Source organism: Providencia sp. PROV076, from assembly GCF_028483405.1.
Lineage (GTDB): Bacteria > Pseudomonadota > Gammaproteobacteria > Enterobacterales > Enterobacteriaceae > Providencia > Providencia huaxiensis.
This window is the reverse complement of sequence record NZ_JAMPRR010000017.1, coordinates 57,672-255,287: the sequence shown is the minus strand read 5'-3', so window position 1 is coordinate 255,287 and position 197,616 is coordinate 57,672. Positions and strand designations below refer to the sequence as shown.

The following is a 197,616-nucleotide window of genomic DNA, read 5'->3' as shown; positions in this document are numbered from 1 at the left end:
ACTGTTAAGCATAAAGACTGGCAGCAACTAGTGCATAAATACCAAGGAATTAAGGCGGCAAGACAGTCTTTAGAGGGTGGGGTGCTATACGCTTGGCTTTACCGACATGACAGGGATTGGCTAGTTCACTGGAATCAACAGCATCAACAAGAGCGTCTGGCACCCGCCCCTAGAGTTGATTGGAACCAAAGAGATCGAATTGCTGTACGACAACTATTAAGAATCATAAAGCGTCTAGATAGTAGCCTTGATCACCCAAGAGCGACATCGAGCTGGCTGTTAAAGCAAACTCCTAACGGAACCTCTCTTGCAAAAAATCTACAGAAACTGCCTTTGGTAGCGCTTTGCTTAAAGCGTTACTCAGAGAGTGTGGAAGATTATCAAATTAGACGGATTAGCCAAGCTTTTATTAAGCTTAAACAGGAAGATGTTGAGCTTAGGCGCTGGCGATTATTAAGAAGTGCAACGTTATCTAAAGAGCGGATAACTGAGGAAGCACAAAGATTCTTGGAAATGGTTTATGGGGAAGAGTGAGTGGTTAGGCTAGCTACATTTAATGACAATGTGCAGGTTGTACATATTGGTCATTTATTCCGTAACTCGGGTCATAAGGAGTGGCGTATTTTTGTTTGGTTTAATCCAATGCAAGAACGGAAATGGACTCGATTTACTCATTTGCCTTTATTAAGTCGAGCTAAGGTGGTTAACAGTACAACAAAGCAAATAAATAAGGCGGATCGTGTGATTGAGTTTGAAGCATCGGATCTTCAACGAGCCAAAATAATCGATTTTCCTAATCTCTCGTCCTTTGCTTCCGTACGCAACAAGGATGGAGCGCAGAGTTCATTTATTTACGAAGCTGAAACACCATATAGCAAGACTCGTTATCACATCCCACAGTTAGAGCTAGCTCGGTCATTATTTTTAATTAACTCCTATTTCTGTCGAAGCTGTTTGAGCAGTACCGCTTTACAGCAAGAGTTCGACGTTCAGTATGAGGTTGAGCGAGATCATTTAGAGATAAGGATCTTACCCAGTTCATCGTTTCCTAAAGGGGCGTTAGAGCAGTCGGCCGTAGTGCAGCTTTTGGTTTGGTTGTTTTCGGATCAAGATGTTATGGATTCGTATGAAAGTATTTTTAGGCACTATCAACAAAATAGAGAAATTAAGAACGGCGTTGAAAGCTGGTGCTTTAGCTTTGACCCTCCGCCCATGCAGGGTTGGAAATTACATGTAAAAGGACGTTCTTCTAACGAGGATAAGGATTATTTAGTTGAGGAAATAGTAGGTTTAGAAATCAACGCTATGCTTCCTAGCACAACAGCTATTAGCCATGCCTCTTTTCAGGAAAAGGAGGCAGGTGATGGTAGTACGCAGCACATAGCGGTTTCAACAGAGTCAGTTGTTGATGATGAGCATCTACAGTTGGACGATGAGGAAACAGCCAATATAGACACAGACACACGAGTCATAGAGGCTGAGCCGACATGGATAAGTTTTAGTAGACCTAGTCGAATTGAAAAATCTCGCAGGGCAAGAAAAAGTAGCCAAACTATTTTAGAAAAAGAAGAAGCAACAACAAGTGAAAATAGTAATTTGGTTAGTACTGATGAGCCACACTTAGGTGGTGTCCTAGCAGCGGCAGATGTGGGTGGGAAGCAGGATGCAACCAATTACAACTCTATTTTTGCTAATCGATTTGCTGCTTTTGATGAGCTACTTTCAATTCTAAAAACTAAATTTGCATGTCGGGTGCTTTTTGAAGAAACCTTGGTTTTGCCAAAAGTTGGGCGTAGCCGATTACATCTGTGTAAAGATGGCTCACCAAGAGTGATTAAAGCCGTTGGGGTGCAACGTAATGGCAGTGAATTTGTATTGCTAGAGGTGGATGCATCGGATGGGGTGAAAATGCTTTCTACCAAAGTGTTGAGTGGCGTTGATAGCGAAACATGGCGGAATGATTTTGAAAAGATACGGCGTGGAGTGGTGAAGAGCTCATTGAATTGGCCAAATAGTTTGTTTGATCAATTATATGGACAAGACGGGCATAGAGGGGTGAATCATCCAAAGGGGTTGGGGGAGCTGCAAGTATCGAGAGAGGATATGGAAGGGTGGGCTGAGAGAGTGGTTAGAGAGCAATTTACGCATTAAAGGAATGACTGAAAGAGCCTGTAAACCCTTTTGTGTAAGTGCTTTTGCCGGTCAGTTAAAGGTGGCCATTTAAACGGTCACCAAATTCGATCATAAAACGGTTCATGGCCGGCTTCCAGTTGCGGATCGGCATCGTCCATTTCTTGGTCGCCGCCTGGATAGCCAGGTACACCACCTTCATCGCTGATTCGTCCGTAGGGAACACCTTGAGTTCATATTAATGGAATTTTCTACAAATAGCCTCCGTGGTTTTGAGGGGGGATTACAGACGATCCATAGTAGTAATCCAATGAGTTCTTGAGCGCGGCGACATGTTTGGACGCCTTGGCAAAAATTAGAGCCTGCTTGAAGTGCAGGCGAGCACGTGCTTGGACGATTGATCCATTCGCGGTCAAAAACTCAATCTTGGATGACAGCGTGTCAGGAAATCCAATATCGAAGTCCCGCCCCGTGTCAAAGTAGGGCATTTCATGATCAAAGGACGAAGCTTCCCAGGCCACTTCCCTAATATTCCAGCCGCTAGAAACAAGATTTCGTACGACTTCATCAACTTTTTTGCTTTCCAACTTGTCACAAAGTGCATAGGCAAGAGCTTTGGCGGCAGACACGTGCGTTTCCTCTTAAACATAGGTCGAACGGATACCCGAGGCAAAGCGGAGCATTAGTCCCAAAGCATCTCCGGTAGATCCGGAGGCTCCATACTGAAGGCATGGCATCTTGGGCATTGATATTTGAAACTTCTCTCTAGATAGCAGGGATTTCTTGGCCTTGCCTCATGCTGATAGCTTGTAAATATCACACGATCCTTAGCCCCACAAAGTGAGCATACTCCGTAGCTTTCATTTATAGAAATCGTCGTTAGATTGTCGCAGCATGTGCACGTTCCGACTATTTGCTCAGGAAGCATCGCCATACCTTGGCCTAGGTAAAGAAGATCAGACTCGTAGCCACATCGGTGGCAACTGAGCTTGTACGCAATGCCCATCTGGTTGTCTCACCTGAATCGTAACGTCAGAGCTATTCATCCATCCATTCGGCATCAATGTATGCCACTAAGCCGACCAGCTGACCGTTTGGACTGAAGTATGTTGCCTGCACCCCACTTGACATCTCATCAATACCACCGCACTGCGCTAGGCGCCGGTCCCACTTGCCCACAGAAGCGTCAGGATCGGCTGAGTTCCCCAAGACCCTTGTGAGCCATGCCTCCTTTAACTCAACCTCTCGAATGATTGCGTCGGCCAGCTCCTCCGCGTTATCTAGTTCGACATAGTCTGGAATTCGGACGTACGTTCTGAACACAGCTGGATACTTACTTGGGCGATTGTCATACATGACATCAACAATGTACCCGTTTGTGTAACCGTCTCTTGGAGGTTCGTATGACACTAGTGGTTCCCCTCAGCTTGCGACTAGATGTTGAGGCCTAACATTTTATTAGAGAGCAGGCTAGTTGCTTAGATACATGATCTTCAGGCCGTTATCTGTCAGGGCAAGCGAAAATTGGCCATTTATGACGACCAATGCCCCGCAGAAGCTCCCATCTTTGCCGCCATAGACGCCGCGCCCCCCTTTTGGGGTGTAGAACATCCTTTTGCCAGATGTGGAAAAGAAGTTCGTTGTCCCATTGTTGGCAATGACGTAGTAGCCGGCGAAAGTGCGAGACCCATTTGCGCTATATATAAGCCTACGATTTCCGTTGCGACTATTGTCGTAATTGGATGAACTATTATCGTAGTTGCTCTCAGAGTTGTCGTAATTTGATGGACTATTGTCGTAATTGCTTATGGAGTTGTCGTAGTTGCTTGGAGAAATGTCGTAGTTGGATGGGGAGTAGTCATAGGGAAGACGAGCTTCATCCACTAAAACAATTGGCAGGTCAGCAAGTGCCTGCCCCGATGCCATCGCAAGTACGAGGCTTAGAACCACCTTCAACAGATCGCGCATAGTCTTCCCCAGCTCTCTAACTCCTGAATTAAGCCGCGCCGCGAAGCGGTGTCGGCTTGAATGAATTGTTAGGCGTCATCCTGTGCTCCCGAGAACCAGTACCAGTACATCGCTGTTTCGTTCGAGACTTGAGGTCTAGTTTTATACGTGAACAGGTCAATGCCGCCGAGAGTAAAGCCACATTTTGCGTACAAATTGCAGGCAGGTACATTGTTCGTTTGTGTCTCTAATCGTATGCCAAGGAGCTGTCTGCTTAGTGCCCACTTTTTCGCAAATTCGATGAGACTGTGCGCGACTCCTTTGCCTCGGTGCGTGTGCGACACAACAATGTGTTCGATAGAGGCTAGATCGTTCCATGTTGAGTTGAGTTCAATCTTCCCGACAAGCTCTTGGTCGATGAATGCGCCATAGCAAGCAGAGTCTTCATCAGAGTCATCATCCGAGATGTAATCCTTCCGGTAGGGGCTCACACTTCTGGTAGATAGTTCAAAGCCTTGGTCGGATAGGTGCACATCGAACACTTCACGAACAATGAAATGGTTCTCAGCATCCAATGTTTCCGCCACCTGCTCAGGGATCACCGAAATCTTCATATGACGCCTAACGCAGAGCTTTGCGGCAATTTTGTAGCCGCGAAGCGGTGGAGAAATTGTCCGACAATAGCGAATTGTTAGGTCCTAATGCATCAGCCATAGCGACCATTTTGGGTGATAATTAAAGAGCTTTTTCGCGGCCTGTTCGATGAGATCAGTATTGCCGGTCTCGATGTATTGGCGCATTAAAAGGCCAATTTCATGCTCTTTCAAATGTTCAGGTAAAGCCTGATAGTGCCGCTCACCCCCGGGGAAGCCCAAGCCCGCGAGGCCAGCTTTCAGCTCGGCAAAATCCATTCTCGATAACCCTAGGTCAGCCGCCGCATATTCAAATATATCTTGCATTCCGCCGCCTTTATCCAGACCTCTATCAGACATTTTGAAAACTAACGCTGAAAATCAGCGGCGGTACGCCGTCCGCGGCATTGACTTGTTGTGCTCATGGTAATTGTGCGTCATAGCCCGCTCATTTTCATTGCGACAGCAACCGGACGCGATAGATCGAAGTAGAACTTGTGCTCGGAACCATCCGGAGCAGTGACGCAGATCATTTTGATTAGCTTTTCAGAGTTGTCTGGGGATTTAAGCGTAAACTCGATTCCCCGTTCGGAACCTTCCCCGCACCTTTCCGAAATAAACCCGTCGATGAGCGCTTGAGCCATCCCCATGCTCGCGCAGTTGACTATTGCCGGAGAACGATCTGTCAGCCCGTCGCCGCCGTAAATTGGTGGCTTATTGTCATACTGCGGTTTGCTTTTGCCGCCAAACAATCGCGAAATGATGCCCATGCCTTTGTTCTCCTGAGAGCCTAACGCCTGGCACAGCGGATCGCAAACCTGGCGCGGCTTTTGGCACAAAAGGCGTGACAGGTTTGCGAATCCGTTGCTGCCACTTGTTAACCCTTTTGCCAGATTTGGTAACTATAATTTATGTTAGAGGCGAAGTCTTGGGTAAAAACTGGCCTAAAATTGCTGGGGATTTCAGGAAAGTAAACATCACCTTCCGGCTCGATGTCTATTGTAGATATATGTAGTGTATCTACTTGATCGATCAGGCTTTTGTATATCTCCCCACCACCTGAAACAATGACATGATCCGTTATTTTCTTTAGGTTGGTTAAAGCATCTTTAATTGATGGAAAGATCAATACGTTCTCATTGTCAGATGTAAAACTTGAACGTGTTACGACCGCATACTTTCGGTTGGGTAATGCTCCCATTGATTCAAAAGTCTTGCGTCCAACCAACAGCCATTGGTTATAGGTAATAGCTTTAAACAGGAGCTGTTCACCTTTGGCACTCCATGGAATATCAGGGCCATTCCCGATAACTCCATTCTTCGATATAGCTACCATTAGTGATAGTTTCACAATTCTTCCTCAGAGGTTAACATTTTATTAGTAAGCATGCTCGTTTTGTCACCCGCTGATGCTTACCGTTAATTAATATAATCACTTGTATTAAATAGACTTTCTTTAAAAATACAAGACACTCTGTTATTACAAATCGTGCATGCCGTCTATCCTGCTTGCACGATGCACATTATCTCACCCAAAGAACTCATAACATTTTAATTTATTTAGCATTAAATTAAAACTCTACCGGTAAACAAGCATCTCTAGGCGTAAAAAACAGGCACTTTTTTAAATCCCAGCTAGAATAGGCTGTATAGGCAGACAGTTGCAAGACAAGGAGCGTTTTATGTCTAACAGTCCATTTTTAAATTCTATACGCACGGATATGCGACAAAAAGGTTATGCGCTGAAAACTGAAAAAACTTACCTGCACTGGATTAAGCGTTTTATTCTGTTTCACAAAAAACGTCATCCTCAGACCATGGGCAGTGAAGAGGTCAGGCTGTTTTTATCCAGCTTAGCAAACAGCAGACATGTAGCCATAAACACGCAGAAAATCGCTTTAAATGCCCTAGCTTTTTTGTACAACAGGTTTTTACAACAGCCGTTGGGCGATATTGATTATATCCCTGCAAGCAAGCCTAGACGGCTACCCTCTGTTATCTCTGCAAATGAAGTGCAACGCATTTTGCAGGTTATGGATACTCGCAACCAAGTTATTTTTACGCTGCTGTATGGTGCAGGTTTGCGCATTAATGAATGCTTGCGTTTGCGGGTTAAAGATTTTGATTTTGATAATGGCTGCATCACTGTGCATGACGGTAAGGGTGGGAAAAGCAGAAACAGCCTACTGCCCACGCGCCTAATCCCAGCAATAAAATAACTCATTGAGCAAGCGCGGCTTATTCAGCAAGACGACAACTTACAAGGCGTAGGGCCATCGCTGCCTTTTGCTTTAGATCACAAATACCCTTCTGCTTATCGACAAGCGGCGTGGATGTTTGTCTTTCCCTCCAGCACGCTCTGCAACCACCCGTATAACGGCAAATTATGCCGCCATCATCTGCATGACTCCGTTGCGCGAAAGGCATTGAAGGCAGCCGTACAAAAAGCAGGCATCGTTAGCAAGCGTGTCACTTGTCATACATTTCGTCACTCGTTTGCTACGCATCTATTACAAGCGGGGCGTGATATTCGCACTGTGCAAGAACTCTTAGGGCATAACGATGTTAAGACCACGCAAATCTATACGCATGTGTTGGGTCAGCATTTTGCCGGCACCACCAGTCCTGCGGATGGACTGATGCTACTTATCAATCAGTAAAAGTAGATAAATATCTTTATGTAGCCCTGAGTAGCCCCTGATACTTTTTATGGTGAAAAAGATAAACAATCATAGAGGGGATAAATATGAGCCAGTTCTACCATTGTTCAGATAAGTTTAAGCAAGATACTGTCAATCACAGTGACCATTCATGGTCATTACACTTCCTCCAGTTGCCAGACAATGCCTAACATAAAAACGCAAAAGCCCAAAAGTCAGAGCTTAGGTGTTCTAGGCGTTTTCTAAGCGCTGAAGAAATACGTCTTACCGTAGATTGCGTGCGTTTCTGAAGCACATTTTCCTTATACATGGCTTTATCCCAGGCAGCTTCATCAAGCTCTTGGAGTAACAAGCCAGTAATAATGCGACACTCTCGGGTTTGTAGCGAGCCGCTGGTGAGATCGGAGTTATAGCGGAAAGGGGTCATTTGTAATTATTTGTGGGTGGAGGATAGTTAACTTATTATTGTAGTTGGAAGAGGCTGCTTTCCAAACATTAGCACCTCGTAATGCTTGTTACTGTATATTAATTTATGCTCTTAGCGCATGTTAATGGGCTATTACAATGCATAATGTCCACATCAAGATAACTGTGGCTTAACACCTGTACAAGCGAAAAAAATCAATCACCTGTCCGGAAATACGGGATCACTGTAAAGTGTTGGTGAGGCAGTCTAGGAGGGGGATTTAATTTGGGATACTGATGAAAGGATTATGATCAGTTGGATATAGGATCGTACTAAGCTGAGCGGCAGGTTAGCTAGATTAGTTAACCAGATAAGTGAAATCTAGTTCCAAACTATTTTGTCATTTTTAATTTTCGTATTAGCTTACGACGCTACACCCAGTTCCCATCTATTTTGTCACTCTTCCCTAAATAATCCTTAAAAACTCCATTTCCACCCCTCCCAGTTCCCAACTATTTTGTCCGCCCACATGATGACCGGTACAACAGACGCTGCTGTACCGGTTTTTTATTGAGTCATGGGGTCGTTATTTATTGAGGACTGCGAGTGCTTCTTGCTTTAGCTGATTCGCGATATTCTGCACAAATTTAAGCTGGTTCATAGCGTCGTTGAATTCTTTTTCTAAACGCTCATCGAGCCCTTCTGTTGGCATTGGCGTTTCACTTGCGCCACGATATGGGATCCATGGGTTATCCCCTTCATCATCAAAGCGAAAAGCAGGTGCGTAATAGTCAACTTCTTCTTCTAAGCCAAAGGATATGACTTGTGGTTTTTCATCACCCAAGCAAATTAGTTTTTTAACTAATTCTTTGAAAGGTACTTCGCCTTCACCTGAAAGGCTCGCTTTGTGACCAAATCCTTTTCCTTCAGGAAGGCGAACGGCATCTTTCATATGGACCTGAGTGATATTGCCTTTCATTTTATCAAAAGCTTCTAACGGTAGTTCATTAGCATTGAACATATTGCCGAAATCAAACAGCAATGAAAAATTAGGGAAATCAGCGTCTTCGACTAATTGATTAAGTTCATGGCTTTTTAGATCTTCATGTTGCTCGATAACAAACTTCAGGCCCGTGTGCTCATGAGTTTCTTTGATATACTGGATATCAGCTTTGACTTTCTTAAGTACATCTTGAAGATTCCCTTCGTAGCGAGGGTAAAAGCGAATAGAGCTAGCACGTGTTTTTAGTGCAATGTGTACGGCTTCATCAATTGCATTGGCGGCAGAAGAACTCGTTTCAATTTTTAAGTCGAGGTTATATTCCTTTGCTTTTTGTCCAAAAGCCTCTAGTTGTGCATCACTCATGGTTTTTAGGGCTTTAGTTTCACCATCTTCAACATGAATCTTAGCGCCTGTTAAATGATGCTTTTTCGCTATTTCTAATAAGTCATCGGGTAAAATACGCTCTTTTCTCATATTTAAATGGAAGGCATAAGCGTGGAGGTACAGTGGCATTGAATCAATACGATCAATAATTTTTTGTGCTTCGATGTTATTCATTTTTTCACCTGTAATGTCAATTCTATTCATTTTCTGTTGCTGCATTGATTTCGCGTTGTTTTATACGTTTAGTTAAAATTTTAGCGGTCACGAAACCTAACAAGCTAAACATGATCATCATGCCAAAAACAAAGTTATAGCCAGTTATACCAGGGTAGTTATCTAGGAAAGAGCCATAAATCGCGTAAGCAAACATCGCAGGCATATAACCAAGAATACAAGCAAATGCCATTGCAGAACCTGCATACTCACGTTTAGTCCCAATTTCTTCCATCGGGGCGAAGAAAATAGCTCTCTGGCTAAAAATAATAGCTCCGAAGCCTAATGTTGCCGCCATACCGAGATAAACATTCATATTTTCATGAGGTAACATCATGAATAAACCCATTGCGACGGCAGATAATAAGCAGGTGAACTGTAAGAACTTAGTAGGTGATTTAAATACTTTGTCCGATAAGAAACCACCAATAGGGCCTCCTACCATTTTTAGAGCATATTGGTTGATGATCCCGTAGGCACCCACTAATGCAATGGGTAACGCATAGATATCTTTCAAGAATGGGATGAAGTAAGTTAATCCACAATATGATGCATAGATAAAGAAAATAGTCATCGATGCAAGCCATAAGTTAGGACATTTAATGACACTTTTTATCCCTTCAATAACTTGCTTATTTGCCTCTGATGAATTGTCTGCAACTTTTTTGTCATCATCGCTAACGATGAAATAAGTGATAACCCCAATAACCACGGTCACAATGGTGTAGAACATTAACCCAGCTTGCATACCTTCTTTGCCTTCACCGAACAGGACAAAGACATACAATGCACCGGAAGCAATAATTACGTCTACAATACCGCGTCCAGCCTCAAGGAAACCAAATAGGCGGCCTTGTTCTTTTTTATCACCGAGTAAGCGCACGGCTTTAAGTAGTACTGGCCAATAAATAACATCTGCAAACAATGCCATGACGGCAAAGGATATGAGATAACCGGTAAATGGCGGAAGAGTGGATAAGTACGCACCACAAAGCCCAACCCCAATTAACCCTACGGGTAGAAGGATTTTTTTCGAGAATCTATCTGCAATATATAGTGATGAGAATAGACCAATGGTTTGAACAATAGTGTAAACCGTAAAACCAAAGCCAATTTGGGCATTTGTTAGTCCCCAATCTTGCTGCATAGGAACGTAAAAAACATCTTTCATACTGGATAATTTAAAAATAGTACCAGCACCAAGAATGAGAAAACTGAGTCTTATCCACTTATTCATAAATCCGCCTTAATTATTATATTTAGCGTTTATTGCTTCAAAACGATCGCTTCAACTTCTATTAATACGTCTTTTGGAAGGCGAGAAACTTCTACACAGGAACGAGCGGGGTAGATACCTTCAGAGAAATAGGATTGATAGACACCATTAAAGGTAACGAAATTATTCATATCACTGATGAAGCAGGTGGTTTTGACCACGTCATCCATAGAATATCCCGCGGCTTCAACAACGGCTTTTAGGTTTTTCATGACTTGATTTGTTTGTGTGGTGATGTCGGCACCAACGACAGAGCCATCTTCATGATGGAAAGGGCAGCAGCCCGAGATATAAACGCTATTGCCAACTTTTCGGGCTTGGGAATAAGGGCCGATGGCTTTAGGGGCATTTTCAGTTGAAATAATCATTATTGGTTCCTTTGGTTGTTATCTTGACGCTGATGATTAAATCACAATCATATTTTCCCTTCCGTGATTATTGTCAATTTTTTGACTAAGTATAAAAAAATTATACTAAGGTGTGTTTTTATGGATTAAGTATTGAAAAATTTACTCTAATTTATTAAAGTTATGGGAATTTACTAAGTGGATTGTTGAGTATGGATATGAATATTAATTATGTTTTTACTGAGCAAGATCGAAAATTATTGCAGTCATACACCCCTATGATTGAGTGTCTCGGTGAGTTTTTGGGGCCATATTGCGAAGTTGTTTTGCATAGTTTTGAAGATTTACACAGTTCTGTGATCCACATTGCTAATGGGCATCTAACAGGGAGAACACTTGGAGCTCCTGCAACGAATATTGCGCTTGAGAAATTGGCTGGTTTTAAAAAGAATCATTCATCTTGGGAAGTGTATTTTAATACTAAAAGTATTCGTCCATTTCGCTCTTCTTCAACCTTAATTGTGAATTTAGATAACCAGCCGATTGGTATGGTATGTATGAATTGGGCATTAGATATGCCAATGAATGCGATGGTTGATTTGATGGGCGGGGGGAACAATTCTAAAAATGAAAACTTTTCGCAAGATGTTAATAAATTAATTATGGATCATCTTGAACCCATTAAAAATACGATCTATTTAAATAAAAACATTCCAAGTAAAAATAAAAACTTTGAAATCATTAAAGAACTCCATGACTGTGGTATGTTTGAATTTTCTGCTGCGCATAAAATTGTGTCTGTCGAATTAGGGATTAGCTCAGCGACCATATATAAGCACCTTAGAAAAATAAATTCGTAATATAGATAATAAAAATAGCCCGGAAATCTACATTTTCCGGGTTTATCTTTTATTTTTAATAACATGAATATTTACTTTGTTTTTTATATTTTTCTATTAATACATCCCTCCCATTTTCTAAGGTTATGATATGAGTAAATTGGCTATGATTTGTTGATAATTCTTTATTTTTATTTGCAATTTTAATGATGAAGTCATATATTTTATATATGGAACCATCAGTTTCATTTTTTAATAAACTAAACATATTGATAAAAATTGCATTGTTACTATTTATTTTGTTCTCATTATGATTGTGTATTAGCTCTATTTTTTTTGAGTCTGGTGAACTATAAATAAAGTAAAGGTTTTTTTTCGTTAAATCATTTCCAAAAGCGTAATTGTCGTATTCTAATAATTCTTTTTTTATATGGTTTTGTGGTTTATTCGGTTGTGTTTTTTTAAAACTGTTTGTTTTTCTATCTAACTCTTCAAACTTCTTCTTTAATGAAGCTACACAGTCAGTGTTAATGGGTTTTTCTTTTATATTATAGATAAATGGTTTCTTATTATTAATAAAATTATTGTTTTTATTTGTCTCTATAAGTAATTTTAATTCATTTACTTTCATTTTAAATCATCTCCATTTTATTTCTTATTTTTAGTTTATTGGAGTGGAGTTATTATCGATATCAAAAAAAGAGACTAAATCTACCCTTTTAATAAATTTTCTAAATCACTAAATATAGATTGCCATTCATTATCATCAATTTCCATGAATCCCATATAGCGCAGCATAAAAGCGCCTTCAGTGGCTAGAAAAACAATTCTGGCCTGTTTACCTTTTTCTGTTGAGGTGTCTAACTTAGCAAGCCGTTCACGGTACCAAATACGCGTACTTTCCAGATATTCAGGGGTTTGTAATAAGGATGCCATTAAAGAAGCGCCTTTTGCCATCGAGACTTTGTCGTGCTGGTGGGTCGCTTGCATATGCGCAAAAATTTGCCCTTCAGGGGAGTTATCTTGTTCAATTTTTTGATTGAAAATTTCATCATAGGACTGGCCCCAACGCTCAAACATTGCATCGATTAAGGCATCTTTATTGCCAAAACAGTACTGAACACCGCCTTTGGAAATCCCCATTGCTTTGGCGACTGCGTCGATAGTGAGCGCTGTAGCGCCTTGCTGTAGAACAATGTCTTCAGCAGCATCAAGTAATTTTTCTCTATCGATTGTTCGTTGACGTCCCATTTAGAAAAACCTCTTTTCAATACGTACGTATGGATTTATATTGTAGCACGATCAGCACAGAAATCATGATCAAATAAACTCATTGAGAGAATTTTATGTTAACCGATTATAAGCGCTGGATAGTGCTTCTATTAGTTTCAAGTGTACTATTTCTTATCGTTATTGATGTCACTGTACTGTATACCGCTTTACCTAAATTAACCCATGATTTAGGCGCTACGTCATCTGAAAAACTGTGGATAATGAATGCTTACCCACTGGTGGTCGCTGGTTTATTACCTGCGGCAGGGATGCTAAGTGATAAAGTCGGTCACAAGCAAATGTTTTTGTTGGGGTTACCATTATTTGGTTTAGCTTCGTTGTGTGCAGCTTTTTCACCAACAGCAACCAGTTTAATTTTGTCTCGTGGCTTTTTGGCTGTAGGTGCTGCAGTAAGTATGCCTGCCACCCTTGCGATTGTAAGACATGTTTTTTTAGACCCGAAAGAAAGAGCTCTCGCTATTGGAATATGGTCGGCAGTTGCTTCAGGTGGCGCGGCTATTGGCCCTTTGATCGGCGGTATCTTACTTAACCACTTTTGGTGGGGCTCTGTTTTTCTCATTAATGTGCCGGTCGTTTTATTGGTTATTCCGTTTGCGTGTTATTTGATCCCTAAATGTGGTGGTAACAGCGATAAAAAAATCGACATTCTAGGTTCTATTTTAGTATTAATTGGTCTAATTGGTGTTATTTATGCGTTGAAGGAGCTCGGTAAACCTTATACCGATTGGCCAGCAGTATTGGTCTCGGGTGTTATTGGGGTTTTCTTTTTGGTGGTATTTAGAAATCGACAAGTTAAATCCACATCACCAATGATTGATTTTACGTTATTAAAGCACCCTAAATTCAATGCAGGGCTGATGATGGCGGTTTTATCCATTGTAGTTATTGTTGGTGTCGAGTTATTACTAAGTCAACGTCTACAGCTGGTTTTGGGTTATACCCCGTTTGAGGCCGCGTTATATATCATTCCAATTCCATTGGCTTCGGTGATAGCTGCGCCATTGGCAGGTATGTACCTTCATAAATTTGGTGAGGTAAAACTCACTGTTTTTGGGTTTACTTGTACGTTAATTGGTGTTGTTGGTTTAACGATGGTGTACCAAACCTCGACAGGTATTCTGTTACTTTCATTCCTCTTTTTGATAGGTTTTGGTTTGGGTGCTATTTTTACAACGGCTTCGACCACGGTGATGTTAAATGCCCCCGATGAAAAAGCAGGTATGGCGGCATCAATTGAAGAAATCGCTTATGAAATTGGCAGCGTTTTAGGCGTAACGTTTATGGGGGGACTAATGAGTGCTATCTATACGTTAAAACTTTCACTGCCTGAAGGTATAACTGTCAGTGATAAAGTTTATGACAGTATTGATGAGGCCTTATTAGTTTCTGAATCACTGCCAGCCAATAATGCATTTGCGTTGATAAATCAGGCCAATATTGCCTTTGACCATGCTTTCTTAGGGGTGATGGTAGCAACTATTTTTGTTCTGCTGATCAGTATTATTGTTCTGCCTTATTTTTTACGCTCCCAAAAGACATTAACGAGCTCATTAGATTGATTTGTCATTAAAGAGGGAGCTTTGACTCCCTTTTACTCTTTTTTATCTGATTTTGCGGATTAATACCGTTGCGAGTAATGGGCTAATAGCAAATAGGGCGAATAACCAGATTGAAGCTTGCTGTGCTCCCGCAATCCCCCCAGGGTTAATTAGCCCGCTATTATTGACGACGACTCCCACTAAGGCGGCAGATAGCGCGGTTGCATACAATTGAATGGTAATAATGGAAGAGGATGCGAGGTTTTCCTCTCCCTCTGGCGCATTTTTAAAAACACGCAATACCAGGTGAGGCCAACACACACCAATTCCTAGACCCACCCCTGCCATGGCGATGAGATAAATAACGAACAGTGGCCATGATTCAATAAGCTGTTGATTATGCGTTAAAACAGCAAGAACAATTAAAGACATCAATATGATGACCGGCCCTATTCGAATAATTCGGATAACAATCGCCCCCGTTTTATTGGCACTAAAGAGCGCTCCGATGGTCCAACCTGCGGCCATTATTGCGGTTAAATAACCCGCAGTGAGTGGAGAAAACTGATGGATGGTTTGTAAGAAATAAGGGACATAAATTTCTGTTGTCATACCTCCAACTAACAAACACATGGTTAAAAATATGACGCCAAGTGGGCTTTTGAGTGAATAGGATCCAGTTGGTAATAAGTGTCTGTCATTTTTGCCATCGAGTAAGGCAATAGTCAGCAGTATGGCTAGACCAATTAACAAACCAATAAGGTTTATGAATAAACTTTCAGACAAACTTCCAATTGAAATAGCAAGAACGGATATCACTAACAAAGAAATCGCTAGGAATGGAACTTTGCTGTTTTTTGGTGCTTGAGTTTGCTTTTTAGGAAGTTGATTGATGACAATGAGTGCGAGAAAAACAGCGACAGGCAGTAAAGCCCAAAATGCCCAACGCCAGTGGCCACTTTCTGCAAAAATCCCCCCAATTGCAGGGCCACAGAGTGTTGCTATTCCCCACATACCCGAAACAACTCCCATTGCTCGGGACCATAAGTTTTCGGTAAAGACAATGCGGATCAATGCATAGCTAAGAGCAAATAGAATACCACCCCCCAGCCCTTGCAATGCTCTACCACCAAGTAATACCAGCATTGATGGGGACGCTGCACACCAAATAGACCCCAAAGAAAAGAGAATGAGTGCGAATAAATAAGAATATTTAGGCCCAAAACGGTCTAATACTTTACTGGAAAGGGCTGAACCGACAATGGATGTTGCTACAAATAAAGTGGTATTCCATGCGTAATATTCGAGACCACCAATATCGTTAACGACACTAGGCAATATGGTTGTTACGATATAAATATTGATAGCATGTAGTGCAACACCTCCAGTTAGGGCAATAGTGAGTAATGCATTAGTGCCACTGAGTAAATCAGCCCATTTGGCTTGAGGTATGGTTGATGTTTCATTGCTCATAGAGAGACCCGCTAGACGGAATAGTAGAAAAAGAGGTATTATCCAAGTAATAGCTTGGATAATAGAGTCGCATAATGATTAATGCAAGTAATTACTTTGATAATTTAAATTTGACACAGGCCGTGGATAAGGTTCTTTTTTGTATCAAAACTAAAGGGCCAATTTCTACCGCTGTGATCGCAAATGATTTAAATATGACCGGAGAAGCTGCAAGGCAGCACATCCAAAAACTGACGTCATTAGGGTTAGTAGAGGGGGCGCAGTGCTTATCGCAAACAGGGGCAGGACGTCCTCGACAAAATTGGGTGTTAACGGAGTTGGGGCATCAACGCTTTCCTGATACTCACGCGCAACTTGCTCTGCAATTGATTGATTCCGTTCGTACTATTTTTGGAGATGAAGGACTAGAAAAGCTGATTAACCAAAGGGAAACGGAAAGTAGAGAAAAATATTTTGCCCGTTGTAAAAATTTACCATTAGCTGAGCGGCTTGAAGCATTGGCTGAAGTGCGTAGCGAAGAAGGGTATATGGCGAAGGTTGAGCAAGATGGTGACAGTTGGTTGTTTATCGAAAACCATTGTCCAATTTGTGCAGCAGCCACTGCTTGCCAAAACTTTTGTCGGTCGGAATTGGCGTTGTTCAGTGAGATTGTGGGTGATAATGGTAGCATTGAACGCGAACAGTACTTACTAAATGGTGCTGGGCGCTGTGTGTATCGTGTGAAGGTTAAAAGCTAAATACCGAGACACCTTGGTATTTAGCTTAATAATAGTATTATCTCTCAATTATTAGTGTTTCAGTTGACTCAATATATGGCGCCAGCTCTTCGCTGTTAAGCCATAACGGTTTCTTACCAAATTGCTGATATAAAGAGAGTTGGTCTTGATAGTGAGGCGAAGGTTTTCCTTGCGGGGAAATAAAGCCACTTTGCCCTGGAGCTACAACGTCCCATGCGCTCACCCCTTCTTCGGTAAACACGATTAAGTCGTTTTCAGTTCCCCGATTATGGTATTCATTTTGATGGAAATTTTCTTGAGGTAAGGCTTGTGGTATACCAAAAAAATTATTTTCACGGAAGGTTAATGCCGTGGCTGGTGTTTGCCAATTAGCCGGGTTATCACCGTATTTTTCTATCATTTTTTGGTAAGTCGTATTCAAAGCCTTTCTAATAACATCATTCTGCGGTTGTCCTGAAAATAAATCGATAGACTGAGGTATGGGGGATTTATCTTCTAAGAGAGATTCATACAGTAATTTTGCACCTGTACTAATATTTAATGACCCTGTTGGGCCTTCTTGCGTCGTCTCATAACCACTCGCTAGGTACCATTTATCAAATGGTGCAGGGACGGTTTGGCCTAGGGTGGCTTTAAGCATTTCTTTTAACCAGATATCGAGGATAGCAGACCCTGGGTGAATATAATGTTTTCCATCACTTGATAACTGGTTTATGCCATCCCATTGCTGGAGCATGGACACTAATTTGACGCTATTGTCATTTGATGGCAAACCTTGTGTCGCTTGAGTTAGAAATGGTGTAAATAAGCGATGATTAAGGTCGACACGGCTAGTTTGCTGTAAAATCGCCCACATATCATCAGCCGTTAACTTATCATAGGCTTCAATGCGGTTATCGATTTCTTTCACCCTATCTGCACTGCCCCATAAGAAGGCAAATAAGTCGCTAGCGGGGTAATTTTTAGCTGGAGAGTTATTCCAGTTGGCGATATAACCTGATTTGGGGTTATACACTTTTGGATTATTAGCAAAAGGTTGTATACCTTTCCAGTCCCATTCTCCCGTGCCTGATACTGGTAAACGAGGATCATGGTTTATTTGGCGATCGGGGTAGTGTCCGGTATGGACATAGCCAATGTTTCCGTCTTTATCTGCATAATACCAATTGATCGTCAGTGCTTGGTTTTGTGCTTGGTCTAGCCATTGCTGCCAGTTTTGCGCTTGTCCTTGCTTTACCCAAGCCATTAAGGATGTAAGCTCCTTGCCATCCCATGCGCGAGCTTTGCTGTAGGCGGTGTGAGTTGTCTTATCCCGTTTAACCACATTACCGTGCACAGTACGGTATATTTCAAAAGTAATGGGTTGTTCACCTTTTACATTCAATGTCTCTTGGCGAGAAAGCATTTTCTTCCACTGCCCTTGGTGGAGGTAGCTATTTGGGTCTTCAGGTGAAACTTGTTCTGCAAATATATCAACACCGTCACCAAACCCAGCGGTAGAACCCCAAGATATATGTCCATTATGGCCGAATAAAATAGCGGGATAAGCAAACGGTGTATTTCCGACAATATTAAACCCTGCCCCATGTAAGCCGATACCGTATGTATAGGCTGGGTTAAACCAACCAAACTGTGGGCCATTAAGTAAAATGGCTTTTGCGCCAGAAGCTTTTGTTTTTCCAACAAGCCAAACATTGCTGGTGGTTGGATAGCCAGCTAGCCCATTCGCACCACTTTGTTCATATTGCTTAGCGATTAACGCATTATTTTCTTGAGAAGAAAGTGCAATGACTTTTCCAGTTGTATCTTTGGCTGTGCGTTCAAACATGGGAGCAGTAAGTCGGTAATCACTAATTTGATTCAACTGAGATGTATTTTTTGTTTTTTGTGAATCTGAATAGGTGAACTCTTCTGATGATATTGTTGTTGGCGCATTGGGATTATTAAGCCAATTAATTTGGTTAAAGAACTCTACTCCCAATTGTTCACCATACTTATCTTTAAGCGCAGTGAGTAATGCTAGGTTATCAATTTCACTATTCATATCGGAAAAGCGGTTTGCCATTGTACCGACCATAATCATAGCAACATCAAAACTCGTCCATTGGGATGGCAAAAAATCATAGTCAATGAACTGTTTTGGCATTAAGTCATCTGGCTTAGTATTGATTTGTTTAATCCATGCATTCATACCATCTGCATACCCTCTTAAAATATCTTGTTCTTGGGAGGGTAACTGATTGATTTGTTTATGGATAGAATCAGGCCAATAGTTGTTTCTGATTTCTTTATCAAAAGAAATATAATCCTTACCTAATACTTCAGAAACAGTACCTTGGGTACTGCGTTTGGCCATTTCCATTTGGAATAATCGGTCCTGTGCCACAGCATAGCCGTACCCATAGAACAGGCTATAAGTATCATTGGCATAAATATGAGGGACGCCATAATTATCTCGTTCAATTTTAATTTGAGTTGATTGAGAAAATGATGACAGTGATAAGGAGCTTAAACTTAGAACAATAGCGATTGAGATGAGGTGTTTTTTCATTTATTGAGTCCCATGTTGTTATTATTTTTCGAGACTATCATTATTGTAATGTTAATAAATGGTTAGTTTATGGTTAATTGTTAATATGTGAACCACGATCACATAAAAAGATACATAAATTTAAATAAAGCATAAAAAGTGAGTCATAATTGTGATGGTGCTAATTTAAAGTGAGCGATTATTGGTTTTTTGATGGTAACGATGACTCAGCCATGCATAGATAGCCCCTGCAATAGCCCCCGCTATATGTGATTCAGTTGAGATGTATAAGTGAGTAGGTAATAAGCCGCTAGCCATTGTGCCAAAATAGAACAGCACTAATAATGCGATAGCGATATCACCCCATTTTCGCCGGAAGAAGCCTTGAGCAATTAGCAACCCCCATAAACCAAAAACCCACCCGCTTGCGCCGATGTGAACTGCATTCCTACCAATGAGCCAAACTGCTAACCCACCAGCAATAATGATAAACAGTGATGCCAATATGTAAGCTTTGATGGTGCGATGAAGCAATAATGCGCTTAAGATGATAAATGGAGGCAAATTGCTGAGTAGATGCTCCCAGCTTCCATGAATAAATGGAGCGAAGAAGATACCGAGCAAGCCCCATTCTGTACGTGGAACTAGCCCAAATTGGGTTAAACCGCCAGCAGTTAAGCTATTAACCGATTGAACAATAATAAAAATTGCAACAATTGAGGTTAATAACTTAACGCGAGGATACCCTGATAAATAGCTCATTAGTGGTTGCCAAGTGCTTGAACACTTTCAACGAGTGACGCTAGCTGGCCAACAACCCGATCACCAATATCTGCATTATCTCCACCTAATGATTTGTTACGCATAAAGTCTTTCTTGATTTGTTGCCAACGTGCAGAATCTTTTTCTGTTAATGTACCACGCAGTTCAGCGAGTTTGAGTAGGTTTTCTTCTGCACCCGTTGTGAGCAGCTGTGCTTCACCCAAGTAGTGGTCATCGAGTAATCTTTCAAGTTCATTATTATTCATCACTGAAGAGACTTTTTCGCTGAGTTTATTCATATTACGGTAACTACCTTGCAAGCGAAATGCAGGCTCTGTCCGGTACTTATCGGATTGCGCTGCGCTAGCGATATAGTGTTGATTCACTTTCAATACAACATCCCGTAACTTAATTAACTTGCTGATTACCGAGGTGATTTCATTAATTTCTGCATCAGAGTATGGGTAACTTAAGGTATTGGTAGAGACAGATTTGCCCATCGCTTTATCGACAAATAAGTACAGGTCGTTCAGATCTCGTAATGCAAGAGGGGCTAATACAGGGTTTGATGTCAGGCTGTTTTCGATATAGCTCAAAGCAAATGCTTCATCCATACCCCCTAGCACCTCACCAAGGTTATAAATATCAGCGCGGTTTGCAAGCATGTCAGGGATCCGGAAAACTTCTCCAGACTCGGTATAAGGGTTACCTGCCATAACGACACAGAATTTTTTACCCCGCATGTCATACGTTTTGGTTTTGCCTTTCCAAACCCCTTCAATGCGTCGTGTTCCATCACATAAAGAGATAAATTTTTGCAAAAACTCAGGGTGTGTGTGCTGAATATCATCAACGTATAGCATCACATTATTACCCATTTCTAAAGCTAGATTGAGCTTTTCTAGCTCTTGTCTTGCCGTTGCGTTAGGCGCTTGTTCAGGATCAAGAGAAAGTACATCATGGCCAAGAGCAGGTCCGTTGACCTTCATAAAAATTAGCCCTAAACGGTCAGCTGCGTATTCCATTAAGGTGGTTTTACCGTATCCGGGCGGTGAAATCATTAATAGCAGCCCCATGAGGTCAGTGCGTTTACCTTCCCCTAAAGCCCCAATTTGTTTTGCCATGTTATCGCCAATGATAGGCAAATAGACGTCGTTTATCAGTTTGTTACGTACAAAAGAGCTTAGTGGCTTTGCTTTGTATTCATGCAGTTTTAAACGGCTACGTTCTTCAGTCACAATTTGTTGGCGCAGAGTTTGATACTGGCGGAATTCGGGAATGAATCGCTTCCTTTGACCACGCATACGACTGAAGTAGTTATCTAAACTCAGTGCTAGAGTTTGGTTTTCAATGGTCGGGTGTTCACCGAGCAACCCGCTAACCTTAAAGTAAAGGTCTGCTTCACTAAAGCGAGCGGAAGCTACTTTATCTAAGATAATAATGGCAATAGCACCCGGTATGTATGGAACAAGGTGAGCAAATTCAGGGATTGAGCACAGCCCTTGTAGCCAGTTTTGAACTAATGACCAGCGCTGGGCGTAGCGAGCCCCTAAATTTTGTTGTGAGCGATTAAAATCACCCCACATATGGGCTTCTTCTAAGCGGCTCTGGAGCGCTAAAACTAACTCCCTTGCGTACTTGCTATAGACGAGCTCTATCGGAGTTCTTGCTAATACAAAACTAAGGTATTCAGCGGCTTGGGTTTGCTCATAAGCTTGGCATTGAATGGGGTTATTTTGTAAAAATAAGCTAATCCCAGCTTCGATTTCGGCTTGTAGGTCAAGAAGTGCATTGTCATTATGGAATAATTGGTGAATATTCATGGCTGTTCTTGCACGTTCAGGCCATAAAGCGGGGAAATCGTCGTTTTGTACTTGCTCCCAATAAATAGCTGCGATAGCACGGGCTGTCGGGCTATACCGTAATAAATCTGCACTTTCACCGATTGGCAGTAGTTTTTTCAGTAAAGCAACAGCATCGTGGTCATGAATGCCTTTTTCATAGCCTTCTTTATAGCGTGGGCTCGCAAAATCACGGACAATTTTTTCAAGTTTTTCCGTTGATGTTAATGCATTTTTTAGGAGATCAAAATCTAGCCCTTCTTGGCGTTTTGTTGCGGCATAGATAATTGAATAAGCAAGGTATTCTGCGCGGTAAACCGTATTAGATTCGGACTCTAATGAGGCACTCCAATAAGGTTTGAGTTGTGATAGTTGTTCATTTTCTATGGGTTCTTGGAAATCTGTTCCAGTGAGATAAACCCATAGTTGTTCATTTTTTGGTAAAATAGTGAGATCAAGCTCTTGAGTGTTTACGCTGAACCGGTGACGACCGAGCTTAATGACATTCCCACCATCTTCAAAAATATCTGTTTTATCACGCAAAACTCGAATGGCTTGGTCCCGAGAGGATTTCAAACGTGCATCAATATCATCAGCTTTAACGTTATCGTTAATTTCCCTTAATTTTTCAATTATTTCACGTGTTTTAAGCGCTAGAGGGTCTGAGGCGAAGAAGGCATTGAGCTCATCTTGAGACTGTAAACGAGTTGTTCGTCGTTGCAGGCTGTCTAGTAGGCGATCTGCTGCAGTAACTAAATTTTGGGCGCGGCGTTGGCGGTCATCAATAAGAACTTGTTTATGTGATTCAAAGGTTTCGAGTAATTCTTCCCGCTTAGCCAAGATATCATCAAGAAATTCATCATGATTGCTAAATTGGCTTTCGAGTTCTTCTAACTGGACAAGCAATCTTGATAACTGATCATCGCAACGTTCAGGATCAGTGGCAAGAGACAGGGCATTGGTAATGCCTTGGCTGAACAGCCGGAATTGTGCGCCAAATTGAGCGACGGTTTCCACACTGCTTTGTGATTTTCGTTTTTGTTGTAAACGAGCTCTGGATTGGTTTAGCTGAGCATAGATTTGCGAAATAGCATCAATAATGTGGGTTTGTTGTGTGACATCGTTGAAACTCAGTGAAGCCATTAAGTTTGATAGCATATCTAAATCAGTAGACATTTTTTCCATATCCTTCATGGGAATGTCTAACTGAGCACTGTTTTGGGCTTTTTCTATTTGTTCTTCGAAAACAGTTAATTGTGTTTTAAAGGGCTGTAATGCTTTATCGCTAGCCAGGAAAACAGCGGTTTCTTGCGATACATATTGTTGATTTTTCTCTATTTCACTTTCCATTTCGCTAAGCTTTTCTAAATCCATATAGCGAAATTCGCGCAGTGAAATCAAGTGCCCGCGTTGAGCACTCAGGGCATTTAAGCCATCAACAAATTGTTGAATATCAGCCCAACTTTCAGGCAACGTTAGTGAAAGTAGTGATTTTTGGCGGCTGATGGCTTCATTCATTGATTTAGCTGATTGCTGCCGTATGCTTTCGACCTTCTCATATTCATCAAGGACAAGTTCACTTGTTTGGGTGATTTCTTTGAGCAATTTGCCAATACCAAGGCATTGTTCATCACCAAACCAGTAATAAATATCCAGTAAATTTTTTGCTTGTTGGCTGAGCTGTTCGTAGCGAGCGATAGAAATTTGGCTGCCTTCTATTTCTTTGGAAACATGTAATATTTCAGAAATACCTCGAACTAAATCTGCATTGCCGATACGCCCTAAAAAACCGCTACGAGTCGGCTGTTGGTCGGCAAATTCTTCTGAGTAAAATGGGGTCTGCCAAACTTGCATAGGATGAACGCGAGTCGCTTCTTCGCCTTCACCTTCAAATAACACCATTTTTCCGTCTTCAAGCATGGCATAGCCATGGCCAATAAGCGGAACTGAAAGTGTTCGTTCAATTAAATTGTAATTGAATAGAGCAATACGACCTTGATTTGGTGAATAGAAAACATATAGGACATCTTCTCCATTTGGAGAACGACGCAAACGGCGAAAACGCATTCCATCCATAGACTGCTCAAACGTTTTATAGTCACCATTTTGTAAGTAGTAGCCGCCAGGGAAAATAATACCGTGGTCTTCTGGTAGCTGGACACATGCTTGCCCAATGGCATCAATGCGTTGTACAGATTGAGACAGCGTGTTGTAAACCAAGTAACGCCAAGTTTCTTCTCGATAGGGTAAAACTTTTAAGATAATTAAACTGCCAGTTTGTGCATATTCAATTTGTGCGTCATCTAAAGATTGGTTTTTATCAAGAACAGCTTCTTGGTAAATCCCCAAACCATCTTCAGTGTTATTTTCACACTTGATGGTTAAATCACCGCCAATAGTTTCTATGAATACAGTGTCAAGAATATTGATGTGAGGGTATCGGCCGTTAACCGTGTCTTCCCGTGTGGTTTTTTGCCATTCAAAATCATAGGCTGGTGGGAGGGCGATATCGCGTTCACCCCGGTTATCAATATACTCAATTTTGCGTTTGTCGCTGGAGATTGACCAGCGAAAAACTCGCACGTCCGTGATGCGATCGCCAATTTGAAAACTAGCAAGAAGTTTGCCGTCCCGTTCAACAAGTTGCAGTAACTGTGTGTTCTTATAATAGGTATAGAGTTCAGTAAAATCTTGAACAAAGCGATTATCACTCAAGAAGGTATCTTCATAAGGGACTGCTTCAACATCAAACTCATTGTCGTTTTCAATTAACCGATATAGTGAAAATACATCTTCGAGGTGCGTTTCTTTTTTCAGGCCGAGGAATACGTTATAACCGAATAAGAGCCATTCACCGACGCGGACAATGTCCCTTGCTTGGCAATTATTTTCAGTACGAATGCGAATACGACCAATAATATCCATTTGACTTTGACCAAATTCATCCAACCGCATTTCATTGAGTTGTGCGGCTTTTTGATGCAGCTGTTGCCCTTGGTCGGTCAGGCGTTTGCGTAATATTTCATAAGCACCGCCTTCTGCAACAGCGCTATCGAGTATTTCTTGTTCGCGATCCGTATCCTGAATATCTGACATTGCGCAGCGAATTCCCTTAACTAAGACAATAAAAATGGAAAACAAATAATGAAGAACAATAGGGGGTAGGTTCACTACCCCAATGTGCTAAAGGTTTACAGCTGGTCATCCGTCGGTGGAATCGGTTTTGACATGACTGTTTTTGCTGGCTGGTTAGCCCCTTTAGCTGCCATAAAACCGTTGATAAGGTCTTGAACTTCTGGGTTTTTCAATAATGCGGCAATATCAATTTTCTTGTCTTCTTTGCTACGATTTATGAGCTTCTCGACATTTTCTTTTGCGAAACTGCTTTTATCCATAAAGCCATCAACCGCTTTACCGAGGCTTAGTGCTTTAGAGAAGGTGTTGAAGAAGCTGCCGTCGCCGCCCACAATTTCAATATTGGTTTTGCTAAGAGCTGCAGCCAATACATCAGCTTGCTCGCGGGCAATTTCTTTATTTGCGTCGATAGAGGCCATGGATTGTTCGAACTCTTTCTCAAGGCGCATACGAAACTCTTCATGTGAACGTGCAGTATCGCTGAGGTGATCCATTGATTTAAATTTGTCGGTTAAACCATCGGCTTCAGCTTTCAAGCGTTGGCGGATAACTTCTGCTTGCGCTGAACCTAATTGTCCTTCACCTCGAGCTTGTGCTGCCAGTTTTTCTTCCAGTACTTTCGCGTCAGCTAAGCCTAGTTTTTCTTTAGCATTTGCTTGTTGTTCTTCACCACGAGCTTGGGCTGCTAATTTCTCTTCAAGGATTTTTGCTTCAGCAAACCCTTGTTGTTGCTCTGCTTTAGCTTTAGCTTCCATAACCTGAGCTTCCGTTAAGCCTTTTTCTTTTAGCCCACGTGCTTCTGCTAACAGTTTCTCAGCCGTAATATTGGCAAGAACAAGACCTTCTTTTTCTTCTGCCTCTGCAGTTGCTTGGCGAACTCGAGCTTCTGCTAAACCTAATGCCGCGTGTTCGGCTTCAACCCCTTCAGCTAAGCGTTTTTTGGCTTCAGCTTGCTTTGCCGATGCTTCGAGTTCTGCTTGTGCCATGGTGCTTATTTCTTCTGCACGGTGTTTAGCACTGGCTTCATCAGCTTCGGCTTTTTTCACTTGGCGAACTAGCGACTCTTCTGCTTCTGCCTGTGCGTTAATCACGGTGACTTGGCGCATGCGTTCAGCTTCAGAGACTTCACGAACTTCTTTGATGCGTTCTTCTTCTTGTGCCACGGTTTTTTCAACGGCTACACGCTCACGTATAACATTGGAGATATTTTTGCGTTCTTCTTCGAGTGCTTTTTCTTTTTCTATACGTTGTAATTCAACTTCTCTTTCACGGGCAACAATTTCGAGCTCACGTGCGCGGCTCACGCGTTCTTCTTCGATGGCGACTGCACGAGTACGGTTTTGTTGAGCAACTTCAACTTCGCGCATGCGGTTTTCTTCACGGATTTCAATTTCTTGCTGGGTTTGAATACGCGCTTGCTCTGCTTTAAGGCGCTCTTCTTCTTGAACACGTAAGGTTTCAGCTTGTTCACGTGCACGAATATTATCAATTTCACGTTTTTGGCGAGCTTCGGCATCGGCTTGTTGGCGCTCTAAGGCTAAACTTGCTTCGCGGGTTTCAACGTTTTTCTTTTGAATTGCGAGCTCTTGATCACGCTCTTTTTGGTTGGTCTCAATATTGTGGATCGCGGTGATTTCAGTAATTTTACGAATACCTTCGGAGTCAAAGATATTGTTTGGGTCTAAGGCTGATTTTGGTGTTTGTTCTAGGTAATCAATCGCCACATCTTCAAGTGCATAGCCGTTAAGGTCCTTTCCTATCACATCAACAATGCGATCACGGAAGTCTTGTCGGTTTTCAAATAAAGTGGCTAAATCCAGTTGCTTACCGACTGTTTTTAAGGCTTCAGAGAATTTTGCACTGAATAATGTACTGACCGCTTGATGGTCTGATGCACGGTCAACACCGATAGCTTTTGCAACTTTCAGCACATCTTCTGTCGTTTCATTCACTCGCAAATAGAAAGCAACAGTGATATCAGCACGTAAGTTATCATGACAAATCAAGCCATCTTTACCGCGGCGATCAACTTCAAGTGTTAGCAAAGAGATACGCATGAATTCTTTTTTGTAGATGACAGGGTAAACTAATGCCCCTGTAAAATGCACTTTAGGCTGTGATGACATGTCATTGACAATCAAAGCAGTACCTTGTGGAACTTTGATATAGAAGGCTTTGAATAACCCAAAGAACCCTAAAATAACTAGGATGATCCCCCCGATAATTGTTAAAAAGGGCATTAGTGCAGCCAAGTCCATATTAATTCTCCATTGGTTCTGACGATGACGTCATTTCGATTATGCAAGCAAAATATTTATTTTAAAAAGCGAAGTTATCCGTGGCGAAACTCATTTTCACTGACAACTTGGTAACTGTGCGATGCTGCGTCATAGCTAATAATAACAACACGATCACCGCGTTTTAACTGTTCGGAGGATGGGGCGCGTATTTGTAAAATTAACCCGGCTCCGCCATCTTCTAATAGCGCTTCGCCATTTTGTTCACTCACCGTTCCTGAACGTACTGTGGCGTATTTACCGATAAGTTGTTGTACTGTTTTGGGTTTATTAAGGCTCACCAATTTTTTGCGCACAGGTTTTAAGCACAAAGCGGTTAAATGAAGAGAGATAAATAGGGTGATCGCAAAAACGGCGAAGCTGACGAGATAACGTAATAAATCAGTATCAATGAAGCGAATAAAGATATGTACGCTGAAATAACTGATTATCCAACCAAAAAGAGTAAATAACGTGACAATAATGGTGACAGGGATCCCTGCTAAGCCAAGCTTGGTTAGCCAACCCGCGAAACCTGTTGCATCAATGCCAGCATCAAATTCGGTATCAAGATTAAATACGTCGATATCCAATAAGCCAAAAGCGGCACATAACCAATAAAATAGAACAATGATTAGCAAACCACTAAAGATAATTGTCGGGAACATCAAACTGTTATGGAAAAACAAACTCATAGGGTTTTCTCTTTATTATTAATGCATTATTGAGCTTACGTGAAAAGGAACGTTTGTTTAATTTATCACCATAAAATTATTTAGCTTAATAATATATTTTTTAATTAATAGCAGTATCAGACTAGTCTATAAGCACTTTTAATTTTTTGAAGTCTCTTATAGTACTGGTTGTTTATCCAGCTTTATTTGGTGAAGTTATTCCTAAAGTCTTATCGATAATAGTAAGACATTAATGAGATAGGATTTTACCATTAATAATCAAGTTGATGATAATCATTCTCAACTATAATAAGCGTGTTTAAAGTACAAAATGGGGGGGATTAATAAGATTAAAGTGATAAATTCGCGCTTCATGGATGAAAACTATTATGAAGCGCAAAAAAGTAAGATTAGTCTATCAAGTTCAGGAATGCCGCACCTCGTGCGCCTCCAGAGTCACCATAACGTGCTTTTTCGATTGCAGGTAATGTTGCTATACCATATAGGTATTGTGGAAGTACTTCTGGTAGTTGTTTATAGATCTCTTCAAACTGTGATAACCCTCCACCAATAACCACTAAGTCGGGGTCAAAAACAGTGACAATTTGCCCCATAAACATCGCAAGTAATGACATATAGCGGTTAACATGCTCTTTTGCTTGAATATCACCTTGTTTATATAGCTCAATAATTTCGATAGCCGAACGTTTTTCATTGTTGAATGAAGAATAAATACGCTCAAAGCCCGGGCCGGATAGATAGGTTTCAAAGCAAGCTGTTTGGCCACAGCCACAAGTTATTTCAGGAACTTTTTCCCCTAATAGCTTGGCTCCACGAACGCTGAGGTTCATGTGGCCTATTTCCCCTGCAATTCCATTTTTACCGGATAAAACTTTACCATTTATAATGAACCCACCGCCCACACCAGTCCCTAAAATTAAGCCAAGAACGGTAGGGTAGCGTTTGAAATCAGGGTCCCAAGCTTCTGATAATGCAAAGCAATTTGCATCATTTTCTACTTTTACTGGGCGCTGTAATATATTAGCAAGATCATTAATTAAAGGTTTGTATTGTGCAGTAGGGACATTGGTTGTAAATACGGTTCCTTCAACGTGGTTTACGATACCCGGAACGCCAACACCCACTTTTCCTTGGCAGTTAAATTTTTCATCTGCTTCTCGTGTGAGCTCAAGAAATGTATTTAAGAGCGTTTGGTAGTCATCTTTGGGTGTAGGAACACGCTTTTGCCAGACCTGATTTAATTCGTTATCAAAGACGGCAAGTTCAATTTTTGTCCCGCCCATGTCAAAGCCGTAATACATTTTCATCGTCCTTTAGTTATTTATGTATCATGTATCTATATGATAAATAATAAATGAAAGTGCTAATTAACCTGATTATACAAAAGTTATTTGATGAAAGAATTATTGATTTAATATTTATTTTTATATTCACATGAGGTTAGCTTCAGGGGGCTGACAAACAGACAATGTTTGGGAAAAAGCCAAATAGGTTATTGATTTTCGCCTGATAAAACAAAGTGAGAAAATTACGTGTTTATCTCGCTTTATCAATCAAAGTTAGCAGATACCAGCTAACCTTGATTGATAAATAAAGCGTTATTTTTGGTTGTTTAGTGGGTTGTACTTTTTTAAGATAAAATTATGCAATTCCATCGCAATAATTTGATGGACTTCCTGAGTAGGATGAACATCATCGATAAAAACATAATGAGGGTCGATTTCTAATGGTGCGGTATTGTCTTGGCGAATATAACCATCAGTAAAAGCGTCTTCTATATTATATGCTCCCGGTGAGTTTTTATTTATGTCGCCAACTACATTCGTTATATTTTTCATTACGTTATTAACATTAAAGTAATTAATGTTGATATTTTTGTTTAATTTCAATAGGTTAATTATAGTCTGAAGCTTGTTGTTATGTTCGATGCTGAGATTTTGTATTTTTTGTTGTTTTTTCGGTGAACTGGTTTTTATTGCAGGGGTTTGGGATAGATCAGGAAGCCCCATCACTAGAATATTTTTCGCACCATTTTTGATCATTTTTTTGATTGTTTTTTCTTGACTAGAGATAACAACATCGACATTTTCTTTCGAATAGGTCATATAGTCATTGGCACCAATAAAAATAATACCTAAACTTTTGTCATCAAACTTAAGGTGTCTTGCTTGTTTTTCGATATTTGAAAGTATGGCAAATTGAGGGTGAAGTGTGGATTTAAAATAAGGTGCACAAGTTGAGCCACCTTCCGACTTATTCGTGAGTGTAACTTTACCTTTACTGGAATGGCTTTGCATCGTATTAGGCATGGTGAGAAACTCAGGCCATGTGAAACCATTAGTGAACCGTCCATTATAGTATTGGTTAGCATTAGTGAGTAATCCACACGACTTTTTATGCATCCTTCCTTCAGAGTCAGATAAGCTGTCACCAATAACTGTGACACTATCAAAATAGGTTATCGGTTCTTTTTTCCCTATATTAAATTTATTTGAATACGCAGTAGCTAATTGGAATTGATTTCCAGGAATTCTTTTTTCTGTATGTTTGCCCCAAAGTGACCCATCTACATCATCATCGACGGGGGTGTCCGTCGAAGGCATACTTTTAGCTCTGTCGCTATAAAGTTGTACAGATATGCTGCCACCGATACTATTCTGTAGCGGAACATTTCTAGTCGATACTATTTTTTCCGAGGCTAGATTGGTATTGGGTACTGTTGAATTAGGTCTGTGTGTAGTTGCATACAGAGTTGTATTGGATATTAATGTCATAGGAGTCCTTATTGATTGGGATACTTCTCGATAAAACTACCAATCAACAGACAAACACAGTATCAAATAAAGATTATTTATCTATAATGATATGACTAATAATTAATAAATTAATGCATATAAAACAATCGCTTGTTTGCTAATTATTATTATTATCGACAAAGTTATTGCATCGTTTTTTAAAAAAATGTATTGTTATATTATAACATTACATTTAGGTGGTTATTATGAAACAGGGGATCCATCCACAATACCGTACCGTGGTTTTTCATGACACAAGTGCAGATGCCTATTTCAAAGTAGGCTCAACAATAAAAACTGAAAAAACAATCGAGTATGAGGGTGAAATATTTCCGTATGTCACGCTTGATGTCTCTTCTCAGTCACATCCGTTTTATACCGGTAAACAGAAAATGATTTCTCAGGAAGGCAAAACGGCACAGTTCCAGAAGCGTTTTGGTCGTTTTTTACAGTCAGAGGGTAAATGAAGATGAAAGTACTGAGTTCATTAAAAACGGCAAAAAACCGTCATCCAGATTGCCAAATTGTTCGCCGTCGTGGCCGGGTGTATGTGATATGCAAAACAAACCCGCGTTTTAAAGCAGTGCAAGGCTGTAAGAAAAAACGCTAATTATTGAATTTAAACATAATTATAAAATTTCCTGTATCGCTTTATATTTTATTTGCTTAGCCATTGCAGATTATTGCTCTCTGCCGTGGCTTTTTTTATTTGTTTTTTTGTCCACTGATCCCCTCGATCATTAGCATGATTACTAATCTTCTTATTATTAGTGATGAAATTCACTTGCACATGGATGCATATTTTGTCAGGTTTAATACATCCGAAAAATTTCTAGTTTCAATTTTTGTGAATACTGAATGAATGATAACAATGACGGTATTTACTTTGTGGGGTCGAAACTAGAAATTTCTTGGTAAAAATTTAAACGAACAGGGTGAGTGAAAATGAAAAATGTAGGGTTTGTTGGCTGGCGTGGAATGGTCGGCTCAGTATTGATGCAGAGAATGGTCGAAGAACGTGATTTTGATGCGATCCGTCCTGTATTTTTTACCACGTCACAACAGGGTGCGGAAGCGCCGGTTTATGGTGGCCATCGTAGCGTTTTACAAGATGCTTTTGATATCGATGCACTAAAAGCATTGGATATTATTATTAGCTGCCAAGGCGGCGACTACACGAATGAAGTTTATCCTAAACTTCGTGAGTCTGGCTGGAATGGTTACTGGATTGATGCTGCGTCTTCATTACGTATGAAAGATGATGCGATTATTATTCTTGATCCCGTGAACAACCAACATATCCAAGACGGCTTAAATAAAGGCATTAAGACCTTTGTCGGTGGAAATTGTACGGTAAGTTTAATGTTGATGTCTCTAGGTGGGTTGTTCACTAATAATTTAGTGGAATGGGCATCTGTGGCAACTTATCAAGCGGCATCAGGGGCTGGGGCTCGAAATATGCGTGAGCTTCTGGCCCAAATGGGGTCTTTGCACACGCAAGTGGCTAAAGAACTCCAAGACCCGGCCTCCGCTATTTTAGATATCGAGAAAAAAGTCACAGATTTCACTCGCAGTGGCACAATGCCAACGGATGCGTTTGGCGTACCATTAGCGGGTAGCCTGATCCCATGGATTGATAAAGCGTTAGAAAATGGCCAAAGCCGCGAAGAGTGGAAGGGCCAAGCAGAAACCAATAAAATTTTAGAAACGGGCAATAATATTATTCCAGTTGATGGGTTATGTGTTCGTGTGGGTGCGCTGCGCTGCCATAGCCAAGCTTTCACATTGAAGCTGAAAAAAGATGTTCCGTTGAGTGAAATTGAGCAATTGCTTGCCTCACATAATGATTGGGTGAAAGTGGTTCCTAATGACCGCGAAATCACTATGCGTGAGTTAACTCCAGCGGCAGTCACTGGCACGCTTAGCACCCCTGTTGGCCGCTTGCGTAAACTGAATATGGGCCCTGAATACTTATCTGCCTTTACGGTTGGTGACCAATTACTGTGGGGAGCTGCTGAGCCTCTTCGTCGTATGTTACGGATTTTATTATAAGCGCGGCGCAGCGATAAGTCGTATTCGATAAACCTGCGTAATTTAATATGCAGGTTTTTTTTGTACCTAAATTAGTGACGAGCCGGTTCATTCTGCGGCGGCTGGTGCTCTAACTCTTTTGCTAAGAAGTAGTTCAAGAATGTTCGGATCACGGCAATAATACCGAGTTTAATGAGGCTATCTAAATCTGGGTCAACGGTTGTTGCTAAGATATCAGCGGCTAATTGGAACTCTAACGCAGTGGCTAGCCAATCACCAAAACAATAGCGAGCGGTACGTGCTTTTTGGGTTTTCATCCACACGATCAGGGTCTTAATTAACCCAATTACTACGCAGATAACTGAAATTGCTTCTAAAAGTAATTGAAGTACGTGAACACTCGAGACCAGTAATTCACGTAAAAAAACTAAATCGAACATTAAAACCTCGACTCGATAAGTAAATTGGATTCATATTTGTTAACTATGAGCAAATATTGCCAAAATATCGAGTTTTATTGTGGATCTATCGTCTCAGAAGGTAATTGGCTAATGGATAAAATATTTCTATTGCCATCAATGACCTGAATATTCTTATTGGGTTGATAACATTCACGTAAAGGTGATAAGCAAGCTTGTTGCGAACCTTGTTGTATATTAAGCCAATCACTGATTAGCCAATAATTATTCGCTGTAGAATAAGGTGACTGCAAGTTTACTGGTTTGATGTTTGGTTTACTGGCACTTTCGCTGTACCAAATCAGCAAAGGAATTTCATAGGCTTCTTTTCTTGGGTTGTTAACGCCATGGTGGTAGTGAATATTGTTATCGCTGTCTAGGCGTTGCAACGCATGGTCTGAATAGTACATCAAAGTCGCAGGTTTCCCTTCGAGTTGTTGTATCAGGTTTTCGATAAATTTATCGGTATATGCTACTGAACTGTCGTAGCAATCGTCATCTTCTTGGCCACTGAATGTTTTTAGTTCAGTTTCAGGGAAGCGGTTACAGGCAGGTTCATGGCTACCATAAGTATGTAACACAATGAGCTTTTTCTTATCAGTGGGGTCATTGATAGCATTATTGAAGTCATCTTGCAGCTCTTCATCGTAGCCGACAAATTCGTTCCAAGCTTTCTTTTGTGACATAGAAGCAATAGCAGAAATAATACTGGTACGTTTATTAGTTTTTCCCTGGTTGCTGACCCAATAGGTTTTAAAGCCTGCATGATTGGCTAATGAAATGATATTGTCCGAATAGTGTGATTTATCCTGCATTTGCTCAAAGCGAATATTAGACAGTGAAATAGGGACTGACAAGATAGTCACCGGTGCAGGGGAATAGGCTTGTTGAAACGCTAATATTTGTGATTTTCGCTGATTTAAATTGGGTGTTGTTTCATATTGATAGCCGTAAAAACCCATATGGTCACGGCGCAATGATTCACCAATGACAAGAACATAGATTTCAGTTTCAGACGCATTTTTCTGGTAGTTAAAAGCCACTTCTTGTGATGATATTTTTTTTATCCCTCGGTTTTCATATAAATTTTTGACTAAAGCTGCAGCATTATAGAAAGGGGTGCTTAAGAAGTATTTTTCCGTGATCAATAAAGCGCTATCGGGTTTGCTAAGTAATGATGCGTAATAGGCTGGAATGGCTAATAGGTAACCACAAATTAGTGCCATACTTATCGCTGTAATACGACGCTTCATATATTTTGCGCATTGATGGATACAGGCTAAATAAGCTGAAAAAACAAGTAAATAAAAAATAACATAACCAATGTTATAGGAAAGCATTCCAACTGTTTCGCTGCTATTGGTATTGATAAAAGTTTCTGCAATCGAAGAAGAAAAGCGGATATCGTGTTTTTGATAAAAGAAGAATGAAACAGATAAATTGAGAGCCCACAGAAGTGACACAAAAACAGTAAAAATTTTGCCAAGTAAAAACCGATAAATACCGGCACATAACAGTATGATAAGCACCCCTGAAATTATGATGGCAATGTCTGCAATAATGCTGATATCTCCACTAAAAAATACAGGGATGATAGATACCAATAATGCATAAATTGAAATAATAAGTTGGCGAATCATAGTGTTATTTTACGTATTTTTGACCTTAATCAGAGGTTATAGAAGTCATTAAAAAATAATAAGTTAACATCTGGTTAACTTAGGGTGTTATTCGTTTATAACATAAAAAAAGGTAATATAATCAAAATAGTGGCGTAAAAAACTGTAAAATATCGTGATGTTTAGTCATGACTAGCCCCTCACAACTCGTGAGGGGGAGGTAAAATATTGAGTTAGAAACTTACCGCAATTTTGGCATCAATATTGTTATCGCTATAATTTTTTGATAAAAATTTATTATAATTAATTGATAGCTTAGTATTTTCTTTTATATTGATATCAGTACCGATTTTTAATGCGACACCATGGCGTGATGCAGGAACACTATGTGTTGTAAATGAGCTCGCGGTATCAGTAAAATTCAATTTTATCCCTCTATTTAAATTCCCATATTGGTATTGATAATTAAGCTCACCGTGTAAACCGATATTTGATGTTTTACTCAATTTCCATTGGTTATCAAGGCGTAGCCCAAGGGTAGATAACGTTGTACTGATGCGCTGTTTACGTGCCTGTAGTGATGTGTTGTTGATGTTTTCATTAATAGCATGATTCATTGCGCTGATATAAGTGAGATTGGTGAATGGCTCAATATTTATCCCATTTGAGTTAATTGGATAGGCCAGCTCCATAAAAGCTTGATGTGTGTTGGTATAATAGCTCGCTGAGTGACTTGTGCCATCACTGATTGAGCGTTCGGTATGAATAAGATGTGAAGTGTGACCGAGCCCAGCACGAACCGCGATAGGTTGCCATAAAGCGCTACCATAAATGGCGGCATGGTAGTTGTTACTGTTACCGTGGTCTAGGTCGCTAGATAAGGTGCTTTGACTAAACCCTGCCGCGATACCCAATGTCATTTTTTCATTGATAAAACGTCGATTTGCCCCAAGCAATAGACCATAATTTGATGACTTATACCCAGTGGCATTGTTATCACCAGTCGTTTTATCCCAATCATAGAGCATTTTGACCCATACATTGCCTTTGCTTTCGCTACTCCATGATCCAGACAAGCGAGCTTGTTCAAGTACTGTTTCTTTAATCTGACGGCTATTATTTATTTGATTGGATAATAGGTCAGCGTATATTTGCCCGGTGACATTGCGAAATATCGCTTGAGCTTGTTGTTTTGTTTGGCTTTTTAACGTTTGGTTATAGAGAGCATGGTGCGTAGGAAGCGTTTCAATGGCGTTAGCCACAGCGGTTTGGTTTTGCGTTGCTGCGGCACTGGAAAATGCAGTGTTATTGCGCCCTACCTTAAGTGTAACCTCTTTGGGGGTGTAATTTAGTGTCGTTCCAATAAACTGGTAATTAGGCACAACAGCATCAAATTGGCCATCAATCCCCTTTTGAGCGCTTAATATCGTATATTGTGTATCAAATAACTGGTTGATATCTTGCTTAGAAAGCGGGTTATTTTGATTTTCAAGCGTGACACTGACGGTACCACCCTTTAATAAAGCTGAGCCTTGGCTGATGACTTTATCATTTTTACCTGCTGAATTGATTTCAACCAAATAATGGCTGTTGGGTGCAAAAGTTACGGAATCAATGATGTTAATTGTGCCAATTGAGTGACCGGGTGCAACAACTGCACCTTGGTTAGCGGTTAATTGTCGAATGCTCCCATTGCCCGTCAGTAAACCGTGGTGGTTAATATTCACCGAAGCACCGATTTTTCCGTCATCTAAGACTAACGTTCCTTTCTGGACATCAACTGCGGAATCTAAGTGTTTTTTAAGGGTAACCGTTCCGCCATTTATATGGGATTTTTGCGAGTATTTATTCTCACCCGTTAAGACTAAATGGCCTTTGTTTACTGTAAAGCCTGCGAAGGTATTGTTGCCAGATAATACTAATGTCCCTTGGCCTTGTTTCGTTAACTTTCCCGTACCTTGAATATTATTTTTCCATTCATCTAGTTTACCGAAATTAGCAATATCAAAGTCATTAACGTCTTGATTGACGATAAAGTTTTCATATAAATAGGAGGGGCCATGATGAGCCGCAGGTAAGTTAATTAACCCCCAATAGCTATTTGGATCATTTTCTTTAATATTCCAACCCGCAATTGATTGGCTTGGATACGCAGTGCTGGCTAAAATATTGTTCCACTGTGTTTTATTCAAGTATGGGAAGCGTAATCGAAGTAAATAACCCGCCGTTTTAGGTATATTTTTAGGCTCGATCATAGATATCTTTTGCGTTTCTTTTTTTCCATAGTAACCAATATGGTCATTGGTTATAGGGTTAGATACGGTTAGACAATTTTGACTGTTATTTGAACATGACGATGAAATATCTGTACGAATATTTTTAGCCGACTCAACAATGAATTTGCTGTTTTTTTCATCGGATAGCAGCTGTGATAATAAATAATAATTACCTACACGAGAAGCGATGGTATCGGTAGCGAAGTGTGCGCCAACAATCACGCGGCTTTCACCGTATTCAATCGCTCGGTTGAACGTTTCACTGCCTTTTTCGGGGAAAATCATCGCCAATACTGCTGCTTGCTTAAAACCATTCCACGTATGGCCGCTAGGGTAAGATGAGCCCTGTATATGTGAATAACCTGCAATATAATGACCTTCGTCATCCAATACTTGGTAAGGACGACCACGCTTAAAATGGTCTTTTAGAATAAAATCAATCGACCTAGTACGTTGTTTTTTTTCATCATAAGCACGAGTGCTTGTATCATGTAACGAACGGATTTCTTTATATTGTTTATGGTCTTTTATATTAATATCCTGTTCGCCAAACAGTATCGTTTGATAACTGTTAAATAAATAATCTGAGCTTTGGGATTTATCTGCGTGTGCTAAATTTTTTCTTTCACCTGTGATATTGATGTATTCATTGCTAATAAGCCTATCTTGCTCAGCAACTTCGCTGCCTTCTTTAGGGGTATTATTAATAACATTGTGTTTTATATCCTCAAGCCATGTATTTCTTGTATCGATAATGTTTTTCTCTAATTCTAAAATATGATTTTTTGCTATTAGAGTATTTGTGAATATGAATGGTAATAAAGTTATTGATACTGATATAAAGGTTTTTCTCATTGTAATCCCGCCGATGCTATTGGTGAAAATTTCATTTGGCGGAGTTTATTTATAATATATTTATCTTTTATGACAGTTTTAAAAATAAAAAATCGTTATTAATTAAAGTGATAAGCTTTATTTTAAATTGTTTTATTTTTTATAATGTGGTTTTCTATTGACGGGTTTTATTTTTTTATTTTTTTACTACTGGTTTGATTAAATGGTGAAAGTAAAATAATAACTATAAAAAAATAATTATAAAAAAATAACCCCAAACTTTCGTATGGGGTTATTAAATATTATTCAGTTAGCTGAATAATTAAATATCAATATTCGCTGCTTTTAGGGCATTTTCTTCGATAAATGCACGACGTGGCTCAACAGCATCACCCATTAATGTGGTGAATAGTAAGTCGGTTGCGATCGCATCTTTCACTGTTACACGCATCATACGGCGCGTCTCAGGGTTCATGGTGGTTTCCCAAAGTTGTTCTGGGTTCATTTCACCAAGACCTTTATAACGCTGTACGTATAGGCCGCGACGTGACTCACGCGTTAACCAAGTCAAAGCTTCTTCAAAGTTATCGATATCTTGACGACGCTCACCACGCTTGATGTAAGCACCTTCTTCAATTAAGCCACTGATTAAATCACCTAAATGAGTAATGCGGCGGTACTCACTGCCATGAACGAAGTCAAAATCGAGATTGTAGTCGGTATCAACACCATGGGTGCGAATACGGATAGTTGGCTCGAATAATTGACGCTCACGGTTTTCGTTAACGGTATAGCTGTAAGTGCTACCGAATTGCTCGTTATCTTCTAAGCGTTTAACCAGTGTTTTTGCCCACTCTTCTACTTTCTCGCTGGCTTTTAAGTCATCTTCAGTTAAGGTTGACTGATAAACCAAGCTGTTAAGTAGAGCTTGAGGGTACAGGCGCTCGAGGCGACGAATAATACGGTGTGCAGCATTATATTCGACAACCAGTTTTTCGAGTTCTTCGCCTTTCATGGCTGGGGCTTCGGCACTTAAATGCAGTTCCGCGCCATCAAGAGCGATAGAAATCAGGTAATCGTCCATTGCATCGTCATCTTTAATATATTGCTCTTGTTTACCACGTTTCACTTTATACAGTGGTGGTTGAGCGATAAAGATATGACCACGTTCAACGATTTCAGGCATTTGGCGGTAGAAGAAGGTCAATAGTAGTGTACGAATGTGCGAACCATCGACGTCCGCATCCGTCATGATAATGATGCTATGATAACGCAGTTTGTCTGGGTTATATTCATCACGACCAATACCACAGCCTAATGCGGTGATCAGGGTTGCCACTTCTTGTGAAGATAGCATTTTATCAAAACGCGCTTTTTCTACGTTTAGAATTTTACCTTTCAGTGGCAAAATTGCTTGGTTCTTACGGTTACGGCCCTGTTTTGCAGAGCCGCCCGCGGAGTCCCCTTCCACAAGGTACAGTTCAGATAGCGCAGGGTCGCGTTCTTGGCAGTCAGCCAATTTACCCGGTAAGCCAGCTAAGTCTAACGCGCCTTTACGACGTGTCATTTCACGGGCTTTACGTGCTGCTTCGCGTGCGCGTGCTGCATCAATGATTTTACCGACAACGATTTTTGCATCGTTCGGGTTTTCCAGTAAATATTCAACTAATTTCTCATTCATGATTGTTTCAACCGCTGTTTTCACTTCGGAAGAGACCAATTTTTCTTTGGTTTGTGATGAGAATTTAGGATCTGGAACTTTTACTGAAATAACCGCAATCAGGCCTTCACGTGCATCGTCACCGGTTGCGTTGACTTTGCTTTTCTTCTGATAGCCTTCTTTTTCCATGTAGTTATTCAATGTACGCGTCATTGCTGCACGGAAACCAGCGAGGTGAGTCCCCCCATCGCGCTGAGGAATGTTATTGGTGAAGCAGTATACGTTTTCTTGGAAACCATCATTCCACTGCATTGAAACTTCAACGCCAATACTGTCTTTTTCAGTTGAAAAATAAAAGACAGAAGGGTGGATAGGGGTTTTGTTACGGCTTAAATACTCAACAAAGGCTTTAATGCCGCCTTCATAATGGAAATGGTCTTCTTTGCCATCACGTTTATCAATGAGCTTGATAGAAACACCGGAGTTTAAGAATGATAACTCACGTAAGCGTTTTGCTAAGACGTCATATTCAAATTCAGTGACACCTTTAAAAGTGTCCATACTTGGCCAAAAACGAACGCGGGTTCCTGTTTGGTCGGTTTCGCCGACAACAGTCAGAGGCCCTTGAGGCTCACCATGTTTGTAGATTTGCTCATGAACTTTGCCATCGCGACGGATAACTAATTCTAATTTTTCAGATAAGGCGTTAACAACGGAAACCCCAACACCGTGCAAACCACCGGAGACTTTATAGGAGTTGTCATCAAATTTACCCCCTGCGTGCAGAACGGTCATGATAACCTCTGCGGCAGAGACGCCTTCTTCTTCGTGGATACCAGTAGGGATACCACGTCCATCATCCTGTACGGAGATAGAGTTATCGGCATGGATAGTGATCACGATATCATCACAAAAGCCTGCGAGGGCTTCGTCGATAGCGTTGTCGACAACCTCGAAAACCATGTGATGAAGACCTGTTCCATCGTCTGTATCACCGATATACATGCCTGGGCGCTTACGCACCGCATCTAGTCCTTTTAATACCTTGATACTTGAGGAGTCATATGTATTCGACATCAACGTTTCCTGCTCTTTCTATTCCTGAGGTTGAACTTCTATTTTGCCATGTTCTACACTAAACATCTTGCTATTTGCATCTATCATATCATTAACTTGCTCAGGTGTAATGGCACTGACAAACACTTGTGCTTGTGTAGCTTTGAGACGGGTTGCCAGTAATTGGCGACGGCCGGCATCAAGTTCAGAAGCAAAATCATCCAGTAGATACAGGCATTGTTGCCCGCTCTGACGGGTGAAAAACTCACCCTGCGCTAACCGTAATGCACACATAAGCAGCTTCAATTGACCCCGCGAAAGCATATCTTCAACAGGGGTTCCATTTGCTCGAATACGCAAATCCGCTTTATGTGGCCCTGAAGCAGTATAGGTTAGTGCTCTATCACGCTCAAATTGGCGCTCTAATTGTTCTGAATAATCAATTTCTTTATCCCAACCACGTTGGAAGGATACCGAGAGTGAAAATTCGGGTAAAAATTGTTGGCAAGTTTGCTCAATATTTTCAGCAATACCTGCAATATAGTCATGGCGCCATTGGCTTATTTGCTCGGAAAGCGGTGCCAGTTGTGTGTCCCAATGACGAATTTGCTCATAACGAGTGACTTGCCGTAAAGCGGCATTGCGTTGCTTTAATAACCGTTTTAAATCTGACCACACTGAAAAAAACAGCGGGTCATTGTGAAAACAACCCCAATCAATAAAAGCACGTCGATATTTCGGGCCGCCATTTAGCAAGGTAAACCCTTCAGGGGTAATCAGTTGCATTGGCAATAATTTTGCTAGTTCTGCAATTTTATGGCCATCAGTGCCGTCTATTCGGACTTTACTGTCACCATCGCGGTTTTTGCTTAAACCTAATGAAAGGTCGTTTCGCTGTTCATCTAAATGGCTCAGTTTACCATGAAGAATAAATTGTTCTTGCTCATGGCGAATAACTCGGTTCGCTTGAATGCTGCGAAAGGCACGGCCATGACCGAGTGTATATATGGCTTCCAGTATACTGGTTTTACCGCTCCCATTGGGGCCAATTAAAAAATTGAACCCATTAGCAAGGGAGAGATCCGCGTTTTCAATATTTCGAAAATCACGGATCAATAAACGCGAAAGGATCATAAATACCGATTACAAACGCATTGGCATGACAACATACACCGCTGCTTTACTATCAGCGTCTTCAATCTGCACACTGGAAACAGCGTCGGTTAACAGAAGTTGCACGTTTTCACTTTTTAGCGCATTTAAGACATCTAAGATGTAGCTGACGTTAAAGCCAATTTCCATCTCAGTACCTTGGTAGCTTACATCAACAATTTCTTCGGCTTCTTCTTGTTCTGGGTTATTGGCCGTAATGCGCAATTGGTTTTCACTGAAATACAAGCGCACACCGCGGAATTTCTCATTCGATAAAATAGCCGCGCGAGAAAAAGCTTGTTTGAGTAAATCACAGCGAGCTTCTAAGGTTTTGTCTGGGTTTTTGGGTAATACGCGACGGTAATCAGGGAAACGGCCATCAACCAATTTAGAGGTAAAGATAAAATCCCCAACGTGAGCACGAATATTATTACTACCAATTTGCAGTTGTAGAGGGGTATCACCGCCATCTAACAAACGCATTAGCTCAATAACCCCTTTACGAGGCACTATCACTGAGTGAGAGGGTAGCGATTGACCAATATCCATCGAACAGACTGCTAGCCTGTGTCCATCGGTTGAAACGGTTCTGAGCATTTGGTCTTCGGTTTCAAATAGCATGCCGTTGAGGTAATAACGGACATCTTGGTGCGCCATTGAAAACTGAGTAGCTTCAATTAAACGTTTCAGTATTGATTGCGGAAGAGAAAATTCCACTTCGCTTTGCCAATCATCCAGGTTTGGAAAATCAGCAGCGGGTAAAGTGGATAATGAGAAGCGGCTACGCCCAGAGCGGACGAGCAGTCTGTCATCATTCAGCTCTACATGAATTTCAGAACCTTCAGGTAACCCACGCCAGATATCAAAAAACTTGCGTGCGGGCACGGTGGTTGCGCCAATTTCATGCTCCCCTGTTAGGGCAACATTGGCCATCATCTCCATTTCAAGGTCGGTTCCAGTGAGTTGGAGGGTGCCTTCTTTTACCTGTAATAAAAGGTTACCTAAAATAGGCAGAGTTGGACGCCCACCTAAAGGACCACTAACCTGTTGCAACGGTTTTAATAACTGCTCGCGTTCTATTGTAAATTTCATAGCAATTAAGATGATAATGTTCTGATTAAATTAGAAAAATCTTCTTTGATGTCATGGCTTTCTTCCCGTAATTGTTCAATTTTACGACAAGCATGTAACACCGTGGTATGGTCACGGCCGCCAAAGGCATCCCCGATTTCAGGTAAACTATGGTTAGTCAGCTCTTTTGCTAGTGCCATTGCCATTTGACGCGGACGTGCGACAGAACGAGAACGGCGCTTAGACAGTAAATCTGCTACCTTAATTTTATAATATTCAGCAACTGTTTTTTGAATATTATCAATAGTTACCAGCTTTTCTTGTAGTGCTAATAAGTCACGCAGTGCTTCTCTGACAAAATCGATAGTAATCGCCCGGCCAGTAAAGTTAGCGTTGGCAATCACGCGGTTTAACGCCCCTTCTAGCTCACGAACGTTCGAGCGAAGGCGTTTGGCGATGAAAAAGGCCACTTCACCCGGAAGTTGAATCTCATTTTCATCTGCTTTTTTCATTAAAATCGCGACTCGAGTTTCTAGCTCTGGTGGTTCGATTGCGACGGTTAGGCCCCAGCCAAAACGCGATTTTAAGCGATCTTCCACACCGTTAATTTCTTTTGGATAACGGTCGGAGGTCAAAATAATTTGTTGATTACCTTCAAGTAGCGCATTAAAAGTATGGAAAAACTCTTCTTGTGAGCGCTCTTTGTTAGCAAAAAACTGGATATCGTCAATAAGCAGTGCATCAACAGAACGATAATAACGTTTAAATTCTTCAATGGCATTATTCTGTAAAGCTTTGACCATATCTTGAACAAAACGTTCTGAGTGCATATAAACCACGCGAGCGTTGGCTTTATGCTGCATAATACTATTGCCGACAGCATGTAATAAGTGGGTTTTACCTAAACCTGTCCCACCATAAAGAAATAATGGGTTGTAGGCACCACCCGGGTTTTCTGCCACCTGCCTCGCTGCAGCGCGAGCCAATTGGTTCGATTTACCTTCAACAAAGTTATCAAAAGTGTGCTTAGGGTTTACATTAGAACGATAAGCAACATCAGGCTGTACTTTGGCTGAATTGTCCCAACTCGGTTTCATTGGGGCTGACGGAACGGCAAATGCAGGTACTTGTTGAGCTGTACGTGCTTGTGCTGCTGCCGGTGCGACTGTAATCGGTTTATTGCCTACCTCAAAGTGTAGTGCAGGCGCGTCAGTTCCACAAAAGTCATTCAATAATTCATTGATATTATTGATGTACTTGTCTCTAACCCAGTCGAGAACGAAACGATTTGGGGCATAAAGTGCCAGTGTATTGTCGTTTAATTCAGCTTGAAGAGGGCGTATCCACATACTGAATTCTGTGGCAGGTAGTTCATCCTGCAATCGGGCAAGACATTGCTGCCAAAGCGAAAGTGACACGTTGGACTCCCCTAAACAAGGTCAATGGAACAAGAAGTACGGATGTAAACAAAGAATTTTCTCGGGCTTACGTTTAATCGCAATGACCCAAAAATGTTTTAGGTTAACTCTTACTTACTGCATATCGCTGATCGATGGATCAGAAATAGACCTGCGATCATACCGCAAAATTAGTCAGAGATCTCCATTCTTTTACACAGTTTTTATGCTTTTTATCCACAGGTAAATGTGATAAGGAACCTCTTATAAAGAAGAAATAGACTGGGCTACCTTAATTTACTGCCATTTTTCCACATGCTGGGGATAACTTTAGACGATTTACTGGAAATATTCTGTATGATCAAAAAATATTTTTAGATCTCTTGAAGATCCTTGCGCTTTGGGGCGGAGTCCGTATAATCTTCCTCCCTGTGTACAGTACAGATGTGATTTTTACACGAAACTGAGGTAAACTTGTTCGGTCATATCGCTCTATTTTAACGTTAATGTTAGGCGGGGCGGGGCAAAAAGCAGGTTTTCAGTCAGTATACGAATGTAATCATTCGTCGGCTGTCACAACATATGTCGGCAAACCGGTCAGCCAGGCTATAAATAAAAGTGGTTTGATTGCGTCATTTCATTGACGTGACCCCCTATGTTTTATTACAATCCTGCCTCTTTCTATATTGTTGCGATAGAGGCACAGGTGTAAAATCAGTTTTCACTGGTTGCCAACGCGTTTACTGAATCAGTAATAAATTTTAAAGTTAGGTAGAAATCGTTATGAAACGCACTTTTCAACCGTCCGTACTGAAACGCAACCGTTCACACGGTTTCCGCGCTCGTATGGCTACTAAAAATGGTCGTCAAGTTCTGGCTCGCCGTCGTGCGAAAGGCCGCTCTAGTCTGACCGTTTCATCTAAGTAATAAAGCTAGCCCTCTATTCAAGTGGTTACGCTCGCTTTTACCCGGGAGTTACGTTTGTTAACTCCCAGGCATTTCGATAATGTCTTTAAGCAGCCGCAGAGGGCGAGTTCCCCAGAGATAACAATCCTTGGTCGCCTAAACGAGCTGGGGCATCCCCGCATCGGTCTTACCATCGCTAAAAAAAATGTTAAACGAGCTCATGAGCGAAATCGTATTAAACGATTAGCGCGTGAATACTTTCGTTTACATCAACACGACTTGCCTCCAATGGATTTTGTGTTATTGGTAAGGAGAGGGGTCGCCAATCTTGACAATCAACAGATCACGGAAGCATTGGATAAGTTATGGCGTCGTCATCGTCGCTTGGCTCAAAAATCCTGATCATGCTGATCAGAGGCTACCAACTGGCAATTAGCCCGTTGTTAGGGCCTCGTTGTCGCTTCAATCCTACTTGTTCAAATTACGGAATTGAGGCATTGCGCAGGTTTGGTATGCTAAAAGGGAGTTGGTTAACGGCGAAACGCGTATTAAAATGCCACCCTTTACACGCTGGTGGAGATGATCCTGTCCCACCTAGAAAAACTGATGATAATAGAGAATTATAACGATGGATTCGCAACGCAATCTTCTACTCATCGCTTTGTTGTTCGTGTCGTTCTTAGTTTGGCAGGCCTGGGAGAGCGATAAAGTTGCTCAGGACGTTAAAACTGTTCAAACTTCGCAACAAGCGGATATGCCAAGCAGTGATGCTCAAGCCGTAACTGGCAGTGGGCAAGGTAAGCTCATCACAGTCAAGACTGATGTACTGGATATACGCATCAATACTCGTGGTGGTGATATCGATGAGGCTGACCTGTTAGCCTATCCTGCGACCCTTCATTCGGAAAGCCCTTTCCGTTTACTGGAAACTAATCCAGGCTTTGTCTACCAGGCACAGAGTGGTTTAATTGGTCTTCATGGTCCAGACAACCCAGCAAATAATAATGGCGAACGTCCGCTGTATAGCGCAGATTCTACAACTTTCACATTAGAGAAAGGCCAAGATGTCTTGCGCGTACCAATGACATTTACTGATAACAACGGTGTTGTGTATCAGAAAACGTACATTGTTAAGCGTGGCCAATATACTGTTGAAGTTGAATACAGTATTCAAAACCCAACCGCTCAACCACTGAGTCTCGCTTTCTTCGGTCAGTTAAAACAAACTATCGAGTTACCGAAAGAGCGTGATACAGGCAGCAGCAATTTTGCTCTGCATACCTATCGTGGTGCGGCGTATTCTTCTGATGAAAACAACTATAAAAAATATAGCTTTGGCGACATCGAAGATAAAAACCTCGACTTAACCACCAAAGGTGGCTGGGTGGCAATGTTGCAACAATATTTTGCAACGGCGTGGATCCCGGCAAGTGCAGAAAAGAGCACTTTCTATACCATCGACCTTGATAAAAAATCTGCCATCATTGGTTATAAGAGTGAACCAATGACTATCGCAGCTAACGGTGCAGGTACTTATTCATCAACATTATGGGTTGGTCCTGAAATTCAGTCTGAAATGGCCGCAGTTGCACCACATTTAGACTTAACCGTTGATTATGGTTGGTTATGGTTTATCTCTCAGCCACTGTTCAAACTGTTGAAATTCATTCACGGTTTCGTGGGTAACTGGGGTATTGCCATCATCGTTATCACCTTTATCGTTCGTGGTATTATGTACCCGCTGACTAAAGCACAGTACACCTCGATGGCGAAAATGCGTTTACTGCAACCTAAACTGGCTGCAATGCGTGAGCGTATTGGTGATGACAAACAACGCATGAGCCAAGAAATGATGGCGATGTATAAAGCAGAGAAAGTAAACCCACTGGGTGGTTGTTTACCGCTGCTTATCCAAATGCCTATCTTCCTTGCACTTTACTATATGTTGATGGGTTCTGTTGAACTGCGTCACGCACCATTCTTCGGTTGGATCCAAGACTTGTCTGCACAAGACCCGTACTATATCCTACCGGTATTGATGGGTGTAACGATGTTTGTGATCCAGAAAATGTCACCAACTGCAGTCACTGACCCAATGCAGCAGAAGATTATGACTTACATGCCAGTCGTGTTCACTATCTTCTTCCTGTGGTTCCCATCAGGTCTGGTGCTGTATTATATCGTGAGTAACTTAGTAACCATTATCCAGCAGCAGGTGATTTACCGTGGTCTGGAAAAACGTGGTCTACACAGTCGCGATAAGAAAGAAAAGAAATAAATTGAATTTTAGGTGAGCCTTCTGCTCAGCTATCGATATAATATTAAGGCGGCCATTTAATGACCGCCTTAATTTTTTTATAGGAATGACAGAGAAACATCATGCAAATCAACGATACTATCGTCGCACAGGCAACACCTCCCGGTCGTGGTGGTGTCGGTATTTTACGTGTATCTGGCCCGAAAGCGGCACAAGTTGCTGAAATCGTGCTGGGAAAACTCCCTAAACCGCGCTATGCGGACTACTTGCCATTTCGTGATGTGGACGGTGCTGTTCTTGACCAAGGTATTGCACTTTACTTCCCTGGACCAAATTCATTTACGGGTGAGGATGTGCTTGAATTACAAGGACATGGCGGCCCAGTTATTCTTGATTTATTGCTAAGAAGAATATTAACGATTACTGGTATTCGCATTGCGAATCCGGGAGAGTTCTCTGAGCGTGCATTTTTAAACGATAAGCTGGATTTAGCCCAAGCAGAGGCGATTGCTGACTTGATTGATGCAAGTTCAGAGCAAGCGGCTCGTTCTGCAATGAACTCCCTACAGGGCGCATTTTCTTCCCATATTCACCAATTGGTGGAAGCACTCACTCACTTGCGAATCTATGTAGAAGCAGCGATTGATTTCCCTGATGAAGAAATTGACTTCCTGTCTGACGGTAAAATTGAAGCAAAACTCAATGAAGTCGTGGCAGATTTAGAACAAGTTCGTTCCCAAGCTCGCCAAGGCAGTTTATTACGTGAAGGAATGAAAGTGGTGATTGCCGGGCGCCCAAATGCAGGTAAATCGAGCTTGTTAAATGCATTGGCGGGTCGCGAAGCTGCGATTGTCACGGATATTGCGGGTACGACGCGTGATGTGTTGCGTGAACATATTCACATTGATGGTATGCCTTTGCATATCATTGATACCGCAGGCCTGCGTGAAGCCAGTGATGAAGTTGAGCGAATTGGTATTGAACGTGCGTGGAAAGAGATTGAACAAGCGGACCACGTGCTGTTTATGGTAGATAGCACCACAACCGATGCAACTGAACCACAAGAGATTTGGCCTGAATTTATGGCGCGTTTACCCGATGACCTTCCGGTCACCGTAATTCGTAACAAAGCGGATATGACGGGTGAACCCGTTGAGTTTATTGATAATACGCGTTATCCGTTAATTCGTTTGTCTGCACGCGAAGAAAAAGGCATCGATTTGCTGCGCGATCACCTAAAAGAAGCCATTGGCTTTAACAGCAATACAGAAGGTGGTTTCTTAGCACGTAGCCGCCATTTACAAGCACTAAATGCAGCCGCCGTTCACCTAGAACAGGGTTATGACCAGTTAGTGAATGCTCGCTCCGGTGAGTTATTAGCAGAAGAATTGCGTTTAGCTCAGCAGGAACTTAGTGAAATTACCGGTGAATTTACCTCTGATGATTTATTAGGCCGTATCTTCTCAAGTTTTTGTATTGGGAAGTGATACGGTATCACCTATAACCTACACGGTATTACGTGTAGGTTTGCTTTTATCCGTAGTCCCCTTCATTTTTCCTGCCTTAATTCGCTATTAAGTTCTAGCAAACAAGTATTTATAAGCTTTACCTTGCTAAAGTATGGCACTGACTGTTTTATGGGCCATACGTTATTAACGTATTTTCACGCGCTATAGCGTGCAAATATTATAAAAGAGGAGTGGTGATGGCGATTTTGCATGTATACATGAATGGTTATTTGGTTGGGACTAATTGCGTCCCTTTAATCTTTTACCCGGCTCCCATGCGTAAACACCGTGGCTTTCCCCTGACGACAGAATCCAACTAACGTTAAGTTGGCTTTCTCTGCTACCTCAATAGCGAGGGCGGTAGCCGCAGAGACGGCAAATAGGATTTCAGCACCGCAACTGGCGGCTTTTTGCACCATCTCATAACTCGCGCGGCTGGAAACTAGTACTGCGCCTTGTTGCCATTGGTTGCGATGTTTCATACCCAAAAGTTTATCAAGTGCTACATGACGGCCGACATCTTCACATCCACCGACTAATTGCCCTTCTGGAGATATCCATGCGGCAGCGTGGGTACAACCCGTCAGTGCGCCAATTTCTTGCACTTTTTTCAATTCATGTAATGCATTATCGAGGTGCGATAAAGAAAAAGTTTGAGTAAAAGGCAGAGGGGCGATCGGTTTGAAAATTTCGTCAAGTTGCTCTGTACCACAAATGCCACAGCCCGTACGCCCTGCTAGATTACGGCGACGTTCTTTGAGTTCCATAAATCGGCGGATAGATAATTCAACCTGTACTTCAATTCCGCGGTTGCAGCCTTCAACGATATCAATTCCACGAATTTCATCACCTGACTGTATTATTCCTTCCGAAAGGGCAAACCCGACAGCAAAATCCGCCAAATCTTTTGGCGTTGCCATCATCACCACGTGAGATATGCCATTAAAGACTAAGGCGACAGGATATTCTTCCGCAACGTAATCATTAACGGGCAAATCAAGGTTGCCTTTTTGTTGCACAGTTGTGTGGTTTAAGCCAATCATTTTGGTTAATTTGGAGTCATTTGTAGTATTTGTTTCATGCATTAGATGAATTCCTAGCATTAATGATACATAATATTAATTATGGGTAAAAAGAATTTACACCATTTGCCAGGCAATGAACCTGGATACGTAAGGATAACGTTGAATAAGAAGAGTTTACCTGATTATCGCGATTGACGTTAGGTAAACATGAGCAATGTAAATGAGGAGATCCCCATGCAAGTCAGCAGAAGGCAGTTCTTTAAGATCTGCGCTGGCGGTATGGCAGGTACGACGGCAGCGGCCTTGGGTTTTGCACCCGCCACCGCGTTAGCGTCAACGCGCCAGTATAAATTACTGCGTGCGAAGGAAACCAGAAATACCTGTACCTACTGTTCTGTCGGCTGTGGGCTGTTGATGTACAGCCTCGGTGATGGCGCGAAAAATGCTAAAGAGAGCATTTTCCATATTGAAGGGGACCCGGATCATCCGGTAAACCGTGGTGCACTTTGTCCGAAAGGTGCTGGACTTATCGATTTTATCCACAGTGAAAGCCGCTTGAAATACCCTGAAGTGCGTGAGCCTGGTACTAATGAGTGGAAACGTATCACTTGGAACGACGCATTTGATCGTATCGCTAAGCTAATGAAAGAAGACCGCGATGCGAACTTTATTGAGAAAAATAAAGATGGTGTGACGGTTAACCGTTGGCTAACCACCGGTATGCTGTGCGCATCGGCTGGTAGTAACGAAAGCGGATTTGTAACGCAAAAATTCACCCGCGCTCTCGGCATGCTTGCCGTTGATAACCAAGCGCGTGTCTGACACGGACCAACGGTAGCAAGTCTTGCTCCAACATTTGGTCGCGGTGCGATGACCAACCACTGGGTTGACATTAAAAATGCAAACCTAGTTGTCGTTATGGGTGGTAATGCGGCAGAAGCGCATCCAGTCGGTTTCCGCTGGGCGATGGAAGCTAAAATCCATAATAAAGCCAAATTAATTGTTATTGACCCACGCTTTACCCGTACAGCGGCTGTGGCGGATTTTTACACGCCTATCCGTTCAGGGACTGATATCGCGTTTTTATCAGGTGTTATCAAATATTTACTGGATAATGAAAAAATTCAGCGTGAATACGTGGAAGCGTATACCAACGCCAGTTTAGTTATTCGTGAAGATTATGGGTTTGATGATGGCCTGTTTACAGGTTATGACGAAGAAAAACGTCAATACGATAAAACCACGTGGAACTATGAGATGGATGAAAACGGCCTTGCGCTGCGTGATCCAACTCTGAAACACCCACGCTGTGTGTTAAACCTATTAAAAGAGCACGTCAGCCGTTATACACCTGAAGTGGTGAATAATATCTGTGGTACGCCAATCAAAGACTTCTTGCAAGTCTGTGAGTACCTTGCAGAAACCAGCGCTAAAGATAAAACCGCCTCGTTCTTATACGCATTAGGTTGGACTCAACATACCGTGGGTGCGCAAAATATCCGTACCATGGCGATGATCCAATTACTGCTGGGTAATATGGGGATGTTAGGTGGTGGTGTAAATGCCCTGCGTGGACACTCCAATATCCAAGGTTTAACTGACTTAGGATTGTTATCTCAAAGCTTGCCGGGTTATTTAACCTTACCATCAGACAAACAAACGACATTAGAAAGTTACTTAGCTGCAAACACGCCAAAAGCGACGGTTGAAGGTCAGGTAAACTATTGGGGTAACTACCCGAAATTCTTTGTTAGTTTGATGAAGACGTTCTATGGCGATAAAGCGCAGAAAGAAAATAATTGGGGCTTTGATTTATTACCGAAATGGGATCAAGGCTACGATGTGCTGCGTTATTTCGAGATGATGGATAAGGGTGAAGTGAATGGCTATATTTGCCAAGGCTTTAACCCATTAGCCTCATTCCCGAATAAAAATAAAGTTGTTAAGTCGCTGTCAAAACTGAAATTCTTGATTACCGTTGACCCATTGAATACGGAAACGTCGAATTTCTGGCAAAACCACGGTGAAATGAATGATGTGAACCCGGCAGAAATCCAAACTACCGTATTCCGTCTGCCATCTTGCTGTTTTGCTGAAGAAAATGGTTCGATTGTTAACTCAGCGCGTTGGCTACAGTGGCACTGGAAAGGCGCAGATGCCCCTGGTGAAGCGATTAGTGATGGTGAAATCCTGTCCGGTATTTTCCATCGTTTACGCCAACTGTATGCCTCTGAAGGTGGTGCGGTGCCTGAACAAGTTCTGAGTATGACTTGGAATTACTTCGACCGTGATAACCCAACGCCAGAAGAAGTTGCTCAAGAAAACAATGGCTATGCCTTAGTTGACTTGAAAGATGCTGATGGCAACGTTATTGCGAAAAAAGGCGAATTGCTGAGCTCGTTTGCTCAATTGCGTGATGATGGTACGACCGCAAGTGGTTGCTGGATTTTCGCAGGTAGCTGGACACCAAAAGGTAACCAAATGGCCAACCGTGATAACTCTGACCCAACGGGTCTGGGTAACACATTAGGTTGGGCATGGGCATGGCCTCTGAACCGTCGTGTTATTTATAACCGCGCATCGGCAGACCCAATGGGTAAACCGTGGGATCCAAAACGCCAAATCCTCGAGTGGAATGGCAGCAAATGGATAGGCATGGATATTCCTGACTATAGCAATGCTGCACCGGGTAGTGGTGTTGGTCCGTTTATCATGCAGCCAGAAGGGATGGGGCGTCTATTTGCATTGGATAAAATGGCCGAAGGCCCATTCCCAGAGCACTACGAGCCGATTGAAACGCCATTGGATACGAATCCATTGCATCCAAATGTGGTCTCAAACCCTGCTGCACGCGTATTTAAAGACGACTGGGCGCAAATGGGTAAAGCGACAGAATTTCCTTACGTGGGAACGACTTATCGCTTAACCGAGCATTTCCACTATTGGACAAAACACGCCTTATTAAATGCCATCATTCAGCCACAGCAGTTCATTGAAATTGGTGAACGTTTAGCGAATGAGAAAGGTATCAAGCAAGGCGATACGGTGAAAGTTAGCTCCAAACGTGGTTACATCAAAGCGAAAGCGGTGGTGACCAAACGTATTCATACGCTGAAAGTGGCTGGAAAAGATATCGATACTATCGGTATTCCAATTCACTGGGGCTTTGAAGGCTTGGCTGTGAAAGGCTTTATTGCCAACACATTAACCCCGTATGTGGGTGATGCGAATACTCAGACACCGGAATTTAAATCATTCCTTGTCAATGTGGAAAAGGTGTAAGGAGATAAATTATGTCAATGCAATCTCAGGACATTATTCGTCGCTCTGCCACCAATTCCCTGACTCCCGCGCCTCAGGTGCGGGACTATAAGGAAGAAGTTGCAAAGCTTATCGATGTGACGACCTGTATCGGCTGTAAAGCTTGTCAGGTCGCGTGTTCCGAATGGAACGACATCCGTGACAAAATCGGCACGAACGTTGGGGTATATGATAACCCAACAGATTTAACCGCTAAGTCATGGACGGTAATGCGCTTCTCTGAAGTGGAAGAGAACGATAAATTTGAATGGCTGATCCGTAAAGATGGCTGTATGCACTGTGCTGACCCGGGCTGTCTGAAGGCGTGTCCTTCAGAAGGTGCAATAGTTCAGTACAAAAACGGTATCGTTGATTTCCAATCAGAGCACTGTATTGGTTGTGGTTATTGTATCGCGGGTTGCCCGTTTGATGTACCGCGTATCAACCCAGAAGATAACCGCGCATACAAATGTACGCTGTGTGTTGACCGCGTTGAAGTTGGTCAAGAACCTGCATGTGTGAAAACCTGTCCAACAGGCGCTATCCATTTTGGTAGCAAAGAGGACATGATTAACATGGCTGGCGAGCGTGTTGATGAGCTGAAAACACGTGGTTATGCAAACGCAGGTTTATATGACCCTGAAGGTGTTGGTGGTACGCACGTGATGTACGTTCTGCACCATGCAGATAAACCTCAGCTGTATCACGGATTGCCGGAGAACCCGACAATCAGCCCAACAGTGACTTTCTGGAAAGGTATCTGGAAGCCGTTAGCAGCGGTTGGTTTTGCTGCAACATTTGCGGCGGCCATCTTCCACTATGTGGGTATTGGTCCGAACCGCGTCTCCAAAAAAGATGAAGAAGAGGCTTTAGAAGATTTGCATAATGCAATGTCATCTGACACTTCGAAATCAAAAGAAGGGGAGGATCAGAAATGATGCCAGATGATAACGACAAAATTATCCGCCATAAACCGATTGAAAGGATCAATCACTGGGCGGTTGTGATTTGCTTTTTGTTCACCGCAATCAGTGGGCTAGGGTTCTTTTTCCCTTCACTAAACTGGTTTATGAACATTTTAGGCACGCCACAGCTGTCGCGAATTTTGCATCCATTCGTGGGGACGGCGATGTTCTTGCTGTTCGTATTTATGTTTTTCCGTTATTTCCACCATAACTTCATTAATAAAGAAGATATCAAGTGGGCAAAAAATATCGGTAAAGTACTGAAAAACGAAGAAGCGGGCGATGTTGGCCAATATAACCTCGGTCAAAAAGGGGTGTATTGGGTGGTGACTATCTGCTTATTGGCGCTGGTGGTCACAGGAGTGATCATGTGGCGTCCTTATTTCGCAGATTACTTCCCAATCCCTGTTTATCGTGCGGCGATCCTTATTCACTCGCTCTCTGCAATTGCGCTGATTATCATGATTGTGGTTCACGCTTACGCAGCAATCTGGGTGAAAGGCTCAGTTCGTGCGATGGTTGAAGGTTGGGTTACCCGTGGCTGGGCAAGAAAGCACCACCCGCTGTGGTACCGCCAACTTCTTGAAAAAGAAAAGCAACAAAAGCAAGAGCAAGAAAAGAATACATAAAGGTATTTAGCAAACGGAATATGTTTGTTAAAAATCTAAAACCCACAAAGTCGACTTTGTGGGTTTTTTTTTACTATAATAGTGCTTATTTTAAGCTGCTACTATTTTTATATTTAATTTCAATATAAAAAACATTTTTTAGAACTAATCGTTTTCAACATTGAACTGATTTTTGCATTTTAATTATTAGAAATAACTCAATAAAATCGCGGTTATTATTGAATTATTTCTAATAATGGTTTTTTTTACATTTTATTTTTCTATCTGTTTGTTATTTATTTGTTTTTTGTGTTTTATTGTTTGTCTTTATTCGATGGGTTAAATAAAGTCTAATTAAGAGCATCTAAATAATACATAGATTATTTGGTTTTATCATTATTCATTTATTGAACAGTAATAAAATTAATTGCTGTATTTTATTTTATTTTAGGGCTATTGAGTTAAAAGTAAATTTAATTAGTTAATTACTGGACATCGATAGTGATATTTAATACAAATAGTTGATAATTATTGAATATAATTTAATGGAGTGAATTGTTATTGTATTTAAAATAATTCAAATTTTCTATTAAATATAATTCATTCCATTCCATATACGATGGCTAAATAAAGAGGTAATACATGGATCTTCCTTTACAAGGTATAAAAGTGCTCGATTTTACTGGAGTACAATCAGGACCATCTTGTACTCAAATGTTAGCATGGTTCGGTGCGGATGTTATTAAGATTGAGCGTCCGGGAGTTGGAGATGTCACGCGTAATCAATTAAGGGATATCCCTGATGTGGATGCGCTGTATTTCACGATGCTTAATAGTAATAAGCGTTCAGTGGAATTAAATACAAAGACACCTGAAGGCAAAGAGGTTATGGAGCGGCTGATTAAGCAGGCCGACGTCCTCGTTGAGAACTTCCACCCAGGTGCGATTGACCATATGGGTTTTACTTGGGAGCACATTCAAGAACTAAACCCTCGCCTGATTTTTGGCTCTATCAAAGGCTTTGATGAAGACTCGCCTTACGCAGATGTTAAAGCTTATGAAAACGTTGCTCAGGCAGCAGGTGGCGCCGCCTCTACTACAGGTTTTTGGGATGGCCCTCCATTAGTGAGTGCCGCTGCGTTAGGTGATAGTAATACGGGTATGCATTTGTTGATTGGCTTACTTGCCGCGCTATTACATCGCGAGAAAACAGGAAAAGGCCAGCGAGTGACTATGTCGATGCAAGATGCTGTTCTTAACTTGTGCCGTGTCAAACTTCGCGACCAGCAACGTTTAGAGAAAATTGGTTACCTTGAAGAATACCCGCAATATCCAAATGGTACGTTTGGTGATGCTGTTCCTCGTGGTGGTAATGCAGGCGGTGGTGGGCAGCCAGGTTGGATCTTAAAATGTAAAGGCTGGGAAACTGACCCAAATGCTTATATTTATTTTACTATCCAAGAACAGGACTGGGAGCAAACCTGTGTCGCTATTGGTAAGCCTGAATGGGCAACTGACCCTGCTTACAATACACCAAAGGCTCGTCAGCCTCATATCTTTGATATTTTTGCTGAAATTGAAAAATTCTTAGCGGATAAAGATAAACATGAAGCGGTCGAATATTTGAGTAAATACGGTGTACCTTGCGCCCCTGTACTCAGTATGCGTGAAATTGCACGAGACCAATCTCTGCGTAAGAGTGGAAGTATTGTTGAAGTTGAGCAGCCAAAACGCGGAACTTACTTGACGGTGGGTTGCCCGATGAAATTCTCTTCCTTTACACCGGATATCAAAAGTGCGCCATTACTGGGTGAGCACACCGAGCAAGTTCTAACTGAACTAGGTTATAGCGCAGATGAAATTGCAGCTATGCGTACAAACAAAGCGATCTAACTTTAAAAATTTGGGAGTGATAAATCGCTCCCTTTAATCTTTCAATCAGTTAATTATGAGGTAGACATGTCTGCTGATCAAACCCAAAACCTGACTGATGGTATGCATATCATTGTCGATGCACTTAAAAAAAATGGCATTGATACAATCTACGGTGTTGTTGGAATTCCAGTAACGGACATGGCAAGGCATGCGCAAGCTGAAGGCATTCGCTATATTGGATTTCGCCATGAACAATCCGCGGGTAATGCTGCTGCAATTAGTGGTTTTATTACCCAGAAACCGGGTATCTGTTTAACAGTTTCAGCGCCGGGTTTTTTAAATGGCATGGTGGCACTCGCGAATGCAACCACCAACGGTTTTCCAATGATCCAAATCAGTGGTTCGAGCGACAGAGCGATAATTGATTTGCAGCAGGGTGATTACGAAGAATTAGACCAAATGAACACGGCAAAACCTTTTGTAAAAGCGTCTTACCGTGTGAATAAACCTGAAGATCTTGGTATCGCGCTAGCTCGGGCTATCCGCGCTTCGGTATCAGGTCGCCCGGGTGGGGTTTATCTGGATTTAACAACGGAAGTTTTATCCGCCGTGATGGATAAGGACGCTGCGGATAAAACCATTTTTACCGTTGAAGACCCTGCACCAAGACAAATTCCATCACCTGATTCAGTAAATAAAGCCCTTAAGTTGCTGGCATCGGCTAAGCGGCCATTAATTATTTTGGGTAAAGGCGCAGCTTATGCCCAAGCGGATGACAATATTCGCCAATTTATTGAAACAACCGGTATCCCTTATTTACCGATGTCAATGGCAAAAGGGCTGTTACCAGATACACACCCACAGTCAGCGGCATCTGCTCGCTCATATGCCTTATCCAGTGCGGATGTTGTGGTGTTAATGGGCGCACGCCTTAATTGGTTGCTTGACCATGGTAAAGGCAAGCACTGGTCGCCAGAAACGCAATTCATTCAGTTAGATATTGAACCTTCCGAAATTGATAGTAACCGGCCAATAACCGCCCCCGTTGTTGGTGATATTTATTCAAGTATTGAGTCTTTATTGGCAGGGCTTAAATCAACCCCTGTTAAATCCCCAACGGAATGGCTCGCTAGCATTGATGAGCACAAGAAAATTAATGTCGAGAAAATGGCAGTGAAGTTAAACACTGACACTTCTCCGATGAATTACTTCAATGCGTTACGTGCAATCCGAGATGTACTGGTCGATCACCAAGACGTTTATGTCGTCAATGAAGGCGCTAACACGCTTGATAATGGACGAAATATTATTGATATGTACCAACCGCGCAAACGCTTAGATTGTGGAACATGGGGCGTGATGGGCGTTGGAATGGGTTACGCAGTCGGTGCCGCTGTAACCAGTGGTAAGCCGGTTGTGGCGATTGAAGGCGATAGCGCATTCGGTTTTAGTGGTATGGAAATTGAAACGATTTGTCGCTACAAATTGCCTGTCACTATTTTGATTTTCAATAATGGCGGAATTTACCGTGGTGATGGCGTAAATCTCCATGGTGACCAAGACCCTTCTCCTACCGTTTTAATGGGCGGCGCTCGTTATGACAAAATGATTGAGGCTTTTGGTGGCATTGGCTATCAAGCAACAACGCCTGCAGAAGTACAGGAGGCTTTGAAGGCCGGTTTAACATCGGGTCATCCAACCTTGATAAATGTTGTTATTGACCCTGCAGTTGGAACGGAAAGTGGCCATATTGGTAATTTAAATCCGAAGTCTGTCGTAAAAAATTAACGCAGTATAACGTTAACTAACAAAGATAACCCTACGCGCTCATTTTTAATGAGTGGCGTACGGGGTCTTATTGCCAAAAATAGGTGGGTCTTATGGCTGATTTTATGTATAAGATTTTTATGAGCGACCTATTACCTATCATTATTATTATGGTATTAGGTTATGTGAGTGGTAAACGAAATGTGTTTACCAGTGACCAAGCAAAAGCATTTAATAAGTTGGTATTAAATTACGCATTACCTGCTGCATTATTTGTTTCTATCGCACGCGCTAATCGAGAAATGATATTTGCAGACGCTAAATTGACTATTATTTCATTTGTAGTCTTACTTGTTTGTTTCTTTTTCTCATTTTTTAGCTGTAAATATATTTTTAAACATAGTCGTGGCGAAGCCGCAGTATGTGCATTAATTGCAGGTTCTCCGACAATTGGTTTCTTAGGGTTCGCGGTTTTAGACCCTATTTATGGTGAAACCGTTTCAACGGGGTTAGTTGTTGCCATTATATCCATCATCGTTAATGCCATTACAATTCCGATTGGCTTATTCTTACTGAACCCGTCTGATGCGGAAGGTAAAAAGGGCGGTGGCGGTATGGATGCATTAATATCAGCCTTTAAAGAACCTGTCGTATGGGCCCCAGTACTTGCGACTGCACTGGTACTGGTTGGTGTGAAAATTCCAACGGTTTGGGACCCGACATTTGATTTAATCGCGAAAGCAAACTCAGGTGTTGCGGTATTTGCTGCCGGTCTGACATTGGCCGCGAATAAGTTCGAATTCGATGGTGAGATTGTCTATAACACGTTATTAAAGCTAGTGTTAATGCCAGGATTAATGTTGCTGGCAGGTATGATGTTTAATATGGGAACAGAGCAACTGCAAATGATGGTATTAGCCGGAGCGTTACCACCTGCTTTCTCTGGGATCATTATTGCAAGTCGCTTTAATCTGTATACCCGCACAGGAACAGCGTCGCTGGCGGTGAGTGTACTTGGTTTTATCATTGCTGCTCCAGCGTGGATCTACATCTCTCGACTCGTTTCATAGAAAGAGTCAATGGGGCAAAATGAGTTGCCATGGCGTGAGAGATTACGTCATGGCAGTTTTGTAAAAAGGTGAATTATGACTTCTTCAAAACCGCTTGATGGGATACGCGTTCTTGATTTTACAGGGGTTCAGTCAGGCCCATCTTGTACACAAATGCTTGCCTGGTTCGGTGCCGATGTGATCAAAATTGAACGGCCAGGGGTTGGGGATGTGACGCGTAATCAATTGCGAGATATCCCTGATGTGGATGCACTGTATTTTACGATGTTAAATAGTAACAAACGCTCTTTAGAGCTTAATACCAAAACGCCAGAGGGAAAAGCCGTAATGGAGAAGCTAATACGTCAATCTGATGTATTAGTTGAAAATTTTCATCCGGGGGCTATCGACCATATGGGGTTTACGTGGGAGTACATCCAAGAGCTCAACCCACGGTTAATTTTTGGTTCGATTAAAGGGTTTAATGAGAACTCGCCGTATGCGAATGTGAAAGCCTATGAAAATGTTGCTCAATCTGCTGGTGGTTCAGCATCGACAACGGGTTTTCCTGATGGCCCTCCAACGGTAAGTGCTGCAGCATTGGGCGATAGTAATACGGGCATGCATTTATTGATTGGCATACTGACGGCACTGTTGCACCGAGAAAAAACAGGTAAAGGCCAACGTGTGACGATGTCGATGCAAGATGCGGTACTTAACCTATGCCGTGTGAAACTGCGTGACCAACAACGGCTAGAAAAGCTGGGTTTTCTTGAAGAGTATCCACAGTATCCGAATGGTACATTTGGTGATGCGGTTCCCCGCGGCGGTAATGCGAGTGGGGGAGGACAACCAGGAACGATGCTTAAGTGTAAAGGCAGTGATACCGACCCAAATGCTTATATTTATTTTATTAATCAAGACCATAATTGGGAAAATACCTGTGATGCCATTGGGCGTCCCGAGTGGAAAACTGATCCTGCTTTTGCCACTACACAGGCACGCGCAAGCCATATCCAAGATGTATGGGATGCAATCGAAGAGATCGCCAAAGACAAAGATAAACATGCGCTAACCGATTATTTTGATCAGTTTGATGTGCCATGTTCTGCCGTATTAAGTATGAAAGAAATTATGGATGACCCTTCTTTGCGTCGTAGTGGCTCGATTGTTGAGGTTCAACAGCCAAAACGAGGCTCATATTTAACGGTGGGTTGCCCAATGAAGTTTTCAGCCTTTATTCCTGAAATTAAAAGTGCTCCATTGCTAGGGGAACATAATAACGAAGTATTAAAAGAGCTTGGTTATAGCGATGAACAAATTATAGAAATGACAAAAAGTAATGTTATTTAATTAATAACATTAAATCCGCTCTTAATATGATTTTCTAAAAAAAGAAAATAAATATTGGCGGCTATATTTAGATGTTCGATACATTCAAATATAGCCGCTACACTCAGGCTATTATGACCTAAATGACATGGAATTATAGATATATATTTCCTATTTAATATTTATTTTTATCAATAGCAAAAAATTATTTATTTACTAATAAATTCTTTGAATAAGGATTATTGTATGAGTATTGCTGAAATAAAAAAAAGCAGTAAAGTAGCAGCCGTTGATTTTATTCCTGCATGGGGAGATTTAAATGGAAATATTCAACGTTTAGTCGAAGCGACAGAAAAAGTGGCCGCTCAAGGGGTTAATTACGCTGTATTTCCAGAAACGGCGGTGAGTGGTTATTTATTTTCTGACTCTACGGAATTAGCGCCTTATTTAGATACCATCCCTGGTAAAACGACAGCGGCAATACTGCCTATATTGGCTCGTACAGGGATGTATATGAGTGTCGGTATCGCGGAGCGGGATAGCGAAACAGGGCTAGCCTATAATTCCGCTGTTTTGATGGGGCCAGAAGGCATTATTGGTAAATATCGTAAAATAGGCCTGAATTCTCAAGATCAAAAAGTGTTTGCACCAGGTAATACCGGTGTTAAAACCTTTGAAACACCGATTGGCCGTATCGCATTATTGATTTGTTATGATGATACTTACTGGCAATATGTTCGGTTAGCTGCATTAGAAGGGGCGCAAATCATTGGTTGGCATTCCGTATCCGACCGTATGATGCCGAATGCGACTCCTGCCGAAATGCTTGGCGATCACTCAACCGTTGCACATGTGCAGCATATGAGTGCTTTTAACGGTGTCTGGGTAATTTGTGCAACACGTAGTGGAATTGAAACCAATCCAATTACTAAAGGGCAGCTTTATTATAATGGTGGTTCGAGCATATGGGCGCCATCAGGACATAAAGTGGCTCAATCTCCAGTGCTTAGCCCGCTAGAGCTAGAACCCGGGCTAAATGGTATATACAGTGCGACAATTGATTTAGATGAAGCAGATACACAACGCGATGCATTACTGGCGAAGCGTCGCCCTGAATTATATTTCCCAACACTCGCTTTTCATCGCAGCCCAACAGATATCAATGCCACGTCAACAATAACACAAACGACGCTTATTGCAGCGCAGTGGGAAAAATCGGTTTCTAAACTAGACTCAATTCAAGTGGGGGAAAACGAGCTTCTGGTGCTTCCTGAGCTTTCCGCACTACCTTATACCAACGATCCCAACATTGTTTTGTCTTATGCTGAAAAACAAGGTGGCATTTTCGAGCAAACATTGTGTAAAGCCGCTCAAAAAGGGAAAGGGTATATTGTTGGAAGCTACCCTGAAATTGAAACGGATAGATTGTTCCATACGGTAGTACTTGCAGGGCCGTTAGGAGATATATTAGCGCGCTATCGTGTGACACATCTTAATGAGCGGGATAGTGGCTGGGCAACAGCGGGTAGTTCTGTGAGTGTGACAGCAACGCCAATTGGCCGTATTGCGCTGGCAGCCGCACATGAATTAGACGTACCTGAGTTAGGGGGGTTATATAGTACGTTACGCGCTGATATTCTTGCTGCGCCAGCGGGTATGCCGAGTGATTTAAAAGTGGAGATTGATAGCCATCTTTTTTCGGTTGAAGAGCCACCGACAGGGCGTGCCGATTTTATTCCTTATGCCATCGCTACATTAAACCAGTTATGGGTGGTTTGTGGCGGGCGAAACGAACGTGATTCTACGTCAGCCGCGATTTATGGGCCAGAGCCTGTCGTGCTTACTCCAACATTGATAGCACAACGAGGGGCTGAAGATGTACGTTTGCAAGCTCAGGTACCCGCTCCTTTTACTTGGATTAACCAAGAACGGTTGGTGAGTGGTCAGCAAGCTATTTGGTTTCCTCCACTAACGCAGTAATGTTTATATCATCCCGTTGTTATTAAAAAGATAGCAACGGGATCTTATCACGAATAAGAGCCCTATTAATGGCTTCAATATTTAGATTATTAATATGCTGACTTTTCGACAGTTTGGTAGTCAAGAAACATGGATTAAAACACTCCACTTTTTAGGGGTTGTTGCCTCGTTGATTTTAATTGCGAGTATTTCTATTGAAACCTTTAATCATGACCCCTTCCTCAAGCGATCAATCTATTTTGATATTCAATTTTGGATCTGCATCTATTTTACCTGTGATTTTTTTATCTTTTTATTTATTTCAAAAAATAAAAAAAAGTTTGTTAAAAAATACGCGATTATTGTTCTGTTATCTATTCCATATTTGACTATATTGGATAACACCGCGATAAAATTTACTGAGGAGCAAATTTATCTTATTCGGTTTATTCCTTTATTTCGTGGTGGTGCAGCGTTTGTCATGCTTATGATGATGGTTGTTAAGCGAAATACGACAGCACTATTTTTATCTTATATGATTTTACTCTTTTCAACGGTTTATTTTATTAGCTTAATTTTTTATATTTTCGAACGGGGGCTTAATGTTGATGTTAAGACGTATGGGGACGCCATTTGGTGGGCCGCAATGACGGTTACCACGCTGGGTTCAAATATTATTCCAGTGACGAGTGCAGGGAAAGTGATTACAACTATTTTGGCAGCCACGGGTATGACCGTTTTTCCTATTTTTACGGTATATATCACTTCGATTATTAGTCGACTAAGTCAGTCAGAAAAAGAATCATCAAGACAGGTAAGTAAACTATGATTTCCTCTCCAAAAGTTCCTTTTATGCAGTTACCTACGATCGCATTTTTATTAGCTATTGCGTCAGGAATGCTCGATGGATATGCCTTCTTTACGACTAAATCATTCGCTACTTTTCAGTCAGGCAATATTATTATGTTAGGTTATGAGTTTGCTAAGCATGGCCTAACCGCAGTGATGCCTTATATTGTTTCCATTATTTCCTTTGGTGCGGGGGCAATGCTGTTGGCATGGATCCGCTACCGCTATAATACCGATGAAAAAACATGGACATTTACATTATTATCACTGGAAATTGTCCTTTTATTATTACTCATTGTTTATATTTTTTTCTTTAATGTTCACTCTAATGGGTTTCATGCTGTTTGGGCTCTTTCTTTTATTGCCGGAATGCAAGGTAATGCGTTTCATAAGATTAATGGCATGCTATATGGCAATATTGCGGTTACTTTGAATGTACAACTAGGCTTTAGTTCATTGGCAGAGTCCATTGCATTTAAAGGCCAAGAAAGAAAAAGCGCGTTATATAAAAGTTATTGTTACTTTCTGACGCTATTGGGTTTTGCTGGCGGGGCTTTCATGATGGTGTTATTGGCTGATTATGTAAAGGAATATGCTTTATTTGCCACATTAATCCCACTATGTTTGATATTTTTCTTTGGCCACCAGTTTTCGAAAGAAAATAAAGGAATGCCAATAGATTCTAACTAGTTTGGGTGAAAGAGGCGGGGAGAGCCCCGCCTGCTAAGATGTTGTTACAAGGCGTGTTGGTGGTTGAGTGCTTCAACCGTTTTCTTGGCACCGTTATCACGTAGTGAAAGGTAGAATGCTGTCACCTTTTCAGTAAACAACGAATTATTAACCAGTTCTTCGGTGAACAAACTGTTGAGAGAAAGCAGTGCGCGAACACGGCTTTCATCATCAGTGCTATTTGCAACGAGCTCAGCTAATTTTACTGCCTGTGGGTCGCTGATTTGAATTTCTGCACCGAGATCATCTTTTCCGCTGACATAACGCATCCATCCTGCAACAGCCAAGGCTAAATAATCAAATGATTGGCCTTTTTTCAGATGTATTTGGATAGAATCGAGTAAACGTTGGGATAATTTCAACGTTCCATCCATCGCGATTTGCCAAGTACGATGTTTCAACCCCGTATTTTTAAAACGCTCAATCAGGGCATTGGCATAGGCGGGTAAATCCACATTTTTGATGGATAACGTTGGTGCCTGCTCATTGACCATCAGGTGATAAGCGGCTTTTTCATACGCGCTATCCTGCATGCATTCATTTATGTATTGGTAACCAGCTAAATAACCTAAATAAGCAAGGAAAGAGTGGCTACCATTTAACATGCGCAGCTTCATTTCTTCAAATGGAATGACATCTGTAACTAACTGAGCGCCTGCTTTCTCCCACTCAGGACGACCCGCGACAAAATTGTCTTCAATCACCCATTGGCGAAATGGTTCACAGGCAATGGCGACTTTGTCGACGATAGGGCCCAGTTGAGATTGAATTTTCTCTGCAGTGTCTGGTGTCATGGCAGGCACAATTCTATCCACCATGGTAGAGGGAAAAGTGACATTGGTTTCAATCCAATTTGCCAGTGCGATATCCTGTTTTGCAGCCATCGCTAAAATGACATTTTTCGTGATATGGCCATTTTCAGGCATATTATCACAGGACATGACTGTAAATGGTGCAATACCCAGTGCTTTACGGCGTTTTAAGGCTTCAACAATCAGGCCCGGTAATGATTTCGGGGCATTTGGTGAGGCTAAATCATGTGCGATTGCGGGGTTAGCAAAATCAATCGAGCCTGTCGCAGGTACATAGCAATAGCCTTTTTCAGTAACCGTCATGGAAACGATGGCAATGTTAGGGTCTAACATACGATTGATAACGGCATCAATTCCATGAATAGTCGGGTGTAATGCTTCTTTTACCACCCCCACCGTACGGGTTTGCCAGTTATCACCTTGCATTTCAACTACGTTATAAAGGCAATCTTGAGCGAGTAAATCCTCAATTTGTTGCTCACCACCGACTAAATTGACCTCACAAAAACCCCAGTCACTCTGCTGTTCTGTGGCTAAGATATCTGCAAAGATGGCTTGGTGGGCGCGATGGAACGCGCCGAAACCTAAGTGAAGCATTTTTACCTTTACCTGTTCCCTATCATAGCTTGGTACTTTGATAGTGGCGGGTAATTGGTTTAGGTTATTGGTTGACAGTTGCATATTTCACTTTACCTTTTTGTTGTTCAGCCTCTTCAACTGCATCCAACGTGCTGGTTAAATCACGATCTTTCACTTCAGGCATGATGATGGCACTGATTAATGAAATGGCGGAGTAAATGATGATCATGATAGCAATCGGCCACCAGCTTCCGGTGATGCTACAGAAAATACCTGCGAGAACTGGGCCTAAACCAGAGGCAATTAAGCCGCCAATTTCTTTGGCCACAGCCATACCGGTGAAGCGGTTACGTGAGTTGAACATTTCAGCCATCGTAATATTTTCTAAGGCAAATAATCCGAGTACTGAACAGTTATGAACGATAATAATACAGATGGTAATCAAGCTAACGCTGTTTGCGCCGTCCACAATGACAGATAACATCGGATAGGCGAGCAACATGGCAGATAAGCTAAGAATAATATAAGGAATACGACGACCAAATTTATCGGATATCAGACCAATAACAGGAATAGTCAGGAAACCGACAACCGAGCTGATCATGATTGCATCAGTTGGAATGCTTTTATCAAACAATAGGCTTTGAACTAAATACCCCGCTAAGAAAGTTTGAATTAACCCAGAGTTACCTGCTTGACCGAAACGAATACCAGTCGCTAACCAAAATGCTTTAGACTTGAACATGGCAAAGAAACTTTCTTTCGGTGGTGCTTGTACTGCAGTTTTGGCTTCTTGTTCTTCCGTATTTTGCACTTTCTCAAATACAGGGCTTTCTTTCAGGTTCAGTCGTAACCATACTGCAAACAGCATTACCACGAAGCTTGCCAAGAATGGTACACGCCAGCCCCACGCCAGTAAGTCTGATTTGTCTAACCAGAAGAACATAACCGCCCAAATCGCAGTGGCGCTTAATGTGCCGCAGTTTGTTCCCAGACCTACTAATGAAGCCACAATACCCCGGCGGCCTTTTGGCGCATATTCTGCCAGCATGGTTCCTGCGCCTGAAATTTCAGCGCCTGCTCCTAAGCCTTGAATTATTCGCAAAAGAACTAATAATAGCGGGGCGAGGATACCTACCTGTGCGTAGGTCGGTAATACCCCGATTAGTGTAGTACACACCCCCATCATGGTGATGGTGATAAAGAGTACTTTTTTACGACCAATCCGGTCGCCCATTTGACCAAAGAAAACCGCACCAACAATACGTGCGACATATCCGGCACCGTAAGTTCCCATTGCAAGAATTAATGCCATTGAAGCGGATTGTTCAGGGAAAAATATTTCATGGAAAACAAGTGCTGCGCCTAACGAGTAAAGCTGGAAATCCATAAACTCTAGAGCGGTTCCTAGCCAGCCTGAAACGGCAGCTTTGGTCAGATCGCCAGAGTTGCGTTCCACTTTCCCTGATGGGTCAATTGACTGAGTATTCATATTATTATCCTATTAATCACGTAGGGTAGTATCCAAAATCGGATTTAGTTTTTTTAATTAAATTAAAAGGTTAAAAGAATTTTACAGCAGGTCTTCTGGTCTTTTTCAAAGGTTAAGATTGCCTCTTGCGCTTCAGTGAATGGGAACTGATGTGTCAAGATTTTCGTTGGGTCAATTTTTTTAGATTCTATCCAGCTAATCACCTCTGGGAATTTTTTGGCATTCAAGCGTGAAGAAAACAATGAAATCTCTTTGCTGGTGATACTTTGCTGTGTAACGGCACTTGCTTCACTTGAAAAGCCCATAATCGAAACTCTTGCTGCGGGGGACGCAATCAAGATGGCTTCTTGTAAGATAGCGGGGTGGCAAGCTGCATCAAGTACTAACGTTGGGCGAAGCCCCAGTGCTTTGAGTTGCTCTGGTAATGGGGTTTGTGAGTTATCAATGACAATATCAGCACCACAATCTTTTGCTCTTGCTAATCGCTCAGCCACGCGGTCAACCATAATTAAGGTTTTGACTTGGTAAACCCCTTTGAGAACCTGCGCACAGGTTAAGCCAATTGTACCTGCACCATAGACTAATGCGACATCATCTTGAGTTGGATGAACATGCGAAGTCACGTTGGCGGCAATAGAGTATGGCTCAACGGTAACAGCACACTCATCACTGATTGAATCAGGAATGATATAAGCATTGGCTGCAGGGACATTGACATATTCAGTGAACCCACCATCAGTATGAACACCTAATACTTCTAGTGTTTCACACACATTTGGTTTACCAATTGAGCATGGGTAACAATGACCACAGCTAAGGACCGGGTCGATAGAGACACGTTCACCAACGCGTTTGCTATCTACGTCTGAACCCACTTTTTCAATGACACCAAAAAATTCATGGCCAATCACACGTGGATACTTTGCAAATGGGTTATGGCCACGGTAGATATGGCTGTCAGAACCACAAATACCGGCTAAGCGAACTTTTACTCGTACTTGGTTTTCAGCCGGTTCAGGAACTGAACGTTCTTCAATCAATAACGTATTGGGTTCTTTAATTACTACCGATTTTACAGCTTTCATATTTGACTCCGAATAAAATAAAAATTACCAGTTCCACAACGTGCCGTCTTCGAGACGAGCGACTGGAAGATAAGCTGGGTTGTATGGGTATTTCGCTGCCAGTTTTTCATCAAAATCGATACCTAAACCGGGCTTATCACTTGGGTGCATATAACCATCGTTGAACGTCCAGTTAGTCGTAAATACGGACAACATTTCTTCGGAGTAGCCCATAAACTCTTGAACACCGAAATTGGGTACCCATAGATCAAAGTGTAAGGCGGCAGCATGGCAAATTGGGGATAGGTCAGATGGACCATGAGAACCGGTTCTGACTTGGTAAAGTGAAGCGAAATCAGCAATCCGGCGCATACCTGTGATCCCGCCAGCATGCGTGATTGTGGTGCGGATATAATCGATGAGTTGCTCTTCAATCAATTGTTTACAATCCCAAATGCTATTAAAAACTTCACCTACAGCGATTGGGGTGACGGTATGTTGACGAATTAATCTAAAACAAGCTTGGTTTTCCGCTGGTGTTGGGTCTTCCATCCAAAATAATCGATAATCTTCAATACTTTTACCGAAGCGAGCCGCTTCAATAGGGGTCAAGCGATGGTGCATATCATGTAAAAGGTGCTCATTGAAGCCATATTTGTCCCGTACGGCTTCAAACAGTTTTGGCATAAAATCGAGGTATTTTTCGGTTGACCAAAATTGCTCTTCAGGGTGATGGCCTTTTGTCGCTGGTTCGTAAGCAAGATTTTTCCCTTTGCTTTGCCCATATGTGGTTGCCATTCCTGGGATGCCGCACTGCACACGGATCGCTTTAAAACCTTTTTCTTTATATTTTGCGTAGTTATCTAGTGTTTCGGCAATATCGGTACCCGTGGTGTGGCAATAAACCATCACGCCTTCACGAGAAGCGCCACCGAGTAATTGATAAACCGGAAGGTTGGCAACTTTGCCTTTAATATCCCACAGTGCCATATCAATCGCAGAAATAGCGGACATCGTAACTGGGCCTCTGCGCCAATAGGCTCCCTTATAGAAGAACTGATAAATATCTTCGATTTTATGTGGATCACGGCCTATCAACTGAGGACAGAGGTGATCTTGAAGATAGGATGCCACTGAGAGTTCTCTCCCGTTAAGGGTGGCATCACCTAGCCCATATACGCCTTCATCGGTGGTAATTCTTAATGTGACAAAATTACGACCGGGGCTACATACAAAGACTTCTGCTTTTATGATTTTCATTTTGGCCTAAATCCCTATTACTTGTTAACCAACTGATCAACCAAATTACCCATAATCACGCAAACTGGTTTATTTATTGGTTAACCAAATTTTCTTTTTTTCACTCTATCAATCGATAAATTAAAAAACAATGGCTAAAAAGACGACAATAAGTGAATCTGATCACAAATTGGTTAACTAATTTTGCGGAAATAGTGGATAAATTGGTTGACCATTGAAGTGAGGGACGATAATCTACAATGGAAGAACTAAATTTAATTCGACAACGCGTTGTACATATATATGAAAACTCAATACCGCTCGTACCAATACCTAGGTCAGCAGTTAAAAGAGCTCATTGCATCTGGTGAATATCCGATAGGAAGTCGTTTAATGCCGGAGCGTGAGATCGCTAAAAAATATGATGTTAGTCGCTCATTGGTACGTGAAGCACTCATCATGTTGGAAATTGAAAAATTGGTTTCTATCAAGAAAGGTTCTGGTGTTTATGTCATCAACCACCCAGATCTGTTAATTGATGAAGTTAAAAGTTTAGACCATGGCCCTTTTGAAATACTGCAAGCTCGCCAAGTGATTGAAAGTGCGATAGCTGCATGTGCTGCTTTGTCAGCAACAAAAGCCGATATCCAAGAGATCCGCGCATTATTAGAAGATGAGCGAATCAAAGTCGCGAATAATGAAAGTGACGATGCTAATGATCATAAGTTTCATGTGTTGATTGCTCGCGCAAGCAAGAACGACATGATGGCGAAGATTATTGATGATATCTGGGCTGTGCGGTTACAAAGCCCTATGTGGGATAAACTACATGAGCATATCGACAATACGACTTACCGGAAGAAGTGGTTGATTGATCATGAAAATATTTTAAATGCACTACAAAAACGTGATCCTGAATTGGCTAAAAAAGAGATGTGGCAGCATTTAGAGAATGTCAAAAATACGCTAATGCAGCTTTCTGATTTTGATGACCCCAATTTTGATGGTTACCTATTTGAAACAATTCCTTATCAGACTATTTTTGAATAATCGAAGGAGAAGTACTCATGGAGCATACGTGGCGTTGGTACGGCCCTAATGACCCTGTTTCTTTAAGTGATGCTAGGCAAGCAGAGGCGACGGGGATCGTCTCTGCGCTCCACCATATTCCTAATGGTGAAGTTTGGAGTGTCGAGGAGATTTTAAAGCGTAAGGCTATCATTGAAGATGCTGGGTTAGTTTGGTCTGTCGTGGAAAGTATTCCTGTTCATGAAGATATTAAAACTCAACAAGGTAATTTTGATCTCTATATTCAAAATTACCAACAAAGTATTCGTAATTTAGCATCCTGTGGTATTAAAACCATTTGCTATAATTTTATGCCAATTTTAGATTGGACGCGTACTGACCTTGCTTATACCCTACCGGATGGCTCCAAAGCGTTACGGTTTGATAATATTGCTTTTGCTGCGTTTGAAATTCATATTTTAAAACGTGAAAATGCGATGGCGAGTTATTCAGAACAAGAAGTTAAAGAAGCGGCAGAGTATTATGCCAATATGTCATCTGATGATATCGAAAACCTGATTAAAACCATCATTGCAGGGTTACCAGGTGCGGAAGAAGGTTATACATTAGACCAATTCCGTGAGCGCTTGGCGCTGTATAATGATATTGATGAAAATCAGTTACGTGAGAACTTAGGTTATTTCTTGCAGAAAATCGTCCCTGTCTGTGAAGAAGAAAATGTGGTTTTAGCTATTCACCCTGATGACCCTCCACGACCAATTTTAGGTTTGCCTCGTATTGTTTCTACCATTGAAGATATGCGGTTTATTAAGCAAAGCTGCGATAGTATTCATAATGGGTTTACTATGTGCACAGGTTCTTATGGCGTAAGAGCCGATAACGACCTAGTAAAAATGATTAATGAATTTGGTGATCGTATTCATTTCACACACTTACGTTCAACGGTGAGAGAAAACAACCCAAATACCTTCCATGAAGGCAATCATATTGCAGGTGATGTCGATATGTTTGAAGTGGTTAAAGCCATTTTAGCGGTTGAACAAAAACGCCATGCTGCGGGGCTTGCACCGATTCCAATGAGACCAGACCATGGTCACCAAATTTTAGATGATTTGAAAAAAGTGACCAATCCAGGCTATTCCGCCATAGGTCGCTTGAAAGGTTTAGCGGAAGTTAGAGGTTTAGAGCTCGCAATTAAACGTATGTATTACCCTGAATTACTGAAAGTCTAAAGACTATCTCGTTATTAACGATATCTGCTTTTCATTTGGTATTTTGATTGTACCAAAGGGACTGTTATACCCCTAAAGAAGCAAAACTGTTATTTCATTATTACGCGACTAAATAGTATTTGGTCGCGTATTTTATTGACTATAAATGCTTTTTATATTTATCTTTATCTAAAAGACACAGTAGATATGGCATTAAATATATTTATGTTTTTATTTCTTTCTTATTGAACAATGACAATAAAAAACACTTTGAGATAAGGGGGCAATACCCATTCCTGTTGTAAATAAAAGGCTGTTTGCATCATAAGCTTGCAGTCATAATCACTTCAAACGTCAACTTCACTATTTTTATCCTAGTGATAACAATTTATTTATATCAAATAAAACAATCATCATCCTGATTTACATTTACCTTGATCTACTACGGGTTAATGGAATGGATAATTCAGGGGCTAGAGTAGCCTCAAGGTGACTTTTGTTTTATCCTGAACGTTAGAGAACCGCTTTCGCGGATATAAATATGATGAGCAAAAACGCTTTCGAGAAAATAAATAGCCTTTTCTCGGGAATTGTCGTTATAAAAAAATAGAAAAGAGAGAACGCAATGGGTATTCGTATCGTTCCTAAAGAAGAGTTAGGACAAGAAAGATTGAAAGAAAAGGGAATTGGTTTTATTCCACCAGTTCTGTTTCCTAACTTAAAAAGCTTATATCAGCGCCGTGCTGAGCGGCTCAAAGAACTTGGTGCGGGAGAACATCCTTTTGCAGATTATCTGAATTTTGCTGCTGAAGTGGCAACTGCCCAAAATAATGCGCAGCATGATAATCCATTAGAAATGGATATGGCATCTATCCTTGAGCGCTCAACAAATACCAATAATTCGCCATTAGATGCAAAAACATTTCCGCGTACAACGCATTGGCACAAACTATTGACGGCAATTATTGCCGAATTAATGCCAGTTGTGCCTGAGTCTGTACGTCCTGCATTAGAAAACCTGAATAAAGCCTCTGAAACCGAACTTGAAGCCATGGCAACTGCGTTGCTAAATGAAGAGTTTGAAAAAGTGCCTGCGGATAAATCGATGTTTATTTGGGCTGCATTATCGGTGTATTGGGCGCAAATGGCTGCAAATATCCCTGGTAAGGCACGTGCGGAACATGGCGATCATCGTCATTTCTGCCCTGTATGTAATAGCATGCCAGTGTCGAGTATTGTGCAAATTGGCACCTCACAAGGTTTACGTTATTTACACTGTAATTTATGTGAAACCGAATGGCATATGGTGCGCGTAAAATGCAGTAACTGTGAGCAAACAGGTAAATTAAATTATTGGTCATTAGATGATGAAAATGCAGCAGTTAAAGCTGAAAGCTGTGGTGATTGTGGTAGCTATCTGAAAATTCTTTATCAAGAAAAAGAAGCCAAAGTTGAAGCTGTTGCTGATGATTTAGCATCAATTATTTTAGATGCTCGCATGGAAGAAGAAGGCTTTGCGCGTAGTAGTATTAATCCGTTCTTGTTCCCTGGTGAAAAATAAGCGGTAAAAGAGAATTGTGACTATGGCTGAATCAGACTTGGCTTTATATCGTCAACTTCCTGCTATTGATAAATTATTGCAGCTCGATGAAGTGCAGATATTGGTTGAACAATCAGGGGCTCATTGGGTCACTGCATGTTTACGTGAGATGCAAGAGCAAGCTCGAACCTGTATTGCACAGGCAGGGAAATTACCTGCTTGGCAGGAAGATTGGGTAAAAGAGTTAGCTCAACGCCATCAAGCTTTAGGGCAAAGCGCGCTAAAAAACGTGTTTAACTTGACCGGTACGGTGCTACATACCAATTTAGGTCGTGCGGTAATGTCAACCACAGCGGTAAATGCAGTTAGCCAAGTGATGAGTTCGCCTGTCACATTAGAATATTCTCTAGATGGTGCGATGCGTGGGCATCGTGACCGTGCGATTGCTGATTTGCTGTGTGAGCTCACTGGCGCCGAAGATGCCTGTATTGTTAATAATAATGCGGCAGCCGTTTTATTATTGCTAGCAACGGTTGCAAATGGTCGACAAGTTATTGTTTCTCGTGGTGAATTAGTTGAGATTGGTGGGGCTTTCCGTGTGCCTGACGTGATGGCGCAGGCTGGCTGCCAATTAGTTGAAGTGGGGACAACGAATCGGACTCACTTACGTGACTATGAGAATGCGATTAATGATCAAACTGCACTATTAATGAAAGTGCATACCAGCAATTACAGCATTGAAGGATTTACGGCTGAAGTTGAAGGTGAAGAACTCGCAGAGTTAGGTCGAAAGTACCAATTACCTACAGCAATTGATTTAGGTAGTGGCTCGATGATTGATATGACGGCTTATGGACTACCCGCAGAACCGATGCCACAAAATTACCTTTCTCAAGGAATTGATTTAGTTTCAATTTCTGGAGATAAACTTCTTGGTGGCCCACAAGCAGGGATCATTTTAGGGAAGAAAAAATGGATTGATGCAATTCAAAAACATCCATTAAAACGTGCTTTACGGGTTGATAAAATGGTTTTAGCTGCGCTTGAAGCGACACTAAAGCTGTATCTAACTCCCGAGAAACTCACAACAGATTTACCCACATTGCGTTGGTTGACCCGAGACCCGGAGACGATCCGTGGTAGTGCAGAAAGCATTGTTGTTGCTCTACAAGCCTTTTACGGTGATAAATTTATTGTTGAAGTGGAGCCTTGCCTCTCACAAATAGGGAGCGGCTCACTTCCCATCGACCGGCTTCCTAGCTTTGCGGTAACATTTACACCGCTAAATGGAAAAGGTAGCACATTAGAGCAACTCGCTACGCAGTGGCGCCAGTTACCTCAACCTGTGATTGGGCGTATGAAAGAAGGTAAATTGTGGCTTGACCTGCGCTGTCTTGATGATGAACACGCATTATTACAGGCCTTACTTTCATGATTTTTGCGACAGCTGGCCATGTTGACCATGGTAAAACTTCTTTAATTCAAGCCATTACTGGCGTAAATACCGCGCACCTTCCTGAGGAAAAAAAGCGCGGTATGACCATTGACCTAGGGTATGCCTACTGGCCACAGCCAGATGGAAGCTCTATTGGTTTTATCGACGTTCCAGGACACGAAAAGTTTTTAGCCAATATGTTGGCTGGGATTGGTGGCATAAACCATGCACTTTTGGTTGTTGCCTGTGATGATGGAATAATGGCGCAAACCCTTGAACACCTTTCTATTTTAAGGCTAGCGGGTTGTGAAAATGTCAGTGTCATATTGACGAAGGCGGACAGAGTCGATCATCTGCGAATTGAACAAGTGACTGAGCAAGTCACCTCAGAGCTGTCTCAGCAAGGTTGGCCTGACGCAAAATTATTTATTACTTCTATCGAAGATGGCCGTGGTATTGATGCGCTGCGGTTATACCTACAACAGCTTCATCAGCAAAGTGGTTCACATCCCAATATCCAACGTCGTTTTCGTTTAGCCATTGACCGCGTGTTTTTGGTAAAAGGCGCAGGGGTTGTGGTGACTGGCACCGCGTTAGCGGGAAAAATTCAGGTTGGCGAGTCACTTTGGGTGACTGGAGCGGATAAGCAAGTTCGTGTCAGAGGTATTCATCGGCAAAACCAAATATCTGAATTCGCTGTTGCAGGTGATCGCGTAGCCTTAAACTTGGCGGGCGACATTGATAAAGAAAATATTACCCGAGGTGATTGGTTACTTGCAGAGCAACCTGCGTTTATTGCAACACGGGTTATTGTCGAATTGGAATGCGATACATTAATTAAGCACTGGCAGCCTGTGCATCTATATCATGGTGCAAGTCATATCACTGGGCGAGTGTCATTATTAGTGGAGCAAGGGGAAACCCCCGTGCTTGCTGAGTTAATTTTAGATACCCCATTATGGTTAGTAGAGAATGACCGGTTAATCATCCGTGATATTAGTGCTCGGCAAACGTTAGGTGGGGCTCGCGTGATACGTTTGGTTTCCCCACGCCGAGGTAAAAGGCTCCCAGAGTTTTTGGATTGGTTATCTAGGCTTTGCCGAGAACAAGACGAACTGGCTCACTTTAAGTTACAGCTTCCCCAAGGTGAACTTAATTTACGGGATTACAGTTGGGCGCGGCAACTCACCCATGATGCATTAGATAATTTATTGGCACAAATGGATGTGGCGCGTGTGGGCAACTATGTTTTATCCACATTTAAAGCGCAAATAGCGAAAGACCGTATCGTTCAAGCACTTGAACAATTTAATGAAATACACAGTGACCAAATCGGTGTGGGCAAAGCACGTTTGAAACGTATGGCTTTGCCTTCAATGAGTGAGGCGTTAACATTTAAATTCATTAATGACCTAATTGATGAAAACGTTATTAAGCAAACTCGAGGTTGGTTACATATGCCTCAACATGGGCTGGTATTTGATGCGCAACAGCAGTTAATTTGGCAGCAAATACACCCATTATTTTCACGTAATGAGGCGTGGTGGGTTCGTGATTTAGCATTAGAAAGTGGCCATGAAGAAGATACGATACGTCGAGTTCTAAAAAAGGCGGCGCAAATGGGATTAATTACAGCGATAGTTCGTGACCGCTATTATAGCCATGAGCAAATTAACTATTTTGCTTCACTGATTCATCGTTATTGCTTAGAAAATGAGGTCATTTTTGCCGCTGATTTTCGTAACGAACTAGGGATTGGCCGGAAACTCGCCATTCAAATTCTTGAGTTTTTTGATAAAAGCGGTTTTACTCGTCGTAAAGGCGATGGGCACCATTTACGAGACAAAGGTATTTTCGTTGAATAAATTGAGTGTTTGGATCCGTTATAGTAGTGCCTCATAGCAACCTCCAATATTAAACTTGTGGTAAAACTGATGAAGAAAACGTTATTTGCAGGCTTTTATCTGGCATTGATCTTTATTGGCTCCCTTTTCTTAGTTTTTGAAAAAGGCAGCGTAATGTATCCTGCACTCATATCGGTCAGTGTATATGCCGTTTTATTCGGTATTTTAATGGTGTTAACAGCTCGCTGGTTATTTTCTGCGGTGATCACCAGTACATTATTTATCACCATAAAATTCCTGAATCAGTTAAAAGTTCATTATTACAAAGAACAACTCTTCTTTAGTGATATCAACATCATGACGGACACTTCCAATATGGGGACTTTAGGCCACTATTGGTTAGCGGGTGTCGCCTTGGTTGGGTTGCTTATATTATTAGTCATTAATGGGGTTATTAGCTGGCGGTTGCTCAAACCGAGTCAATCAAAAATTACTCGCGTCATTGGTGTTGTTCTTATTGTTGCAGGTTACTTCGGTATTAACTTAACAAGCTCACATTATTATGACAGATGGTCTCAGACGTTGCCAAAAGGCCGTGGGACAGTGACCAATATTATTATGTCGGCACAGAATGCGAGTTACCAATCCCCTGAGTTTGCAGGTTCAGCCGATTATTTTGTGGAAAAAGCAGCGGCAGTTTCCTTAGAAAATAATGCGGTATCAGAAAAACCAGACATTGTTTTATTATTGCAAGAATCTACCGTTGACCCACATGTTTATGATTTACCTGAAGGAACCAAGCTTCCTGATTTATTCATGTTCCAGCAAGATAGTGGCGTGAGTGCGCATAGTCAGATGCGGGTGCAAACTTTTGGCGGTGGGACTTGGTTATCTGAATTCTCAGCGCTAACTGGCTTAAATAGCGATGATTTCGGTGCGCAAAAAAGTGGTGTATTTTATTTTATCGTTGACCACCTTAAAAATAGCCTATTCAAAGAAATGAAGGCTAATGGCTATTATACAGTGGTACTTACCCCCTTTAATAAAGGTGCTTACCACTCAGGCCATGCTTATGAAACGCTTGGGGTTGATAGAATTATTCAACCACAAGAACTCGGCTATCCAGGTAAACTACAAGATAACTTATGGACGATCAGCACCGATGACATGCTGAAATACGTGAAAGAAATCTTATCTAAAGAAACAGATAAACCCGTATTTATTTTCTCTCTTACAATGTATGAGCATGGCCCTTACAAAGAGAGTCACAGTGATGACTATGGCATAAAAGACAAAATTAAAAACCCCGATGCTGCAGGCGAATTTAGCCATTATATGGACAAAATCGTAACCTCAGATACATCAATACGTGATTTTGCTGAATTTATTGAAAAACGTGAGCGCCCGTTGATGTTTTTATACTTTGGTGACCATCAGCCAGGCATTAGTTTAAATCAGTATAATTCTTCATTTTCATCACCTGCTTATCTAACACAATTTACTTTGCGAGATAATTTGAAATCAGGGGCTGCGATAAAAACGGGCCAGTTAACGGATATTTCCTTCTTAGGCGGAATTTTATTAGAAAGGGCAAATCTAAAAATCTCTCCATTTTATGAGGCCAACATCAAAATGCGTCACTTATGTGACGGCAAGTTGAATGATTGTGAAGATCAAAAGCTACTTGATAGCTACCGCAACTATGTTTATGGAACTTTAGACGCAGCCAATGCGAATAAAGGTGATATTCAGTAAAATGTTATTATCAGCCGTAGATATTTATGATATTTACGGCTGATCCCCTCTTTTTTGCTATTCCCTACCTTAAATCTTAATATTTTCTTAAAAACTATTATTTTTTTACGCTTTCTAGTTTTAATAATAAAACCATTCGTTGTTTTTTTTGTCTTAATTTTAGTTAATTTTTCTGTGAAATTAGGTGCTCATTTAGAGCTTTAGAATAGTTTAACGCTAGAAGACAATGAATATGAAATATTTGGTCACGGGAAGTGCAGGTTTTATTGGTTTTAAGCTTTGCCAACGTTTATTAGAGAATGGGCATGAGGTTGTCGGAATCGATAACTTAAATGCGTATTATGATCAGGGGCTTAAGCAATCCCGCTTACATTTACTGGAACAGTTTCCTTTATTTCGCTTTATTCATCTTGACCTTACTGATCGTGAAACTGTTCGGGTATTATGTACCCAAGAGCAATTTGACCGAGTCATTCACCTAGCGGCACAAGCGGGAGTCCGTTACTCATTGGAAAACCCATTTGCTTATGCAGATAGTAATTTGACCGGCCACCTCGCTATTCTAGAAGGCTGTCGCCAAGCAAAAGTAAAACATTTGGTCTACGCCTCTTCAAGTTCGGTGTACGGCGTAACTGATAAGACGCCATTTACCACTGACATGGCAACTGATCACCCGATTTCCCTCTATGCGGCGACAAAGAAAGCCAATGAATTAATGGCGCACTCCTATTCACATTTATACCAGCTACCGACCACAGGACTGCGCTTTTTTACAGTGTATGGCCCTTGGGGCCGCCCAGATATGGCTCTATTTAAATTCACCAAAGCTATTTTGGCGGGCGAGCCTATTGATGTCTATAATAACGGCAATCTCAGTCGTGATTTCACTTTTGTTGATGATATTGTCGAAGGTGTGATCCGTATTTCAGATATAATTCCACAAGCAAACCCGAATAATCATTCGGCATCACCGGCAGAAAGCAGCGCGCCATATCGAATCTATAATATTGGTAATGGGCAGCCCGTTAAGTTGATTGAATTTATTTCTGCATTGGAAAAGGCACTGGGTAAAGAAGCGATTAAAAACTTTTTACCGATGCAAGCGGGTGATGTGTACACCACTTGGGCAGATACGGAAGACTTGTTTAATGTGACAGGTTATCGCCCACAAGTTTCTATTGAACAGGGTGTTCAGGCATTTGTTGATTGGTACCGTTCTTATTATCATCAATAATATCAATAAGCTGTAACATCTTTAGCAGGATTTGAGAGGCAAGTTTGAAAATAGCAATCGCAGGAACCGGCTACGTTGGCCTATCTAACGCCATGTTGCTGTCACAACACCACGAAGTGGTTGCGGTGGACATCATCCCTGAAAAAGTGGCGATGTTAAATAACCATCAATCACCCATTGTTGATGCTGAAATTGAGCAGTTTTTAACGGAAAAGACCCTCAATTTTCGCGCAACAGAAGATAAAACTGAGGCCTATACAGGGGCTCAATATGTGATTGTGGCGACACCAACCGACTATGACCCAAAAACCAATTACTTTAATACTCAATCGGTTGAGTCTGTTATTCATGATGTGAATACAATCAACCCTGAAGCGACGATTATCGTAAAATCCACTATCCCTGTGGGCTTTACTGCACGGTTACGTGAAGAATTTGGCTATACCAACGTAATTTTCTCTCCTGAGTTTTTACGTGAAGGCCGTGCCTTGTGGGATAACTTACATCCTTCCCGTATTGTGGTGGGAGAGCGTTCAGAGCGCGCGAAAATTTTTGCAGATTTGCTGCTGGAAGGTGCGATTAAAAAAGACGTTCCCGTGTTATTTACCGATGGCACCGAAGCCGAAGCGATAAAACTGTTTGCCAACACTTACTTAGCGATGCGTGTGGCGTACTTTAATGAGCTCGACACCTATGCAGAAAGCCGCGGTTTAAATGCACGCCAAATTATTGAAGGGGTCTCTTTAGACCCACGTATTGGCAGCCATTATAACAACCCCTCATTCGGTTACGGTGGTTATTGTTTACCGAAAGATACCAAACAGTTGCTGGCAAACTACGATGATGTGCCGAATAACTTGATTAACGCCATTGTGGAATCGAACCGTACCCGCAAAGACTTTATTTCCGATGCAATTATTGCTAAAGCACCGTGTAAAGTCGGTGTTTATCGCCTAGTGATGAAAGCAGGGTCAGACAACTTCCGCGCCTCTGCAGTGCAAGGCATCATGAAACGCATCAAGGCCAAAGGCATTGAAGTTGTCGTTTATGAACCCGTAATGAAAGAAACCGAATTTTTCCGTTCTAAAGTAGTCAATGACTTAGCGGAATTTAAAGCTCAATGCGATATCATCTTAGCAAATAGAATGGTACCTGAGATCGAAGATGTAGCCGATAAAGTCTATACCCGCGATTTATTTGGTAACGATTAAAACGCGTTTATGGGGTAGGTTGGCATCGTGCTAACCTACCTCTGTATATTAAGACCTAATAACCTTATCTATTTTGTGCCATAGTGCACAAGTTACCTATTTTTAAACGCTACTCTGCAACAATCGCTAAGAAATGTTGTTTGCCATTTGCTAGCATCCGTCAATTGATTAAAAATTGGCTATTTTGTTATGCAGAAAATCATAAAAAAACAAAGAGACGGTTTTATCACCTTTCAAAAAGAAGGTGAGATAGATTTTTGGCAAATTGTTAATGATTATATTGATGGGAAGATCACGGGTAAGAATTTAAGTAGCGGAAATATTGATAGAAGCGTTGCTCGCATTCAAGTTAATGGGCAAAATTTTATTATTAAATGTGAGAAAGAACGTGATAAGCGTTTTGAAAAACGGTTGATGCGTATTATTTCAGGCCCTTTTTATTCACAGTTATTAATGCGATTAGTCTCTGCTCAAAATAAAGGCTGTGTGGTAACCAATGACATCTATTTCGTTGCTGAAAAAATGGTCGGTCGTGAGTCAGTAGAAACATGGATTATTGCTGAGTATGTAGAAGGAACTGTTTTATCTGAAATTGATGATATCAAGCCTTACTATACAGAGATGAAAGCCATTATAAACCAATTACATAGATATGGTTTATCTTCTAATGATATCCATGCAGGGAATTTTGTTATAACCAATGAAGGGCTTAAGGTTATTGATTTATCAGACTATGGTAATTTTGCTATTTGCAAAGCGAATGATTTAATTGCATTACAGCGTTTTTACGATATCGAACCCGATAGTAAAAATTTTGCTTATCGATTTATTCGTTTCAGAGATAACTTCCGTCATTGGTCAAGAAAAGTAAGAGGGAAGAAAACTCGGCTCTAGCGTGTTATGCCAAGTTTTCATTACAATAAAGTTATCGAAACAGCAAAAACTATCGATCACAACAAAACTATTGATAAAGCGCATCTAAAAATTCAGGGATAAAACTGCCCGTCCCATGGCAACGCTGGGTTGCGGCTTCTCCGGCTTGTTTCATGATAGCGCAAGCCGCGGCAACATTCTGCAGCCTATCACCCGGTAGAGTGCAACATGCAGCAACCACCGCGGAAAGAGCGCATCCCGTACCGACCACTCGAGTCATTAAAATATGGCCGCCAGTAACCGCGAAGGTGCGTGTTCCATCAGTGATGTAATCCACTTCCCCGCTTATCGCAACAATTGTCTTAGCTTGTCTCGCTAATAATTGTGCTGCGGGAAGGGCGTCATCAGTGGAGTTAAGGGAATCAACGCCTCTGCCGCCAGCACTGCTTCCTGCCAATGCCATAATTTCAGAGGCATTACCGCGAATAGCAGCAGGCTTGAGAGCCAGCAATTCATGGCAAAAATGGGTGCGAAAGCTGAGTGCACCTGCGGCAACAGGGTCAAGTACCCAAGGTTTTTTCGCCTGCTCCGCACTGTTAACCGCACATTTCATCGCATATCGGCGCTCAGTGGTTAATGTGCCGACATTAATTAGTAAGCCATGGGCGATAGTGGCAAACTGCTCCGCTTCTTCAGGTTCAATGACCATGGCTGGGGAGCAGCCGAGTGCTAACAGGACATTGGCAGTGAAGGTCTGAACAACGTCGTTTGTCATGCAATGAACCAGAGGGGATTGAGATGCAAGTTGCTGTAGTACCAGTGATTTCGTCGTGTTGCTGATGTGTTCAAATTCTAACATGATCCCCTCATTGATAGTGATAGAGTATAGATTCGTTGATTTATTCTACACTCTATCCGCTTTAATGAAAGAATGGCTTAATCTGCGAGGTATTTCTCCATGACCATTCCTCCGGCTCCTTGAGCAACAATTTCGTATGAATCATTGGCGGGATAAATACGTGTCTTAATATGAGGAAAAATAGAGAGTTTTTCCTCAATAGACTTTTTGGTCATCTCAAAAAAGTGATTTTTAGGGGTTAGAGTTCCACCGCATACCACCACATCTGCTTGGGTAGTTAAGATAGCATTCGCGATGGCGATACCATAATAATAGGCCGCTTCGCCAAGTGCTTCGAGACACAAGGCATCGTTCAATGTAAGTGCTTGGAAAATAGTATGGTAACTAATTTCAGACTCATTATTAACTAATTCATTGATTATTGAGCTCTTACCCAATCTAAGTTGCTGGATCACGCGTGACTTAATCGCAGACAGTGAACTATATTGCTTTAAACAGCCAAATGACCCACATTCGCAGCGTTTGCCATTTATATCAATTGTCGTATGGCCAAAGGCTTGAGCAGTACTAATGGGAGCCGGAGCGTATTGGTTGTTGATGATGGTACAACTGCGAATATCAGTATCACAGGTTGTGAATAAAAACCGTTGGCTATCAGAAGTATAGCGTAAACGATACTCAGCAAAAGCGGCAAAACTAATCCCGCTCCCGAGTAATACAAAACAAGGGACTTTATTGGAAATATAGTCGTGAAGTTCTTTTATTCGTGAGTGATATTGATGATATGGCAGTTTATCACGTTCTAAAATATGGTCGATGGCGATTCCTATACCCAACAAACTTTTTACGTTAAGTCCATGTTCAGCTAATAAAACGTCTAATTTATTAAGCAGATGGTCCACCATGTTTTCTGCGGTTTCTAGGTGCTCATATTTCACTTTTACTATCCCTAAAATATCTAACTTTAGGTTTTGTAAAACAATCGTTGAGTATATATCACTCATTTCAATGCCAATCAGGTAACCATCCGCAGCATTAATGCTGTAGAGGATAGGTTTACGACCTCCTGTCGACTCCCCGAGTTCAGAGGTCGAAATTAAGTGGTTTTTTCCCAGTTCATCAAGTAACCGAGCGCAAGTTGCAGGTTTCATGCTGGCAAGTGATGTCAGCATTTCTGCCCTAATGGGGCCGTGGTTTAAAATTAACCGGTAAAGAGTTTTTAGTTTTTGTGTTTTTGAATTTTTTGAGGTGCGAAATTCATTTAATAGTGTATGTAACAAGCGCCTCACTCCTTTTCATTCCGATTCTTGCGCTAAAGATTAGCAAATATACGCATAAGATTCTGCTTCTTGTGACACATCATAGCTAAAATCTTTTTCTTAAAATGAGATTAAGATCGCTGTTCTGTTTTTAAATTGCTTTATGATCGATTTTAACAATTTTTAGCCGATGTCAATTTGGAGACAACCATGCATCATACAAAAGATATTCTAGAAAGCTTGAGCTTTATTCAGTCTCGCACAGGTATTAAACCAACAGTGGGTATTATTTTAGGCTCAGGACTAGGCCCGTTCGCGGATACATTAGAAAATGCCGTCCATATTCCTTATAGTGAAATTCCACATTTTGCCAAATCTGAAGCCGTAGGGCATGCCAATGAATTGGTGATCGGCACTATCGCAGGTAAAAATGTGGTTGCCATGAAAGGCCGTTTTCACTACTACGAAGGCTTTTCCCTCGACCAAGTCACTTTCCCTGTGCGTTTGATGAAAGCATTGGGTGTCGAAAAATTGATTATCACCAACGCCTGCGGTGCAGTAAATACTGACTTCAACCCGGGTGACCTGATGATTATTACCGATCATATTAATTTAACGGCAAATAATCCATTGATGGGGCCAAACAACCCTGAATTAGGTGTTCGTTTCTTAGATGTTAGTGAGGTGTATAACAAAGAATTACGCCAAACAATCAAAGATGTAGCGTCTGAACAAGGTGTCTCGGTTCGTGAAGGTATTTATGCATGGTGGACTGGCCCAACGTATGAAACCCCTGCTGAAATTCGTATGATCAGAACCTTAGGCGCAGACGCTGTCGGTATGTCTACTGTGCCAGAAGCGCTAGTTGCCCACCATTCACAAATTAAAACCGTCGGTATTTCCTGTTTAACCAATATGGCTTGCGGTATTTTAGAGCAGCCACTTAGCCATGACGAAGTTATTGAAACAGCAGAAAAAGTTAAAGCGACTTTCTTGAAACTAGTGACTGGCGTGATTGCTCGTTTCTAGTTTTATAAGTTCTTTTTCTCAAAATAATATAAAGATGTCCATAACGCTAAAGTAAGGTGAATATTGAGATGAAATTTAAAGGTCTGATTTTAGTTTCTTTAGGCGCTTGTAGTTATGGCATTCTTTCAACGCTTGTGGTGTTGGCTTATCGTGCAGGGTATTCCTTGAATGATGTCATCGGTAGCCAGACAGTATTAGGTGCGATTTTACTGTGGTTTTTTGTTGTTACGGGTGCATTGGTAAAAAAAGCGCGCCTAGTATGGCCAACACGCAGGCAAGGCCTATTAATGTTACTCACTGGGACGACAACAGGGTTAACCGGGCTTTTGTATTATGCATCATTGCAGTATTTGTCTCCGGCACTTGGTGTTGTCTTATTTTTGCAATTTACATGGATGGGGGTTGCAATTAACGCATTTATTAGTCGCCAAATACCTCCCGTGATGATCATGGTATCTGTTGTGGTGATATTAATCGGAACAGTATTAGCGACAGGTTTGTTAAATAGTTCTGGGATCGTATTTCACTGGCTTGGTGTGTTATTAGGATTATGTGCAGCGTTATCAAATGCTATTCGTGTTTATGTCAGTGGTGCATTAGCGGTTAAAACAGATCCTATGATGCGTTCTGCAATCATGGTAACAGGAGGCGCAATTTTGACATCAATTGTCGTTCCGCCAACATTCTTACTGAGTGCATCAACGTTTCAATCTCTATTTTTCTCATATGGATTACCTCTGGCTTTCTTTGGTTCTTTCTTTGGCATGTGGATGTTTGCTAAAGGAACCCCGCTGATCGGTACCAGCTTAGCGACCATTGTTAGCTCAATGCAGCTGCCCGTCACGATTTTATTATCCGTGACAGTATTGCAGTTACCCCTTGAATTAATTCAGTTTGTTGGTGTTGCTGTCATCCTCATGGGTGTTGCCATTGCTGAGTTGAAAATAAAAACAAATAAATATAACTCCAAACGGAGCTTTGTATGAACATTAAATCCCGCTTGAAAATCATGCTTTTCCTGCAATATTTTGTTTGGGGAAGTTGGTTAGTCACACTCGGTTCCTACATGATGAAAACATTGAGTTTTTCAGGTGCAGAAGTCGGTATGGTGTATAGCTCAAAGGGTATTGCTGCCATTCTAATGCCCGGGCTTATCGGAATCATTGCAGATAAATATATTCCAGCAAATCGTTTATATATGATTTGCCATTTAATTGGGGCTGCTGCATTGTTTTATGCCGCAACAGTCACGAGTTCAACCGTTATGTTCTGGGTGATGTTAATTAATGCAATGGCCTTTATGCCAACGATTGCACTTTCAAATAGCATCAGCTACTCATCATTAAGCCAATATCAGCTCGACTCAGTGAGTAACTTCCCACCTATCCGGGTATTTGGTACGGTTGGCTTTATTGTTGCAATGTGGAGTATTAGCTTATTGAAATTTGAGCTAAGTAGTATGCAACTTTATATTGCAGGTGGTAGCTCATTACTTTTAGCGCTTTATTCATTAACTTTGCCAAAAATTGATGTGAATAAAAAAGCAATTTCAAGTAGTTGGATCAGTAAGCTCGGTTTAGACGCTTTAGTGTTATTCAAAAAGCCCATTATGGCAGTGTTTTTCTTATTCGCTATGTTACTTGGCGCAGTCTTACAAATTACTAATACGTTTGGTAACCCATTCTTGCATGACTTCGGTCTGAACCCGTTATACCAAGATAGCTTGGTGGTTCAGTATCCATCGATACTGTTATCGATTTCTCAGATGGCAGAAGTGTGTTTTATTTTAGCAATTCCATTTTTCTTGAAACGCTATGGCATTAAAACTGTCATGTTATTAAGCATGTTCGCATGGACACTACGATTTGGCTTCTTTGCATTTGGTGACCCGTCTGCCATCGGGCTGATGTTCTTGATCATGTCGATGATTGTTTATGGCTGCGCATTTGATTTCTTTAATATTTCAGGTTCCATCTTTATTGAAAGAGAAGTGGATACGCGTATGCGCGCGAGTGCCCAGGGCTTATTTATGACGATGGTTAACGGTGTTGGTGCCTATTTCGGTGCGATACTTAGTGGGTTGGTTGTCGACTATTATACGGTGGATGGTATTAAAGATTGGCAAATGATTTGGTTAGTTTTTGCTTCTTATACCGTAGTCTTAGCAATAATTTTCCAATTTACGTTCCATTATCACCACGATAAAGACGAAGCATTGAAAGAAGCCAAATCTAGCTAAGATAAGTCGTTAGAAATAACATTCAATTTAAGGGAAAACCATCAATTTGGTTTTCTCTTTTTTTGGGTTTTAACGCTAAACATAATTACGTTTGCCGCGCAAAATATGCTCAGTTAGCGTTTCTTCCGCAAGGGTAAATTCTTTTGCTTTGAGTTGTTCAATTAATTGCTGATGTTGGCGTGTAGACTCATAATAATATTCATTGCGATAAATAGGGTCAGGCTGAAAATAGACTCGCTGGCGAATATTATCCGCTAAATCTAAGAAAACCGAGTTATCCAGTAATTCCAAGAAGAAACGGTGGAATCGTTCATCTTCTTTTATCCAACCTTGATAGTCATTTCCCTTCAATAATTCATCTTGCCGTTCAATAATAGCCTTTAAGATAGAAAAATGTTCATCAGTTAAATATTCACGAACTAATTTAATTGCATGGGATTCAATTGCTAAGCGTAAATCATAATTATCTCTGGTCTCTTTTAACGATAGTTTCTGAATAAAAACACCTTTACGAGGGATAATTTTGACTAAGCCTTCATTCTGTAATTGATATAAGGCTTCGCGAATTGGAGTACGACTCATACCGAGTTCCTCAACTAAGCTATTTTCAGAGGTATAACTTTCCTCTCCAAATTGCTTACTGAGAATTTTATGTTTAATTGCAGTATAGGCTTGTTGGCTTAGTGGTTTATCTTTCATCAGGATCTTGTGTTAACAATAGAAATTTTAGTGAGTATAGAAAGGAATAGATTGGTATACAAGTAATACACTAGTTTTATATTATTTAGGATGTTGTTAAATTTTGGTGGGTAATTGAACTTAACTTGTTGAATAAACCGGCATCCTTGCCAGTTTCTAGACTAATACAACTCAGGACGTCGGTTTTGCATACAAGGTAATTTCTCTCGTGTCTCTGCGGTATGCTGTGTTGATATTTCAGCAAAAAATAGTGTCTCATCGTAGCCAGCAGATGCGATAGTTACGCCAAGTGCATCACAAACAAGGCTGCGACCAATAAAAATATTACCAGTTTGGTCGCATGCGCAAACAGGGATCGTGTTCTCCAAAGCGCGTGCTTTAACTAATGTTTGGTAATGCTCTTCTTTTAGTGGCCCGCTTACCCATGCTGTGGGAACGAGTATAAGGTCAGCGCCAGCTAAGGTTAGTTTTCGAGCAACTTCAGGGAAACGCAGTTCATAACAGACTAAAACGCCAATTTTGCCAAATTCAGTTTCCACAGGTTTTAATTCATTATTACTTTGAATGATATTAAGGGATTCCTGATATGAAAAGGCATCGTATAGGTGGGTTTTTTGGTAGTGATAGATAAGCTCACCTTGGCGGTTCAACATAATTGTCGTGTTGAATGCTCTTTTCGGCTCATTCGGGGCACTTTCATAAATTCCACAAGTCACATAAATACCGCATTGTTGAGCAGTTTTTGCCAACTGAGAGACAAAAGGGCCATCAACAGCTTCTGCGACATCAGCATAGCTAATACCACTATCCGCTGGAACAAAAGCCATAAACATTTCCGGCAATAGGACGAGGTCGGCACCACCTTGAGCGGCTTTTTGTATAGCTTCGCATGCTTTTTTTAAATTTTGAGCTTTATCTGGACTACTGGCTAGCTGAGCAATTGCAATCTTCATAGAGTCTCCTTATTCAAAAAATTTCGCAGCACCTGAAATTGCCGCTAATGTTTCACCAGCATCAATGCGCTTTTTAACATCAATTTCAGCATGTTGAGCATTAAGGGCTCGTTGGCGATACTCTTGCAGAGTCACTTCAGCAGCGACTAAAATGCCATCGCCATCTGCAATGATTAAATTACCAGGATGGATCGTTACGCCGTCTATACTAATCGGCACATTAATTGCGCCTTCAATACCTAAAATTCGCGTTGTTAACGGGCTCACTTTACGTGCATAAATAGGAACGCCAATCTCACGTAATGCTTTGATATCGGTGACACAACCATCAATAACCGCGCCGGCAATTTTCTTTGCCCGTGCCATATAAGAAACCATCTCGCCCCAACAAGCGCGATCATAATCCCCTGACATATCGATACAGACAACGTCGCCTTCTTGCACGATGTCGAACACCTTATGTACAGCAGATGAGTCCATATGTGGAATACGTACTGTTACAGCATTACCAATAAATTGGCATTGTTCAATTTGTGGGCGTAATGTTTTGAGAAAACCGAAGTCAGTCATATGTCCGATAGTTGACGGGCAAACATCACGGCAACTTTCGATAATTTCAGGGCTAAAACAGGCAACACGAGGATTTAATGTAAACATAGGGACACCTTTATTTATTGAATATAATGTGCTTTGGGTGAAAATTAGTCAGGGTTAACAGCAGCTGCTAAAGGTTTATCTGGCTGAATAAAAAACCAGCAAATAATCGCTAAACTGATAGGTATCACATTGAAAAGTAAAGCGACGGTCCAACCAAAATGCTGTGCAAGCCAGCCACATAGAATGGGGGAAATAACACCACCGAGATTGCCCCATAAATTCATCCATCCACTGACAGAGCCTGCATATTGGCGGCCCTTATCCGCAGCGATTGCCCAAGAGGTCACAACTGGCAATCCTAGAGAACCGAGTGCGAGGGTGAGCCATGCAACACTTGCAATGGCACTTTCAGTTTGAGCCGCACCGCAAATACCCACGATAAATAGAATAAAACCGGTAATGGCGATATATCCCCTCGCGACTAACTGTGAGTATCCTTTGTTGAGTAACCAATCAGAAATTGAACCTGCAGTGAGTACTGCGATACAAATTGCTAACCAAGGAAAGCTGGCAGCAATACCCATTTCGGTTAATGAGAAGCCACGAGCCTCTTGTAAGTAGGTGGGGAGCCAAATCATAAATAAGGTGGTCATATAGGCGACAAAAAAGTATTGGAAACCAACCGCCCAGAACGGACGTTCTTTCATAAATTTGCGCCAAGGGGCTTTAACATCAGCACCGCCTTGCTCACTAATTGTTCGGCCTCCTTGGATAAACGCAATTTCACTTTGAGAAATTTTAGGATGTTGTTCAGGTTTATTTCTGGCAAAGAAATACCAAACCATACCGATAAGAATACCAATCACACCGAAGATATAGAAAACGGCATGCCACCCGAATGAAATCATAATAAATACGGTAAGGGTAGGGGCAATCACAGGCCCAAAATAGGAACCAGCAAGTAAGAAACTAGCTGCCCGTGCCTTTTCATTTTGGCGAAACCACCATGTATTAAAGACGGCATTTGCAGGGTAGAGCGGCGCTTCTCCAACACCAAATAGGAAGCGTACGATGCATAACCAAATATAGGTAGGGGCAACGACCGTTAATATTGTGAATGCGGACCAAATGTAAAGGCTAATAGTTGCGATAAGCCTGCTACCAAACCGTTCTGCAAGTATGCCGCTTGGAATTTGGGCAAGCGCATAGCCAAGTGAAAATAGCGCACCCAAAAAGCCAAATTGAACTTTGCTCATTCCTAAATCGGTCATCATATGTTCGGCAACAATGGAAATATTTGCGCGGTCCATATATGCAATCAAACCGATAATAAAAAATATTGCTGCTAATCCCCAACGTAAACGCCCTGGTGAGTCTTTTGTTGCTGGTGTTACAACAGAATCATTATGTGACATAGAGTTACCTTTTTATTGGTTTGTCGAGGTAATCAACCTTATTGTATTTATATTGAATTCAACTTGTATACAAGATGGATGTTAATAAGCAGTTATTGTGGTGTCAAAGATCTGTTTTGTTATCTGTGATTGAACTCAAAACATTTGATTGATTTATGAGCGAGATCTTATTTTTGGAAAAAACAGGGAGGAAATTAAATTTACGATTAAAAATCAAGTTGTTATGTGATTTTTGTAGGGGTTGATTTAATCGATATTATTCATTATTTGGAAAAGTATAATTAATACTGTGGCAGTAGTTCATTTTTCTCCTAATACTGCTTGGGTAAAAAAATTTTAATATCTTCGAAGGGTTATTGTGGAATATAAGCCCAAAGTTCATGAAAATTGGTACCTATTTCGAGTTAGTTTGAAGATCTTTTCAAAGAGAAAAGCCAAACGATCAATAAGATTACTTCATCGGTTGGCTTCTTTATAGATTAAAACCGTTACAGAGTGATTATTCGATGTTCTGAATTTGTTCTCTCATTTGTTCGATTAATACTTTGAGTTCAACTGCTGAAGTTGTGACTTCGCTATTAATTGATTTTGACGCTAATGTATTTGCTTCACGGTTAAATTCTTGCATCATAAAGTCAAGACGGCGACCAGTTGCCTCTTTTTTCTTCAAGATATTACGTGTTTCTTTAACGTGTGCTTCTAAGCGATCTAATTCTTCTGCAACATCAACACGTTGCGCTAATAAAATAAGCTCTTGCTCTAAGCGGTTGTTATCCACTTGGATTTCAGCCTCTTCTAACTTGTTTTGTAAGCGTTCACGTTGCCATTGTAGAATTTCTGGCATGTGTTGACGTACTTTGGCGACTTCAACTAAGACGCCATCAAGGCGCTGTTCGATGAGCGCATGCAATGAAGCACCCTCAGCTTCACGGCTTTGAATGAAAGCATCAATCGCTTCATCTAAACCCGCCATTAATTGTTCGCTGATGACATCTAAATCTTGTTCGCCAGCTGACATCACTCCAGGCCAACGCAAAATTTCTAATGGGTTGATTTCACCTTCATGGCTGTAATTTTTAACCCAATTCGCTGCACTGATTAACTGGCGTGCTAATTGCTCATTTAGGATTAATTCACCACGATTTGCACCGTCTAACTCAAAGCGTAGACTACACTCCACCTTTCCACGTGTTAAGCGAGAACGCAGGCGCTCACGAATGACGGGCTCAAGGCTTCTAAATTGCTCAGGTAAGCGAATATACGTTTCTAAATAACGTTGGTTTACGGAACGCAGCTCCCAGGCCGCATTCCCCCATTCACCCTTGATATCCCGACGGGCAAAAGCGGTCATACTACGGATCATAATTCGTTCCCATTATCGTAAAAATTTAGGGGATTATAACGCTATGCAGGATGACAGGATAGGCATTATCGCTTGAACAACGTATAATGCGTCCCAATTTGAGTTGATAATGGAGATAACACCATGCGCCCAGCAGATAGACAAGCAGACCAAATGCGCCCGATTACCATCACGCGCAACTATACTAAGCATGCAGAAGGCTCTGTTCTTATTGAGTTTGGCGACACGAAGGTGTTATGTAATGCAACTGTTGAAGAAGGCGTTCCTCGCTTTTTAAAAGGGCAGGGGCAAGGTTGGGTTACTGCGGAATACGGCATGTTACCGCGTGCAACAAACTCACGTAATCAACGTGAAGCTGCGCGAGGCAAACAGACGGGTCGTACGATGGAAATCCAACGGTTAATTGCACGCTCTTTGCGTGCCGCGGTTGACCTTAAAAAATTAGGTGAGTACACAATTACTTTAGACTGTGATGTTATCCAAGCGGATGGCGGCACGCGTACAGCAGCGATTTCTGGTGCATGCGTAGCGCTAGTTGACGCACTGAATAACATGGTTGAGCAAGGTAAAATTGCAAAAAGCCCACTAAAATCAATGGTCGCTGCCGTCTCTGTTGGAATTGTCAATCAAGACGCTCTATGTGACCTTGAATATGTTGAAGATTCTGCGGCTGAAACTGATATGAATGTTGTCATGATGGATGATGGCCGAATGATTGAAGTGCAGGGCACAGCAGAAGGCGAACCATTTAGTCATGAAGAGCTATTGGCCCTACTGGCGTTAGCTAAAACAGGTTTAAATACCATTTTTGAAGCTCAGCGAGAAGCGCTGAAGTAAGTTAATCATTAATTAGGCGGCTGAAAAGTCGCCTTTTTTATGCCTGCTGGTTCATCAATCAATTAGCCAGCCTTGAATATAGATAAATAATCATCAACGAGGAGAATGACCAATGAAAGCCTATCAGCGCGATTTTATCGAACTTGCCATGAAAAAACAGGTACTTAAATTTGGTGAGTTTACGCTGAAATCAGGTCGTAAAAGCCCTTATTTTTTCAATGCGGGGTTATTTAATACAGGGCGTGATCTGGCACTTGTCGGTCGTTTTTATGCACAAGCATTACAAGATAGTGCCATCGAGTGTGATGTCATATTTGGTCCAGCGTATAAAGGGATCCCAATCGCAACGACGACAGCAGTAGCGCTTTCTGAGCACCATGACATTGATATGCCATATTGTTTCAATCGCAAAGAAGCTAAAGACCATGGCGAGGGTGGTATGTTAGTCGGGAGTCCTTTGCAAGGGCGTGTTGTAGTCGTTGATGATGTCATTACTGCAGGAACGGCAATCCGTGAGTCAATGGAAATTATTAAACAACAACAAGCTACGTTGAACGGTGTTCTGCTATGCCTTGACCGCCAAGAAAAAGGGAAAGGTGAAATTTCAGCAGTACAAGAGGTTGAGCGTGACTATGGCTGTAAAGTTTACTCAATTATTACCATGAGCGATTTAATCACTTACCTCTCTGAGCAGGAAGGTATGCAGGAACATTTAGCGGCTATGAAGGCTTACCGTGAACAATACGGAATTGAATAAAAAAAAGCCCTCGCCCAATGATGGGCGGGGTGAGTAGTATAAATAATCGGTTATTGTAACTGAGCTAGAATTAAAGGCCAGCGTGATTCAAATTCGACGGTTGGCCGATAACGAAACTCAGAACGCACAAAACGAGAGAGCATTCCTTCACAAAAGGCTAGTAGCTGAGAAGCAAGTAGTGACTCATCATGAATAAACCCATGGCCATCACGTATTTTTTTCTCTTTTAGCACTTGCCGTAATTGTGATTCTATACGTTCAAATAATTGATTAATACGATCTTGCAGCCTATCTTGCTCAAACATCAGAGCATGGCCGGTCATTATGCGCGTTAGCCCAGGGTTTTTCTCGGAAAAACCCAGTATTAGGGCAAGTATTAGTTTAATTCTAATTATCGTATCTTTTTCATCACTTAATATCAGATTAATGCGCGAAACCAACGAGTCTTCAATAAACCCAATGAGGCTATCGAACATTTTCATTTTACTCGGAAAATGACGATACAGCGCAGCCTCTGAAACACCAACCGTAGCAGCAAGTTTTGCTGTTGTGATACGTTGGCTACCATCACTACTTTCTAACATTAACGCAAGAGCCTGTAAAATCTCATCACGCCTGTTACGTTTTTGTGTTGTCGCTTTTTCTGCCATGTCTAATAAGACCCCTGCTAAAACAGCAAAACAAACTATCCAAAATTTTGCTCTTAGTAAAGAGACTTACGAAGCAAAATGGATTTAAACAATATTTAAAATGTAAGTAATGTTGAGCAAGCTTCCTGAAAGAAAATATGCGGCTGATTGTTTTTATTCATAAAGATAGAACCTAATTCAGGTTCTATCTAGCATATTCGTTATCAGGATATTCTATTTATTGACGGCCAGAGTGGCCGAAACCGCCAGCCCCACGCTCTGTTGCGTCAAAGTCATTAACAATATTAAATTCAGCTTGAACAACTGGGACAAATACCATTTGCGCCATACGTTCACCAGGTTCAACGGTAAAAGCTTTGTCACTGCGGTTCCATACAGACACCATGAGTTGGCCTTGGTAATCCGAATCAATGAGACCAACTAAGTTACCAAGTACAACACCATGTTTATGACCTAAACCGGAGCGAGGTAAGATGACAGCAGCAAGACTTTCATCAGCAATGTGAATAGCTAAACCTGTTGGAATAAGCTCTGTTTGACCTGGTGCCAAATCAATTGGTGCATCAATGCATGCACGTAAATCTAAACCAGCAGAACCCGTGGTGGCATAGGCTGGTAGAGGAAATTCATTACCGATACGGCTATCAAGGATTTTTAGGTCAATTTTTTTCATAACGTTGAAGTATCTCGTCAAGTAAATAGTGGCTTAATTCATTTTTATTACAGTGAGGCAAACGGGTATCACCGTTGGCATCAAAAATATGTAACGCATTGTTATCGCTATTAAATCCGTTATCTGCTAGTGATACATCATTGGCACAAATAAGGTCGAGTTGTTTTTGTTGTCGTTTTTGGCGTGCATATTCTTCCACATTTTGGGTTTCAGCTGCAAACCCAACAACATATGGCCTATTGTGTTTTAGATTTCCAACACTCGCGACGATGTCTGGGTTTTTGATAAGTGTAATCGAAACTTCATCACCTTGTTTTTTTATTTTATTTTCAGCAATGTTTTTTGCTCGATAATCTGCAACTGCTGCGCAACCAATAAAAATATTTTGCGTTGAAATCGTTTTATGGACTTGTTCATACATTTCTAAGCCACTAATGACATCAACCCGGTTAACCCCTTCAGGTGTTCCAATATTTACAGGGCCCGCAATTAAAGTGACTTCTGCTCCACGTTGGCTAGCAGCCTTAGCAATGGCAAAACCCATCTTTCCCGAACTATGGTTACTGATAAAACGAACGGGGTCGAGTGCTTCCCGTGTTGGGCCCGCAGTGATCATTAATTTGATGCCTTGTAAGTCGAGTTTAGGGGTAAAAAACTCACTGGTTAGACGAACAATTTCTAGTGGGTCAATCATGCGACCTGGGCCAATATCACCACAAGCTTGGCTACCTGCGTCTGGCCCCCAAATCATACATTGGCGTTGTTGCAATTTGATTAAATTTTCTTGCGTTGCTTTTGCTCTGTACATTTGCTGGTTCATTGCCGGCACAAGTGCAACTGGTGCTGCGGAAGCAAGACAAACCGTTGTGAGCAAATCATTTGCCATTCCTGCACTGAGGCGAGCAATTAAATCCGCAGTAGCAGGCGCGAGAATAATAATATCCGCCCACTTAGCGAGCTCAATGTGGCCCATTGCGGCCTCTGCGGCTGGGTCGAGTAGGTCATCAGAAACAGGGTGCCCTGAAACGGCTTGTAAGGTTAAAGGTGTAATAAAGGCTTTTGCACCGTCAGTCATGACAATGCGCACAACTGCCCCTTTATCGCGTAAACGGCGGGTGAGTTCAGGGATCTTATAAGCGGCAATGCCCCCACTGATACCAATAACTATCTGCTTACCTAATAGTGATAGTTGATTCATTATTTTTATCCAATACGGTCAACATGGGTGGCATATTACCACAGAGAAGCTAGAGGTGGCGCGCTCGATTTTTCGTCACAGTACTATTTTTGCGAAGCGCTACGCAAACCCATATGCGAGGGGTTGTGAATGTTTTCTAGGCTAGATAAAAAAGGTGAAATGGATTTAGGGACAAAGAATATGATGAGTGAACATCTAGACTTACCACCAAGAGAAAAGCTACTTGCATACGGTGCGGCTGCGTTATCTGATGCTGAGCTACTTGCTATTTTTTTGCGTACAGGGAGCCAAGGTGAACCTGTCTTGCAACTTGCGAAGCGTTTAATACAGGAGTTTGGTTCGGTCTATTTGCTTTTACAAGCAGACTACGAAAAACTAAAACAATGTAAAGGAATGGGGAGCTGTAAATTTACCCAATTGCAGGCTGTCAGTGAGTTGGCTCGCCGTTTTTTCTCTGAACAGTTTTTACATGAAGATGTGATGACTGGGCCTGAGCAATTGAAAGCAAAGTTGCTGGATTTATTCGCAGGGCAAGAGCGCGAAGTCTTTGTCGTGATATTTTTAAATAATAAAAATCAGATTATTTGTCATGAGGAATTGTTTAAAGGTACTTTGAACAAAGTTGAAGTTCACCCCAGAGAAATCATTCGCTTTGCCATAAAAATGAATGCAAACGGGATTATACTTGCCCATAATCATCCATCTGGTAACCCAGAACCCAGCACCGCAGATAGGCAGGTGACAGAACGGATCCAGCGTGCTTGCGCTATTATGGGGATTAAACTACTTGACCATTTTGTCGTCGGACACAAGCAATGTGTGTCATTTGTAGAGCGAGGATGGTTATAAAATTATTTTTTTGTCTAAAAAATGACAACTTTCTTTGCGTTGGGCTTGAGTGAAAACGATGTAAAGCGTATACTACGCCACCTTTAAGGATCTTGGGTTTGGCGAGAAGGGCCTATCTCAGTAAATTTTTACGTTTTAGTAAAGTAAATCTTTATTTAGGTATCAACGGTTTTTTCAGTCAATGAAAGTTTGCTGAGATGGGCTCCTAAGCCTGACGAGGCGGCCATACCCAGAACAAAAAAGCTCGAGCTGATTAGATTTTTGGAGAATAGACATGTCACGAGTCTGCCAAGTTACTGGCAAGCGTCCAATGAGCGGCAACAACCGTTCACACGCATTAAACGCGACCAAACGTCGTTTTTTGCCAAACCTGCACTCTCACCGTTTCTGGGTTGAGTCTGAGAAACGTTTCGTAACACTGCGTGTATCTGCTAAAGGTATGCGTGTTATCGATAAAAAGGGTATTGATGCTGTTCTTGCTGAACTGCGTACCCGTGGTGAGAAGTACTAAGGAGCTAAAAAATGGCTAAAGGTATTCGCGAGAAAATCAAGCTAGTCTCTTCTGAAGGTACAGGTCATTTCTATACCACTACGAAGAACAAGCGCACAATGCCAGAAAAACTGGAACTGAAAAAATTCGATCCAGTTGTTCGTAAGCATGTGATCTACAAAGAAGCAAAAATCAAATAATTTTGCTTTCTGCGTTAAAAACTCAGCTTCGGCTGAGTTTTTTTTTATCTAAAATTTGGGTTGTCGCTGATATGTGCATTCGAAGCTATGACCATGATTATGAAAGTAGTAACATAGTAAGTATTCATTGAATTAATAATGATATTTGTTGTCGAATGACTATCGTCTTTTACATATAGACTTGACTAAGAGTGCCTGGTGAAAAAACAGTTTAAAAAAATTCTTGTGATCAAGATGAGGTTTCATGGGGACATGTTGCTGACAACACCGGTTATCAGCTCATTAAAACACCGATATCCTGATGCTGAAATTGATGTTTTACTTTATCAGGATACTATCCCCATTCTCTCTGAAAATGCTGAAATTAACGCGTTATACGGCATATCTGGGAAAAAAAGTGGTGGGCTGAGTAAAGCATGTAATTTTATTAAGTTGCTGCTAAAGCTGCGTAAAAATAAATATGATTTAGTTGTTAATCTAGCAGACCAATGGATGGTGAGTGTATTGGTTCGGGCTATTCCTGCTAGCACAAAAATTTCCCATCAGTTTGCCCATCGAGATTCTAAATATTGGCGTAACAGTTTTACGCATTTGACAGAGCCTGAGGGCGAGCATGTTGTTCTAAATAACTTATCAGTGCTCAAGCCGTTAGAAATAAAAGAACTAAAAACACATCTAACGATGGCTTATTCAGAGCAGGATTGGAAAAATATTGATGAAAGGCTGTTAAGACTGGGTGTTCATAGCAGTTATGTCGTTATTCAACCAACAGCACGCCAAACTTTTAAGTGCTGGGATAATGAAAAATTTTCAGCCGTCATCGATGCATTGCAATCTCGTGGCTATCAAGTAGTTTTAACTTCGGGGCCGAGTAAAGAAGATTTAGAATGTATCAATGAGATTGCAAATGGCTGCCAAACAAAGCCTGTTACTGAACTTGCAGGGAAAACTTCATTTCCTGAGCTAGGCGCATTGATTGCTCATGCCGCGTTATTCATTGGTGTTGATTCTGCACCAATGCACATTGCTGCAGCAGTCAATACACCCATTGTGTGCCTTTTTGGTGCGACAAATCATGTTTTTTGGCGGCCTTGGAGCGATAATAGCGTGCAATTTTGGGCGGGAGACTATGAACCCATGCCGCCGCGAAATGAACTTGATCGCAGTAAAAAATATTTATCTATTGTCCCTGCATCCGATGTAATTAAAGCAACAGAGAAAATGTTGCCGATGAATATTCGCTCTATGATGACAAGGTATTAACATGAATCTGGCATTTTGCTTATATAAATACTTTCCGTTTGGTGGGTTACAACGGGATTTTCTACGTATTGCAACCGAATGCCAATCACGTGGGCATCACGTACGTGTCTATACCCAATCATGGGAAGGTGATAAGCCGGATGGTTTTGAAATTATTATCGTGCCGGTGACATCGAAGACGAATCACGGATGCAATGCACAATATTATGACTGGGTGTTGGCGCATTTAAAGCAGCATCCTGTTGAGCGGGTAATTGGCTTCAATAAAATGCCAGGCCTGGATGTGTATTATGCAGCAGATGTCTGCTATGCCCAGAAAGTCGCTGAAGAAAAAGGTTTTTTTTATAAGCTGACACCTCGCTATAAACATTATGCCGAATTTGAAAAAGCCGTTTTTGCTGTGGGGAAACCGACACAGTTATTAATGTTAACGCCACATCAAATTAGTCATTTCAAAAAGCATTATGAAACCGAAAATGAGCGTTTCCATATGCTGCCTCCCGGTATCGCCCAAGATAGAAAGTATGATAAGCAAATTGTAGATGCGAAAAGAGTTTATCGTGAAAAAAATCAAATACCTGAGTCTGCATTTTTAGTATTACAGGTGGGTTCTGACTTCAAACGCAAAGGTGTTGACCGTACGATAAAAGCCATTGCGGCATTGCCCGATGAGATTAAGAAAAACACGTTATTGATGGTAGTTGGCCAAGATAAACCGGCGAAATACCAGCAATTAGCGAAAACGTTAGGCATCGGTTCGCAAGTTTCTTTCTTTAGCGGCCGTAATGATATTGCAGAATTAATGGCTGCAGCCGATATATTAATGCACCCGGCTTATCAAGAAGCGGCAGGTATTGTGTTATTAGAAGCGATTACTGCAGGTTTACCGATTATTGTCACAGAAGTGTGTGGATATGCTTCATTTATTAGCCAAGCTCAATGCGGTATTGTGATAAGCGAACCCTTTGAACAAACGGTTTTAAATTTGGCATTAGTCGATAGCTTAAAGAATTCGGTTCAATTAGCGCAATGGGCAAGTAATGCGCGATATTTTGCGGATACAGAAGATTTGTATAGTTTACCAGAAAAAGCCGCAGATATTATTTTAGGGGGAAACAAATGATTGACTTAAAAACCCCTTTTAATGAATTGTGGAAAAACAAAGATCCTTTTATCGAGACAGATAAGTTACAAGGTGAAGTTTTTCGTGCGTTAGAGACGCGTAAAACGCTGCGTTTTGAACTTGAAGGGCGCAGCTATTTTATAAAAATTCATTATGGGACTACACTGAAAGAAGTCCTTAAAAACTTATTATCTTTTCGGTTACCTGTATTAGGGGCGGATAGAGAGTGGAATGCTATTCATCGACTTACTCAAGTGGGAGTTGATACTATGAATGGCCGAGCTTTTGGGCAAAAAGGGATTAACCCTCTTCGTCGCCACTCCTTTATTATTACTGAAGATTTAACCCCGACGGTGAGTTTAGAAGATTATTGTGCGAATTGGCTAGATAACCCGCCAACGTTTAGTTCTAAACAAATGATTATTCGTCGAGTCGCGCAGATGGTGCGTAAAATGCACGCGGCTGGTATTAACCATCGTGATTGTTATATTTGCCATTTTTTACTGCATTTGCCATTTTCGGGAAATGAAGAACAGCTAAAAATATCGGTTATTGATTTGCACAGAGCACAACTCAGAAATTCTGTTCCAACTCGCTGGCGAAATAAAGACTTAATTGGTTTATATTATTCATCATTAAATATTGGGCTCACTCAGCGTGATATTTTTCGTTTTATGAAGTTTTATTTTGGCTTATCGCTACGAGATATCTTGCAACAGGAAGCGCCATTGATCGCTAAAGCGGAAAGTAAAGCAGCACAAATTAAAGAACGTACAATTAGAAAGTCATTGTGAGTCAAGAGAGAAGAGAGATATAAATGTTCTTCAATAAAGAAAATGCGGTTACACAGCAAATTGATTTATCGTCACCTGATGCGATTGTTAATAATGATAGCTTACATATTTCCTATGGTATTGACCGTAATTTTTTATATGGTTGTGGGATCTCGATGGCTTCTTTATTAAAAACAAATCCTGATATCTCTTTTTCATTTCATGTATTTACTGACTACTTTGATAACGAGCAAAGTCAATTATTTAAACAGCTTGCAGAGCAATATAAGACGAGTATTAGAGTTTACTTGGTTGACTGTGAACAGCTTAAATCGCTGCCGAGTACCAAAAATTGGTCATATGCAACGTATTTCAGGTTTATTATTGCGGATTACTTTTCAAATCAGCTAGATAGAATGATCTATATGGATGCAGATATTATGTGCCAAGGGACGCTGCAGCCATTGTTAAATATTCAATTTAAAGATGATGAAATCGCTGCTGTTGTGCCTGAAAGGGATCGCAATTGGTGGCAAAAAAGAGCTGATGCTTTAGGTGTCCCGGGTATTGCTTCGGGGTATTTTAATGCAGGGTTTTTAGTTTTAAATTTAGTGAATTGGTCAAAATTTGATATCTCAACGAAAGCAATGGATTTACTTTCCCAAGATACTGTGAAAGCAAAATTATCCTATTTAGACCAAGACATTTTAAATATGCTATTAACAGGGAAAGTTATTTACCTTGATAGCAAGTACAACACTCAATACAGTATCAATTATGAGCTGCAAAAAGGTAAAAAAGAGAACCCAATAACGCCTGAAACTGTATTGATTCATTATATCGGCCCAACTAAGCCTTGGCATGAGTGGGCTAATTACCCAACAGCTCAACCCTTTATTAATGCAAAAGAGGCATCACCTTGGAAGGATATTCCGTTACTGAAGGCTAAAAGCAGTAATCATTTGCGATATTGTGCGAAGCATATGTTTAACCAGGTAAACATTCTCTCTGGTATAAAAAATAATCTTCAGTATTTTTTGGTTAAATTAAGTAAATAATAATTGGGCAAGTTATGTCTTTTTTAGATAGAAATGAAAGTATTCTCTCAAAGTATAACAAAGCTTTGGTGCTAATCTTTGTTGCTCTTTTTTTTGTGGAAAATGTAACCAGATATAAGCATATTCTGTTCTATTTGATGATAGCCACATCTTTGGTTTATCTGTCTTTAGATACAAAAAAAGTGCTAAAAAGATTAAATAATAAACTTTTATATTTAGTTGTTGCTTTTTCTATTTTTCTTTATGTATCAACATCTTATTCAGATATATTAAGTGTATCTATTAAAACTATTAACAATAATTTATTGAATTATGGAATACTAAGTTTATCACTTTTATTGCCAATTATTTTATATAGAGAAAGCCTAAAAGAGATTTCAGAACTATTATTAACGAGTTTTACTGTATCGTTAGCCTTAGTTTTACTTGTTGAGTTATGCCGCTACTATATAGCCTATCAGCAGGGTATTTTACCGTTTACTACTTATGATTTTAGGCATGTTTCGGATGCGTTAGTTTTTTTCTTTCCAATACTTCCTATTCTTTGGTATTTATTACCCAAATCTAAACTTATTTATTTTTATCTTTTAAGTATTGTATTTCTGTTTGTTTTACTCGGAACGCTTGCTCGAGGGGCATGGGTTGCAGTTGCAGTCGCTGGGTTATTATTTTTATGTTTTAAACGTCCTTGGAAACTAATTGGAGTTGTATTATGCCTTTCGGTAATTTCACTTATTTCAATTAAACTAATTTATCCTGATACAAGTAAAAAACTGTTTTATAAGTTAGAGCAGACGGATAGTACTCACCGTTATACTAATGGAACTCAAGGAACCGCTTTTGAGCTTATATTGGAAAATCCAGTTATCGGATATGGGATTGGCGATAAAATATACCATGAGAAGTACAATAGTGTTGTAAAAAATCACCCGGAATGGACATTTAAGCAGTCTATTGGGCCCCATAATATTTGGCTTTATATTTGGTTTGGTGCGGGCATTGCAGGGTTAGCGATATTTAGTGCGGTATTTTTGTCAATGTGCTATTCCTCAATGCAAGGGATTAAAAATAGGTCTGATGCACCGGAAATTTACTTTGCCTTCATTGCATTGCTGTTAAGTCTTATTGGCTTTTATCTGGTTCGTGGAATGTTTGAACAAGTGGACCTTAAACCCTTAGGAGTTCTTTTGGGGTTTTTAATCGCCATGATGGGGCATAGTTCAACCAAGCAGAAGAGAGTTTGCCATGAATAACCTGATAACAAATAAATATCTGTTAAATGAGGGGGCTAATGCGAGTAATGCCTCATTACCATGTCTTGATATTATTTATGGTTCGGATGAAAACTATCAGTTTGGTGCAGGTGTTTCAGCGGTCTCTTTACTTATTAATAACCCAAATACGTTCTTCAGATTTCATTATTTTTTAGATAAAGTCAGCCCTAGCTTTTTAGAGAAGTTGAAGGCTATTTCTCATCAGTTTTCAACTGAATTTCATGTTTATGAGTTGGATAATCAATTATTAAAAACATTACCGGCTTCTGATGTTTGGTCCTCAGCGATGTACTTTCGGTTAGTTGCTTTAGATTATCTTTCGAAAGATTATGATGTTGCCTTATATTTAGATGCGGATGTTATCTGTAATGGTCAATTAGATTTGGCAGCTAATTTAATTGAAGACAAAGTTTGTGGTGTTATTGCTGATGACATCGGTGTAAGAACAAAAAGTGAAACGCGACTACACACACCACAGTTAGCTGAGACCTATTTTAACTCGGGTGTTATGTTTGTGAATTTAAAGAAGTGGCACGAAAAACGAGTTACTCAGCAATGTTTTGAGTTATTGTCTGCAGAAAATGCGAAACAACGGTTTAAATACCCTGATCAAGATGTACTAAACCTTGTTTTAAGAAATGACCTGATACTGCTTAATAAAAAGTTTAATACAGTTTATACCTTAAAAAATGAGCTGTATGACCGAACACATCAAAAAAACCAAACCATTATTACACCTGAAACGGTTTTAATTCATTACACTGGTGTGAGTAAGCCTTGGCACACATGGGCGAATTATCCTTCTTCTCAGCCTTTCTATAAAGCATTAGCACAATCACCTTGGACAAAGGATGATTTAAAACATGCCACTAAATTTGTTGAAAGGAAAAAAGAATATAAGCACCTATTAAAGCGAGGTGCGTATTTATCAGGTATTTTGTCGGGTATTCATTACTTGTTTGAAAAATATACAAAAAAAAGAAAATAATATGATGATTAATAAAATTGTCTTAACAGTTTCTCCTATATTTTCTATCCCCCCTAAAAGTGCGGCAGCAATTGAATCGTGGATGTACAATGTCGCTAAACGATTAGACATTGAAAACCGAATCGTTTGTATACAAAATGATGGATATAGTGCTCATTCTGTTGTTAATGAGCATTGTGAAATTGAGCGCATTAAGTTTGGGAAAGTGTATACAAGGCTATTTAAGAAATGGACAAGATTAGACCCATATTCTTATGCAGATAGAATTGTCAAAATTAAACACCAATTTTCGCCAAATCCGAATGAAAGCGTTATTTTTGTTCACAATCATATTAAATCCTTCAAAAAAATAATTAAGAAAGAAGGGCATAATAACGTTGTGTTACACATGCATAATTTGTACGAGCCTAAAGATGTTCCTGAAGACATAAAAATCATTGTACCAAGCCACTTTATGAAAAATTGGTACAGGGAACGTTTACCAAATGCGTTTATTGAAGTGGTGCGTAACGGGTTCGATGGTGAAATTTATGCTCAATCACCTGAGGTCAAGCGTGAGGATTTTGGGCTAACAGTAGAAGATAAAATAGTTTTATTCGCTGGCCGAATCGCTAGGGATAAAGGATTACTTGAATTAATGCAGGCGTGCGAGACTTTCTTTAAAGAAGACCGTCGTTATAAGCTTGTCATTGTGGGTGATCCAAATGCCGCATTAAAAGGTGAACTAGCGCAATATCAAGACGAAGTAAAAGATTATGCGAAAAATTTGGGTGAGCAATGTATTTTTTTAGGTGGTGTTCATCCTGAAAAAATTAGGCACTATTATTCTCTAGCAGATGTGATTGCAGTACCTTCCATCGCTCCAGAGCCATTCTGTATGGTCGCATTAGAAGCGATGGCTTCGGGTCGCCCTGTGATAGCAAGCCAGCGAGGGGCAATGGTGGAATTTATTTCCCATAATGAAACGGGGTTTATTTTCAGGGAGCCACTTTCGCCTTTAAGTATGGCAGAGGATATTACTAGTGCGTTAAATCACCCAAATAGTCAAGAAATAGCCTATCATGCTAAAAAACATGCTTATGATAATTTTACTTGGGAAATTGTTAAAGATGAGCTTATGAAGGTGATTGCAAAATGGTATCCCTAAGCAAAGAATGTGAGTTTATATATGCCAGAACTACCAGAAGTTGAAACCAGCCGTCGTGGAATAGAGCCACATTTAGTCGGAAATACAATATCTTACGCAGTTGTACGCAATAGTCGATTACGTTGGCCGGTTAGTGAACAGATTAAAATTTTATCAGACGAAATAGTTCTGAGTGTGCAACGTCGCGCTAAGTATTTGCTGATTGAATTGCAAAAAGGTTGGGTTATTGTTCATCTGGGCATGTCTGGTAGTGTGCGTATTTTGACCGAAGAATTACCTGAGGAAAAACATGACCACGTGGATTTAGTCATGCGAGATGGCAAAGTGCTACGCTATACAGACCCTCGTCGGTTTGGCGCTTGGCTCTGGTGTGATGATTTAGAAAATAGTTCTGTGCTTGCACACTTAGGCCCCGAGCCATTATCAGACGCATTTAACCCGCAGTATCTTTATGAATTAGCGCAAAAGAAAAAAGTGGCTGTTAAGCCGTGGTTAATGGATAACAAAGTGGTTGTTGGTGTAGGTAATATTTATGCCAATGAAGCATTATTTGCGACGAAAATATCACCTGAAAAAATCACTAATACATTAACATTGGTTGAAATTACCGAGCTCGTGCAACAGATCAAAAAGGTGTTACAACGCTCCATTGAGCAAGGCGGCACGACACTAAAAGATTTTTTACAGTCGGATGGTAAGCCGGGTTACTTTGCCCAAGAGTTGTTTGTCTATGGGAAAAAGGGGGAACCCTGTTCAATGTGTGGTACGCCAATAGAAAGCATTAAACAGGGGCAACGTAGCACCTTCTTTTGCCCACAGTGTCAAAAATAGTGCGCTTTTACTATTTTTTATTGAGTTTCTTTAGCATTGCCTCAGCAACCACTGGAGGTAGGAAAGATGAAATATCACCATCGTGAAGAGCAACATCTTTGATCAAAGAAGAAGAAACAAAGGATAAACTTTGCGATGGTAATAAAAATACGGTTTCCAAGTCAGGAACAAAATGGCGATTCATATTCGCTAATTGCCACTCATACTCGAAATCAGCTACAGAACGAACCCCTCGAATAAGAATGTTGGCACCATTTTTTTGCGCAAAACTAGCCATCAATTCAGAAAACCCAACAACTTCAACATTATCAAGGTGAGAAGTGACTTCTTTAGCTAGGGCAACGCGCTCATCAAGGGAAAACATCGGGTTTTTTCGTTGACTATTCGCAATAGCCAGCAAAACATGGTCAAACATTGCTGCTGCTCGGGTAACAATATCAACATGTCCTGATGTCACAGGGTCAAACGTACCAGGGTAAATAGCCTTATGTTTCATGGCGATAGTATCTCGTTGTTTGTATTTTCTATTCGAAAAAACAGCATGAATAAGCGCTAACATTATCGGCTATCTAGCATGGTTGCAACTGTAGATGAGATTTTACTGCTATTTTTAGGTGCATATTCTGCACACTTTTATTTGCGCTTTATGGTAAGATAGCGCCAATTTTGGTAAGTGAATCAGATCGAATGTTATTGCTGCGTCTATATCAGGTACTTCTTTATCTTATCCAACCATTTATATGGGTTCGCCTATTGCTGCGCAGCCGTAAAGCGCCTGCGTATCGTAAACGTTGGGGCGAACGTTATGGCTTTTGTGCAGGAAAAGTAAAACCTCAAGGCATTTTATTACATTCAGTTTCTGTCGGGGAAACCCTCGCAGCCGTTCCATTAGTCCGTGCACTTCGCCATCACTATCCGTCTTTGCCAATTACAGTGACCACGATGACGCCAACTGGCTCAGAACGTGTTCTTTCTGCGTTTGGTGATGATGTCGACCACGTCTATTTACCTTATGATCTCCCTGGTTCAATGCGCCGTTTCCTGAAACAAGTCGACCCAAAACTTGTGATCATTATGGAAACTGAGTTATGGCCAAACATGATTAATCAATTGCATAAACGTAAAATTCCATTGGTTATTGCAAATGCGAGACTTTCTGAGCGCTCTGCTGCGGGGTATCAAAAGCTCGGTAGCTTTGTGAAACGTATGCTACGTAATGTCACGATGGTCGCAGCACAACATCAGGAAGATGGTGAACGCTTCGTTCAATTAGGGTTACGGCGGATGCAATTGAGTGTAACGGGGAGCTTGAAGTTTGATATCTCAGTGACGCCTGAATTAGCTGTAAGGGCAATAACTTTGCGCCGCCAATGGGCAGCACATCGCCCTGTCTGGATAGCGACCAGTACTCATGAGGGTGAAGAAGCCATTGTATTAGAAACCCATCAAAAATTGCTATCCCGTTTTCCTGATTTGCTTTTAATTTTAGTTCCTCGCCATCCAGAACGTTTTGCAAAAGCAGAAGAGTTGACCCAAAAAGCTGGCTTAACGTTTATTCGTCGTAGCGCTAATACAATCCCTACAGCAGATATCCAAGTGGTGATCGGTGATACGATGGGTGAATTGATGCTGTTATATGGAATTGCGGATATTGCCTTTGTTGGGGGAAGCTTGGTCGAAACTGGGGGGCATAACCCACTCGAAGCAGCAGCCCATGCGCTACCCGTGTTAATGGGGCCTCACACATTCAATTTTAAAGATATTTGCGGAAAACTGACTCAAGCCGATGGATTGATTACGGTAACAGACAGTGAATCGATGGCTCAAGCCGTGACGAGTTTGCTTTCTGATGAAGATTACCGCTTATATTATGGACGTCATGCCGCCGAAGTTCTTCATGAGAACCAAGGTGCCCTTCAAAGATTATTAAAATTATTGCAACCCTATTTGCCTCCGCGAGAGCAATAATGCCAAGTAATGTCTTTTTTTGAATATTAACTTGAACATTACAACAATAGATTGTGAATATTTTCTGGCACATCCTAGTATTGCATTTAAACTATAGTAGACTTCCCTGCTTATTATAGAGTCATTCGATTTGGTTTATTGCTATTAGGGTAGTATCCAAATGGAATGTTGGAACTTTTGTTTATTTTTCTAAGACTATATGCCAGCCACTAATCAATCAATTTCAAATAAATATGTTTATGTATGGGTCATAAGCTATGCCATAGCTTGGATCTTAGCGAGTTTTTATTTCGACCCAACCGTACCTTATGACACAGTAGAAGCGGTAAATTGGGGGATGAACGGGGAGTGGGGATCACCTAAAAACCCATGGTTTGTTGGCGTCATGATGTGGCCTGCAATTTACCTTGATATTTCCTATAGTTTTTATTGGTATTTTAGCCACTTTGTGGGTATTGCATTCGGTTTACTTGGCGTGTGGAAGCTGGCTTTTCGTTTAACTGGGCGCCGTGACCTCGCTTGGTTTGCAATGCTAATGTTGAATTTATCAGGTGTCATTAATTTCGATATCATTCCTTATAATGATAACTATATTTTAGTGACATTATGGCCTTGGGTTATTTATTTCTTTTTACGTGCCGTTGATGATAATCCTGCATGGTGGTTACCGTTTGCTTTATTTGCTGGCCTTGCAACAATGGGGAAATACTCAACTTTGGCGCTAGTTGGGTCTGTTTTCTTGTTAACTATATTTGTGAAACACGTTCGCCAAAGTTATCGCCACCCTGTTTTTTACCTTGCGATTGCGTTGTGGTTTGCTTTGGTATTACCAAATTTCTTTTGGTTGATGGCAACGGACTTTTCGGCTTTCAAATGGGTAGATTCACAAATCGACCCTGGGTTTAATCTTCATACCACACAAGCGGCGCTGAGCGTGTTTTATCCGTTAGTGATTGCAGCGATTATCATTTATTGCAGCGGTGGAAAGTTAGGGTGGCCGAAAGCGGCAGCGAATCGTATGGCTAACTTTATTCTTCTTTTTCCTCTGATTGTGATCTACGGTTGGTTCTCTTTTCACGATGGCGGCCGAATAACTGAATGGCTGCAGCCATTTATGGCGATTAGTGCACCGTTATTTGTCGGCTCTATAACAGTGATGCCTAAACAGCCATTGAAAAAATCGCTAATTGGTTTGGCTATCTTTGGTGGCGTGGTTATTGCGGGGTACCTTATTGTTCAAGCAGCTAATATTCGCGGAGCAGGGCAAAAATTTATTGGCGTGAAAACCTTGATAGCAGACGGTGAGCAGCGCTGGTATCAGCGCTATGGTATGCCAGTTAAATATGTTGGCGGGGAAGATAACCAATATCAATGGTTTATTATTTATGGCAAGGATAGGCCTCATCTCATTCAGCCTTGGTCGATGGAAAAGCATATGCCACCGAATATCTATAACCGTGATATTACGGAAGCTGAAATTCGCCAACATGGGGCGTTATTGCTGGGTAAGAAATATGATGATTGCGCCCATGAAAACTTCGCTAAGGTACGTAAGTTCTGGCCACAATTTACGATAGAAAAAGAAGATGTGATTTATCGTTCTGAACCGGATGCCGCACCTGAAACCATGTGCTTTGGGTTTATTGCACCAGAGAAATAAGAAATATCTTGTGAATTGCCCCCAATAATTGGACTGCCAATTACTTGGGGGCGTTGTAATAAACCAATAATATTTTGTTATTTAATTACTCTTAGTAAGATGGCTAGACGTGTTAAGTAATTAATTTTTGAGCCTTCATGAAATAATCTAAATACTTTAAACCATTCCATATGACCAAGATAATTTAATTTAAATAAACTAGGTTTTTGACTAGCACAAATTAAAAATACACCTTGGTCATCATCAATAACACCAGATTGTATTAATCTTTTTTGAGTTTGAAAAACAAGTGAGTAAAATTCAATCCACTTTTCTTTAGTCGCAACAATAACACCACCAATTATGTAGGTTTCATTATTGATGACTTTATCCATTACAGCTGCTTCATTTTGTAAATCCAAATTTTCGTTAATGGAGAAAAGGTGAACTTTGCTACGGTCAAATGGGTGAGACCACCTAACTAATCCATATCGTGTCTTTTCTTTTCTGATGTAACCAAAATCGACCCATGCAATGAGCTCATCATTGGTTAGCCCTGACTTAATTGCTCTATGGATAAAATAAGGTTTTAAATTGTTAATCAATACATATTCAGCAGACCAATACTCAGGGTTCTGTAATTGTTCTGGTTTTATAAGGCCTTTAAATGAATGACTATTCTGAATAGAAGATATTTTCTTTATTATAAAATTAAATTTCTGGTTTAGGTTAATTGTAATGACATGAGTTGGTTTGCCTTTTCTAAGCTTAAGCACTTTCTCTTTTAAGTCTGGCGAAGTGAAAATAATGATTTTATTATCAAGTTTAGCTAATTGTTTAAAATGATTAAAATAGGTATCAGCCGTTCTTTCTAATCTATCGGAACGACCACTCTTAGCATTCCAATTTCCTCTACCGATGTCAAAAAATGCCGTTATGATTGTAATTGAATTATTCATTATAATTAATGTCTGGTATTGGGTAGACGAAAAAGGTTGCCTACGTAAATGATGTGGTAAAAGATTAAAAAGTTTGAGTAGCTAAGATACCTTTCTATAGAAAATGTTTCAACTGTTCATAAGTGTATGTAGCACTTATATCCTCGATATGGTTACTCGGAGATTTAATCGTATGCTGCCCTTGCCCATATCCCCCAATCAAGCCGGGGTCAGTGGGGCCAAACAGGGTAAAATTAGGTTTATCAAGTGCCGCGGTTAAATGGCTAAGCCCAGTATCGACAGAAACGATCGCTTTAGCATTAGCAATTTGCTGTGCAACTTCGGCTAAAGTGAGCTTGGGTAAAACTTCTACAAAATCAAAGCCTTTTGCTAATCGTTCTGCACGTTGCTGCTCATGAGGTGCACCCCAGGGCAACTTGATTTTGATACCACTCCCTGCCATTAGCCCGATAAGTTCTCGCCAATTTTTTTCAGGCCAGTGTTTATCATCACGGGTGGTTGAATGCAGAAAAATGACATAAGGGCTTTGAGGCTCTTCTTGTGACTGCAAAAAGTGTTGAGCAATCGCATAATCCCCTTGCTGCGTTGGGCAGGTATAACCAAGGCTTTTGGCAAATAATTGGCGAATACGTTCAACGGCATGTTGTTGCTTGCTGATTGCGTAACGGTGGTCATAAAAGAAGCTGGCTAATGGTTCGCGGATGCTATGGCGGTCATAGCCATGTTTATCACCATGAGCCAAGCGGGTGACAAGAAAAGCGCTCTTTAATAATCCTTGCGCGTCAATAATCGCGTCATAATGTGTTGCTTGTAATTTCTTGCGAAATTCCGCACGTTCGGCCCTGATCGGTGCAGAAAACCAATTTTTTCGCCAGCGGCGAATGGCCACAGGGATCACTTGGTTAACGGCACTGTGCCATGTTGGGATTTGCGCGAAGCCTTCTTCAACGACCCAATCGAATTGGATATTGGGTATGGCTTGTTGTGCGTCGGTCAGTGCAGGTAATGAGTGTAAAACATCCCCCATTGAAGATGTTTTGACTAATAATACTCTCATCATTCAATACCTATATTTAACCGAGCTAACGCATCGATAACTAATTGAGGTTGGATATCAATCAAACTTTGGTGATAACCACTTTCACCATCACCTTTACGCACTTTGTGATACCCCGTAATTAGGCGGATCACTTCTGCTTTATCTGATAATGGCGGGGTGAAATCAGGGCTACTTGGGCCATATAAAGCGACAAGCGGTTTACCGAGTGCAGCTGCAACATGCATCAAACCCGAATCATTACTGACAACGCTATGGCAGGCATCGATTAGATTAACAGCTTGTTCTAACGATGTTTTCCCTGAAAAATTATGGCAATGCAATCTAGCATCATCGGTCAGCTCTAAACGAATAGCTTCACCAGCTTCGTGGTCTTTTTGCGAACCAAATAGCAGCACCTGATAGCCTTTTTGGCTAATCAGTGTTTGAGCAAGAGAAGCGTAGTGGTAGTGAGGCCAGCGTTTGGCAGGCCCGAACTCTGCCCCTGGGCAAAAACCAATAATAGGGCGAGAGCCATCAACCCCAAAGGTTTGCAGAGTTTCAGTGACTTCTTGCGGTTCAGTGACCAGTTTAGGTGGTAAAATGGGTGTCGGAATATCGGAAGCTGATTGAATAGTTTGCTTATCATAAGCAAGGGCAACATATCGTTGTACCATTAAAGGAAACGCTTCTTTATTCAATGGGCGAATATCATTGAGTAGACCATAGCGCATCTCTCCACGCCATCCCGTTCTTTTGGGGATTTTTGCGAAGAAAGGCACAAGTGCAGACTTTAAGGAGTTTGGTAATACAATAGCTTGATCATAGCCATTTGCCTGCAAACTTTTACCTAATCGACGACGTTCACCAATTTCCAAAGCACCATGCCCAAGCGGCATAGGAATAGCTTCGTTAACTTCAGGCATTTTGGCGAGTAAAGGACGGCACCATTGTGGCGCCATCACATCAATCTGTGCATGGGGATGTAAAGCCTTGATCGTGCGATAAAGGCTTTGTGACATCATCATATCCCCTACCCATGAAGGGCCGATCACCAATATTTTCATAAATGATTTTTCAGAAATAAGCGTTACGCGTCTTTATTGAGCAAGTGCATATATTCGGTGACACCTTCAGCAACCGTTTTAAATGGCGCAGTGTAGCCAGCGGCACGTAATTTGGTCAGGTCAGCTTGTGTGAAGCTTTGGTAGCGACCTTTTAATTTCTCAGGGAATTCAATGTATTCGATGGCCACATTTTTGTCTTTGTGGAATTCAGTGACTGCATCAGCAACAGCTTGGAAAGATTCTGCACGTCCTGTACCACAGTTAAAAATACCTGAAACATTATTTTCCCAGAACCATAAATTTACCGCAGCCACATCGCCTACATAAATAAAATCACGGCGGAAAGTATCGCTACCTTCGAACAGTTTTGGGTTCTGCCCTTCATTAATTTGTTTATTTAAGTGATACGCAACGCTCGCCATGCTGCCTTTATGGTCTTCATTTGGTCCATAGACGTTGAAATAGCGGAAACCACAGACTTGTGAATCGGCTTCTGGCAGAATTTCACGTACATATTGGTCAAATTGGAATTTTGAATAACCATAAACATTTAATGGTTTTTCGAATTGGCGTTCTTCAATAAAGTTATCGCTACGACCGCCATAAGTTGCTGCAGAAGAGGCGTATAAGAATGGAATTTCGCGCTCTAAGCAATAATGTAATAACTCTTTAGAAAACTGGTAGTTATTGTCCATCATATACTTGCCATCCCACTCTGTGGTTGATGAACAAGCACCTTCGTGGAATACCGCGTCAATTTCACCGAAATCATCACCCGCGATGATACTAACAATGAAATCTTCTTTATCTGCGTAATCCGCAATATCAAGGTCAACAAGGTTGGCAAATTTAGTGCCATCTTTCAGGTTATCGACCACTAGGATATCTGTGCGGCCGATTGCATTTAGGGCTTTAATAATATTGCTGCCAATAAAACCAGCTCCACCAGTGACTATGATCATTGGGTATACCTCAAATGGGTTAAGAAAATAGGATCGTCATTGGTGACTATAATAACATCTCTTGGCGCAGACGGTAGCATTGATAGAAGAGAATTGAACTGGCGCTAAAATGAGAACAAGGTAAATATCGTGATCTTGGCTACAAACTTGACTTATTTATGCTGTGAATATCGCCACACATAGAGACTATTATTAAACTCTATTAATAGAAACTATTCAGGAAGAAATCATGTCAGAAAGATTTTATCAGCAGATTCAAGAGCAATTGGTACAAATTGAAGCCGATGGATTATTTAAAAACGAGCGTATTATTACGACTTCACAAGATGCTGACATTGAAATTGTAGGTGGCCAGCGAGTTATTAATTTCTGTGCTAATAATTATCTTGGTCTTGCAAACCACCCTGCGCTCATCGAAGCGGCTAAACAAGGAATGGATAGCCATGGTTTTGGTATGGCATCGGTGCGCTTTATTTGTGGAACGCAAGATAACCACAAAGTTTTAGAGCGCAAACTGGCGGATTTTCTGGGCATGGAAGATGCCATTCTCTATTCGTCCTGTTTTGATGCAAATGGCGGTCTGTTTGAAACCTTATTAGGAGCAGAAGATGCCATTATTTCAGATGCATTAAATCATGCATCAATTATTGATGGGGTTCGCTTAAGCAAGGCAAAACGCTACCGTTACAGCAATAATAATATAGTGGAATTAAAAGCGCGCTTAGAAGAAGCCAAAGCCGCAGGGGCTCGCCATATTTTAATTGCAACAGATGGTGTGTTCTCGATGGATGGTGTGATCGCGGATTTGAAATCCATTTGTGACCTTGCGGACGAATACCAAGCTTTGGTGATGGTGGATGATTCACATGCTGTTGGTTTTGTTGGGGAAAATGGTCGAGGTAGCCATGAGTACTGCGATGTGATGGGCCGTATCGATATTATCACGGGGACATTGGGTAAAGCCTTGGGTGGTGCATCCGGTGGTTATACGGCAGCGAAAAAAGAGGTGGTTGAATGGCTGCGTCAGCGTTCTCGTCCTTATTTGTTTTCGAACTCACTCGCTCCTGCGATTGTTGCCGCATCTATCAAAGTGATTGATATGATGAAAGAAGGTCATTCATTACGTGAAAAATTATGGCGTAATGCCGTGTTATTTAGAGAAAAAATGACAGCGGCAGGTTTCACCCTCGCAGGTGATGACCATGCCATCATCCCTGTGATGTTAGGTGACGCCAAACTTGCCCAAATTTTTGCAAAAGAGCTACTTGATGAAGGTATCTATGTCACGGGCTTTTTCTACCCTGTTGTGCCGCAAGGTCAGGCACGTATTCGTACTCAGATGTCCGCAGCTCATAGTGAGGAGGATATTTTACACGCTGTTGAAGCATTCACCCGCATTGGTAGAAAACTAAAAATAATCAAATAAAAGGTCTTTTATGAAAGCACTGTCCAAACTGAAAGCTGAATCAGGTATATGGATGACAGAAGTTCCGAAACCGGAACTCGGGCACAATGATGTGATGATCAAAATTCGTAAAACTGCGATTTGCGGTACGGATGTACATATCTATAACTGGGATGAATGGTCGCAGAAAACCATTCCTGTCCCAATGGTTGTCGGTCATGAATATATAGGGGAAATTGTTGCGATTGGACAGGAAGTCAAAGGCTTTAAAATTGGTGACCGAGTGTCAGGGGAAGGGCATATTACTTGTGGCCACTGCAGAAACTGCCGTGGTGGCCGTACCCATCTTTGCCGCAATACGATTGGGGTGGGCGTTAACCGAGAAGGGTGTTTTGCAGAATACCTAGTGATCCCCGCATTCAATGCTTTTAAAATTCCCGATAATATCCCTGATGAAATCGCGGCTATTTTTGACCCATTTGGTAACGCAGTTCATACGGCACTTTCCTTTGATTTAGTGGGGGAAGATGTGCTGGTTTCAGGGGCTGGCCCTATAGGTATCATGGCAGCTGCGGTGTGCCGACATGTAGGTGCACGCCATGTTGTTATCACTGATGTGAATGACTATCGGCTTGAATTGGCGAAAAAAATGGGTGTTTCTCGTGCAGTGAATGTCAGTCGTGAAAATTTAAAAGATGTGATGAACGAACTGGGAATGAAAGAGGGTTTTGACGTAGCATTAGAAGTTTCTGGTGCCCCGGCAGCTTTCCAAACCATGTTAGACACCATGAACCACGGTGGCAGAATTGCCCTATTAGGTATTCCCCCATCCTCGATGGCAACAGATTGGAGCCAAGTGATCTTCAAAGGGTTATTTATTAAGGGGATCTACGGCCGAGAAATGTTCGAAACATGGTATAAAATGGTGACACTCATTCAATCTGGTTTGGATTTATCACCGATAATTACCCATCAATTCTCGATTGATGAGTTCCAAAAAGGCTTTGATATCATGCGTTCAGGCCAATCTGGTAAAGTGATTTTAAACTGGGATTAAATTGATTATCTCAATTCCCCTTTTTGGCTTTTTTGAACCAAGAAGGGGAATCGAAAATGAGCTACTGCTATTGTTTGAAAAGCGGGCGCTTTTGGGCTTTATCGCCCTGCACCAACAAAGGTTGTAAAGCCTTATCGTTATAAATCCCCTCGACAACAAACATAATAAAATCAATTACCTGTAGCTTCGAAGAGGGTAATGTAAACTCACAGATACCGAGCTCTTGCGGAATAATCATATTTTCTGGTTGGCTGGCTGTTCCCAGTTGCTCAACTGCTGCATCTTCGGTTAGAGGGGTTTTGATCTCATCTTGTATTGCTTGCTCGGTTTTAGGCTGCGCTGAGGTCTTTTTCGCTTCTTCAGATAACATTCTTAATGATGTTGGCTGTTTCGTTGTAGGTTGAGAGCTCAGTAGGGCACTAACACCCACTAATTCAACATCAGCAGGAAGTTGGGCAAGGTATTTTTGTAACGCACGAACGGTAGATGGATGTGGGTGGCCGATTGCAACTGCACTGCCGTGCTTACGTGCATAGGCAACGGCTTTATTCAATTGAGTACGCGTTTCTTCTTCCGACTGGTGGTTATCAATAAAAATATGGCGACGTAACGTGGGAACACCGTATTCTTTGGCGGCATTACCTGCTTGGGTATTGCCAATAGTCACACTATCAAGGAAAAATAAGTTTGACTTTGACAGGCTCTGCATCACATTACGCATTCCTGCTAAGTTAGATGTCATCTCACTTCCCATGTGGTTATTCATCCCTTTTGCATAAGGAACTCGGCTTATCGCATTTTTAATAATGCGGTCAATTTCCTCTGCATTCATTGAGGGTGCTAATGTGTCTTTCTCTAATGGCTGTTTGCTCAATGGTTTCATTGGCATATGGATGAGAATATCACGGCCTTGCTGATGGGCTTTTTCTGCGACTTCACGGCCATGAGGAGAGCTCGGTAAAATTGCAATAGTCACCGCGGGGGATAAGGCTAAAATTTGGTTATCTTCTTTAACGCGATAACCAAAATCATCAATCACAATCGCTAGCTTTGCCGCACTCACCGGTAGACACATCATTAATAATGAGAAAACAATGAGTAGTCGAACGGGTAAGTGCTTCAGCATAACGTTATCCTAATTAATTGAATTTAAAATTTATCGCCCTAACTATATTTATCGGCCTAACCATGGACGTGGGTTTACGGTTTTACCTTGTCTGCGGATTTCAAAATAGAGTGCTGGGCGTTCTTGGCCGCCACTGCTCCCCACTAAGGCGATTGGTTGCCCTGCTCTAACCTCTTGGCCGACATTCACTAAGGCGCTCTGGTTATAGCCATAGAGGCTCATATCTCCTTTACCGTGTTCAACGACGACAACTAGCCCATAGCCTTGTAACCAGTCGGCCAGTAGTACGCGCCCATCAGCGATAGCTTTGACTTGGGTTCCTTCGTTAGCGGCGATAACCATGCCTTTCCAACGTAATTCACTGGAAATGACATCGCCATAGTTATGGAGCAATGAGCCGCGAACAGGCCAAATAGCTTGCCCTGCAGGGCGCCCTAAACCACCAGTACGAGACATCAGTGAGCGTTCACTCTCTGACGGCTTATAGGTTGAACCTTTCTGTTTGGCTTGCCGTTCTTTTTCTGCCACTTGGACACGAATGCGGGCCGCTTCTTTAGCTTCTCGTTCTGCTCTGGCTTTGGCCTCACGTTCGGCTTTGGCAATTTTATCGCGTAATCTTGCTTCGTTCTGTTTTAGGACAGCAAGATTTTTTTGGTCTTCTTTTAATGTACTTTCAAGGACATTCAAGGTTTTTTGCCGCGAAGTGCGTGCGTTATCCAACTTACGCTTTTCTTGTTGTTGGCGAGCCAGCGTCGTTTTTTGTTCGGCTTGTTTTTTTTGTTCGAGTTGTTTTTGTTCTTGCAGCTCTTTAGTGGTTTCTTCTAAAGCGACAATGTTTTTTTCACGCGCCTGATTTAAATAGCTGTAATAGGCCAAAATACGCTCTTCTCGTTGGCCTTCTTCACCTTTGAACATCAGGGTGAGTCCTTGGTGTTTACCTAACCGAAAAGCCGCATCTAGTTGGTCAGCTAATAATTTTTCCTGTTGTTGTTTTTTGGTTTGTAGTTGCTTGATATTGCTATTTAAGGAAACAATTTCTTTGTCTAATTGTTTTAATTGGTTTTGCGTTTCATGCAGGCTACGACCCGCTGCAGAAATACTTTGTTCTTGTTGTTTGAGTTGCTCAAGTAGTGCTGAGCGCTTGGCTTGTTGCTCTTTTACACTTTTCTCTTTTTCAGCAATACTTTTGAGTAAATCATGTAACTGGCCTTTATTTTCAGTGATCTGGTTGGCAAACACAGTCTGTGTTGGGGCGAGAACAAGCAGCCCTAACCCAAAGAGAGCGCTAATAGCCTGACGAATAAATGAAATTTTCATTCGATGATGTGTATTGGCCATCGTGATAAATCACCTCAATTAAATGCAATATCTGATTATTTCATCTGCAAGTGATGGTTTCCAGCACTGTCTAACAAATAGTATTGAAAACATTTATAAATTCGGATTTTTGCCCTGAATCAGAACTATACTAAGTCAAATAACTCAGTTTTATTATCACTGATTTATTTTGTATAGCCAGTTTTCAATACTTTTTTCTTATTCATTGCCTATTTGAAGCACAGCTTAGACCTGTTTAGCACGTTTATGTTAAAATATTTGCGTACCGCCTCGAAACAGAAACGTGGTTTTTCAGTGAACAGTGTTAATTTTGCGTGCCTTAGCGCAAAAAAAACAAGCGAGTTTGCGGGAATTGGCTGTAATTAGCTCAACACAAAGGTATACTCAGAACCCTTTGATATTTGTTTTTAACTAACGGGAGTGATTGCCCCCCATGATCCAAGAAATCATGCAATTTGTAAGCCGGAACATGTTATTGAGTCTGGTTTGGATAGCGCTATTAGTGGCTGTGGTTGTTATGACCTTTAAAGGCCTTTTCTCTAAAACGAAAGTGATTGCTCGTTCACAAGCGATTACACTGATTAATAAAGAAGAGGCGGTTGTTGTCGATTTACGTTCTCGCGAGGATTTCCGTAAAGGGCACATTATTGATTCTATTAACTTAACACCGTCTGAAATTAAAGAGAATAATTTAGGTGAATTAGAAAAACACAAACAGAAACCAGTGATTATCGTTTCTGCAAGTGGTATGGAATCAGGTAAACCAGCTGAACAGCTGGCACAACACGGTTTTGAAAAAGTCTTTGTCCTAAAAGAAGGGATCTCTGGCTGGGCAGGTGAAAACCTCCCTTTAGCTCGTGGTAAGAAGTAATTATCTGGTATCTAGTTGCTCCCAAGTTATATATGTAGCAAGTAATTTGGGGAGCACAATGCAGAAAATTTTTCTGTAACACAATACAGCGAACATTCCAGTAGCTCAGAATAATAGGGTTTCCCTTAAATTATTTGGGCTACAGGTAGGCAGCAAGTGAAGATATCCAAGGAGCATACATCAGTATGTGACTTGGGTAGCGCAACGCAGCGAACACCCCTGTAGCTCAAAGAATAACAGGGAAAATTCATATGGAAGTTAAAGGTACATAAACTATGTCAGAACAAAACAACTCAGAAATGGTCTTTCAAATTCAACGCATTTATGCAAAAGACGTTTCATTTGAAGCACCTAACGCACCACACATCTTTCAACACGAGTGGCAGCCAGAAATCAAATTGGATTTAGATACTTCTTCAACCCAGCTATCTGAAGGTGTTTATGAAGTTGTTTTACGCGTCACCACGACGGCAACTTTAGGTGAAGAAACGGCTTTCTTGTGTGAAGTGCAGCAGGCGGGTGTTTTCTCTATCGAAGGCATTGAAGGTACTCAAATGGCACATTGCTTAGGTGCATACTGCCCGAACATCCTGTTCCCATATGCACGTGAAGCGATCACAAGCTTAGTGGGCCGTGGTACATTCCCACAATTGAACTTAGCGCCAGTTAACTTTGATGCACTGTTCATGAATTATTTACAGCAGCAACAAGGTGAACAAGCGCAGAACTCAGAAGCTCAACAGGACGCTTAATGAATACTGCTTCAATGACAGTGATCGGTGCCGGCTCGTACGGCACCGCTTTAGCCATTACGCTTGCACGTAATGCACATCAGGTTGTGTTATGGGGCCATGACCCAAAACACATTCATCAATTAGAACAAGATCGCAGCAATCAGGCGTTTTTGCCTGGCGTTTCTTTCCCTGATAGTTTATCTCTTGAAACGGACTTAAAACGTGCCGTTGAAGCGAGCCCCAATATCTTGATTGTCGTACCTAGCCATGTTTTTGGTGATGTACTAAAACAAATCCAACCTTACTTACGCGCAGACTCCCGCATTATTTGGGCGACTAAAGGTTTAGAACGGGATACAGGTCGTTTGTTGCAAGAAGTGGCACGTGAGGTATTAGGCAATGAAATTCCTCTGGCTGTGTTGTCTGGCCCAACGTTTGCAAAAGAGTTAGCTGCGGGTTTACCGACAGCAATTTCTGTAGCAGCAAGCGATAGCCAATTTGGTGATGATTTACAAAAATTATTCCATTGTGGCAAAAGTTTCCGTGTCTATAAAAACCCCGATATGGTAGGGGTGCAGCTGGGCGGAGCAGTAAAAAATGTCATCGCAATTGGCGCAGGGATCTCCGATGGTATGGGGTTTGGCGCAAATGCGCGTACTGCATTGATTACCCGTGGTTTAGCAGAAATGAGCCGTTTAGGTGCAGCTTTAGGAGCAGACCCTGCAACTTTTATGGGGATGGCGGGTTTAGGTGACCTTGTGTTAACGTGTACCGATAACCAATCCCGTAACCGCCGTTTTGGCATGATGCTAGGCGATGGCGTTAGCGTTGAAGATGCAGAAAAAGAGATTGGCCAAGTGGTTGAAGGCTATCGTAATACTAAGGAAGTCCGCGCACTGGCTGAGCGGGCTGGTGTTGAAATGCCAATTACTGAGCAAATTTATCAAATCCTCTATCGTCATAAAAATGTGTTAGAGGCAGCGCAAGCACTATTGGGGCGTGCGACGAAAGATGAAATTGCCGATATGCCAAAGCTGCATGATTAATAAAAATAGATAGGTGAGTGATTATGTCGCGTGAAGAACTGGATAGAATTTGGGGTTTCATTAAAGATGAAGCGAAGTCTCTTGCGGACTGCGAACCACTTCTCGCCAGTTTTTTTAACGCGACATTGTTAAAGCATGACAATTTAGGCAGTGCGCTCAGCTATATGTTAGCGAATAAACTGAGCTCTCCTATCATGCCTGCGCTTGAAGTCCGCGAAATTGTGGAAGCCGCTTATCGCAATGACGAAAGTATGATTTTCTCTGCGGCAATGGACTTAGCAGCCGTTCGCTTACGTGACCCTGCCGTTGATAAATATTCCACGCCACTATTGTACTTAAAAGGTTTTCACGCCTTGCAAGCCTATCGCATCGGTAATTGGTTGTGGAAAGAAGGCCGCCAAGCGTTAGCGGTTTATTTACAAAATCAAATTTCCGTTTCCTTTGGTGTTGATATCCACCCAGCTGCCCGTATTGGTTGTGGCATCATGCTTGACCACGCAACCGGTATTGTGATTGGGGAAACCGCAATTGTCGAAAATGATGTCTCAATTTTGCAATCCGTCACACTAGGCGGTACAGGCAAAACCTGTGGCGATCGCCATCCTAAAGTAAGAGAGGGGGTGATGATTGGTGCAGGGGCAAAAATTTTAGGTAATATTGAAATTGGCCGTGGCGCAAAAATTGGCGCAGGTTCTGTTGTACTTCACCCCGTTCCACCACATACCACAGTGGCAGGCGTTCCAGCACGTATTGTTGGCAAACCAACCAGTGACAAACCGTCCTTAGAAATGGACCAAAACTTTAATGGCACTATTTGGGGGTTTGAAAATGGGGATGGGATTTGAGAGAGTTAATTATTTCTGAAACTCGTTATGCCTATTTTTCAAAGATCTTTCTTTTGAATATGTTACCCGCTTTAAACTGAGCAATAGATTTTTTTAGGTATTCAGCATTGGCTGGAGAATATAATAAGTAGGCGGTTTCTGTCAGTTTACTATCACTATTTACAGTTTCAGTAGTCGTATTTTTAATTTGCTTTTTAAGACTAATTTTCACCTAATCTCCTCCTTCGTCATTTAATGAGAAAATAAAAGCTTATTTTCATAAATCGAGCTGTAATAGGATTCAAAGAATCGGAGTCCATACTATACAGCTCGAATATGGCATTAATCTTTCAATAACGCCCCTGCATACCCTAACTGCCTCCATGCCTCAAACACCACAACTGCCACAGAGTTGGATAAATTCATACTGCGGCTGTCTGCCAACATAGGAATACGAATTTTTTGCTCCATTGGCATATTATCTAGCACATAAGGCGGTAACCCACGGGTTTCAGGGCCAAACATCAAATAGTCATTTTCTTGGTAGCTGACATTGCTGTGACTTGGCTTACCTTTAGTGGTTAAGGCAAACACGCGAGCCCCACTTTCAGATTGGTTATTATCAGGGTTCAGCCCTTCACTTTTTAAAAAAGCAAAATAATCATGATGGTGTTTGATATCGGCAAATTCGCTATAGTCCAACCCTGCGCGGCGTAAGCGTTTATCATCCCATGTAAACCCAAGCGGGTGAATAAGATGTAAATCAAAGCCAGTATTGGCACAGAGGCGAATGATATTGCCAGTATTTGGCGGTATTTCAGGTTCGAATAAAACAATGTGTGGCATAACGTTAAGCTGATATTTGTGATAATAAATGATGGGAAGAGTTTACGCGCAAATGGCTTTGTTTTCATGTGGAACTTTTATATGTGTCATAAAATTTATTTGCACCCTGAAAACAAAAAACGAGCCATAGAGGCTCGTTTGTGAAATAACTCGTTGAGGTTAGCTGTTATAACCATTAGGGTTCATGGACTGCCAACGCCAGCTATCATTGACCATATCTTGGATAGAATACTGCGCTTTCCAGTTTAAATCTTTCAATGCTTTCTCTGGGCTAGACCAACATTCCGCAATATCACCGGGACGCCTTGCTACAATCTCATATTTAATTGGCTTACCTGCTGCTTTTTCGAACGCAGTAATAATTTCTAGCACACTTGTGCCAGTTCCTGTTCCAAGATTGTAGACATGTAATCCCGCTTGCTGGCCAACTTTATTCAGGGCGGCAATATGGCCATCCGCTAAATCCATTACGTGAATATAGTCACGTACGCCAGTACCATCCGGTGTTGGGTAATCATTACCAAATACCATGACTTGTGGGCGGCGTCCTACAGCGACTTGGGAAACAAACGGTGCCAAGTTATTTGGAATACCTTGCGGGTCTTCACCCATGGTTCCCGATGGGTGTGCACCAACAGGGTTAAAATAACGCAGTAAGGTCAGTGACCAGTCATCTTCCGCAATATATAAATCCGAAAGGATACGTTCAACCATATACTTACTGGTTCCGTATGGGTTGGTAGTCCCACCGACTTTGGAGTTTTCTGTTAACGGTACCTCTTCAGGGTCACCATAAACGGTCGCTGATGAGCTAAAAATCAGGCTTTTAACACCTGCTTTTTTCATGCTTTCGACTAATACCAACGTGCCATTGACATTAACATCATAGTATTCAATTGGTTTTTCAACCGACTCACCAACGGCTTTTAACCCAGCAAAGTGGATCACTGACTGGATTTGATGATTAGCAAAAATAGATGCTAAAACTTGCCCATCACGGACATCACCTTGATAAAAGATGGGTTTAACACCAGTGATAGCTTCAATACGGTTAAGTACTTCAAGGTTGGCATTATGCAAGTTATCTAGAATAACCGGTTGCATCCCTTGCTGGATCATCTGCACACAGGTGTGGCTACCAATGTAGCCAAGGCCACCAGTGACGAGAACTTGTTGATTATGCATCGCAATATTCCTGAGTTTTAATATTCGTAATGGTAGTTATAGTCGTCAGACCTTGCATCGATTCCATTTAGGATCACACCCGTAATTTTGATATCATTTTGCTTAAAGCGTTTTAGCGATAAATCAACATCTTTCACGGTATTCACACCATAGAAAGCAATTAACAATGAAGTACCGACATATTTACCAATAATTGCGGAGTCAGTAATGGCTAAGATTGGTGCGGTATCGATCACCACAATATCGTATTGGTTTTTGACTTTATCTAATAACTGCTTAAAGCGCTCACCCATTAATAACTCAGAGGAGTGAGTGACGTTTTTACCACGGCAAATCACATCAAGGTTTTCAATCACGTTAGCATGAATAGTGGGTGATTCTAAACTTTGCTGTGATAAGTATTCAGATAAGCCTGCTTTATTGTTTAACCCAAAGGCTTTGTGTAAACGGCCTTTACGTAAGTCGGTATCGATTAATAATACTTTCTTACCTGCATTAGCCAGCACCACCGCCATATTGGAGGTAACAAAACTTTTTCCCACCCCTGGAGACGCACTGGTGACCATAACGAGGTTGTTACCTTGGTTCATCACTGAGAAGTACACACTGGTACGCAGTGAGCGGATGGCTTCCACAGCGGTATCCGCTGGGTTTTCTATCGCTAATGGGCTCTTATTGCCGGCTTCAATGAGTTTTTTCTCATAATTAGAGAAAGGGATAGTGGCATACACATTGACACCCAATGCATCGATATCTTCCGTGCTTTTAATTTTATTATTAAAGAACTCGCGGGCAATTACATACGCACAGCCGATAATAAAGCCAAGGATAGTGGCAAGAACAACAATCAGTGATTTTTTCGGTGCAACTGGTTTTGGTTGCGACTCTGCAGAGTCAATAATACGCACATCGGCTGTAATACCGGAGTTCAACACGCTGAGTTCCTGCTGTTTTGCCACTAATTGGGTGTAGATGGCCTGCTCTGCTTCAACATCGCGGGTTAAACGGACGATTTCTTGTTGGGTATTCGGTAGTTTTTGGATATTTTTACTGATTTTTTCTTTTTCACGTAACAGTTGCTGGCGTTTATCTAACAGGGACTGATAAGCGGGGTGGTTACGAGTATATAATTGCTGAATTTCCACTTCTTTAAAGGTTAGCTCATTAAGCTTTTCTTCGACCTGCAAAGCAGTATCTAAAGCAGCTTTTGCTTCTAAAGAAAGGTCAATGGATTCATTCTTTTTACGAAAGGCATTTAACTGATTTTCGTAGTTATCTAATTTCTTTTTAATTGTAGGTAAATAGTCATCTAAGAATACGAGCGTATTGTTAGTCACCTCTTTCTTACGCTCGGTATTTTGGTCTACATAGTTTTGGATAACACTGTTGAGGATGTTAACATTCTCAACTTTATCCGCACCTTTAATGGCTAAGCTGATAATACCAGTGCCTTTACCGACTTCAGCGATGGTTAGAGTGTTGCGTAAGTCTTCAATGGTGGAGTAACGGGCATTTTTGATTAATGCAAATTCTTCACCAGTTTCAGCCGTGAAACTGGAAATCAATAAGTTAATTTCACTTTGTTTAAGGACTTCACCGACTTTACCTTGCAAAACTTGGCCATCCACATTTAGGGAATAATTGTTATCCCCTAAATAAGTCAGGGTAAATGGTTGGCCAATTAAGTTTTCAGGTATTTGAAATAGGTCAACATGAACGGGAGCCACTTCACCCAGTAATTTACTGACAAAGCCTTCAGGGGCTGTTTGCGTGTCTAAGTTCAGGTCTGCAACGGTTTTACCCAACACCATGCGGGACTTGATGACTTCAATTTCAGAGTCTACTTGGTTATTGCTGTTACCAAATGGCATGACATCACTCATTTGGTCGAGTAATGAGACTTGGCCTAATTTATCATACTGTAAGGTCGCATTGGCTTGGTAAATTGGTGTTGCTAATAGGCTATATGCTATTGCAATAGCGGCAAAAAACACAGTAAAAAACCCAATTTTAATGGTGTTGGATTTCAAAACTTTAAACAGAGCGAGCAGATCGATTTCATCTGAGGCAGGGGAGCTATTCTTTGTTGTGTTCATAATAGGTTAAATGTTAAGTCGTCCAATAAATAAAATTAAATTTTGCCTTGCCAAGTCATCGAGGCTTTTTCCATCAACTGGTAAACATGTTCAAACATTTCATCACTGCGTTTGTGCGGATCAGGGATTTCGGTTTTATTGATCCATTGCCCAAATAACATCACTTTGCCGCGAGTTTCAGGAAACTGTTGGTGGATTTTAGCAATATGTTCGTTTTCCATCACTAGGATTAAGTCTGCTTTATTACATAATTCGCTAGTTAAGCGACGTGATTGATGGTTTTCAAGGGAAAGGCTATGTTGCTCGGCAATCCGAATGGCACTGTCATAAGCTGGCATGCCATTTTTGGCGATAATGCCCGCGGAATGAACCGTTTTTTCGGGAAAATAGCGTTGCAATAAACGCTCCCCCGTAGGAGAGCGGCAGATATTTCCCATACAAACAACGAGAATATTATTAAACATATCGATTACCAGTCGTGAATACGCTTGGTACCTTCGGTTAATTGATTATATGAAGCGATAGTTGGTAATAACTGAGTGATTAGACGGTTCCAACGTACCACAGGTGCTGCGGTAACATACACTAAGTCATAAGGCTGTAGTTTAAATTCAGTACCCATTACAAGCGATGTCGCATCTGATAGGTCTAGCTGATATACCGCGGCCATTTTTTTCGGTAATAGTGCTTCAAGTTCTTTGTCTTCCGCTGGTTGGTTTTTAATTGGGCGAATAACAAATACCCCTGTTGCATTAGCGGTTGTTTGGTCTATCCCGCTCGCTTTGCTCAGAGCTTCAGTAATACTCATACCTGCGCGGTCAATAGTTAAGGTCGTTGGTTGGCCGACTTCACCCATCACAAATACTTTCTGGCTATCATTACGTGGTACATACAGCACATCACCCGGTAGCATCAGGTAGTTTTGGGTTAAATCGCCGTACTGTACTAGATCTTGTAATGAGACTTTGATTTCTTTGCCATTACGGGTAAGCACCACATTATCCCAATCGGCTTTTTCGGTTAAGCCGCCGGCATTATTAAAGGCTTCTAAGATAGTCAGTGGGACGTTAGTGATAGGCAGCGTACCCGGTTTGGCAACTTCGCCAGAGACATACATTTTTTGCGAGCGGAAGGCTGCGATACTGACATCCACTTGTGGGGATTCGATATAGGTGGCTAAGCGGTTACTGATCAGGGTACGGATTTCGGTGACGGTTTTACCGATCACTTTAACTTTACCAATATACGGGTAGTAAATGGTGCCGTCAGAGTGAACCCAGTTACCAGAGTCTTGCGCACTACGGTAAGAACCCGCAGGGATAGTGAGCTCAGGGTGGTCCCAAACCGTAATGGTTAGTACATCACCTGCACCCACGCGGTATTCATAGTGAGTCAGTTGCTTTTCTAACTGCGCATTCGGTTTAGCAATGGTTGGAGCAGTGTACATATCATCCAACAATTTTGGTGAGATTGGATAGATATCAACCAATTTAGTAATGTCACGGTCACCCGTATCAACCACATTTTTGCCTGAGGTTGATACATAGGCGCCAGGGGTGACGGTGCAGCCCGTTAATGCGGTTAGCATAAGTACAGCAACAGAAAGACGCTTCATAAATACACTCTATCCCTATAGCAATATGGTTAAAGGCACTCGCCTATTTTATTTGAATTCGTATTGAACTGTATTAGCGATACCTTTTTCCAGTGTAACTGGTGGTGTAAATGAGGTATCAGCAATGTAGTTTGATTTAAATTGTGTTCTTGCACAGAATTTTTTCACTCTAATACTGCTGACAGGAAACTCTTTGCCTGTCACTTTAGAAAGAATGTCGAAACAGTAGCCACCTAATATCCCGATTGGGTAAGGAACGCGAATATTTGATTTTGGTTTATCTAACGCACCACAAATTACAGTGGTTAGTTCATTCATAGTAAAGTCAGGTTTATCAATATAGTTGAAAACATGTTTTCCAGCTGTAAATGTGGTCGCAAAATAAATAAATGCGGCGACATTTTCAACATAAGCCATCGATTTTTGGTTATTCCCTGCACCGATCATTAAGAAACGGCCTGAAGCAATTTGGCGGAATAAATTATAAACGTTACCACGGTTATTTTCACCAAAAACAACTGTTGGGCGTATAGTGACTAAAATATTATCCGCTGACTTAGCTTGCCATGCATCATAGACATATTCGGCTTCAAGTTTTGATTTGCCGTAGTCATTAAATGGATGGTATTCACCGTCTTCACCAGTTTCTTTTTCAACAAAGCCATAAACAGCAACAGAAGAGGTAAATACAATATGTTTAATGCCAAGTTGCTCAGCCACATCACAGACATTTTTAGCACCATCAACATTCACGTCATAGTAAAGGCTAATTGGGTGCACATTATCTTTATGTTGAGCAGATAAATTAATAATAACATCACTGCCTTTTAATGGCTCAATAAGTGTTTCAGGTTTGGTCACATCACCAAATTCCCATTTTTCAGGATGAGCTTCACTTTTTTGAATATCAACAATTTTGAAATCGATATTTTGGGATTTTAACTGATTAGAGAGACGGGTGCCGATAAAACCGGAACCACCAATGATAGTTAGCATATTGGACCTTTATTTTCTTAAATTTTTATATACTTTTGAAAGTATATAAGTTGGTAATAACCGAGGGATACTGCGTAGCGTAAAGTTTAAGTATGAATTAAGTGGAGTATCAATTTCTTTCTCAATTTTCAATTTAGCTAGTTGAAATTCACTTTTTATATAAGTTATACCTTTACGCCGTTTAACCATAGAATCTCCCCCTCTGACACTAACTAAGCAGTCCTGTAAGTTAGCAACTTTGTAACCAGCGGCAATAACTCTAATCCATAGATTATAATCCTCCATAAACAGATGATGTTGGTAACCACCGATGTCTTCAATAATATTTTTACGAAAAGCAACTGTCATATGATTGAAAGGATTTCTTTTCTTTATATAATTACATATCTCCTGATGTGAGCTAGGGACTATTCTAAAACCAATAGATTTCGACATGGAAATATCAAACTCCTCGGTACATGTACCTAATAGCACTATATCAGAATTAGATTGAATAAACGTTATTTGCTTTTGGAAGCGCTCCTGGTCACAGTAATCATCTGTGTCCATACGAAAAATCCAGTCATACCGACAATGTTTTAAACCAATATTAAGTGCATTACCTAAACCTAGATTTTTATCTAAAATGATAACGTTAAAAACTTTTGGAAATTTATTTTCCCATACAGTTATTATTTCATCTAAGCATGGGGTTAATGGCCCATCTTTAACTAAGACTATCTCAGTAGGCTTGATAGTTTGGGATACTAAAATACTACTAAGTGCTTGATCTAAATATTCTGGTTTTTCATTAATATACACAGATAAAAGGACTGAAAATTTTAAAATTTCTTTCATGAATTAACCTATTATAATATCAATCATTATTTTTAAGTAGAAATAGTAATAAGTCTTCATCGAGTTTTCGTATAAACCAATAGTCTTGTGATTTTTTTATCTCATATACTTTTTGGATAGATACATATTCTGGATTTGCTTTTCCGTTAAAAATAACAAATCTTTTATTATTGTTAACAATATTTTTAATGTTAAAATTTCTGACCAAAATTTGAAGTGCGTGTTCGTCACAACAGGGGGTTCTTTTAAAGATATCAAAAAATTCAGTTGAATGACTTATATCAATTATAAATTTGGCTAATTCTTTATTAATTGAGAACCATGATGAACCATAATAGTAATTTTTTGTGGGTATTTTCGATGTTTTTAAAATGTAAGATGATAGTTTTATTGTTTTATTTAAAACTTTACCAAGAAAAGTTCGAAAAAATATAGTGTCTGTATGTGGCATTGAAACTTTTAATCGCCAATTGTTTTCTTTATGGAAATAACTTTCTATATAGTTATTTTCTGGGGAAATATTCCATTCCTGCTCGATTTCATTAAAACTTTTTATGGGGAAACACTCGCCGCTAATAAAATGAAAGTATTGATTGTTAGGGTTTTTTAATGCTGAACTTAATAGCTTTAATGTGGCGATTACTTGGCTATATCCTCCCCAATATACATTTATGCGTTCTTTTAATAAAGTAACATTCGATATGTTTTGTATACTAATCTCATCAAAGGTTTGTTGACTTTTTTTATCTACATGGATATAAAAATTAACATCTGGATTTTTTTTGCTAAGAGACAAATATACTTTGAGTTTTTGTGGGCTTGGATCATAACTGCTGTTTTCAATAGTTCACCTATTTATATATTAAAGAAGTATATAGTTCGGTTTTTATATTTCCGTTAAAGCTATGCTTTGAGTTTAACGAGTGAGTAAAACAATAGTGTGTTTACTTTTAATAAGAGCAAGGCGCCCCCAATTTTTTTATTTTTTTTAAAAAGTAATAATATATTTTTTAAAGTAAAAATATTATTATTCAGGTTTTTTTTGAATTTACTTAAATAATTAAAATTTTGACCGTGCATCACAGATAGTTTTGTTATTCTGTATACATAGTGAATGAGATAGGCATTGTTAAAGTTTTCCTCATATTGATGAAAAATATTTTTCTCGTTCAAAAAACGTTTCATATCACAAATAGACCAGTAACTATCATCAATAACTTTGGGGTTGAATTTTTTTGTTATAGATAAATCACGCTGAACATAATTAATTAAGGCTTCTTTTACAAAATAAATCTTAATAGAATGATAGAAAAGAATATAAGTGATCGGAAAGTCTTCATATAAAATTCCTTCTTTATATAAAAGATTATTTTTAATAAAAAGGGTTCTTCTATAAAGCTTTCCCCATGCCACACAACTAATTTTAGTTGACTCAATTGCACTGTCAAAAATATCTTTTGAAAGGTATAGCCCTTGGAATGGTGATATAAAGTGAGAAATGATCTCACCATTCTCTAATACATTATTGATATTACATGAGATTATATCAACTCCATCATTAATATGTTTAACCATATCATAAAGGAAAGATGGCTCTAAGTAATCATCGCTATCTAAAAATGTAATAAATTCTCCGATTGATGTGTTAATACCTAGGTTTCTTGCGCTAGACAAACCTCCATTCTCTTTGTTTAGAATAACAAATCGATTATCATTTTCTATTATTTTTTGTGCTATTAGTATCGAATTATCAGTTGAACCGTCATTAATTATTATTGCCTCAAAATTATGATATATTTGTTCTTTTACCGATGTAATTGATTTTTCTATATACTTTTCAACATTGTATACAGGAATAATAACTGATATTAAAGGTTTTTTAATCATTTTTATATTTTAGTCACTCTATATTTGATAATATGAACGGATTAATGCCCATAAGAAAAAGAATATAGCCATAAAGAGTACATATGCAAATTTTGTCTTAATACTTTTCCTTAGCATAGGTTCAAATATTAATGGGATTAAAAACCATGATAAAACACCTATTCTATCAGGAAAAGGGAAGTCTGCTGATAGTACTAAGAAAGATGAAAGTAAAATAAATAACTTAATAATAAAATTATTTTCGAATAGTAATGGGTATTTTCTCTGCATGAAATAATAAGAAATCATAAAAAATGTGTTAATAATGATATAACCAGATATACCTGATTTTATGATTCGATAGTATCCTAAAGCATCACCGCTAGCCCAGAAGGCAATCCTAGGGTCTATGTTCTTTATCATTGGAATATAATTGAAAATAATATTTGAAATACTAACCAAGCTAATATTAAAGGTGTATAGAATAAGTGTTATAATATAGAGTAATATTACAATTTTTATTTTTATTTTTATTGCAATTAAGGTCGTTATAGCAAATAGAGCACTTGATAAATGAATTAACATAGATAAAAGCAAAACTAAAAAATATTTAACTTTATTGTTTTTTAAGTAAAGCAAAGAGAATAAAACTATAACAATAGATATTCCTTGTCGTATAACATTAGTTGCTACCTCATACATATAAACTACAGATATGAAGCCAAAAAATAAGATAAGTGAATTGCCTAGAGAGTTTGATTTTTTTATACAAAATAAACCAAGTAGCATGTAGAAAATTAAAGATAATAAAGTAATAAATGCAGATGGTGATGTTAAAAAATAATGAGTGAACTTCGTGAAAATAGAAAAGAATACATCACCAGGTATGATTTTGTTTTCTATAAAAATATTATGATAGCTAACAGTATCGGCTCCGACTTTTATATCTCTAAGCCCAACTACGAGACCATAGACGCTCGAAATAAAAATAGTTGCGGAGTTGTTTATATGTTTGTTTTTATTAAAGCAACTAAAAAAAGCCAAAAGAAATAGAATGAAAAATAAAATAGTATACTCTTCTCTAAAAAAGTCGATTGTACTAATGTAAATGCTCATTAATTAACTTCTCTTATTATTTCGTTATTATCATATTTAATAGCAGAATATGTGAGATTATTTTAATTGAGATTGTGATTTTTTTTATGGTATTCATCTAAGTTTAATTCTATAAAAGAATAGCCTGAGGTTTTTAGTGATTGAGTTATAAGAGCGCTTGCTATTATGTGATTTTTAATTCCATCTGTATACATCAAGTTAAATTGAGCTGAGCTATTAAAACCATAGATATTTACAGTGTCATATTTATTTAGAAGTTCAATAATAATTTCCTCTGAGGACTTAAGGCTATCAATATATTTGACGTTATCAAAGTAAAGCTCATTATCTCTAGGGTGAGTTATATAGTGGAATTCTTTATTACTAAAAAATTGCGTCATTAATAATATTAATTCTTTTTTATTATATGTGATTTCATCATAAACGGTACCTAAGAATAAGTTAATTTCTTTTGACTGTTTTTTTTCTTTATGTGTTTTTTTTACAGGAAAAATAAAGTTATTATTTTTTGTTTTTTTTATTATGTTAGGTACGTTTGGATAAATAGTATAGTGTGTTTCTATATTATTTTTGATTTTTTTTAAATCAAACTTGCATCCTAAGATTAAATGTACTATTTTGCTAATAAATGCTTTATAGGTTTTTTTTTCTATATAGTAAATTGATGATTTAAATATATTTGCAGTCCCATCATCAATAGTAAATATTTTATTGAAATCAGAAAAAGTTAAAATGTAATGAACAATTTTATTGTCAATGCTTGCAGTATATATGTTTTTATATTTTCTACCTTTAAATAATTTTCTTAAGTTAAGTATGTAAAATGGAAAGTTTGTACATTTAAAATAATAACTACTATAACTTAGCTTGCTCAGTCTATTATAGTAATAAGTTAGCTTTTTTGTTTCCCCATATACAAAAAATAGTAAATGAAAATCATTTTCTTTTATTATTTTCTGTTTTATTAAGTTTTCGATTTGTAGAATTTGTAATGGTGTATTACATATGACTAAGTCCATAAATTAAATCTCTTTTTTTAACCAAGGCATTTTAACTGAGTTGTAGGATATAATCCAAGTGAAAATAAATTGACAGAATTTTGATATAGCAAAAGCATAAGCAGCACCAATTAGCCCAAATAAAGGGAGGAAAATAATTAATAATATGACATTAATAATTCCTGTTGTTATTGTAGTTAATGCTAATTTGCCAGTTTTCTTACTATAGAAAATATAATTTGTCACCATTAAATACATTCCACCAAAAATTTGCCCTAAACATAGCCAACCTATTAATTCTCTACCATGAGAATACTTGTCACCAGCTATGAAAATAAATAGCATAGGTCCGATTAAGAAGGCTAATAATGCAATAATTGTTAGTGTAAAAAAATATAAATAAGTATATTTAACTATTTTTAGCTTTTCTGAATATATATTTTCTTTCAACTTGTTAAATAGCCATGGAACAAAAGCTTTGTTGATAGCATCAAATATAATAGCAAGTGCTGAGCTCAATTGAATTGCTACCATATAAATACCTGCTTCAGCTAAGCCTATCTCTTTATTGATAAAAAAACGATCTACAGAACTAAGTAAAAAAAATCCTATATGATGAGGTATTAAGGGGATACCAAATAATAAAATTTCTTTTATTTGGGCTGGCTTCCAAGTAAATATTTCTAATAGTTTATCTTTATAAAGAAGAATCAGGGAAATGGTTGCAATAGCTAATGTAGTGATCAGTTGTGCATCAACCCTACCAGAAGCTCCTAGTTTCATTCCAATAACTAGAAATAAAGATAACAGCATGTTAATAAGACTGTTACTAACTTGAAGTATTCCAAAAAATTTTGCTTGGTTTCTTATTTGCCACTGGCCCAGACGAAGTGTTATGACAAATGTTAATGTACTTATCAATATTGCAATTATGACCCAACTTAAAGGAATAGATAAAAATTCGCTAATTATCTCACCAATAAAAAGCATCGGGAAAATAGTGAGTAGAGTAGTGATTATCAGGATCTGAATGCAGCTACCATTAAAACTTTTTAATACTTGGTCGTCAGTATCATTGTCATAAAATTTTCTATTGGCTGCACCAACTGAGTTTAGACCAATAAATGTAGTTAAGGCAGATAAAAGGACTTGAAACATGGCTATTTGGCCATATTCAGAAGGTGTTAGATATCTTGTTAATATTGGTAGCAATATAAAAGGTATTGCTGCATTTAATATATTAGAAACAAGATATATTGATGTGTTTTTCGCTAAACTCATTTTATTGGTTGGATTTTATATTTAGAATAAATCGGTTGGCTAAATTTAAAAAGTTGAAGTTTTTCTATTCTAAAAATACCCTCATGTTATGTAATGAGGGTATTTTTGTCTTATAAATATTAAGTGAGTTAACAATAATTAACTTATAACCCTTTCAATATAGAATGCTTCTGCATAATGTAAGCCATGAGTTGCTCCTCTTAATAATGCCAAAGCTTCGACAGACTCAAAACTACGGCTATGAGGAGCTGAGCGCATTTCCTCTTGATAACACTCTAGTGATAATTTTTTTCTTTGCCATTGCTCAGATATATCAACAATTTTTTGCGGTAAAAATGCGCTAATGGACTTACTATTCCATTCCGTTGAGGATAAAACTTCAAAACAGTAAATTTCTTTTACTGAGCACCATTCTTGAGGACGACAAGCAGTTAAAACTGCTTTATTTGTTACTTGGTGATCAACGTTTAAATCCCCAGAAAAATGAGTATAAACAATTGTTGGTGAAATTTTGGCAATTACCGATTCAATTTTCTGTGCAATATCTAATCGAGGGATTGAATCCATTTTATTGTCAGGAAAATCAAATCGAAAAACATCTTTTACGCCAAGTACTTCAAGTGCTTTTTCTGAAGCGAGGTAACGGTTATCTATATCATTAGTGTTGGTTGATACCCTTGACGCTACGCCATTTGTCATGAAAATAACGTATACATTATCACCATTATCGACGTGTTTAGCGATAGTACCACCACAACCAAGAGCTTCGTCATCGGAATGAGCAGCAACTACTAAAATAGTTTTAGTCATGTTCTATTATATCCCAAGAGGTTGCAGTACCAAATTCGACATCAATTTTAACTTGCTTTCCGATGAGTTCTTCAAAGTGTTTAGGTGGTAGGCCAAAGCCAGGTCTGACTCTTCGGATATCAGATTCGGTTATCGTTTCACCAGCTTTAAGTGGATTGACAAAATATATTGAACGGCGATATTTTGTATTGGCAACTTCAGCAGGTTTACATTCATAGCTTGCTTTCCCAATCGCTTCCCATGCGGATTTTGTGTCTTCACAAAGTACTTTTAATTCATGAGGCTCTAAAGAGAATGCAGAATCGGGCCCTTTATCTTCTCGGCTAAGTGTTACATGTTTTTCAATTAAACTAGCGCCTAGTACAACAGAGGCAACGGATACTGCCGTGCCTAAAGTATGATCGGAAAGGCCGACGATACAATTAAATTTACTTTGTATGTCTGGAATCGTTGCAAGGTTTGCTTGCTCTACAGGAGCAGGGTACCCACTAATGCAATGCAGTACTACGAGTTCATTGCAACCATTTTCACGAGCGGTTTTTACAGCCTCAGCGATTTCATCATAGTTTGCCATTCCGGTTGACATAATCATTGGTTTACCAGTTTGGGCAACACGTTTGATTAGTGGTAAATCCGTAAGTTCAAATGATGCGATCTTATAAGCGGGAGCATTAAGTTCTTCAAGAAGGTCAACTGCACTTTCATCAAATGGTGTTGAGAATACAGTGATTCCTATTTCTCGTGCTTTTGCAAACATTGCTTTGTGCCAGTCGTAAGGGGTATGAGCCCATTTATATAAATCATATAGATTGTAGCCATCCCACAGTCCTCCCTCGATTTGAAAATCAGGGTTATTACAATTTAGCGTCATTGTGTCAGGTGTGTAGGTTTGCAATTTAATTGCATCGGCCCCCGCATTCTTCGCCATTACTATAGTTTCAAGCGCTCTATCAATAGAACCATTATGATTTGCTGAAAGCTCCGCAATGATATACGGCTTGTGATTTGGGCCAATTGCACGGCCATCGATATAAATTTCTTTCATATTATTTGCTCTGTTCATTAGCAATGAATTTTACTTGTGCTATTAATTGCCCATATTCATTTAATTTTGCATGTTCAAATTCTAGTTTGAAATCACCGTACATTAAAAATGCTTTTGGGTAAGTTTCAGCATCAAGCATACGGATATGATCATATACTTTAGTTAATTCTCCACTGGACGGAAGTTCGCTTTGAGCTGGTGTTCTTCTTTTGAACAGAACAACATCTCCGATTTGTTCATGAGGAGTTGGTTCAGCTATTGCGATATCTTTAATTAAGTCAAATGCTAATGGTAATGCACGATTAAAAATTTCTTGTGCGCTGCCATCAAGTGAGAGGGAAATTTTTTTATAAACAGGACCAGCATCAAGTTCATTTACCATTCTTAAAGCACTTAGCTTAGTTTCTTTATGTCCGCGGGTAATTAGATTCTGTAACGGGCTTCCACCTCGACCATAAGGAACATCTGCCATATGAAAGCAAACACATTCCCACCGTTCTAAGATTGTACTAGGAACTATCCAGCTCCAATGTGGAAAGAAAATGTAACGAGGATTTATTTTTTCTAAATATTCGACAGAAAGTTCTTGAACATCAGTAACTAAGTGCCAAACCCCGGGAAGGGTTTCTTTTACTTTATTGAAATAATCTATATTCCAAGATTTTATCGTCGCAATTACATAATTATTTTGGTTCATACTCAGTATATCTCGGGTTTATATAGTTTATGCTGATATAAGTTTGGAGGATTTCAATAAGCTTTTGTGTGGTTATGTTGTTAATATATCAATGACTTTTTTTACACCTTTACCATCACAAACCTCAAGACACCTTTCAGTCATTCTTTGGTAGTTTTCAGGGGTTCTTAGATAATTAAGCTTACTGAGTATTTGCTCATGAGAATCTTCTAAGGTAAATACTATTACTGCGCCAAAGTTCCCAAGCATTGTTAAAATCGGTATTTGGTTTTCAGCGAATGCTACTAAGATGCTAGGAAGTCCCATAGAACATCTTTCTAATGACGTTGTTCCAGCTGCACCAATACAAATATCATGGCTAAGCATTAATTCTGCAACATTTGAAATATCAGACATGATTGTAATACGTTTATCATGCTCACAATATGCTTTGACTGAATCGTAATGGGGGGCTGTAGGGCCAAGAACTACGGTGATTTTTTTATTTTTTTTATCTAGGAGTAAGGCATCAAGTACTTTAGCACTAACATTCAAGGGGTCCGTTCCCCCCATCATGACTAAAATATGCGTTGCCATTTGGTTCTTAGATTTTAATCTTATTTGTTGAATTAATTCTAATGGTTTAATAAATTCTGGTCTTAAAAGCGCAAATTGAGAGCCTAACATTAATTGGCAATCTTTAGGTAAAAGTGACTGATAATCTTGTTTAGTACGCATAAATGTTTGATCAAGTAGGTAATCACAATTATGTTTTCTGTCAGCAAGGTCATCAATGACTAGAATTCTTTTTGTATGTTGTTTAAGTATTTCTTCCCACCGGTGATCAATTGCGTAATGATCAACAATAATTAAATCAACCGACTTTTTAATACATTGATTTATAATTCCAACTGTCTGCATTGCATCATCCATTTGGCTGCTGCCTAGCCAACGAGAATGATAGAGGTCATCATATGGAGTATCATTTATGGTTAGCGTTGCATAATCAAAATTATTTTGTTTAACTTTGTCGATTATATTCCCAGTGTGAGGTTTACTAACAAAAAAAATATCGTGGCCATTATTACGCAAAGTATTTGCTAATGTTAAACAGCGCATCATATGTCCAGTGCCGATTTCGAAACCAGAATCTGCACGTATTACTATTTGCACTCAAACACTCCCTGAGAGTTTAATACTTGATACATAGCCTCAGCGCGAGCCCAGTCTTCAAGGGTATCAATATCTTGAACTAAATACCGAGGTAGTATGATTGGTATGGTTGTCCCTGAAAATACAGCTCTATTTTCTAAGAATGCTTGAGCTTTTCCCCAATAAATTTGCCCTGCATCATGGTACATTTCAGGCAAATCTTGTGAGCGAGTCATTAAGTGATTTGGCTCATTAAAAAGCAGCATACCATCTTGGTTGATTTTCATTGCTCTTTGGATAGGGAAAGGAAATGATGTTACAGTCACAGAAAAATCAGCATCATTGTCAACTAATTTATTTAAGCCGTTATTGATGGTTTTAGGTGTAATAAATGGCGCAGTTGCATAGATGCAACATACACTTCCATGACCGATATTCAAACGCTTTAAGCTATCGGCAACTACAGCGCTAGTTCCTGTAAAGTCATCCGATAAATCTGTAGAACGCATAAAAGGTACTTCGGCGCCATAATGCTTGGCAACATTAGCAATTTCAATATCATCGGTAGAAACTACAATCCTATCAAAACAGTCAGAGTTTTTTGCTGCTTCGATTGAATAGGCGATTATAGGTTTACCATGAAAAAGCTTAATATTTTTTCGAGGTATTCTTTTACTACCACCACGAGCAGGAATAATGGCTATGTTCATATGTTACCCATTCAGTATGTTGGACAATGTTTGCACCACCATATTTTGTTGCTCTTCAGTCATAGAATGAAACATCGGTAACGATATTGCTTCTCGATAATATTGTTCTGATTCAGGAAAATTTTCGAGCTTAAAACCCATTTTTTTATAATATGGCTGTGTGTATATAGGGATATAGTGTAGGTTGACACCGATTCCTTTTGCCCGCAAAGCGTCAAAAACAGCTTTGTGAGTTAATGTTATTTTGTTTAGATTTAATCGAATAACATAAAGATGTAATCCTGAATAAGTATCTTCTAATTGATATGGCAACGTTATAGGTAAATCAGCTAAAAGAGTATTATATCTGTTAGCTAATTTATGCCGTTTTTCAACGAAGTGATCTAATTTTTGGATTTGGCTGACCCCTAAAGCGGCTTGTAATTCAGTCATCCGGTAATTAAAACCTAAGTCAATTTGTTGGTAGTACCAATCTCCGTGGGATTCACCTTCCATCATAGATGCTTCACGTGTAATGCCATGACTACGTAATAAAGACATTTTATCGGCGAATTCTTTACTGTTAGTTACTGCTGCTCCGCCTTCAGCGGTTGTAATTATTTTAACAGGGTGGAAGCTAAAAATAGTAATGTCTGAGTACTCACAATTTCCGATAGGTTTGTTGTGGTACTTTCCTCCGATAGCATGGGATGCATCTTCAATAATATAAAAACCATATTTTTGAGCAAGTTTATGGATAGCTTTCATATCACATGGCTGGCCACATAAGTGAACAGGTATTACAACCTTTGGTAATGTGCCATTTTGCTCAGCTATAATTAATTTTTCCTCGAGTTTTTTAGGGCATAAATTATAGGTTTTTGGATCTATATCTATAAAATCTACTTGTGCCCCACAATACAGCCCACAATTAGACGATGCTACAAAAGTGATCGGTGATGTCCATAACCAGTCGCCCTTGCCTAATCCTACAGCTAGGCATGCAATATGCAGGGCTGAGGTCGCACTATTCACCGCTAGTGCATATTTTGCATTCGTATGTTCTATTAGTTTGCTCTCAAATAAAGGTACCTGAGGGCCTTGTGTCAAAAAATCTGATTTTAATACATCAACAACCGAATCAATATCTTGTTGAGTTATTTCTTGTTTACCATAAGGGATCATATTATTTCTCACACAGTGAAATTGGGATCGACATGGGTTTTAATTAATTCTCGTAGGCTTTCAATCGATTCCCACTCAGCATTTGTTCCTGAATTATATTTAAAACCGAATGGTACTTTTTGAGCCTTATGGTGAGTCAGATATTCATCTTCACTATAAGTGAATGATACAGAAGGAAGAATTGCATAATATTTACCGAAATCGATAGTATTTAATGCGTCAGTATCTGTTATCATTTCCTCATGCAATTTTTCGCCAGGACGAATACCAACAACCTCAATTTTACAATCAGGAGCAATTGCTTTAGCGATATCAAGTATTCTATATGATGGAATTTTAGGAACAAAAATTTCACCACCTAAATGATTTTCTAATGCATACATGACCATATTTACGCCATCTTGAAGGGAAATATTGAATCTAGTCATCTCTTCATGTGTAATTGGAAGTACACCTTCCTTGCATTTACTTAAGAAAAATGGAATAACAGAGCCACGAGAGCCCATTACATTTCCGTAACGAACGACACTGAACTTAATGTCTTTTGAGCCTTTGATATTATTTGCTGCAGTGAATAATTTATCTGAAGCTAATTTGGTTGCACCATAAAGATTGATAGGAGCACAAGCTTTATCTGTTGAGAGAGCAACAACATTTTTTACACCACACTGAAGTGCTGCTTGAATTACATTCTCTGCACCATCAATGTTTGTACGGATGCATTCTGTAGGGTTATATTCAGCAGTATCAACTTGTTTGATAGCAGCAGCATGGATGATAACATCGACACCTTCACATGCTTGAATCATACGATTGCGATCACGTACATCACCAATGAAAAAACGTAACTGTGGATAGATAGCTGCGGGATACTGTTGCTTTAATTCAAACTGTTTTAGTTCATCACGCGAAAAAATAATGATTTTTTTTACGTTTGGGTATCTTTGAAGAATAGTTTTTATAAATTGTTTCCCGAATGATCCTGTTCCACCAGTAATAAGCACACTTTTATTGTTTAACATTTTTTCACCGTAAATATATTGTTTTTGATAAATAGACTATAAATTAAATTAAAAAAATATCTAAATCGTCAAGCATTTTTTGTTGTTGTTTCGTTATAATTTTATTGATTTTTTTTTCTATATCTTCCCAGTCTTTTCTAGATATTTCATATTCAAAACATAATTTATTAGATTCAAGCATACGTTCATTTATCTTTTTAATACCTAGAAATTTGTTCATATGCTGTGGCGCTAAGTTATGGCTTAAAACGTCACTTTTTATTTTTTCACACTTGTATTTTTGAAATGCAAATTTGCTGCATATTGCTATCATTATAGGAAAAAGGCCTGGAAAAATAGCTTCCCTATTACCAATATAACATCCCCAATAGATGCTATTTTTGTTATCAATAAGTTCAATATACATAACAGAAATAGGCATTTCGTTAATTTTTAATATAAAGTAATGCTTTTTTTCATTATTTTTTAATAACTCTAAAAAACTTAAATGTTCTTCTTTACTGATGATGTGATCATCTAAAAAGTTATTTCTAACTTCCTGTAGGTTTCGCCATGAAAGAACTAAGTCGGTATTTTCTGTTGAAAAACGTTCTAATTTTAGTGTCATAAAACATCGCCAGTTTTAATATTAGCTTATTATCATTTAGCACATTAAGCAGTGCTTCCGGCATCAACGGTAATTGTTGTACCTGTGATCATATTTGAATTCTCATCCATAAGAAATAAAACTGCTCTAGCTACATCATCTGTACCTGCTAATTTCTTCATAGGACTACGGCGTACTATAGAAGCTAATTTATCACCTTGAAGAGAATTAGTCATATCTGTTGACATATATCCGGGGGAGACACTATTTACTGTGATATTTGCTTTTCCTAACTCACGAGATAACGATTTAGTAAATCCATTTAATGCTGATTTAGATGCACCATAAACAGATAAACCATTAAATCCAGTGGTTGCAATAATAGATGAAATGTTAATTATTCTTCCTGCCTGATTTATTAACATTCCCCTACTAGCATATTTAGCTAACAGAATAGGGGCCTCTACATTAACTTTGAGTAGTTCACTTATCTGGCTCTCATGCATTGTTGCAAGTACACCGTCATGACCTAGTGCTGCATTATTAACTAGTCCATAGAGACGACCATATCTTTTGACTATATCGGATATAAAATTTTTAATCTCAGATGACTGTGAGAGGTCAAAGCTTTCGAAATTAAAATTATCAGGATTATTTATTAAAAGGCCATCAATCTCAGCTGTTTTATTTCTTCCTGTCGCGATAACTTTATAATTAGATTCTAGCAAGGCTTTTACAATGCCCAAACCTAATCCTCTAGTAGCGCCAGTAACCAAAACTAATTTATTCATTTCTTAATACCTTGCCCGTTGCATTTATTTTTAAATCATTAACAATCTTAAAGAATGTGGGTACCATAAAATCTTCTAAGTTAGCTTTGCAATAATTTTTTAAGTTAGAAATAAAGCTTTTAGTGTCTTCAATTGATGGGTCAACGACTAAGCTAGCTTGCACTAAACTTCCCATTATGGAGCTTTTTTTAGCTGAGACACTGACAAGTAGTACTCCAGGAAAAGACAGTATTATTCTCTCAATTTGTTCTGGCTGAACCTTATTTCCACCAATATTAATGCTACCGTTAGATCTACCTAAGAAATAGCAGCGATTATTTCTTATTTCTACTAAATCACCGGTATCTATAAATCCATCATTTTCTTCTGTTTTTTCAGAGCCAATATAGCCGGAATACGTAGCGTTTGATTTAATCAGCAAAGTATTTTCATTGCTAATTTTTAATGACATCTTTTCAAAATAACTTATTGGGAATCCAGCTTGGCCATCAGTAACGGAAAAACCAACTCCTGCTTCTGTGGATGCATAAATATGTCGTATTTTAGCGTTTGGGAATTGTACAGATAATGCTTTTAATATATTGCTGTCAGCTATTTCTCCACCTAACGTAATAACTCTTAATGGTAGTAGTCGTGCTTCGGGGAGCATTAATAATTTACGCCATAATGTTGGGGTGGCAGATAAACATGTAACATTATTTTGATTGAAAAAGTTAATTTCATCGGGAAGTGATAGGTGCTGAGGAATAACTAATAAATTACCTGATATTACAGATTGTAAATAAACTTGAATACCAGCAAAGCGTTGCAAGCCATAGAGTAATCCCCAAATATTTGTATTTTCTTTTGAATCACTATTTTTTACAGTTGCAGTTAGACTCGATAGTGTGTGCTTTACTAATTTAGGTGTTCCTGTCGTACCTGATGTTGTAATAACCCATTCGGTATCAATGTTTTGATCAAAATCGAATGATTCATTACTATACTCGTCAAGTAAATTTATATTTATAACATTTTTCCCACTATCATCAGATTCAGTTATTAAAAAATCTGTTTCGGATTTTTTAATAAAATCACTTTGTTTATCTAACACTGATTCATAAGGTAGAATAGTGATTCTTGAAACAATACCATCTAGGAAAAATAACCACTTTGCAATATTTAGATCGTCATTAAAATTTAAAGCTATTTTTTTGTTTCTTATTTTGTATAGAAATGATTTTAATGACTCTCTTTCTTTCTTTAAAGAAAGAATAGTTTCAGTTTTATTTGGGGTTTTAAATAATTTTTTATCGTTATCAAAATTATTTATATAGTCAAATAATGCCATTAATTTTATTCCGGTTTGTTTTTTATATAAATATCAACAAATTCTTTAAATGTATTTGGGTAAACTGCATTCTCCATTATAGAAAAAGGGTCATAATTTAATTCTTCTTCTAATCTAGCAACTAAAATAGCAAAGCCTAAAGAATCGAGACCGCTCTCTAGTAAAATAGTATCATCACCAAGTTCACCAATTAATGTTGCATCTGTAGCTTCAAGAGCTTCATGATATAGCTCTATAATTAGAGCACGTAAATCAGACATTTTATTCTCCTATATCCTATTATTAAATATGATGTATGGCAGAGGCAGTAAACACCCATAGCTACCGCACTGGGTTGTCGGGTCCCAGAGCACCATTGAAATTGTAAATGCATACTTATCAATTGAAAACATTGCATTTTTTGCTAACTTGTTCAATTGATAAGCAAAGCTTATTGTTTTTTAGCCGACCAAGGGTATGCTTCAGCATTTATTTGGTCAAGTAAAAAGCGCTTAATAATACCATTAAAGCTAGTTACTGACTATCACTGTGATAGTGTTAGGGAATAGTCCTAGTAGGAGTAGCAATGAAATAAATTATTTTAAATTATCAGGTTATAATCCTATTCTTACGCTTTGTACGTGATTATATATTTAAGTTAAGTTATTCTTTATATATCATTGCCTTTAGTGTGGGTTTAATAAAAGTAAGATGCTTATATATCCAAATTTATCCCAATTGAGAGTAACAATAGATTAATAAAATACTTAATTGATTATATTAATTCACTTGGGTATTGATTGGAATTATACGGGTAATATATTTTTAACTAAAATAATAATGCTAAGGGGATAAAAAAATGGATTATGCTAAGAACATAACCCATTTTTGTTTAAATATGCTTAATTGGTGCCAACTACCACTTAAACGGCACGTTTACTGTAACGGCTGCGCCTATATCATTGCGTGTTTCGTAATCAGTTTTAGACACCCAAACCTTCGCATCAGTGCTGATGTCATAGTCAAAGTTGTGCCACCAACCGAAATCAACGCCTTTGATGGTTTCTGATTTAGGGAATAACTTGTTGCCATCAAAGTTAGATTTATTCACCTTCGCATACATTAGGCGGGTGCTAACACGGTTATCATCATCGAGAGTGTATTCCACTTTGGTTGTGAGCATGCGTCCGTCGCCGCCCATCGCGTGGCCTAGTGATGCACCTTGTTGGTAATAACCATTTTTGTAGATAAAGTGGCGATACATTACGCCGTCTTTGTCCCACTCAGTATGGGTATTCGCGCCTTCAATATACCAATTTAGTGGTTGGCCCCATAAGGTGTGGTAACCTTCGATACCGCCCATGAAGGCGTTTTTCGATGGGAAAAGGTTGGCTTCATCTTCACCCACCATTTGGCCGTAGAAACTGACGGGTATGTCAATTAATGGATAAAGTTTTAGTTTGAAGTCTAAGCCTGCCAACTGGTTACCTGGGTCATCGTTATAGTCACCAGTATTATCCCTACCGCCCATCGCGTTCCAGAAAGAGTTCCAGTTATTAGGGCGGCCATCGCCTCCCCACATGACTACGCGAGAACCACCGAGTTCGAAGAAGTCAGTTGGGTTCATGGTCATGCGTAAACCAATCAGTTTAGTGTTGGGTTGGGAAGAATATTGTTTGATTTGCCCTGCGGTGAGCTGGTATTGCCACGAACCAATCCAAGAAAGCCATGGAGTTTCAAATGGGCTTTGGTCAGCACGTTGAATTAAGAAGCCAGTAACAGGGCGAGCCGCATCGGTACGAATTAAGCTACCATCGTGGCCTGGTCCCCACCATTGTGGGATTTCACCAAAGGATACCCATTGGTTCCAAATTTTTACACCACCATATGAGCCGTTGAGGTTGTAGTCAGAGCCATTTTCAACGCGTAAAGCCCGTTCGCCATTAGCCGTCAGGTTTAAGTCTACATCGTCAGTGCTGTAGTTGCCTGAAACGGTATAGCGAATGTCACTATATTCACTTTGGGCAAAGCCTTGTGGCATGGAGTTATGGCTAGATGCAAAGTGAGTTTCGAGTTGAACGCTGTTTTTCTTACGGTCGAGGTTCTTTTTAATGCGCTGAATAATAGCTTCTTGCTCGCTATTCGTAATATTGGCATTATTTAAAGAGCGGGTGATCTCTTCTTGGGACAGCGGCCAAGTGGATAAGCTAATTTGGATAACGTTGCGTTCAGAAAGCCAAGCAAGGTCACTACGTAAGTTGTTATCTGGTAGAACTAATCCCCCTGCAACGCTTTGTGCACTTATAGCACCGAGGACAGCAAGTATTGCTAGCTTGGTGAGCTTGAAATTTTTCATTGATAAATCCATTTGAAGTTGAGTTCGCCTAATACTGAATAGGTAAATAAAACCTATAAATAAAATTAAAATATGATTATTAGCAGCCTATTATTATAAGTATCAAAATAGCTATTAGGTTGGGCTTCTGTGCCTTCTATGAAAATAGAAATCATCACACTTTAACTAGGTAAAACAGAATATCAGATAAACATGCAAGGTATAGGATTTAGTAACATATTAAGATATAAAACAATATGTATATGTTTGGGGTTATATATTAATAATTTTTTTTTATCTTGCTGATTATTTTTATATTGAATGAAAAATACGCTATAAATGGAGTTATATATTAGTATTTTGTTTAGGGATTATGGGTTTTAGGTGCAATATAAGAACATTCTAGGCGCTAGATTTATTTTGTGGGTAAATATCAAAGGCCTTCTCTTTTAAAAGAAGGCCTAGGTTTAGGAGGGGGCTAACGTCCGTGCTCAGGTAACCAGATTTGTAACCTTAAACCACCCAATGGGCTATCATCCGCTTTAACCCAACCTTTATGTTGCGTTATTGCGGTTTCAACAATTGCAAGGCCTAAGCCAGTTCCACCTGTTTCTCGGTCTCGAGCTTCATCTGTGCGGTAGAACGGGCGGAAAATGTGCTCGCGGTCAGCAGGGCTAACACCCGGGCCATCATCATCGACAGTGATTAAAATACCGTTATTTTCTTCTTTGAAATCAACAGCAATGTGCGTATGTGAATAACGTAATGCGTTACGCACAATATTTTCAAATGCACTACCGACAGCGGAAGGGTTGCAATATAACGGCCAAGGCCCAGGGTGAGAAGTGACCTCGAGGGTTTTGTTCATCTGTTCGGCTTCAAAGCTAGCGTCATCTAAGATATCGCCCCAAAGTTCATCGGCTTTGATATTTTCACGCAAGATCTCGTTTTTGTGCTGGCTACGGGATAACACCAGTAAATCGTTAATCATGCTATCTAGGCGATGGGTCTCGGTTTCGATGCGTTCTAGCTCTTTACTTTCACCATGGCGACGGCGTAATAAGGCTGTTGCCAGTTGCAAACGTGTCAGTGGAGTCCGTAGTTCATGAGAAATATCAGAGATTAAGCGTTGCTGGGCGCTAACCATACCATCAAGGGCACTGATCATCTGGTTAAAGCTATTTCCCGCAGACAAGAACTCTTGTGGGCCGGCTTCTAGCTCTGGGTGTGGCCGTAAATTTCCTTTCGCTACATCGTCTGCCGCCATTTTTAACTTACGAGCGGGGCGGGCAAGGCTCCAAGATAACCATAATAATAACGGGGCACTGATCAGCATTGTGGCGATCAGTAATAAGAAAGGCCTATCAAACAATAAGTTAATAAAGTCAGATTGTGGGCTGCTTGCTGGGCGAACTAAATACAGCTGGTAGTGGTCTTCCCCATCACGAATGGAGAATGGCCCGAGAATTTCGGCTCGTCCATATTTTTTCTTTTTCGGGTGATCCGCGTTATCGGACTGCCCAATAAAGTTACGTATCACCTGCATTTCACTTGGCATTGCGCCAATCACACGGCCTTCACTGGTGACGATAATTAAGCGTTGGCCAGGAGGCGCCCATTTTTTGATGGCGTTAGAAATACGCCGCCACCAAAGTAGGTCGTTCATCGGAGCTTGTGCGAGTTCGGCTTCAATATGCTGTTCAAGCATCTCCCCTTGGCGTTGTTCACTTTCCATAAGGACGGTGATTTGCCGAGAGTCGAGCTTGGGCACCATCAGCACTAGCATTAATACTAGTGCGAGGGTAAACCAGAAGATCGCGAAGATCCTTGCGGTTAAGCTGTTGATCATGTGGCAGAAACCATTAAGTATCCGCGGCCACGTAAGGTTTTAAACCACGGCTGGCCATCAGTGCGTTCTGGAAGTTTGCGACGTAAGTTTGAAATATGCATATCAATAGCACGGTCAAACGGTGTTAAGCGCTTACCAAGTACTTCTTGGCTAAGGTGTTCACGAGAAACCACTTGGCCTAGGTGCTGTGCGAGCAGATATAACAACGTAAATTCGGTGCCTGTTAAGTCCAAAATTTCATCATCAAAGCTGGCTTCTTGGCGACCTGGGTTAAGTTGCAGTTTATCAACTTGTAAAACAGGGGTATTGCTATTGTCGCCTTGAGTTTGCTCGCTCCAGTTAGAACGGCGTAATAAAGCGCGAATACGCGCGACCAGTTCACGGTCATTGAACGGTTTAGGTAGATAGTCGTCTGCACCTAATTCTAGGCCCAGAACCTTATCTAACTCACTACCGCGAGCCGTTAACATGATAACGGGGGTCTGATGGATTTGGCGCAGTTCTTTTAATGTCTCAATACCATTTTTTTTCGGCATCATGACATCAAGCAGTAACAGGTCAATGGATGAGTCAATTTGTTGTAATGCCTGTTCACCATCATAGGCGATGACAACATTGAAACCTTCCATTTCCAGCAGTTCTTTTAATAGCGACGTGAGTTCACGGTCGTCATCAACTAATAGGATTTTATGCATTTTTTAAGTCCTCCAACTGCCAAAATACGATAACAATCTGTACGATTCCATGACTTTACGTTCTTTTACATGCTCTGACGCTAGTTTGCAGCCACAGGTGTATATTTGTTCACATTGAATCACGAGCACAGTTCGGAGACAAGGTGTCAAATGCTGAGAACAACGCATAGCAAAGTACATAATACAGTACATAAAACCGCAATGTTAGTTTTAGCTTCTGCGTTTGTGTTCGGGCCAGCGGTTGCTTTTGCAGAAGAACCAAAAAGTGCTGCAAATGAAAGTTCAACACCTTTGATGTTACAGATGCAGTCTGGGCCAACAGCGCCAACGGGCCATGCGGTTGTGCCTTTCCAACATCATGAGTTATCTAGCAGTGAAGAACGTGCCAGTACCTTTATGTTTAATGGTATCACGTTAAATGAAAAACAGCGTCAGCAATTACGCGATTTAATGGCAACACAGCGCCATTATCATGTTGATAACACTGCTTTAGTTAAAGAACGTGAAGCACTGCACAAATTAATTATAGCGGATAGCTTTGATGACAAAGCGGTTCGTGAAGAGCTTGAAAAACGAATGCAAAAAGAATTGGAACAACGTGTTGAAATGGCTCGAATTCACCATGAATTGTACCAGTTATTAACGCCAGAACAGAAAACAGAGCTTGAACATATTCACCAACAAGAAATGCAGCAATACAAAATGTCGGAATTTCAAGCGATGCAGTTTCAGTAAGTTTAGTTGTTAGTACCCGTAGTAATGCAAGTTAGTTAGTTTCATATCCTGAGTTCCATAGTAAGTAGTGAAGTAGCAATAAGTGAAGTTTTTCCTTGCCATAGACACCATCCCTGTCTTTTATAGCCCCTGTTAGGGGCTTTTTTTTATCTCAAAAATAAATAAATCCTTTATTTATCAGTGTGATATTGTTTTCGTTAGGCGTCCATAAAAGTCACGAAAAATCATAAGTGTGGACAGTCCGTGGACACTTTGAACGCCTATTGATGCTTAAATACTAATACCCCCATTTAATGGATTTAAGGTAATAGCAAATTGCAAATAATCAGGGGCTAAGTGAGCATAAGCCATTGTTTGTTGAATATTGGCGTGACCTAATATTTGTTGCAGCGCAACAATATTGCCACCATTCATCATAAAGTGACTTGCGAAAGTATGCCTAAGAACGTGCGTAGCTTGACCGTCTGGCAAATCAGGTTTAACAGCTTTTAGTTTCAGCCTGAAACTTTCGTAATCAACATCAAACAATAAGCCGGTTTGCTTAGTTTTTATCTCCTTTTCTAATTCCTCAGAAATAGGAACTATGCGTGATTTCCCATTTTTAGTTTTTAGAAAAGTAACTCGCCCATTTTTTACTTGTTTACTCTGTAGTGTTGCTGCCTCTCCCCACCTTGCGCCTGTGCTCATACAAAATATTGCGATTTTCTTTTCTTCTGATGATAGCTGGGATAGCAATAAACTAATTTCATCATGAGTTAAGAAAGCCATTTCTGGTGGTGTTTCTTTGAGTGGTGGCAAGCCGTTAAGTGGATTATCTGCATTAAACACCTCAAGCTTTTTGAGTGTAGAAATCATGCCTGATAAACGATACATATCGCGATTAATAGTCGCCGCACTTGTTCCACTTAGTAACCTATCACTACGATGCTCAAGTAATACTTGTTTATTCAATCTGTTAATTGCGGGGTCACCAAGAAACTTAATTGTTTTTTTAAGTTGTCTTTTCTCTATCGAACCATTTTCAGTTGTTTGGCCATGATAAAGCCACCAAAGTTCCAATAGATCACTTAAAAGCCGCCTATCTGCTTTCGTTCCCGCTTTTTTAGCATTTGCCATTGTGTAACGTTCAAAGGCAATCGCTTCTGATTTTTTATCAAATGTTTTCCTGATCCGGTTTCCTTTCCGTCCAAGAGGTCTAATGTCCACCATATATCGACCATCATCGGTTTTTTTAATTGGCATATTGCAGCCCTCCGATGTGGCATATTGAATTGTTATCAATCCAATCAAGTAAATCAGTATGTATTGTTAGCCAGTTTTCCGATCTGAGCGGGGTAATGTTTGAACATCTTGCCCATCAGGGGAGAGAGTTGGACTAATTTGTCCTAACGCCTCGTTTGTTTTATCAGCCATTAACCACATGATATATTTTTCAAATCTGGGGTGAGTTGTTATTTTAGGTAGTGTCTTTCCACTAATTTCTTGTCTTCCAGTTTCATAAAATTTTTGCGTGCCTTCCGGAATACCTGTTAAAGAGCAAAAATCTGCACGAGTTAAGTTTTCAGCCTCTCTAATCATCCTGATTTTTTCACCTAATGATATTGACATGGTTGTACCTATTACCCTATTATCGATTGCAAGGGGTAGCAATTGCTACCGTGAAAGTGAAGTAAGGCTTATAATTGCCTAGGTAAGCGACTATAAGCATCCACAAGAGGGGATTATGCCATATGAGCGGTAAAGAATTAGAAAAGTATTTGCAAGTTCATTATCCAGTTGATGCGGTTCCTTATAAAAAATTCGCTGATTTAATAGGGAAAAGTGAAGCTGCGGTAAAAAACATGGTTGATAGAAACAAACTGCCATTGATTGTTTGGCAAAATCCAGACAGTGACGGGGATGTTAAAACGCGTGGTGAAAACTGGGTTTATATTCCTGAATTCAACCGCGCAATGCGTGATGCATTTTTGAATAGACCAAAAGAGCAAAGGGATGCATGGTTGCTTTGGGTGGGCTTGTAATATGAAAGCTGAACAAATCTCAACTCACAGTTTTAAATATCGTGGTTTTCTAATCGTTAAGTTACCGGCTAAAACGATGAATCCAGTAACCCGCTATCACGTTCAACGAAATGATGATTCATTCGGTTTATTTGATTCAATGAGTGATGCAAAGAAATATATAGATTCATTATTTGTAATTATCGATGAATTGCCATTCTATCCACTAATAAAGGGTTAATAAAATGACTCAATTACAATTTCAGCAACACAAACATAAATTAAAGAGTTCATCATTTAATGAACACAAACGAAATAAAAAACGCCAATTATCGTTAATGGATAAAATTTTAATGATTGGCGGTGTTTTATTCTTTTTATATTTATTCTCGGCAGCTATTAAATAATAGTGAGGGTTAAAAATGGAAATCAAAATAGAAATGTCAGAACCAAAAGAATTTAATAAAACAAAAACTGCATGCTCTGATGAGTTTAGTATTCTTAAAAGACTACGTGCGTTATCAGCAGCAAAGCATGATATTAAGCAAGATATTATATCCGTCATGAATAAAGCCATGGTTACATATGGTTTAAGTCCTCTAGATGTTGATTTTATTATCTGTGAGCTAAGTAGTGACATAAGAGAGGCTTGCAATGAAAGTGTATTGGGGACAAGAGGCAAAGGTATACACTGCATGAGTGATATTCCAATGGATGATAACATCCCATTTTAGGGGGTTGATATAGAACATGGGAACTACGGCAATTGAGTTAGTTAAAACAAAAAAGCTTATTGAATCACTCGATAATGTGAAAACTGATGATGTGCCAGTAAAGAATGTAACAACTAGGCACTACGAAAATCACGGTGACAGCTTAGAATATCGCGTGAATGAGTTGAATAAAGCTGCTCAATTAAGGACAACCGTTTTTCATTCAAATAAAGAATGTCCAGATAATAAAGAGCTTTCCGGATTTATTGAGTATCTAAGATTAAGTGATGAGAGAATGCTTAATATGATTCTTTATTTAGCCGAAATTAATAGTGATAAACATCATTTAGGTTTTGAAGAATTTAATAAAGAGGAAATGCAATCAATTATTTCAGCAATAAATCAAATTAAAGCACTTACGGCGCTATTCCCTAAACATATCGCCATGCCTATTTAAGGTAAAGAAACAAAATTAATGACGTTAGCGCGTCAGGGATTTTTACATTCTAAATTCGAGGTTTTGAGTATGAAAAATATAGAGAAAAGAAAAATAGTTATTAAAGGGCGAAGTATGGGTAAAACCACTGAGTTACCTTTAATCGGCTTTGACCCTGCGACAAAAGAGCGTGATTACTCCGCTGTTGTTATCAGTATTAAAGCTATTCGTGAAGATGAACGCAAAATTATGTATGACAAATTTTCATCTCGCTTTGATGCCATAGCCTGCAAGATTATCAACGAAAAGTTAAATGATGAACAAATTCACCAGTTATTAGTTGGTGAGTCTGAGCATTACTCAAATCTGGCTGCGGAGTTAGATCATGTCTAAAGAAATTGACCGCGCCAGTGACCACGAAATGCTCATGCGTGAGCAACAAATCAAAACCATTACTAATCGTTTAGTCAGTGTTTCCGCTTTTGAATGTGAAGACTGCGACAAGCCTATTTCAGAAGCACGCCGCATTGCATCACAGGGTTGCACTCGCTGCATTGATTGCCAAACGATTTTTGAGCTTAAAAGTAAACATTATCGGAGCGTGTGACGATGAAAAGAAAACATGAGCTCAAGCTAGCTCCTCATTACTTTCATCTCGTTCAAGATGGTTTGAAAACAGCCGAGTTTCGCCGTGCTGATAGAGATTTTCAGGTAGGTGATGAACTATTTTTACGTGAATTCAATTCAATCAATAGACCTTATGCCAGTTACACCGGCAATGCTATCTCATGTCTCATCACTGATATCACAAAAATTAATGAGGTTTACCCAGAGTTAAGGGCATTACCTCCTTTTGTGATGATTTCATTTTCAGTTATTCGAATTGAGGATAATTATCGTGGCTAAATCAAATAAAACTATCCTCAAGTGGGCTGGCTCTAAAGTTCGTATCATGGAGCAATTACGTCCACACTTACCAAAAACTAAACGCTTAGTTGAGCCGTTCGCTGGGTCATGTGCAGTGATGATGAATACTGACTATGAGCAGTATTTAATTGCTGATGCAAATATAGATTTGATTAGGCTTTATAAACAAGTAAAGGCGGATGATTTCGGGTTTGTTCCATCATTAATAGATTTTTTTATTCAAGGAAATGATGAAACATTATTTTATCAACGGCGAGAAATTTTCAATCGCCGTGATAAAGAGGCTGATGCTCAGCTATTTGAATCAATAGAAGATTATAATAAGGCAGTTGAACGCAATAAAGCAGGATTATTTTTATATCTCAATCGACATTGTTATAACGGGCTTTGTCGTTATAACTCAAAAGGCTACTTCAATGTACCATTTGGAAAATACAAAAAGCCGTATTTTCCTGAAAACGAAATTATTGCTTTTTATCATAAAGCCTATAGGGCTGAAATAGTAAATCTTGAGTGGCAAGATACACTTTCATTAGTTGAAGACAATGACGGCGTTTATTGCGACCCACCATACATGGGTAATAACTTTTCTCAATATCACACAGCCGGCTTTACCGATGCAGACCACGAAGCATTAGCAATAGCTCTAAAAGATATTAATGATATCCAAGGTAACCCGATCACCGTTTCTAATTCACCAGAAGCAAAGGCGCTTTATGCTGACCTAGGCTTTACTATCCATGAAATCGAAGCACCGCGCACCATTGCTGGTAATGGAAAGAGAATGCCGGCTAAAGAAATTATTGCTGTTTTAGCGGGGGTTAATTAATGATTCTCGACCCTAAAGACGGCGTATACATCAGCGGGACCGCTTTTGCTATTCAACGTCATGTTGACGAAGATTCTAAAGCGGTTCAATGGCGACTATTGCAAATCAATAAAATGGCTCGTTGCTATGAGTTGGTTTGTTGCCATTCAGATCCGTGGCTACTTGCGATTGAATTAACGTCTTATCATGTTAACCGTGTTAAAGGTAAAGGCATCAAATCATTAGATGTTTACCGTAAAACAGTTGATATCATTTCTCGCCGCTGTGAAACGGCCATCAACGCATTACGACCAGAAACATTAGGCGGGGCGCTTAATGTCTAAGGTATTAGATTTCACCACGTTACCGCTGACTTATACCGCGGATATGGCATTTCCTTATCCGTGGAATAAGCCAAAAGATAATGATTACTATAAATCTGATATAGAAAGACCGCTTACCCGTGAACAAATTGTTCAGGGGCAAGCGATTTTAAGTGATATTCAAACCTTGCCGCGTGTTCTGCGCTATCGCTATCAAAAACACTATGACAATTTATTAAAAGAAAGTGGGCTACGTAAAGCCTACGACTTTTTATATTACCGTTTCCATCAGCAGATATGGCAAAGATTGCTTGTTATCAATGCACGTTATGAAATTGAAACAAAAGCATTATTAACAATATCAACTCGTTTATCGCCTGATGTTAGCCAATATAACCGGTTGTTTGATTTGAATGATAAATCGGTGAAAAAGCTGGCTGAAATTATTGCTGTTGGTTTCTCTAATTTGTATGAAATCTATTGCGATAAGTTTACAGAACAGAATAACGGTGAGCGTGAAGTTATCTATCAAGATTCAATACAAACAGAAATTTACGCGCGTTTGGCTGAGTTGGTGAAAGGGCTACATGTTGCCCCGCTTCATTATAAAGCCTACTGCCGAGTTTTGAAAAATCGCAAAAAAGGCAAAGGTAAACAAAATCTAGAAATTAGAAAAGTAATAGCGGCTGTACAGCGCTTGGTTAATTCGGACTTTTGGTGTCGGAAGTTAAAAGCCCATCGCACTCAATGGCTAGAAGCTTTAATGATTGCCAATATGGATGTGTGCCAGAATCGCAATCCATACGCTAGTAAACAGGCTATTCGCGCAGTGCAAGCGCAGCGTTTGTCTAATATGCAATACCTACAAGGCATGGATATTCAGGATGTTGAAACCGGTGAACGCTTTGATCTGTTCGATAAAGTGATGGCGAGTGTTTCAAATCCTGAAATTCGCCGCATGGAACTTATGGCTCAAATGGCGGGGATTGAACGCGTAGCGAAAGAACGTGGTGATATTGGAATGTTTATCACTATGACTTGCCCGTCAAAATATCACCCAACAAAGCTACGTAAACGCAAAAAAGACGTGATCGCAGTACTTAACAGCAAATGGAAAAATGAGGCCTACACACCAAAGGACGGGCAACAGTACTTAGTCAAAGTTTGGTCGCGTATTCGTTCGGCATTTAATGACAATAACATTAATGTTTATGGTGTTCGGGTTGTCGAACCGCATCATGACGGTACACCACATTGGCACATGCTACTTTTTGTTGATAAGGCAAGCAGGGCTGATGCCATTGATATTATGCGCAAGCGTGCATTAAAAGAAGATGGTGACGAGGTCGGCGCACATAAATACCGTTTTGAATGTAAACACATGAACCGCGGTGGTGCAGTAGGCTATATCGCAAAATATATCGCTAAAAATATCGACGGTTACGCCCTTGATGGTGAGATAGACCACGAAACCGGTAAAGATTTAAAAAGTATGGCGGCGGCTGTTACTGCGTGGGCTTCAACTTGGCGTATACCACAATTTCATTTCTATAAACTCCCATCAAAAGGCGCTTATCGCGAATGTCGTCGGCTTCCGCGAGGCGTTTCTATTGCTGATCAACTAGGTGATGTTGCTGAACGAGTTCGCGCCGCTGCCGATGGTGGTGATTTCTTTGAATATGTTATGTCGCAAGGTGGCCCATGTATTCGCCGGAGTGAAGAAACAATACGTGTCGCTCGTGAGATCAGTGACGTAAATGTTTACGGTGAAGATGTTCAGAAAGTTGTTGGTATCTACAACCAATTAAAAGCCGGTGCCCCAGTTATTAAAACCCGCGACAGAAAGTATCAAATCGTCAAGAAAAGCGCCGTTGACGTTGACCTTAATCTTTTAAGAAGCGACAGCGGAGCGCCTCGGAGTCCTGTCAATAACTGTAGATCGCGGATCACATCCAATCTATCAGATGTGCAATTTTACGAGCCTGAGCACGGCTCAGGTGAAGTATGCAACATAAAGGAATACGGTTTCGCGTTTATAGAAACCGATGCTCAAAACGCCACTGAGAGCGAAATATTACAGAGAAATCAACAAAGGCAGATTTCAAACATTGAAGTAAGCGAGGTCGATAAGGAAATTCAGTCAGAAATTATCAATTTTGCCAACGAAGTAGGCATTAATTTCGATATTCCACAGATTGAAACCATGTTCATTAAAGGTTTAGGCGTGAGTGATGAGCTGCATTTTATAAAAATCGATGGGGAACGGTTGAGATTGAGCTTAAACGAGAGTGGGAAAGAGCTACAAAAAATGGAATTAAGGGTTCAAAAAGAAACCATTAGTGAAAAGTACAGGCAACGATATACCAATGCGTTAATGCGAATTAATAAGTTGAGAGAGGAAAACAAATGAGTGATGGAATAATTATTTCTTTAATCGTTTGGGGGATAGGTGCTTTGTTTTTTTGTGCATCCATTATTTGGCATTACAAAAGACAACCAGCCGATAGATTACCTATGTGGGCAACCATTCTGATTATTATTTTTTGGTTTGCTGCATTAATTATGGCGCTATTACTTCTATTAGCGTTATGGATTGACAATAAATATTTTACTAATGAGGATGATAATAATGAATATAGATAAAGTGATTATTAAATTAAATGAGTTAAATGAATTAGACCCAAAAGCAACCTACGAATTATTTAGTAGATATGTAGAAGTGAGTGAAAAACTAGCGCACTCAGACTGTTCTTTTGTATGTGGTAAAAAGGCAGATGTATTTGCTATGGGGTTACTGGGTGTCATTAATGGGCTAATTGATAATGGCGTAATTGCCGCTGATATTGATTTCAAAAATGAAAAAATAATTAATTTTGTTCGTTTTGATAAGTAGGAGCTTTTATCATGTTTAAAATAAATGTAACAAATGAATTATTAATAGAATTAGCCTATAAAATACATGTTGATTTAAATACTTGGCAAAAAAGATGGAGTCATAACCAGTTCCATCGAAATAGAGTGCTGGAAAAGGCAAGACAGATAGGTTCATCATGGTATTTCTCATTAGAGGCACTAAATGACGCCTGTTTAACTGGAAGAAATAAAATATTTATTGGCGATGCCTTGACTATTCAAGCCGAAATTAAATATCTGTGTTATCACGCGAATCAACATAGAGTTGATGTTTTAGTTGATCACTTTGAAGAAAACAACCGGTTAATGATTCAGTTAAATAATGGCGCAAAAATTTATTTTATTTCTACAAAGTGCCCTGCTGTTGCCAATATTGTAGGGGATGTATATGTCCCTGAATGGTCGTGGAATAGCAGACCATCAAACGTTCTATTTTTAGCAAAAGGCATAGCGAATCACAACAAATGGCGTAGAACATTTTATTCCACTCGTTCTAGGTTAGATCCTGCAAGCCAGCAAGGTATAGTTAATTGCATTAATGAAAAAGCGTTTATTGATAGGGTTAATTTATTTGAGTCAACACTTGATAAGGTATGGATTATCAAAAAAATGAAAGAGGAGGCTGAAAAGTACCACCCTGATGCTTTCGGTGAAATGTTTCTCTGTAAATTCAACGGGGGTTGACATGTTAGGCTATCAACCCAAAAAGCAACACCAAGAACTTTTAGCCAGTGCCAAAAGAAAAGAGTTAATGAATTTCATAAATCAAGTTGATAATTTAATAATAAAAGAGGAACTCAAGGTTATTGAGGTATTACGGTGTTTCGGTATTATTCTGGCTAAACATCAGGCACTTGATGAAATGACACTGACAGAAATCGAAGTCAATTTACCACCGAAGAAGCCATAAAATAAAAAAAGCCGTGTAATAACGGCTTAATTTTTATCTTAATATTAAGATAAATCGACATATTCCATGTTTTCACTTAATTTTTCAAATACATGAACCTTCCAATTATTTATTGTATAACGCTCATATGCCTCCGAGGTGTTTACGATATTTCGTAGCTCATCTTCGATTGGTCTCAATCTACTCGTATTGATGTGAGTTTTATTTTTCTCAAATAAAGCAGTTAATGTAGCATCATCACAATAATGATAATCTATTAGAGCATGCAAATTGCTACAAATATTATTAGTATCACCACTCAGCATTAATTCTTTTTTAAATTCATCATTATATTTTTCTTTATGTAAAAAACCAGTCATTAAATCAATGCTTTTGACACGAGAAAATATTAATATCGATATTGCATAGCTCTCAAAAAGTTTTAATTTACCGCTATCTTCACTAGAGTAACACAATTTATACAAAGATACACACCGTTCCGCCTCTCTTAGTGATAGACTACTGCATGCTAACAAGTAAGATAAACTCCTATTTATATGTTGGTTTTTAATATATATACCTATATATTTAGAGAATATATCAAATAAATAATTAGAGTTTTCATCCAGATTTGAGCCAGTAACTCGAATAGTTTTTAGAATAGGCAATTTGAACCACATGTGTATAAATTTATTTAGATATATTGAAGTATTAATATTGCCATAAGTTAACTTTATGGTTTCTTCAAATTGACTTCTATTCATAACCAATAAAAAGCAAAAACCTCTTACATCAAAGAGGTGCTTTACCTTTTCAATTATTCCTAATGAAAAATCGGGTTTTGCTCTATCTAGCTCATCAATGATAAATAATGTTTTTTTCCCTGTTGAAGTATATATACTCTCTAATACACTTTTAAAGCTTTCTATTTCATTAGCTTCTTTACTTGCACCTTCAATTTTTTCCTCAATAAATTTTTCTAAAGGTTCTGATAGTGCATCTGTCACTGTATCTTTTATCTGATCATATACTTCATTAGAAATTAATTTAGATGATAGTAAACTTACAACAGCCTTTGGTGTATGTTTTAGCATACTTAATGCAACAGCTTTACTTACTTTAAGAAAATTATCTTTAAAACCTTCATTATTTTCTTCTAATTGAATCATTGAATATATAGAGGCTAACATTGCTAATAGTGGGTCTGACTGGTAATCATTTTTGAATGCATCAAAGTAAATAACATTAATATTATCAGATTCATATTTTTTTACTTCACCAACAACCATTTTTACAAATGATGTTTTCCCATTCCCCCATTCATCATCAAGACCTAGAACTATACTATCATCGGAAGACATTGATACTATATTTTTAATTTGCTTATATAATTTTTTTCTTCCAAAAATATCATTTTCAGGTGTAAAGCCTTCATCAAAATTAGGTTGTATAGGTAATAAGCTCACAATAAAATTCCTTTTTGTTTGTATCAAAATATAGTTCTAAGAACATAAATATATGTCAAATTATATTTGTGTCAAATTCGCAATTTCCCGCCCAAATCCGCAAGATCAAAAAAGGATCGTTATCTGTGCGAAGCGCCACCACTGGCGCGGTTCAGACGATCTCTTACGGGTGCATGAAAACCGGCCTATTTAGTGGGCAGGCGTGGCGGGGCTACGATTGCGCGGCGAGGTGTTTATTGTTAAATATCCGTCCGCAAAATCTCGGAGCCGTCACAGCGTTAAAATCAAATTTATATAACTAGATAGCAATTATTTTTGCACGCTTTGTGGTGGCGTGTGGTGCGTTTAAATCGCTATTTGATGGAGGCAATTTATTGCGGATTCGTCTTGGTGAGCTAGGTTTGGTATAATACAGTGGGGTCTTATTATTATTTAGGGCGTCGAGATCACCTACTTGCAGGCAGAAAAATACCGCCTCAGTGGGCGGTATCATTGAATTAACTAGTAATATTATTCGTCGTCTAAGTCCAGCGAGTACTTATCAAACTTTATAATCTCCCCACCAAACCAATCATTCAATTGCATCATCTTACTTTGTAACGGCATCAACTCATTGCGCACAAATACTTTTGCCGCTTTCTCAACATCACCAAAGCCGCCCACATTTTCAGGAATGATCCCCATGATTTGTGGTGGCACGCGGTGTGCCGCTAACATATCGTCACGACTTACATTTTTAATATTAAGGAATTCATCTTTTGCGGCAGCTTCGGAAAGCGGAATAGTTTGGATGCCGTCTTTCTTTCCCCCTGGTGCGTACAAAAATAAATTGCGAAAGTTCCCTGGTCCTTTACTGCTTTTGAGTGCTTCACGAATTTTATCAACATCATCGGTTTTTTGTGCTGCATCACTAATATACAAAATATAACCGGCATGCGAGCCATTGAGATAATATTTACGGCGAAATAGTGTTGCCGATTCATTGAGCAGTACGGAGGGGATCGCCGCAAGATATTCCGGCAAGCCGTATAACTCTTGGTTAATATCCGGCTCAATCAAGTGAAACACTTTACCCGTTTGAAATTCATACGGTTTAATATCGTAGCCATATTGCACAAACCAGTAAGTTTCTAAGTCAACACCGCGGCGGGTAAACTTAGCCGGCGAATGTTTAAAATTCAGCGACTGCCCCAGACGGTTATTTCGTTCTTCAAGATACCCATTACCAAACAGTAAAAAATCTAATGCCCAACTATCAAACGTCTGACGACTTAAATATTTATTAGGAATAAAGGTACTGGTGAGAATATTACGTTTTACATAAATTGCGCTGCTATGGTGTGGGGCTGCGCGGAACGTGCGCGCAAGGCCATTAAAACTAATTGGCGGCTCATAGTAATTATCAATTTGCACACATTCCAAATAATCAAAAATTTCACGCTTATCAAGTACGGGGATTGGATCACCGAAAGTGAATGCTTCCATTGATGCGCTGTCGGTTTTTTGCGCCAGTGTTTGTGATTGGCGTTTTTTATTTTTACGGCTCATTAAAAGACCTCGACGATATTATGTTGATTGTGATTTTCACCGGTGATCGGTTCGTTATAAAGGGCGTGCATGGTTGCCCATGCTAAATCTGCGTGGCTGGCTTCTTCGCTGCGGTCAGCTTCATAAGTTGGGCGGTTACCACTGGCGGTAGTGGCACGGCGAATGGCCATAAAAGATTGCGTGATATCATTACTACCCGCGTCATATTCCAACCGGTCATGGCTAATCACGTCATAAGCTTTAAGCACCAATGCATTTTTTAAGGCAGGGTTATAGACAAATTCTTTTGCAGCAGGGAAAAATTCCCGCACATTTTGCAGGACACCATGGCCAATACCTGTGGAATCAATCCCGATGTATTGCACGTTGTAACGCTCGGTGAGTTCTTTTATCGCGTCCGATTGCGCGCGAAAATCCATGCCACGCCATTGATGATGCTCAAGTATGCGAAACTTACCGCCTTTGTGTAGCGGTGGCGCAATCACCACACAACCCGCACTATCTCCGTTTTGAGTACCTTTCGCGGGGTCATAACCAATCCAAACAGGGTGATAAGCATAGGGACGTATCATTAACGGCTGAACGTCGTCCCATATTTCCCAACTGTCCACCATGCATTTTTGCATTAACTGCAAATTAAAGATGGATGCAATATCATCGACAAACTCACACATCAGCAAGTTTTCGAATTCATCAGGGCTATATTCTAAATAGAGTTGATCAATATCGAATAAATTACACCCGCCCCGCATGGCATCTTCAATCGTGACAATTTGCCGCCACTGACCATCCCCACACATCATGCCATTCACTAACGCTTGATGGCTGATATCGACCTCAACGTGATCGGCCTTACGACGACCACGATTAAAGAGCTTTCCAGACCAGAACGGATACGCGCTGTGTGTTAATGCGGATGGGGTCGAAAAGTAGGTTTGACGCCATTTTTTGTGCATGGCCATACCGGAGGCGACTTTGCGTAATTCTTGGAATTTGGGTATCCAGAAATACTCATCAAGATACAAATTACCGTGGTAACTCTGCGCGGTACGGGCATTGGTGCCCAGAAAATACAGTGTTGCGCCATTAGGCAAAACTATCGGATCACCTTTTAAGTCAACATCAACCTCTCGCGCCATATCAATAATGTAGCCTTTAAATACGTGCGCTTGGGCTTTACTCGCCGATAAAAATATTTGGTTTCGACCGGTAATGAGTGCATCCATAAAGGCTTCACGAGCGAAAAAGTAAGTTGCCCCGATTTGGCGTGATTTTAAGATGTTGCGAATTCGGTGCTTATGGCCGGCTCCGTACCATGCTTTCTGGTACTCAAACATATTTTCACGAAAGATTTCTTCCAGCTTTTCAATCTGCTCTTCGCTGAATAAATTCTTCTCAGGGGCGCGGCGTTCACCTTTATTGCGATTGGCCAGTTTCGGGTTCAAATCAACCTCATTGCCGCCGTTTTGGTACTTGTGAATTTTGGCATGCCGCTCTACTTGGCGATAAAGTAAGTCGATTTCTTTAAAGTCTTTCCCCTCTTTATTTTCTTTACTCAATAGCGTACAAAGTCGCATCTCCAGCGTCATTTCCACGCGATCAATGGGGGTGATTTCATCCCACTTATCGCGGCGTTTCCAACTGTGAATTGTCGCGGCCTTTTCCTTGAGAGCCTCGGCAATACGCGCGATGCGATACCCACTAAAATACATGTGCATGGCGCGTTTTCTTGGGTCAAAATCGTGTAATGTTTTCATGTCGCCAGATTACTGGCTCAGACGACCAATCGCCCCGAGCTGCCGTTGTGCCATTTCCCACACAATGGCAAAGCATTGTTTCTTAGCCCTCATCCCTGAAAACATAGGCTCATTATTTTTTTATTTACGCATGAAATTTATCTACGTATGAAATTTAATTGCCGGAGCCTGAGTAATGACAAAAAAATCTAAACCTGTGCGCCTTTGTGTTGAGGGAGCCACAACCGATGGACGTAAAGTGCAGCGCCAATGGCTCACTGATATTGCCAAAAATTACGACCCATCCGTTTATGGTGCTCGGATCAACATGGAGCATCTAAATTATGAATGGATGCCGCGCTTTGGGGATGTGGAGTCTGTTTACACAGAAGAAATCAGTGAAGGTGCTCTGAAAGGTAAGCTTGCTCTATACGGGATTTTATCACCAACAGATTCATTAATTGAGATGAATCGTAAGCGTCAAAAGGTTTATACCTCCGTTGAAATTAACCCTAATTTTTCCGATATGAATTCGGCCTATTTGGTGGGCTTAGCTGTCACGGATAACCCTGCCAGCCTTGGCACGAGCATGTTGGAATTTAGCGCGGGTGCAGATAAAACCGCGACTTTCTCAGAACGCAAGCAAGATAAAGATAACGTCTTTACGGCGGCGGAAGAAACGGTAATTGAATTTACCGAAGAAGAAAACAAACCAGAAAAACCCAGCTTGAAAGATCGCATCATGGCGAAATTCAGTCGCGAACGTCAGCGCAATGATGTTGAACTCAATGACATTCACCAAGCGGTAGAGCTTTGCGCGGAAGAGCAAACCGAAACTGCACAAAAACTGACTCAGCTTGAAACACAAGTTAAAGCGTTATCGGGGATCAAGAAAGAAAATGAAACCCTGCGCAGTGAGCTGGACCAACTCAAAAAAGATTTGAGCCAGCAAGATAATCAGCAACACCGCCCCACGTCTTTTGGTGGCAATACAACCAACACTGAAAACCTGACTGATTGCTAAACGGGAAAAACAATGAGAAAAGAAACAAAAGTTAAATTTAACGGTTACATGACCCGTCTAGGTGAGATTTACGGTGTTCAGCCACACGAATTCACAGATTCAAAAGTGGAAATTGAGCCTTCGGCAGCCCAAAAACTGGAAAGCAAAATTCAGTTAAGCGCCGTCTTTCTGACCAAAATTAATATTGTGCCTGTCAAAGACCAAGTGGGCGAAAAAATCGGCCTCGGCATTGGTTCAACGGTTGCCGGCACGACGGACACCACCAAACAAGACCGTGAACCCACTGACCCGGCTCAATTAGCCAAACAAGGCTATCACTGCCGTCAAACGAATTTCGATACCGCTATTCGTTATGAAAAACTGGACATGTGGGCGATGTTTGAAGATTTTCAGCGCCGTATCCGCGATGCCATTATTCAGCGTCAAGCCCTTGACCGTATCATGATTGGCTTTAACGGGACACATCGTACTGCAACCTCAAACCGCGAAGTCAATAAACTCCTGCAAGACGTGAATATCGGTTGGTTACATAAAATTCGCCTTGAAGCCCCTGAACATGTTTTAGGTTCTTCAACCGATAAAGACACCAACCAAATCACCCCTGAACCTATCAAAGTGGGTAAAGGCGAAGAGTATGAAAACCTTGATGCATTGGTTATGCAAGCCGTTGACCACGCAATTTCCGAAGTGTACGCCGACGATACCGATTTAGTCGTTATCTGTGGCCGCTCACTTTTAGCCGATAAATATTTCCCTATCGTCAATCGTGATCAAGCCAATACCGAGGCGTTAGCTGCGGATGTGATTATCAGCCAAAAACGCCTCGGTGGGTTGCCGGCGGTACGTGTTCCTTATTTCCCGAAAAATGGAATGCTTATCACACGATTAGATAATTTATCTATCTACTGGCAAATCGAATCACGCCGCCGCCAAGTGGTGGACAATGCAAAACGTGACCGTGTCGAAAACTACGAATCAGTGAATGAAGATTACATTGTTGAAGATTACGACTGTGTGGCGTTGATTGAAAACATTGAGCTGACGTCTGGAAAACCGGCGGAGCCTACTGAGCCGGACGAAGTAAAAGACGCGCCAACCGGAGAATAAGCTGTGAATCCGTGGGAACGAAAACGCATGCAGGTTGAAGCCAAGAACGTCAGTGCCTATGGCGTTCTTGCTGACCCCTCGGCAGCAACACAAGTCAAATTGATGTTACGCCAACACATGCGGGATTTAGGTAAAACCCAATCATTTGAACGCAAAGCCGCGTACAAACGTAAAGCCTTACCGCTATACGAAACGTGGATCACTGAAACATTAAAAGGCAATTCAGGCGTTCAAGATGATGTTTTGATGTACCTGATGTTGTGGAGTTTTGACGCGGGTTTGTACGCGCAAGGGCTAGATATTGCGGAGTATGCATTAAAACACAAGCTCGCCATGCCATCAGGCCAATCCCGCACAACCGGTTGTGCTATTGCCGAAGAAATAGGAGATAGAGCCAAAGAAGCCTATACCGCAAAAAATCCCATTCCATTGGATATCTTGCAGCGCACCATGACATTAATTGAGCATGAAGATATGCCCGATAAAGTCCGCGCCGAGCTACATAAATGGCTCGGTTACAGCTTGCGCGATAATGATTTTCCGCAACCGGCTTTATGTGAATTAATGCGTGCCCTTGAGCTCAATGAGCGTAGTGGGGTTAAGCAGGATATTAAGAATATTGAAAAGTTTTTGTCAGCAAAAAACAGAGCTGATGAATAAAGAACGTGCCAACGCGCAAGGCGGCGCGAGATAAGAAATTTATTTTTCGGACTCTCGCCCACCGCCTACCTATTTTTAAGGTGACCTTATGGATTTTGTTTCACCCGAACCCGCTAACGAAAAAGACGAAACGATCACCAGTGGTGATTTTTGGCCTGCGATTAATACCCGTGCATTTCGGGAAGCAATGCGAGTTGACGGTACGGTCACCCAAGGTCGATTAATTGAAGCTTTAAAAAACGCCATCATCGAAACCAACCGTGAATTATCCCGCTTTCAACAGCAAGAAATCTACTTGGGCTATACAACGTTAGACACGGTTCCGGCTAGCAAAATTGCGCATGGGGAGATTGACGTATCGGAATTAGTGATCCTTTATCGCCGTGCCGTATTCAGCGCGGCAAAAGCAAACTTAATCGAACGTTACCGCGATATTGATACAACCCCAAACGGTAGCAAAAAAGCCGATGCCTTAGAGACGAATATTGATGATTTACAGCGTGACGCTATCTGGGCAATTCAGCGCATCAAGGGCACGACACACAATATTGTTGAATTGATATGAAAACCAGAACGATAAAAGGTGACACCGTAGACGGGATATGTTGGCGATTTTACGGCAGAACGACAGGCATGACCGAAGCTGTTTTGTTAGCGAATCCCAATCTAGCCGAACATGGCGCTGTGCTACCTGCGGGGCTATTGATTGAGTTACCTGAAATTACCGAAGAGCCGGTACAGCCACTTATACAGCTATGGGATTGATACATGTTTGATAAAGATCCGAACAGTTTCGGTATCGCACAGTGGTTATTAATGCTCTTCATTTCAATGTGGGGAGGTGTTGTGAGATACATCATTGACGTTAAAACGAATAATGCCCCGTGGAGCTGGTTTGCGGCTTTTATGCAAATGGTCGTTTCCGGCTTTGTCGGGTTGTTAGGCGGATTGCTTTGTATTGAGGGCAATCAAAGTATTTACATCACCCTATTCACCACCGGTGTATTTGGTGCGATGGGAAGTATCGGACTTTCCTATTTATGGTCACGCTTTACTGGAGGAAAACATGTCTAACGTACCACGCGGCATACGCAACAATAATCCGGGCAATATTGATTATAACCCGAGAAACCCATGGCGAGGAGAACTGGCATTTGACCCTAGCATTGAGCCCCGTCATAGCCGCTTTGAGCAACCTGAATACGGTATTCGCGCATTATTCAAGCTTTTGCGAACCTATTCAACCTACGCGGGAAAACAAGGGGTTGGTTGCGGCAAAATTGATACGGTGGAAGAAATTATTGAACGTTGGGCGCCGGCAAAAGACCGCAATAATACAGAGGGTTATATTAATCGTGTCTGTAAAGAAACGGGCTTTGGTCGTCATGATTGCCTTGATGTTTATGACAAAGAAACGGCATTCAAAATCGCTAAAGCGATTGTCCATGTTGAAAATGGTCAGCAGCCATACAGTGATGAGCTGTTTGAAAAAGCGTGGGCGATGTTGTGATGTTTAAACCCAATAATGCGAGACGAAAAGCTTATGTTTAATATGAAAAAGTGGGTAATCGCTTTCGCATTATTCCTTGTCGCCGGTGTCATATTCGCCGGCTGGCAAAGTCTTAAAAAAATAGACCGGCTCAATGAACGAGTCGGCATACTCACGGCAGAAAACCAACAACTTTCGTTAGACGTTGATAAAAAATCCGCGCTGATCTCTGACCAATCATTAAGTTTTCACCGTGCAAATCAAATCGCGGGTGATGCCTATCGTCGCGGTATTATTCAACGCGCCGCCGCCGAGGAAAGAAAAATTGAATATAAAACCATTCTTAAAAACGAGCCAACGTGTGATTTACCTGTGCCTAAGTATCTTGCTGATCGGGTGCTCGACAACGCCTACCGTATCCGTGCAAACGCAATGCGTTCCCATTCCGAAAACACTCACCCAGCAAGTACCACCGCCTCTACCGGACGGGTTCTAACTTATTGCGATTTGGCTTTGATGGTTGATCCTTTACTTGCAGCCTTAGAAACTGCCAATATTCAACTAAGTGCGATTGAGCAATTTGATGAGGAACGGAACCGTGAAAAAGCTCATTAACTTACGGGAATATTTAGACAGCAAAATTCCATTTCTCAAAGATAACCCCGAAAATTTATACTTGTTCGTTGAAAACGGGCGGATTATTTCCACGTTAGAAGAAACGCCCAGTTTTGAATATGAATACACCGCTAATATTATTATTGAGCGTTATAGTGGTGACCAAAATGTTTTAATTGCGGTAGTCAATGATTGGCTAAGAAAAAATCAATCCGATATTTCAGCGAACCCCGCAAAGCGGCAACAAGATTTTAGATTTGAGGCAGTGATTTTAGATAACAAAACCGCCCACATCAGTATTGATTTAAATCTCACCGAGCGTGTATTAGCGATTGATAACGACGGCAAATATGTGATTGAGGCTACCCCTGAGCCGGCTAACCCGTTTAATGAATGGCCAACAACACGATGAATGATGATACTTTGCGTCAACTTGACAGTGAATTAACGCATTTATTAAATCGCATGTCGCAAGGTCAGCGCCGACAGCTTGCGAAAGAAATCACTCGTGATTTACGCCGGACGCAAATTAAGCGCATTTCACAACAAAAAAATCCGGATGGCAGCCCATACACCAAACGCAAAGCCAATTTTGTCACGGTACAGCGCGAAATCCAATTTATGTGGCACGGTCAAAAACGCACCTTACGGAATTGGCGTGGTAATAGCAAAACAATCACTGGCCAAGACGCGAATAAAAAAGCGCAGCGCTCATTTCGTAAATCAGATATTCAGCGCTATATCAGTATCAAGAAAGAAAAAATCAGTACAGCGCGCAAAACCAAGCAAACCCGCATGTTTAAAAAACTGGCCACCGCCCGTTTTTTACGCGCCTATAATAGCGATAAAGAAGCCGTCATTTATTTTTTACCTTCCGCAGCAAACATTGCCGGTGTGCATCAGTTCGGTTTAACAGAACGCATTGGTAATGCAAAAATAACCTATCCATCACGCCAGTTGTTAGGGCTCACTCCGCAAGAAATCAGGCATATTGAAAGCCAGATTATTGATTTCCTCTCTCGATAATGTGTATCACCGACTGCACAAAAGGCAGTAGCTGCAATCAATACACTATCAATGGCACGCTTAAGAAAATCATTTTTTTGAGGTTGTCATGCGCAAATTTATTCCGCTTTTACCTGTGGGGCTTTTTATCTTTATTTCAATTCTGGCCATTAGTGTTGATGACTATAAAGTCGTTGCAGGTGCAGAGGTCGTTAGAATTCTTGTGAATATCTACGTGATAGCAATATTTTTCTCTTTTAGCCCTAATTTAGAAAGTGGCTCTCATTCTTGTACATTAAAAGGAATAACGAAAAGTCTAATTCCTTTTAATCTAAATATTTACCGGTTAGTCATCGTATTAAACGTTATCGCTGCATTCCTATTAATTGTTACCAAGCAATGGATTTCTATTCCATTGCTCATAGTCTGGTTTGCTTATCAGTACTGGTTTAGAAAAACAATTTTATCAGCCATTAACTCCGAGGCTTGATATTTAATGTCTGCCGAGATTCGTCGCTTAATCAGAAATCTGATCCGCATTGGCATCGTGACAGATGTGAATGCCAAAAAAGGCTGTCGCGTACAAATTGGAAACTTAGAAACCGACTGGCTAAATTGGATCACCTTACGTGCTGGTAGCACTCGCACGATGAATGCACCTAGCGTGGGTGAGCAAGTTCTTATCCTTGCTTTAGGCGGCGAACTTACCACGGCATTTGTGCTAACCGGTATCTTTTCCAATGAACATGCCGAGCCGACCAGTTCACTCACAGCAGACCACCGAACCTATTCAGATGGGGCAATCATTGAATATGAACCCGCCACTGGTGCATTAATCGCAACAGGAATTAAAACGGCCACGATTGACGCTAGCGAACAAATTAATGCCACAACAAATGTAGTTATCGTCAATGCAAGTAAACAAATTAACCTTACCACTCCAACGGTGATTTGCTCACAAAACCTCACCTGCGCCACGCTCAATGTCACCGAGGGCGGTGAAATGACGGGTAATTTTACACACACCGGCGGCGCGATTAAATCCAATGGTATTACGTTGCATGATCATACTCATGGCGGTGTACGTAGCGGCGGAGAATCCACAGGAAAACCCCAATGAGATATTGCGGTATGAGTCGAGAAAATGGAAAGTGCCTTTCCGATATTGAGCATATACGCCAATCCGTGCGCGATATCTTGATCACGCCTATTGGCTCACGCATCGCACGGCGAAATTATGGTTCGCTATTATCAGAGCTTATCGACCAACCCCAAAATCCCGCCCTGAAATTACAGCTGATGTCTGCCTGTTATACCGCGCTTATAAAATGGGAGCCTCGCATTTTGTTAACGCGCATTAATTTAAGCAGCTCTGAGGCCGCGCAGGTGGTGATTGATATTGAAGCCACAAACCAAGACACCAATCAGTCACTTAATTTTTCGGTTAATGTGAGGTAACGATGGCAGCCAGTATTGATTTAAGTTTATTACCGGCACCGGATGTGGTCGAAACGTTAGATTATGAGGTGCTCTTTGCCGAACGCAAAGCCGCACTAATTGGTGCGATGCCAGCAGAACAGCGGGAAGCCATCGCCCGTACATTGGAATTAGAATCCGAGCCGCTCACCAAATTATTACAAGAAAATTGTTACCGTGAATTAATTTTACGTCAGCGCGTCAATGAAGCGGCTCGTGCAAGTATGGTGGCTTTCGCTACCGGTGCCGACCTTGACCAACTCGCTGCCAATAACAACGTGAAACGCCTGATGTTATCAGTGGGTGATGAAAATGCCATTCCACCGATTGCGCCGGTGTATGAGTCCGATTCCAATTTACGCTCACGTATTCCCGCCGCTTTTGAAGCCTTAAGCGTAGCTGGTCCTATTGGCAGTTATGAATATCATGCACGTTCTGCTGATGGTCGGGTTTCTGACGCTTCTGTCATTAGCCCACTACCGGCTTATGTCACGGTTACCGTTTTGTCCCGCGAGGGGAACGGCAGCGCACCGGCTGATTTAATTGAAAAAGTCGATATGGCGTTAAACGATGAAGATGTTAGGCCAGTTGCAGACCGTGTCACCGTACAATCAGCCAAGATTATCAATTATGAAATCGACGCGGTGATTTACTGTTATCCCTCACCTGAATACGAACCGATTATGGCGGCGGCAGAAGAACAAGTGAAACGCTATGCAACACAGCAGCACCGGTTAGGCCGTGACATTGTGCTCAGTGCCATTTATGCCGCGCTGCATGTTCAAGGCGTGCAACGTGTGGAGCTGAAAAAGCCGGTTGCAGATATCAAACTAGATAAAACACAGGCCAGCTTCTGCACACAAATTAACGTGGCACTAGGGGGCTCAGATGAATAATCGTTTATTACCTGTCGGCTCATCACCGTTAGAGCTCGCGGCGGCTGAATCACTAGCCCAGATTGAGCGCGTGCCTATTCCTATTCGCATTCTATGGAACCCTGATAAATGCCCCGTGCATTTGCTGCCGTATTTGGCGTGGGCGTTTAGTGTTGACCGGTGGGACAAAAACTGGTCAGAAAAAGCCAAACGGGATGCGGTGAAAGCCGCCATGTTTATTCATAAGCACAAGGGCACGATTGGCGCCTTGCGCCGTGTGGTTGAGCCGTTGGGTTATTTAATTCGCGTGATTGAGTGGTGGAAAACCAACGAAACCGCCGGCACGTTTCGCCTTGATATCGGGGTTCTTGAAACCGGTATCACCGAGGAAATGTATCAAGAGTTAGAGGCGTTAATTTTTGATGCCAAGCCAGCGAGTCGTCACCTTGTCGGGCTCACTATTCAACTAGAAACCCGCGGTGAATTCTATTGCGGGGCATCTAGCTATACCGGTGATTCATTGACGGTTTATGCATATACACCGCCTTTAATTTCAGTTTCTGGCCTTGATGTTCAAGGCGCGGCTATTCACTTAATTGATGAAATGAGGATTAATCCACAATGAAATACTTTGCTCTGCTCACTAAATTAGGTGAGAACTTACTCGCTCAGGCCACCGCCTTGGGCACAAAACTTGAATTAACACATATGGCGGTGGGCGATGGTGGCGGGAGTTTGCCAACGCCAGATACCAATCAAACCAAATTGATCGCAGAAAAGCGCCGCGCCGCCATTAATACACTGTTTATTGATGACAAAAATAAAAACCAAATCATTGCAGAGCAAATTATTCCTGAATCAGAAGGCGGCTGGTTTATTCGTGAAATAGGCTTGTTTGATAAAGCTGGTAATCTAATTGCCGTGGCAAACTGCCCCGAAACCTATAAGCCACAACTTACCGAAGGCTCAGGCCGTACACAATCGATTCGCATGGTGTTAATTGTCAGTCACACTGAATCGGTCACATTGAAAATTGACCCGTCAGTTGTACTGGCAACCCGTGAATATGTGAATACTGAAATTACCGTTATTGATAAAAAAATTGATGCACTATCAGCACAAACCAAACTGGATTTAAATAAAAAATTCGATAAAGCGAATATTTCAGGCGTTCTAGGCAATGATAATGACAAAGTTCCTAGCTTAAACTTGCTCGCAACTGAATTGGGTAAAAAACAACCAAAAGGTGATTATGCGGATGGAAATAGATTTACCATAAACGGCACAGATGTTTCTATTAAAACTCCAAATAATAATTCTTCATTCGACTTAGGTAATACTGGATGGATTTCAGTAAAAAACCTCAACACAAATAAAATAACATTTTCTGTTGATAGCGCAGGTCGAGTCGGTAACTGCTTGATACCTGTTGAGTGTGGCGGAACGGGAGCAAAAAACGCCAGTGATGCAAGGAATAATTTAAGCTTATACAGTAAGGAAGAAGTCAATGCCTCGTTGGCAGGAAAAATCAGTAAGGGTGAAAATGGTTTATTTGCCGATATCGGCAGCACTCCATCCTTGACAGTCACTAAAGCACAGTACGATATCGGTTTTCGTGGTTCAGTGCAGATGAGTAAATCTGAGTCGCCTTATTCTTCGTTGATTGATGGCACTGTAATTATTACAAGAATAAATGATTATAGCGCTAAGCGTGGGTTTGAGCTTGCTTATAAAGTCAGAGGAAAAGACCTGTGTGTTGGTTTTTCAACATCAGGGAATGGTACGACTGAAAACTGGGAATACGCAAAAGTATACACTGGATTCAATGTGACCGAGGATCACAATGGGGGTTTAAAAACGCTAGGGACAGTAGGGTTAAGCGACTATCCCGTGGGTGCACCTATTCCATGGGCTCAATCTACTGCTCCGTCAGGCTTTTTAGTCTGTAATGGACAATCATTCAATAAAACAACCTATCCACTTTTAGCAAAAGCATACCCAACAGGGGTTTTACCTGATTTGCGAGGAGAATTCCTTCGTGGTCTTGATGCTGGTCGGAATATTGACAGCGGTAGAGCTGTTTTATCCGCGCAAGGAGATGCTATTCGTAATATTAAAGGGTCTTTAGGTAAGAGTTTTAAGACTAACATAGGTGAAGGAGCGGGAACAGGAGCAATACGCTCCGTACACACTTCAGAAAAGGGAGGTGTATCCACAGAAAGTGGAGCCTATGGGTCATTAGATTTTGATGCTTCAAGAGATGTACCAACAGCAAACGAAAACCGCCCCCGCAACATTGCCTTTTTATATATCGTGAGAGCAGCATAATGAAAAACTATAATTTAGAGATTGAACAAGCCGAAATTGGCGAAAATGGTTTAGCTACAAAAGCGGGTTGGATTAAAGTTTATATTGCAGATCCACAAACGCGCGAATATTTAAACGCAAGCATGGAGAATATTTATTTTGATGTAAGTGTGTCCGCTGGCGCTTATATTGATGCGCCTGAATTACCGACAAAAGCCGGTTTCGCGGTGGTGCGTAGTGAGGATGGCTCTAAATGGGAAATTGTCACCGATAACAGAGGGAAAACGGCTTACAGTACGGAAACCCGTCAACCGATTGAAATTGATTTTATTGGCGATTTGCCCGATATGCTAACTCTTTTAGAGCCCAAAACTGAGTTTGACGTGTGGAATGGCAAAAAGTGGGTAATAGATACTGAAGCCCAAAAAGCGGCATTGGTTGCACAAGCCGAGCAGGAAAAGGCGCAGCGATTAGAGGAAGCGAATGCCACTATCACGTATTTACAAGATGCCATTGAAGTCGGTCTTGATGATGACGATTACCAAGCAAAATTAACAGCATGGAAAACATACCGTGTTTTGTTAAACCGTGTTGATACTTCACTCGCACCAAATATTGATTGGCCTGAAAAACCCGAATAACATTAATCCACTCTGAGCCCCAATCAACGGGGCTTTGTTTCATCCCTCACACAACGCCCATTTCGTGCATTTGCGTTAACCCCAACCCAAAATTGAGCTATTGCAAAATAGAGGACGCTAGTAATGGCTCAAGATTATCACCACGGCGTGCGAGTGATTGAACTCAATGAAGGCACGCGACCTATTCGCACCATCAATACCGCCATTGTCGGGATGGTGTGTACTGCCGATGATGCAGACACAAAAGCCTTTCCACTCAATACCCCTGTTTTAATTACAGATGTGAAAAATGCAGCGGGTAAAGCTGGCGAAACTGGCACGCTTGCTCGCTCACTGGATGCTATCGGTAACCAATCAAAACCGGTTACCGTGGTTGTACGTGTTGAACAAGGCGAAAGCGAAGCAGAAACCACATCCAATATTATTGGTGGCACCACGCCCGATGGCCGCAAAACCGGCTTGCAGGCATTAACCGTGGCGCAAAGCCGCTTAGGTGTTAAACCTCGCATTCTAGCCGTACCGGCTCATGATACACAGGCGGTTTCATCAACGCTCGCCGGTATCGCGCAAAAAATGCGAGCCATGGCTTATATTAGCGCCTATGGCAGTAAAACTATTTCAGATGCCATTGATTACCGTAAAAACTTTAATCAACGTGAATTAATGTTGATTTGGCCTGAATTCCAAAGTTGGGACACCGTCGCGAATGCAGAGAGTAATATCTACGCCACCGCATGTGCTTTGGGTTTACGTGCCAAGATTGATAATGAAATTGGCTGGCATAAAACCTTGTCTAACGTGGGTGTTAATGGTGTAACCGGTATTTCTGCCGATGTGTCATGGGATTTACAAGACCCTGCCACCGATGCCGGCTTACTTAACGAAAACGATATCACCACGCTAATTCGCAATAACGGCTTCAAGTTTTGGGGCTCCCGTACTTGCTCTGATGATCCGTTGTTTGCCTTTGAGTCCTATACCCGCACCGCGCAGGTGTTATCCGATACCATCGCCGAGGGGCTGGACTGGTCACTTGACGGTACGCTTAATCCCTCACTGGCTCGCGATATTATCGAAAGTATCAATGCAAAACTGCGCAGCATGACAACGCAAGGCTATTTGTTAGGCAGTGAATGTTGGTTCGATCCAGACGTTAACACCAAAGAAGAGCTGAAAAGCGGCAAGTTATACATTGATTATGACTATACAGCCGTACCCCCACTGGAAAACTTACTGTTACGTCAGCGTATTACCGACCGCTATTTATTGGATTTTGGCTCAAAAATTAAGGGGTAATCATGGCCTTACCACGCAAACTTAAAGATTTAAATTTATTCAATGAGGGTGAAAGCTATATGGGGCGTATTGAAGAAATCACGCTACCGAAAATCACCCGTAAATTTGAAACCTATCGCGGCGGCGGCATGAATGGCGGCGTCAAAATTGATATGGGCTTAGAAGATGATGCTCTCTCAGCCGAATTAACATTCGGGGGCTTAGAAGCCCAGCTTTATAAGCAATGGGGTATCACTCAAATTGATGGTGTCATGTTGCGCCTCAATTGCGCTTATCAACGCCAAGATACCAAAGAATACACCGCCGTTGAGGTCGTGCTACGTGGTCGATTCAGTGAAATTGACTCTGGTAATGGCAAGGCCGGTGAAAACACCCAAGTCAAAGCGCCTTTTAATGCCACGTATTACAAACTGATTTGGGATGGTGAAACACTCATTGAGATTGATTTACTTAATATGATTGAAAAAGTTGATGGTGTTGACCGCTTAGAAGAACAACGCGCCGCATTAGGTTTATAGGAAAAGTAAATGACTGAACCCGTAGAAAAAAATCAAATCACCGTCACGCTAGATGAACCCATCACACGTGGAACAACCACGGTAACAGAGATTGTGGTACGTAAACCCAATTCTGGTGCATTGCGTGGTGTTCGTTTAGCCGCACTGATGGAAATGGATGTGGATTCGGCGATGTTGGTATTACCTCGCGTCACCGCACCGGCATTAACGAAACCTGAATTAATCATGATGAACCCCGCGGATATGCTGAATTTAACCAAAGAGCTTGTGCTTTTTTTGTTACCGAAGTCGGTGACTATGGATTTCCAGAACGATTAACCGTCAATGATTTAGTGGCAGATATTGCCACTATTTTTCACTGGTCACCCGCTGTCACCGATGAATTTTCCCTGACCGAATTATTAGAATGGCGTTATCACGCCCTTAAACGTAGCGGTGTAGAAGATGAGTAAAGATTTACGTTTACAGGTGATTTTAAGCGCCGTCGATAAATTTACGAAACCGTTTAAGAGCGCCCAAGCGTCAAATAAAAAAATGGCTGAAACCCTCCGCCAATCTAAACAACAACTCAAAGAGCTCAACAACCAAGCCAAGCAAATTGACGGGTTTAAGAAAACCAAGCAATCCCTTGATGCAGCAAATAATGCTTACCAACAAGCCACCGCCAAAGTTAGCCGGTTCGCACGTGAATTATCTACCGTTCAAAATCCCACGAAAGCCCAATCACGGGAGCTTGACCGCGCAAAAGCGGCGGCCGCAAAACTCAAAGCTGAAACCGGCACACTGAGCGCCTCATTGCAGCGCCAACGGGAAGCCCTAAAAGGCAGTGGGATTTCAACACGCCAACTAAGCCAAGCCCAAATCAAATTAAATAGCGACATTGCCAGCACAAGCCGGCGATTACAGCAACAAGAGCAGCAACTAAAACGGGTGGCCAACCAAGAAAAACGCATGTCTGCGGCAAAAAATAGCTATCAAAATGCCATGGGCGTGCGTAATAAAATGGCCGGTAGCGGCGCGGGTATGCTTGCATCCGGTGCGGGGTTAGGTTATGCGGCTAAAAAAGTATTAGTACCCGGCTATGATTTTGAAATCGGCATGTCGAAAGTGCAAGCCTTAACCCGCCTTGATAAAAATTCCGACGACTACAAGATGTTAAGGGAGCAAGCACGAGACCTTGGGGCAACAACCGCATTCACCGCTAATGAAGTTGCACAAGGCCAAGCGTTCTATGCCATGGCTGGTTTTAAGCCAGAGCAAATTAAAAATGCCATGTCCGGTACTTTATCCATGTCATTGGCCGGTGATATCGACTTGGCCACCACGGCTGATATTGGTTCCAACATCTTGACCGGCTTTAAGCTGAATTCTAATGAAATGAACCGTGTCAGTGATGCACTTGTCGCCACGTTTACGCGGTCTAATACCAACCTCACTATGCTTGGCGACACAATGAAATATGTTGCACCGGTTGCTTCGGGGCTCGGTGTCGATTTAGAAACCGCCGCCGTTGCCGCCGGTAAACTCGGTGATGCGGGTATTCAAGGCAGTATGGCCGGTACAGGCTTACGCTCTATTTTAGGGCGCTTGGCAGAGCCGCCGAAAATGGCTGGTGAAGCCCTTGATAAATTGAAAATTAAAACCCGTGATGCCAAAGGTAATTTGCGCCAATTTACCGACATACTCGCCGAACTAGACAAAAAAACTAAAAAAATGGGTACGGCAGAGCGTGCCGGACTGTTTAAACATATTGCTGGTGAAGAGGCATTTTCTGCCCTCTCTGTATTGGTTGACCAAGCTGGCTCCGGTCAGTTGCAAGCCATGATTGCTGAAATCAAAGCCGCTAAAGGGGAAGCGGAAAAAGTCGCCAAAACCATGACAGATAACCTTGATGGCGACTTAAAAAACTTAACCTCGGCTTATGAAGATGTGGGGATACAAGTTTTTGGTGGTGCGGATAGCCCTTTGCGGGATATCACTAAACGAGTCACTGATCTCATTTCGAAGTTTGGCCAATGGGCAAAGAAAAACCCTGAACTGGTCAAAAAAATCACCATGATCACGTTGGGATTAGGTGCGGTGCTGGCCGTTGGTGGCGGTATCACATTGATGATTGCGGCATTAATTGGCCCACTCGCCATGGCGAAATTAAGTCTGTCCGTATTAGGTATCAAAGGCAGCGGCTTTCTATCATTACTGATTAAGCCTATTAAGTTAATTGGAACGGCATTTATGATGCTAGGCCGTGCGCTATTAGCTAACCCGATTATCTTAATTATCACGGCTATCGCTGGCGCAGCTTACCTGATTTATAAATATTGGGATGATATCGTTCCGTACGCTAAAAAATTATGGAACAGAGTCACAGAGATATTTTCCCAATTCTGGGAGGGAGTTAAATCCTATGTGCTGAATTGGGGGCTTGTCGGGCTGGTTTATCAGCACTGGGGTGAGATTGTCGCTATCACTTCTCGTATGTGGGCATTGGTGAAGAAAACCATTTCTGATAAGTGGGAGCAGATTGTCGCGGATGTTAAAGGTTTACCGGAACGCTTTAAACAAATTGGCGGTGAGATCATTGATAGCCTGAAAAACGGCATTCTGGAAAAATGGGAATCACTGAAAGCCCAATTTGCCGAACTCAAGCAAATGGCCACGAATATTTTGCCCGATTGGATGCTTTCGGATGAAACCAAAACTGTGCGCGCCATGTCACAAGTGACCGTTATTCAAGCCGGTATGAAAAGTGCGGGCATGTTCGACAATGGCGGATTTATTCCCCGTGGACAATTCGGTATTGCGGGGGAATATGGCCCCGAGCTTGTTAATGGGCCAGCTCATATCACTAGCCGGAGAAAAACCGCTGCACTGGCTGCGGCGGCATTAACTATTGGCTCTATGACCGCGACAGCAAAACCCATCCATCCTTATGCTTTACCCGCAAATAGCTATCAATCCGCGCCAACAACCATAAATCAAAGCAATCACGCGGCAAATACTGCGCCGGTCACTATCAATATTTATCCATTACCGAGCCAGTCAGCAAACGATATTGCTAGAGAAGTCGCTAGACAATTAGAGCAAAACCAACGGCGTGAACAGGCAAGACGACTGAGTCGGTATCAAGACAGCGAGGACGATTAATTATGGCAATGGCAGCACTAGGCTTGTTTGTCTTTCAATTAAATACAACGCCTTACCAGATGATGCAAATTAACCAAAAATACCGTTATGGGGTGAATAATCGTGTCGGCAAGCGCCCCGCAGTTCAATTTATCGGCCTTGATAATGACGATATCACATTAAGTGGCTCATTATTCCCGTCACTGACTGGCGGCAGGCTGTCATTACTGGTATTAGAGCAAATGGCAGAAACGGGAAAAGCATGGTCGCTGATTGATGGCTCAGGCACCATTTACGGTATGTTTGTAATTGAAGAAATCACCCAATCGAAAAGTATTTTTTTTGATGATGGCTCGGCCAGAAAAATTGATTTTACGCTGAAATTAAAACGCACTGATGAATCACTGTCTCAAATGTTTGGCGATCTAGGTCAGCAGCTCAATGATATTCGCGGAGCCTTACCGCTATGAGTTTTTTAACCAAAGATGAGTTAACTCCTGCTTTTGCGCTCGCGGCAGGCGGTGAAAATATTAATAGCCTGATTCAGGGGCGTTTAATGTCATTAACCATGACGGACAATCGCGGCTTTGAAGCTGACCAATTAGATATTGAGTTGGATGATAGCGACGGACAACTCGCCTTACCAAAGCGAGGTGAAACCCTGTCATTGCATCTTGGTTGGAAAAACGAACCGCTGATCTACAAGGGGACGTTTACGGTTGATGAGGTTGAACATAGCGGCGTGCCAGATAAGCTCACGATCCGTGGTCGTAGTGCGGACTTTCGCGACACTTTAAACGTCAAGCGTGAGCAGTCTTACCATCAAAAATCGTTGGGCGATATTGTACGCACCTTGGCGGAACGCAATAAGTTAAAGGCGGTTATTGATGAAAAATTAGATAAAATTAAACTCGCTCATATCGACCAAACCAACGAATCGGACGGCTCATTTCTCACACGAGTGGCTAAATCCGAGGGGGCAATTGTTGCGGTTAAAAACGGAAACTTACTGTTTATGAAACAAGGTCAAGGGCTCACCGCAACTGGCCAACCGATTCAAACGATGCACATTAATCGCTCTGTCGGTGATGGTCACCGTTTTACACTGGCTGACCGCGGAGCATACACCGGCGTTATCGCTAACTGGCTTGATACACGTGAGCCGAAAAAGAAAAAAGCAGTGACGGTAAAGCGTAAGCGAAAAAGCAAACAACCTACAAAACCCGCTGAACCGAAAGAAAAACAAGGGGAATATCTAGCTGGCGAACAAGGGAACGTTCTCACGCTTTCTCATACCTACGCCACGAAAGAAAATGCCGCCCGAGCAGCAAAAGCCAACTGGGAAAAAATCCAACGTGGTGTTGCGTCATTTTCGATTCAACTCGCGGTTGGTCGTGCAGAACTCTACCCTGAAATGCCTGTCACCGTCAGCGGATTTAAACCCGAAATTGATAACGCGGACTGGACATTAACGCGAGTCGTTCATTCACTGAATGACAGTGGTTTTACAACCGCATTAGAGTTAGAGGTGAAAATTTCAGATTTAGATATGGCTGATGAATAATTTTTTAGACTGTATGGATACACATGATATAATTTACATAACATCAACATCATGACAAAGGATACATAATCATGATGAATTGTCCTGAATGCGGTCACGCTGCACATACACGTAGTTCCTACCAAGTTTCATCCGAAACTAAAGAACGTTATAACCAGTGCCAAAATATCAATTGTGGTTGCACATTTGTCAGTCACGAATCAGTAACCAAAATTGTTGTTAAACCTGCACATATTAATGTTGTTGAACCGCATCCGAACAAATACCAGCAACCCTCTTTAGCATTATAGAAACTAAAGCCCCTCAATTGAGGGGCTAAATATTACTTAGAAACACTAATCAATTCGTTGAAAAAGGTATCAAAGCCTTTTTTACCACTATCATCAAATCGTAATTCATTGAATCGCGCAGTAAAAGAGCAACTATCATCGGTTAGTTCACTCAAATTATTAACCGGAATATATTTTTTAATGATCTCTAATGCCTGTGGTTTAGTGATAGTTGTTGTATATTCTGGTGAGTCTTTCAGCTTTTTGCCGTCAAAATCTACCAAGTAGGATGTTACTGTAACTTTATCGTTAGGTGTATTAATCAAAGCACGGTAAACACCATAGACAACAGCGCGCTTAGTTAATAACTCTTTTACATCAACAATATCATTACTAACAGCTTGCGGAGATAATCTAATTTTTAGCGGTGACTCACTAATAATTTCGAGTGTGTTATTTTCAGGGTAATAATCACTGAAATATTCCATAGCATCTTTTGCGGTTGCATAAATTTTATTGTCTTTCGTGCATTCTTGGTCACTAGATAAGTAACTATTTTTTTGTGGCTGTTTTTGTTCTTCAGTTTGTGGGCTGCTTTTTGCTTGCTCTTGGGTTTGTGACGGCTCGGCAAAAACAATGAATAAAGAAAGTAGAACAAGGATAGCTATGGAATAAACAAGTGAGGATTTCATCCTATTAGGCATAAGCACTAGTTTAGGCTTTATTAACCCCAGAATAAAAGCAATTAAAGCTATAAGAGTCAGTATAAAAAATAAGTTATCCATGAATTCTCCTTTTAGTGAGTGACGTGCTTAAATTAGATTCTGGTTTGAATGATAAGTAAAGCCCCTCATTTTGAGGGGCTGATGGGTCAATAATGGTCGATGTGGACGTAACGTGGACAGTGTGAATTGTAAAGTATTAAATAACAATAAGTTACAGTTAAATAATGAACACCATCCCTGTCTTTTATAGCCCCTTTTAGGGGCTTTTTTTTATCTCAAAAATAAATAAATTTGTTAAAAACATAGGGTTATGACTTATTAAAAGGCTCTGAAAGTTCATCAAAGTTCGCCGAGGTGGACGGAAAGTGGACGGTCACCCACTTCAATTTAATTATTTTAGGTTGGAAAATGTGATGAATTAGCCAAATAATTCAGAATGCGAGCCACAGCGAACTAATATGATTTCATTGGTTTGGTAGTCTATATCCCAAATTAATAAAAAATCGGGTTGTATGTGGCATTCATAGCAAGGTTTCCAGTTTCCTTTTAAGGGATGAGGCAAATATTCTGCTGGAACAGAGCCAGTAATGCACAGATGGTTATCGATTAACTCTTTTAATAGCTGAGTATTTCTTTTTTTGTCAGATAACGACTTTTTTAAGTCTTTTTTGAATTGGGATTTAACGCGAATTTTTAGCATCGGACTTGCTCACTTGGCTAAATAAGTCATCAGCAGAGTCAAATATTTCGTCTGTAGTTGGTGCATTAATAGCTTCTAATGTAATTGAGTTTGGTGTTTTTAACTCAATCGGAAAAGCTTGTCGCAATGATATTTGCTTGACGAAAATACGAATAGCATCAGACATGCTAATCCCTAATTCAGATAGCACTGCTTCAGCATTTTCCCTGACTTTAGGTTCAATTCTCGCTCTGACAATATCTGTTTTGTGTTGAGTATTGGCCATTACTGTTATCCTCTTCTTATGATGAACAATTAAATCGTAGCACATGCGGGCTACGATTTAAAATTGATTTTTTAATAGACGTTTTTTTGTTGAAAGTCTGCTATTTTCATCTCTCATTCTTACTATAAAAACAATGTATCCACCAAAGTAGGGCTCTCTTTATGACTCAGATATTAACGACACAAGATTATCGCAATATGCCTTGGAAAAATGGCCAAGGGTCGACGCTTGAACTGGCTCGCAGTCATGGTGAAGGTTTAGATGATTTTGATTGGCGAGTGTCGATTGCCGATGTTAAAACCGCGGGAGCATTTTCGTTTTTCCAAAATCGGCAACGTATTATTGGCGTATTGGAAGGAGAAGGGCTTATTTTACATGTGGATAAGAACCCAGCAGTGACATTACAGCAAAAAGAATTTTTTGCTTTTAATGGGGACAGCGAAGTTTATGCAGAACTTATCCAAGGTGCAATTCGTGATTTTAATGTCATCTATAACCCTGAAAAATATCAAGCGCGCTTACAATGGGTGAATACTGAGCTTATTAACTCTTGGGTGAGCGGAGCTAGCGAGATCTTAATTTTTAATATTGCTCCCAGTCTAGGGATGAAAATTAATTCAGATTCCTTTTATTTAAAACCATTTGAGACTTTACTAGTCAAAGAAAATCGAGAAGTTCTTCAATTTACTATTGAGCAAAATATAGAAAATGATTTTTGCATTATTGAGTTATTTATTAAATAGTTAAGTTCGTTTTTACTCTGAATTTTAATTGGCATTTGTATGACACTTATATGGCGTTTATTATTGGAATAATATTCTGCCCATTTTGCAATTTTAGCCAAAACGTTATCAAATTCATATATTATATAATTATGGCTTTATTCCTATTGTTATTTTTCGCAAAATTCATAGTCTTTAGCGTTGTTAAAAAATAATACTTATATACTACAGGAAAAATGTTCTATGAAGATGAAAGCGCTTGTGGCAGTTGCTGTTTCTGCTGTCATTTTAACGGGTTGTAAAAATTTAGACCAAGGGATGTTGACTAACTCAGGCATGCAATTATTCCAAGCGGCAACATTGAGTGATGCAGACGTTAAGAAATTCAGTGATGAATCATGTAAAGAAATGGATGCGCAAAACAAAATTGCACCAGCGTCTAGCAAATATGCAAAACGTTTAGATAAAATCGCAAAAGCATTGGGCAACGAAGTTGATGGTACCCCAGTAAATTATAAAGTTTATATGACTAGCGATGTAAACGCATGGGCGATGGCGAATGGTTGTGTTCGCGTATACAGCGGCCTTATGGATGTGATGAATGACAATGAAGTTGAAGGTGTTTTAGGCCATGAAATGGGCCACGTTGCATTAGGTCATACACGTAAAGCTATGCAAGTTGCTTATGCAACGGTTGCTGCACGTACTGCTGCATCATCAGCTGGTGGCGTAGTAGAACAACTGAGCGCATCACAAGTTGCTGCTCTGGGTGAAAAACTGATTAACTCACAGTTTTCTCAGCACCAAGAAAGTGAAGCAGATAACTTCTCTTACGATTTACTGAAAAAACGCGGTGTTAAAACTGACGGTTTAGTGACTGGTTTTGAAAAATTAGCAAAAATGGGTAGCAGTGAAACAAGTATGTTTGATTCTCACCCACCATCAAGCGAGCGTGCACAAAACATCCGTGACCGTATTGCTGCTGACAAAAAATAGTATTTAATTATTGATGTTAGTTGGATGTCGTTCTGGTGTAGTAATGTGATGATATATTGCTACACCAATCATTTATTTCCTGCTGTTTATCTCAATATTACTTTTCTTATATTACAAATCAGAACTTATCCCGTTGTACTCCTGTAACTGACTCTCTATCTTGTTAATTAAACGATATTCAGGTCTTTTCGTAATTTTGCAAATTTTCGTTTGATAAAACGTTAGCAAGGAAAAAAGATGGAAAAAGTGCAGAGAATTTCTCTTTTAGCTAAGGGAATGGGCATGCTGTTATCGGGAACCTGCCGTTTATTAACCGGTGTTCGCACACGCTGGGTGGGATGCCAACCGTCAATGAACTCGCGTATTTATTATGCCAATCATTCCAGCCATCTTGATGGTTTGGTTATTTGGTCTGGGTTACCACCTTTAATGCGCCATTTTGTTCACCCTGTTGCCGCTAAGGATTATTGGATTAAGACGCCATTTCGGCGTTACTTAGTTAATAAGGTTTTTCGGGCGGTATTGGTCGACAGAAAAGGTGATAAGCCTGCACAGAATAATATATTAGCTCCCTTAGAATCAGTATTAGAGTCAAAGCATTCATTGATCTTTTTTCCTGAAGGCACCCGCGGTGATGGGGAAACTTTAAGCCAATTTAAAAGTGGGCTCTATTATCTCGCGAAAAAATACCCTGATGTTGAAGTTGTTCCAGTGTATTTGGAAAATTTAAATCGTGTATTACCGAAGGGGTCAAAGCTTGTTGTGCCTGTGATTTGTTCAGCTATCGTTGGTAAACCTTTAGTACCTATCATGGAAAATGAAAATAAAATCGCCTTTTTGCAGCGAGCAAAAGAAGCACTTGAGGAGCTAATGCCATGAGTATTGGGGACAGGGAGTTAGTATTACTATTGTCAGGTGTGTTTGGGATACTGGTATTTGCCAGTGTTATTGGTGGTATCCTTGCATACCGTTATTCAGGTGAAAAAAGTAACCCAACCATTGATAATTTAAATGCTCGTATCCGCGCATGGTGGGTCATGTGCATTATTTGTGTGCTTGCTGTGGTACTTGGCAACATAGGTGTGGTGATCTTATTTGCGCTGATATCGTTCTTTGCACTCAGAGAGTTTATTACCTTAACGCCAACACGACGAAGTGACCATGAAGCTTTATTTTGGTGCTTTTTTGTTTTTATTCCATTGCAATATGTCTTGGTAGGTATTGAATGGTATGGGTTATTTTCAATTTTCGTGCCTGTTTTTGTATTCCTTTTCTTGCCCACCCGTATTGCTTTAGCTGGAGATACCTTTCATTTTCTTGAACGCACTGCAAAGATTCAGTGGGGGATGTTGGTGGCTGTTTTCTGTTTAAGCCATGTTCCTGCGTTATTGATGCTGAATATTCAAGGCTATGAAGGCGAAAATGTAAAACTATTACTTTTCTTGATTATTGTGACGCAAATTTCAGATGTGTTGCAGTATGTTTTTGGCAAGTTAATGGGTAAGCGGCCTATTGTGCCTAAGTTGAGCCCAAATAAGACAATTGAAGGTTTTATTGGCGGAATATTATCTTCAGTATTAATTGGTATTTGCCTCTACTGGGTAACCCCGTTTAGCTGGTGGGTTGCAGGGCTGATGTCATTAGCGATTACCATTATGGGGTTTGTGGGAGGATTATGTATGTCAGCAATTAAGCGTGATAGTGGTATTAAAGATTTTGGGGCTATTATTGAAGGGCATGGTGGGATGCTGGATCGCATTGACTCATTGTGTTTTGCTGCGCCTATTTTTTTCCATTTAACGCGTTATTACTATACATAGCCCTATTTTATTTTCGTTTTTGTTCGTTCACCCAAAGAGCACCAAATGGTGCTTTTCTTTTGTTTTATAGGTACAGCATCGAAGGAATTTAAGTGTTATCATCAATACTTAATTTTTATTTCAAACTAAGATTCAACTAGGGTAATTCGCTTCAGTTTGTACTCTAGAGCTTTTTTTACATTGAAAGATTTACCTATTGGGGTGATCGGCTAGAATTATGTAAACTGGATCACAATAAAACATAAAAGCTTGATGGAAAGCAGATGCATAATTCACTCTTTGCCGTATTATGCTGCTAGGTGAATCAATTCAGCACTGGTAAGTCAGTGTAATTAGCGTTAAAAAGATTAACAGCGTAACGGTTTTATCGGTTTGCAATTTTATGTTCATTAATCAGAGGTCATCATGGTCAAGCAGATTAAAAGAATTGGGGTTTTAACGAGTGGTGGTGACGCGCCAGGCATGAATGCAGCGATCCGCGGTGTGGTTCGTGCGGCATTGGGTGAAGGTTTAGAAGTCATGGGTATTTTTGACGGGTACCTTGGCCTATATGAAAACCGCATGAAACAATTAGATAGATACAGCGTATCGGATATGATCAACCGCGGTGGCACCTTTTTAGGCTCAGCTCGCTTCCCACAATTCCGTGATGAAAAAGTACGTGCAATAGCCTTTGAAAATCTGAAGAAAAATCATATTGATGCACTAGTCGTTATTGGTGGTGACGGTTCCTATTTGGGTGCGAAAGCACTGACCGAAGCAGGCTTCCCGTGCATTGGTCTACCAGGTACAATCGATAATGACGTTGCAGGAACCGATTACACCATTGGTTATTTTACTGCGCTTGAAACCGTTGTTGAAGCAATTGACCGCTTGCGTGATACCTCTACATCTCATAAACGTATCTCTATTGTTGAAGTGATGGGACGTTACTGCGGTGATTTAACATTATCTGCGGCGATCGCGGGTGGGTGCGAATTCCTTGTATTGCCTGAGCAAGAAATGGCGTTCGATCGCGAAGAATTGTTATCTGAAATCAAACGCGGTATTGAGAAAGGCAAACGCCATGCAATCGTTGCTATCACTGAACACGTTTGTGACGTGGGTGAGTTAGCCAAATATATTGAGCAAGAAACCCATCACGAAACACGTGCAACGGTTCTAGGCCATATCCAGCGTGGCGGATCTCCAGTTGCTTATGACCGCATTTTAGCATCACGCATGGGGGCTTATTCCATCCAACTTCTACTGGAAGGTTACGGTGGGCGCTGCGTAGGTATTCAAAATGAGAAGTTAGTCCATCATGATATTATTGATGCGGTTATGAATATGAAGCGTGTCTTTAAGAAGGATTGGTTTGATACGGCTAAGAAGCTCTACTAAAATCTTTGTCATATTTCAAGCTGTAGGGGTGTTGGCTACGCATACTAACCCTAGTCACATACTTATGTATGCTCCTAGGGATTAGCTTTGCTTGCCGCCTACCTACAACTTGAACTCTTTAGAAGATGGATATTTGTCATATTTCGCACTGTAGCGTTGTTGGCGACGCTCGCTAACCTTAGTCACATACTTATGTATGCTCCTAGGGATTAGCTTTGCTTGCCGCCTACCTACAACTTGAACTCTTTAGAGAAATTAGCGGAATATATAATAAGAATCAAATAAATACAGTGGGATATTTATTTGATGATTTGAACTCCATTATTTGTCAAAAGTATTTATAAAAATCACAAATAGCTTTAAATGTATTTTATATAATTAGTAATTATAGTTTGTATATTTCCATTCTTGGGTAATGGGAAACAATCGATCCATAACTGGAAGTATGGGGAGAGTGACCATTATGGTAAAGATGCAAATTTTGGGTGTGGTACGCTATTTTGTGTATACGTGTTGGTGAAGGATATGTTTGCTTTAATTAATATTAATTTGATGTACACGTCTTGTGAGCATTTTTTAACTGGATGATTTATTAATTGTATTTAGTAATTACGTTAGTGGCGTGCTTAAGTTTTAACTAATAATTTTTAGTTATGGTGTCTTTTTTGAGAAAATCTTGATCTGAACAGTTTGATATCTCGCCCTGGTGAAATATTAAATATTCGCGAATATTCACGGGTGAACTGCGATACACTGTTATAGCCAACTGCAGAAGCTGCGTGAGTGATACTCACGCCATTTGTCAGCATCTGATTTCTAGCATGAATTAAGCGTAGTTGTTTCTGAAATTGCTGAGGGGTAAGTGTGGTAAGTAACCTGAAGTATTTATGGAATACCGGCACGCTCATGCCTACGCTACTGGCTAGTTCTTTGGTTTTGATTGGGTACATAAAATCATTACGTAGTTTTTCTATTGCACGGCTCACTTTCACAGAATGACTATCCATTGCACCAAGAGCCCTGATGGCTTCTCCATGCTCACTCCTGAGCAACCAGTAATGTAGCTCGCGTATTAAACCTTTACCAAGGATGTTAAGTGCTTCATGCTCTCCGAACAGCCTTACCAGACGACATGCAGTATCTGCCACGTTAGTACGAATGGGTTCAACATGGATACTGCTTGACGAGCGATTTCTCCTAATTGTCATAGCGCTCTGAAGCTCACTCAGGAGCGTAATATCCAGTTCTAGAACAAGTGAATAATAGGGTTCTCCAGCACTAGCCTTTGTTATCAGGCCTTCTATAGGGATATCTGCGGATATAACCATCGCTTCACCGGGACCATATTCAAAGCTGTTAGAGCCTGTTGTTACACGCTTTCGTCCCTGTAACATCATCGCGACAAGTGGCTTTGATACTGCTACCTGCAATTCCCCTTGATGGATAGAGCGTACGATAGTCAGTCCCGAAACGGGCGTAGTAATAACACCGTTAGAAACGGCACGGGCATCGGCATAGTAACGGCAGAGATTTAATAGTTCGTTGTTCATATAGTATTTCCAAGCAAGATCAGATGCGAATATTATGTGCTGGTATTACAACTTGGTCTCCGTTAATGCATTGGAAAGTAGGTAAGGGAACTAAGCTTGCTATTGTGGGATTAGGTGGTTTGCGTCATATGGCTATTAAACTAGCTCATGCTTTAGGGGCAGAGATTACATTAATCACTAGCTCAAAATCCAAAATAGCTGATGCGATCCGTTTAGGTGCCGATCATGTCGTGTTATCGACAGATGAAGCTAAAATGGCAGAGGCCAAAAATCAGTTTGATATCATTATTGATACTATTCCTTATGAGCATGATTTAAAACCATATATATCTACATTAACATTAGATGGAACATTAGTTCTTGTTGGATACATCGGTGAATTTAAAACGAGTTCAGTTCCGTTATATCTTGGAAGAAAATCTATTTCGGCTTCATTAATCGGTGGTATTAAAGAAACTCAAGAATTACTTGATTTCTGTGGGGAACACAATATTGTTGCAGAGATTGAGTTGATCAATATAGAAAATATTAATCAAGCGTATGAACGTATGTTGAAAAACGATGTTAAGTATCGTTTTGTAATCGACAATAGTTCGTTCTGATAACGTTTGTAGCCGATATTTATAGCGCGGCAGAATTGATTACATTTATGCCACTATGATATGAAAAGTGTTTAATTAAGGGATTAAGCTGAGCTAGAAATTTCGTTTTAGAGGCTCATTACATAAATGTATTTGGTTCTGTCGCATTTAGAATAAACAGGGCGATTTAGTTACTTTGCAGGATGAATTACCTATACCTATAATCTGAAAAGCGCTCAAAGGTCTGCATTATTCCAACGATATTATTATCTATGTGTCCGCTGGTGTCTGGTTTATCTGTTAACCTTATGTAATATCGAAGAAATAATGGTTGAACGTCGTATTGAGGTCCTGTCGATGTAGCGCAAAGGGCAATACCTTCATAAAAATGAAGGAGTAAACCACCCGCTATGTGGGGTGGTTATCATGCTATTTTCCTAATTGCTCAAGAGAATCAATAAACATGTTCCATAATTGCGGGTTATCTAATTTAGTGGCGGCTTGGGTATGGGGTTCCGCTTTAATGGGTTGACGAAAATCGGTGACAGTCATACCCGTTGTTAGAGCACCTTGCAATTCGATATTAATTGGGGCTTTGATCGTTTCCATTATCGATGGATCGATAACATAAGCAACAGCGCATAAATCATGAACTGGAGCATGATCACTATTTCCTTTTTGCCGGCGATAACTAGCAGTGTAGTTATTCAGGGACTCAACAACAAAATGGCTTAGGGGAGTATTTAACGACTTAATCTTTTCCAGAATTTGGTCATCTGGTCGTGCTTGATAGGCTAGGTCTAATCCAACCATTGTGATAGGCCAAGTTTCATTAAATACGATATGTGCGGCTTCAGGATCTATGATGATATTAAATTCAGCAACAGCAGTGCTGTTGCCTATATGGTAGCCGCCCCCCATTAAAACAACTTCTTTCACTAACCCTACAATTTCTGGCGCCTTTCTTGCTGCTAATGCAATATTTGTAAGCCCTCCTATCGGAACGAGAGTCACTGTTTTTGGCGGATGAGATTTAATCGTATCAATAATTAAGTCAACAGCATGTCTTTTATCAATAGGTAGCTTAGGTTCTGGAAGTTGCGACCTATTAATACCTGTTACTTCATGAGTTTTTAAACCTTTTTGTATTATCCTGACTAAAGGGCGAGAGCAACCTGCTGCGATAGGGATATGATTTGCCCCGATGAATTCCATAACAGCACGTGTGTTATAAGTGACTTCATCTAAAGTCTTGTTTCCAGCGGCTGTCGTAACGGCAAGTAAATCAATTTTCGGATTACCTAATGCTAAAAAAATAGCCATTGCATCATCATGTCCGGGGTCACAATCGATAATAATTTTATTTTGAGACATTTTTTTTCCTTTTATTAACATGTAGTAGATGGTTGCTTAGTTTTTGTTTAGATGACTACGGTATGTATCAAGTACCACTGCAATGATAATTACGGCACCTGTTATAAAGCGTTTTGTGGGCTCGCTTGCACCAACTTGTGCCAATCCAGCAGCCAGAACGGAAATAATCAATGCTCCAAGAAATGTACATATAATTGAACCTCTTCCCCCCATTAAGCTTGTACCGCCTATCACGACAGCAGCAATAACCTGTAGTTCCATCCCAACACCACTATTCGGGTCAGCGGCCTCAAGGCGTGCCACTTGGAATAGTGAAGCCAAGCCGGATAATCCTCCCATGAGTGCAAATACAGCGATCTTATAAGGCCCGGGATTAATGCCTGATAATCGAACAGCTTCTTCATTCGTACCAATACCAATCAAGTGACGACCAAATACAGTTCGAGTTAAAACTAAATGCCCGACAATAATGACTGCGATGGCAATAATAAAAGAAGGGGATATCCCGAAGAAAACCGGATCGGCAATATAATCATAAATAGAGCCAATATAGGCCGTCCTAGAGTCAGTCAGCTGATAGGCTACTCCGCGAGCCATTTCCAACATTCCGAGAGAGACGATAAATGCGGGAATACGCCAGGCAACCGTAATAAAGCCTGTTAGTGATCCAACGAGTGTTGTAAGCGCTACCCCAGAAAGAGCTGCTAGCCATGGGGGCCATTGGAAATTTAAATACGTTACGCTTACCGTAGCTGCAGCAAGAGCCAGTAAAGATCCAACGGAAAGATCTATACCAGCAATAATTAATATGAATGTCATCCCAACAGACATAACAATTAGGTCAGGAATTTGATTCGCAATAGTACTAAAGGTGTTCATACTTAAAAAATGTGTGCTAAGGCATGAAAATAGCACTATCATTGCCAATAACGCACCGATTAATCCGATGTAGCTACTTAGCTCTTTCAATGATGTATAGGGGATTTTTTTTGTTGTTACCGCTTGTTTAGTCGATAATTTGTTATTCATTTTTTATCCTCGGCTATTCGCTAGAGGTATTTTCTGCGTGCTGATATGCAGAAAATGCTGCGGCTAAAATTCGCTCCTGACTCCAGTCATCACGTGAAAATGTATTCACTAGCTTGCCATCTGAAATTACTGCAATACGATCGCAAACGAGCATGAGCTCACGTAAATCACTGGAAACGACAACAATGCCTTTTCCCTTAACCGTCAACATATTCAGTAATTGGTAAATATCTTGTTTTGCACCAATATCGATACCTCGAGTGGGCTCATCAAATAAAATAATCTGACAATCTTTTTCCAGCCATCGGCTAATTAGTACTTTCTGCTGATTGCCTCCTGATAAACTCTCTACGGGTTGAGAAGCATTCATCGTACGGATGCTTAAGTTTCTAATGTATTTATTTGCTAAATTGGTCTCATCATGTGAACTAACAATTGACTGAAAGCTTATCTTGTCGCTGTTGCCCAAGGAGATATTTACTGCTATAGATTGTGGTAATAGAAGGCCTTCACCTTTACGATCTTCTGTAACCAATGCGATACCGTGCTTAATTGCATCTGCAGGGGAGCGTATCACTACAGATTTTAACGGATCGCCAACCTGTAATGTGCCGCTATCGATTTTATCAGCACCGAAAATAGCGCGTAAAAGTTCAGTTCGCCCAGAACCTACTAGACCGCTAATACCTAATATTTCACCACTGTGTAGCGTAAACGATGCATCCTGAATAATTTTTCCACGATTAAAATTTTCCACCTTCAAGATCGGATGGCCTATCTGGCGTCGACTTAAATTAAATGAGCTTTCCAAATCACGCCCGACCATTAGCGAAACTAGCTGATGACTGTTATAGCGTTTGATATCATCCACACAGACTAGATGGCCGTTTCGTAGTACTGCAATTTCATCAGCAATTACTGCTAACTCATCTAGTCGATGAGAGATATAAATCAATGAAACTCCTCGGGCTTTAAACAACATTATCTGTTTAAACAGTAATTCAACTTCGCGGCTACTGAGCATTGCCGTAGGTTCATCAAGAATAAGAACTCGACTTTCGCCAATTAGGTTTCTTGCGATTTCAATCATTTGTTGATGACCGATACCCAATTCACCAACAAGTGTATTAGGGGCGATCGATTGCAATCCAACCATGGCCATCACGGGCAGAGCTATTTCGTTTAACTTTTTCCGATCAATCCAGCCAAATCGGTGAGGAAGTTGTTCGAGAAACAAATTCTCTGCTACCGATAGCGTGGGTAGTAAATTGAGTTCTTGCATCACCATGCGAACACCCAATTTTTCAGCATCTTTCCTGCTGTTAGGCGTGTAAGGTTTTCCCTGATAAATAATCTGTCCAGAGGTTGCGCTGGTTAGTCCTCCAATGATTTTGGCTAAGGTACTTTTTCCGGCACCATTTTCCCCAGTCAGAGCCAGTACTTTTCCTGGATATAATGTGAGTGTCACATCCACTAAGACAGGTTCACTATAGATTTTACCTATTCCGTGTATTGCGAGGATCTCTTGCCCATTTTTCATATTCTGACCTTATCGGGTAAGCTGCTTTGATATCCGAAAGATGCAATATCAAAGCAATGAGCTATGATTAACTTACTGTTTAATAATAAGTTTTATTGGGGTCTCAATATTACTGGATAAATCGCGCTGTTTTTTCCCATTTTTCAGCGCGTCAAGTGCAGCATCAATGCCAAATACAGCTTGTTGGGAAGCGAATTGATCTGCTGTTGCTAATACTCGGCCATCATTCAACATCGGCTTAATTGCTTCGATATTGTCATAGCCTACGACTAAAACCTGTCCTTTTTTTCCAGCTGAACGAATTGCGGAAACAGCACCTAGTGCCATGTTATCGTTATTTGCTAACAGCGCTTTGATATCGGGATATTCACTCAGCATTGCAGCGGCTACTACATTAGCGTTGTTTATTTCCCATTGACCGGATTGAATAGAAACCACTTTCATTCCGCTCTCAGCCATTGCTTGCTGGAATCCCTGAGTGCGTTGTTGAGAGTTGCGGGAGGTTGGAATGCCTTCAATAATACCTACCTGATCGCCCTGTTTAAGGTGTTTTGCTAAATAATCACCAATATCTTTAGCACCTTTTTGGTTATCAGGACCAACAAAAGGAATATTTAGATTTTTATCTTTGAGTACACCCTCATCAAATTTATTATCAATATTAATAACGATTATTCCTGCATCAATTGCTTTCTTAACTACAGGTAGAATTGCTTTAGAATCTGATGGTGCAATGATGATAGCATCCGCTTTAGATACAATCATTTGTTCTACTATCTGGATTTGGTTTGCTGTATCCGTTTCGTTCTTTATTCCATTAGATATCAAATCAAACTTATCTGTATTTTTTTTCTGGTAATCTTTTGCTCCGGTCTCCATTGTTAGAAAAAACTCGTTTGCCAATGATTTCATGACTAGGGCGATTTTGGGTTTATGCGTCTGTGTATCAGCGGCGAATGCAGGTATGATGAAGGAGGCGGAAAGTATTATTCCGACGGTTGCACCGATAACACGATAGAAAATTTTATTTTTCATTTGATTATTCCTATAGGCTTAGGGGACTGAATAATTCTCTAAACAGTTGCTGCTTACGGTGATAAACGAGCGAACTACTGGGCATATTTGATGCGCCTTTACGTTCAACTTTCAACGATGCAAATGCAGAAGCATATTGCGCTGCATTGACGAGCTCTTTACCATTTGCAATGTATGCTGCCAGTGCCCCAGTAAAGGCATCGGCTGCTCCACTGGTATCGACAACAGCTGATTTATAGGCAGGAATATGGGTATAAACTTTGCCATCAAAGATTAGACAGCCTTGGCTACCTAACGTAATGATGACGGATTTTGCACCTTGAATGTGAATGCTTTTGGCTGCATTTTTTGCTGAATTAATATCGTCAATAACTACTCCGGATAATGCTTCGGCCTCAATTTTATTCGGTGTAATAATATCTATTAAGTGCAATATTTCTTTGATTTCTGGAACATAAGGGGCTGGGTTCAATACAATAATGGCTTTTCCAAGTTTTGCCTGCATTATTGCATAACGAGTTATAGGGAAATTGTTTTCTAGCTGAGTCAAAAATACTCTGCAATTGCGAATAATATCAATATCTAATAAAACATCCTCTTCGGTAAATGTTTCGTTGGCACCAAGAGTGACACTGATCATATTGTCACCAGTAGCATCAGAAACCCATACGATTGCTATTCCAGTTGGTGACACTTCATTTACCAGAAAAGAAAACGATGAAATTTCAGTTTTTGTTAAATACCTCTTAGCTTTTTTTGAAAACTCATCTGAGCCTAATTTAACCGTTAAGTGAACGTTATTATTAATTTTAGCCGCTGCGATAGCTTGATTTGTCCCTTTTCCTCCGGCGTAAAAATGTGTTGCAGAAGCTCGTATGGTTTGCCCAATCTGGGGCAATGCTGTTATTTCAGAGACAATATCAACATTAAACGAACCTAGAATGTAAACACTTTCATTTATATAGCTGTTTTGTGTGGTTCGATTCGAATTTGGCACAATATCCTTGCCACTTTTAAAACCATTCAATATCGTTTTTGTAAACGACCGTTCAAATAAGGACTCGTCATCAGGTGTGTTCTTTAATTGTACGCCACCATGAAATAATGAGAATAGTGTACTTTGGCATAGTTCATTTAAGTCATTACGGATAGTTCTAGTCGTTACTGATAATTCTTTAGCTAATTCGCTAACATAAGCTTTTTTATCAGTTATCAACTTAATTCGAATCGCTTTTTGTCGTTCTTGTTTTTTCATAAATACTCACCTCCAAGTTTTATAATATTAAATTAATGTTAATATTTGTTGAGCAACGTTCAAAAATAAACACATAAATTGGAATTTTTTTTTCCGATTTTGATAATTAGTGAAATGATCAGGAAGTTTGAATAAATATCTAGTGTCAACGGATTACAATCTAACGTTATAGATCCGTAATCTATACACTCTCCTTGCATTTGTTTCAAATAACAAATAAGTCAGTTTTTTGGGGTGATTCATACTAAAACGTAATTACGAAGCCGCCTATTAATTTATCAAACGATTATTGAAATCTTTCGCTTACTGGTTTTCTACTAAAATATTCAACATGGATAAGTACGTCTCTTACAGTAATACTATTACCCTCTTAATTAAATATTAATAAAATAAAGTGTTTGTAAGTCAGATATTGTTAATAACTGTTTATTCTATCCTATAACACTTGTCAGACATTTTTCACTACTAAGTAGGCTAATATAAGATTCAATAACTCTGCTAATTTCAACTTTAAAGTAGGTAGCTTCAATGTTTCTTTGATTTCTGTGTTTTATTCCTGTTTTGAAATTCAATAATAAGCAAAGAGCTAGATTCTTTTATGTCGATTATAGTATTACTAATAACAAAAAAATATTTATTTATATTAGGTTAATTAGATAAATATTAATGATTAGTTAATAATAGAGAGGTTGGTATGAATATTCTTATTATTTCAGGAAGCCCAAATTC

Annotated in this window: 195 protein-coding genes and 3 pseudogenes (1 of these 198 cut by a window edge); 106 read left to right on the top strand and 92 right to left on the bottom strand. The window is 40.5% G+C overall.

Features of this window, described 5'->3' with window-relative positions:
* Together PSF67_RS12445 and PSF67_RS12440 are read left to right on the top strand one after the other, a co-directional pair.
* Positions 1 to 534, top strand: a 534-nt coding sequence (locus PSF67_RS12445) for a TnsD family Tn7-like transposition protein (protein ID WP_272677011.1), incomplete at its 5' end; no start/stop codon positions are given.
* On the top strand, positions 535 to 2,151 hold the full coding sequence (locus PSF67_RS12440) for a Tn7-like element transposition protein TnsE (RefSeq protein ID WP_000251879.1): 1,617 nt from the start codon (positions 535 to 537) through the stop codon (positions 2,149 to 2,151).
* 55 nt (positions 2,152 to 2,206) lie between these two features.
* Here PSF67_RS12440 and PSF67_RS12435 read toward each other — a convergent pair.
* The 8 genes and pseudogenes from PSF67_RS12435 to dfrA1 form a co-directional block, all read right to left on the bottom strand.
* Positions 2,207 to 2,359: pseudogene (locus PSF67_RS12435) on the bottom strand (IS256 family transposase); the annotation flags it as partial.
* A 22-nt stretch (positions 2,360 to 2,381) separates the two neighbouring features.
* A complete protein-coding gene (locus PSF67_RS12430) occupies positions 2,382 to 2,759 on the bottom strand; it encodes a hypothetical protein (RefSeq protein ID WP_001271300.1) in 378 nt (125 codons plus the stop codon).
* A 409-nt stretch (positions 2,760 to 3,168) separates the two neighbouring features.
* Positions 3,169 to 3,309 carry a hypothetical protein gene (locus PSF67_RS22095; RefSeq protein WP_425326962.1) on the bottom strand — a complete coding sequence of 47 codons (141 nt, stop codon included), beginning with the start codon at positions 3,307 to 3,309 and terminating at the stop codon, positions 3,169 to 3,171.
* A 291-nt stretch (positions 3,310 to 3,600) separates the two neighbouring features.
* Complete coding sequence (locus tag PSF67_RS12420) at positions 3,601 to 4,098, bottom strand: hypothetical protein (protein WP_001444089.1); 498 nt, start codon at positions 4,096 to 4,098, stop codon at positions 3,601 to 3,603.
* Between the two features lie 68 nt (positions 4,099 to 4,166).
* Positions 4,167 to 4,691, bottom strand: coding sequence for a streptothricin N-acetyltransferase Sat2 (sat2, locus tag PSF67_RS12415; protein WP_000704156.1), 525 nt, complete (start codon positions 4,689 to 4,691; stop codon positions 4,167 to 4,169).
* Between the two features lie 84 nt (positions 4,692 to 4,775).
* Entirely contained in the window at positions 4,776 to 5,036 is a 261-nt protein-coding gene (locus PSF67_RS12410; RefSeq protein ID WP_182488291.1) for a hypothetical protein, read from the bottom strand.
* A 110-nt stretch (positions 5,037 to 5,146) separates the two neighbouring features.
* Positions 5,147 to 5,479: a hypothetical protein gene (locus PSF67_RS12405; RefSeq protein ID WP_182488290.1), complete on the bottom strand. Its 333-nt coding sequence runs from the start codon at positions 5,477 to 5,479 to the stop codon at positions 5,147 to 5,149.
* A gap of 107 nt (positions 5,480 to 5,586) precedes the next feature.
* Positions 5,587 to 6,060, bottom strand: a complete 474-nt coding sequence (dfrA1, locus tag PSF67_RS12400) for a trimethoprim-resistant dihydrofolate reductase DfrA1 (RefSeq protein WP_000777554.1) — start codon at positions 6,058 to 6,060, stop codon at positions 5,587 to 5,589.
* A 331-nt stretch (positions 6,061 to 6,391) separates the two neighbouring features.
* Between dfrA1 and intI2 the strand changes: the two are divergent.
* Positions 6,392 to 7,369 (top strand): annotated as a pseudogene (gene intI2, locus PSF67_RS12395) (class 2 integron integrase IntI2).
* A gap of 187 nt (positions 7,370 to 7,556) precedes the next feature.
* On the opposite strand, the gene PSF67_RS12390 reads toward intI2, so the two are convergent.
* From PSF67_RS12390 to PSF67_RS12375, 4 genes are all read right to left on the bottom strand, one after another.
* Positions 7,557 to 7,796: a BrxA family protein gene (locus PSF67_RS12390; protein WP_001353740.1), complete on the bottom strand. Its 240-nt coding sequence runs from the start codon at positions 7,794 to 7,796 to the stop codon at positions 7,557 to 7,559.
* Between the two features lie 565 nt (positions 7,797 to 8,361).
* Complete coding sequence (locus PSF67_RS12385) at positions 8,362 to 9,336, bottom strand: sugar phosphate isomerase/epimerase family protein (protein WP_166267210.1); 975 nt, start codon at positions 9,334 to 9,336, stop codon at positions 8,362 to 8,364.
* Between the two features lie 22 nt (positions 9,337 to 9,358).
* Positions 9,359 to 10,612, bottom strand: coding sequence for an MFS transporter (locus PSF67_RS12380; RefSeq protein ID WP_125893818.1), 1,254 nt, complete (start codon positions 10,610 to 10,612; stop codon positions 9,359 to 9,361).
* A 29-nt stretch (positions 10,613 to 10,641) separates the two neighbouring features.
* The gene (locus PSF67_RS12375; protein ID WP_166267208.1) at positions 10,642 to 11,019 is read right to left on the bottom strand and encodes a RidA family protein; all 378 of its coding nucleotides are present in this window, start codon (positions 11,017 to 11,019) and stop codon (positions 10,642 to 10,644) included.
* A gap of 191 nt (positions 11,020 to 11,210) precedes the next feature.
* Between PSF67_RS12375 and PSF67_RS12370 the strand changes: the two genes are divergently transcribed.
* Positions 11,211 to 11,858, top strand: a complete 648-nt coding sequence (locus tag PSF67_RS12370) for a helix-turn-helix transcriptional regulator (RefSeq protein ID WP_166267206.1) — start codon at positions 11,211 to 11,213, stop codon at positions 11,856 to 11,858.
* A gap of 55 nt (positions 11,859 to 11,913) precedes the next feature.
* Here the strand turns inward: PSF67_RS12370 and PSF67_RS12365 are convergent, their stop codons facing one another.
* Together PSF67_RS12365 and PSF67_RS12360 are read right to left on the bottom strand one after the other, a co-directional pair.
* Positions 11,914 to 12,468: a hypothetical protein gene (locus PSF67_RS12365; RefSeq protein ID WP_272677010.1), complete on the bottom strand. Its 555-nt coding sequence runs from the start codon at positions 12,466 to 12,468 to the stop codon at positions 11,914 to 11,916.
* Positions 12,469 to 12,548: 80 nt separating this feature from the next.
* Positions 12,549 to 13,088, bottom strand: coding sequence for a TetR/AcrR family transcriptional regulator (locus tag PSF67_RS12360; protein ID WP_272530938.1), 540 nt, complete (start codon positions 13,086 to 13,088; stop codon positions 12,549 to 12,551).
* A gap of 95 nt (positions 13,089 to 13,183) precedes the next feature.
* On the opposite strand from PSF67_RS12360, the gene PSF67_RS12355 reads away from it, so the two are divergent.
* The gene (locus PSF67_RS12355; RefSeq protein ID WP_210843252.1) at positions 13,184 to 14,689 is read left to right on the top strand and encodes an MFS transporter; all 1,506 of its coding nucleotides are present in this window, start codon (positions 13,184 to 13,186) and stop codon (positions 14,687 to 14,689) included.
* A gap of 42 nt (positions 14,690 to 14,731) precedes the next feature.
* Here PSF67_RS12355 and PSF67_RS12350 read toward each other — a convergent pair whose 3' ends face one another.
* Positions 14,732 to 16,141 carry an MFS transporter gene (locus tag PSF67_RS12350; protein ID WP_210843251.1) on the bottom strand — a complete coding sequence of 470 codons (1,410 nt, stop codon included), beginning with the start codon at positions 16,139 to 16,141 and terminating at the stop codon, positions 14,732 to 14,734.
* 74 nt (positions 16,142 to 16,215) lie between these two features.
* On the opposite strand from PSF67_RS12350, the gene PSF67_RS12345 reads away from it, so the two are divergent.
* Positions 16,216 to 16,878: a helix-turn-helix transcriptional regulator gene (locus tag PSF67_RS12345; RefSeq protein ID WP_102140066.1), complete on the top strand. Its 663-nt coding sequence runs from the start codon at positions 16,216 to 16,218 to the stop codon at positions 16,876 to 16,878.
* Positions 16,879 to 16,915: 37 nt separating this feature from the next.
* Here PSF67_RS12345 and PSF67_RS12340 read toward each other — a convergent pair whose 3' ends face one another.
* The 7 genes from PSF67_RS12340 to PSF67_RS12310 form a co-directional block, all read right to left on the bottom strand.
* Positions 16,916 to 19,429: a penicillin G acylase gene (locus PSF67_RS12340; RefSeq protein ID WP_272677009.1), complete on the bottom strand. Its 2,514-nt coding sequence runs from the start codon at positions 19,427 to 19,429 to the stop codon at positions 16,916 to 16,918.
* A gap of 165 nt (positions 19,430 to 19,594) precedes the next feature.
* A complete protein-coding gene (locus tag PSF67_RS12335; protein WP_272677008.1) occupies positions 19,595 to 20,170 on the bottom strand; it encodes a rhomboid family intramembrane serine protease in 576 nt (191 codons plus the stop codon).
* Positions 20,170 to 25,107, bottom strand: coding sequence for a DNA repair ATPase (locus PSF67_RS12330; protein ID WP_210848662.1), 4,938 nt, complete (start codon positions 25,105 to 25,107; stop codon positions 20,170 to 20,172). The genes PSF67_RS12335 and PSF67_RS12330 overlap by 1 nt, the downstream gene beginning before the upstream one ends.
* Before the next feature lie 95 nt (positions 25,108 to 25,202).
* Positions 25,203 to 27,404 (bottom strand): flotillin family protein, encoded by a 2,202-nt coding sequence (locus tag PSF67_RS12325; RefSeq protein ID WP_102140062.1) that lies wholly within the window; start codon positions 27,402 to 27,404, stop codon positions 25,203 to 25,205.
* Between the two features lie 74 nt (positions 27,405 to 27,478).
* Positions 27,479 to 28,117, bottom strand: coding sequence for an OB-fold-containig protein (locus PSF67_RS12320; protein WP_166267192.1), 639 nt, complete (start codon positions 28,115 to 28,117; stop codon positions 27,479 to 27,481).
* A gap of 389 nt (positions 28,118 to 28,506) precedes the next feature.
* Complete coding sequence (gene nagK / locus PSF67_RS12315; RefSeq protein ID WP_272677007.1) at positions 28,507 to 29,418, bottom strand: N-acetylglucosamine kinase; 912 nt, start codon at positions 29,416 to 29,418, stop codon at positions 28,507 to 28,509.
* Between the two features lie 297 nt (positions 29,419 to 29,715).
* On the bottom strand, positions 29,716 to 30,891 hold the full coding sequence (locus PSF67_RS12310; protein ID WP_272677006.1) for an SGNH/GDSL hydrolase family protein: 1,176 nt from the start codon (positions 30,889 to 30,891) through the stop codon (positions 29,716 to 29,718).
* 227 nt (positions 30,892 to 31,118) lie between these two features.
* Between PSF67_RS12310 and PSF67_RS12305 the strand changes: the two genes are divergently transcribed.
* The 3 genes from PSF67_RS12305 (at position 31,119) to asd (ending at position 32,964) form a co-directional block, all read left to right on the top strand.
* Complete coding sequence (locus tag PSF67_RS12305; RefSeq protein ID WP_004906261.1) at positions 31,119 to 31,379, top strand: type B 50S ribosomal protein L31; 261 nt, start codon at positions 31,119 to 31,121, stop codon at positions 31,377 to 31,379.
* Between the two features lie 2 nt (positions 31,380 to 31,381).
* Entirely contained in the window at positions 31,382 to 31,522 is a 141-nt protein-coding gene (gene ykgO, locus PSF67_RS12300; RefSeq protein WP_102140059.1) for a type B 50S ribosomal protein L36, read from the top strand.
* Positions 31,523 to 31,857: 335 nt separating this feature from the next.
* Positions 31,858 to 32,964, top strand: a complete 1,107-nt coding sequence (gene asd, locus PSF67_RS12295; protein ID WP_102140058.1) for an aspartate-semialdehyde dehydrogenase — start codon at positions 31,858 to 31,860, stop codon at positions 32,962 to 32,964.
* Between the two features lie 71 nt (positions 32,965 to 33,035).
* Here asd and PSF67_RS12290 read toward each other — a convergent pair whose 3' ends face one another.
* The 7 genes from PSF67_RS12290 to dnaA all read right to left on the bottom strand — a co-directional run bounded on the left by PSF67_RS12290 (position 33,036) and on the right by dnaA (position 44,487).
* Positions 33,036 to 33,383, bottom strand: coding sequence for a DUF1622 domain-containing protein (locus PSF67_RS12290; protein WP_102140057.1), 348 nt, complete (start codon positions 33,381 to 33,383; stop codon positions 33,036 to 33,038).
* A gap of 74 nt (positions 33,384 to 33,457) precedes the next feature.
* The gene (locus tag PSF67_RS12285) at positions 33,458 to 35,041 is read right to left on the bottom strand and encodes a phosphoethanolamine transferase (protein ID WP_166267182.1); all 1,584 of its coding nucleotides are present in this window, start codon (positions 35,039 to 35,041) and stop codon (positions 33,458 to 33,460) included.
* A 212-nt stretch (positions 35,042 to 35,253) separates the two neighbouring features.
* Complete coding sequence (locus tag PSF67_RS12280) at positions 35,254 to 38,151, bottom strand: autotransporter domain-containing protein (RefSeq protein WP_272677005.1); 2,898 nt, start codon at positions 38,149 to 38,151, stop codon at positions 35,254 to 35,256.
* A gap of 301 nt (positions 38,152 to 38,452) precedes the next feature.
* A complete protein-coding gene (gene gyrB, locus PSF67_RS12275) occupies positions 38,453 to 40,867 on the bottom strand; it encodes a DNA topoisomerase (ATP-hydrolyzing) subunit B (protein WP_272677004.1) in 2,415 nt (804 codons plus the stop codon).
* 18 nt (positions 40,868 to 40,885) lie between these two features.
* Positions 40,886 to 41,980, bottom strand: a complete 1,095-nt coding sequence (gene recF, locus PSF67_RS12270) for a DNA replication/repair protein RecF (protein WP_102140053.1) — start codon at positions 41,978 to 41,980, stop codon at positions 40,886 to 40,888.
* Positions 41,981 to 41,989: 9 nt separating this feature from the next.
* Positions 41,990 to 43,090, bottom strand: a complete 1,101-nt coding sequence (gene dnaN / locus PSF67_RS12265) for a DNA polymerase III subunit beta (RefSeq protein WP_102140052.1) — start codon at positions 43,088 to 43,090, stop codon at positions 41,990 to 41,992.
* A gap of 5 nt (positions 43,091 to 43,095) precedes the next feature.
* Positions 43,096 to 44,487 (bottom strand): chromosomal replication initiator protein DnaA, encoded by a 1,392-nt coding sequence (dnaA, locus tag PSF67_RS12260; RefSeq protein WP_102140051.1) that lies wholly within the window; start codon positions 44,485 to 44,487, stop codon positions 43,096 to 43,098.
* Positions 44,488 to 45,249: 762 nt separating this feature from the next.
* On the opposite strand from dnaA, the gene rpmH reads away from it, so the two are divergent.
* The 5 genes from rpmH (at position 45,250) to mnmE (ending at position 49,116) form a co-directional block, all read left to right on the top strand.
* Entirely contained in the window at positions 45,250 to 45,393 is a 144-nt protein-coding gene (gene rpmH / locus PSF67_RS12255; protein ID WP_042846776.1) for a 50S ribosomal protein L34, read from the top strand.
* 21 nt (positions 45,394 to 45,414) lie between these two features.
* Positions 45,415 to 45,774: a ribonuclease P protein component gene (rnpA, locus tag PSF67_RS12250; RefSeq protein ID WP_102140050.1), complete on the top strand. Its 360-nt coding sequence runs from the start codon at positions 45,415 to 45,417 to the stop codon at positions 45,772 to 45,774.
* Positions 45,738 to 45,998 carry a membrane protein insertion efficiency factor YidD gene (gene yidD, locus PSF67_RS12245; protein WP_102140049.1) on the top strand — a complete coding sequence of 87 codons (261 nt, stop codon included), beginning with the start codon at positions 45,738 to 45,740 and terminating at the stop codon, positions 45,996 to 45,998. Before rnpA ends, yidD begins: the two co-directional genes overlap by 37 nt.
* A gap of 2 nt (positions 45,999 to 46,000) precedes the next feature.
* A complete protein-coding gene (gene yidC, locus PSF67_RS12240; protein ID WP_004906225.1) occupies positions 46,001 to 47,650 on the top strand; it encodes a membrane protein insertase YidC in 1,650 nt (549 codons plus the stop codon).
* 101 nt (positions 47,651 to 47,751) lie between these two features.
* Positions 47,752 to 49,116, top strand: a complete 1,365-nt coding sequence (gene mnmE, locus PSF67_RS12235) for a tRNA uridine-5-carboxymethylaminomethyl(34) synthesis GTPase MnmE (protein WP_195697954.1) — start codon at positions 47,752 to 47,754, stop codon at positions 49,114 to 49,116.
* A gap of 275 nt (positions 49,117 to 49,391) precedes the next feature.
* Here mnmE and fdhD read toward each other — a convergent pair whose 3' ends face one another.
* Complete coding sequence (gene fdhD / locus PSF67_RS12230) at positions 49,392 to 50,222, bottom strand: formate dehydrogenase accessory sulfurtransferase FdhD (RefSeq protein ID WP_272677003.1); 831 nt, start codon at positions 50,220 to 50,222, stop codon at positions 49,392 to 49,394.
* A gap of 174 nt (positions 50,223 to 50,396) precedes the next feature.
* On the opposite strand from fdhD, the gene fdnG reads away from it, so the two are divergent.
* The 10 genes from fdnG to PSF67_RS12180 all read left to right on the top strand — a co-directional run bounded on the left by fdnG (position 50,397) and on the right by PSF67_RS12180 (position 64,556).
* Complete coding sequence (fdnG, locus tag PSF67_RS12225) at positions 50,397 to 53,444, top strand: formate dehydrogenase-N subunit alpha (RefSeq protein ID WP_102140044.1); 3,048 nt, start codon at positions 50,397 to 50,399, stop codon at positions 53,442 to 53,444.
* 11 nt (positions 53,445 to 53,455) lie between these two features.
* Complete coding sequence (gene fdxH / locus PSF67_RS12220; RefSeq protein ID WP_102140043.1) at positions 53,456 to 54,400, top strand: formate dehydrogenase subunit beta; 945 nt, start codon at positions 53,456 to 53,458, stop codon at positions 54,398 to 54,400.
* A complete protein-coding gene (gene fdoI, locus PSF67_RS12215; RefSeq protein ID WP_102140042.1) occupies positions 54,397 to 55,056 on the top strand; it encodes a formate dehydrogenase cytochrome b556 subunit in 660 nt (219 codons plus the stop codon). Before fdxH ends, fdoI begins: the two co-directional genes overlap by 4 nt.
* 621 nt (positions 55,057 to 55,677) lie before the next feature.
* Positions 55,678 to 56,928 carry a formyl-CoA transferase gene (gene frc / locus PSF67_RS12210; protein WP_102140041.1) on the top strand — a complete coding sequence of 417 codons (1,251 nt, stop codon included), beginning with the start codon at positions 55,678 to 55,680 and terminating at the stop codon, positions 56,926 to 56,928.
* A 66-nt stretch (positions 56,929 to 56,994) separates the two neighbouring features.
* On the top strand, positions 56,995 to 58,698 hold the full coding sequence (gene oxc, locus PSF67_RS12205; RefSeq protein WP_102140040.1) for an oxalyl-CoA decarboxylase: 1,704 nt from the start codon (positions 56,995 to 56,997) through the stop codon (positions 58,696 to 58,698).
* Between the two features lie 104 nt (positions 58,699 to 58,802).
* A complete protein-coding gene (yfdV, locus tag PSF67_RS12200) occupies positions 58,803 to 59,747 on the top strand; it encodes a transporter YfdV (RefSeq protein WP_004906833.1) in 945 nt (314 codons plus the stop codon).
* 75 nt (positions 59,748 to 59,822) lie between these two features.
* Positions 59,823 to 61,079: a formyl-CoA transferase gene (gene frc, locus PSF67_RS12195; protein ID WP_166267174.1), complete on the top strand. Its 1,257-nt coding sequence runs from the start codon at positions 59,823 to 59,825 to the stop codon at positions 61,077 to 61,079.
* A 225-nt stretch (positions 61,080 to 61,304) separates the two neighbouring features.
* Positions 61,305 to 63,038: a nitrilase-related carbon-nitrogen hydrolase gene (locus PSF67_RS12190; RefSeq protein WP_102140038.1), complete on the top strand. Its 1,734-nt coding sequence runs from the start codon at positions 61,305 to 61,307 to the stop codon at positions 63,036 to 63,038.
* 94 nt (positions 63,039 to 63,132) lie between these two features.
* Complete coding sequence (locus PSF67_RS12185) at positions 63,133 to 63,846, top strand: potassium channel family protein (RefSeq protein WP_102140037.1); 714 nt, start codon at positions 63,133 to 63,135, stop codon at positions 63,844 to 63,846.
* Positions 63,843 to 64,556: a YoaK family protein gene (locus tag PSF67_RS12180; protein ID WP_166267170.1), complete on the top strand. Its 714-nt coding sequence runs from the start codon at positions 63,843 to 63,845 to the stop codon at positions 64,554 to 64,556. Before PSF67_RS12185 ends, PSF67_RS12180 begins: the two co-directional genes overlap by 4 nt.
* Before the next feature lie 44 nt (positions 64,557 to 64,600).
* Here the strand turns inward: PSF67_RS12180 and PSF67_RS12175 are convergent, their stop codons facing one another.
* From PSF67_RS12175 to manD, 4 genes are all read right to left on the bottom strand, one after another.
* Positions 64,601 to 66,088, bottom strand: a complete 1,488-nt coding sequence (locus PSF67_RS12175) for a mannitol dehydrogenase family protein (protein ID WP_195697951.1) — start codon at positions 66,086 to 66,088, stop codon at positions 64,601 to 64,603.
* Positions 66,069 to 67,478: an MFS transporter gene (locus PSF67_RS12170; protein ID WP_102140034.1), complete on the bottom strand. Its 1,410-nt coding sequence runs from the start codon at positions 67,476 to 67,478 to the stop codon at positions 66,069 to 66,071. Before PSF67_RS12170 ends, PSF67_RS12175 begins: the two co-directional genes overlap by 20 nt.
* 62 nt (positions 67,479 to 67,540) lie before the next feature.
* A complete protein-coding gene (locus tag PSF67_RS12165; protein ID WP_231068704.1) occupies positions 67,541 to 68,563 on the bottom strand; it encodes a Zn-dependent oxidoreductase in 1,023 nt (340 codons plus the stop codon).
* A 24-nt stretch (positions 68,564 to 68,587) separates the two neighbouring features.
* Complete coding sequence (gene manD, locus PSF67_RS12160; protein ID WP_272677002.1) at positions 68,588 to 69,802, bottom strand: D-mannonate dehydratase ManD; 1,215 nt, start codon at positions 69,800 to 69,802, stop codon at positions 68,588 to 68,590.
* Between the two features lie 282 nt (positions 69,803 to 70,084).
* Between manD and PSF67_RS12155 the strand changes: the two genes are divergently transcribed.
* The 9 genes from PSF67_RS12155 (at position 70,085) to PSF67_RS12115 (ending at position 81,934) form a co-directional block, all read left to right on the top strand.
* Complete coding sequence (locus PSF67_RS12155; protein WP_004906196.1) at positions 70,085 to 70,831, top strand: FCD domain-containing protein; 747 nt, start codon at positions 70,085 to 70,087, stop codon at positions 70,829 to 70,831.
* 17 nt (positions 70,832 to 70,848) lie between these two features.
* Positions 70,849 to 72,042 (top strand): mannonate dehydratase, encoded by a 1,194-nt coding sequence (gene uxuA / locus PSF67_RS12150; protein WP_272677001.1) that lies wholly within the window; start codon positions 70,849 to 70,851, stop codon positions 72,040 to 72,042.
* A gap of 604 nt (positions 72,043 to 72,646) precedes the next feature.
* Positions 72,647 to 73,582: a formate dehydrogenase accessory protein FdhE gene (gene fdhE, locus PSF67_RS12145; protein ID WP_166267166.1), complete on the top strand. Its 936-nt coding sequence runs from the start codon at positions 72,647 to 72,649 to the stop codon at positions 73,580 to 73,582.
* A gap of 22 nt (positions 73,583 to 73,604) precedes the next feature.
* Positions 73,605 to 74,996 (top strand): L-seryl-tRNA(Sec) selenium transferase, encoded by a 1,392-nt coding sequence (gene selA / locus PSF67_RS12140; RefSeq protein ID WP_102140029.1) that lies wholly within the window; start codon positions 73,605 to 73,607, stop codon positions 74,994 to 74,996.
* Positions 74,993 to 76,861: a selenocysteine-specific translation elongation factor gene (selB, locus tag PSF67_RS12135; protein ID WP_195697949.1), complete on the top strand. Its 1,869-nt coding sequence runs from the start codon at positions 74,993 to 74,995 to the stop codon at positions 76,859 to 76,861. The genes selA and selB overlap by 4 nt, the downstream gene beginning before the upstream one ends.
* Before the next feature lie 69 nt (positions 76,862 to 76,930).
* Entirely contained in the window at positions 76,931 to 78,595 is a 1,665-nt protein-coding gene (locus PSF67_RS12130; protein ID WP_166267162.1) for an LTA synthase family protein, read from the top strand.
* 232 nt (positions 78,596 to 78,827) lie between these two features.
* Entirely contained in the window at positions 78,828 to 79,829 is a 1,002-nt protein-coding gene (locus PSF67_RS12125) for an NAD-dependent epimerase (RefSeq protein WP_102140576.1), read from the top strand.
* Positions 79,830 to 79,873: 44 nt separating this feature from the next.
* Positions 79,874 to 81,040 (top strand): nucleotide sugar dehydrogenase, encoded by a 1,167-nt coding sequence (locus PSF67_RS12120; protein WP_272677000.1) that lies wholly within the window; start codon positions 79,874 to 79,876, stop codon positions 81,038 to 81,040.
* Positions 81,041 to 81,229: 189 nt separating this feature from the next.
* Positions 81,230 to 81,934, top strand: coding sequence for a lipopolysaccharide core heptose(II) kinase RfaY (locus PSF67_RS12115; RefSeq protein WP_102140572.1), 705 nt, complete (start codon positions 81,230 to 81,232; stop codon positions 81,932 to 81,934).
* Between the two features lie 67 nt (positions 81,935 to 82,001).
* Here PSF67_RS12115 and thiM read toward each other — a convergent pair whose 3' ends face one another.
* Both thiM and PSF67_RS12105 read right to left on the bottom strand, forming a co-directional pair.
* Positions 82,002 to 82,772 carry a hydroxyethylthiazole kinase gene (thiM, locus tag PSF67_RS12110; RefSeq protein WP_272676999.1) on the bottom strand — a complete coding sequence of 257 codons (771 nt, stop codon included), beginning with the start codon at positions 82,770 to 82,772 and terminating at the stop codon, positions 82,002 to 82,004.
* Positions 82,773 to 82,849: 77 nt separating this feature from the next.
* Positions 82,850 to 83,944: an ROK family protein gene (locus PSF67_RS12105; protein WP_272676998.1), complete on the bottom strand. Its 1,095-nt coding sequence runs from the start codon at positions 83,942 to 83,944 to the stop codon at positions 82,850 to 82,852.
* A 297-nt stretch (positions 83,945 to 84,241) separates the two neighbouring features.
* Between PSF67_RS12105 and PSF67_RS12100 the strand changes: the two genes are divergently transcribed.
* The 3 genes from PSF67_RS12100 to PSF67_RS12090 all read left to right on the top strand — a co-directional run bounded on the left by PSF67_RS12100 (position 84,242) and on the right by PSF67_RS12090 (position 87,299).
* A complete protein-coding gene (locus PSF67_RS12100; protein WP_272676997.1) occupies positions 84,242 to 85,060 on the top strand; it encodes a purine-nucleoside phosphorylase in 819 nt (272 codons plus the stop codon).
* 68 nt (positions 85,061 to 85,128) lie between these two features.
* On the top strand, positions 85,129 to 86,046 hold the full coding sequence (locus tag PSF67_RS12095; RefSeq protein WP_272676996.1) for a DMT family transporter: 918 nt from the start codon (positions 85,129 to 85,131) through the stop codon (positions 86,044 to 86,046).
* A complete protein-coding gene (locus tag PSF67_RS12090) occupies positions 86,043 to 87,299 on the top strand; it encodes a nucleoside permease (protein WP_272676995.1) in 1,257 nt (418 codons plus the stop codon). The genes PSF67_RS12095 and PSF67_RS12090 overlap by 4 nt, the downstream gene beginning before the upstream one ends.
* A 75-nt stretch (positions 87,300 to 87,374) precedes the next feature.
* Here PSF67_RS12090 and PSF67_RS12085 read toward each other — a convergent pair whose 3' ends face one another.
* The 5 genes from PSF67_RS12085 to PSF67_RS12065 form a co-directional block, all read right to left on the bottom strand.
* Complete coding sequence (locus PSF67_RS12085; protein ID WP_102140566.1) at positions 87,375 to 87,998, bottom strand: GntR family transcriptional regulator; 624 nt, start codon at positions 87,996 to 87,998, stop codon at positions 87,375 to 87,377.
* Between the two features lie 161 nt (positions 87,999 to 88,159).
* Positions 88,160 to 88,951 (bottom strand): carbon-nitrogen hydrolase family protein, encoded by a 792-nt coding sequence (locus PSF67_RS12080; protein WP_181489989.1) that lies wholly within the window; start codon positions 88,949 to 88,951, stop codon positions 88,160 to 88,162.
* Positions 88,952 to 88,960: 9 nt separating this feature from the next.
* Positions 88,961 to 89,608, bottom strand: coding sequence for an RraA family protein (locus tag PSF67_RS12075; protein ID WP_272676994.1), 648 nt, complete (start codon positions 89,606 to 89,608; stop codon positions 88,961 to 88,963).
* A 44-nt stretch (positions 89,609 to 89,652) separates the two neighbouring features.
* On the bottom strand, positions 89,653 to 90,963 hold the full coding sequence (locus PSF67_RS12070; protein ID WP_166267150.1) for an MFS transporter: 1,311 nt from the start codon (positions 90,961 to 90,963) through the stop codon (positions 89,653 to 89,655).
* Positions 90,964 to 91,462: 499 nt separating this feature from the next.
* Positions 91,463 to 92,326 (bottom strand): YicC/YloC family endoribonuclease, encoded by an 864-nt coding sequence (locus PSF67_RS12065; RefSeq protein ID WP_166267148.1) that lies wholly within the window; start codon positions 92,324 to 92,326, stop codon positions 91,463 to 91,465.
* Between the two features lie 123 nt (positions 92,327 to 92,449).
* Between PSF67_RS12065 and rph the strand changes: the two genes are divergently transcribed.
* Together rph and pyrE are read left to right on the top strand one after the other, a co-directional pair.
* Positions 92,450 to 93,163, top strand: coding sequence for a ribonuclease PH (gene rph, locus PSF67_RS12060; RefSeq protein ID WP_181489986.1), 714 nt, complete (start codon positions 92,450 to 92,452; stop codon positions 93,161 to 93,163).
* Between the two features lie 112 nt (positions 93,164 to 93,275).
* Complete coding sequence (gene pyrE, locus PSF67_RS12055; protein ID WP_166267144.1) at positions 93,276 to 93,920, top strand: orotate phosphoribosyltransferase; 645 nt, start codon at positions 93,276 to 93,278, stop codon at positions 93,918 to 93,920.
* Positions 93,921 to 93,970: 50 nt separating this feature from the next.
* Here the strand turns inward: pyrE and slmA are convergent, their stop codons facing one another.
* The 3 genes from slmA to coaBC form a co-directional block, all read right to left on the bottom strand.
* Positions 93,971 to 94,570, bottom strand: coding sequence for a nucleoid occlusion factor SlmA (gene slmA / locus PSF67_RS12050; protein ID WP_004265112.1), 600 nt, complete (start codon positions 94,568 to 94,570; stop codon positions 93,971 to 93,973).
* 217 nt (positions 94,571 to 94,787) lie between these two features.
* A complete protein-coding gene (dut, locus tag PSF67_RS12045) occupies positions 94,788 to 95,243 on the bottom strand; it encodes a dUTP diphosphatase (RefSeq protein WP_166267142.1) in 456 nt (151 codons plus the stop codon).
* On the bottom strand, positions 95,230 to 96,441 hold the full coding sequence (gene coaBC, locus PSF67_RS12040) for a bifunctional phosphopantothenoylcysteine decarboxylase/phosphopantothenate--cysteine ligase CoaBC (RefSeq protein ID WP_272676993.1): 1,212 nt from the start codon (positions 96,439 to 96,441) through the stop codon (positions 95,230 to 95,232). The genes dut and coaBC overlap by 14 nt, the downstream gene beginning before the upstream one ends.
* 159 nt (positions 96,442 to 96,600) lie before the next feature.
* Between coaBC and radC the strand changes: the two genes are divergently transcribed.
* The 11 genes from radC to mutM all read left to right on the top strand — a co-directional run bounded on the left by radC (position 96,601) and on the right by mutM (position 106,437).
* The gene (radC, locus tag PSF67_RS12035) at positions 96,601 to 97,290 is read left to right on the top strand and encodes a RadC family protein (protein WP_430442488.1); all 690 of its coding nucleotides are present in this window, start codon (positions 96,601 to 96,603) and stop codon (positions 97,288 to 97,290) included.
* Between the two features lie 274 nt (positions 97,291 to 97,564).
* Entirely contained in the window at positions 97,565 to 97,801 is a 237-nt protein-coding gene (gene rpmB / locus PSF67_RS12030; RefSeq protein WP_004265123.1) for a 50S ribosomal protein L28, read from the top strand.
* Positions 97,802 to 97,812: 11 nt separating this feature from the next.
* Positions 97,813 to 97,980: a 50S ribosomal protein L33 gene (rpmG, locus tag PSF67_RS12025; RefSeq protein WP_004265124.1), complete on the top strand. Its 168-nt coding sequence runs from the start codon at positions 97,813 to 97,815 to the stop codon at positions 97,978 to 97,980.
* 198 nt (positions 97,981 to 98,178) lie between these two features.
* Entirely contained in the window at positions 98,179 to 99,243 is a 1,065-nt protein-coding gene (rfaQ, locus tag PSF67_RS12020) for a lipopolysaccharide core heptosyltransferase RfaQ (protein WP_210848672.1), read from the top strand.
* 1 nt (position 99,244) lies between these two features.
* Complete coding sequence (locus PSF67_RS12015; protein ID WP_272676992.1) at positions 99,245 to 100,366, top strand: glycosyltransferase family 4 protein; 1,122 nt, start codon at positions 99,245 to 99,247, stop codon at positions 100,364 to 100,366.
* On the top strand, positions 100,363 to 101,160 hold the full coding sequence (gene rfaP / locus PSF67_RS12010; protein WP_272676991.1) for a lipopolysaccharide core heptose(I) kinase RfaP: 798 nt from the start codon (positions 100,363 to 100,365) through the stop codon (positions 101,158 to 101,160). Before PSF67_RS12015 ends, rfaP begins: the two co-directional genes overlap by 4 nt.
* 23 nt (positions 101,161 to 101,183) lie before the next feature.
* Positions 101,184 to 102,197: a lipopolysaccharide 3-alpha-galactosyltransferase gene (waaO, locus tag PSF67_RS12005; protein ID WP_272676990.1), complete on the top strand. Its 1,014-nt coding sequence runs from the start codon at positions 101,184 to 101,186 to the stop codon at positions 102,195 to 102,197.
* A gap of 14 nt (positions 102,198 to 102,211) precedes the next feature.
* Positions 102,212 to 103,450: an O-antigen ligase RfaL gene (gene rfaL / locus PSF67_RS12000; RefSeq protein WP_272676989.1), complete on the top strand. Its 1,239-nt coding sequence runs from the start codon at positions 102,212 to 102,214 to the stop codon at positions 103,448 to 103,450.
* Entirely contained in the window at positions 103,443 to 104,459 is a 1,017-nt protein-coding gene (locus PSF67_RS11995) for a glycosyltransferase family 8 protein (protein WP_272676988.1), read from the top strand. The genes rfaL and PSF67_RS11995 overlap by 8 nt, the downstream gene beginning before the upstream one ends.
* Position 104,460: 1 nt before the next feature.
* Positions 104,461 to 105,606, top strand: coding sequence for a glycosyltransferase (locus PSF67_RS11990; RefSeq protein WP_272676987.1), 1,146 nt, complete (start codon positions 104,461 to 104,463; stop codon positions 105,604 to 105,606).
* Positions 105,607 to 105,627: 21 nt separating this feature from the next.
* A complete protein-coding gene (gene mutM / locus PSF67_RS11985) occupies positions 105,628 to 106,437 on the top strand; it encodes a bifunctional DNA-formamidopyrimidine glycosylase/DNA-(apurinic or apyrimidinic site) lyase (protein ID WP_231068640.1) in 810 nt (269 codons plus the stop codon).
* Positions 106,438 to 106,447: 10 nt separating this feature from the next.
* Here mutM and coaD read toward each other — a convergent pair whose 3' ends face one another.
* The gene (gene coaD / locus PSF67_RS11980; RefSeq protein WP_166267218.1) at positions 106,448 to 106,933 is read right to left on the bottom strand and encodes a pantetheine-phosphate adenylyltransferase; all 486 of its coding nucleotides are present in this window, start codon (positions 106,931 to 106,933) and stop codon (positions 106,448 to 106,450) included.
* Positions 106,934 to 107,124: 191 nt separating this feature from the next.
* Here coaD and waaA point away from each other — a divergent pair, with 191 nt between their 5' ends.
* Both waaA and PSF67_RS11970 read left to right on the top strand, forming a co-directional pair.
* On the top strand, positions 107,125 to 108,405 hold the full coding sequence (gene waaA / locus PSF67_RS11975; protein ID WP_166267124.1) for a lipid IV(A) 3-deoxy-D-manno-octulosonic acid transferase: 1,281 nt from the start codon (positions 107,125 to 107,127) through the stop codon (positions 108,403 to 108,405).
* A gap of 199 nt (positions 108,406 to 108,604) precedes the next feature.
* Positions 108,605 to 110,065, top strand: coding sequence for a glycosyltransferase family 39 protein (locus PSF67_RS11970; RefSeq protein ID WP_272676986.1), 1,461 nt, complete (start codon positions 108,605 to 108,607; stop codon positions 110,063 to 110,065).
* A 77-nt stretch (positions 110,066 to 110,142) separates the two neighbouring features.
* Here the strand turns inward: PSF67_RS11970 and yibB are convergent, their stop codons facing one another.
* From yibB to rfaD, 4 genes are all read right to left on the bottom strand, one after another.
* Positions 110,143 to 111,003 (bottom strand): protein YibB, encoded by an 861-nt coding sequence (gene yibB, locus PSF67_RS11965; protein WP_272676985.1) that lies wholly within the window; start codon positions 111,001 to 111,003, stop codon positions 110,143 to 110,145.
* A 94-nt stretch (positions 111,004 to 111,097) separates the two neighbouring features.
* Positions 111,098 to 112,060, bottom strand: coding sequence for a lipopolysaccharide heptosyltransferase RfaC (rfaC, locus tag PSF67_RS11960; RefSeq protein ID WP_272677014.1), 963 nt, complete (start codon positions 112,058 to 112,060; stop codon positions 111,098 to 111,100).
* Positions 112,060 to 113,106, bottom strand: a complete 1,047-nt coding sequence (rfaF, locus tag PSF67_RS11955) for an ADP-heptose--LPS heptosyltransferase RfaF (RefSeq protein WP_210848679.1) — start codon at positions 113,104 to 113,106, stop codon at positions 112,060 to 112,062. The genes rfaC and rfaF overlap by 1 nt, the downstream gene beginning before the upstream one ends.
* 23 nt (positions 113,107 to 113,129) lie before the next feature.
* On the bottom strand, positions 113,130 to 114,068 hold the full coding sequence (gene rfaD / locus PSF67_RS11950; protein ID WP_166267118.1) for an ADP-glyceromanno-heptose 6-epimerase: 939 nt from the start codon (positions 114,066 to 114,068) through the stop codon (positions 113,130 to 113,132).
* Between the two features lie 229 nt (positions 114,069 to 114,297).
* On the opposite strand from rfaD, the gene PSF67_RS11945 reads away from it, so the two are divergent.
* Both PSF67_RS11945 and tdh read left to right on the top strand, forming a co-directional pair.
* Positions 114,298 to 115,494: a glycine C-acetyltransferase gene (locus PSF67_RS11945; RefSeq protein ID WP_181489977.1), complete on the top strand. Its 1,197-nt coding sequence runs from the start codon at positions 114,298 to 114,300 to the stop codon at positions 115,492 to 115,494.
* A 10-nt stretch (positions 115,495 to 115,504) separates the two neighbouring features.
* Positions 115,505 to 116,530: an L-threonine 3-dehydrogenase gene (tdh, locus tag PSF67_RS11940; protein ID WP_272676984.1), complete on the top strand. Its 1,026-nt coding sequence runs from the start codon at positions 115,505 to 115,507 to the stop codon at positions 116,528 to 116,530.
* Positions 116,531 to 116,597: 67 nt separating this feature from the next.
* Here the strand turns inward: tdh and PSF67_RS11935 are convergent, their stop codons facing one another.
* Positions 116,598 to 117,608, bottom strand: coding sequence for a divergent polysaccharide deacetylase family protein (locus tag PSF67_RS11935; RefSeq protein ID WP_272677013.1), 1,011 nt, complete (start codon positions 117,606 to 117,608; stop codon positions 116,598 to 116,600).
* A gap of 96 nt (positions 117,609 to 117,704) precedes the next feature.
* Positions 117,705 to 118,994 (bottom strand): murein hydrolase activator EnvC, encoded by a 1,290-nt coding sequence (gene envC / locus PSF67_RS11930; RefSeq protein WP_195697931.1) that lies wholly within the window; start codon positions 118,992 to 118,994, stop codon positions 117,705 to 117,707.
* A 433-nt stretch (positions 118,995 to 119,427) separates the two neighbouring features.
* On the opposite strand from envC, the gene PSF67_RS11925 reads away from it, so the two are divergent.
* The 4 genes from PSF67_RS11925 (at position 119,428) to cysE (ending at position 122,490) form a co-directional block, all read left to right on the top strand.
* On the top strand, positions 119,428 to 119,865 hold the full coding sequence (locus PSF67_RS11925; protein ID WP_195697930.1) for a rhodanese-like domain-containing protein: 438 nt from the start codon (positions 119,428 to 119,430) through the stop codon (positions 119,863 to 119,865).
* 275 nt (positions 119,866 to 120,140) lie between these two features.
* Positions 120,141 to 120,617: a protein-export chaperone SecB gene (gene secB, locus PSF67_RS11920; protein WP_004906947.1), complete on the top strand. Its 477-nt coding sequence runs from the start codon at positions 120,141 to 120,143 to the stop codon at positions 120,615 to 120,617.
* Positions 120,617 to 121,645, top strand: coding sequence for an NAD(P)H-dependent glycerol-3-phosphate dehydrogenase (gene gpsA / locus PSF67_RS11915; protein WP_004265161.1), 1,029 nt, complete (start codon positions 120,617 to 120,619; stop codon positions 121,643 to 121,645). Before secB ends, gpsA begins: the two co-directional genes overlap by 1 nt.
* Before the next feature lie 23 nt (positions 121,646 to 121,668).
* A complete protein-coding gene (gene cysE / locus PSF67_RS11910) occupies positions 121,669 to 122,490 on the top strand; it encodes a serine O-acetyltransferase (protein ID WP_094962928.1) in 822 nt (273 codons plus the stop codon).
* 31 nt (positions 122,491 to 122,521) lie between these two features.
* Here the strand turns inward: cysE and PSF67_RS11905 are convergent, their stop codons facing one another.
* The 13 genes from PSF67_RS11905 to PSF67_RS11845 form a co-directional block, all read right to left on the bottom strand.
* Positions 122,522 to 122,701: a hypothetical protein gene (locus PSF67_RS11905; protein ID WP_272676983.1), complete on the bottom strand. Its 180-nt coding sequence runs from the start codon at positions 122,699 to 122,701 to the stop codon at positions 122,522 to 122,524.
* A 110-nt stretch (positions 122,702 to 122,811) separates the two neighbouring features.
* Entirely contained in the window at positions 122,812 to 123,315 is a 504-nt protein-coding gene (trmL, locus tag PSF67_RS11900; RefSeq protein WP_096863620.1) for a tRNA (uridine(34)/cytosine(34)/5-carboxymethylaminomethyluridine(34)-2'-O)-methyltransferase TrmL, read from the bottom strand.
* A 159-nt stretch (positions 123,316 to 123,474) separates the two neighbouring features.
* Positions 123,475 to 124,500 (bottom strand): UDP-glucose 4-epimerase GalE, encoded by a 1,026-nt coding sequence (gene galE / locus PSF67_RS11895; RefSeq protein WP_272676982.1) that lies wholly within the window; start codon positions 124,498 to 124,500, stop codon positions 123,475 to 123,477.
* A 17-nt stretch (positions 124,501 to 124,517) separates the two neighbouring features.
* The gene (locus PSF67_RS11890; RefSeq protein ID WP_272676981.1) at positions 124,518 to 126,596 is read right to left on the bottom strand and encodes a polysaccharide biosynthesis tyrosine autokinase; all 2,079 of its coding nucleotides are present in this window, start codon (positions 126,594 to 126,596) and stop codon (positions 124,518 to 124,520) included.
* Positions 126,597 to 126,631: 35 nt separating this feature from the next.
* A complete protein-coding gene (locus PSF67_RS11885) occupies positions 126,632 to 127,060 on the bottom strand; it encodes an arsenate reductase/protein-tyrosine-phosphatase family protein (protein ID WP_272676980.1) in 429 nt (142 codons plus the stop codon).
* Between the two features lie 5 nt (positions 127,061 to 127,065).
* Positions 127,066 to 128,211, bottom strand: coding sequence for a polysaccharide export protein (locus tag PSF67_RS11880; protein WP_272676979.1), 1,146 nt, complete (start codon positions 128,209 to 128,211; stop codon positions 127,066 to 127,068).
* 48 nt (positions 128,212 to 128,259) lie between these two features.
* Positions 128,260 to 129,207: an NAD-dependent epimerase/dehydratase family protein gene (locus PSF67_RS11875; RefSeq protein ID WP_272676978.1), complete on the bottom strand. Its 948-nt coding sequence runs from the start codon at positions 129,205 to 129,207 to the stop codon at positions 128,260 to 128,262.
* 9 nt (positions 129,208 to 129,216) lie between these two features.
* The gene (locus tag PSF67_RS11870) at positions 129,217 to 130,044 is read right to left on the bottom strand and encodes a glycosyltransferase (protein WP_272676977.1); all 828 of its coding nucleotides are present in this window, start codon (positions 130,042 to 130,044) and stop codon (positions 129,217 to 129,219) included.
* Positions 130,045 to 130,063: 19 nt separating this feature from the next.
* Positions 130,064 to 130,840 carry a beta-1,6-N-acetylglucosaminyltransferase gene (locus tag PSF67_RS11865; RefSeq protein WP_272676976.1) on the bottom strand — a complete coding sequence of 259 codons (777 nt, stop codon included), beginning with the start codon at positions 130,838 to 130,840 and terminating at the stop codon, positions 130,064 to 130,066.
* Positions 130,841 to 130,947: 107 nt separating this feature from the next.
* Positions 130,948 to 131,931 (bottom strand): glycosyltransferase family 2 protein, encoded by a 984-nt coding sequence (locus PSF67_RS11860; protein WP_272676975.1) that lies wholly within the window; start codon positions 131,929 to 131,931, stop codon positions 130,948 to 130,950.
* An 18-nt stretch (positions 131,932 to 131,949) separates the two neighbouring features.
* On the bottom strand, positions 131,950 to 133,026 hold the full coding sequence (locus tag PSF67_RS11855) for an EpsG family protein (RefSeq protein ID WP_272676974.1): 1,077 nt from the start codon (positions 133,024 to 133,026) through the stop codon (positions 131,950 to 131,952).
* 62 nt (positions 133,027 to 133,088) lie between these two features.
* Positions 133,089 to 134,045: a glycosyltransferase family 52 gene (locus tag PSF67_RS11850; RefSeq protein ID WP_272676973.1), complete on the bottom strand. Its 957-nt coding sequence runs from the start codon at positions 134,043 to 134,045 to the stop codon at positions 133,089 to 133,091.
* A gap of 3 nt (positions 134,046 to 134,048) precedes the next feature.
* Positions 134,049 to 135,248 carry a lipopolysaccharide biosynthesis protein gene (locus tag PSF67_RS11845; protein ID WP_272677012.1) on the bottom strand — a complete coding sequence of 400 codons (1,200 nt, stop codon included), beginning with the start codon at positions 135,246 to 135,248 and terminating at the stop codon, positions 134,049 to 134,051.
* On the opposite strand from PSF67_RS11845, the gene PSF67_RS11840 reads away from it, so the two are divergent.
* Complete coding sequence (locus PSF67_RS11840; protein ID WP_272677016.1) at positions 135,181 to 135,330, top strand: hypothetical protein; 150 nt, start codon at positions 135,181 to 135,183, stop codon at positions 135,328 to 135,330. The two genes, PSF67_RS11845 and PSF67_RS11840, sit on opposite strands and share 68 nt — an antisense overlap.
* A 113-nt stretch (positions 135,331 to 135,443) precedes the next feature.
* Here PSF67_RS11840 and PSF67_RS11835 read toward each other — a convergent pair whose 3' ends face one another.
* The 14 genes from PSF67_RS11835 to cpxR all read right to left on the bottom strand — a co-directional run bounded on the left by PSF67_RS11835 (position 135,444) and on the right by cpxR (position 149,449).
* Entirely contained in the window at positions 135,444 to 136,115 is a 672-nt protein-coding gene (locus PSF67_RS11835; RefSeq protein WP_272676972.1) for a PIG-L deacetylase family protein, read from the bottom strand.
* Positions 136,108 to 137,160, bottom strand: a complete 1,053-nt coding sequence (pseI, locus tag PSF67_RS11830) for a pseudaminic acid synthase (protein WP_272676971.1) — start codon at positions 137,158 to 137,160, stop codon at positions 136,108 to 136,110. Before pseI ends, PSF67_RS11835 begins: the two co-directional genes overlap by 8 nt.
* A gap of 1 nt (position 137,161) precedes the next feature.
* Positions 137,162 to 137,857 carry a hypothetical protein gene (locus PSF67_RS11825; protein ID WP_272676970.1) on the bottom strand — a complete coding sequence of 232 codons (696 nt, stop codon included), beginning with the start codon at positions 137,855 to 137,857 and terminating at the stop codon, positions 137,162 to 137,164.
* Positions 137,858 to 137,929: 72 nt separating this feature from the next.
* Positions 137,930 to 139,009 (bottom strand): UDP-2,4-diacetamido-2,4,6-trideoxy-beta-L-altropyranose hydrolase, encoded by a 1,080-nt coding sequence (gene pseG / locus PSF67_RS11820; RefSeq protein ID WP_272676969.1) that lies wholly within the window; start codon positions 139,007 to 139,009, stop codon positions 137,930 to 137,932.
* On the bottom strand, positions 139,000 to 139,698 hold the full coding sequence (gene pseF, locus PSF67_RS11815; protein WP_272676968.1) for a pseudaminic acid cytidylyltransferase: 699 nt from the start codon (positions 139,696 to 139,698) through the stop codon (positions 139,000 to 139,002). The genes pseG and pseF overlap by 10 nt, the downstream gene beginning before the upstream one ends.
* A gap of 3 nt (positions 139,699 to 139,701) precedes the next feature.
* Complete coding sequence (gene pseC / locus PSF67_RS11810) at positions 139,702 to 140,862, bottom strand: UDP-4-amino-4,6-dideoxy-N-acetyl-beta-L-altrosamine transaminase (protein WP_272676967.1); 1,161 nt, start codon at positions 140,860 to 140,862, stop codon at positions 139,702 to 139,704.
* 8 nt (positions 140,863 to 140,870) lie between these two features.
* Entirely contained in the window at positions 140,871 to 141,884 is a 1,014-nt protein-coding gene (gene pseB / locus PSF67_RS11805) for a UDP-N-acetylglucosamine 4,6-dehydratase (inverting) (RefSeq protein WP_102140480.1), read from the bottom strand.
* A gap of 43 nt (positions 141,885 to 141,927) precedes the next feature.
* Positions 141,928 to 142,491, bottom strand: coding sequence for a hypothetical protein (locus PSF67_RS11800; protein ID WP_272676966.1), 564 nt, complete (start codon positions 142,489 to 142,491; stop codon positions 141,928 to 141,930).
* A 44-nt stretch (positions 142,492 to 142,535) separates the two neighbouring features.
* A complete protein-coding gene (locus PSF67_RS11795; RefSeq protein ID WP_272676965.1) occupies positions 142,536 to 143,261 on the bottom strand; it encodes an SDR family NAD(P)-dependent oxidoreductase in 726 nt (241 codons plus the stop codon).
* Entirely contained in the window at positions 143,254 to 144,591 is a 1,338-nt protein-coding gene (locus tag PSF67_RS11790) for an AMP-binding protein (RefSeq protein ID WP_272676964.1), read from the bottom strand. The genes PSF67_RS11795 and PSF67_RS11790 overlap by 8 nt, the downstream gene beginning before the upstream one ends.
* A gap of 5 nt (positions 144,592 to 144,596) precedes the next feature.
* Positions 144,597 to 144,851, bottom strand: a complete 255-nt coding sequence (locus PSF67_RS11785; RefSeq protein ID WP_272676963.1) for an acyl carrier protein — start codon at positions 144,849 to 144,851, stop codon at positions 144,597 to 144,599.
* Between the two features lie 635 nt (positions 144,852 to 145,486).
* Positions 145,487 to 146,926, bottom strand: coding sequence for a capsule assembly Wzi family protein (locus PSF67_RS11780; RefSeq protein WP_195697908.1), 1,440 nt, complete (start codon positions 146,924 to 146,926; stop codon positions 145,487 to 145,489).
* Positions 146,927 to 147,383: 457 nt separating this feature from the next.
* Positions 147,384 to 148,754 (bottom strand): envelope stress sensor histidine kinase CpxA, encoded by a 1,371-nt coding sequence (gene cpxA, locus PSF67_RS11775; RefSeq protein ID WP_004906999.1) that lies wholly within the window; start codon positions 148,752 to 148,754, stop codon positions 147,384 to 147,386.
* Positions 148,751 to 149,449 carry an envelope stress response regulator transcription factor CpxR gene (gene cpxR, locus PSF67_RS11770; protein WP_004265224.1) on the bottom strand — a complete coding sequence of 233 codons (699 nt, stop codon included), beginning with the start codon at positions 149,447 to 149,449 and terminating at the stop codon, positions 148,751 to 148,753. Before cpxR ends, cpxA begins: the two co-directional genes overlap by 4 nt.
* Before the next feature lie 150 nt (positions 149,450 to 149,599).
* Here cpxR and PSF67_RS11765 point away from each other — a divergent pair, with 150 nt between their 5' ends.
* On the top strand, positions 149,600 to 150,184 hold the full coding sequence (locus PSF67_RS11765; RefSeq protein ID WP_195697907.1) for a Spy/CpxP family protein refolding chaperone: 585 nt from the start codon (positions 149,600 to 149,602) through the stop codon (positions 150,182 to 150,184).
* Between the two features lie 270 nt (positions 150,185 to 150,454).
* On the opposite strand, the gene PSF67_RS11760 is transcribed toward PSF67_RS11765, so the two are convergent.
* Positions 150,455 to 151,426 (bottom strand): phage integrase, encoded by a 972-nt coding sequence (locus tag PSF67_RS11760; RefSeq protein ID WP_102140487.1) that lies wholly within the window; start codon positions 151,424 to 151,426, stop codon positions 150,455 to 150,457.
* A gap of 66 nt (positions 151,427 to 151,492) precedes the next feature.
* Complete coding sequence (locus PSF67_RS11755; RefSeq protein WP_102140488.1) at positions 151,493 to 151,792, bottom strand: helix-turn-helix transcriptional regulator; 300 nt, start codon at positions 151,790 to 151,792, stop codon at positions 151,493 to 151,495.
* Positions 151,793 to 151,914: 122 nt separating this feature from the next.
* On the opposite strand from PSF67_RS11755, the gene PSF67_RS11750 reads away from it, so the two are divergent.
* The 15 genes from PSF67_RS11750 (at position 151,915) to PSF67_RS11680 (ending at position 159,214) form a co-directional block, all read left to right on the top strand.
* Positions 151,915 to 152,205 carry a Cox family DNA-binding protein gene (locus PSF67_RS11750; RefSeq protein ID WP_102140489.1) on the top strand — a complete coding sequence of 97 codons (291 nt, stop codon included), beginning with the start codon at positions 151,915 to 151,917 and terminating at the stop codon, positions 152,203 to 152,205.
* A gap of 1 nt (position 152,206) precedes the next feature.
* Entirely contained in the window at positions 152,207 to 152,425 is a 219-nt protein-coding gene (locus PSF67_RS11745) for a hypothetical protein (RefSeq protein WP_102140490.1), read from the top strand.
* Positions 152,426 to 152,429: 4 nt separating this feature from the next.
* Positions 152,430 to 152,591 carry a TetR family transcriptional regulator gene (locus PSF67_RS11740; RefSeq protein WP_272676962.1) on the top strand — a complete coding sequence of 54 codons (162 nt, stop codon included), beginning with the start codon at positions 152,430 to 152,432 and terminating at the stop codon, positions 152,589 to 152,591.
* Positions 152,592 to 152,606: 15 nt separating this feature from the next.
* On the top strand, positions 152,607 to 152,918 hold the full coding sequence (locus PSF67_RS11735) for a hypothetical protein (RefSeq protein WP_102140492.1): 312 nt from the start codon (positions 152,607 to 152,609) through the stop codon (positions 152,916 to 152,918).
* A gap of 16 nt (positions 152,919 to 152,934) precedes the next feature.
* Positions 152,935 to 153,354 carry a DUF5347 family protein gene (locus tag PSF67_RS11730; protein ID WP_102140493.1) on the top strand — a complete coding sequence of 140 codons (420 nt, stop codon included), beginning with the start codon at positions 152,935 to 152,937 and terminating at the stop codon, positions 153,352 to 153,354.
* A 114-nt stretch (positions 153,355 to 153,468) separates the two neighbouring features.
* On the top strand, positions 153,469 to 153,726 hold the full coding sequence (locus PSF67_RS11725; RefSeq protein ID WP_272676961.1) for a DUF2732 family protein: 258 nt from the start codon (positions 153,469 to 153,471) through the stop codon (positions 153,724 to 153,726).
* A complete protein-coding gene (locus PSF67_RS11720; protein WP_102140495.1) occupies positions 153,719 to 153,940 on the top strand; it encodes a TraR/DksA family transcriptional regulator in 222 nt (73 codons plus the stop codon). The genes PSF67_RS11725 and PSF67_RS11720 overlap by 8 nt, the downstream gene beginning before the upstream one ends.
* A 2-nt stretch (positions 153,941 to 153,942) precedes the next feature.
* Entirely contained in the window at positions 153,943 to 154,239 is a 297-nt protein-coding gene (locus PSF67_RS11715; protein ID WP_048606884.1) for a DUF3850 domain-containing protein, read from the top strand.
* Entirely contained in the window at positions 154,232 to 155,089 is an 858-nt protein-coding gene (locus PSF67_RS11710; RefSeq protein WP_102140496.1) for a DNA adenine methylase, read from the top strand. Before PSF67_RS11715 ends, PSF67_RS11710 begins: the two co-directional genes overlap by 8 nt.
* A complete protein-coding gene (locus PSF67_RS11705; protein ID WP_102140497.1) occupies positions 155,089 to 155,412 on the top strand; it encodes a DUF5405 family protein in 324 nt (107 codons plus the stop codon). The genes PSF67_RS11710 and PSF67_RS11705 overlap by 1 nt, the downstream gene beginning before the upstream one ends.
* Positions 155,405 to 157,801 (top strand): replication endonuclease, encoded by a 2,397-nt coding sequence (locus PSF67_RS11700; RefSeq protein WP_272676960.1) that lies wholly within the window; start codon positions 155,405 to 155,407, stop codon positions 157,799 to 157,801. Before PSF67_RS11705 ends, PSF67_RS11700 begins: the two co-directional genes overlap by 8 nt.
* The gene (locus PSF67_RS11695) at positions 157,798 to 158,034 is read left to right on the top strand and encodes a hypothetical protein (RefSeq protein ID WP_272676959.1); all 237 of its coding nucleotides are present in this window, start codon (positions 157,798 to 157,800) and stop codon (positions 158,032 to 158,034) included. The genes PSF67_RS11700 and PSF67_RS11695 overlap by 4 nt, the downstream gene beginning before the upstream one ends.
* Positions 158,021 to 158,284, top strand: a complete 264-nt coding sequence (locus PSF67_RS11690; RefSeq protein ID WP_048606875.1) for a hypothetical protein — start codon at positions 158,021 to 158,023, stop codon at positions 158,282 to 158,284. Before PSF67_RS11695 ends, PSF67_RS11690 begins: the two co-directional genes overlap by 14 nt.
* A gap of 11 nt (positions 158,285 to 158,295) precedes the next feature.
* A complete protein-coding gene (locus PSF67_RS11685; protein WP_272676958.1) occupies positions 158,296 to 158,988 on the top strand; it encodes a terminase large subunit domain-containing protein in 693 nt (230 codons plus the stop codon).
* Position 158,989: 1 nt separating this feature from the next.
* Positions 158,990 to 159,214, top strand: a complete 225-nt coding sequence (locus PSF67_RS11680; RefSeq protein WP_272676957.1) for a hypothetical protein — start codon at positions 158,990 to 158,992, stop codon at positions 159,212 to 159,214.
* Between the two features lie 44 nt (positions 159,215 to 159,258).
* On the opposite strand, the gene PSF67_RS11675 is transcribed toward PSF67_RS11680, so the two are convergent.
* The 3 genes from PSF67_RS11675 to PSF67_RS11665 form a co-directional block, all read right to left on the bottom strand.
* Positions 159,259 to 160,659, bottom strand: coding sequence for a KAP family P-loop NTPase fold protein (locus tag PSF67_RS11675; protein WP_272676956.1), 1,401 nt, complete (start codon positions 160,657 to 160,659; stop codon positions 159,259 to 159,261).
* Between the two features lie 510 nt (positions 160,660 to 161,169).
* Entirely contained in the window at positions 161,170 to 162,207 is a 1,038-nt protein-coding gene (locus PSF67_RS11670; protein ID WP_112308399.1) for a phage portal protein, read from the bottom strand.
* Positions 162,207 to 163,964, bottom strand: a complete 1,758-nt coding sequence (locus PSF67_RS11665) for a terminase ATPase subunit family protein (RefSeq protein ID WP_117161992.1) — start codon at positions 163,962 to 163,964, stop codon at positions 162,207 to 162,209. Before PSF67_RS11665 ends, PSF67_RS11670 begins: the two co-directional genes overlap by 1 nt.
* Positions 163,965 to 164,139: 175 nt before the next feature.
* Here PSF67_RS11665 and PSF67_RS11660 point away from each other — a divergent pair, with 175 nt between their 5' ends.
* From PSF67_RS11660 to PSF67_RS11540, 25 genes are all read left to right on the top strand, one after another.
* Positions 164,140 to 164,967, top strand: a complete 828-nt coding sequence (locus PSF67_RS11660) for a GPO family capsid scaffolding protein (protein WP_272676955.1) — start codon at positions 164,140 to 164,142, stop codon at positions 164,965 to 164,967.
* Positions 164,968 to 164,979: 12 nt separating this feature from the next.
* Positions 164,980 to 166,074 (top strand): phage major capsid protein, P2 family, encoded by a 1,095-nt coding sequence (locus PSF67_RS11655; RefSeq protein WP_272676954.1) that lies wholly within the window; start codon positions 164,980 to 164,982, stop codon positions 166,072 to 166,074.
* A gap of 3 nt (positions 166,075 to 166,077) precedes the next feature.
* Positions 166,078 to 166,734 (top strand): phage terminase small subunit, encoded by a 657-nt coding sequence (gene gpM, locus PSF67_RS11650; protein ID WP_272676953.1) that lies wholly within the window; start codon positions 166,078 to 166,080, stop codon positions 166,732 to 166,734.
* 88 nt (positions 166,735 to 166,822) lie between these two features.
* Positions 166,823 to 167,299, top strand: a complete 477-nt coding sequence (locus PSF67_RS11645; protein ID WP_272676952.1) for a head completion/stabilization protein — start codon at positions 166,823 to 166,825, stop codon at positions 167,297 to 167,299.
* Positions 167,296 to 167,499 carry a tail protein X gene (locus tag PSF67_RS11640; RefSeq protein WP_110591553.1) on the top strand — a complete coding sequence of 68 codons (204 nt, stop codon included), beginning with the start codon at positions 167,296 to 167,298 and terminating at the stop codon, positions 167,497 to 167,499. Before PSF67_RS11645 ends, PSF67_RS11640 begins: the two co-directional genes overlap by 4 nt.
* Positions 167,500 to 167,502: 3 nt before the next feature.
* Complete coding sequence (locus PSF67_RS11635; RefSeq protein ID WP_036962068.1) at positions 167,503 to 167,808, top strand: phage holin family protein; 306 nt, start codon at positions 167,503 to 167,505, stop codon at positions 167,806 to 167,808.
* Entirely contained in the window at positions 167,801 to 168,244 is a 444-nt protein-coding gene (locus PSF67_RS11630) for a structural protein (protein WP_272676951.1), read from the top strand. The genes PSF67_RS11635 and PSF67_RS11630 overlap by 8 nt, the downstream gene beginning before the upstream one ends.
* Positions 168,245 to 168,286: 42 nt before the next feature.
* Positions 168,287 to 168,838: a DUF2570 domain-containing protein gene (locus tag PSF67_RS11625; RefSeq protein ID WP_272676950.1), complete on the top strand. Its 552-nt coding sequence runs from the start codon at positions 168,287 to 168,289 to the stop codon at positions 168,836 to 168,838.
* On the top strand, positions 168,822 to 169,250 hold the full coding sequence (locus PSF67_RS11620) for a phage tail protein (protein WP_036962064.1): 429 nt from the start codon (positions 168,822 to 168,824) through the stop codon (positions 169,248 to 169,250). The genes PSF67_RS11625 and PSF67_RS11620 overlap by 17 nt, the downstream gene beginning before the upstream one ends.
* Entirely contained in the window at positions 169,247 to 169,864 is a 618-nt protein-coding gene (locus PSF67_RS11615) for a phage virion morphogenesis protein (RefSeq protein ID WP_226537818.1), read from the top strand. The genes PSF67_RS11620 and PSF67_RS11615 overlap by 4 nt, the downstream gene beginning before the upstream one ends.
* A gap of 88 nt (positions 169,865 to 169,952) precedes the next feature.
* Positions 169,953 to 170,333: a hypothetical protein gene (locus tag PSF67_RS11610; protein WP_071548737.1), complete on the top strand. Its 381-nt coding sequence runs from the start codon at positions 169,953 to 169,955 to the stop codon at positions 170,331 to 170,333.
* Positions 170,334 to 170,339: 6 nt separating this feature from the next.
* Positions 170,340 to 170,963 carry a phage baseplate assembly protein V gene (locus tag PSF67_RS11605; protein ID WP_272676949.1) on the top strand — a complete coding sequence of 208 codons (624 nt, stop codon included), beginning with the start codon at positions 170,340 to 170,342 and terminating at the stop codon, positions 170,961 to 170,963.
* Positions 170,960 to 171,301, top strand: coding sequence for a GPW/gp25 family protein (locus PSF67_RS11600; protein ID WP_272676948.1), 342 nt, complete (start codon positions 170,960 to 170,962; stop codon positions 171,299 to 171,301). Before PSF67_RS11605 ends, PSF67_RS11600 begins: the two co-directional genes overlap by 4 nt.
* A gap of 2 nt (positions 171,302 to 171,303) precedes the next feature.
* The gene (locus tag PSF67_RS11595; RefSeq protein ID WP_272676947.1) at positions 171,304 to 172,215 is read left to right on the top strand and encodes a baseplate assembly protein; all 912 of its coding nucleotides are present in this window, start codon (positions 171,304 to 171,306) and stop codon (positions 172,213 to 172,215) included.
* Positions 172,208 to 172,819, top strand: coding sequence for a phage tail protein I (locus PSF67_RS11590; RefSeq protein WP_272676946.1), 612 nt, complete (start codon positions 172,208 to 172,210; stop codon positions 172,817 to 172,819). Before PSF67_RS11595 ends, PSF67_RS11590 begins: the two co-directional genes overlap by 8 nt.
* A complete protein-coding gene (locus PSF67_RS11585; protein WP_272676945.1) occupies positions 172,816 to 174,522 on the top strand; it encodes a phage tail-collar fiber domain-containing protein in 1,707 nt (568 codons plus the stop codon). The genes PSF67_RS11590 and PSF67_RS11585 overlap by 4 nt, the downstream gene beginning before the upstream one ends.
* Positions 174,522 to 175,142, top strand: coding sequence for a tail fiber assembly protein (locus PSF67_RS11580; RefSeq protein ID WP_272676944.1), 621 nt, complete (start codon positions 174,522 to 174,524; stop codon positions 175,140 to 175,142). Before PSF67_RS11585 ends, PSF67_RS11580 begins: the two co-directional genes overlap by 1 nt.
* A 123-nt stretch (positions 175,143 to 175,265) precedes the next feature.
* Positions 175,266 to 176,438 carry a phage tail sheath protein gene (locus PSF67_RS11575; RefSeq protein WP_272676943.1) on the top strand — a complete coding sequence of 391 codons (1,173 nt, stop codon included), beginning with the start codon at positions 175,266 to 175,268 and terminating at the stop codon, positions 176,436 to 176,438.
* Positions 176,439 to 176,440: 2 nt separating this feature from the next.
* On the top strand, positions 176,441 to 176,956 hold the full coding sequence (locus PSF67_RS11570; RefSeq protein WP_036962042.1) for a phage major tail tube protein: 516 nt from the start codon (positions 176,441 to 176,443) through the stop codon (positions 176,954 to 176,956).
* A 9-nt stretch (positions 176,957 to 176,965) separates the two neighbouring features.
* A complete protein-coding gene (locus tag PSF67_RS11565) occupies positions 176,966 to 177,274 on the top strand; it encodes a phage tail assembly protein (RefSeq protein WP_036962040.1) in 309 nt (102 codons plus the stop codon).
* Between the two features lie 14 nt (positions 177,275 to 177,288).
* On the top strand, positions 177,289 to 177,408 hold the full coding sequence (locus PSF67_RS11560) for a GpE family phage tail protein (protein WP_036962273.1): 120 nt from the start codon (positions 177,289 to 177,291) through the stop codon (positions 177,406 to 177,408).
* Positions 177,401 to 180,100: a phage tail tape measure protein gene (locus PSF67_RS11555; protein ID WP_272676942.1), complete on the top strand. Its 2,700-nt coding sequence runs from the start codon at positions 177,401 to 177,403 to the stop codon at positions 180,098 to 180,100. Before PSF67_RS11560 ends, PSF67_RS11555 begins: the two co-directional genes overlap by 8 nt.
* A gap of 2 nt (positions 180,101 to 180,102) precedes the next feature.
* Entirely contained in the window at positions 180,103 to 180,549 is a 447-nt protein-coding gene (locus tag PSF67_RS11550; RefSeq protein WP_102140831.1) for a phage tail protein, read from the top strand.
* Positions 180,546 to 181,643, top strand: coding sequence for a phage late control D family protein (locus PSF67_RS11545; RefSeq protein WP_116068830.1), 1,098 nt, complete (start codon positions 180,546 to 180,548; stop codon positions 181,641 to 181,643). Before PSF67_RS11550 ends, PSF67_RS11545 begins: the two co-directional genes overlap by 4 nt.
* 71 nt (positions 181,644 to 181,714) lie before the next feature.
* Entirely contained in the window at positions 181,715 to 181,933 is a 219-nt protein-coding gene (locus PSF67_RS11540) for an ogr/Delta-like zinc finger family protein (protein ID WP_102140616.1), read from the top strand.
* Between the two features lie 32 nt (positions 181,934 to 181,965).
* Here the strand turns inward: PSF67_RS11540 and PSF67_RS11535 are convergent, their stop codons facing one another.
* From PSF67_RS11535 to PSF67_RS11525, 3 genes are all read right to left on the bottom strand, one after another.
* Positions 181,966 to 182,697, bottom strand: a complete 732-nt coding sequence (locus PSF67_RS11535; protein WP_102140617.1) for a hypothetical protein — start codon at positions 182,695 to 182,697, stop codon at positions 181,966 to 181,968.
* Positions 182,698 to 183,055: 358 nt separating this feature from the next.
* The gene (locus tag PSF67_RS11530; RefSeq protein ID WP_166267062.1) at positions 183,056 to 183,337 is read right to left on the bottom strand and encodes a type II toxin-antitoxin system YafQ family toxin; all 282 of its coding nucleotides are present in this window, start codon (positions 183,335 to 183,337) and stop codon (positions 183,056 to 183,058) included.
* The gene (locus PSF67_RS11525) at positions 183,318 to 183,602 is read right to left on the bottom strand and encodes a type II toxin-antitoxin system RelB/DinJ family antitoxin (RefSeq protein ID WP_166267060.1); all 285 of its coding nucleotides are present in this window, start codon (positions 183,600 to 183,602) and stop codon (positions 183,318 to 183,320) included. Before PSF67_RS11525 ends, PSF67_RS11530 begins: the two co-directional genes overlap by 20 nt.
* A 161-nt stretch (positions 183,603 to 183,763) precedes the next feature.
* Here PSF67_RS11525 and PSF67_RS11520 point away from each other — a divergent pair, with 161 nt between their 5' ends.
* From PSF67_RS11520 to pfkA, 5 genes are all read left to right on the top strand, one after another.
* Positions 183,764 to 184,345: a HutD/Ves family protein gene (locus PSF67_RS11520; protein ID WP_166267058.1), complete on the top strand. Its 582-nt coding sequence runs from the start codon at positions 183,764 to 183,766 to the stop codon at positions 184,343 to 184,345.
* Positions 184,346 to 184,567: 222 nt separating this feature from the next.
* On the top strand, positions 184,568 to 185,320 hold the full coding sequence (locus PSF67_RS11515) for a M48 family metallopeptidase (protein WP_166267056.1): 753 nt from the start codon (positions 184,568 to 184,570) through the stop codon (positions 185,318 to 185,320).
* Between the two features lie 237 nt (positions 185,321 to 185,557).
* Complete coding sequence (locus PSF67_RS11510; RefSeq protein WP_166267054.1) at positions 185,558 to 186,199, top strand: lysophospholipid acyltransferase family protein; 642 nt, start codon at positions 185,558 to 185,560, stop codon at positions 186,197 to 186,199.
* Positions 186,196 to 187,140: a phosphatidate cytidylyltransferase gene (locus tag PSF67_RS11505; RefSeq protein WP_166267052.1), complete on the top strand. Its 945-nt coding sequence runs from the start codon at positions 186,196 to 186,198 to the stop codon at positions 187,138 to 187,140. The genes PSF67_RS11510 and PSF67_RS11505 overlap by 4 nt, the downstream gene beginning before the upstream one ends.
* Before the next feature lie 405 nt (positions 187,141 to 187,545).
* Positions 187,546 to 188,523 (top strand): 6-phosphofructokinase, encoded by a 978-nt coding sequence (pfkA, locus tag PSF67_RS11500; RefSeq protein ID WP_047756829.1) that lies wholly within the window; start codon positions 187,546 to 187,548, stop codon positions 188,521 to 188,523.
* Positions 188,524 to 189,170: 647 nt separating this feature from the next.
* Here pfkA and PSF67_RS11495 read toward each other — a convergent pair.
* Positions 189,171 to 190,073: an AraC family transcriptional regulator gene (locus PSF67_RS11495; RefSeq protein WP_272676941.1), complete on the bottom strand. Its 903-nt coding sequence runs from the start codon at positions 190,071 to 190,073 to the stop codon at positions 189,171 to 189,173.
* A 29-nt stretch (positions 190,074 to 190,102) separates the two neighbouring features.
* Here PSF67_RS11495 and PSF67_RS11490 point away from each other — a divergent pair.
* Positions 190,103 to 190,675 (top strand): annotated as a pseudogene (locus PSF67_RS11490) (zinc-binding dehydrogenase); the annotation flags it as partial.
* Between the two features lie 408 nt (positions 190,676 to 191,083).
* Here PSF67_RS11490 and PSF67_RS11485 read toward each other — a convergent pair.
* The 5 genes from PSF67_RS11485 to PSF67_RS11465 form a co-directional block, all read right to left on the bottom strand.
* Positions 191,084 to 192,028, bottom strand: coding sequence for a nucleoside hydrolase (locus tag PSF67_RS11485; RefSeq protein WP_272676940.1), 945 nt, complete (start codon positions 192,026 to 192,028; stop codon positions 191,084 to 191,086).
* Between the two features lie 36 nt (positions 192,029 to 192,064).
* The gene (locus PSF67_RS11480) at positions 192,065 to 193,057 is read right to left on the bottom strand and encodes an ABC transporter permease (RefSeq protein ID WP_272676939.1); all 993 of its coding nucleotides are present in this window, start codon (positions 193,055 to 193,057) and stop codon (positions 192,065 to 192,067) included.
* A gap of 13 nt (positions 193,058 to 193,070) precedes the next feature.
* A complete protein-coding gene (locus tag PSF67_RS11475; protein WP_272676938.1) occupies positions 193,071 to 194,597 on the bottom strand; it encodes a sugar ABC transporter ATP-binding protein in 1,527 nt (508 codons plus the stop codon).
* A 72-nt stretch (positions 194,598 to 194,669) separates the two neighbouring features.
* On the bottom strand, positions 194,670 to 195,632 hold the full coding sequence (locus PSF67_RS11470; RefSeq protein WP_272676937.1) for a sugar ABC transporter substrate-binding protein: 963 nt from the start codon (positions 195,630 to 195,632) through the stop codon (positions 194,670 to 194,672).
* 10 nt (positions 195,633 to 195,642) lie between these two features.
* On the bottom strand, positions 195,643 to 196,887 hold the full coding sequence (locus PSF67_RS11465) for a PfkB family carbohydrate kinase (RefSeq protein ID WP_272676936.1): 1,245 nt from the start codon (positions 196,885 to 196,887) through the stop codon (positions 195,643 to 195,645).
* Positions 196,888 to 197,581: 694 nt separating this feature from the next.
* Here PSF67_RS11465 and ssuE point away from each other — a divergent pair.
* Positions 197,582 to 197,616 carry the 5' end (the start) of an NADPH-dependent FMN reductase gene (ssuE, locus tag PSF67_RS11460; RefSeq protein ID WP_272676935.1) on the top strand. The gene runs 487 nt beyond the window's last position, so 35 of the gene's 522 nt are visible here — the first part of the coding sequence; it begins with the start codon at positions 197,582 to 197,584; the stop codon falls past the right edge of the window.

What these genes read in the sequence shown, in the direction of transcription:
- rfaP (WP_272676991.1), top strand. Translation starts at nt 100,363, where the DNA reads ATGATTGACTTAAAAACCCCTTTTAATGAATTGTGGAAAAACAAAGAT.
- PSF67_RS11660 (WP_272676955.1), top strand. Translation starts at nt 164,140, where the DNA reads ATGACAAAAAAATCTAAACCTGTGCGCCTTTGTGTTGAGGGAGCCACA.
- PSF67_RS12175 (WP_195697951.1), bottom strand. Translation starts at nt 66,088, where the DNA reads ATGCAACTGTCAACCAATAACCTAAACCAATTACCCGCCACTATCAAA.
- frc (WP_166267174.1), top strand. Translation starts at nt 59,823, where the DNA reads ATGACTTCTTCAAAACCGCTTGATGGGATACGCGTTCTTGATTTTACA.
- PSF67_RS11480 (WP_272676939.1), bottom strand. Translation starts at nt 193,057, where the DNA reads ATGAATAACAAATTATCGACTAAACAAGCGGTAACAACAAAAAAAATC.
- PSF67_RS11945 (WP_181489977.1), top strand. Translation starts at nt 114,298, where the DNA reads ATGTCAGAAAGATTTTATCAGCAGATTCAAGAGCAATTGGTACAAATT.
- PSF67_RS11665 (WP_117161992.1), bottom strand. Translation starts at nt 163,964, where the DNA reads ATGAAAACATTACACGATTTTGACCCAAGAAAACGCGCCATGCACATG.
- PSF67_RS12375 (WP_166267208.1), bottom strand. Translation starts at nt 11,019, where the DNA reads ATGATTATTTCAACTGAAAATGCCCCTAAAGCCATCGGCCCTTATTCC.
- gyrB (WP_272677004.1), bottom strand. Translation starts at nt 40,867, where the DNA reads ATGTCGAATACATATGACTCCTCAAGTATCAAGGTATTAAAAGGACTA.
- PSF67_RS11555 (WP_272676942.1), top strand. Translation starts at nt 177,401, where the DNA reads ATGAGTAAAGATTTACGTTTACAGGTGATTTTAAGCGCCGTCGATAAA.
- PSF67_RS11540 (WP_102140616.1), top strand. Translation starts at nt 181,715, where the DNA reads ATGATGAATTGTCCTGAATGCGGTCACGCTGCACATACACGTAGTTCC.
- pseB (WP_102140480.1), bottom strand. Translation starts at nt 141,884, where the DNA reads ATGTTAAACAATAAAAGTGTGCTTATTACTGGTGGAACAGGATCATTC.
- PSF67_RS11840 (WP_272677016.1), top strand. Translation starts at nt 135,181, where the DNA reads ATGGCTATTTGGCCATATTCAGAAGGTGTTAGATATCTTGTTAATATT.
- oxc (WP_102140040.1), top strand. Translation starts at nt 56,995, where the DNA reads ATGTCTGCTGATCAAACCCAAAACCTGACTGATGGTATGCATATCATT.
- PSF67_RS12380 (WP_125893818.1), bottom strand. Translation starts at nt 10,612, where the DNA reads ATGAATAAGTGGATAAGACTCAGTTTTCTCATTCTTGGTGCTGGTACT.
- pseI (WP_272676971.1), bottom strand. Translation starts at nt 137,160, where the DNA reads ATGAAAGAAATTTATATCGATGGCCGTGCAATTGGCCCAAATCACAAG.
- fdxH (WP_102140043.1), top strand. Translation starts at nt 53,456, where the DNA reads ATGTCAATGCAATCTCAGGACATTATTCGTCGCTCTGCCACCAATTCC.
- PSF67_RS11885 (WP_272676980.1), bottom strand. Translation starts at nt 127,060, where the DNA reads ATGTTTAATAATATTCTCGTTGTTTGTATGGGAAATATCTGCCGCTCT.
- PSF67_RS11720 (WP_102140495.1), top strand. Translation starts at nt 153,719, where the DNA reads ATGTCTAAAGAAATTGACCGCGCCAGTGACCACGAAATGCTCATGCGT.
- PSF67_RS12170 (WP_102140034.1), bottom strand. Translation starts at nt 67,478, where the DNA reads ATGAATACTCAGTCAATTGACCCATCAGGGAAAGTGGAACGCAACTCT.
- fdhE (WP_166267166.1), top strand. Translation starts at nt 72,647, where the DNA reads ATGGGTATTCGTATCGTTCCTAAAGAAGAGTTAGGACAAGAAAGATTG.
- PSF67_RS11760 (WP_102140487.1), bottom strand. Translation starts at nt 151,426, where the DNA reads ATGCCAATTAAAAAAACCGATGATGGTCGATATATGGTGGACATTAGA.
- PSF67_RS11800 (WP_272676966.1), bottom strand. Translation starts at nt 142,491, where the DNA reads ATGACACTAAAATTAGAACGTTTTTCAACAGAAAATACCGACTTAGTT.
- PSF67_RS12330 (WP_210848662.1), bottom strand. Translation starts at nt 25,107, where the DNA reads ATGTCAGATATTCAGGATACGGATCGCGAACAAGAAATACTCGATAGC.
- PSF67_RS11870 (WP_272676977.1), bottom strand. Translation starts at nt 130,044, where the DNA reads ATGAAAGAAATTTTAAAATTTTCAGTCCTTTTATCTGTGTATATTAAT.
- waaO (WP_272676990.1), top strand. Translation starts at nt 101,184, where the DNA reads ATGTTCTTCAATAAAGAAAATGCGGTTACACAGCAAATTGATTTATCG.
- PSF67_RS11705 (WP_102140497.1), top strand. Translation starts at nt 155,089, where the DNA reads ATGATTCTCGACCCTAAAGACGGCGTATACATCAGCGGGACCGCTTTT.
- PSF67_RS11485 (WP_272676940.1), bottom strand. Translation starts at nt 192,028, where the DNA reads ATGTCTCAAAATAAAATTATTATCGATTGTGACCCCGGACATGATGAT.
- PSF67_RS11790 (WP_272676964.1), bottom strand. Translation starts at nt 144,591, where the DNA reads ATGGCATTATTTGACTATATAAATAATTTTGATAACGATAAAAAATTA.
- PSF67_RS11565 (WP_036962040.1), top strand. Translation starts at nt 176,966, where the DNA reads ATGACTGAACCCGTAGAAAAAAATCAAATCACCGTCACGCTAGATGAA.
- PSF67_RS11695 (WP_272676959.1), top strand. Translation starts at nt 157,798, where the DNA reads ATGAGTGATGGAATAATTATTTCTTTAATCGTTTGGGGGATAGGTGCT.
- fdhD (WP_272677003.1), bottom strand. Translation starts at nt 50,222, where the DNA reads ATGCATGAAACAAATACTACAAATGACTCCAAATTAACCAAAATGATT.
- PSF67_RS11590 (WP_272676946.1), top strand. Translation starts at nt 172,208, where the DNA reads ATGAATAATCGTTTATTACCTGTCGGCTCATCACCGTTAGAGCTCGCG.
- PSF67_RS11645 (WP_272676952.1), top strand. Translation starts at nt 166,823, where the DNA reads ATGGATTTTGTTTCACCCGAACCCGCTAACGAAAAAGACGAAACGATC.
- PSF67_RS11655 (WP_272676954.1), top strand. Translation starts at nt 164,980, where the DNA reads ATGAGAAAAGAAACAAAAGTTAAATTTAACGGTTACATGACCCGTCTA.
- PSF67_RS11640 (WP_110591553.1), top strand. Translation starts at nt 167,296, where the DNA reads ATGAAAACCAGAACGATAAAAGGTGACACCGTAGACGGGATATGTTGG.
- selB (WP_195697949.1), top strand. Translation starts at nt 74,993, where the DNA reads ATGATTTTTGCGACAGCTGGCCATGTTGACCATGGTAAAACTTCTTTA.
- PSF67_RS12130 (WP_166267162.1), top strand. Translation starts at nt 76,931, where the DNA reads ATGAAGAAAACGTTATTTGCAGGCTTTTATCTGGCATTGATCTTTATT.
- PSF67_RS11525 (WP_166267060.1), bottom strand. Translation starts at nt 183,602, where the DNA reads ATGGCCAATACTCAACACAAAACAGATATTGTCAGAGCGAGAATTGAA.
- thiM (WP_272676999.1), bottom strand. Translation starts at nt 82,772, where the DNA reads ATGTTAGAATTTGAACACATCAGCAACACGACGAAATCACTGGTACTA.
- PSF67_RS11535 (WP_102140617.1), bottom strand. Translation starts at nt 182,697, where the DNA reads ATGGATAACTTATTTTTTATACTGACTCTTATAGCTTTAATTGCTTTT.
- PSF67_RS11470 (WP_272676937.1), bottom strand. Translation starts at nt 195,632, where the DNA reads ATGAAAAATAAAATTTTCTATCGTGTTATCGGTGCAACCGTCGGAATA.
- PSF67_RS11625 (WP_272676950.1), top strand. Translation starts at nt 168,287, where the DNA reads ATGAAAAAGTGGGTAATCGCTTTCGCATTATTCCTTGTCGCCGGTGTC.
- fdoI (WP_102140042.1), top strand. Translation starts at nt 54,397, where the DNA reads ATGATGCCAGATGATAACGACAAAATTATCCGCCATAAACCGATTGAA.
- PSF67_RS12075 (WP_272676994.1), bottom strand. Translation starts at nt 89,608, where the DNA reads ATGTTTACATTAAATCCTCGTGTTGCCTGTTTTAGCCCTGAAATTATC.
- PSF67_RS11570 (WP_036962042.1), top strand. Translation starts at nt 176,441, where the DNA reads ATGGCCTTACCACGCAAACTTAAAGATTTAAATTTATTCAATGAGGGT.
- PSF67_RS11635 (WP_036962068.1), top strand. Translation starts at nt 167,503, where the DNA reads ATGTTTGATAAAGATCCGAACAGTTTCGGTATCGCACAGTGGTTATTA.
- PSF67_RS12365 (WP_272677010.1), bottom strand. Translation starts at nt 12,468, where the DNA reads ATGAAAGTAAATGAATTAAAATTACTTATAGAGACAAATAAAAACAAT.
- PSF67_RS11670 (WP_112308399.1), bottom strand. Translation starts at nt 162,207, where the DNA reads ATGAGCCGTAAAAATAAAAAACGCCAATCACAAACACTGGCGCAAAAA.
- PSF67_RS12420 (WP_001444089.1), bottom strand. Translation starts at nt 4,098, where the DNA reads ATGCGCGATCTGTTGAAGGTGGTTCTAAGCCTCGTACTTGCGATGGCA.
- PSF67_RS12385 (WP_166267210.1), bottom strand. Translation starts at nt 9,336, where the DNA reads ATGAATAACATCGAAGCACAAAAAATTATTGATCGTATTGATTCAATG.
- PSF67_RS11495 (WP_272676941.1), bottom strand. Translation starts at nt 190,073, where the DNA reads ATGAACAACGAACTATTAAATCTCTGCCGTTACTATGCCGATGCCCGT.
- PSF67_RS11630 (WP_272676951.1), top strand. Translation starts at nt 167,801, where the DNA reads ATGTCTAACGTACCACGCGGCATACGCAACAATAATCCGGGCAATATT.
- PSF67_RS11970 (WP_272676986.1), top strand. Translation starts at nt 108,605, where the DNA reads ATGCCAGCCACTAATCAATCAATTTCAAATAAATATGTTTATGTATGG.
- rph (WP_181489986.1), top strand. Translation starts at nt 92,450, where the DNA reads ATGCGCCCAGCAGATAGACAAGCAGACCAAATGCGCCCGATTACCATC.
- PSF67_RS11925 (WP_195697930.1), top strand. Translation starts at nt 119,428, where the DNA reads ATGATCCAAGAAATCATGCAATTTGTAAGCCGGAACATGTTATTGAGT.
- PSF67_RS12015 (WP_272676992.1), top strand. Translation starts at nt 99,245, where the DNA reads ATGAATCTGGCATTTTGCTTATATAAATACTTTCCGTTTGGTGGGTTA.
- nagK (WP_272677007.1), bottom strand. Translation starts at nt 29,418, where the DNA reads ATGTATTACGGCTTTGACATGGGCGGGACAAAAATTGAACTTGCCGTC.
- rpmH (WP_042846776.1), top strand. Translation starts at nt 45,250, where the DNA reads ATGAAACGCACTTTTCAACCGTCCGTACTGAAACGCAACCGTTCACAC.
- cysE (WP_094962928.1), top strand. Translation starts at nt 121,669, where the DNA reads ATGTCGCGTGAAGAACTGGATAGAATTTGGGGTTTCATTAAAGATGAA.
- PSF67_RS12390 (WP_001353740.1), bottom strand. Translation starts at nt 7,796, where the DNA reads ATGACCCCTTTCCGCTATAACTCCGATCTCACCAGCGGCTCGCTACAA.
- PSF67_RS11855 (WP_272676974.1), bottom strand. Translation starts at nt 133,026, where the DNA reads ATGAGCATTTACATTAGTACAATCGACTTTTTTAGAGAAGAGTATACT.
- PSF67_RS11605 (WP_272676949.1), top strand. Translation starts at nt 170,340, where the DNA reads ATGTCTGCCGAGATTCGTCGCTTAATCAGAAATCTGATCCGCATTGGC.
- waaA (WP_166267124.1), top strand. Translation starts at nt 107,125, where the DNA reads ATGTTATTGCTGCGTCTATATCAGGTACTTCTTTATCTTATCCAACCA.
- PSF67_RS12285 (WP_166267182.1), bottom strand. Translation starts at nt 35,041, where the DNA reads ATGATTCGCCAACTTATTATTTCAATTTATGCATTATTGGTATCTATC.
- PSF67_RS11505 (WP_166267052.1), top strand. Translation starts at nt 186,196, where the DNA reads ATGAGTATTGGGGACAGGGAGTTAGTATTACTATTGTCAGGTGTGTTT.
- coaD (WP_166267218.1), bottom strand. Translation starts at nt 106,933, where the DNA reads ATGAAACATAAGGCTATTTACCCTGGTACGTTTGACCCTGTGACATCA.
- PSF67_RS12325 (WP_102140062.1), bottom strand. Translation starts at nt 27,404, where the DNA reads ATGGACTTGGCTGCACTAATGCCCTTTTTAACAATTATCGGGGGGATC.
- PSF67_RS12185 (WP_102140037.1), top strand. Translation starts at nt 63,133, where the DNA reads ATGCTGACTTTTCGACAGTTTGGTAGTCAAGAAACATGGATTAAAACA.
- rfaL (WP_272676989.1), top strand. Translation starts at nt 102,212, where the DNA reads ATGTCTTTTTTAGATAGAAATGAAAGTATTCTCTCAAAGTATAACAAA.
- PSF67_RS11860 (WP_272676975.1), bottom strand. Translation starts at nt 131,931, where the DNA reads ATGATTAAAAAACCTTTAATATCAGTTATTATTCCTGTATACAATGTT.
- asd (WP_102140058.1), top strand. Translation starts at nt 31,858, where the DNA reads ATGAAAAATGTAGGGTTTGTTGGCTGGCGTGGAATGGTCGGCTCAGTA.
- PSF67_RS12085 (WP_102140566.1), bottom strand. Translation starts at nt 87,998, where the DNA reads ATGAAAGATAAACCACTAAGCCAACAAGCCTATACTGCAATTAAACAT.
- PSF67_RS12155 (WP_004906196.1), top strand. Translation starts at nt 70,085, where the DNA reads ATGAAAACTCAATACCGCTCGTACCAATACCTAGGTCAGCAGTTAAAA.
- rpmG (WP_004265124.1), top strand. Translation starts at nt 97,813, where the DNA reads ATGGCTAAAGGTATTCGCGAGAAAATCAAGCTAGTCTCTTCTGAAGGT.
- PSF67_RS12355 (WP_210843252.1), top strand. Translation starts at nt 13,184, where the DNA reads ATGTTAACCGATTATAAGCGCTGGATAGTGCTTCTATTAGTTTCAAGT.
- PSF67_RS11700 (WP_272676960.1), top strand. Translation starts at nt 155,405, where the DNA reads ATGTCTAAGGTATTAGATTTCACCACGTTACCGCTGACTTATACCGCG.
- PSF67_RS11545 (WP_116068830.1), top strand. Translation starts at nt 180,546, where the DNA reads ATGAGTTTTTTAACCAAAGATGAGTTAACTCCTGCTTTTGCGCTCGCG.
- pfkA (WP_047756829.1), top strand. Translation starts at nt 187,546, where the DNA reads ATGGTCAAGCAGATTAAAAGAATTGGGGTTTTAACGAGTGGTGGTGAC.
- PSF67_RS12290 (WP_102140057.1), bottom strand. Translation starts at nt 33,383, where the DNA reads ATGTTCGATTTAGTTTTTTTACGTGAATTACTGGTCTCGAGTGTTCAC.
- PSF67_RS12410 (WP_182488291.1), bottom strand. Translation starts at nt 5,036, where the DNA reads ATGCAAGATATATTTGAATATGCGGCGGCTGACCTAGGGTTATCGAGA.
- PSF67_RS11740 (WP_272676962.1), top strand. Translation starts at nt 152,430, where the DNA reads ATGACTCAATTACAATTTCAGCAACACAAACATAAATTAAAGAGTTCA.
- PSF67_RS11730 (WP_102140493.1), top strand. Translation starts at nt 152,935, where the DNA reads ATGGGAACTACGGCAATTGAGTTAGTTAAAACAAAAAAGCTTATTGAA.
- gpsA (WP_004265161.1), top strand. Translation starts at nt 120,617, where the DNA reads ATGAATACTGCTTCAATGACAGTGATCGGTGCCGGCTCGTACGGCACC.
- PSF67_RS11935 (WP_272677013.1), bottom strand. Translation starts at nt 117,608, where the DNA reads ATGATGTGTCTACCGGTGAGTGCGGCAAAGCTAGCGATTGTGATTGAT.
- PSF67_RS12360 (WP_272530938.1), bottom strand. Translation starts at nt 13,088, where the DNA reads ATGGGACGTCAACGAACAATCGATAGAGAAAAATTACTTGATGCTGCT.
- PSF67_RS11785 (WP_272676963.1), bottom strand. Translation starts at nt 144,851, where the DNA reads ATGTCTGATTTACGTGCTCTAATTATAGAGCTATATCATGAAGCTCTT.
- PSF67_RS11515 (WP_166267056.1), top strand. Translation starts at nt 184,568, where the DNA reads ATGAAGATGAAAGCGCTTGTGGCAGTTGCTGTTTCTGCTGTCATTTTA.
- sat2 (WP_000704156.1), bottom strand. Translation starts at nt 4,691, where the DNA reads ATGAAGATTTCGGTGATCCCTGAGCAGGTGGCGGAAACATTGGATGCT.
- PSF67_RS11795 (WP_272676965.1), bottom strand. Translation starts at nt 143,261, where the DNA reads ATGAATAAATTAGTTTTGGTTACTGGCGCTACTAGAGGATTAGGTTTG.
- PSF67_RS12305 (WP_004906261.1), top strand. Translation starts at nt 31,119, where the DNA reads ATGAAACAGGGGATCCATCCACAATACCGTACCGTGGTTTTTCATGAC.
- PSF67_RS11610 (WP_071548737.1), top strand. Translation starts at nt 169,953, where the DNA reads ATGCGCAAATTTATTCCGCTTTTACCTGTGGGGCTTTTTATCTTTATT.
- frc (WP_102140041.1), top strand. Translation starts at nt 55,678, where the DNA reads ATGGATCTTCCTTTACAAGGTATAAAAGTGCTCGATTTTACTGGAGTA.
- pseF (WP_272676968.1), bottom strand. Translation starts at nt 139,698, where the DNA reads ATGAACATAGCCATTATTCCTGCTCGTGGTGGTAGTAAAAGAATACCT.
- PSF67_RS11745 (WP_102140490.1), top strand. Translation starts at nt 152,207, where the DNA reads ATGAAAGCTGAACAAATCTCAACTCACAGTTTTAAATATCGTGGTTTT.
- yibB (WP_272676985.1), bottom strand. Translation starts at nt 111,003, where the DNA reads ATGAATAATTCAATTACAATCATAACGGCATTTTTTGACATCGGTAGA.
- mnmE (WP_195697954.1), top strand. Translation starts at nt 47,752, where the DNA reads ATGCAAATCAACGATACTATCGTCGCACAGGCAACACCTCCCGGTCGT.
- PSF67_RS11850 (WP_272676973.1), bottom strand. Translation starts at nt 134,045, where the DNA reads ATGGACTTAGTCATATGTAATACACCATTACAAATTCTACAAATCGAA.
- PSF67_RS12405 (WP_182488290.1), bottom strand. Translation starts at nt 5,479, where the DNA reads ATGGGCATCATTTCGCGATTGTTTGGCGGCAAAAGCAAACCGCAGTAT.
- dut (WP_166267142.1), bottom strand. Translation starts at nt 95,243, where the DNA reads ATGAAAAAAATTGACCTAAAAATCCTTGATAGCCGTATCGGTAATGAA.
- PSF67_RS11735 (WP_102140492.1), top strand. Translation starts at nt 152,607, where the DNA reads ATGGAAATCAAAATAGAAATGTCAGAACCAAAAGAATTTAATAAAACA.
- envC (WP_195697931.1), bottom strand. Translation starts at nt 118,994, where the DNA reads ATGGCCAATACACATCATCGAATGAAAATTTCATTTATTCGTCAGGCT.
- PSF67_RS12165 (WP_231068704.1), bottom strand. Translation starts at nt 68,563, where the DNA reads ATGAAAGCTGTAAAATCGGTAGTAATTAAAGAACCCAATACGTTATTG.
- PSF67_RS12280 (WP_272677005.1), bottom strand. Translation starts at nt 38,151, where the DNA reads ATGAGAAAAACCTTTATATCAGTATCAATAACTTTATTACCATTCATA.
- PSF67_RS12335 (WP_272677008.1), bottom strand. Translation starts at nt 20,170, where the DNA reads ATGAGCTATTTATCAGGGTATCCTCGCGTTAAGTTATTAACCTCAATT.
- selA (WP_102140029.1), top strand. Translation starts at nt 73,605, where the DNA reads ATGGCTGAATCAGACTTGGCTTTATATCGTCAACTTCCTGCTATTGAT.
- PSF67_RS11835 (WP_272676972.1), bottom strand. Translation starts at nt 136,115, where the DNA reads ATGACTAAAACTATTTTAGTAGTTGCTGCTCATTCCGATGACGAAGCT.
- rfaC (WP_272677014.1), bottom strand. Translation starts at nt 112,060, where the DNA reads ATGAGAGTATTATTAGTCAAAACATCTTCAATGGGGGATGTTTTACAC.
- trmL (WP_096863620.1), bottom strand. Translation starts at nt 123,315, where the DNA reads ATGCCACACATTGTTTTATTCGAACCTGAAATACCGCCAAATACTGGC.
- rfaD (WP_166267118.1), bottom strand. Translation starts at nt 114,068, where the DNA reads ATGATCATAGTCACTGGTGGAGCTGGTTTTATTGGCAGCAATATTATT.
- PSF67_RS11680 (WP_272676957.1), top strand. Translation starts at nt 158,990, where the DNA reads ATGTTAGGCTATCAACCCAAAAAGCAACACCAAGAACTTTTAGCCAGT.
- PSF67_RS11595 (WP_272676947.1), top strand. Translation starts at nt 171,304, where the DNA reads ATGGCAGCCAGTATTGATTTAAGTTTATTACCGGCACCGGATGTGGTC.
- pyrE (WP_166267144.1), top strand. Translation starts at nt 93,276, where the DNA reads ATGAAAGCCTATCAGCGCGATTTTATCGAACTTGCCATGAAAAAACAG.
- pseC (WP_272676967.1), bottom strand. Translation starts at nt 140,862, where the DNA reads ATGATCCCTTATGGTAAACAAGAAATAACTCAACAAGATATTGATTCG.
- PSF67_RS11990 (WP_272676987.1), top strand. Translation starts at nt 104,461, where the DNA reads ATGATGATTAATAAAATTGTCTTAACAGTTTCTCCTATATTTTCTATC.
- recF (WP_102140053.1), bottom strand. Translation starts at nt 41,980, where the DNA reads ATGATCCTTTCGCGTTTATTGATCCGTGATTTTCGAAATATTGAAAAC.
- PSF67_RS11995 (WP_272676988.1), top strand. Translation starts at nt 103,443, where the DNA reads ATGAATAACCTGATAACAAATAAATATCTGTTAAATGAGGGGGCTAAT.
- PSF67_RS11755 (WP_102140488.1), bottom strand. Translation starts at nt 151,792, where the DNA reads ATGTCAATATCATTAGGTGAAAAAATCAGGATGATTAGAGAGGCTGAA.
- PSF67_RS12115 (WP_102140572.1), top strand. Translation starts at nt 81,230, where the DNA reads ATGCAGAAAATCATAAAAAAACAAAGAGACGGTTTTATCACCTTTCAA.
- PSF67_RS11685 (WP_272676958.1), top strand. Translation starts at nt 158,296, where the DNA reads ATGTTTAAAATAAATGTAACAAATGAATTATTAATAGAATTAGCCTAT.
- PSF67_RS11765 (WP_195697907.1), top strand. Translation starts at nt 149,600, where the DNA reads ATGCTGAGAACAACGCATAGCAAAGTACATAATACAGTACATAAAACC.
- PSF67_RS11475 (WP_272676938.1), bottom strand. Translation starts at nt 194,597, where the DNA reads ATGAAAAATGGGCAAGAGATCCTCGCAATACACGGAATAGGTAAAATC.
- yfdV (WP_004906833.1), top strand. Translation starts at nt 58,803, where the DNA reads ATGTATAAGATTTTTATGAGCGACCTATTACCTATCATTATTATTATG.
- PSF67_RS11550 (WP_102140831.1), top strand. Translation starts at nt 180,103, where the DNA reads ATGGCAATGGCAGCACTAGGCTTGTTTGTCTTTCAATTAAATACAACG.
- cpxR (WP_004265224.1), bottom strand. Translation starts at nt 149,449, where the DNA reads ATGCATAAAATCCTATTAGTTGATGACGACCGTGAACTCACGTCGCTA.
- PSF67_RS11780 (WP_195697908.1), bottom strand. Translation starts at nt 146,926, where the DNA reads ATGAAAAATTTCAAGCTCACCAAGCTAGCAATACTTGCTGTCCTCGGT.
- PSF67_RS11600 (WP_272676948.1), top strand. Translation starts at nt 170,960, where the DNA reads ATGAGATATTGCGGTATGAGTCGAGAAAATGGAAAGTGCCTTTCCGAT.
- PSF67_RS12095 (WP_272676996.1), top strand. Translation starts at nt 85,129, where the DNA reads ATGAAATTTAAAGGTCTGATTTTAGTTTCTTTAGGCGCTTGTAGTTAT.
- rfaF (WP_210848679.1), bottom strand. Translation starts at nt 113,106, where the DNA reads ATGAAAATATTGGTGATCGGCCCTTCATGGGTAGGGGATATGATGATG.
- PSF67_RS11575 (WP_272676943.1), top strand. Translation starts at nt 175,266, where the DNA reads ATGGCTCAAGATTATCACCACGGCGTGCGAGTGATTGAACTCAATGAA.
- radC (WP_430442488.1), top strand. Translation starts at nt 96,601, where the DNA reads ATGGATTTAGGGACAAAGAATATGATGAGTGAACATCTAGACTTACCA.
- PSF67_RS12080 (WP_181489989.1), bottom strand. Translation starts at nt 88,951, where the DNA reads ATGAAGATTGCAATTGCTCAGCTAGCCAGTAGTCCAGATAAAGCTCAA.
- PSF67_RS12065 (WP_166267148.1), bottom strand. Translation starts at nt 92,326, where the DNA reads ATGATCCGTAGTATGACCGCTTTTGCCCGTCGGGATATCAAGGGTGAA.
- PSF67_RS12340 (WP_272677009.1), bottom strand. Translation starts at nt 19,429, where the DNA reads ATGAAAAAACACCTCATCTCAATCGCTATTGTTCTAAGTTTAAGCTCC.
- PSF67_RS12320 (WP_166267192.1), bottom strand. Translation starts at nt 28,117, where the DNA reads ATGAGTTTGTTTTTCCATAACAGTTTGATGTTCCCGACAATTATCTTT.
- PSF67_RS12125 (WP_102140576.1), top strand. Translation starts at nt 78,828, where the DNA reads ATGAAATATTTGGTCACGGGAAGTGCAGGTTTTATTGGTTTTAAGCTT.
- PSF67_RS11580 (WP_272676944.1), top strand. Translation starts at nt 174,522, where the DNA reads ATGAAAAACTATAATTTAGAGATTGAACAAGCCGAAATTGGCGAAAAT.
- PSF67_RS11875 (WP_272676978.1), bottom strand. Translation starts at nt 129,207, where the DNA reads ATGCTAACTATCATTGGTGGTTCCGGTTTTATCGGCACCCGTCTCTCT.
- coaBC (WP_272676993.1), bottom strand. Translation starts at nt 96,441, where the DNA reads ATGAATCAACTATCACTATTAGGTAAGCAGATAGTTATTGGTATCAGT.
- PSF67_RS12190 (WP_102140038.1), top strand. Translation starts at nt 61,305, where the DNA reads ATGAGTATTGCTGAAATAAAAAAAAGCAGTAAAGTAGCAGCCGTTGAT.
- PSF67_RS12090 (WP_272676995.1), top strand. Translation starts at nt 86,043, where the DNA reads ATGAACATTAAATCCCGCTTGAAAATCATGCTTTTCCTGCAATATTTT.
- PSF67_RS12370 (WP_166267206.1), top strand. Translation starts at nt 11,211, where the DNA reads ATGGATATGAATATTAATTATGTTTTTACTGAGCAAGATCGAAAATTA.
- PSF67_RS11890 (WP_272676981.1), bottom strand. Translation starts at nt 126,596, where the DNA reads ATGAACACAACAAAGAATAGCTCCCCTGCCTCAGATGAAATCGATCTG.
- manD (WP_272677002.1), bottom strand. Translation starts at nt 69,802, where the DNA reads ATGAAAATCATAAAAGCAGAAGTCTTTGTATGTAGCCCCGGTCGTAAT.
- PSF67_RS12105 (WP_272676998.1), bottom strand. Translation starts at nt 83,944, where the DNA reads ATGCTGACATCACTTGCCAGCATGAAACCTGCAACTTGCGCTCGGTTA.
- PSF67_RS11750 (WP_102140489.1), top strand. Translation starts at nt 151,915, where the DNA reads ATGAGCGGTAAAGAATTAGAAAAGTATTTGCAAGTTCATTATCCAGTT.
- secB (WP_004906947.1), top strand. Translation starts at nt 120,141, where the DNA reads ATGTCAGAACAAAACAACTCAGAAATGGTCTTTCAAATTCAACGCATT.
- galE (WP_272676982.1), bottom strand. Translation starts at nt 124,500, where the DNA reads ATGCATAATCAACAAGTTCTCGTCACTGGTGGCCTTGGCTACATTGGT.
- PSF67_RS12070 (WP_166267150.1), bottom strand. Translation starts at nt 90,963, where the DNA reads ATGTCACATAATGATTCTGTTGTAACACCAGCAACAAAAGACTCACCA.
- PSF67_RS11725 (WP_272676961.1), top strand. Translation starts at nt 153,469, where the DNA reads ATGGGTAAAACCACTGAGTTACCTTTAATCGGCTTTGACCCTGCGACA.
- uxuA (WP_272677001.1), top strand. Translation starts at nt 70,849, where the DNA reads ATGGAGCATACGTGGCGTTGGTACGGCCCTAATGACCCTGTTTCTTTA.
- PSF67_RS11585 (WP_272676945.1), top strand. Translation starts at nt 172,816, where the DNA reads ATGAAATACTTTGCTCTGCTCACTAAATTAGGTGAGAACTTACTCGCT.
- ykgO (WP_102140059.1), top strand. Translation starts at nt 31,382, where the DNA reads ATGAAAGTACTGAGTTCATTAAAAACGGCAAAAAACCGTCATCCAGAT.
- rpmB (WP_004265123.1), top strand. Translation starts at nt 97,565, where the DNA reads ATGTCACGAGTCTGCCAAGTTACTGGCAAGCGTCCAATGAGCGGCAAC.
- PSF67_RS11465 (WP_272676936.1), bottom strand. Translation starts at nt 196,887, where the DNA reads ATGAAAAAACAAGAACGACAAAAAGCGATTCGAATTAAGTTGATAACT.
- slmA (WP_004265112.1), bottom strand. Translation starts at nt 94,570, where the DNA reads ATGGCAGAAAAAGCGACAACACAAAAACGTAACAGGCGTGATGAGATT.
- PSF67_RS12350 (WP_210843251.1), bottom strand. Translation starts at nt 16,141, where the DNA reads ATGAGCAATGAAACATCAACCATACCTCAAGCCAAATGGGCTGATTTA.
- PSF67_RS11825 (WP_272676970.1), bottom strand. Translation starts at nt 137,857, where the DNA reads ATGAACCAAAATAATTATGTAATTGCGACGATAAAATCTTGGAATATA.
- tdh (WP_272676984.1), top strand. Translation starts at nt 115,505, where the DNA reads ATGAAAGCACTGTCCAAACTGAAAGCTGAATCAGGTATATGGATGACA.
- PSF67_RS11880 (WP_272676979.1), bottom strand. Translation starts at nt 128,211, where the DNA reads ATGAAGCGTCTTTCTGTTGCTGTACTTATGCTAACCGCATTAACGGGC.
- PSF67_RS12100 (WP_272676997.1), top strand. Translation starts at nt 84,242, where the DNA reads ATGCATCATACAAAAGATATTCTAGAAAGCTTGAGCTTTATTCAGTCT.
- PSF67_RS12345 (WP_102140066.1), top strand. Translation starts at nt 16,216, where the DNA reads ATGATTAATGCAAGTAATTACTTTGATAATTTAAATTTGACACAGGCC.
- PSF67_RS11615 (WP_226537818.1), top strand. Translation starts at nt 169,247, where the DNA reads ATGAATGATGATACTTTGCGTCAACTTGACAGTGAATTAACGCATTTA.
- PSF67_RS12310 (WP_272677006.1), bottom strand. Translation starts at nt 30,891, where the DNA reads ATGACATTAATATCCAATACAACTCTGTATGCAACTACACACAGACCT.
- yidD (WP_102140049.1), top strand. Translation starts at nt 45,738, where the DNA reads ATGGCGTCGTCATCGTCGCTTGGCTCAAAAATCCTGATCATGCTGATC.
- PSF67_RS11530 (WP_166267062.1), bottom strand. Translation starts at nt 183,337, where the DNA reads ATGCTAAAAATTCGCGTTAAATCCCAATTCAAAAAAGACTTAAAAAAG.
- PSF67_RS12180 (WP_166267170.1), top strand. Translation starts at nt 63,843, where the DNA reads ATGATTTCCTCTCCAAAAGTTCCTTTTATGCAGTTACCTACGATCGCA.
- mutM (WP_231068640.1), top strand. Translation starts at nt 105,628, where the DNA reads ATGCCAGAACTACCAGAAGTTGAAACCAGCCGTCGTGGAATAGAGCCA.
- PSF67_RS11510 (WP_166267054.1), top strand. Translation starts at nt 185,558, where the DNA reads ATGGAAAAAGTGCAGAGAATTTCTCTTTTAGCTAAGGGAATGGGCATG.
- PSF67_RS11690 (WP_048606875.1), top strand. Translation starts at nt 158,021, where the DNA reads ATGAATATAGATAAAGTGATTATTAAATTAAATGAGTTAAATGAATTA.
- cpxA (WP_004906999.1), bottom strand. Translation starts at nt 148,754, where the DNA reads ATGATCAACAGCTTAACCGCAAGGATCTTCGCGATCTTCTGGTTTACC.
- dnaN (WP_102140052.1), bottom strand. Translation starts at nt 43,090, where the DNA reads ATGAAATTTACAATAGAACGCGAGCAGTTATTAAAACCGTTGCAACAG.
- PSF67_RS11520 (WP_166267058.1), top strand. Translation starts at nt 183,764, where the DNA reads ATGACTCAGATATTAACGACACAAGATTATCGCAATATGCCTTGGAAA.
- yidC (WP_004906225.1), top strand. Translation starts at nt 46,001, where the DNA reads ATGGATTCGCAACGCAATCTTCTACTCATCGCTTTGTTGTTCGTGTCG.
- PSF67_RS11715 (WP_048606884.1), top strand. Translation starts at nt 153,943, where the DNA reads ATGAAAAGAAAACATGAGCTCAAGCTAGCTCCTCATTACTTTCATCTC.